Genomic DNA, 226,495 nt, shown 5'->3' with positions numbered 1-226,495 from the left:
GACTGGACCTCTATCTGCTGCACTGGCGCGGCGGCGTGCCGCTGGAAGAGACCGTGGCCGGGTTCGAGGCGCTGATCGCGGCGGGCAAGATCCGCCGCTGGGGCGTGAGCAACTTCGATACCGACGACATGGAGGAACTGTGGAACACGCCCGGCGGCCATGCCTGCGCGGTCAATCAGGTGCTCTACAATCTCACGCGGCGCGGGCCGGAGTGGGACCTGCTGCCGTGGCTGGCGGATCACGATGTAACGCTGATGGCCTACAGCCCCATCGAGCAGGGCGGCCTGCCGAAGGGCGGCGCACTGGCGGAGATCGCCGCGAAACATGGGGCGACGCCGTATCAGGTGGCGCTGGCGTGGGTGCTGCGCCGCCCGCAGACCATCGCCATCCCGAAGGCCGCGCGCCCGGTCCATATGCGGGAGAACCATGGCGCGGCTGCCTTGCGGCTCGACGGCGAGGACTTCGCGCGCCTCGACCGCGCTTTCGCGCCGCCATCGCGCAAGCGCCCGCTTGAGATGCTCTGATGCGGGGCCAATGACGATTCTGGAAGCCGGCGGCGTAAAGGGACGGCCATGTACGACAAATTCAGCGTTCTGCGTCTTATCGACCAGTGGCTCGCCGAGGATATCGGCCATGTCGATCTGACGGCGCAGCTCATGATCGCGCCGGAGGCGACCGCGACGTTCTACATGAAGGCGCGCGAGCCCATGACGGTCGCCGGCGTCGAGGTCGCCGCCATGGTGTTCACGCGCTACGACCCGTCCTGCAGAGTGGCGCTGCAGGTCGCGGAGGGTGATGCGGTCGGGAAGGGGGCGGCGCTTGCGGTCGTCTCCGGTCCGGCGCAGTCGCTGCTGACGGCCGAGCGCACGGCGCTCAACATCGTGCAGCGCCTTTCAGGCATCGCGACGGAGACGGCGCGGTATGTCGGCGCCATCGCACACACGCCCGCCCGGCTGCTCGACACCCGCAAGACGACGCCCGGCCTGCGGATGCTGGAAAAACACGCCGCCGGTTGCGGAGGCGCCCTGAACCACCGCCTCGGGCTCGACAGCGGTATCATGCTGAAGGACAACCACATCGCCGTCTGCGGCAGCATTGCCGACGCCGTCCGCATCGCGCGGCAGCGGGCGCCGGTCCTGACGCGGATCGAGGTGGAGTGCGACCGTCTCGATCAGGTCGCGGAAGCACTGGCGGCGGGGGCGGATGTCATCATGCTTGACAACATGAGCATCGCGGACATGGCAGAAGCCGTCCGTCATGTCGCGGGCCGCGCGAAGCTCGAAGCCTCGGGCGGCATCCGTCTCGATACGATTGCCGCCGTGGCGGAAACGGGCGTCGACTTCATCTCCACCAGCCGCCCATTCCAGTCCGCGCCCGCCGTCGACATCGGGCTGGACGACGCGGCCTGACCGGGCCTCGTCAATCCTCGGTATAGGCCATATAGCGGATGATGCGCCATTGGCCGTCGTCCTCCCGGCGGAAGACATCGAGGCCCGGCTCGATGCTGATGGCGTCGCCCGGCGTCACCTTCAGCGTCCACGTCAGCCGCACGACCGCGAGGGCGCCTTCGACGATGATCTCCTTGATGTCCGCCGCGTAGTGCAGTTTCCGGCTGCTGTCGTCGAGCGCGCGCGAGATGATGGCGCAGCGCGCCTCATAGCCGGCTTCGCCCTGTCCGCGAAAATCGGAAATGAGCGATTTCGAGAACAGGTCGCAGGCCTCGGCTTTGCGGCCGGCGTTGAAATCGGCGGTCCATTGTTCGAGCCGTTGCCTGATTTCCGCCGTCGCGTCCGCCCGGGCGGAGGCGCAGGTGAGGATCGCGGCAAGAGCGACGGCAAGCCGACGGAAAAACATGCCAAGCCTCCGGATAAGCTGTCATCTGCGCAAGCATGACCGGCATCGGCCCGTTTTGCAACGGAAACAGATACGCTGAAGCCATGGCAACACCCGTGACGGGCGAGGCGGTGTCAGAACAGGCTGAGCTGTTTCGCCTGCCGCCTCTTGCGGCCGTGAGTGCCGGTGCTAGTCGTCAACGCGGTGTCGATCGCGCCGAGGAAGGGCGAGGGCGCCCGCAGGCGCGTCTCGCCCCGCCAGAAGCGTTCCGCGGCGCGCGTGAGGAAAAGCCTGTCCCGGGCGCGCGTCATGGCGACGTAGAACAGGCGCCGTTCCTCGGCTTCCGTCACCTCGTCATCCTCCGGCCCCCACGAGAACGGTACAAGGCCCGCTTCCATGCCGATCACGAAGACAACGGCGAACTCCAGCCCCTTCGCCGCATGCATGGTGAGCAGGGAGACGCGGTCGGCCCGCGCGTCACGGAAATCGGCCTCCGTCGACAGGGCGATTTCTTCAGCAAGCCGGCCGGCATCGCCGGCGACGGCATCCGAGGCGGCGAGAGCGGCGAGCCAACCCCTGGCTTCGGCGAGCGCCGGCGCGTCGGCCTTTCCCTGCTTGCGCGCCGTCTCGGCCGCCGCCGCGATGCGTGCCGACAGGTCCGGACCTGCAGCCACGTCTTCCAGTGCTTCAAGGATTGCCACCACGCCCGGATGGTCCTGGATGGGGGCGGGAGAGCTTTTCCGGAAGGGAATGCCGGCACGGTCGAAAGCGGCCCGCAGTGCCGCCGCCTGCGCATCGGTGCGATAGAGCACGGCGCAGTCCGCGAAGCCCAGCGGCCTGTCGGCGGCGCCCGCGCGCGCGCCGCGGTTGGCGGCGAGCATGTCGTGCCCGCCGAGCAAATCCTCGATGGTGGCGGCGACGAACTCCGCCTCCGCCGCCTCGGTAGCGGCGACGTGGAGCGCGATCGGCTCCTGCATGGGCCGGACGATGCCCGCCACCGGCGCACCGATGAACCGGGCGGCAGCGGTCGCGATGGTGCCGGTCGAGCGGTAGTTGTTCGCGAGCCGCAGGGTGCGGGCGGATGGAAAATCTTGCCCGAAACGGGCGAAACAGGCGGCATCGGCACCGCGAAAGCCGTAGATCGCCTGATCGGGATCGCCGATGACGCAAAGATCGCCCCCGTCTTCCCCGATCAGCCGCAGCAGGCGGTATTGCTGCTCGTCGATATCCTGGAACTCGTCGGCCAAGACATGGGAAAAACGCTCCCGCCAGAGGGCGGCGATGTCCGGGTGGGTTTCGAGCAGATCGGCCGCCTGCACCACGAGATCGTCGAAATCGAGCCGGTTCTGCTCGCGGGCTATCCGCCGAAGGGCGGCGCGCGCATTTTCTTCCTCGTCCGTGCCCGTTGCTGCCGTCCGCTTCAGCAGCGAAACCGCCTTGAGGAACCGGCCGGCCCGGCTCTCGCTGACGCCGAGCGCCTGCGCCAGCGCGGCCTTCCTCTCCGCCTCGGCGGCGATGCCGAAGTCCGGCGCGAGGCCTGCCCGGGCAGCGTGAGCACGCAGGATCGCGAGCCCCAGCGAATGGAAGCTGTGCACGGCCACCTGCCGCGCTTCCTGCCCGAGCAGGGCCGCAAGTCGCGCGCGCAACTCCTCCGTCGCCTTGCGGGTGAAGGTGACGGCGAGGCAGGCAGTGGCCGGCACGCCGCACTCGCGCACGAGATGAGCGATCCTGTGGGTCAGCATCCGCGTCTTGCCCGAGCCCGGGCCGGCGATCACCATCAGCGGCACGCCCGTCGCCTCCGCCGCGCACGCCTGATCGGCGTCGAGGCCGGCCAGCAGGCCCGCGCGGCCGGACGGCGTGGGTGAGGCGGGCTCCGCCACAGGCGCGGGCGCCTTGGCGGGCGCGGCGGCCTTCGCCCGCCGTTTCGGCTGTCCGGCGCGGCGGGCGAGCGGCGTGTCGAACAGCAATTCGCCTCTGGACAGGCGGTCAAGCTCACCTTCCTCGAACAGCCGGATGACGCCGTATTCGCCGTCGTAGCCCGCCTGCCGGATCACCGCGCCGCGCCGGAGCCGGGCGATGGCCTCGCCCATCAGCGGATGGACCCTGGCGATATCCTCGACCGGCGTTTCGCCGAGCACGGACAGTTCCGGGCCGAGCGCGGCGGTGGCGCGGTCCCAGGCGCCCGCCACGGTCTTGGAGGCGACGCCGCTCCCCGCGATCTCGGACAGGATCTCCGGCAGCGGGACGAGGCTCGACACCTCGCCAGCCGTCTCGGGCGGCACTGCCTCCGCCTCGCTGCGGTCGGCCAGCATCTCGATACGGTGGGCCACGCCGACGGTGACCGGACGGCCGCAGACGGGGCAGATGCCGCCGAGCGCCAGCGTTTCCTTCGGATTGAGCCGGACCTCGCAAGCCCGGTGGCCGTCCATGTGGTACTTGCCTTCCTCGGGGAAGAATTCGACCGTGCCACCGTAGCCCTCGCCGGTTTCCAGCGCGCGGCGGATGGCGAAGTAGTCGGCCTCGCAGGAGAAGCGCGTCGCCTCGCGGCCGAGCTTACCGGGAGAGTGCGCGTCCGAATTGGAGACGAGGCGGTAACGGTCGAGGAAGGAGATGCGCCAGTTCATCGCCGGGTCGGACGACAGGCCGGTCTCCACCGCGAAAATGTGACCGGCGAGGTCGCCATAACATTCTTCGATGGAATCGAAGCCGGACTGCGAGCCGAGCGCGGCGAACCACGGCGTCCAGATATGGGCCGGGACGAAATAGGAATCCGGGCCCGATTCCAGCGCGATCTCCAGCAGGTTGCGCGAATCGAGCCCGAGGATCGGCCGCCCGTCCGACGCGATGTTGCCGATACGCGCGAGGCTCGCCGCCAGCCGGTCGGCTGCATCCAGATCCGCGGCATAGATCAGGTGATGGACCTTGCGGGTCTTGTCGCCCTTCTTGTAGATCGTCGAGATTTCGGTGGACAGCATGAAGGACACCGGCTGCCGGCAGGCGGGCGGCAGGGTCTCCCACACCGCCTTCTCGATCTCCGGCCGCAGGCGGAAAAGGCCGCCGTCGACCGGCACCAGCTTGTCCCGGATTTCGGCTAGCCATGCCGGATGCACGCAATCGCCGGTGCCGACCACGGCGATGCCCTTGCGTGCCGCCCACCAGGCCAGATGTTCGAGGTCGAGATCCCGGCTCGTGGCGCGGGAGTACTTCGAGTGGACGTGCAGATCGGCGTAAAAGCTCATGACTCAACGTTATTCCGCTCGCGCGGCCGAAAGGCAAACGAATCGTCTCGGCCGCAATCGGATCAGACTATTCGATCCCGCGCGGGTTCGTCGAGGGCGCGGAACGTGGCAGGGGCGCTGCGGCGGCCGACGCCGCCATGCGCTGGAAACGCTGGCTAGAGGCTGGCCATCACGATCGCGACACCGGCGATCTGCGGCGCCGTCAATGTCTGGCGCAGGACCATACATCCGAGCAGCACAGCCGTGTCACGTCCCGGAACCAGAGGATATAGGTCAGCGCCGCGCCGATCAGCGCCAGCCACGCCAGGCCGGCGACATTCGCCACCGTCGCTGCGCGCGTTTCTGGATTTTCTCGTCGAGGAACTGCAGGCGATGCCGGGCCGCTGAGAACAACAGGCAGTGGCGGCTGGCAGCGCCGGGTGCTACGATATCGGGCTGGAGAGCGTGCGCATTTTTCAGCACGATCCGATGTGCTGACAAGCGGCCAGAGCTGCGGCGGGACTGAGTGTTCCGTCTGCAACTCCGGCATGCGTTCCTGTTTCATAGCCGAGGATATTCGATGGCCCGTCGCGCCGGCAGCGCCGACCTGCCCCTGCACAATGGCCGCGTGCCGGCATGGCTCGGCCAGAGAATGACGAAGCTAGGCGCCGTGATCGCGGAGGCGATCGTGCACCATTACGGCCGCGACGAGTTTCTGCGGCGGCTGGCGCATCCCTTCTGGTTCCAGTCCTTCGGCGCCGTGATGGGCATGGACTGGCATTCGTCCGGCATCACCACCAGCGTCATCGGCGCGCTGAAGCGCGGCCTGCCGCCGCTTTCCGCCGAACTCGGCCTCCACGTCTGCGGCGGGCGCGGCAGCCATTCCCGCAAGACGCCAGAGGAACTCGCGGCGATCGGCGAGCGCGTCGGCCTCAATGGGGCGGCGCTGGCCAGGGCAAGCCGCCTAGTCGCCAAGGTCGACAGCGCGGCCGTGCAGGACGGTTTCGACCTCTACCTGCACGGCTTCATTGTCGCCGATGACGGCAAGTGGGTGGTCATCCAGCAGGGGATGAACGGCGACACGCGCTACGCGCGCCGTTACCACTGGCTTTCCGAGGACCTGCGGAGCTTCGTCGAGGCGCCGCATGCGGCCATCGAGGGCCGCAACCAGGGCAATATCGTCAACCTGACGGACGCGCGCGCCGCCGCCTCCCGCCAGGGACAGCTCGACCTGCTGCGCGATCTCGGGCCTGACCGAATCGCCGGCGAGGTGGCGGCCCTGAGGGGAACGCCGGCCAGGGCAGCGCCGCCCGATGCCCCCTTCCTGCCGCATCTCGTCATGCCGGCGCATCACGATGTGCGACCGAAGGACGTGATGATCCGCCGTCTGCATGGCGCGCTCGCCGCCGCCGCAGACAGCGCCCCGGCGGATTTTGCCGAGCTTCTGCTCGTGCCGGGCGTCGGCGCCCGCACGGTCGAGTCGCTCGCCATGGTGGCGGAGGTGGTGCACGGCGCGCCTTGCCGTTTCGCCGATCCGGCGCGCTTCTCGCTCTCGCACGGCGGCAAGGACCGCCATCCCTATCCCGTGGCAACGAAGGTCTACGACCAGACCATCGCTGTGCTGAAGGCCGCAGTCGACAGGGCGAAGCTGGGCAACGACGAAAAGCTCGACGCCATCCGCCGCCTCGACGAGCAGACGCGGCGGCTGGAGCGGACGGCCGGCGGCCCCACGCTGCCACAGTTCATCGAGGGCGAGCGGCAGCGCTCGCATGCTTACGGCGGCCGCAGCGTCTTCGGCTGGGAGCAACCGCCGGCGGACGGGAAGAACGCGGAGCGGAAGCAGCGATGACCCGCCGGCGTCGTCGGCGTATGCGCCATGAAAACGGCACCCGACCGGTGATCGGGTGCCGTCATCGAGGGTGAAGCGGAGCAGACAGACCGCCGCCTGCGATCAGACCGGCGCGAGGTCGTCGATGCCGAACGGATAGAAGTTCTGGTTTGCGGATACGCCCGTCAGCTTGATGTCGTCATAGCGATAGGTCTCGTCAGCGCCGAAGTTCTGGCTGTTGAAGATCACGGTCTCGATGACATCGGTCTTGTCGACGGCATTCGGAAGCGCGTTGCCGCTGTCTCCGATCGCCGTCTGGCGATAGACTTCCTCGCCGTTCAGTTTCCAGACGTGCGCGCCTTCCGTGAACGCGAAGGAGAGCGAAACCCAGCCGGAAGCGTCGTATTCAACATACTTCACCCAGCCGACATCCGAATTCCAGAAGCGGAATCCGCCGCTGAACGTATCGCCGTCCCCGATCTTGACATTGAGGGCCGCAGCGGCCTGGGGATCGACGTATTCGACGATGGAGAACAGGCCCGAAGAGTCCAGATCCTTGTCTTCGTTCTGCAACTGCACCCAGGCGCCGCTCAACTGCTGCTTGCCGTCGCCGCCCCACCATTCCTCGATGTGGAAGGAGAACGAGAACTCGGCGCCGTGATGCAGGTCGAGATAGCCGTCGTTGCCTTCCGGTGCGCCGGCGTCGTGCAACTTGGCGCCCTGATAGCGGTAAAAGTTGTCGGCGCCGGTCGGCCCGTCGCGATCCACGACGAACTCGACGACCTTGCTGTGATCGCCCGTGGTCTGGCCGGTGCGGATTTCCTTCAACGCCTGGCGGTCCGTGGCCCAGTCCGCGATATCGTTGCCGACGACGCTGCCCACACTGCTGCCGATGCCGTTGTCGAGATCGACGAGATCAAGTGTGAACAGCGAACGGCTGTCATCGATGACGCCGGAAACGGAGCCCTGCAGCGTGCCATCGATCAGCCGCGCCGAACGGCCCACGAACTCGGGCGTCGTCGAGAAATCGATCAGGAACAGGGCCGGCGAGAGGCCGTGGTGATCGATCTGGTCCACCCAGTAGGCGAGGCCTGCGTCGTCCGGCGCGCGCCCCAGCGCCTGCCGGTACAGCGAGGTGACGAGTTCCGTTGTGGAGTCGCCGGCATATTCCTGCCGCCATTCGTCGGAGTTGACGAACGCCTCGGAAATCGCGGTGAGTTTAGCCACGTCCACGGCGCCAAGTTCGCCGCCACCGAGCTGGCCGACCCAGAAGTCGAGGCCCGCCTCATCGGGCAGCCGGTTGAACGCGATCTGGTAGAGGGAGATCACAGGCGCCACGGTCACGGCGGCGACGTCCAGCAGGGCGCTGTCCAAATCTCCAACGCTGTAGTAGCGGTTCTGGAACGACTGGACGAGGTAATCGGAAGGCGCCAGCCGCAGGATCGACGCGATATGGTCGGCCACGACATCGGCCGCCAGCAACGCCGGCACCTCCGTTGCGGGCGCGGTGCCGCCGGGGATCAGCGGGTTCTTGCCCCCGGGCTCGACGCCGGCCGCGGCGTCCGCCAGCAGATCTTCGATAAACGGCGTCGCGCGCGTGATAAACTCAAGCGACAACGAGAAATCAACCAGAAGATCGCCCGCCGAGCGACCGCTTTCCAGCTCGCCGACCCAATAGGCAAGTCCTGCGTCATCCGGCGCACGCCCCAGCGCCTGCTGGTACAGAGCGATCACGACGCCTTCGTTGTTCTTGCCCCTGACGAAATCGCTCCACTCCGGGGTTTCCGTAAACGCGGCGGAGATCGCCTTCAGTGTCTCCGGGCTATCGGGAACGATGTGGCCATCCAGGAACCGGTGTACCCAGTAGTCAAGTCCCTCGCTGTCCGGAACCCGCCCGAAAGCGATCTGATACAATCCCACGACCGGGTGCACGACCACCTTCGCCAGATCGATCAGCGCCGAATCGAGATTGCCCGACTGGTTGAACCTGGCGCCGGCAATCGTACCGGCCAGATCATCGGCATCAACGCGGAGTATCCTGTCAATTTGCGTAAGGGCCGTTTCTTTTCCGACACCCATTTGTCACTTTCTCCAATGCGAATCACAACCAAGCGATAAGCATAGGCCAGACAGCGTTTACGCTATAGTTAACATTGCACTGTCGTCGCGGTCCGCGTCCGGAATTCTTCTGTCTGACGGCAACTCGCGCGCGTGTCGGTGTCGATATATACCAGAGAAAAATGCATTAAACCTGAATCGCTATTTTGCTCTATCCATTTGTTTGTGCATCAAATTTATCCAAAAAGGGTATCCATTTTGGGTTTGATGCCGTCAATATTGTTCAAGCGCGTCATGCGCCGGCGGTGCGGCGCCCTGCGACAATATCCGGCATCAGGCCGACGAGTTCAGCGACGCGGTCGGCGTTGTCACGGGCGGGCCGGCCATCGGCGTTGAGCAGGTTGTTCTCGAAGCCGATACGCGCCTTGCCGCCAGCCTTGAGCGCCGCCCGCAGGCAGGCGGTTTCCGCCGGACCGAAAGCACAGACCGCCCAGTCCGGCGTCACGCCCAGAGCGGCCTGCGCAGCAAGTCGCACGGCAACCTCGTCCGGGGAGGAGACCTGGCCGGGCGTGTAGCGGCCAAGCACGTGCAGCACCTGAAGGCCGGCCACCGGCACGATGCCCCCGGCGAGCAGCGCACCGAGCCGGGCGATGTCGTCGACATCATAGAGAATATGCTGCACCGCGATTCCCGACTCCGCGCAACGCGCGAAAAAGGCGCGCGTAACGGCCTCGTCCGGCTCCGCCGTGATCTCGCGTAGCGCGACGGATACGGAGGCAGGGCGAAGCCTGTCGACCAGCGCGCGCTGGTCCGCAGGCGAATAGCGTCCCACCGCCTCGGTGGTGATCTGCACCTGCATCTGCGGCACCTGCCGCGCCAGTTCGCCCAGCAGTTCCGTGTAAAGGCCCGCATCGAGCACATGCCGGCCGGCCGCGTCCCGCACATGCGCGTGCAGGCCGTCAGCGCCCGCCGCGTGGCAGGCGCGGGCGCATGCCACGATTTCCGGGATGGTGACGGGCAGGGCGGGATGATCGGCCTTGGTCTTTGTCGCGCCGTTCGGGGCGACCATCAGCACCGGCAGCGGCTTCATGCGCCCACGGCCCCGCGGATGGCGCCGTCGAGCTTGTCGACGAGTTCGCCGATCTGCGCGTCCTCTATGATAAAGGGCGGCGCGAGCAGCACGTGGTCTCCCCGGCGCCCGTCAATGGTGCCGCCCATCGGGTAGCAGATGAGCCCCGCCTCGAAGGCCAGTGCCTTGATCTTCTTGTTGACGCCAAGCGCGGGCTCGAACGGCTCCTTCGTCTCGCGATCGCGGACGATCTCGACGCCACGGAACAGCCCGCGCCCGCGGATATCGCCGACATTCGGATGCTGGCCGAGCGCGGCTTCCAGCGCAGCCTGCAGCTTCGCCCCCTGCGTCCGCACGCGCGGCAGCAGTGCCCGTCCGGAGATCGCGCCCAGCACCGCATTCGCCGCCGCGGCCGCCATCGCATGGCCCATGTAGGTGTGGCCGTGCTGGAAGAAGCCGCTTCCCGCGGCGATGGCGTCATAGATGCGCCCTTGCACCAGCAGTGCGCCAATCGGCTGGTAGCCCGCGCCGAGCCCCTTGGCGACGGTGATCATGTCCGGCGCGACGCCGTCTTCCTCGCAGGCGAACAGATAGCCAGTGCGGCCCATGCCGCACATCACCTCGTCGAGGATCAGCAGCACGCCGTAGCGGTCGCAGATTTCGCGGATGCGCTTCAGGTAGCCCGGCACGGCCGGAACCGCGCCCGAGGTCGCACCGACGACCGGCTCGGCGATGAAGGCCATCACGGTCTCCGGCCCAAGGCGGAGGATTTCGGCCTCCAGCTCGTCAGCGGCGCGCAAGCCGTAGGCCTCCACGGTTTCCTCAGGCCGGCGGTCGCGGTATTCGTAACAGGGCGCGATGTGGCTCGTCTCGATCAGCAGCGGTGCGAACTGGGCGCGGCGCCACTCGTTGCCGCCGGCAGCCAGCGCGCCGAGCGTGTTGCCGTGATAGCTCTGCCGCCGCGCGATCACACGATGACGACCGGTCTCGCCGATCTCCATGAAATACTGGCGCGCCAGCTTGATCGCCGCTTCCACCGCCTCGGAACCGCCGGAGACCAGATACACGCGCTCGATGCCCGCCGGCGCGCTGGCGACCAGCGTGTCGGCCAGGGTCTCGGCCGGGACGGAGGTGAAGAAGCCGGTATGGGCGAAGGCGAGCTGATCGAGCTGAGCATGCAGCGCCGCACGCACATCCGGATCGGAATGACCGAGGCACGAAACCGCCGCTCCGCCGGAACCGTCCAGGTAACGCTTCCCGGTTGCATCGATCAGATAACAACCTTCGCCCCGCACGGCGACGGGAAGGGTCCCCTTGGTGGAACGGCCGAAAACGTGATTGGGCATCTCGATCTCCTTCAGGAACGCAAGCCGCCGCACGGCTGCCGCGATCCGCATTGTCGCAAATTTATTGCATCAAGATTTCATATATGCAAATCTTTTTGCGTGACTGGCGCACCCGACAGGGCCGGTCCAATAAGTCCAACGCAGGAGATCACCATGAAGACGCTTCTCAAGCTGGTGGGTGCCGCCGTCCTCGCGCTCAGCGCGACGGTCGCTTCGGCCAAAGACCTGATCGTGGCCACCGACACGGCCTTCGTGCCGTTCGAATTCAAACAGGGGGATAAATACGTCGGATTCGATATCGACTTGTGGGACGCCGTCGCCAAGGAGCTTGGCGTGACCTACGAACTGCGCCCAATGGATTTCGCGGGCATCATCCCTGCGCTGCAGACGGGGCAGGTGGACGTAGCGTTGGCGGGCATCACCATCAAGCCGGAACGCCAGCAGGTGATCGACTTCTCGGACGGCTACTACGACAGCGGCCTGCTGCTCATCGTGCCCAGCGACAGCCCGATCAAGGGGCCGGCCGATCTCGCGGGCAAGACGATCGCGGTGAAAACCGGCACCTCGTCTTCCGACTACGCGGAAGAGAACTTCAAGGAAACCAAGCTGCGCAAGTTCCCGAACATCGACAACGCCTATCTGGAAGTGCGCACGGGCGGCGTCGACGCGGCGATGCACGACACTCCGAACGTGCTCTACTACGTCGCCACGGCGGGCAACGGCCAGGTGAAGGCCGTGGGCTCGCAGATGATGGCGCATCAGTACGGCATCGGCCTGCCCAAGGGCAGTGAACTCACCACGAAGGTGAATGCGGCGCTGGCCAAGATCAAGGCCGACGGCCGCTATGAGGCGATCTACACCAAGTGGTTCGGCGCGAAGCCCGCGAACTGATCCCGGCCCGGCGGAAGGGCGCGGCCCTTCCGCCACTCCCTTCCTTCCTGTTGCCGGAGGCTTCCTTGCAAATCGACTGGTCCGTCATCCTGACCTTTCTTCCGCAGCTTCTCGCGGGCGCGAAGATCACGATCCTAATCACCGTCATCGGTCTCCTTGGCGGGACGATCATCGGCACGATCGCCGGCCTGATGCGCGCGTATGGCGGACCGGTGCTGAACACCATCGCCTTCGTCTACGTCGAACTGATCCGCGGCACGCCGATCGTGGTGCAGGTCATGTTCCTGTATTTCGCGATGCCAATACTGGTTGGCCTGCGCATAGATCCGATGTCGGCGGCTGTTCTCGCGATCGTCGTCAATGCCGGCGCCTATATCGCCGAAATCGTGCGCGGCGCCTTCCTCTCGATCTCGAAGGGGCTGACTGAAGCGGGGCTCGCGCTCGGCCTGCCGCAGTGGAAGGTGCTGGCCTACATCGTCGGCCCGCTGGCTTTCCGCCGCCTGATCCCGCCGCTGGGCAACCAGTTCATCGTCAGCCTCAAGGACACGTCGCTGTTCATCGTGATCGGCGTGGGCGAACTCACCCGCACCGGGCAGGAGATCATGGCATCGAACTTCCGCGCCGTGGAAATCTGGACGGCCGTGGCGGTGATCTACCTGTTCCTGACCGGCGCCATGACCATCGTGCTCCGCACCATCGAAAAACGCATGAGGATCCTGTGAGCATCGTCGAATTTCGCAAGACCTCGAAGCAGTTCGGGGATCTCAAGGTGCTGGACGAGGTCGATCTGTCGATCGACATCGGCGAGGTCGTGGTCCTGATCGGCCCCTCTGGATCGGGCAAATCCACGCTGCTGCGCTGTATCAACGGGCTGGAGCAGATAACGGGCGGCGACCTTTTCATGGACGGCATCAGCGTCCGCGCCGGCAAGGCACAGCTTCGCCTCATCCGGCAGGAAGCCGGCATGGTTTTCCAGCAGTTCAACCTGTTTCCGCAGATGACGGCGCTGGAGAACATCGCCTTTGGCCCACGCAAGGTGCGCGGCGTTTCCGCCGCCGAGGCGCGCGCGCAAGCGCTGGCGCTGCTGGAAAAGGTGGGCCTCAAGGACAAGGCCGAACGCTACCCGTCCGAGCTTTCGGGCGGCCAGCAGCAGCGCGTGGCCATTGCCCGGGCGCTCGCGGTGAAGCCCAAGGTTATGCTGTTCGACGAACCCACCTCGGCGCTCGACCCGGAGCTGAAGCAGGAGGTGCTGAACGTCATGCGCCAGCTGGCGCAGGAAGGCATGACGATGATCGTCGTCACGCACGAGATGGCCTTCGCCAAGCAGGTCGGCACCCGGCTGATCTTCATGGAACACGGCAAGATATCGGTCGACGGGCCGCCCTGCGAGATACTGGAGAACCCGCCGAACGAACGATTGAGGGATTTCCTGCAACATGTCGAGTAACACGAAAGACCTCGGATGGATCGATCTCGGCGGCGGGCCGCGCGAGATCGGCCTTGCGCTGGGGCGCGCCGGGCGCGATGCGGTACAAGGCCGCCTGATCCCTTCCGGCATCTGGCAACTCGTCACCGCCGAGGCGCACGCGGCGCGCACCGCGCGGATGACGCTCACGGTGCGAGAGCGCTTTCCCGCGATCTGGGCGGAGATCGAGGGCCTGGCCGAAGGTCTCGGCCTGCCGGTGGAGCAGGTGGCGGCGTGGAACTACCGGGGAGACCTGCTGGCCTCCGTCCCCGACGGCTGCACCACCGTGCTGCTGCCGGGCGAAGCGCCCGTGCTGGCGCACAACGAGGACGGGCTGCCGTTCCTCCGCGGCGCCTGCTTCATCGCCAAGGTAACGCCGGCTTCCGCGCCCGCATTCCACGCCTTCTGCTATCCGGGATCGATCCCCGGCCACACCTTCGCTTTCACGGACGCCGGGCTGGCACAGACGGTGAATAACATCCGCCTGACCGGCGTCGAGGCGGACGTGCCTCGCATGGTGCTGGGGCGGGCCGTGCTGGCCACCGCCACCCTCGACGAGGCGCTGGCCATCCTGCGGGCGCACCCGAATTCCGGCGGGTTTCACTTCGCCTTGAGCCACGTGGCCGACCGCCGCATCCTCTCGGTAGAGTTCGGTGGGGGCGAAGTGTCGGTACGGGAGATCGCGGCGCCGGCTGTCCACGCAAACCACGCGCTGCATCAAGAGCGCGGGCTCGGCCGCCAGATCGTCACCCGCTCTTCCGCCGACCGGCAGGCGCGCGGCGATTTTCTGCTGGCGGACGGCGTCGCCGATCCGCTTGCCATCCTGCGCGACGCCGGCGGCCCCGGCCTGCCCATCCGCCGCGACGCAGCCGACGATCCGGACGACGAGAACACGCTTGCGACCGCTATTCTTCGTGTTTCCCGGCACGGGATCGAGTGGAGCATCTATGACAGCAGCACCGGCGCCGCCACCTGCCGCGGCCAGACCACCTGAGACGCTTGCCGAGCTTCGCGCGCTGATGCTCGCCATCGCGCGCGGGGAAGCGCCGATCAACCTCGGCGCCAAGGCGCGCGCGGCGCTCGGCGCCATCCTGGACCTCACGGGCAACCCCGCGCTGCTGTCGATCACGGCGCTGGCGGAGGTGCTGGGCGTCAGCCCTTCCACGCTGACGCGCCTTGCCTACAGCCTCGGCTATTCGGGATTCCCGGCCTTCCAGCAGGTATTGCTTTCGGCCTCGATGTCGGCGCCGGGCGAGTTCTATTCGCGACAGGCGCGAAGCGCGCTGACCGGACGGAGTGGCAGCCAGTCCCGCGCGGTCCAGCTCTGCCGCGAGAACCAGGCAAACATCGACCGCTTCATCGAGCAATTCGATCCGGCGGCGTTCGACGCCGCCGTCGATCTGATCGACTCGGCGCCACGTGTCGCCGTCTACGGAATCCGCCAGTTCCACGCGCTGGCGGCCTTCCTCGTGTATGGGCTGCGCATGATCCGCTCGGACGTGAGCCTGCTGGACGCCAACAGCCTCGGCATCGCGGAAGGACTCGCGATGCTGTCCAAGGGCGACGTGCTCGTGGCGGCCAGTTGCGAGCCCTATTCGGCGCAGGTCGTCGAGGTGGCGGCCGTTGCCAACGATCTCGGAATTGCGACGGTCGCGCTGACGGATCGGGCGAGTTCGCCGCTCGTCGGCAGTTCCCGCGCGGCACTGCTGGTGAGGCACGAGTCGAGCTTCATCTCGAACAGCATCGGTGCCTTCATGGTGGTGGCGGAGTGCCTCATTAACGCCTGCGCGGCGGCGCGGCCCGCCAAGACCCGCAACGCGCTGCTCGCGCGCGACAAGATGATCGAGCAGCTGAAGATAGAACTCTGACCCGCCGGCAGGCCACGCTCATGCCGTCGACAGGATGCCGAGTTCGGCGCGCAGGCGGCCGGGGTCGGGGAGATGCGCCTCGATGTCGGCGTGGGTCTGTTTCCAGATCGGCGTGGCCTCCAGCAGGGCCGCCCGTCCGGCCGGGGTGAGGCGCAACAGGCGGGTACGCCTGTCTTTCGGGTCCGCCTCCGTCTCGACGAGGCCGCGCCGTTCCAACGGCTTCAGATTCGCCGTCAGCGTGGTGCGGTCCATCGCCAGCAGGGAAGCGACACTGCCGAGGTTCGGCGGCTGCGGCCGGTTGAGCGACATCAGCAGCGAGAACTGGCCGCTGGTGATACCGACGGGACGCAGGGCAATGTCGAAGCGACGCGCGAGGGCCCGCGCAGCGCGCTGGGTATGCAGGCAGAGACAGGTGTCGCGGACGAGGAGCGTGGTTTCGAAAGGAAGATCGATGAAGAGTTTCATGGTCCGGGGTTGACATTCGTTGAGCAATAACGTTGATATCAACATTAATATCGGAACGTCAAACGGAACGGCATGCGAGGGCGGCATACCATCACTTCGCGCGCGGAATAACGCGCGGTCCGTAAAAGGAAATCGGGCGTAGCAAGCCCGTTCGGCCCGGATAAACGGAGGGAAAACGCAATGAAATATGTCGACGGATTTGTTGCGGCCGTACCGGTCGCCAACAAGGAACTTTACCGCAAGCACGCCGCGGAGGCCGCGCCGCTGTTCAGGGAGTTCGGCGCCACGCGGGTTGTCGAATGCTGGGGTGATGACGTGCCGGATGGCAAGATCACGGATTTTCGCGGTGCGGTGAAGGCGGAGGAGGGCGAGGTCGTTGTCTTCAGTTGGATCGAGTATCCCTCGAAGGAGGCTCGTGACGCCGCCAATGCCAGGATAATGTCCGACCCGCGCATGAAAGAGATGGGCGACCAGATGCCCTTCGACGGAAAACGCATGATCTTCGGCGGCTTCGCGCCGATCCTCGACGTTTAAGGAGATGGCCATGACTTCGCAGCACGGCGCTTTCATCTGGTACGAACTGCTGACCACCGACGTGAAGGCCGCCGGGGCCTTCTATGGCGATGTCGTTGGCTGGTCCAGCCGGCCCTTCGATGCCGGAAATCCCGATGGCTACCATCTCTTCTCGACGGGCGAGACGGAGGTCGGCGGCCTCATGGTCCTGCCGCAGGGCGAGGAATGCCCGCCCGACGCCGCGCCCGGCTGGATAGGCTACATCGGCGTGGGCGACGTCGACGCGACGGCGTCCGCCATCGTCGCCGACGGTGGCCGCCAGCACGTGCCGCCGACGGACATTCCCGGTGTCGGGCGTTTCGCGGTGGTCGCCGATCCGCAGGGCGCCGTGTTCACCATCATGAAGGGCGCCATGGACGGCGAGAGCCGGGCCTTTTCGCCGGACCGCGCCGGCCATTGCCAGTGGAACGAGTTGACGACCACCGATCCCGAGGCTGCCTATGCGTTCTATGCCCGGCATTTCGGCTGGACGAAGGGCGAGGCCATGCCGATGGGCGAGGCGGGCGTCTATCAGATTCTCGACCGTGACGGCATCAGCTTCGGCGCGGTGACGCCCGCCGGGCCGGAGGTGCCGCACCCGGTGTGGGCATTCTACTTCGGCGTTCCCGACATCGATGCCGCCATCTCCCGGATCACGGCGGGCGGCGGCGCGCTGCTGCACGGTCCGCACGCTGTGCCCGGCGAACAGTTCATCGTCATCGGCCGCGATCCGCAGGGCGCGGTCTTCTCGCTGGTCGGGCCGCGCAAGGCCTGAGGGAGCCTGTCTCCGCCAGGGTGACGCAGCGCCTCCGGCGCACTCACGCGAAAGGCCGCAACTCCCGCTCCAGCAGGTTCTCCAGCCACTCGGCGAAGACCTGCAGGCGGCGGGAGAGATGCCCCCGGTGAGGATAGAGCAGCGTCATCGGCATGGGCGGCGCGCGGTGGCATGCCAGCACTTCCACAAGTTCGCCGGCGGCGATCGGCGCCCGCACGTCATAGGCCGGGATCTGGATGAGGCCGAGGCCCGCGAGGCAGCAGGCGATATAGGCTTCCGCGCTGTTGACGGTGACGCGCCCGCGCAGGCGCAGCGTGTGCCGCGCGCCGTCGGCCATCCATTCCCAGTCCTCGACCCGCCCGGTCGACGGCGAGGCGTAGTGGACCACCTGATGAACATCGACCAGGTCGTCCAGCGTGCAGGGCGTGCCATGGCGCGCCAGATAGGCAGGGCTTGCGACGTTGATGAGCGGCAGCTCGCCAAGCGGGCGGGCGATCAGACCCGAATCCTCCAGCGCCCCCACGCGCAGCGCGCAATCGATGCGATCCTCAATGAGGTCCACCGCCCGGTCGGTCACGCCGAGTTCGATGTCGATATCCGGATAGCGGTCGAGAAACCCTGGCAGCGCCGGTGCGATGATCAGGCGGCCGATGCGCCCGGGCACGTCGATCCTGAGTTTGCCCGAAGGGCGCGCCGCCGTCTGCCGGAACAGGCTTTCCGTTTCCTCGACATCGGCGATGAGGCGCAGGCAGCGTTCGTAGAACGCCGCGCCGTCCAGCGTGGGCGATACCTTGCGCGTCGTCCGGTGCAGCAGCCGCGCGCCGACCCGGCCCTCCAGTTCCTGCACGGCGGCGGAAACCGACGACCGCGGCAGCCGCAGCGTATCGGCCGCGCGCGTGAAGCTGGAGCACTCCACCACGCGGGCGAAGATGCGGAACAGGTCGATGCGGTCCACGGCGAATTGCCTCCGATTGATCGGATGAGCCGACAGGTGAAATCAGAATGAGCGCCTTTATGCGCTTCTCATAGACGATATCGTGTCCGACCGAAAGCGGCGCGGGGCGCGCCGCGTGACGAAAGGATCAATGCCGTGACCGGGAACAACGCAAAAATCGACCACAGCATCAAGGGCAAGACCGTCATCATCGCGGGCGGCGCCAAGAACCTCGGCGGGCTCATCGCCCGCGATTTCGCCGAACAGGGCGCGAAGGCGATCGCTATCCACTACCACAGCGACGCTGCCAGGCCCGACGCGGAAGCAACGGTTGCCGCCGTCCGGGCGCTGGGCGCGGAAGCCGCCGCCTTCCAGGCTAATCTCACCACCGCGGGCGCGGTGGAAAAGCTGTTCGCGGAAGCCGTCGCCGCCCTCGGCCGCCCGGACATCGCCATCAATACCGTCGGCAAGGTGCTGAAGAAGCCGATCCTTGAGATTTCGGAAGCGGAATACGACGACCTGAGCGACATCAACGCCAAGTCCGCATTCTTCTTCCTGAAGGAAGCGGGCAGGCACGTCAACGACAACGGCAAGATCATCACGCTCGTCACTTCGCTGCTCGGCGCCTATACGCCCTTCTACGCGGGTTATGCCGGCACCAAGGCGCCGGTGGAGCATTTTACGCGCGCGGCCTCGAAGGAGTTCGGCGAGCGCGGCATTTCCGTGACGGCCATCGGCCCCGGCCCCATGGATACGCCGTTCTTCTACGGGCAGGAGAGCGCGGAGGCGCAGGCTTATCACAAGACGGCGGCAGCGCTGTCGACGTTCTCGAAGACCGGCCTGACCGACATTGAGGACATCGTTCCTTACATCCGCTTCCTCGCCTCCGAAGGCTGGTGGATGACGGGCCAAACGATCCTCGTCAACGGCGGCTACACGACCAAGTGATGCAAGGCGCGGGCGGGACAGGCAATCCCGCCCGAAACATCGGAGCCTTCTGTCAGATATAACAAATCCACGACGAACTTGTCACGGTTGCGTGATGATGGTATGAATCTATCCTCAGTGGCTGCACGCTTTTGTTTTCCGCGCCCTGACCGCCGCCGCACCATGCGCTTACGGCACGAATTTCGCATTCTGCCTGTTATGTTCATTCAATTGAAACAGCGAGCAAAGAGGCCGGCGCCACGCGAAACGGGCCGCAATAAATTTCGATATTATAATTGCATTTTTATCTAATAATATTTATGAAATTAACACGATTGCACCCGTGGACCGGTTCATCCGCTGCGGGGCATGCTTGTTTCCGGAGGAGGGTTCCATGACTGGCAATGTTGGTGGTATTGATCGCATCCTGCGTATCGTCGCGGGAATTGCTATCTTGTCGCTCGTGTTCATTCTGGAGGGCAGCGCGCGCTGGTGGGGGCTGGTCGGTCTGGTGCCGCTGGCGACGGGCCTGTTCCGCACCTGCCCGCTCTACACGCTGTTCGGGATTTCAAGCTGCCCGGTGAAAGGGCCGCGCAACTGATCGGGAACCATCGTTGACTGGCAACGCATCCGTCCTTTCCGGCGAACTCTCTCCTGCGGTCGTGGCGCTGCGCGCGAGTGTGGGGGAGGCCTCGCAGTTTCTCAAGAAACTGTCGAACCCGGATCGCCTGCTCGTGGCCTGTGCGCTGGTGGATGGCGAGTTGTCGGTGCGCCAACTGGAGGACTTGCTCGGCATTCGCCAGCCGGGATTGTCCCAGCAGCTGGCGGAACTGCGTACGGCAGGGCTGATCGAGGGCCGCAAGGAAGGCCGGGAGGTGTTCTACCACCTGGCCGACCCGCGCGTGCGCGCCTTCATGTCGACCATGCACCAGCTATTCTGCGCGCCGTCTCCGGCCTCTTGAGGCTGTTGGCGATCATGTCAGCATTCCGCAGAAACGATGACGCGATCCAGGCTCCTGATCTTGAGCGAATTCTGAACGATCAGATGATTCCATCTGACCGTTACGCACTCTAGGATTCGTTACCGCGCCAGCCCGAACGCCTGCCAGACCAGATCGTCCAGTTCCGCCTCCAGCGCCGGCAGCTGGGCGGCATGGTCGGCGTCATAGATCGCCTTGGCGCGGGCGATGATCTCACATACGGACGGCAGGGAAGGGTCAGGCAGCGGAAACTGCTCGACGTATTGCGTGATGAAGCGCCGCCGCCCGGCATAGAGCCGGTTGTTGAAGCGGCGATCGTAGAACGCCTCGGCAAAGGTCGAGTTCGCGACGGCGGCGGCAAGCCACAGCAGATCCGTCTGTTCTTCGTCTGTCGCGAGCCAATAACAGTCGCCGTTGACAACCGTCCCGTCGAGATCGATCCAGAAGGCCGGGCGCTCGGCGATATCCCGGAACACGAGCTTGGGCGCGGCCCATGCTCGCGGGTCATGCGGCACCCACAGCTCATACCACTGTCGCCCCGCTTCCGTCACATAGGTACGGCGCTCAAGGATGGTACGGTGGGCTTCGAGATAGGCGCGGCTTTTCGGAAACCCGTCGAGCGGAACAGGGCGCCTTTGTCCCTGCGCGACCTCGTGCGGATAGAGGATGGCGCGGGCCTTGTCCGGCAGAACGGCACGAAAGCGGCCAGCCGCGTGGTGGGTGGTGAGGGGACGCAGCAGTTCCGGCCTGTCCGCGCCGAGGGCCTCGTCCCAGTCATGGCGGATGAACACCCGGTCGCAGCATGTCTTCACGCCGACGCGGATTCTGCCGATGCCGCCGAATCGTTTCCACGTATGGCGGTCCACCGTGGCAAGCCATTCGTCCGCCGCGCCGGACGCAAGCCGCCAGACATCCCGCGCCGTGCCGGCAGTATCCAGCCTGCCGTGCCGGACGCGGAACCGCCGGCCGTCGTCGATGGCGACGACACCGTCGCAGTCGAGCGCGGCAACGGCGTCGGGCGCCCGCGCCGTCGCAGCTTCAGTCACGTTGTAGATGGAGGAGAATAGCGGCGCGCCGGACAGCGGCGCGGCCGTGCCGCGCGCGACGATGACGGCGGGCAGCACCGCCGCGCTGAAAAGCCGGGTGTCGCCCAGGTCCCATATATGCCGGAGGCTGAAGCGGCTGCGCAGGGCCGCGCGCACGGTGCCGCCGCCGCGTGTCGTCATGAAGCGGTTCGATACGATGATGCCCGCCACGCCGTCCGGGGTCAGTACCTGCGCCATGCCGAGCAGGAATGCGTGATAGAGGTCGACGCGCCCCGCAAGGCCGAATGCCGAGGCCAGCCGCCGCGCAACGGCCGCGCCCATGATCTGCGTGCGGACGTAGGGCGGATTGGCGATGATAAGATCGAACCCAGGCGCCCCGCTGCCGCGCGTCTCCAGCACAAAATCGAGAAAGCTGCCCCGAGTGAGCTGAACATCAGCATCGGGAAACGCCGCCCGGATGCGCCGCGCGGCCACATCCAGCGCCGTCGCATCGGTATCGAAGCCGCGAATGTCGAGGGCCGCGTCGCACCTGTCCCGCAGCACGCCGAGCAACGCGAGGATGAGTGCGCCGTCGCCGATCGCGGGGTCGAGAATGGTGAGGGACGTCCGGCCGCCGATATTGGCATTGTCGGCGATCTTCTCCGCCACGAACCGCGCCAACCGCTCCGGTGTGTAGGTCGCGCCGCGCGCCTTCTCCGCACTGACGATCCGGTAACGGCGGGCTTCATCCGGAACGGTGGGGAGGTGCATGCGATTCTCGATTTTATTGTCCGCCCAATATGTTACCCCACGCCTGCACGGTCAAGGCACGGACGGAACGGTCCGCGTCACGCTCGCGGCGCTCTTGTGCCAGGCAAGATAGGGCGGGGAGACAACGCGATAGCTCTCGCCGCCGCCATGCGATAGTGGCCGCGCTGAGAGACGCCGGATAGATCCGAACGATCGGCAGGATCGTCTGTCGCAGACCGCCCCGGTCATCGGAAGTTGGTAGAGAAATATTTCGCAAGATATTGACAGAAAAGGCCCCACGCCGATTCCGGCGCGGGGTCGCCTATCGTCAGGCCCTCGCTCAGGCGGCGTTCTTCGCCGCGTGCACGAGGTTGTCGTAGTCTGTCAGCAGCGTCTTGGTGATGTCAGCAGGCGTGAAGTGGTGCGGACCGATCTCGGAAACCGGCGTGACCTCGGCAGCCGTGCCGGTGACGAAGCTTTCCGTGAAGCCGGAGAGTTCCTCAGGCATGATGGTACGCTCGATGACCGGGATACCGCGCTTCTTCGCCAGTTCGATAACTGTCTGCCGGGTGATGCCGTTCAGAAAGCCTTCGGGCGCCGGCGTGTGCAGTTCGCCGTCTTTGACGAAGAAGATGTTGGCGCCGGTGCATTCGGCCACCCGCCCGCGCCAGTCGAGCATCATGGCGTCCGAATAGCCCTTGCGTTCCGCCTTGTGCTTGGAGATCGTGCAGATCATGTAAAGGCCCGCCGCCTTGGCAGTCGACGGCGCGGTCGCGGGGTCCGGACGGCGGTATTCGGCGATATCGAGGCGGATGCCCTTCAGCCGTTCCTCGTGCGTGAAGTAGCTCGGCCACACCCAGGCGGCGATGGCGAGATGAATGGTGTTCTTCGGTGCCGAAACCCCGAGCGCCTCCGCGCCGCGCCACGCGATGGGGCGAACGTAGGCATCCACGAAGCCGTTTTCCTTCAGCACCAGAGCCTTGGCGGCTTCGATTTCATCGACGCTGTAGGGAATCTCGAAGTCGAGCAACTCACCGGATTTTTTCAGGCGCTCGGTATGCTCGCGCGACTTGAAGATGACGCCGCCGTAGGCGCGCTCGCCCTCGAAAACGGCGGAAGCATAATGCAAGCCGTGTGTGAGCACGGGAACCGTTGCCTCGCTCAACGGCACGAGCTTGCCATCGTACCAGACGACATTTTCTTTTTTATCATGCGGTGTGACCGACATAGAACTACTCCGAAAAGCTCCTTGAGACTGGTTCGGGAATCAGGACGCGGGCCGCGACGGTCGTGACGGCGGGCAATGTCGCCGTGCGAGGGCCGCTCCGTGTTATTTCCTTTCGCGGAACCCACTTGACGGGTAACGATGTTCCTGAAATATGTCAATAAGCCTGACGTAAATTGCGTGATAACTTTTTTCCGTTCTCCTCTCGTATCATGACTGCACAAATTCTCATCAGATGCAATCCGGGGAATGTCCTGTGAGTATCGCCAGTTCGCCGCGAACCAGCCCCGCGGCCTTTTCGTCGCTTCCCGAGTCCGGCAGTGCCGGCGCGGACGATACGGCCGGGCGGCCGGGAAACGACATCGTCGAGCTGCTCTTCTTCGCCTATCGGGACTTCGTCAGCGACCCCGATCGGCTGCTGACGCAATACGGTTTCGGCCGGGCGCATCACCGCGTGCTGCACTTCGTGGAGCGCCAGCCGGGCATGACGATCGCCGAAATGCTCGATATCCTGGGCATCACGAAGCAGAGCCTCAATCCGATTCTGAAGGACCTTGTCGAGAAAGGCTACATCGTGCAACGTACCGGCACGGTGGACAGGCGGCAGCGATTGCTGTTTCCGACCGACAAGGGGCGCGCGTTGTCGCTAGACCTGACGAAGCCGCAGCTCGGTCGCATCGCGCGCGCGCTCGCAGGGACAGAGCCGGACGTGCGGGCCAAAGTGACGGCGTTTCTGTTCGCCATGATCGATCCGGACGACCACGCGCATGTGGCGCGTCTCGTGTGGACGGAACCGGCGACGGACGGACATGACGCGGAGTAGCAGGCCATGACGGAAGTGGAAGCGGACACCACGGAAACAGCAAGCTCCGCAAGGCGGGGCGCGGGCGGGCTGCCGGACGACGCGCCGCATATCCTCGTCGTGGATGACGACCGGCGGCTGCGGGCGCTGCTGTCACGTTTCCTCACCGACAACGGCTTTCGCGTCACCGTCGCGCCGAGTGCGGCGGTTGCCGAATCGACGCTTAGCCATCTTGTCTTCGACGCGCTGGTGCTCGACGTCATGATGCCCGGCGAGAACGGCTTCGATTTCGCCCAGCGCTGGCGCAAGACGTCGTCCGTGCCCATCCTGATGCTGACGGCGCGCACGGATGGCGTAGACCGTGTGAAGGGGCTGGAGATCGGCGCGGACGACTATCTCGGCAAGCCCTTCGAGCCGCGCGAGCTTCTGCTGCGCCTCAGCAACATCATCCGGCGCAACACGGCGGCGGGAGAGGCGCAGGCGCCCGCCCGCACCCTGCCGGAGGTGATCCGGTTCGGCGGCTTCGTCTTCCGCTTCGATCGCGGGGAGTTGCGCCACGACGACGAGATCGTGCGCATCACGGAGCGGGAGCGGGAAATTCTCACCATTCTGGGCGAGGCGGCGGGCGGGCAGGTGCCGCGCGAGGAACTCGCGGGCAACGCACCGGTCGCAGCCGGGGGACTTGCCAGTGACCGCAATGTCGATGTCCAAATCAACCGGTTGCGCCGCAAGATCGAGCGCGATCCTGCCAATCCCGTCTATCTGCAGACCGTGCGCGGCGTCGGCTATCGCCTGCTGATCGACGGCTAGGCGGCCATGAGCAGCGCGGGCGCGACGGAAGAAAGAAGAGGGATCGCACGGCGCCTGTTCACCGGCCCACGGCGGCTGGCGCGCTGGCTGGGCAGCGCCATGCCCAAGGGCCTGTTCGTCCGCTCGCTGATCATCATCATCGCGCCGATTGTGATCCTGCAGTCGGTGGTGGCCTATGTGTTCCTGGAACGCCACTGGCAACTCGTGACGCGCCGGCTGTCGTCGGCGGTGAGCGCCGACATCGCCGCGCTGATCGACATCTACGACACCTATCCGCAACCCAATAACGCGGAAGACCTCGTCCGCATTGCCGTCGAGCGGCTCGGGCTCGATATCGAGTTCATGCCCGGCACGGAGTTGCCGCAGCCGGGGCCGAAACCGTTCTTCTCCATTCTCGACGAAGTGCTGAGCGACGAAATCCGCAAGCAGGTGGGCCGGCCCTTCTGGATCGACACGGTAGGGCGTTCCAATGTCCTCGAAATCCGCATCAAGCTCGACGACGATACGGTGATGCGCGTCTTCGCGCGGCGCAGCCTCGCCTATGCGTCGAACTCGCATATCTTCCTGATCTGGATGCTCGGCACCTCGCTGGTGCTGGTGACGATCGCGGTGCTGTTCCAGATCAACCAGATACGCCCCATCCTAAGGCTGGCGGACGCGGCTGAATCCTTCGGCAAGGGGCGCGAGGTGGATTTCCGCCCGCGGGGCGCGCGCGAGGTACGGCGGGCCGGCGTCGCGTTCCTTGAGATGAAACGGCGCATCGAACGGGCGATGGAGCAACGCACCACCATGCTCAACGGCGTCAGCCACGACCTGCGTACGATCCTCACGCGCTTCAGGCTGTCGCTGGCGCTGATGGCGGACGACCCGGACATCGAGGATCTGCGCAAGGATGTCGACGAGATGGAGCGGATGCTCGAAGCCTATCTCGCCTTCGCGCGCGGCGACACCGGGGAGCAGGCGGCGCCTACAGATATCCGCGCCATTCTGGAAAGCCTGCGCGCGGACTATGCCCGTCAAGGGCGCGAGGTGACGATCGGGGCATCCGGCGACATGACGGTGACGGTGCGTCCCTTCGCCTTCCAGCGCCTCGTCGGCAATCTCGTCGCCAACGCCGTGCGCTACGGTACCCGCGTCAGCATCGCGGCGACCCGCCTGCCGCGCTGGCTCGCGATCACGGTCGACGACGACGGCCCCGGCATCCCCCCCGAGCTGCGGGAGGAGGCGTTCAAGGCGTTCGTGCGTCTCGATTCCGCGCGTAACGTCGACGACGGCGGCACCGGGCTTGGCCTTGCCATCGCCCGCGACATCGCCCGCTCGCACGGCGGCAACGTCATCCTCTCCGACAGCCCCATGGGCGGGCTGCGGGCAACGATCCGCGTGCCCGTATGAGCCGCGCCCGGGTCAGCCGGAAAGCTCGCCGGCCCTTCGCCTGGCGGCGGCCACGGCCTGCGTGACGATCGGGCCGATGCCGTTCTCGCCGCTCAGCACCGCAAGCGCTGCTGCCGTGGTGCCCCCCTTCGAGGTCACGGCCTCGCGCAGCTCGGCCGCTGATAGCGGGGATTGGTCGAGCAGCGCGCCGGCGCCCGTCACCGTGGCGCGCGCCAGCCGCTGCGAAAGCGCCGCCGGAAGGCCGGCCGCCACGCCAGCCTCTGCCAGCGCCTCGACGAGATAAAACACGTAGGCCGGTCCCGATCCCGAAACGCCGGTGAGGGCGTCGATCAGGCTTTCGTCATCGAGCCATTCGACGGCGCCGGCTCCCGACAGCAACACCGTTGCCGTGGCGCGCTGCGCCTCGCTCGTCCCCGGAGCGGCGACGACGCCGGTGATGCCGCGGCCGATGGAGGCAGGCAGGTTGGGCATCGCCCGGACGATGGCGCGCGTGCCGGGAAGCCGCTGCGAGAGATTATCCAGCGTCTTGCCGGCGAGAATCGACAGAACCAAAGTGCCCGGCGCCGCAAGCCGTGCAAGATCGGGCGCGATCTCGTCCAGGAACTGCGGCTTCACCGCCAGCACCAGAACCTCCGGCGCGCCGATATCCCCGGAGGCGGGATTGAGGCCGATGCCGCGCTCTGCCGCGATCCGCACGATATCGGCGGAGGGGTGGGGATCGATGATCGTCACCCGGACGGGATCGAGGCCGGATTTCAGCCAGCCGTCGAGCAGGGCTCCGCCCATCTTGCCCGCGCCAACCAGAACGAGCGACAGCGGAAGCGCGGCATCGGGCGGCGGGCTTTCCAGAATGTCGGAAAACCGCTGCACAGTCTGCACTCCCGTCGTCATCTCATCATCCCTCGTTTGTAGCCAGTCCTGGAAAACAGCCGGAGCCAGGCGCTCAGGCCTCGCCCTCCGTCTCGAACAGCACACCTTCCAGCGCCTCGTGCGCGCTCTTGCCGGCCCAGAGCACGAACTGGAACGCCTGATAATAACGCTCGCACGTCTCCACCGCCACCTGCAGCATCGTCTCGCACTGGTTGCGAGTCGGTTCCACGCCGCCCGACAGCAGAAGCGCGTGGCGGAACATGACGACGTTCTCCCGCGTCCACAGGTCGAAATGCCCGACCCACAACTGTTCGTTGATGAGCGAGATCAGCTTGAGCATTTCGGGCCGTTGACGCTCCTGCACCTTGAGGTCGAAGGCACAGGCAAGGTGCAACGCCTCCATTTCCTCAATCCAGGTAAAGGCGATATGATAATCTGCCCAGCCGCTCGTGATCGAGACCGACATCTCGTTGTCGTCGGCGCGATCAAACGTCCAGTCGTTCATCGACGCATAACGCTCCACGACATCCAGCGGGTGCTCGTCCCGCTCGGGGACGATTTCAAAGTCGAGATGTGTCATATCGTTCCCTCGCCGATCCCTCGGCTCGCACTGAAACAAAATACGATGGGCCGTGCGGGCAAGCAGGGCGCACGCCATCGATATTGCGGGACGGTGGAAAAAAGAAGACATTCGCCCTGTCGCCACAGGGCACCTTCCGGTTGTACCTCAATCTGCTCATATGCATCCGATCCTGTGTTCAGGACGTGCCGCAGCAGTACATCCATGGCGAATCACCCTTATAATCAAGGGAGATACCAACGAAGAGCATTGCATGCAATGCAGGATCATCGTCAGGGATTCGCTCGTCTCCCACAATGGGCCCCCGACAGGTTTCCACACCCGTATTTTTCACAAACATTCAGAATAAGCCGGCAAAAAGAAAATGCAACCCTGCCGCCCGTTCCCATGAAACGTGAGAACGCCCGCGACGTTACGGTTGTCAGTACATTATGGAGACGTAGTGGCAGCATCCTCGGATGCGGCATTCTGCCGCACATCTTCCGGACCAGCCAGACGCGCCTCAAGGGCTTCGATACGGGCGAGGAGCCTCTCGTTTTCCTCGCGTGCCGCGATGGCGATCTCGCGCGCAGCCTCGAATTCCTCGCGGGAGACGACGTCGAGGGACCGCAGAAGACGCTCCGCCTGCACGCGCGCCGCCGTTTCCACCTCGCGCCGCGCGCCGTCAGCCAAGCCGGCGGCATCGGTGATGAGGCGTGCAAAATCGTCGAAAATCCGGCCGCTCGTCTGTGTCATGGCATTATTCCTTTCCGCCCCCGCACCAACTCGGTCGTCTAATATAACATAATTCGCCATCGTTCCACCTCGGCGGGGCAGGGTACGGACCGCGCACGGAAACGACGGCGATGAGCGCGATAGAGATTGCGCTCGGAAAGCAAGGACCCCATTTTCCAGGCGTCGGGATGCGTTCCCGGCGAAGGGTTTCGCGGAGGCGGCAGGGCGGGGCGCTCTTTCGGGACGGTCTCCGGCGCCTTCCGGCGACGAAGGACTTCTTTTCGAGCATGGATTGGTGCGCTAAAGAGTTTCGCCTGTCTGCCGGGTTTGCCGTCATCATCGAGGATCGTCGAAGGGGAACGTTATGGTTGCCGAAACACAGTCTCCGTCCGCTGCTCTGGTCAAGGATACGACCACGCGCGATTTTCGCCAGGACGTGATCGCCGAGTCCATGAGCCAGCCGGTTCTGGTCGATTTCTGGGCGCCGTGGTGCGGCCCGTGCCGGCAACTCACGCCGATCATCGAAAAGACGGTCAAGGCGGCGCAGGGACGTGTCAGGCTCGTCAAGCTGAACATCGACGATCATCCCGAAATTCCCGGGCAGCTCGGCATCCAGTCCATTCCGGCCGTCATCGCGTTCCAGAAGGGCCAGCCCGTCGACGGCTTCGTCGGCGTGCTGCCTGAAAGCCAGGTCAAGTCCTTCATTGAACGCCTGGTCGGGCCGCTTGGCGGCGCAGACGCCCTGCTCGACGAAGCGGACGCCAGGGCGGCGGCCGGAGATGTCTCGGGCGCGGCCGAAATCTATGCGGCCGTGTTGGCGCAGACGCCTGAGAGCACCCGCGCCATCGGCGCGCTGGCGCGCCTGCACGTGACGCTGGGCGATCTGGAGGGCGCGCAGCGCTTTCTGGACATGGTACCCGCCGACAAGACGAACGATCCCCATATTTCCGCCGCCCGCGCCGCGCTGGAGCTGGCCGCGCAGGCGGAGGGCCTGGGCGACGTCCGGGAACTGGAGCAGCGCGTCGCCGCCTCTCCGGACGACCATCAGGCTCGCTTCGACCTCGCGCTGGCGCTCAACGGCCGGAACCGGCGCGAGGAGGCGGCGCTGCAGCTCATCGAACTCGTGCGCCGCGATCGCGGCTGGAACGACGACAGCGCGCGCAAGCAGCTTCTGCAGTTCTTCGAGGCCTGGGGGCCGACCGATCCGGCGTCCGTCCTCGGGCGGCGGCGGCTTTCGTCGGTGCTGTTCTCGTAGGGGACCTTCGGAGGGCCCGGCCGCAAGCCGGCCGGAGCATTCCCGCTTCTCGCCGAAGCCTCCGGATTGCTCCGGCCTCGCGTTTGACGCCGGCTTCCGGCGTTCGACGCGAGCTTTTTGGATCTGATGCGTTTTCGGGCTGGAATGCGGTATCCGCTCCTGCCGCGAAAGCACCATGGGAGGTGGCCATGAACCCTGTGCAGCGTTCGAATCCGGTCCATTGGTCCGCGGCCGATTGCCCCGGCGTGATCCCTCTTTTCCCGCTCGCCGGGGCGTTGCTGCTTCCGCGCGGGCAACTGCCGCTCAACGTCTTCGAGCCGCGCTACCTCGCCATGGTGGACGATGTGATCGGCAGCAAGCGCGTGATCGGTATCGTCCAGCCCGACGCAGAAGCCGCCGACGTCGACGTGCCGCCACTCTACAAGGTGGGATGCGCGGGGCGCATCACACAATTCGTCGAGGTGGAATACGGCCGTTATCTCGTGTCCCTGACGGGGATTTCCCGCTTCCGCCTGATCGAGGAACTGCCGGTGCTGACGCCCTACCGGCAGGCGCGCGTCGACTACGAGCCCTATCGGGAGGACTTCAACGCCCGCGCCGGCGAGGATGAGGTCGACCGCCAGGCGGTGATCGACGTGCTGCACCGCTTCGCGGAAGCGAAGGACCTGCGAATCGACTGGAAAAGCATCGAGGAGGCGTCGAACGAGGCGCTCGTCAACGCCCTGTCGATGATGAGCCCGTACGGCGTGCGCGAAAAGCAGGCGTTGCTCGAAGCCCCGGATCTGAAGGCGCGCGCCGACACGCTCGTGGCGATCACGGAAATCGAGCTGGCGCGCTCCGGCGACGCGCCCGACACCACATTGCAGTGACACGGCGCAGTAAGACAGGGACGGTAATTGTTGACGGCACGCGCCGATCCTGCTTACTCCCGCATGAAAATCCGCGCAGCAGGCGCGCAGGAGAGCACAAGCATGAGCCATCAGAATTCACAAGCAGAAGCCGCTTCGCCGACCAGAATCGATCCCAAGCTGCTCGAACTGCTCGTCTGCCCGCTGACGAAGGCGCCGCTGGAGTACGACGCAGAAAAGCAGGAGCTCATCAGCCGGCAGGCGAAGCTCGCCTATCCGATCCGCGACGGGATCCCGATCATGCTGCCGGAAGAGGCGCGCACGCTCTCTTGATTTCCGCGCCTGATCACTAACATGAAGTTTTAAGGAAAGTGCTGTAGCGTACAGCTCGTCTGTACGTTGCGGAAAGTCTCTTGCAGGATCGGATAAACCATGCGCCGCATACTTGTCATTGGCATGCTGACACTGTCTTCAGCAGCATGGGCTCAGGGCACGCCGGCGCAGGAAGCCACAACGAAAGTCGCAGTCACGGAAACGGCGCCGCCGGAAGCGGCGGCACCGGTGCAGTCGATACAGCCGGCGGACGGCAAGGCCGGCTATCGCGCGATCCTGCGGAAAAAGGCAGCAGCAGCGGGCGTGCCCTTCGAACTGGCAGACGCCGTGGCCGAAGTCGAGAGCGGCTACGATCGCGGAGCTGTCGGTGGCGTCGGCGAGGTCGGCCTGATGCAGCTGCTGCCCTCGACTGCGCGGATGCTCGGCTTCTCGGGGCCGACGAAAGACCTGTTCGAGCCTGAAACCAACATCCACTACGGGGTAACCTATCTCGCGCAGGCGTGGCGGCTTTCCGGCAACGACGTCTGCACAACGGTAATGAAATACCGCGCCGGCCATGGCGAGAGCCGGTTTTCGCATCGCTCCGTGGATTATTGCATCAGGGTAAGGCGCGGCCTTGCCGCGCGCGGCTATGCGGTGACGGGCGAGGTGCCCAAGGCCACCTTCGGCGAACCGGTCGGCGGCGGAACGCGCGTCGCGGGGAAAATACGCAAGAAAAGCCGGCTGAACTGGACGGCGGCGGATGCCCGTTGGCGCAAGGTCACAGGGCAGATCAATTCCGCCAGCCTGATGATCATGCAATAACCTGTTCGACAGGTTTTCCAGCAGGTTACTGCAAATCTATGAGAAACGGGATGAGCGGCGCATCCGCAGGCGGCATGGGATAGTCGCGCAGGCTGCGGGGCGCGACCCATTTGAGCGCCTGGCCCTCGCGCGAGGAGGCCGTGCCTTCCCACCGGCGGCAGACGTAGAGCGGCATCAGCAGGTGGAAGTTCTCATAGGTATGGCTCGCGAAGGTAAGCGGCGCGAGGCAGGCTTCCTTGACGACAATGCCAAGTTCCTCCGCCAGCTCCCGGATGAGCGTCTCCTCTGGGCTTTCGCCCGGCTCCAGCTTGCCGCCCGGAAACTCCCACAACCCCGCAAGCGCCTTGCCTTCCGGCCGCTGCGCGATGAGCACGCGCCCATCGGCATCGATCAGCGCGCAGGCGACAACGAGCAGCAGCTTCCGGGGGGCGTCGGCCGTCATGATCGAACCTTACGAACGGTAGTCGCCGTTGATGACGACGTATTCCTTGGTCAGGTCGCAGGTCCAAACGGTCGCCGCGCCGCGCCCGAGCCCCAGGTCGACGCCGATGACGATCTCGTCGTTGCGCATGTAGGCGGATACGGCTTCCTCGTCGTAGGTGGGATCACGCTCGCCTTCGTGCGCCACGCGGATGCCGCCGAAGGAGATGGACAGGCGGTCGCGATCCGCCGGCTCACCGGCCTTGCCAACCGCCATCACGACCCGGCCCCAGTTGGCATCCTCGCCTGCGGCGGCGGTCTTCACCAGCGGCGAGTTGGCAATGGAAAGCGCGACCCGCTTGGCGGAGGCAGCGCTGACCGCGCCTTCCACCTTCACGGTGATGAACTTGCGCGCCCCTTCGCCGTCGCGCGCCACCTGCTGCGCGAGGTCGACCAACAGCTTGTTGAGGGCGGCGCGGAAACCGGACAGGCGCCGATCGCCAGCCGTCTCGATCAGCGGCGCGCCGCGTTTCGCCGCCGCCCCCGTGGCGAAGGCAAGCAGCGTGTCGGATGTCGACGTGTCGCTGTCGACGGTGACGGCATTGAACGAACCCTGCACGCCGCGTGAAAGCAGGCCCTGCAGCGCGCTGGCGGACAGTGGCGCATCCGTGACGACGAAGGCCAGCATCGTCGCCATGTCGGGCGCGATCATGCCCGCGCCCTTGGCGAAGCCGTTGATGGTGACAGCGACGCCGCCGATGGTGGCGGTGCGGGTCGCGACCTTCGGAAACGTGTCCGTGGTCATGATGGCGCGGGCAGCGTCGATCCAGGCCGTTTCCGTGGCGGCGTGCGCGCAGTCGGCCAGCACGTTGCCGAACTTCGTGGCATCGAGCGGCTCGCCAATCACGCCGGTGGAGGCGAGAAAAACCTCTTCCTCCGCGCATCCGACGACGCCGGCGGCGAGCTTAGCCGTCAGCGCCGTTGACTCGCGGCCCTTCCTGCCGGTGAAGGCATTGGCATTGCCGGAGTTGACCACGAGGGCGCGCGCCGTGCCGTGCGGCAGATTGGCACGGCACCAGTCGACAGGCGCCGAGGGGCAGCGCGAGCGTGTGAACGCGCCGGCAACCACCGTGCCGGGATCGAAGACCGCAAGCAGCACGTCGGTGCGCCCGGCATAGCGGATGCCCGCCGCCGCCGTTGCGAAACGCGCACCGGGAATGGCGGGCAGGTCGGGATAAGTCTTCGGCGCGAGCGGGGATATCGTCGTGGACATGATGTTTCGTCAACCGTTATGCGGAAGGAAGCCGTCTGGCGCATCGGGCCGCAAACCGAGCCCGGCCATCCTGAAAAAATTGTGCATACCCAAAGAAATGGAGCGGCAGGCTCGCTTTTGGCCTGAAGTCCGCCGCCCGGGGTTCACGTGGCCGTGCGCTGCGCCGGAATGTTACTTCTTCGCCGGCGCGGCAGGCTTCGCGGCATCGGCGGCACCGTTGCCGGACGCGGGCGCATCGCCCTTTTCGGCGCCGGCGGGCTTGTCCAGCCGCTCGATCTTTGCCTTCTCGCGCAGCGCCAGAACCGCTTCCTGCTGGGCACGCTGAACGATGAAGGTCTCGATCTGGTCCTTGACCTCCTCATAGGTCGGCACAGGCTTCTGGCGCCGGTCCTCGACCTTGATCACGTGCCAGCCGAACTGGCTCTTGACGGGATCGGACACCTTGCCGGGATCGAGCTTGAAGGCGATCTCGGAGAACTCGGGCACCATGCGGTCGCGCGTGAAATAGCCGAGGTCGCCGCCTTCCTTGGCGGAGCCGGGGTCCTTCGACAGCTCGGTGGCAAGAGCCGCGAAATCCTCACCCTTTTTCAGGCGCTCGGCCACGGCTTTCGCGGCGGCCTCGTCCGGAACGAGAATATGGCGTGCGCGCACCTCATCCTCAGGCGTCAGGTTCTTGATGGTCTCTTCATAGAGCTTGCGCCCCGCTTCGTCGGTGGCCGCATCGCGGGCGACCTTCGCAAGGTACTCGTCGACGAGCACCTTGTCGCGGGCATAGGCGAGCCGCCCGGCAAAACCGGCCGATTCGTCGAGCTTCTCCGCCTGCGCCGCCGCGGAACCGAGGCGAATGTCGATCAGATAGCCCACGAGATAATCGCGCCGCTGCGCTTCCGGCATAGCGGGCAGGCGGTCGCTCAGCTCCTCCGCAGCGAGGGCGAGGTCGCGCTCGGTGATCGTGGCGCCATTGACGCGCGCGAGAACCTTGTCGCCGGCCTGCGTCTCGGCGGATGCGGGAGAAGAAGCGGCTGGCTGCTGGGCCACCGCCACGCCCGAATACGCAACGAGCGAGGCGGCCAGAAGGGCGGGAAGGCGGAAACGGCGCGCGATCATGGTGCAATCCAGAAAATAGTGGCGTGGTTGGACGCCGCCGGGGGCAGGGCAGATTCGCGACCTTCCCGGCTGCGAACCGATGAATGAGTGGCGTAACCCGCCGACAATGGCAAGGAAATTTGTCGGAAAGGGGATTCCTCGGAAACAGAAGTTCAGCGGAAAGGAGATTCATGGGAAAAAGGCATTCCGGCCGTCCGCCCTCATCGACGGATTCCGATTGTCGCCCGCCGCCTGTTGACAGCAGGCCCGGATGCGCCCATCTCGCTTTTGTGTCGTCCATGCCGCCTTGACCATTATCCCGATGTTCATGGTGGCATTGCGCGCGTCGCTGCTCTGGACCGTGGCCTTTTCGCCGGTTAAACCGTGTGGGGCGGCGTGCTGACGCACGCGATATTCTCTGTTCTGGAAGGCTTTCCATGTTAGGCGGCATTGCGAGAAAACTCTTCGGTTCGGCCAACGACCGGCGCTTGAAGTCCTATCGGGGGCGGGTGGCTGCCATCAACGCGCTCGAACCCGAGATCGCCGCCTTGTCCGACGAGGCGCTGAGGGCGCGCACGGCGGAGTTCCGCCAGCAGCTCGCCGATGGAAAGCCGCTTGACGACCTGCTGGTGCCCGCCTTCGCCACGGTGCGCGAGGCAGCGAGGCGCGTTCTCGGCCAACGCCATTTCGACGTGCAGCTCGTCGGCGGCATGGTGCTGAACGAGGGCGCCATCGCGGAAATGCGCACCGGCGAGGGCAAGACGCTGGTCGGCACGCTGCCGGTGTATCTGAACGCGCTGACGGGCAAGGGCGTCCACGTCGTCACCGTCAACGACTATCTGGCAAGCCGCGACGCCGGCACCATGGGCCGCATCTACCGCTTCCTCGGGCTGTCCGTGGGTGTGATCACCCACGGCCTCGACGACGACCAGCGCCGCACGGCCTACGCGGCGGACGTGACCTATGGCACCAACAACGAATACGGCTTCGACTACCTGCGCGACAACATGAAGTACGACCTCGGGCAGATGGTGCAGCGGGGCCACAACTACGCCATCGTCGACGAGGTCGATTCGATCCTGATCGACGAGGCGCGCACGCCGCTCATCATCTCGGGGCCGCTCGACGACCGTTCCGATCTCTACAACACCATCAACGCCCTGATCCCGCGCCTGACGCGCGACGACTACGACCTCGACGAGAAGCAGCGCGCCGTCTCCCTCACCGAGAAGGGCAACGAGCGGATTGAGGAAATCCTCGTCGAGGCAGGACTGCTGAAGGAGGACGCGGGGCTCTACGACGCGGCGAATGCCTCGCTCGTGCACCACGTCAACCAGGCGCTCCGGGCACATACGCTGTTCCAGCGCGACAAGGACTACATCGTGCGCAACGGCGAGGTCGTCATCATCGACGAATTCACCGGCCGCATGATGCAGGGGCGGCGCTATTCGGAAGGCCTGCACCAGGCGCTGGAGGCCAAGGAGCACGTGCAGGTGCAGCCTGAAAACCAGACGCTCGCCTCGATCACCTTCCAGAACTATTTCCGCCTCTACGGCAAGCTCGCGGGCATGACCGGCACCGCCGCGACCGAGGCGGACGAATTCGCCGACATCTACCACCTCGACGTCGTGGAGGTGCCGACCAACCTGCCGGTGCGCCGCGTCGACGAGGACGACGAGGTCTATCGCACCGAAAAGGAGAAGCTGAAGGCCATCGCACGCGAGATCGAGGAGGCGTCCGCGAAGGGGCAGCCCATTCTCGTCGGCACCACCTCCATCGAGAAGTCCGAAGAACTCGCGCGCTACCTCGCCGAGCACGACTTCCGGCAGATCGACTTCGCGACGTCCGACACCTTGCGCCCGGTGTTCGAGGCGGCACGCACGGGCAAGCCCAGCAAGCACTTCGCGGTGCTGAACGCGCGCTTCCACGAGCAGGAGGCCTTCATCGTCGCCCAGGCCGGCGTGCCGGGCGCGATCACCATCGCCACGAACATGGCCGGTCGCGGCACGGACATCCAGCTCGGCGGCAACGCCGACATGCGCATAGAGCAGGAACTGGGACCGGAGCCGGAAGAGGGCGCCGACAGCCCCGAGCGGGCCGCGCGCGAGGCTGCCATCCGTGAAGAAGTCGCGGCCTTCAAGCAGCGCGCCATCGCCGCCGGCGGCCTCTACGTGGTCGGCACGGAGCGGCACGAGAGCCGGCGCATCGACAACCAGCTGCGCGGTCGTTCCGGCCGCCAGGGCGACCCCGGGCGCTCCAAGTTCTACCTGTCGCTGCAGGATGACCTGATGCGCATCTTCGGCTCGGACCGCATGGACGGCATGCTGACGCGCCTCGGGCTGAAGGAGGACGAAGCCATCGTCCATTCCTGGATCAACAAGGCGATCGAAAAGGCGCAAGGCAAGGTCGAGGCGCGCAACTTCGATATCCGCAAGAACATCCTGAAGTACGACAACGTCATGAACGACCAGCGCAAGGTCGTCTTCGAGCAGCGGCGCGATTTCATGTCGCGCGATTCCGTGCGCGAGGAAGTCGACGAGATGCGCCATGGCGTGATCGACGATCTGGTGGCGCGCCACATTCCGCATGACGCCTATCCGGAACAGTGGGATGCGGAAGGGCTTGCCGAGGCGGTTCGTGACGTCCTCAACCTCGACCTGCCGGTCGCTGACTGGGTCAAGGAAGACGGCATCGCCGACGACGAACTTCGCGAACGGATCAGGACGGCCGCCGACGAAGCCTATGCGGCGCGCGTCGAACGCAACACGCCGGAACTCTCCACCTATGTGGAAAAGCAGGTGCTGCTGCAGTCGCTCGATCATCTGTGGCGCGAACATCTGGTAACGCTGGACCATCTGCGGCAGGTGGTGGGGTGGCGCGGACTGGCGCAGCGCGACCCGCTCAACGAATACAAGGCCGAGGCGTTCCAGCTCTTCAACGGGCTCATCGACCAGTTGCGTACACAGGTGACGCGGCAGGTATCCCGCGTCGAGATCGTGATGCGGGCGCCGGAGCAGGAAGAGGCTGCGCTGGCGCACGCACCGGCGCTGGCAGGGGCCGATTCTGCCGTGCAAGGGGCGGAAGCGTCGTTTGCCGCACCCTATGCCTACGACGCCGACGTCGACCCCGACGATCCCGCGACGTGGGGCAAGGTGGGCCGGAACGACCCCTGCCCATGCGGCTCCGGGCGCAAGTTCAAGCATTGCCACGGCCGGTTCGCCTGACGCGGATGGACGCCGACCTGATCCGGCAATGCGCCGTTGACAGTCTGCTGCCCGCAATCGTCGAGCAATTCATCGCCACGGCGGGGGCGCGCTCACCGTTCGATATCGTGATAACCATCGACGGTCGCAGACTCGACATTCCACCCCCGCCGTCGGAAGATGAAGCGCTGCGGATCGTGCGCCACTTCGTATCGGCCGGCGGGGATGTGCGCGTTGGGCTGACACGCTTTCCCGCGCATCTCGCGGCGGAAGATCCGTCGGGGATCGACATGGCCGTTATCGATCCCTGCCTCAATGTACGCATCGGCACTGCCCTGTTCGCGCGGATTTACGAGCGGGAACGCGCCCGGGACAATTCGTCCGACGCCGATGCGTTCGCCAGGGCTGCAGCCATCTATTTTTCCGAGCACCCGCTGAAGGAATGATCGGCCGGGCGCGACCGGCAAGCATGTCTCCAGTCTGGAACACTGATATCCGGCAGCGATAATAACCATATTGATTTGTTAAAAAACTTACATTTATTTTTTTCTTTTTACATACCCCACTACATTACTTCAACAGACCGAATCCGGACGACGACTTGCGAAAAATGTTGTAATCATGTTTCAGAAAACGCTTCAGGCAATTAATTTATGCATTGCGCCAAAGTTGTTCTCGGTTATCATGAATGACGCACGGAGGGGTGCATGGTAAAATTGAGAGTGCATCATGGTGGCGATCACAGTCCCGCAGCGACGGGAGACGGGATTATCTCCAAGTGAGACGCCGGTTCCTGCCCGGGTTCATGATGCTGCGCCGGAGAATCCCTCTTCCCTGAGGCAGTGGACGGCAGCGGGTGGCCGTACCGATCTTGATGAACAGACGAATTTGCCTGATCAGCGTTTCTTCGCGGAGGAGGCGGAGCGGCAGATGGCCCGCTCCACGGGTGCGGCGTTCACGCTGCATATCGTGCGGATCGACAATTTCAGCGTGGTCAACAACGCCTTTGGGCCTGAAACCGGACGGCAGCTGCTTCAGGTGTGCGCGAACAGGCTGCGCAACAGCCTGAATGGCGGCTGCCTTGCCGGCCGCTACGGCGCGGACGGTTTCGCCGTGCTGCAGCGGACCGGGAAGGAATGTCCCGAGGTTGCCGCGCTCGCCCGCCAGATACTGACCCAGTTGACCGCGCCCTATCTGATATGGGGACATCGCATCAGCATCGCGGCGACGATCGGCATTGCCTCCCGCCCCGACGACGGTGGCGATTTCGCTGCGCTCGCGCACCGCGCCGGGCTCGCTGTCGATCATGCCTTCAAGGGCGGCCAGCCGATAGCGCGCTACCACTCGGACATTCTCGCGGACGCGCGCCGCATCGCCGCACTCGATATAGACTTGCGCAACGCGCTGGCGACACAGCAGTTCTTTTTGCAATTCCAGCCGCAGGTCTCGCTGCTGACGGGAAAGCTCTCCGGAGCGGAGGCGCTGGTTCGCTGGCGCTGCCCGGACGGCACGGTAATGCCACCCGATACATTTCTGCCCTATGCGGAGGAAAGCGGGCTGATCGCAGCCATCGACGAATGGGTGCTGTCACAGGCTTGCCACGCGGCACGGCGTTGGCACGACTCGGGAATGCGGCTGCGAATCAGCGTCAACATGTCGTCTGCACGCTTCGCGCAGCGCCACATACCGGCGCTCGTCACCCGCGTGCTGCAGGAAACGGGCCTCGAACCACGCTACCTCGACATCGAACTGACGGAAACGGCCGTGATGCACGATATCGAGCGCGTGGGGAGCGATCTCGCCAGTCTGCGGTCATTGGGCGTTTCGGTCTCCATCGACGACTTCGGCGTCGGCTATTCGTCCTTGCGTTCCATCAAGCAGCTGCGCGCCGACAGACTGAAGATCGACCGGGACTTCGTGCGCAATCTCGCCGTCAGCGGCAGCGACAGGGCGATTCTGCGCACGATCATCCATCTTGGCCACGAGCTGGATTTCGAGGTCGTCGCCGAAGGGGTGGAAACGGCCGATCAACTCACCATCCTGCGCGCGGAGCGATGCGACGAGGTTCAGGGCTTCCTGTTCGCACGGCCGATGTCGATGCCGGATTTCATGGCTTATGCCCAGCGCTTTTGCGCATCAGGCGACTGCCACGCCGGATAATCGTCACCGGATGGAAGGGCGCGTCGCAAGAAAACCGCCGATAATACGATGTATAGATGACAGAAATCCGGCAGCTTTGCCTATTGCCGAAGTTTCGGCAGCCATTCCAGCTCTGCAAGGCGCATTGCGCCAAGCAAATTGGCGGAGAGGGAGGGATTTGAACCCCCGATGGAGTTGCCCCCATGCCGCATTTCGAGTGCGGTGCATTCAACCACTCTGCCACCTCTCCGCTCGCGGTGGTGACCTTAATAGCCGAGTCGCGCCGAATATCAAGAGGCCTTCGAACGGATTTTCGGGATATTTCGTTGACAATTTTCACGCCGGCGATTATGCGGAATGCTTCCATGCAGTTTAATCTGCATTCATTGGGAACGCGAGGCGTCGGTGATTCTGGTCCGGCGCCTTTCCGTTCTTGCAAAACTGAGAAAAAGCCGCTCTGTGGCCGGGAGGTGCAATCCTGCTGGCGGCAAGAGCGGTTCCGAACACAGGAAAGAAAGATGTTCGCAGTCATCAGGACTGGTGGCAAGCAGTACACTGTTGCCGCTGACGATGTCATCACCATCGAGAAGCTTGAGGCCGAGGCTGGCGCCGCCGTGACGTTCGACGACGTGCTGGTGCTTTCCCGCGGAGCTGAAGGGATCGTGGTCGGCGCGCCCGTCGTCGCCGACGCTTCGGTTTCGGCCGAGGTGGTGGAACAGACGCGCGGCAAGAAGGTTATCGCCTTCAAGAAGCGCCGCCGGCAGAACTCCAAGCGCAAGCGTGGCCACCGTCAGGCGTTCACCGTCGTGCGCATCACCGACATTCTCGTCGGCGGCAAGGCGCTTCCGCGCCCCGCCAAGGCTGAGAAGAGCGCCGACGCCGCACCGGCCGAGGCAGCCCCGGCGGCTGCCGAGTAAGCGCGGGAAACCGTTTCCCGGGCGTTCCGGAGTTGTCGCGTTAACCGCATGACCTCCGGGCGCTCCGCATCAGATCAGGATATTTGGGAGTTCTATCATGGCCCACAAAAAATCAGGCGGTTCATCCCGTAACGGGCGCGATTCCGACGGCCGCCGCCTTGGCGTCAAGAAGTATGGCGGCGAGAAGGTGATTCCGGGTAACATCATTATCCGCCAGCGCGGCACGAAGGTCCACCCGGGCGACAACGTCGGTATCGGCAAGGACCACACGCTGTTTGCTCTCGTTGAAGGGCGCGTCGAGTTCCTCACGCGGTTGGGGCGTTCGTACGTACGCATCGACGTGGTGCAGGAAGCAGCAGAGTAACCCAGGCGGAAGCTGTCCGACAAAGAGCTTTCGCCGGTATTCCATCCCCGGCGGAAAGCGGCATGTGTCAGCTCGCGATCCAGCGATCAGGGGAAATGGGATGCCATTTCCCCTTTGTCGTTTCAACACCCGGCCGGGCCGGGCTATAGGATCGGAGCAGACAGATGACCATTCGCACCATCATCGCCAACGCCACTGCCGCTATCGCCCGTGCAACGGGCTTCACGCAAGGGGCAGCCTTCGATGCAGGTCGCGTATGGCGTTTTGCTCCGGCCCTGCCGCGTCACGATGGTCGTGGATGCGAACGCGGTGGCCTCAAATACCTTCCCGTTTGTGCGTATCCAGGCATGGATGCCGCCTGCGCACACCATCTCGCGAACGCCCGCACGCGGGCGCATCTGCCGGCGAGAGCGGGGGGGCGGGGGCCATGCTGAGGGAAGCGGTGAGAACGGACCGGTTGCTGCTGAGGCCGGTGCGGATGGATGACGCGCAGACGCTCATCGGGCTGGAAACATGGAACGTCGCGCGCTGGCTCGCATCCGTTCCCTGGCCGCTCACGCTGGAGGACATGCAGGACTACATCGTGCATGCCTCCGCCGAGAACGAAGCGGGCATCAGCGCGAACTACGCCATCGAGGCCGAAGGCGCACCGTGCGGCATGATCACCCTGCATCCCAGGGATGGCGCGCTGAGCCTCGGATACTGGCTCGGTGAGCCGTACTGGGGGCAGGGGCTGATGAGCGAGGCGGCGGAGACTTTCGTCGACGCCTTCTTTGCCTGCAGCGGGGTGATGCACATCATCTCCGGTGTGTTCGCCGGCAACGGCGCTTCCCTGCGGGTGCAGGAGAAGCTCGGTTTCGTCACCGTGGGCGATACCATGCGCTACTCACGCCCCCAGGGGCGGCCCTTGCCCTATTATGAGACGGTGCTGGGGCGCGAGCGCCACGCGCGGCGGCTCGCCGCATAGGGCGGCAGGACGGAAGACAGGCCGCCGGGAGACATCCCGGCGGCGCGACATATGTACAGACGCGGGGCCAGGGGCTCCGCCCGTTGACGGGTTCGAGCAGGCGATGAAGTTTCTTGATCAGGCGAAGGTTTATGTCCGTTCCGGCGATGGCGGGGCAGGCTGTGTCTCGTTCCGGCGCGAGAAGTTCATCGAGTTCGGCGGCCCCAACGGCGGCGACGGCGGGCGCGGCGGCGACGTCGTGGTCGAATGTGTCGACGGCCTCAACACGCTGATCGACTACCGCTACCAGCAGCATTTCCGTGCCCGTCCCGGCCAGCACGGCATGGGCAAGAACCGCACCGGCGCGCGCGGCGCGGACACGGTGTTGAAGGTGCCGGCGGGCACGCAGGTTTTCGCTGAAGACAACGAGACGCCGCTGGCCGACCTCACGGAGGTTGGCCAGCAGGTGGTGCTGGCTCGCGGCGGCAACGGCGGCTTCGGCAACGCCTACTTCAAATCCTCGACGAATCAGGCGCCACGCCACGCCAACCCCGGCCTGCCGGGCACCGAAATGTGGATCTGGCTGCGGCTGAAGCTGATCGCCGATGCCGGGCTCGTCGGCCTGCCGAACGCCGGCAAGTCCACCTTTCTCGCGGCGGTCAGCGCGGCAAAGCCCAAGATCGCCGATTATCCATTCACGACGCTGCATCCCAATCTCGGCGTCGTCGGCATCGACGGGCGCGAGTTCGTGCTCGCGGATATTCCCGGGCTGATCGAGGGCGCGCACGAGGGCGCGGGACTCGGCGACCGCTTCCTCGGCCATGTGGAACGCTGCCGCGTGCTGCTCCATCTTGTCGACGGGACGAGCGAGGACGTCGCCGGCAGTTACGAAACCATCCGGGCCGAACTCGAAGCCTATGGCGGCGGGCTCGCAGACAAGCCGGAGGTGGTGGCGCTGTCGAAGATCGATGCGCTTGACGCCGAGACCCGCGCCGCGCGCGCGGCGGATCTTGCGGAAGCCGCCGGGCAGGCGCCGCTGCTGCTGTCCTCCGCCTCGCGCGAGGGCGTCGACACGGCGCTGCGTTGCCTCGCGGACATCATCCGCGAGGCCGGGGCGGAGGAAAAGGAACGCGAGGTCCCGGCCGACTGGCAGCCGTGAGGCAAAGCCGGGCCCGGGTGCCAGTCCTGCCGCCGCTGCATGCGGTTTTTCCTTTCCTGCACGCGGATTACGGTTAAGTATGCGCCGCGTCGAATGTCCGAATGAAGCATCATGATCGATCATTCCGTCTCTCCCGCGTTGGCCGCGCGCTTGCCCGAGCTGGCGCAGTTCAGGCGCATCGTCGTCAAGGTGGGCTCGTCGCTGCTGGTGGACCGCGAGCGCGGGCGCCTGAAGCGTAGCTGGCTTTCGGCGCTGGTGCAGGATATCGCGCGGCTGCACGAACGGGGCGCGGAGGTGATCGTCGTCTCCTCCGGCGCCATCGCGCTGGGGCGCACCGTGCTGCGGCTGCCCTCGGGGCCGCTGAAGCTGGAGGAGAGCCAGGCCGCCGCCGCCGTGGGGCAGATCGCGCTGGCGCGCCGCTGGACGGAGGCGCTCGCCGTCCACGAGATCGTCGCCGGGCAGATTCTGCTGACATTTTCCGATACGGAGCAGCGCCGCCGCTATCTGCACGCCCGTGCCACCATCGGCAAACTGCTGGAACTCGGCGCCGTGCCGATCATCAACGAGAACGATTCGGTAGCGACGAGCGAAATCCGCTATGGGGACAACGACCGGCTCGCCGCACGTGTCGCGACCATGGTGGGGGCGGACCTGCTCGTGCTGCTGTCCGACGTCGACGGCCTCTATACCGCGCCGCCCAACGGCAACCCGGATGCGCGCCATATCCCGCTCGTCACGCATATCACGCCCGAGATCGAGGCCATGGCGGGCGGTGCGGCGTCAGAGCTGTCGCGCGGCGGCATGCGCACCAAGGTGGAGGCGGGCAAGATCGCGACCGCCGGCGGCGCCTGCATGATCATCGCTGACGGACGTGTGGAGGGGCCGCTCGGCACGGTTATGAACGGCGGGCGCTGCACGTGGTTTCTCTCGCCCTCCAACCCCGTCACGGCGCGCAAGAAGTGGATCGCCGGAACATTGCAGCCACGCGGCGCGTTGCATGTCGACGCGGGAGCGGAGAAGGCGCTGCGGCGTGGCGCGAGCCTGTTGCCTGCTGGTGTGCGCCGCATCGAGGGCGATTTTCACCGGGGCGACGCGGTCTCGGTGCGCGGGCCGGAGGGGCGGGAAATCGGCCGCGGCCTCGTCGGCTACGACGCGGACGAAGCGGGGCTGATCGCGGGCCATTCGACGCAGGATATCGAGACGCTGCTCGGCCACGGCGGGCGCGCCACCATCGTGCACAGGGACGATCTCGTCCTGTTCGGCGGCGATTCGCACGAAGGTGCATGAAAGCCATGCTGCCGGGCGCGCTTGACCGCGCATCCCTCTTGCGTAGAAAATAGACATGTATCGCACGGCGTTGCATTGGCCGCCGGCTGGAGGATGAGGATCATGGCGAGTGTAGCTGCTGATGTTACGGACAAGAGCGAGGTGCTGGGCGGCGCTGCCGACGCGCCGCTGCCGCTTGCCTCGCTGATGGCCGACATCGGCCGGCGCGCCCGCAAGGCCGCCCGCGCACTGGCGTTGACATCCGACGCCGCCCGCACGCAGGCGCTCAACGGTGCCGCGCGCGCCATCCGTGAGGACGCGGAAGGCCTGATCGCGGCCAATGCGGAGGACATCGCGGACGCCCGCGCGGCCGGACGCGGCGAGGCGTTCATCGACCGCCTGCAGCTCACCCCGGCCCGCGTCGAGGCCATCGCGAAGGCAGTGGAACTCGTCGCAGGCCTGCCGGACCCCGTCGGGCGCGTGCTGGCAACCTTCGAACGCCCTAACGGCCTTGTCATCGAGCGTGTTTCCGTACCCCTCGGCGTGATCGGCGTAATCTTCGAAAGCCGGCCGAATGTCGCCGCGGACGCGGGCTCGCTGTGCGTGAAGGCGGGCAACGCCGCCATCCTGCGCGCCGGGTCGGAGAGCTTCCGCTCGGCCCAGCGGCTGGTCGCGGCCGTTCGCTCCGGGCTGGAAAACGCGGGCCTGCCCGCCGATGCCGTGCAGCTCGTGCCGGTTCGCGGCCGCGAAGCCGTCGGCCTGCTGCTCGGCGGGCTCGATGGCAATGTCGACGTCATCGTACCGCGCGGCGGCAAGGGCCTGGTGGCGCGGGTGCAGACGGAGGCGCGGGTGCCGGTGTTCGCGCACCTCGACGGCATCTGCCATGTTTTCGTGCATCGCGACGCCGATCTCGACATGGCGCGCAAGGTGCTGCTGAATGCGAAGATGCGCCGCACCGGCATCTGCGGCGCGGCGGAGACGCTGCTTGTCGACCGGGCGGTGGCGGACACGCATCTGAAGCCGCTGGTGACGGCGCTGATCGAGGCCGGCTGCGAGGTGCGTGGCGATGCGGAGACACAGGCGGTCGATCCGCGCGTGAAGCCCGCGACCGAGGAGGACTGGCGCACGGAATACGAGGATGCCATCATCTCCGCGCGCGTCGTCGACGATCTTTCGCAGGCCATCGATCACATCGAGACCTACGGCTCGCACCATACCGACTCGATCATCACGCAGGACAAGGAAGCGGCGGCGCGTTTCCAGCGCGAGGTCGACTCGGCCATCGTGGCGCACAACGCCTCAACGCAGTTCGCCGATGGCGGCGAGTTCGGCTTCGGCGCCGAGATCGGAATCGCCACCGGGCGCATGCACGCGCGTGGCCCCGTCGGCGTAGAGCAACTGACCTCGTTCAAGTACCGCATCCACGGCAACGGGCAGACGCGGCCTTGAGGAGCGAGGCCGGCTCCTGCTTCATCGAGGAGGGCGAGGATGCGCCGCCCGGCGTCGCCCGCATCGATGCGACCGGCGCGCCCGGGAGCAGCGGGATCACGGTTTTGAGAAACCTGCCGAAGCGGCATTCGCCGTCTCTCCCGCCGCACGCGCCGGGCTTGCGGATCGGGCTTTTCGGCGGCTCGTTCAACCCGCCGCACGCGGGGCATCGCCTGGCGAGTCTCGTCGCCCTCAAGCATCTGCGGCTCGACAGGGTATGGTGGATCGTCACCCCCGGAAACCCGCTGAAGGACAACACGGCGCTGCCGCCGCTGGCGGAAAGAATGGCCGCTGCCCGTGCGCTGACGCGCCACGCGCGCATCGACATCACCGGTTTCGAAGCTGAAATCGAGACGCAGTTCACTTACGACACCATCGCGTGGCTCACACGGCGTTGTCCGCAGGTCGATTTCGTCTGGATCATGGGCGCGGATAATCTCGCCGGCTTTCACCGCTGGCAGCGCTGGCGCGATATCGCCCGCCTCGTTCCGCTCGCCATCATCGACCGCCCCGGCTCCACCCTGAAGGCGGCGCGCTCGCGGGCGGCGATCGCGCTGGCGCGTTACCGATTCGCTGAGAAGGACGCGGGGCTGCTGTCACGGGGAGACGTACCGGGATGGGTCTTTCTGCACGGTCCGCGATCGCCGCTGTCGTCCACCATGCTGCGCGCGGCGGGGAACACGATAGCCGCGCCCTGAAGCCCCCGCGCGGACGTGGGCGGCTTCTTTTTCCTGCCGATTCATGTGATTGGCTGTCGGTAGTCGTTGAAGCGTCGGGGATGTGCGACTATCTTCAAGTCAATGTTACGATGCGATTTCGAGCCGGAGAGGCGATGCCCGCTTGTCCCGAAGTCGCCCTGAAGCGGGATGACCTTTCGCCGAATCGCGATTCTCGCTCTATCTTTTTGTTAATGCATGATTTTTCCAGAAGGCGGCACCTCTTTTGGGGATCATGCTCAAGTGTGAGGACCGGGCACTGAGCCAGCTTTCGGAATATGGCGCCCAGCCGGCGCCGCTCAACCAGACGGACGGAACACGGACGGCCGGGGAGACGCCGCCGGCCGGCGACGCGGCAGGAATCGCGCGGTTCCAGCTTGAAGAAATGAAGGCGGAAGAGATCGTCGAGATCGACCTTGTCGGTCGCACGACAATCGCGGACACGATGTTCGTCGCGTCCGGCCGGTCGGACAGGCATGTCGGCGCCATCGCGGAAAAGGTCGCTGCCGCTCTCAAGCAGGCGGGCTTCGGGCCGGTGCGCGTCGAGGGATTCCCGGCCTGCGACTGGGTGCTGATCGACGTGGGCGATATCATCGTGCATATCTTCCGCCCGGAAGTGCGCAGCTTCTACAATCTGGAGAAGATCTGGAGCCCCGACCGGCCGAAAGAGCCGCGCGCCGGTTGAGCCGCCGTGCGCATCGCCGTTGTGTCGGTGGGCCGGCTGAAGGCGGGCCCCGAGAAGGCGCTGGTCGAGCGCTATCATGAGCGGGCGCAGCCGCTGGCCCGCTCGCTGGGATTCGGCACCGTCGATGTGCTGGAGCTTTCGGAAAGCAGCGCCCGCCACGCCGACCAGCGCAAGGCGGAGGAGGGCAGGGCGTTGCTGGCGCGCTGCCTGCCGGGTATGATCGTGGCGTTCGACGAACGCGGCGCGAGCCTTTCCAGCGACGATCTGGCTCGGAAGTTCGCCGGCTGGCGCGATGCGGGCGAAGCCGGCGTCAACCTGATCGTCGGTGGTCCCGACGGTCTCGATGGCGCGGTGCGGGAAAAGGCTGCGCTGATCCTGTCCTTCGGCGCAATGACCATGCCGCACCAGATTGTGCGTGCGCTGGTGCTTGAGCAGGTATATCGTTGCCTGACGATTCTCGCGGGACACCCCTATCACCGTGTTTGACGGCCGGTTGCGTTGATGCGCCGGTCGGTCGATGTGTTGCAAGGCACTGATGGCATTTCGAATCCAGCGATCGGGACGGTTCTTGACCTGCGGGCTTGCGTTCGCCGTGGCGCTCGGCGTCGCCGTGCTGCCCGCGGCTGGGCAGGAGCAGGCGCAGCAGCAGGCGCGCGAGCCCTCCGGCGCGCAGGCGGAGGGGGCGGCGCCCTGGGCGGGAACCGAGGCGGACAAGCGCCAGCGCCAGCAGGAGCTTGAGGCCGTTCAGGCCGATCTCGCGGCACGCGGCGCACGGCGGGAAGCACTGCGCACCGAGATCGAGGGCCTGAGCAAGGACCGGGCCGAACTCAACCGCATCCTGCTCGAAACCGCCCAACGCATCGGTTCGGCGGAGGAGCGCGTGTCCGCCATCGAGCAACGGCTGGCGACGCTCGACGGCAGCGAGCAGGCCATCCGCCGCTCGCTGGAAAGCCGCCGCGACGTTATCGCCGAGGTGCTCGCCGCCCTTCAGCGCATGGGCCGCCATCCGCCGCCCGCCGTTCTCGTCGCGCCCGAGGACGTGCTGCAGGCCGTGCGCAGCGCCATCCTGCTGGGGGCGACAGTTCCCGAGCTGCGGACGGAGGTGGAGGCTCTTGCGTCCGACCTTGCGGAACTCGCGCGCCTTCGCGCGCAGATCGCCACCGACCGGGAGGCGCTGAAGGCCGATATCCAGACCCTGAATGGCGAGCAGGAGCGGCTTGCCGCCCTCATCGATGAGCGCCAGCGCCGCATCGCGGAGGCGGAGAAGATCGACGCCGGAGAGAGCGCGCAGGTGGCCGATCTCGCCAGCCGCACGGAAAGTCTCAAGGATTTGATTGGCCGCATGGAGCGGGAAATCACCACCGCCCGCAAGGCCGCCGAGGATGCGGCGCAAGCCGTGCAGGCGCGCGACAAGGCCGTGGATGACAGGCTGGCGGCCGCGCCCTTCGGCGATCCCGCCCGGCTCGAACCCAAGATTTCTTTCGCGAAGGCATTGGGACTGCTGCCGTTTCCCGTGCGCGGTGAGGTGGTGCGCGGCTTCGGCGCATCGGACGGTTTCGGCGGCGCGACGAACGGCATCTCCATCGCAACACGCGAGGAAGCCGTCATTTCGTCCCCCACGGATGGCTGGATCGTTTACTCTGGTCCGTTCCGATCCTTCGGCCAGCTCTTGATCATCAACGCGGGCGAGGGATATTATGTATTGTTGGCGGGCATGGAACGGATCAACGTGACGTTGGGCCAGTTCGTGCTCGCGGGCGAGCCTGTCGGGTTGATGGGCAAGGGGGCGCCAGCGGGAACCGGTGCATTGGCGGGAGCCAGTGCTTTTGCGGGTGGCGCCACGGGCCCCATTCTGTATGTTGAGTTTCGCAAGGATGGCGGATCCATCGATCCGTCGCCGTGGTGGGCCAGGACAAAAGGCGAAAAGGTTCGCGGATGATGCGCAAGATTTCTCTCGTGATGGTGGGTGCCCTCATCGGCGCGGGTGTGGCGGTCGTGGGCACGCAGTCACGGCTGTTTTCCAGTACGAGCGCCATCGCCGCTTCCGTGGACACCTACCGGCAGCTCACGCTGTTCGGCGATGTCTTCGACAAGGTGCGCAGCGACTACGTCGAAAAGCCGGATGAGAGCAAGCTGATCGAATCGGCCGTCACCGGCATGCTGTCGTCGCTCGATCCGCACTCCAGCTACATGGACGCGAAGAGCTACCGCGATATGCAGGTGCAGACGCGCGGCTCCTTCGGCGGGCTCGGCATCGAGGTGACGATGGAGGACGGCCTCGTCAAGGTCGTGAGCCCCATCGATGAAACGCCAGCCGCGCGCGCGGGCATTCTGGCAAACGATCTCATCGTCGCCATCGATAACGAACCCGTGCAGGGGCTCACCATCAACCAGGCGGTCGAGAAGATGCGCGGCGCGGTCGATTCCGAGGTCACGCTGAAGATCCAGCGCACCGGACGAAGCGAGCCGTTCGAGGTGAAGCTGAAGCGCGACATCATCCGCATCCGCTCCGTGCGTTTCGAGAACAAGGGCGACATCGGGTATCTGCGCATCACGCAGTTCAACGAACAGACGTTCGACAACCTGAGCAGCGCCGTCGAGAAGCTGACCAAGGAAATCCCGGCCGACAAGCTGAAGGGCTTCGTCATCGACCTGCGCAACAACCCTGGCGGCCTGCTGGATCAGGCGGTGCTTGTCTCCGACGCCTTCCTGGAGCGCGGCGAGATCGTCTCGACGCGGGGGCGCAACCTCGACGAGACGCAGCGCTTCAACGCCCGCTCGGGCGACATCACGAAGGGCAAGCCGCTCGTGGTGCTGGTCAACGGCGGATCGGCCTCGGCGTCCGAGATCGTGGCGGGCGCCCTGCAGGACCACCAGCGCGCCAAGCTGATCGGCACGCGCTCGTTCGGCAAGGGGTCCGTGCAGACCATCATTCCGCTTGGCCAGAACGGGGCGCTGCGCCTCACCACAGCCCGCTATTACACGCCGTCCGGCCGCTCGATTCAGGCCAAGGGCATCGAGCCCGATTTCATCATCGAGGAAGTCATTCCCGACGATCTCAAGGGCAAGGACCAGATCAAGGGTGAGGCGGGGCTGCGCGGCCACCTGAAGAACGGCGAGGACGCCAGCGCGGACAAGAGCGCCGCGACGGAAGTCGAGGCGACCGACAGCAAGAAGGAGGAGGCCTCCGGCTCCTCCGCCTACGTTCCGACCGATCCGACGCAGGACACGCAGCTCAATGCCGCCTATGACCTGCTGCGCGGTGTCGAGAACCCGGCGCTTGTGGTGCGCAAGGTGAATGCCGATGCCGGCACGAAGACCGAATCGGCCGCCAATGTGACCGGCAAGAAGGACGCCGCGAAGCCGGCTGACAAGCCGGCCGTCGACGGCGGCGACACGAAAAAGGACGGGGAATGACCTTCCCCGGGTGAGCTTTTCCGGCTAGTGTGCCCCCCGATCGGCGGTTGATAGCGGACGGGGCGGCGCCATGTCGGACAAGGTCAATCACATTCGCGGGAAGGTGCGGGCAGAGGATTTGCCCTATCGCGCATGTGTGGGCGTGATGCTGCTCAACAAAGTCGGCAGGGTATTCATCGGCTCCCGCCAGAAGGGCGACATCGCCGAGGGAACGGTGCCGCCCGCCTACACTTGGCAGATGCCGCAGGGCGGCGTCGACAAGCACGAGGACCTGCTGGACGCGGCGCGGCGCGAGCTGTTCGAGGAAACGAACGTGCGCTCCGTCGAGGTTCTCGCCCAGACGCCCGACTGGCTGACTTACGACCTGCCGGAAGATCAGATCGGCATTGGCCTGCGGGGCAAATTTCGCGGGCAGAAGCAGAAATGGTTCGCCATGCGCTTCACCGGCGACGAATCGGAAATCGATGTGCTGCACCCCGGCGACGGCAGCGTGCCGCCCGAATTCGATGCATGGCGCTGGGAAGAGGCGCAGCACCTGCCGGAGCTGATCGTGCCGTTCAAGCGGCGCGTATATGAGCAGGTGGTGGCGCACTTCGCGGCGCTGACTCACGTCCGGGCATAACGTCCCATACCGGCCTGTCACTGTTAACGGGATGCGCGGCGGGCCATGTGCGGGGCGCTTCCCGTTATGGATGTTGCGTGGGCCGATGCCGCCGGTCGGCCACGGCGCCGCAGGCTGCGGCGTATGCGCCGCCACGCGCCCTGCGCCCGCAGGTCACTGCGATACCAGGCGTCCACCTCTTTCTCGAAAGCTTCGTGTTCCGCATCCTCGCCGTGAGCCGCGAGCATCAGGTCGGCCAAGGCCTCGATCCTGCGCGCGGGGATCAGGCGCGGACAGATGGCATATTGCCAGCCGAAGACGAGCGCCACTCCCCAGATCGGCATCGTGCAGGTGATCCAGATGGCGGCTGTCCACGTCATGGTTGCTCTCCGATAGCAACAAACGAATGATATCGGCATTTTGTAGTTTTATATCGTACCATAACGCCGATGGCAAGAAATGTGTTGCTCAGGAACAGATTGTTCCTATGGAGATTTTTGGATCAAGGCTGAAGCAGAGAGCTGAACAGCTTGGCATATCAAATGCCGAGGCAGCACGTCGATGCGATCTCGACGAGCGGCGTTATGGTCATTACGTCTCCGGCCGCCGGGAACCCGACCTCGCGACGCTGATGCGGATCGCCCACACGCTCGGCACCACGCCGAACTGGCTTCTCGGGCTCTCGCCCGAAGGCGAGGCCGCCACGCCCCGCTCCAGCTCCATAGACCGTCTCGTTTCCGTTGCCCGGGCCATTCCCGAGCGCGAGCTTTCGCTGCTCGTCGCGCTGGCGGAAACCATGGCGCGCCACACCCGCGAAACGCACGGCAACCCGGACGCCGAAGATCCATAAAAAAATGCGCCGTCGCGGGGACGGCGCATTTGCCCAGGCCATTTCTTTGTTTTCACACCGGGCGCAAAAGCAGTATCCGCCTTTGCTGAAACTGCTTTATCCGGCTGGCGGAAGGGATCAGGCCGCCTGCTGGCGCGGGCTGATGAGCTTGCGGTTGATCAGAACTTCCGCGATCTGCACCGCGTTCAGCGCCGCGCCCTTGCGCAGGTTGTCCGCCACGACCCAGAAGGCAAGGCCGTTCTCGACAGTGGCGTCCTCGCGGATGCGCGAGATATAGGTCGGATCCTCGCCGGCCGCCTCGTGAGGCGTGATGTAGCCGCCGTTCTCGCGCTTGTCGATGACGAGGCAACCCGGCGCCTGACGCAGGATTTCACGCGCCTCGTCCGCCGTGATCGGCTTCTCGAACTCCACGTTCACGGCTTCCGAATGCGAGATGAACACCGGCACGCGCACGGCGGTGGCGGTGAGCTTGATGGCGGGGTCGAGAATCTTCTTCGTCTCGGCCATCATCTTCCACTCTTCCTTCGTGTAGCCGTCTTCCATGAACACGTCGATGTGGGGAATGACGTTGAAGGCGATGCGCTTGGTGAACTTGCCGGGCTTGACCTCGCCGGTCGTGAAGACGGCGCGCGTCTGCGAGAACAGCTCGTCCATCGCATCCTTGCCCGCGCCCGAAACCGACTGATAGGTGGAGACGACGACGCGCCGGATGGTCGCCGCGTCATGCAGCGGCTTCAGCGCGACAACGAGCTGGGCGGTGGAGCAATTGGGGTTGGCGATGATGTTCTTCTTCGAGAAGCCGACGATCGCATCCGCATTTACCTCGGGCACGATCAGCGGCACGTCGCTGTCGTAACGCCAGGCGGAGGAGTTATCGATGACGACCGCGCCCTGCGCGCCGATCTTCAGCGCCCACTCGCGCGAGACGTCGCCGCCGGCGGACATCAGGCAGATATCGGTATCGGAGAAATCGTAGGTGGCAAGGTCCTTGGCCTTCAACGTCTTGTCGCCGAAGGAAACTTCCTGTCCCATGCTGCGGCGCGAGGCGAGGGCCACGACCTCGCTCACCGGGAACGCGCGCTCGGCCAGAATGTCGAGGATTTCACGGCCCACATTACCGGTGGCGCCAACCACGGCGATCTTGAAGCCCATTGTACGATATCTCCTGTTCAACCTCTCCCGGGGAACCGATGCCGCCTTCGGCATCACCTCTCTCGTGCCTGGGGGAGAGAGGTCCGGGAACGAGGGCGGAGGTCAGCGTGTCGTCGACGTAATCGTCGTGACAACAAAGATGGTTTTCGTTTTTTTCGTAATAACGAGAGCCATCACCGACTGTCCGCCACTTGCGTTGTGTTGAAGCACGCCCATGAAGCGACCGGAACTTCGCTTCAAGCTGGCTATCTCCACCACCGGCCACGTCATTTGTCAAGCCGATTTTTCCAGCCCGCCGCCCGTTCAGGAACGAGCGCGTCATATATGACCACCATGGGGCCACAGATACGGTTCAATTAACTTTTTCGCTTTATCAAAGGCCCTCGGCGTATCATTTAGGGCGCGTTCGGCCCGCATTGCGAGTCGGGGCGCGGAAAGGACTGTCGGACGTCGTGGGGGTAGACCAGCACCGGTTGCGGCTCTATCAGCTCGCCCTCGCCAAGGCGGGGCGGCTGGCGCTCGGCACTGTCCTGCGAACTTTCGAGACGCTGGATGCGCTGCGCCGCCGCGCGCCCGAGCGGGTCGTGATAGCGCCGCAGGACCTGCGCACGGCCGATCCCACGGAAGCCTCCGACATTTATGCCGGCCATTTCTCGCTCGCCGGGCAGAGCATCGACTGCCGCGGGCGTTCGCCCTTCGAGGTCGAGCCGCCGTCCGAAGCCTGGGCGGAGGCGCTGGCGGGCTTCACCTGGCTGCGGCACCTCGGGGCGGCGGATTCTGCACTCGCGCGCGCCAACGCCCGCGCACTCGTCGACGATTTCCTCGCGGCGCGGCTGGACCGGCGGGGCATCGCCACCCGGCCAGCCGTCGTCGCGCGGCGCCTGCTCGTCTTCCTGAGCCAGTCGCCGCTGGTGCTGGACGGCGCCGACCATGCCTTCTACCGCCGCTTCATGCGCGCGCTGGCGCGCGGCGTGCGCCAGCTCTCGGGCAGCGTCTGCGGCGCGCTGCAGGGCGAGAAGAAGCTGCTGGCGCTGATCGCGCTCGCCATGGCCGGGTTGTGCCTCGACAATCTCGGCCGCCTGCAGCGCAACGCCAGCCGCAAGCTGGGGGAGGAACTGGCGCGCCAGATCCTGCCGGACGGCGGCCACATCAGCCGCAACCCGCGCGTACTCGTCACCCTGCTGACGGAACTGCTGCCGCTGCGGCAGGTCTATGCGGCGCGCGGGGTTTCGCCGCCGCCGCAGATGCTGGGCGCCATCGACCGCATGATGCCGATGCTGCGCATGTTCCGCCATGGCGAGGGATCGCTGGCCCTGTTCAACGGCATGGGCCGCACGCAGGTCGACCTCATCGCGACGCTGCTGGCCTACGACGACACGCGCTCGCGCGCCATCCAGCACGCGCCCCATTCCGGCTATGAGCGGCTGGAGGCGGAGGACCTCGTGCTGATCGCGGATGTCGGCGCGCCGCCGCCGCCCGCCTGCTCGACGGAGGCGCACGCGGGCTGCCTCTCCTTCGAGCTGAGCGTGGGGCGCTCGCGCCTCATCGTCAACTGCGGCGCGCCGCGCCACGGCAGCCTGTTTCCGCTTTTCGCAGCGCGCTCCACCGCCGCGCATTCCACGGTGACCGTGGGCGACACGTCGTCCTGCCTGTTCGCGGGGGCGGGGAGCGGCGCGTCGCTCGCGGCGCGCCTCGAACGCTGGCTGGGCCGCTGGCTCGGCACGCCCATCCTGGGCGGCATCGAAAATATCGAGGTCAACCGCGGCGCGGCGTCCTCCGGCACCCAGACGCTGGGCGCCGCGCATGACGGCTACAGCGCGCGCTTCGGCCTCGTCCACCAGCGGCGCTGGCGGCTGGACGGCGCGCGCGGCACGCTGGACGGCGAGGATGCGTTCATCGCCGCCGACCCGATGCCGGAAGCGGCCGCCGCGACAGTGCGCTTTCACCTGCACCCGCTCGTGCGCACCAGCCGCTCGCACGACGGCCATTCCGTGCTGATGCTGCTGCCGGACGGGCAGGGCTGGTCCTTCGAGGCCGAACACGGCACGCTCTCCATCGAGGAAAGCGTGTTCCTCTCGGCTGTCGACGGCGCCCGGCGCGGAGAGCAGATCGTCGTCACCGTCGACCCCGCCGAAGTGACGCTGCTGCGCTGGCGCTTCTCGCGGCTGGAAGTGTAACGGCGCGCCCGCGTGGCCGCATTGCGGCATTTTTCCGTTCCGCCAGCGGGAAAAATGGGTTAGAGCCACGTCGTGGAGCGAATTCTCCGCCCGGCCGGATGTTCTTGTCGGAATACGCCTTTTCCTTGAGCTGGACCTGTCCCATGCCCCATGATCGCAAAATCATCACGCGCGCCCTTCTGTCCGTCTCGGACAAGTCGGGCCTCATCGGCTTCGCCAGCGCGCTGGCGCAGCGCGGCATCGCGCTGATCTCGACGGGCGGCACGCACAAGGCGCTCGTGGAGGCAGGCCTCGCGGCGAAGGACGTGGCGGAGGTCACGCAGTTTCCCGAGATGATGGACGGGCGCGTCAAGACGCTGCATCCGGCTATCCACGGCGGCATCCTCGCCGTGCGCGGCAACCCCGAGCATCAGGCGGCCATGCTGGCGCACGGCATTTCGACCATCGACCTCGTGGTGGTGAACCTCTATCCCTTCGAGGAGACGGTGGCGCGCGGCGGCTCGTTCGACGACTGCATCGAGAACATCGATATCGGCGGCCCGGCCATGATTCGCGCCGCAGCCAAGAATCACGCGGACGTAGCGGTCATCGTCGATCCCGCCGACTACGAGGCCCTGCTTGCGGAACTCGCCGCCAACGGTGGCGCCACCACGCTGCCCCTGCGCCGGCGGCTGGCACAGAAGGCCTATGCGCGCACCGCCGCCTACGACGCGGCGGTGTCGAACTGGTTCGCCGGCATCGAGGGGATCGGCACGCCCGACTTCCGCGCCATCGGTGGCCGGCGCGCGCTCGACCTGCGCTATGGCGAGAACCCGCACCAGCAGGCGGCCTTCTACGCCACGCCCGAGCAGCGGCCCGGCGTCTCCACCGCGCGCCAGCTGCAGGGCAAGCAGCTGTCCTTCAACAACATCAACGATACGGACGCCGCCTATGAAGCGGTGGCGGAGTTCGATCCGCAGCGCACGGCGGCCGTGGTCATCGTGAAGCACGCCAACCCCTGCGGCGTCGCCGAGGGAGGCTCCCTCGGCGAGGCGTACGAAAAGGCGCTGCGTTGCGATTCCGTCTCCGCCTTCGGCGGCGTGGTGGCGCTGAACCGCACGCTCGACGCCGAGGCCGCGCAACGCATCGTCTCGATCTTCACGGAAGTGATCATCGCCCCCGACGCGACGGAGGAGGCCATCGCCATCGTCGCCGGGAAGAAGAACCTGCGGCTGCTGCTCGCCGGAGGCCTGCCCGATCCGCGCGGCGGCGGGCTTGCCGTGCGCACCGTCGCCGGCGGCTTCCTGGCGCAGACACGCGACAACGCCGTGGTCGACGACATGGATCTGCGCGTCGTGACGCGGCGCGTGCCCACCGAGGCGGAACTCGCCGACCTGCGTTTCGCCTTCCGCGTCGCCAAGCACGTGAAATCGAACGCGATCGTCTATGCGCGGGACGGCGCGACGGTGGGCATCGGCGCCGGCCAGATGAGCCGGGTCGATTCGTCGCGCATCGCCGCATGGAAGGCGCAGGAGGCGGCGACCGCCGCAGGCGCGACGGAGAGCTTCGCGAAGGGTTCCGTCGTGGCGTCGGATGCGTTCTTCCCCTTCGCCGACGGATTGCTTGCGGCGGCGGAGGCGGGCGCGACGGCTGTGATCCAGCCCGGCGGCTCCATCCGCGACGACGAGGTGATTCGCGCCGCCGACGATGCCGGCCTGGCGATGGTGTTCACGGGGCATCGGCATTTCCGCCATTGAATTGTGGCGAAATCGGGTGATATGGTCCCGACAGTCCAGCCACAGGTTCACATCATTCAGGGATGAAGCCATGACCATCGCCGTCGGGGAACGTTTGCCGCAAATCACCTTCCGCGTCCTGACCAGCGAAGGGCCCACGCCTCGCACCACCGATGACATCTTCAAGGGCAGGCGGGTCGTGCTCGTGGGCGTGCCCGGCGCCTTCACGCCCACCTGCCACCGCAACCACGCGCCCGGCTTCATCGCCAATCTCGATGCTTTCAAGGAGAAGGGCATAGACGCCGTGCTCATCACCAGCACGAACGATGCATTCGTGCTGGATGCATGGGCGAAGGCGCTGGGCGCGGACGGGCAAATCGAGTTCCTGTCCGACGGCAACGCCGATTTCGCCCGCGCCACGGGCCTGCTGTTCGACGGCTCCGGCTTCGGGCTGGGGCCGCGCTCGCAGCGCTACGCCATGGTGGTGAACGACGGCGTCGTCGAGGTGCTCAACGTGGAAGAGGCGGCCGGCCAGGTGCAGGTGACGAGCGCCGAACATCTTCTGGAAAGCCTGTAATCGTAGTGAAGCGGCGGGCGCGGCTCAGTTCACGCTCGCCGCTGTGACGCCAGTCTTGCCGGCGCTTCTCAAGTGCCGCGCAGCGGTGCGAAGCTGAAGCGGTGGAACGGGCAGGGGCCGTGCGTGGCCAGCGCCCGTTTATGGGCCGGCGTCGGATAGCCGACATGCCCGGCAAAGCCGTAGGCGGGATAGACCGTGCCGAGCTGGCGCATCATCCCGTCCCGCGTCTCCTTCGCCACGATGGAGGCGGCGGCGATCGACGCGATGCGCGTATCCCCCTTGATGATCGTCTCCACCCGGCAGGGAAGCGGCGGCGGGTCGTTGCCATCCACCAGCGCGACCATGTGCTCCGGCGCGGGGAAGAGGGGCAGGGCGGCGAAGGCGCGCGCCATGGCCGTCAGCGTGGCCTGGCGGATATTGATGCGGTCGATCTCGGCGGCCGGCACGCAGGCGATACCGACATGGGCTGTGGCGAGGATCTGCGCGAACAATTGTCCACGCCGACGCCCGTCGATCTGCTTGGAGTCGGCAAGTCCCTCGGGCACGCAGGAAGGATCGAGCACGACGGCGGCGGCGACCACGGGGCCGGCGATCGGCCCGCGCCCCACCTCGTCAATGCCGACGACGGGGCCGAACCCCTGCGCGAGCAGGGCGGACTCCATATCGAAGGTCGCTGCGACCTTCACTGGCTGGCCCATATGACACGGGCGATCCAGGCGATGTCCGATTCGGCGAGGACGCGGTCCTCGTGCTCCGGATTGAACGACCTCAGCTCGACAGTCCTGGCGGTGCGGCGCTTCAACTCCTTCGCCATGACCTCGCCCTGCGCGGTGCGCACCACGACGCGGTCGCCCCGGCGGACGCTGGCGGTGGGCGAGACGATGATGACGTCGCCGTCCCGGTAGATGGGCAGCATCGAATCGCCCGATATTTCGAGCGCGAACACCTTGTCCTCGCCCATGTCCGGAAAGGCGACCTCATCCCAGCTCCCGCCGACGGGAAAACCGCCGTCGTCGAAGAAGCCGCCCTTGCCGGCCTGGGCAAAGCCGATCAGCGGCAGGTTCCGCGTCGACGTATACCGGCCGTGACGCGAAACGAGAGCCATGAACTCATCGAGCGACGCACCCGTCGCATCGAGCACCTTGGCGATGGATTCGGTCGACGGCCAGCGCGGACGACCGTCCGCCGCCGTGCGTTTCGACCGGTTGAAGGCCGTCGGATCGAGCCCCGCCTTGCGCGCCAGCCCGGATGGCGACAGGCCGCGCTGCGCCGCGAAGGCGTCGAGAGCCGACCAGATCTGGTCATGAGACAGCATGATCGAAAGCCATGTTGAGGATACGGCGGGTTCGCCGGACGCCTTGTATATAATCAGAAAGCAATCTAGGACTCAATTCTTATCATGGGATATATTTCATTCCAACAAAGGCAACAGTGCATTTCCTGTACAGAATTTGCCACATCGGCGCCCGTTAGCTCCACACCACTGCGGGCGTGGCGCGCGGCGGCTTGTTTTCGCCGCGGCGGGGGATCATACAGCCAGCGTGACAAGCCTACGGAAAGAGGAGATCGCGATGCGGAGTATCGAGCGGCTGATTCGGCCACTCCTGTTTGCGCTGGACCCGGAGACCGCGCACCGGTTGACCATTCGCACGCTTGCCGCGACGCGCCTGCCTCCGTCCGCGCCCGACGACGCCTCGCTGCATGTCGAGGCCTTCGGAATGAAGTTCCCCAATCCGGTGGGGCTCGCCGCCGGCTTCGACAAGAACGCCGAAGCGCCCGACGCCATTCTCTCCCTGGGCTTCGGTTTCGCGGAAGTGGGCACGCTGACGCCGCGGCCGCAACCCGGCAATCCGCGCCCACGCATCTTCCGGCTGGTGCGTGACGAAGCCGTCATCAACCGCTTCGGTTTCAACAACGAAGGCCATGCGGCGGCGCTGGCACGGCTTACGGCACGGGCGGGGCGGCCGGGAATCGTCGGCGTCAATGTGGGCGCGAACAAGGATTCCGTCGACCGTGCCGCCGACTATGTCGCGGGCATCCGGACGTTTTCCGCCCTCGCCAGCTATTTCACGCTGAACGTTTCCTCGCCCAACACGCCGGGCCTGCGCGATCTCCAGCAGGAGGCCGCGCTCGACGACCTCATCGCCCGCGCCGTCGCCGCGCGCGATGAGGCAACCGGGCAGCATCCGCGTCGGCCGCTGCTGCTCAAAATCGCGCCCGACATCTCGCTGGACGAACTCGACGCCATCGTCGCCGTGGGGCGCAGGCGCGGCATCGATGGCCTGATCGTCTCGAACACCACGGTCTCGCGCCCGAAGCTCATCGACACGCGCTATGCGGGGGAGACGGGCGGGCTTTCCGGCCGGCCGCTGTTTCCGCTGTCGACATGGGTGCTGGCACAGGCGTTCATCCGGGTGGAAGGCGCCTTTCCCATCGTCGGCGTGGGCGGCATCGATTCGCCGGAAGCGGCGTGGCGCAAGATTCGCGCCGGCGCGAGCCTGCTGCAGCTTTATTCGGCGATGGTCTACAAAGGGCCCAGCCTCATCCGGGACATCAAGCAGGGCCTGCTCGCCACGCTGGGGCGCGAGAACACGACACTCGCGCAGGCCGTCGGCAAGGACGCCGCCGCCGTTGCAGCGACATCCCCCTGACGTATCGCCGCATCACGCGAGCGAGCGGGTCACGATGTCCGCCACGTCCTGCGACAGTGGCGTGGCGGCGGCAATGCGCCGCAGCGCCGCTTCCGCATGGGCGCGCCGGCCCGGCTCCAGCGTCTTCCACGTGCGGAAAGCCGTGGAAAGGCGCGAGGCGACCTGCGGATTCGCGGGATCGAGCTGCAGGATGACATCGGCCACGAAGGCAAAGCCGGCGCCGTCCGCCCGCGCGAACTGGGTGAGGTTCGCCATGGCGAAGCTGCCGATGAGCGCGCGTGTGCGATTCGGGTTCGACAGGGAAAAGGCCGGGTGCGACAGCAGGCGCTTCACGCGCTCCAGCGTGCCGGCTTCCGGGATGGATGCCTGCAGGGCGAACCACTTGTCGAGCACGAGCGGGTCGTCGCGGTAGCGGTCGTAGAACGCCTGCAGGGCCGCCTCGCGCGCCTCACCCGCCACGAGGCTAAGCACGGAGAGGGCGCCGAGCCGGTCCGTCATGTTGGTGGCGGCGTCGAACTGCGCCCGCGCCAGTGCTTCGCCGCGCGCCGCGTCGCCTGCCGTCAGCAGGCCCAGCACGCCGTTGCGCAGGGCCCGCTTGCCGGCCTGCGCGGCATCGGGGCTGTAGGGCGCGTCGATGGCGAGTTCGCCGTAGAGGTGTGCGAGCTTGCCGGCGAGGGCTTGTCCCAGCGTCTCGCGCACGGCCTTGCGGGCGGTGAAGATGGCCTCGGGGTCGATGTTCTCGCCGATCTCGCGTGCGATATCCGCCTCGCCCGGCAGCGACAGCACCTGCGCGGCGAAAGCGGGGTCGCGCAGGGCGCGTGCATCGAGGAAGTGGCCCAGCGCCTGCGCGAGGCCCACCGGCACCTGCACGGTGCCGCCTGCGTGCAATGCATCCACGGCGCGGACGATGATGCGGGTCGCCACCGTCTGTGCCGCCTGCCACTGGTTGAAGGCGTCCGTATCGTGGGCGAACAGCACCAGCAGGTCGTCGTCGGTCAGGTCGAGGTCGAGAATCGCCGGCGCCGAGAAGCCGCGCAGCAGCGACGGCACCGGCCGCTCCACCACATCGGTGAAGATGACGGTGCGCTCGGCGCCGTCGAGCACCAGCACGCCGCCGTCGGTCGCGCCATCCGCCGTCGTGAGCGGCAGCTCCCGCCCGCTTTCGCCGATGAGGCCGAGCGCGACCGGGATGACCATCGGCCGCTTCTCCGGCTGGTCCGGCGTCGGCAACGTCGTCTGCGCCAGTGTCAACGTGTAGGTTTTCGCGCCCGCGTCGTAGCGTCCGCGCGCGGAGAGGCGGGGCGTGCCGGCCTGCTCGTACCACTGCGAGAACGCGGAAAGATCGCGCCCGCTCGCCTCGGCGAAGCAGGCGATGAACTCCTCGATAGTGGCGGCGGTGCCGTCGTGACGCTCGAAATAGAGGTCCATGCCCCGGCGGAAATGCTGGCCGCCGACGAGGGTTTTCAGGACGCGGATCAGTTCGGCGCCCTTCTCATAGACGGTGGCGGTGTAGAAGTTGTTGATTTCCTTGTAGGCGCGCGGGCGTACGGGATGGGCGAGCGGCCCGGCGTCCTCCGGGAACTGCGCCGAACGCAGCACGCGCACATCCGCGATGCGCTTCACGGGGCGCGAGCGGGCGTCGGACGAGAACTCCTGATCCCGGAAGACAGTCAGCCCCTCCTTGAGGCAGAGCTGGAACCAGTCGCGGCAGGTGATGCGGTTGCCTGTCCAGTTGTGGAAGTACTCGTGCGCGATCACGGCCTCGATATTGGCGTAGTCGCTGTCGGTGGCGGTATCCGCGCTCGCCAGCACGTACTTGTCGTTGAAGATGTTGAGGCCCTTGTTCTCCATCGCGCCCATGTTGAAGGCCGACACGGCGACGATATTGAACACGTCGAGATCGTATTCGCGGCCAAAGACCTCCTCGTCCCAGCGCATGGCGCGCTGCAGGGCGTCGAGCGCGTAGCGGGCGCGCTCGCGCTTGCCACGTTCCACGTAGACCGCGACCTTCACCTTGCGCCCGCTCGCGGTCGTGAACACGTCCTCGACATGATCGAGATCGCCGCCGACGATGGCGAAGAGATACGAGGGCTTCGGAAAAGGATCGTGCCAGACGGCGAAGTGGCGCCCCTCCGCGAGCGCGCCCGCCTCGGCCGGATTGCCGTTGCCGAGCAGCAGCGGCGTATCGGTATCCGCCTCGATTCGGGTCGTGTAGACGGACAGCACGTCCGGCCGGTCGAGGAAATAAGTGATGCGGCGGAAGCCATCCGCCTCGCACTGCGTGCAATAGGTGCCGTTGGAGCGGTAGAGACCCATCAGCTTCGTGTTGGCGGTGGGGTTGACGCAGGTCTCGATGGTGAGCGTGAACGGCTGCTGCGGCGGCCGGTGCAGCACAAACTTCTCCGGTGATGCCGTGTAGGCGTCGGCGGCGAGGGGCGAGCCGTCGAGCGCGGCCGATACGAAGACGAGTTCGTCACCGTCGAGCGCGAGCGACGCACCGGCGTGGCCGGCCGGGTTGGGGCGCAACGCAAGCGTCGCCGTGACGCGCGTCTCGGTCGGATGCAGGCCGATGGCGAGAGACACCGTATCGATCAGATAATCGGTCGGCTGATAATCCTCGAGGCGGATGACAGGGGCATTGTCGGCGCGCATCTGTTCGGAACTCCACAGCTCATGGCCAGCGATTCTGGCCAGCGACTCTGGCCGGATTTCGGCGGGGATATGTTTTCACTCTGTTCTTATGCGCCATTGTGCCCCGCCGCAACCCGTTTGCAACGCCGCTGAGGGATGGCTGCCATTCGCAGCCCAAGGGGTGTCGCGCGGCGAATAAAACACTATATGGGCTGTAAATTGAGGCGCAGGCCGCCTCCATGCCCGTGCCGCTCGTCTGCACATCGGCGAATCCACAGAGCTGGGAACGAAAGCAATGTCCGATCAAAACAGCGGGCCCGCTGAAAACGCAGGCGCCGTGGGGGCCGGTGCCGGACCGACGGCTGCCGGCAAGCAGGGCTTCAGGCAGACGCTGCAGGGCCTGTGGCCATATCTGTGGCCGCACGACCGCGCCGATCTGCGCCAGCGTATCTATTTCGGTTTCCTGCTGCTGCTGGCGGCAAAGATCGTCACGGTCGCAATGCCCTACAGCTTCAAGTGGGCGGTGGATGCGCTGACAGGCGAAACCGGAGGCACCCCTACGGCGACGCTTCTCGCGGGGGCCATATTCCTGACGCTTCTCTACGGCGCCATGCGCATTGTCATGGCGCTGCTGACGCAATGGCGCGACGGCCTGTTCGCCTCGGTCGCCATGAATGCCGTCCGCCGGCTGGCGCTGGAAACCTTCCGGCACATGCACGCGCTGTCGCTGCGCTTCCATCTGGAGCGCAAAACGGGCGGGCTGACGCGCGTGCTCGAACGCGGACGCACGGGCATCGAGGAACTGGTGCGCATGGCCGTCCTCAACCTGCTGCCGACGGTGCTGGAGTTCGTGCTCGTTCTCGGCGTGCTGTGGTGGCAGTTCGACTGGCGATTCGCGGCGGTGGTGTTCGTGATGGTCGCGGCCTATCTCGTCTTCACCTACAGGGTGACGGAGTGGCGCATCGACATCCGCCGCCGCATGAACGAATCGGATAACGACGCCAATACGAAGGCCATCGACTCCCTCCTCAACTACGAAACCGTGAAGTACTTCGGCGCGGAGCGGCGCGAGGCCGAGCGCTACGACGTGTCGCTTGCCCGCTACGAAGGCGCGAGCGTGGATACCTATGTCTCGCTCGCCTATCTCAACGGCGGGCAGGCGGTCATCTTCTCCCTGGGCCTCGCCGCGGTGATGGTGATGACCGTCTACGACGTGCGCGCCGGCACGGCGACGGTGGGCGACTTCGTCATGGTCAACGCCATGCTGATGCAGCTCTACCTGCCGCTGAACTTCATGGGCATGCTCTACCGCGAAATCAGGCAGGCGCTCATCGATATCGGCGAAATGTTCACCATCCTCTCGCGCGATCCCGAGGTGAGGGACAGACCCGACGCGCCGCCGCTAGACGCCGAGGCGGGCGAGCTGCGCTTCGAGGACGTACGCTTCGCCTACACGCCCGAGCGCCCCATCCTGCGCGGCGTGAGCTTCACGGTGCCGGCCGGGAACACCGTGGCGGTAGTCGGGCCTTCGGGCGCGGGCAAGTCGACGCTGTCGCGGCTCATCTTCCGCTTCTACGAACCGCAGTCCGGGCGCATCCTCATCGACGGGCAGGATATCGCCGCCGTGCGGCAGGAAAGCCTGCGCGAAGCAGTCGGCATGGTGCCGCAGGACACCGTGCTCTTCAACGACACCATCGGCTACAACATCCGCTACGGACGTCCCGACGCCTCGGACGCCGAGGTGGCGGAGGCCGCGCGGCTCGCACAGATCGACAATTTCATCCGCTCCCTGCCGCAGGGCTACGACACGCAGGTGGGCGAGCGCGGCCTCAAGCTCTCCGGCGGCGAGAAGCAGCGCGTGGCGATCGCCCGCACGATCCTGAAGTCGCCGCGCATTCTGGTGCTCGACGAGGCGACCTCCGCCCTCGACAGCTTTACGGAACGCGAGATCCAGCAGGCGCTCGACAAGATCTCGGAAGACCGCACCACGTTGGTCATCGCGCACCGCCTGTCCACCATCGTCAACGCGGACGAGATTCTGGTGCTCGACAAGGGCGAGATCGTGGAGCGGGGAGCGCACGCGCAACTGCTGGCGCGCGGGGGCGTCTATGCCGCCCTGTGGAACCGCCAGCGCCAGGTCGACGCCGCCCGCGCGACGCTCGCCCGCAACGCGGAGGCCAACGCGGGATCACTGCCGCAAAAGGTGGGCGAGGGGCTGGAACAGGAGAAACTGGCCGAGACGGTGTAGGCGATTTGTGCTATAGCACACAACAGTTGCCGCAGGGTCTAGACGCGCTTAGACATCGGGCAGGCTTGCATTGGCTCGCCGATACTTCGTCTGTTCCGGTTTTTGCCCGCGCGTGTCTGCGCTTTACGCACGGCAAGCGCCGTCAATCACGGGTCGGGTAAAGGGTGCGCGATCTATTCACCGTTGTCGCCGTTCTCATCGTCGCTGTGCTGTGCGCCGCGCTGGCGGTTCCCTATGCCGTCGACTGGCAGGCGTGGCGCGGCGATGTCGAGGCGGCCCTCGGCAAGGCGTTCGGCGTGCCGGTGCATACGGAAGGCGCGATCACGGTGCGGCTGCTGCCCACCCCGCGCCTCGCGCTCGACAGGGTCGCCCTCGGCGGCGCGGCGCCGTTCCTGACCGCGGAGGCACTCAACGTCTCGCTGGAGGCGCCGCCGCTGCTCGGCGGCAAGGTCAGGGTGAACGAGGCGCGGCTCGTGCGGCCGACGGTCTCCGTGCGCGTCGACGCGGCGGGCGCCTTCCACCTGCCGGCCGCTTCCGACACGCCGCTGTTGCAGCTCAGGAACGCGGGCATCGACCGACTCGTCGTCGACGGCGGTATCGTGCGGATCGTCGGCGATGCCGGTGCGGGCGGCATGCGCCACGATATCGGTCCCATCGATTTCACGGCCCAGGCAACCACGTTCGCCGGACCCTGGCGCGTCGACGGCACGATTGCCGGCCATACCGTCCATCTGGCGACCGGCGCGTTCGAGAACGACGGCCGCCTCCGCATGAAGGTGCGCGTCGGCGAAGCGGGCGAAACGCAGGGCGAGTTCGACGGCCATCTGCTGCCCGGCGCCATTCCCGCGCTATCGGGACGAATCGCCGCCTCCGTGCCGTTGCCCGAGATCCCGGTAGCGCCGCCTGCCGACGGCGCCGCGCCGGAAACCGTCAGCCTCACCCTCGCCGCGATCATCGGCAGCGAAGGCTGGCGCATCGCCGCGAAGGACGTCACACTGCGGACCGGCGACGGGAACGGCGCGCTGGCGCTCGGCGGCGAGGCGGCGTTCGACGTCAGCCCGCTGCTGAAGGGCGGCAAGCCGCTGCTGGAACTGGCGCTGACCAGCCGGCGCATCGACATCACGCCGCTGCTTCCCGTTATCGCAGGCCAAGCGGACACCGGCAGCCGGCGTGTGCTGGACTCGCTGCGCGCACGCCTCGTCACGGGCGGTCTTGCGGACATGCCGGCCGACGTCTCCCTCTCGGTGGGCAGCGTCGCGCTTTCGGGCATCGAGGCCGGGCCCGTGTCCATCGACCTGAAGACGGAACGGGAGGCCGACGGCCTGCGAATCGCCATTTCCCACCTCGCGCTGACGCTGCCGGGCGGCGGCACGCTCGGGGCGAACGGCGTCGCGGCATGGAGCGCCCGGCCCGCCTTCTCCGGCCGGGTCGACCTCACCGGCGGCGACACGCTGCGGCTTGCGGGCGCGCTGCACGAACTCGGCGCGCCAGAGCGCCTGACAGCGCCGCTGCTGCAATGGCCGGGGCTGACCTTCGCCGGGCAGGTCGACGCCACGGCGGACGATATCGCCGTACACGGTTTCAAATTGGCCGCGGGACGGACGACGGTGGCGGGCTCGCTGCGCCAGACGGCTGCGCGAGGAGAGTTGCGCGGGCGCATCGATGCGCAGCTTTCCGCAACGGGGCTCGATCTCTCTGCCCTGCCATCTTTCGATCCCGCCTCGCTCGTGCAGGCGGGCACCGATCTCGGCGTCTCCATCGAGGCAACGGGGCTGCGGCTGGGCGACGAGGCAGCCTCGCCGGACAGACGGCTGCGCGCGCGATTCGAGACCTCTTCCGCCGGCATCAGCATCGAGCGCTTCGAAATCCGCGATCCCGCGGGCGCAACGTTTTCCGCCTCCGGCCATCTCGACGACGACGGTGGCCGCGTGGTGGCGAAACTGAACGCGCAGAAGCCGGAAAGCGTGGTGGAAGTCGCGCGCAGCTTCCTGCCCGGGACATGGCGGGCGGCGCTGACGCGCGCGGTGCCCTTCGCGGGGCCGCTGGCGCTCGACGCCACCGTCGCGCGGCCCGGTGCCGGCCGTCCCCTGGTCGCCGTGCTCAGGGGCCGCGCCGGTGATATGGACATCGACGCCCATGTCACCAGCGACCCCGCTGGCGCGGACAACGACCGCGCCGTGATCGCGGCAACGCTGACGGCGCCTGACGCGAAGGGCCTGCTGCGCCGCACTGGCATTGCCGGCGGCACCGTCCGCGCCAGCGAGCGCAAGGAAAAGGCGGTCGTCAGACTCGATGCGCGCGGCAATTCCTTTTCCCGCCTGGAAGGCGAGGCGGCGCTGGATTTGGGCACAAGCCGGGCAGCGGTTTCCGGCACGTGGCGGGACGAGGGCGGCGAGGCGGCACTCACCGGCACACTGACAGCTGCCAGCGACGATACGGCTGCCTTCGCGGCCCTGATAGGCCATCCGCTGCCCGGCCTCTCCGGCGGGGCGCCGGCGAGCCTCGCCGGAAACGTGAACTGGCGGGCGGGCGAACTGCGCCTCGACGACCTGCGCGGTACACTCGGGGACGACAAGATCGCCGGCAGGCTTGCCGTCGCCGACGGTGAGATCGCCGGGGAACTCGCCATCGCTCAATTATCGCTCACGGACCTTCTGGCGCTTTCCTTCGGCCCGCAGATTCGCCCGGCGCAGGGGCGCCTGTGGTCCGCCGAGCGTTTTCAGGCCACGGGTCCCGGCTTCGCCGGCAAGATCAGGGTGCGGACGGAACGGCTGGCCGTCGCTCCCGCGCTCGCGCTGACCGGCGTCTCGCTGCTGCTCGATCTCTCGCCGGACACAGTCGGCCTTCAGGAAGTCGCCGGCACGCTGCCGGGCGGCGGGACAGCGCGGGCGGACATCCTGCTGCGCCGCTTCGGCACGCTGGCGAATTTCCGCGCCGCCCTCGCCGTCGAGGGGGCCGACATTGCGCAGCTGACCGGCGACACCCTGGCGGGTCGCCTCAGCGGCCGCCTAGACGTCGGTTCGTCGGCGGAAAGCCCGGCCGGCCTCGTGGTCAACCTTGCCGGCGGCGGCGAGATCAAGGTCGGCGATGCCGCCTTGCCACGCCTCGATCCGTCGGCGTTGGCGCGTCTCGTTCCCGAGTGGCTCGGATCGGGCGACGCCGAAGCGCCCATCGATGCCGACATAGGGCGCCTGACCGGCCGTCTGGGCACGGAGCTCGATAAAGCCGCATGGCCGATCCGGAACCTGACCTTTCCGCTCACCGTCGCGGGCGGGGCGGTGCGCTTCGGCCCGCTGGCGCTGGAGGCGGCGCAAGCGAAGGCGGGCATCAACGGCACGCTCGATCTCGCCACGCTGACGCTCGACGCGCGCGCGAACCTCACCGCGACAACCGCACCGAAGGACTGGACGGGCACACCGCCGCAGGCCGTCATCGCCTGGCGCGGTCCACTCGCCGGCCTGAAACGCAGCATCGATGCCGGCAGCACAGCCAATGCCCTCGCCGCCATCGGGCTGACCCGCGAACTCGACCGCATCGAGCGGCTTGAGGCGGAGGCACGTCAGCGCGTGGAGCAGGCGCGCCTGGCCCGGCAGGAGCGCGCGCGGCAGGAGCAGGAGCGGCTGGAACAGCAGCGCCTGGAGCGCGAACGGCAGGAACAGCAGCGGCAGCAGGAGCAGCGGCTGGAGCGGGAGCGTCAGGAACGGGAAAGGCTTATGCAGCAGGAACAGCCGCCGGCCCGGCAGCCCGCGGGCGCTGGCGGCGACGCCCCGTCCCCGAACGCGCCGCTTGTTATCGCGCCCGACGCCGCTTATCCCTGATACCCCGTGACCATATGTCGCCGCTGAGGGTCATCAGCAAGGCGGCAGGGCCAATGATATGAAGGCGCATGACGATCTGGTTTGTATTCGCTCTAATGACAGGCGCCTCCGTGCTGCTGGTGCTGTGGCCGCTGTCGCGCCGGCAGCAGGCCGCCGGTGGCCGCGTTGACGACAAGGCATTCTTCCGCCAGCAGATCGCCGATATCGAGCGTGAGGTGGCGCGTGGCCTGCTGCCGGAGTCCGAGGGCGAGGCCGCCCGGACGGAGGCGGGCAGGCGCCTGCTGCGCGCCATGGACCAGCAAACGCAGGAGGGCGACCAGAAGGGCGAGCCCGCGCTGCGGCGCCGGCGCGCGGCCTCGGCGATCGCGCTTTCCGCCATTCCGCTGGTGGCGCTGACGCTTTACGGCGCGCTGGGGCAGCCGGACGTTCCGGACGCCCCCCTCTCGAAGCGCCTTGCGGAGGGCGATCCGCGCTCGCTCAACCTCAACGAGGCGGTGGCGCGCGTGGAAGGGCATCTCGCCCGCCAGCCGGAGGACGGACGCGGCTGGGAAGTTCTCGCCCCCATCTACCTGCGCGCGGGGCGTTTTCAGGACGCGGTGCGCGCCTATGGAGAGGCGCTGCGGCTCAACGGCGCGTCCGGCACGCGCCTCGCCAATCTCGGCGAAGCCATGGTCATGGCCGGCGACGGCGTCGTTTCCGCCGAGGCGCGGACGGCTTTCGACAAGGCGCTGGCGGCGGAGCCCGGCAACGCGAAGGCCGGCTTTTATCTGGCGCTCGCCGCGGAGCAGGACGGAGACGTGGCGGGCGCGCTCGCCCGCCTGCGCGAACTGCTCGCCTCCGCCCCGGCGGACGCGCCCTGGCGGCCGGCGGTCGAGGCCCGCATCGCGGCGCTCGCCGACCCCGCACGGAGCGAGGCCGGGCAGGCCATCGCCGGCATGGCGCCGGAAGATCGCATGCAGGCCATCCGCGGCATGGTGGCGCAACTCGCCGCCCGCGCGGCTGCCGGAGAAGTCGGCCTTGACGAATGGTTGCGCCTGATACGATCCTACGCGGTGCTCGGCGACAGGACCGAGGCAGCAAAGGCGCTGGCGTCCGCGCGCGAAAGGCTCGCGGGCGACGATGCGGCGCTGCGCCGCCTCGATACGCTCGCCGGCGAACTGCATATTGAAAGAGAATCGGCCGCCCCGCCGGCGGAGGAACGCAAGACGGAGGGTGAACCATGACGAGGAAGCAGCGCCGGTTGACGCTGATCGCGGGAGGCCTTGCGGTGCTCGGCACGGCGCTGGGGCTCGTGCTGTTCGCCATGCGCGACACCATCGTCTTCTTCCGCTCGCCCGCCGACATCACCGCCATGAACATCGCGCCCGGCACGCGCATGCGTCTCGGCGGCCTCGTCAAGGAAGGCTCGATCGCGCGGCCGGGCGGGCAGACCATTCATTTCGTCGTGACAGACGGCGCGGGCGACATCGCCGTGCGCTACACGGGACTGCTGCCGGACCTGTTCCGCGAGGGGCAGGGCGTCGTGACGGAAGGCGTGCTCGCGCCCGACGGGAGTTTCGCCGCCGACAGCGTGCTCGCCAAGCACGACGAGAACTACATGCCCCGCGAAGTCGCGGACGCCCTGAAGGAAAAGGGCCTCTGGCAACATGCGGAAAGCGGCGGAGATGCCGCGACCGTCACGCAATAAAGCGGCGCCACGCCAGACGCTGAGGATGGAATGATCGTCGAGATCGGACACTACGCGCTGACGCTGGCGCTGGGCCTGTCGGTGGTGCAGTGCGTGCTGCCGTTCTGGGGCGCGCGCGTCCGCGATCCCGCGCTGATGGCTGTCGCGGCGCCGGCCGCGCTGGGCGCCTTCGCGGCGATCGCCATCGCCTTTGCGGCACTTACCTCCGCCTACATCGTTTCGGACTTCTCGGTCGTCAACGTCGTCGAGAACTCCCACTCGATGAAGCCGTTCCTCTACAAGATCAGCGGCGTGTGGGGAAACCACGAAGGCTCGATGCTGCTGTGGGTGTGCATCCTCACGCTGTTCGGCGGCGTGGTGGCGCTGACGCGCAACAGCCTGCCGGAAAGGTTGAAGGCGCTCACGCTCTCCGTGCAGGCGTCAGTGACGATTGCCTTCCTGCTGTTCATCCTGTTCACGTCGAATCCGTTCGCGCGCGCCGTTCCGGCGCCGTTCGAGGGGCGCGACCTCAACCCGCTGCTGCAGGACGTCGGTCTCGCCGTTCATCCGCCGCTGCTCTATCTCGGCTATGTCGGCTTCTCGATCTCGTTCGCCTTCGCCATCGCCGCCCTCATCGACGGGCGGATCGATGCGGTATGGGCGCGCGCCGTGCGCCCGTGGACGCTGACGGCGTGGGTGTTCCTCACGCTCGGCATCTCGATGGGCTCCTACTGGGCCTACTACGAACTCGGCTGGGGCGGCTGGTGGTTCTGGGACCCGGTCGAGAACGCCTCGTTCATGCCGTGGCTCGCGGGCACGGCGCTGATCCATTCCACGGTGGTGATGGAGAAGCGCGACGCGCTGAAGGTGTGGACGATACTACTCGCCATCCTGACGTTCTCGCTGTCGCTGATCGGCACCTTCCTCGTGCGCTCGGGCGTGCTGACCTCGGTACATGCCTTCGCGACCGATCCCGAAAGAGGCACCTTCATCCTCATCATCCTGATGATTTTCATCGGCGGCTCGCTGGCGCTTTTCGCGTGGCGCGCACCCATGCTGCGACAGGGCGGCATCTTCGCGCCCGTCTCGCGCGAGGGGGCGCTGGTGCTGAACAACCTGCTGCTCTCGACGGCCTGCGCCACGGTATTCATCGGCACGCTCTATCCGCTGGCGCTGGAGGGGTTGACCGGCGGCAAGATTTCCGTCGGGCCGCCCTATTTCGAGATGACCTTCCTGCCGATCGCAATGCCGCTGATCGCCATCATGCCGCTGGGGCAGACGCTCGCCTGGAAGCGCGGCAACCTGCTCGGCGCGGCGCAACGGCTGATGGCGGCCTTCGCGCTCGCGCTCGCGCTGGCGCTCGTGGTGCTCGCCGTCACACGCGGCGGGCCGGTGCTGGCGCTGTTAGGCGTGGGGCTCGGCTTCTTCGCTCTGTTCGGCTCGCTGTCGGAGATCGTTACCCGCTCGTGGTCGCGCGGCATGCCGCTGTCGACGGCATGGCGCCGGGCGAGGGGCCTTCCCCGCTCCGCGTGGGGCACGGCAATCGCCCACGCGGGCATCGGCGTCACCGTGCTCGGCATCGCGGCGACTGCATGGGGGGTGGAATCGCTGGCGGTGGTCAAGCCGGGCGAAACGATCTCGGCCGGGCATTACGCACTACGCCTCGACGGCGTGACACCTTACACTGCCCCCACCTACCGGGCGAACGTCGCCCGCTTCTCGGTGTTCCGGGGCGGCGTGCCGACGGGAACGCTGGAAGCGGAAAAGCGGCTCTACACGCCGCGCGGCATGGCGACGACCGAAGCCGGACTGATGACGCGCGGCCTCGGCCAGCTCTACGTCGGGCTGGGGGAGGAGGATCCGGCGGGTGGCATCGGCGTGCGGCTCTACTGGAAGCCGTTCGTGCTGCTCATCTGGATCGGCACGCTGGTCACCGCGTTCGGCGGCGGGCTGTCGCTGACGGACCGGCAACTGCGGATCGGCGCGCCGGCACGGGCGAAGGCGCGGCGCGCACAGCCGGGCGACGGGCAGGCCGACGCGCTGGCGACATCCTGAAGGGGCGGCGAATGCGCGCGTTCATCATCCTGCTCTGTATGTTCCTGGCCGCGTTGCCCGCACGCGCCGTGCAGCCAGACGAAGTGCTGCCGGACGCGCAGCTGGAACAGCGGGCGCGCGGGATTTCCGCCGGCTTGCGCTGCCTTGTCTGCCAGAACGAATCCATCGACGATTCGGACGCGCCACTCGCCCGCGACCTGCGTCTGCTCGTGCGCGACCGCCTCGTGGCCGGCGACAGCGACCAGGCGGTGAAGGATTTCGTCGTGGACCGTTATGGCGAGTTCGTGCTGTTGCGCCCGGTGTTCGGCCTGCACACGGCGCTGCTGTGGCTAGGCCCCTTCGCCTTGCTGGCGCTGGGGATCGCGGGGCTGGTGCACGGCGCCGGCCGGCATCGCCGCCGGGAAACGCCCGCCCTGACGGACGACGAAAAAACGCGCCTCGACGCGCTGCTCCGCAAGGATTGAGTTTTCCCGCGTTAACAATATTTCATACGACGTTGATGTCGCCGTAAGGGTCGGCACTCCATATTCGACATCGACAGTTGGCGGGGCAGCCTGCACCATGGTCTTCCGGCAAGCGGCCCGAGCGGCCGATCCGCCAGCGGAAGCCATTGGCCCAAGGCAGCCGATTCCTGGTGTCCGATCCCGCCCACACAGGTTTTCAGGAGAGAAGTTCATGTCCGATCTCAACACGTCCTCCCCGCGCCGCCGCCGCCGTTCGATGCTGCTTGGCGCCGTGGCGCTTGCCGCCCTTGCCGGTGCCGGCACGGTCGCCAATCTGACGCTGGCGCCGCCCCCCGCCGCCCACGCGCAGGGCACGACCTCGCCCGCCGCGCCCGTCGTCGTGCCCGGGCAGGCATCCTTCGCCGATCTGGTCGACAAGGTGAAGCCCGCCGTCGTCTCGGTGCGGGTGAAGATCGCCGTCGACGAGCAGGATGACGGTCCCTCGCTGCAGCAGTTCGGCTTCCCGCCCGGCAGCCCGTTCGAGGAATTCTTCCGCCGCTTCGGCGCGCCGGACCAGCGCCAGCAGGGTCCGGGCCGGCGCGGCGCCCCGCGCCGCTTCGGCGAGGCGCAGGGCTCCGGCTTCTTCATTTCGGAAGACGGCTACATCGTCACCAACAACCACGTCGTCGAGAAGAGCACCGAGGTCGAGGTGCGCACGGATGACGGCAAGACCCTGGACGCCAAGGTGATCGGCACCGACCCGCGCACCGACATCGCGCTGCTGAAGGTCGACGCGAAGGGGCCGTATCCGTTCGTGCCCTTCGCCGCCACTCTGCCGCGCGTGGGTGACTGGGTGCTGGCCGTGGGCAATCCGTTCGGCCTCGGCGGCACGGTGACGGCGGGCATCGTCTCGGCACGCGGCCGCGACATCGGCGCCGGCCCCTATGACGATTTCCTCCAGATCGACGCCTCGGTCAACAAGGGCAACTCGGGCGGCCCCGCCTTCGATCTCGCCGGCAACGTGGTCGGTGTGAACACGGCCATCGCCTCGCCCTCGGGCGGCAGCGTGGGCATCGCCTTCGCCATTCCGGCCGAGACCGTGCAGAAGGTGGTGGGCGAGATCCGCGATCACGGCACCGTGCGCCGCGGCTTCCTCGGTGTGCAGATCCAGCCGGTGACGCAGGACATCGCGTCGAGCCTCGGCCTCGACAAGGCGGAAGGCGCCATCGTGGCCCGCGTCGAGAGCGGCAGCCCCGCGGACAAGGCCGGCATCAAGACGGGCGATGCCATCACCGCCGTCAACGGCAAGACGGTGAAGGACGCGCGCGAACTCTCCCGCGAGATCGCGGGCTTCAACCCGGATACCACGGTGAAGCTGGACGTGTGGCGCGACGGCAAGCAGCGCGCCATCGAGGTGAAGCTCACCGCGCTGCCCGATGATCCGCAGTCCGCATCCGCCGGTGAGGAGAACGAAGGCGGCAGCCTCGGCCTGCGGCTTGCGCCCGCCGGCAGCGTCGGCGGCGCGGGCAAGGAAGGCGTCGTGGTCGTCGGCGTTGAGCCCAACAGCGTTGCCGACGAGCGCGGCTTCAAGACGGGCGACGTGATCATCGAGGTCTCGGGACAGAAGGTCGAATCGCCCGCCGACGTGCGCAAGGCCGTCGCAGCCGTGCGCAAGGAGGGCAAGAAGGCCGTCCTGTTCCGCGTGCAGGCGCAGGAAGGCACCCGCTTCATCGCGCTGCCCATCGGCAACTGACGCCTCTCGCGTCCCGGCCGGCTGGCTGATCCAGACCGGCGGGACGCTCTATCCCCAGCAAAAATCAGCCAGCGGCTGCGTCTGATCCGCCAAGCGGACGCAGCCGCTTTTCTTTGGAAGGAGGGAGGATATTCTTGTGCCCATGAAGATTCTGGTGATCGAAGATGACGCGGACGCAGCCGCTTTCATTGTCAAGGCGCTGCGGGAGGCCGGCCACGTGGCCGACCACGCGCCCGACGGGCTGGACGGCTATGCCCAGGCGAGCGAGGGCGATTATGACGTGCTCGTCGTCGACCGCATGCTGCCGAAGCTCGACGGCCTGTCCGTCATCCGGTCCCTGCGCGAACAGGGCATCGAAACGCCCGTGCTCATCCTGTCGGCGCTCGGCCAGGTCGACGATCGGGTGAAAGGGTTGCGCGCCGGCGGCGACGACTATCTCGCCAAGCCCTTTGCCTTTTCGGAACTTCTGGCGCGCGTCGAGGCGCTGGCGCGCCGGCGCGTGGGGCAGGCGAGCGAGCAGACCGTCTACCGGGTCGGCGATCTGGAACTCGACCGCCTCTCGCACAAGGTGACGCGCGCGGATGAGGAGATCGTGCTGCAGCCGCGCGAGTTCCGTCTGCTCGAATACCTGATGCGCAACGCCGGACAGGTGGTGACGCGCACCATGCTGCTGGAGAACGTGTGGGACTACCATTTCGACCCGCAGACGAACGTCATCGACGTGCATGTGTCGCGGCTGCGGGCCAAGATCGACAAGGGCCACGAAACGGCGCTCATTCACACGGTGCGAGGCGCGGGGTACATGATCCGTGACGGCGCTCGGTAAGCTTTTCCGCACGACGGCCTTCAAGCTCTCTGCGATGTATCTGCTGGTGTTCGTGCTGTTCGCTGGCTTCATCATCGGCTACGTGGCGTGGAACACGCGCCAGGTGATCGACAACCAGATCCGCGACACCATCGCGGCGGAAATCCGGGGGCTGGAGGAGCAGTACCGCGTCGGCGGCATCCGCCGCCTCGTCAGCATCATCGACCGGCGCGCGCGCGAACCTGGCGCCTCGCTCTATCTGGTCACGACATTCGCCGGCGAATACCTGACCGGCAATGTCGATTCGGTGCCGCTCGACATCCTCGACCGGCCCGGCGTGCACGAGACCTTCTACAGCCCCGGCGACGGTACGGAAGCGCATGCGCGCGAGGCGATGGCGCATGTGTTCGTCCTGCCCGGCGGCTTCCGCATGCTGGTAGGGCGGGACGTGGGCGAGCGGGAGCGGCTCGACCAGGTGATCCGCGAGGCGCTGCTCCTGTCGCTCGGGCTCGTGACGGTGCTGGCCTGTCTCGGTGGCTGGTTCATCACGCGCCGGGTACTGAAGCGCGTCGATGCCATGACGGAGACCACGCGCACCATCATGGCGGGCGATCTCGGCGGGCGGCTCGCGGTGGCGGGCAACGGCGACGAACTCGACCGGCTGGCGCTCAACCTCAACGCCATGCTCGACCGGATCGGCGAACTGATGACCGGCATGAAGGAAGTCTCGGACAACATCGCCCACGACCTGAAGACGCCGCTCACCCGGCTGCGCAACCGGGCCGAGGAGGCGCTGCGTACGGCGACGACGCCGGAAGAATATGCCCGCGCGCTCGACACCACGATTGAGGAATCGGACAACCTCATCCGCGTATTCAACGCGCTGCTGACCATCGCACGGCTTGAGGCCGGCGACGCCGCGCCGGCGGCCGCGCCCTTCGATGCGGCGGAAACGGCCCGCTCCGTCGCCGAACTCTACGAAGCTGCGGCGGACGAGGCGCATGCGCCCGTCACCATCGATATCGCCCCCGATCTCACCTTGCCTGTGAACGGAAACCGCGAACTGGTGGGGCAGGCGCTTGCCAACCTGATCGATAACGCGCTGAAATACGGCTTGCCCGAGGACGTGGATGATGCCCATATCGCGATCACGGCGCGGCGCGAACACGACGGAGGCGGGCGGGAAATGGCGGTCATCAGCGTCGCGGATCACGGTCCCGGCATTCCCGAATCCGACCGCGCCCGGGCGCTGGAGCGCTTCGCGCGTCTCGAATCGTCACGCACCAAGCCGGGGTTCGGGCTGGGGCTCAGTCTCGTCGCCGCCGTCGTCCGCATGCACGGGGGAACCCTCAGCCTGGAGGACAACGCCCCCGGTCTGCGCGTGGTGATGACGCTGCCGCTGTCGCCGGAACAGGAGGCGACCGCGTGACCATCGCAGGCCCAACCGATCGGGAAGCGGACCCACGGCCGCTGCGGGAGCGCATCACGCGCGCGCCCGTCCTCGCGAAGCCGGAGGCCGCCGCCGCGGCGCTCGCGGAGATACCGGGCACCTCCGGCTGGCGGGCCCTCGTGCAGACGCTCGTCGCCGCGCTCGCGGAACACTCGCCTTTCCTGTGGCGGCTCGCGGCGGGCGATGCGGCGCGGCTCGAACACCTGCTCGATACCGGCGTCGGGGAAAGCCGCGCCCGCATCCTCGACGAAACCGCGAATGCCTGGCGCCATGCCGCCGACGCGGCGGCCCTGATGCGCGACCTGCGCAGGGCCCGCGCCGAGCATGCGTTGCTCGTGGCGCTCGCCGATCTCGGCGGCGCGTGGGGCCTTGAGGCCGTCATCGCCTCGCTCTCCGCCTTCGCGGATGCGGCAGTGGGCAGCGCCATCCGCTTCCTGCTGAAACAGGCGGCAGAGACCGGGCGCTTCAATCCGCCCGACCCGGCCGATCCGGAGACGGGATCGGGCCTCGCCGTGCTGGCGCTCGGCAAGCACGGGGCGGGCGAACTTAACTATTCCAGCGACATCGACATCGTGCTGTTCTACGATCCCGATGCGCCGGTCGTGGGGCGCGCCGATCCGCCGTCCTTTTTCGTGCGGCTGGCGCGCGATCTGGTGAAGCTGCTGCAGGAGCGCACGGGCGACGGCTACGTGTTCCGCGTCGACCTGCGGCTGCGGCCCGATCCTGGCTCCACCGCGCCAGCCGTGGCGCTGCCCACGGCCTTCTCCTATTACGAGACCGTGGGGCAGAACTGGGAGCGCGCCGCCTTCATCAAGGCCCGCGCCATTGCCGGCGACATCGCGCTCGGCCAACATTTTCTCGATGAGTTGCGGCCGTTCATCTGGCGCAAGTACTTCGATTTCGCCACCATCGCCGACATCCACGCGATGAAGCGTCAGATCCACGCCGTGCGCGGCCATAGCGAGATCGCGGTGGCGGGCCACGATATCAAGCTCGGTCGCGGCGGCATCCGTGAGATCGAGTTTTTCGTTCAGACACAACAGCTTGTGTTTGGTGGAAGACGTACAACATTAAGAGGACGGCGCACGCTCGACATGCTCGGGGCGCTTGTCGAGGACGGCTGGATCACGGCTTCCGCGCGGGACGACCTGACCGCCGCCTACATCTTCCTGCGCACCGTCGAGCACCGCCTGCAAATGGTGGCGGACGAGCAGACGCAGCGCCTGCCCATCGATCCGCAGTCACTTGAGAGCTTCGCCCGCTTCTGCGGTTTCGCGACGCTCGCCGACTTCTCAGCCGAACTCACGCGCCATGCCCTCGTGGTGCAGGAACATTATGCGCTGTTGTTCGAGGAAGGGCCGGAGCTGGCGGCGGAGGCGGGAAGCCTCGTGTTCACCGGCACGGAGGACGACCCCGAAACCATGCAAACGCTGCAGCGGCTCGGCTTCCGCGATCCGGCGCGGGTGGCGGAGACGGTGCGCGGCTGGCACTTCGGGCGGCGCAAGGCATTCACCACCGCCCGCGCGCGCGAGGTGCTGACGGAGATCACGCCGGCGCTGCTGACCGCGCTTGGCCGCACCGCCGCGCCGGACGCGGCACTGGCCGCGCTCGACGAGGCTTTCGGGCGCATTCCGGCTGTCGTCGAGTTGTTATCGATCCTGCGCTCGAACGACCGTCTGCTCGCGCTGTTCGCCGATCTGCTCGGTTCCGCTCCACGCCTCACGGATGTGGTGGCGCAAAGCCCGCATGTGCTGGATGCGGTGATCGATCCCATGTTCTTTTCCGCCGCCGTGGATTCGCGCACGGTGGGCGAGCGCGTGCGCAGCCTCGTTGCGCTGCCGGGCGACGGACAGGGCGCGTTCGAGGAATTTCTCGACAAGGCGCGCGACGCCGCACGGCAGGAAACGTTCCTCACCGGCGCGCGCCTCATCTCCGGCATCATTCCGCCCGAACGCGCGGGCGAGGCTTATGCGGCCATTGCCGAATCGCTCGTGGCCGTGACGCTCGACAAGGTGCGCGAGGCCTTCGCCGCCGAGCACGGCGCCGTGCCGGGCGCGCGCATGGTGGTGCTCGGCTTCGGCCGCCTCGGCGCGCGCGAGATGACGGCGTCTTCCGACCTCGATCTGGTGTCGCTCTACGATTTCGATCCCGACCGCAACCGCAGCGACGGCGTGCGGCCGCTGGACGCGACGGTCTATCACGCCCGACTCACCCAGCGGCTCGTCAGCGCGCTCACGGTGCCGACCCGGCGCGGCCGCCTCTATGAGGTGGACATGCGCCTGCGCCCTTCCGGCAGCCAGGGGCCGGTGGCGTCGCAGTTCCGGGGCTTTCCGGACTATTACACCAGCCACGCCGAAATCTGGGAGCAGATGGCGCTGACGCGCGCGCGGGTGATCGCGGGCGACGAAAGCCTCGCGGCGGAGGTCAGCGCCGGCGTTCGCGCCATCCTGCGCCGGCCGCGCGACCGGCTGGCACTGGCGAAGGAAGTGCGCGACATGCGCGCGCTGATCGCCTCCGAGAAGGGCGACGCCGACGGCTGGGACATGAAGCTCGCACGGGGCGGGCTGTTCGACCTTGAATTCATCGCCCAGTATCTAGTGCTGGCGCATGCCGCCGATCATGCGGAACTTGTCGCGGACGTCGGGACGGCGCGGGTGTTCGACGTGGCCGGCAGCCTTGGCCTTCTGGCCACCGAGGCGGCAGAGACGCTGCGCGCCGCCTACCGGCTGCTGTCGGACGTCTTCCAGTGGCAGCGGCTGACGGTGGAAGGCCGGTTCGATCCAGAGAAGGTCTCTCCCGCCGTGGTCGCCCGCATCGCCAGCGCCGTGGGCGTGCCCGATGCCAGGGTGCTGGCGCTGCACCTCGGCGAAACGCGCGAAAAGGTGCGCGGCGTGTTCGAGGCGCTTCTGGGGCCGATCTGATCTATGGCAGTTTTCATTCAAGTCGATCCATCGAATTGAAGGCAAGTTGCGGTAAAATGTTAAACGTGGCGTGGAGCGCACGGTCTGATTCCATCGGAACGTCCGGCACTCTAAATCAATACATCCACTTATTCATATAACTCCTTGATAACATAATGACATATCATTTTATACGGCGATTGCGCACGAAACGTGCGCCGCAAAGTCACACAAAAAAATTCTGGAAAGTGCATATTGCGTGCGGCGCAGCCCCCGCAGGGCGATTTCCAACCGGGCGCGAATGCTCTATAGCGATGCCTTCAGAATGAGCGAGCACCAAACATTCCTGTTTCCCCATCGCCACCTGCTTGGCATCGAGGGATTGTCCCGGCCTGACATCGAGACCCTTCTCGAACTGGCCGACAAGGCCGTCGAGGTCAGCCGTCAGGTCGAGAAGAAGCGCGCGACCCTGCGAGGCCGCACGCAGATCAACCTGTTCTTCGAGCCCTCCACGCGGACGCAATCGTCATTCGAGCTGGCGGGCAAACGCCTCGGCGCGGACGTCATGAACATGTCGGTCGCCTCCTCCTCCGTGAAGAAGGGCGAGACGCTGATCGACACCGCCATGACGCTGAACGCCATGCGGCCGGACATCATCGTCGTGCGCCACCACGCGGCGGGCGCGGTGCATCTGCTGGCGCGCAAGGTCGACTGCTCGGTGATCAACGCCGGCGACGGCGCGCACGAGCATCCGACGCAGGCGTTGCTCGACGCGCTCACCATCCGCCGCAACAAGGGCCGGATCGAGGGGCTGACAGTCGCCATTTGCGGCGACGTGCTGCATTCGCGCGTGGCGCGCTCCAACATCATCCTGCTGCAGGCCCTTGGCGCGCGCGTGCGCTGCGTGGGGCCGTCCACGCTGCTGCCGGAAGGTATCGAGCAATTCGGCGTCGAAACCTTCACCAACATGAGGAAAGGCTTGCAAGACGCTGATATCGTTATGATGTTGCGTCTGCAACGCGAGCGCATGAACGGCTCGTTCGTGCCGTCGGTGAAGGAGTACTTCCGCTTTTACGGGCTCGATGCGGAAAAGCTATCCTGGGCGAAGCCCGACGCGCTGGTGATGCATCCGGGGCCGATGAACCGGGGCGTGGAGATCGATTCGGGTGTGGCGGACGGCGCCCGGTCGCTGATCCGCGAGCAGGTGGAAATGGGCGTCGCCGTGCGCATGGCTGTGCTGGAGGCGCTCGCGCAACATCTTCCGAACGATGGGGGGCATCGATGAGCGCGTTTCTTCCCCCGCAACTCTTCCACAACGCCCGCATCGTCGACCCGGCGACGGAGCGCGACGAGCGTGGCGGCGTGCTGGTGCGCGCCGGCCTCATCGTCGATGTCGGGCCGCATCTCGTGGCGGGCAGCGGGCCAGACGGCACGCAGGAGCACGATTGCGGCGGCCATGTGCTCGCGCCCGGTCTCGTCGACCTGCGCGCCTTCGTCGGCGAACCCGGCGCCGAGCACCGCGAGACGCTGAAGACGGCGAGCGAGGCCGCGGCGGCGGGCGGCGTGACCACCGTCGTCTGCATGCCCGAGACGAACCCGCCGATCGACGAACCGGCCATCGTCGACTTCGTGCTGCGCCGCGCGCGCGACACGGCCATCGTGCATGTTCACCCGGCGGCGGCGCTCACCAAGGAACTCGCAGGGCGGGAACTGACGGAAATCGGCCTGCTGCAGGAAGCCGGCGCGGTGGCGTTCACCGACGGCACGCGCGCCGTCACCAATGCGCAGGTGCTGCGCCGCGCCATGACCTATGCGCGCGATTTCGATGCGCTGATCATCAACCACGTCGAGGACCCCGATCTCGTCGGAGACGGCGTGATGAACGAGGGCGCGCGGGCGAGCCTGCTCGGCCTGCACGGCATCCCGCGCGAGGCGGAAACCGTCGTGCTGGAGCGTGACATCCGCCTCGCGCGGCTCACCGGCGCGCGCTACCACGCCGCGCTCGTCTCCTGCGCGGACTCGGTGGAGATCGTGCGCCGTGCCAAGGACAGCGGCCTCAAGGCCACCTGCGGCGTGTCGATCAACAACCTGACGCTGAATGAAATCGACATTGGCGACTACCGCACCTTCCTGCGCCTGTCGCCGCCGCTGCGCGACGAGGACGACCGGCAGGCGGTGATAGCGGCGCTGGCGGAGGGTGTGATCGACGTCATCGTTTCCGACCACAACCCGCAGGACGTCGAGACCAAGCGCCTGCCGTTCTCGGAAGCCGCCAACGGCGCGCTGGGCCTGGAGACGCTGCTTTCCGCCGGCCTGCGGCTGGTGGAAGCGGGGCAGGTGACGCTGCCGCGCCTTCTTCATGCGCTCTCGACCCGTCCCGCGCAGCTCATCGGCGTGCCGGGCGGGCAGCTCTCGGCCGGAAAGCCGGCGGATCTCATCATCGTTGACATCGACTTCCCCTATGTCGTCGACAAGCTGAAGCTGCACTCGAAAAGCAAGAACTCGCCGTTCGACGAGGCCCGGCTCACCGGGCGCGTGCTGAAGACCTTCATCGCCGGCCGGCTCGTGTACGCATACGACGAACAATAACCGGGGACGCCCATGGAAGAAGTGCTGGCGCAATTCTGGCCGCAGGGCGTCCTTGCCCTGCTGTTCGGCTACGTTCTGGGCTCGATCCCGTTCGGCCTGCTGCTGACGCGGTTCGCCGGCCTCGGCGACATCCGCCAGATCGGCTCCGGCAACATCGGCGCCACCAATGTGCTGCGCACCGGCAACAAGGCACTCGCGGCGGCGACACTGCTCGGCGACATGCTGAAGGGCGCACTCGCCGTCATCCTCGTCGAGGATTTCGCGGGACGCGACGTCGCGCTCTATGCGGCGCTCGGCGCGTTCCTCGGGCATCTATTTCCCGTCTGGCTGCAGTTCAGGGGCGGGAAGGGCGTCGCGACGTTCATCGGTTGTCTTGTCGGCCTCGCGCCCGTTGCCGCGCTAGCCTTCGCGGCGATCTGGCTGATCACGGCACTGATCTATCGCTATTCGTCCCTCGCCGCGCTCGCCGCCAGCGCGGCGACGCCGGTCGTGCTGTGGGAGACAGGCCAGGGCAAGGTTGCGGTGCTTTACTGCATCCTGGGCGCGCTTCTGTGGTACAAGCATCGTGGCAATATCGCACGCCTTGCCACGAAGACGGAGCCGCGCATCGGCGAGAAAAAGCAGGGCTAAAATCCATCCTGTTTGTATTGAAGCGGGGCAGCTTGCAGATTTTTGAGTTTGAGCGAACTCTGATCGATCAGGGTGCGCCGGAGGCTGCCCGGTCTGGAGAGTTTATTGAGCAACATCTTTACCCGGAAGCCCTGTCCGCTTCACGGGAGCGTGCATTGGCGGGATATACGGGATGGCGACGGGCATACGGCTTGATGACGAGCAGCGGCTGAACTGGCTGCGCCTTATCCGATCCGACAACGTCGGCCCGCGCACTTTCCGCACGCTGATCGCGCGCTTCGGCACAGCCTCCGCCGCGCTGGAGGCCGTGCCGGAGCTGGCGCGCAAGAGCGGCCGCGCTGTCCGCGTCGCTTCCCGCGCGGAGGCGGAGCGGGAACTCGCCGCCGCAAGGCGCATGGGCGTTTGCTTCGTGGCGCTCGGCGAGCCGGACTACCCCGAGGCGCTGCGCGCCATCGACTCCGCGCCGCCGGTCATCGCGGTGCGCGGCGACCTTTCCGTGCTCGCGAAGCCCATGGTGGCCATCGTGGGATCGCGCAACGCCTCGGCCAACGGCCAGACCTTCGCGGAACGGCTGGCCCGCGGGCTGGGCGAGGCGGGCTTCACCGTGGTGTCCGGGCTCGCGCGCGGCATCGATGCGCGCGCCCACGCCGCGAGCCTCGTCACCGGCACCGTCGCCGTACTCGCCGGCGGCCATGATAAAATCTACCCGCCTGAGAACGAGCCGCTGCTCATGAAGATCATAGAGGGAGGCGCGGCCGTCTGCGAGATGCCCATGGGCTGGACCGCGCGCGGGCGGGATTTTCCCCGGCGCAACCGTATCGTCTCCGGCCTGTCGCTCGGCACCGTCATCGTCGAGGCGGCGCGCAGGTCCGGCTCGCTCATTACCGCCCGCTTCGCCATGGAACAGGGGCGCGAGGTGTTCGCCGTGCCGGGCTCGCCGCTCGATCCGCGCGCCGACGGCCCCAACGACCTGATCCGGCAGGGCGCGAACCTTTGCGCGGGGGTCGATGACGTGGTGACGGCACTGGCGCCGCTCGTGGACAGGGGGCCGGCGCAGAAATCGCTGTTCGAGGCCGGCAACGCCGAAGAAACAGGCGAACCGTTGTGGGACGAATTCGACTGGCCCGAGATCGCTCCCGCGCCCGTCGCCGATCGCGCCGCCTACGATCCGGGACTCTACGACGGCGGCAAGGCTGCCGGTGACGAGCGCGCGCGGTTCCCCGCCCGGATGGAGGAGGGCGCGCGCCTCATCGCCGATCTCCTGGGAACGGCGCCCGTCGACGTGGACGAACTCGTGCGCAGCGCCGGGCTGCCCGTCCGCGTGGTGCATGCGGCGCTGCTCGACCTGGAGCTTGCCGGCCGCATCGCGCGCCACCCCGGCAACCGCGTGTCGCTGCTGGCGCCATAACCGCCGGGCGACTTGCGGCGCGGCGCGCGAGGGGCTATAGCCCAGAACCTGACATCTCGAAATCACTGACAAGAACGAGAGTGACCGGATTCCATGGCCGTTGACGAGAACACCGTCCGCCGCATCGCGCATCTCGCGCGCATCGCGGTGACCGACGAAGAGGTGCCGCATCTGCAAAGCGAACTGAACGCCATCCTCAGTTTCGTCGCGCAGCTCGATGCGGTGGATGTGAGCAACGTCGAACCGATGACATCGGTGCTGCCCATGGCGCTGCGCCAGCGCGCCGATGTGATGAACGACGGCGGCTATGCCGACAGGATCGTCGCTAACGCGCCGCAGACCGAGGACAATTATTTCGTGGTTCCGAAGGTGGTGGAATAATGACCGATCTGACGCAGCTCACCCTCGCGGAAGCGCGCGACGGCCTCACCGCCCGCCGGTTCTCGTCAACGGAACTCACGCAGGCGCACCTGGACGCCATCGACGCGGCCGGGGCGCTCAACGCCTACGTGTTGGTGACGCCGGAAAAGGCGCTCGCGGGCGCGAAGTCGGCCGACGAACGGCTCGCGGCCGGCAACGCCGGGCCGCTGGAGGGCATCCCTGTCGGCGTCAAGGACCTGTTCGCGACCGATGGCGTGCGCACCACCGCCTGTTCGCGCATTCTGGAAAGTTTCGTGCCGTCTTACGAATCGACCGTCACCTCGCAGTTGTGGCGTGACGGCGCGGTGATGCTCGGCAAGCTTAACAACGACGAGTTCGCCATGGGTTCGTCGAACGAGACATCGTTCTTCGGTCCGGTGGTCAACCCGTGGCGGCGCGGCGGCTCGGACGCGAAGCTGACGCCCGGCGGCTCCTCGGGCGGCTCCTCGGCAGCGGTTGCGGCAGGGCTCTGCCTTGGCGCGACGGCGACCGACACCGGCGGTTCCATCCGCCAGCCGGCGGCGTTCACGGGCACGGTTGGCATGAAGCCGACCTACGGGCGCTGCTCGCGCTGGGGCACGGTGGCCTTCGCCTCCTCGCTCGACCAGGCCGGGCCGATCACGCGCACGGTGCGCGACTGCGCCATCCTGCTGCGCTCCATGGCGGGTTTCGACCCCAAGGATTCGACGTCGGTCGAACGCGATGTACCGGACTACGAGGCGGCGGTCGGGCGCTCGATCCGCGGGTTGAGAATCGGCATTCCGAAGGAATACCGGCTGGAGGGCCTGTCGCCGGAGATCGACGCGCTGTGGCAAAAGGGCGTCGACTGGCTGCGCGACGCGGGCGCGGAGGCGGTCGAAGTGTCGCTGCCGCACACATCCTATGCGCTTGCCGCGTATTACATCGTCGCTCCGGCGGAGGCATCGTCGAACCTCGCGCGCTACGACGGTGTCCGCTACGGCCTGCGTGTGCCGGGCAGGGACATCGCCGAGCTTTACGAGAACACGCGCGCGGCCGGCTTCGGGCGCGAGGTGAAGCGGCGAATCCTCATCGGCACCTATGTGCTGTCGGCGGGCTACTATGACGCCTATTACGTCAAGGCGCAGAAGGTGCGCACGCTGATCCGGCAGGATTTCGAGAACGTCTACGACTCTGGCGTCGACGCCATCCTGACCCCGGCGACGCCCACGCCCGCTTTCGGCATCGGCGAGATGGCGAACGCCTCGCCCATCGAGATGTATCTCAACGACGTGTTCACGGTCACCGTCAACATGGCGGGCCTGCCGGGCCTCGCCGTGCCGGCGGGACTGGGCGCGCAGGGGCTGCCGCTCGGGCTGCAGCTCATCGGACGCCCCTTCGATGAGGAAACGTTGCTCGCCGCCGGCGAGGTGATCGAGCAGGCTGCGGGCCGGGTGTCGGCGCCGCAGTGGTGGAAGTAGCGCCATGGCGGACGCGCCCGAAAACGCCCTGACGGGCTTCCGGGCCGAGATCGACGCCATCGATGCCGAGATCGTCGCGCTGCTGGCGCGGCGCATGGCGGTGGTCGACCGGGTCATCGTCGCCAAGCGGTCGCACGGCCTGCCGGCGTTGATTCCCGCCCGGGTGGAAGAGGTCGCCGGACAGGTTCGCCGACACGCGGGCGAACTCGGCGCCCCACCCGATCTGGCGGAAGCCGTATGGCGGACGATGATGGATTGGGTGATAGCATATGAGGACGAGCGGCTGTCGCCGCGATAGCGTTTTCGGATCGAAAACGCGCCAGACCCATAAGACCGGAGCCATTCGCGCGCCTGATGGCGGGAAGGTTCCGTTCGGCAGACGGAGTAGGACGATGAACGCCCCTGTGGCCACACACAATCTGATCAAGGGCGCAACCGGCGATTGGGAGATCGTCATCGGCATGGAAATCCATGCGCAGGTGCTGTCGCAGTCGAAGCTCTTTTCCGGCGCCTCGACGGAGTTCGGCGGCGCGCCAAACGATCACGTCTCGCTGGTGGATGCCGCCTTTCCGGGCATGCTGCCGGTCATCAACGCCGAATGTGTCGCGCAGGCGGTGCGCACCGGCCTCGGCCTGAAGGCGAAGATCAACCTGCGCTCGGTGTTCGACCGCAAGAACTATTTCTACCCCGACCTGCCGCAGGGCTACCAGATCAGCCAGTACAAGGACCCGATCGTGGGCGAGGGCGAGGTGATCGTGGATGTGCCGGACGGCCGCCAGATCGTCGTCGGCATCGAGCGGCTGCACCTGGAGCAGGACGCCGGCAAGTCGATCCATGACCTGAGCCCCGGCGCGAGCCTCGTCGACCTCAACCGCTCCGGCGTCGCGCTGATGGAGATCGTTTCCCGTCCGGACATGCGCTCGTCGGAGGAGGCGAAGGCCTATGTGACGAAGCTGCGCACCATCCTGCGCTATCTCAGCACCTGCGATGGCGACATGGACAAGGGCAGCCTGCGCGCGGACGTCAACGTATCCGTGCGCCGTCCCGGCGAGGCGCTCGGCACGCGCTGCGAGATCAAGAACGTCAACTCGATCCGCTTCATCGGCCAGGCGATCGAATACGAGGCGCGCCGCCAGATCGGCGTTCTGGAGGACGGCGGCACCATCGATCAGGAAACGCGCCTGTTCGACGCCAACAAGGGCGAGACGCGGTCCATGCGCTCCAAGGAAGAGGCGCACGACTACCGCTATTTCCCGGATCCCGACTTGCTGCCGCTCACTTTTGAACAGGCGTTCGTCAACGGGCTGGCCACCGGCCTGCCGGAGCTGCCCGACGCCAAGAAGGCGCGCTTCGTCAGCGACTACGGCCTTTCCGCGTATGACGCCGGCGTGCTGGTCGCCGAACGCGAGACCGCCGACTTCTTCGAGGAAGTGGCGAAGGCACGCGACGGCAAGGCGGCGGCGAACTGGGTCATCAACGAGTTGTTCGGCCGCCTCAACAAGGAAGGCCTCACCGTCGCCACCTCGCCCGTGTCGGCGCATCAGCTCGGCGCGGTCATCGACCTCATCGGCGAGAAGGTCATCTCGGGCAAGATCGCCAAGGACCTGTTCGAGATCGTCTGGACTGAAGGCGGCGACCCGCGCGCCATCGTCGAGGAGCGCGGTCTCAAGCAGGTGACGGACACGGGCGCCATCGAGGCGGCCGTCGACGCCATCATCGCCGGCAATCCGGACAAGGTGGAGCAGGTAAAGCTCAAGCCCACGCTGCTCGGCTGGTTCGTCGGTCAGGTGATGAAATCGACCGGCGGCAAGGCCAATCCGCAGGCGTTGAACGACATCCTGAAAGACAAGCTCGGCATCGAATGATGCGGGAACGGGGCCGGGTCGCACCGGCCCCGTTCTGCTTACAGGCCGAAGGCCGCGTTCTTTTCGGGCACGATCACCGTGGTCGGCGTGCCGTCCAGCGCTGCCACGAATTTGTCGGCCGAGGGAGCGAGCAGCGGGAACGTGGCGTAGTGGATCGGGACCACGCGCTCCGTCTTCAGGAAACGCCGAACGGCGAGCGACGCCGTTTCCGCGCCCATGGTGAAGCGGTCGCCGATCGGCACGAAGGCGATGTCCGGCTGGTGAATTTCGGCGATCAGCGCGAGATCGCTGAAGATGTCGGTATCGCCGAGGTGGTAGACGGTTGGCTCGCCGGCCGCCTTGACGATGATGCCGTTGGCGTTGCCCAGCGCCTGGCTGACGCCGTCCTCGATGGTCGCGGCGGAATGGTCGGCGCGCACCAGCGTCACCGAGAAGCCGCCGGCATCGATGGTGCCGCCGGTGTTCATGGGCTCGATCCGGGTGAGGCCCTTGTGCGCAAACCAGGACGACAGGTCGGCGTTGGTGGCAACCGTCGCTCCGGTCTCCTTCGCGATGGCGACCGTATCGCCATAATGGTCGCTGTGGCCATGCGTGACCAGAATGTGGGTAACGCCGCGCACGGCTTCCGCCCTGTCGCCGGTGAAGGACGGATTGCCGGTGAGATAGGGATCGATCAGCACGACCTTGTCAGCGAAATCGAGCCGGAATGCGGAATGGCCGAACCAGGTGATTTTCATCGATGCGATGCTCCTCGTGCGATGCGGGACGCCCGTGCAAGGCGTTTCCGGCGGAAAGACGCGGGCCCGGAATGACATGGCCTCCATGCCATGATAGGCGATAGAAATGACAAATATCGTATCTCTCGAAACCTTCAAGGACCTGCAGCGGGGCCAGCGCCTGATGGGTTTCGATCTCGGCACGAAAACGATCGGGCTGGCCTTGTCCGACATCGAGCGCCGAATCGCGACGGCGCTCGAAACGATCCGCCGGACGAAATTCTCTCAGGATGCCGAGCGCATCCTCGCACTGGCGAAATTGCACAACGTGGGCGGATTCGTCATCGGAATGCCGCTCAACATGGATGGAACCGAAGGCCCCCGCGCGCAGGCGACACGGGCCTTCTCGCGCAATCTGCACAAGCTGACGCCCATTCCGGTGGCGCTGTGGGACGAACGCCTGTCGACGGTTGCGGTCACGCGCACGCTCATCTCGGCGGACGCCTCGCGGGCGCGGCGGGCGGAACTGGTCGACAAGCTGGCTGCAGCCTATCTCCTACAGGGCGCTCTCGACAGGTTATCATATCTGGCCGCTGGGGATGAACATGCCTGAATACAACCTGAATGGGAAAAAATATGCACAAAACACGCCTTGAGTGTATTTGAAGCAATGCTTAGACTGGCGAAGTCGTTTGATTGACACGATTGGGCGTAATTTATGTCGTTTTCTCCCAGAAAAGGCGTTGCGGAGACACTGACGGCGCAAGCCGGCCAACCTTCTGAAGCGGGTGCATTGGACCCGGCTAACGGCGGTTCACGTGCCGAAACGGCGGCTTACGTATCCCAGATGAGCGGCGAGCTTGCCGCGCTGGCCCGCCTCTGCAGCCTCGATTCGGTAGCCTATTTTCTTGAAATGGCGCGACGGGAAGCGTCATCCATCGAGCAGGAGTGACGATCGCTGCCGGTGAGCCAAACGGGCTCTACGGGCGGCGTGCCACCGGAAGTGGCGCCCGCTTCCGGAGAAGGGCTATGCGCGCCCGGCAATGGCGACCCCGGCAGGACTTGAACCTGCAACCACTCGCTTAGAAGGCGAGTGCTCTATCCGGTTGAGCTACGGGGCCGGATGTCGCGGCCATACAGCCGCGACGCTTTTCAAACGCTGCATCGTTGCGAACCGCGCACGGTCCACCCGCCCTTCGGCGGTGGATCAGTGCGTCCAGGCGCCGATGCGGTTGAACTTGAAATTGTCGGAATAGGAGAGGGTGCGGCGGCGCGCCTCGTGCGGCTCCTCCACACGGAAGGGGATGCCCTCGCGCGTCGCGTATTCGATGGCCTCGTCCTTCGTGTCGAACCAGAGCCGCAACTGCTGGCGCGTGTCGGCCGAACTCGTCCACCCCATCAGAGGATCTATCTCGCGGGGGCGGCCAGCCTCGAACTGGAGAAGCCAGCGCTGATGCGCCGTGCCGGACTGCATGGCGTTGCGCGCCGGTTTGTAGATGCGTGCCGTTGCTGTCATCTTTCCTGCATCCGAACCTTGCGACCTCCAGAAGGCGAGACGCCGCGCATCCCAGCGGAAGCGCTGCAATTCCGGCTGTCACTATAGCACAAGGTAACTGGTCGGGGCAGCAGGATTCGAACCTGCGACCCTCTGCTCCCAAAGCAGATGCGCTACCAGACTGCGCTATGCCCCGCCGGATCACCGTGTGACTCTTCTCCTAGAGGCTTGTCGTGCCGGATGCAAGATGTGCGTGGACCTTTCTCGCTTCCGCGGCACCGCAGCGGGGGAAGGCCCCCCGGTTTCGATTGTACGTTCGCGCGCTGATGGGGTATGAGAGCCGATGAACTCTGGAATCTGCTGACGCATGACATCCCCATCGCTCCCGCTGCCTGCCCGCTCCGAAGGTTGGGGCGTGCGCCTGCTGGCTTTTCTGGAAAGGAGCCATGCCAGGGCGCTCGCCATCCTCGTCGTGCTGTCGCTGGTGTCGTTCCTGCCCGGCTTCGTAACGTTGCAGCCTTTCGACCGCGACGAGCCGCGCTTCGCGCAGGCATCGAAGCAGATGCTGGAAAGCGGCGATTTCATCGACATCCGCTTTCAGGACGAGGGGCGTCACAAGAAACCTGTGGGAATCTACTGGCTGCAGGCCGCCGTCGTTTCGGCAGCGGAGGCCGCCGGCGTGCCGGAGGCGCGCACCACCATTGCCCTTTACCGGCTGCCGTCGCTTGTCGGCGCGATCACCGTGGTACTCGCCACCTACTGGGCGGCGCTGGTTCTGCTCTCCGGGCAGGTCGGGGTGCCGGCGCGGCGGGCCGCGTTTCTCGCCGGCGCCTTCATGGCCGGCGCGATCCTGCTCGGCGTGGAGGCACGCATCGCCAAGACGGATGCGACGCTCGCCGCCTGCTCGGTCGTTGCCATGGCCGTGCTGGCACGCGCTTTTCTCAACCGGCTTTCTCCGCTGCCGGCGGTGCTCAGCGTCGTTTTCTGGCTGGCCGTCGGCCTGTCCATCCTGATCAAGGGACCGCTGCTGCTGATGGTGGGCGGGCTGGCCGCCGCCGTGCTGTCGATTCGCGATCGCTCTGTGCGCTGGTTGCTTGGCCTGCGGCCGTTGTGGGGGCTCGCGATCGTCGCGGCGATCACCGTACCCTGGTTCCTCGCCATCTGGATCAAGACGGGCGGCGCCTTTTTCGCAGAATCCGTCGGCAAGGACATGCTGGCGAAGGCGCAGAGCGGGCAGGAGCGCCACTGGGGGCCGCCGGGCGCCTATCTTCTGGCTTTCTTCGGCACCTTCTGGCCGGCGGCGATCTTCACCGCCATCGGCGTTCCCGCGTTCTGGCGCGAGCGGCGCATGGCGTGGGTGGCGTTCTGCCTGGCGTGGATCGTGCCGGCATGGCTCGTGTTCGAGGTCCTGCCGACGAAGCTGCCGCACTACGTGCTGCCGGTCTATCCCGCCATCGCCATCCTCACCGCCTGGGCCCTGCTCAACGGCGACGTTCATCGCCGCCGTCCGCTGGCAACCATCGCCACCGTGCTCATTCCCGCCATTCCGCTCGCGATCGCGGCCGGGCTCGGCGTTTTCGCCTTCCGCTACGACGGCACAATGCTCGGTCCGGCGTTGCCGGGGTTTGCTCTCACCGTCGGCCTCGCGCTGTGGAGCTGGCTCGCATTCGTGCGCGACAGGGCGGTGTCGAGCGCGCTTCTCGGCGTCGTTTCGTCGCTTGCGCTGTCGGTTTCGGTGTTCGGCGTGGCGCAGCCTCTCATTCCGTCGCTGAAGCTGTCGCCCCGCCTTGCGGCCGCCGCGCGCAGCCTCGACTGTGCCGAACCGCGGCTCGCGACCACGAGCTACCGGGAGCCCAGCCTGATCTTCCTCACGCGCACCGACCTCGTGCTCACGGACGGCGCCGGCGCGGCGGCCTTTCTCGCCGGCGGAAATTGCCGTATGGCATTCGTCGAAAAGCGCGACGAGGACGCCTTCGCGGCGCACCTGTCGCAAACCGGCCTCACGCCCGCGCTGGTGACGCGCGTGCGGGGCTTCAACATCAATGGCGGACGCCAGCTCGACATCGGCGTCTACAGGACCGGCCGCGAGGGCGCTTCCCCGCCCGCGGCGCAGGGCCAGCAACAGGACCGTTGAACGTGCAGGACGCCACACCGCTTCGCCTCAGCATCGTCGTGCCGGTGAAGAACGAGATTGCCAACATCGCGCCGCTGGTCGCCGAGATCGAGACGGCCTGCGCGCCGCTTTCCCCTTTCGAGATCGTCTATGTCGACGATGGCTCCACCGACGGCACCGGCGAGGAACTCGCGAAGCTCGCGCGTGCCCGCCCGCATCTGCGCATCCTCCGCCACGACCGTTCGTCCGGGCAGAGCATCGCCGTGCGCTCCGGCGTGCTGGCGGCGCGCTCGCCCGTCATCGCGACGCTCGACGGCGACGGGCAGAACGATCCCGCCTTCATCCCCGAAATGGTCGCCACGCTGTTGAGCGGCCCGTCCGGCAGCGGCCTCGTGCAGGGGCAGCGGGTCGGCCGCAAGGACACCGGTTTCAAGCGCATGCAGTCACGGATCGCCAACCGCGTGCGCCGCTGGATATTGCGCGATGCGACTCGCGATACCGGATGCGGGCTGAAGGTGTTCTATCGCGAGGTCTATCTGGCGCTGCCGTTCTTCAAGGCCCTGCACCGCTTCATGCCGGCGCTGGTGAAGCGCGAGGGCTATGCCGTGCTGCTCGTCGATGTCATCGATCGGCCACGTTTCACCGGCACGTCCAACTACGGGTTTTTCGACCGGCTCTGGGTCGGCATCGTCGATCTCGTCGGCGTGCGCTGGCTTATTGCACGCCGCGGCGCCATTCCCACGGTCGTTGAGGACTAAAACGCATGTTGATCACCCTGTCGCGGGACATCGGCGGCTATCTCTACGAAGTATTCATCGAGAAATTCAGCGTCTGGCTGGCGCTCGGCCTGCTGGGGCAGGCGCTGTTCTCGGCGCGCTTTCTGGTGCAGTGGATCGCCAGCGAGCGGGCCGGGCGCAGCGTGGTGCCCGTCGCCTTCTGGTTCTTTTCCATCGGCGGCGGCTTCATCACGCTCATCTACGGTATCGTGCAGCGCGAGCCGGTGATCATTCTCGGCCAGTCGCTGAGCCTGTTCATCTATGCACGCAACCTGATGCTGATCGTCAAGGAACGGCGGCGCAGGCGGCTCACGGACGTCGCGGCAAAGGCAACGGACGCAGGAGGGTGACATGAGCGGCGACTTCACCGGCGGCATCCTGCCGCCGCCGGACGCGGGACGCGACGAACAGGCGCCGGCTGTCGCCCGTGGCGACAAGCCGGCACTTCCCCGGCGCTTTTACCAGCGCGCCCACACCGAGCTGCGCGACGAGGGCCATGCGCTGCTACTCGACGGCCGCGCGGCCCGCACGCCCGCACGCGCGCCGGTCGCCGTGCCGCACGCCGCCATCGCCGAAGTACTCGCGCAGGAGTGGGAGGCGCAGGCGGAGGTCATCGATCCCGCCACCATGCCGATGACCCGCCTCGTCAATTCGGTGATCGATGGTGTATCGCAGGCGCAGCCGGAGGTCGCGGCGGAGATCGTGCGCTTTGCGGGGTCGGACCTGCTGTGCTACCGCGCCGACGCACCGGAAAGGCTGGTGCGCCGGCAGGCGCAACTGTGGGACCCGCTGCTCGACTGGGCGCGCGAGGAACTCGGCGCCCGCTTCTTCCTCGCCGAGGGCGTGATGTTCGTCGAGCAGCCGGCGCAAAGCATAGAGACGATCGCCCGCATCGTCGCGGAACAGCCGTCGCCCTACGCAATCGGCGGGCTGCACGTTCTCACCGCGCTGAGCGGCTCCGTGCTTATCGCGCTGGCCGTCGCCCGCCAGCATATTACGCCGGAGGCGGCGTGGCTGGCGGCCCACGTGGACGAGGATGTGCAGGCGGAGATCTGGGGCGCCGACGAGGAAGCCATGGCGCGCCGCGCCGCGCGCCTTATCGAATTCACCGCCGCCGCAACACTCGTGCGCCACACCTGGCAATTCTGATGCGCAGCGCACGGGCGCCGCGCATGACCGTTCTGACAGTCTGATCAGGGCGCGGCATCGATGAAGCGCTGGGCGCCGAGAAAGGCAAGAAGCCGCTCGCGGAAACGCTGGAATGCCGGCGTCAGCGGCACGCCGGCGGGCAGGGCGCTGTCGTCCTCATCCGGCCTGTAGAGCGCCTGCATCCATGCAGGGCCGCGCCAGCGTTCGCACTGCCACGGCTTGGGGTCGTTGACGAAGTGCAGCACGACCGGCGCGATGTCGCGTATGAGATCGAGCAGCAGGAAATCGCCCATGAAGTTGAAGCGCGGCGACAGCGGCGCCCAGCGGCCGCGCGCCACCGCGTTCAGCGCGCTCTGGTCCTGGAACCGGCAGAGTTCCGGATGCGCACGCGCGAAGGCGACCGCCCGCTCCGTCAGCATCTCCTCCCGCCAGCGCGCGCGGTCGATCAGCAGCACGCCGGAGTTGAAGTAGGGCGTGTCCGGCGCGAAGCCCAGCCCTGCCCGATAGGCGCGGAAGGCGGCGGTCAGCGGGCCCTCCTCGAAATCCTTCAGGAAAATCATGTCGAGCGCCGCCGCGAAGGGACAGCCGCCGAGATCGAGATCGAACACGCGGCCAAGCCCCGGCCGCACGACCAGCGTGTCGCTGTCGAGATAAAGGATGCGCTCGTAATGCGCGGGCAGAACGAAGGGAAGCAACAGGCGCCTGTAGGCCGCGTCCGTGAGGTGGCGGCCGAGGGGGAGACCCGCGAGCGCGTTTTCTCCCGTTCCCTGGAAGGAGTTGGTGATGATCTGCAGCCGCCCGCCGGCGTGGCCGGCGCCGTCCCCGTCGACGTCCTGCGACGTACAGACGATGGCGATGTCGATGTCTCCGGCGAGTCCGTGGCTCAGTAACCTTTGGGCCGCAAATACGGCCGCAAGGAGGAAACTCCGGTCAGGCGTGAAGCAGATCAGGCGTTTGTTCGGCATGGAAGATGGTCAACCGGACGTAAAAACACGCGAAACGACGCTGCGGGCAGGTATTCGCGAATCCCAAGGCCCGCCGGGGTTTTGGCGGCATCGTCAGGATTCGTCAACCACGCCGGGTTAGCAACGCTTAACCTGAACACGGATTCAGATTTTGCCGTTAACCGGATTGTGGGTGCCGGGGCGCAATACTCAACGCATCAAAGATTGATCGCTGTCCTGCGAGCAGGATGGGGAGGCGTTGAAAGATGATTAACAATAAGCTTCGTGAATTCATCGACAAGGCGTATGACGATCGCGCCATTACGGAATGGGATGTGCGTACACTGCTGCGGCATATACTTCCGGATGGCATCGCTAACCGTGAAGAAGCCAATGCACTGATTGCGCTCGACCGGCTGGTGCCGAAGCCCTGCAATGCCTGGGGCGATGCGCTGATCGCGCTGCTTGTCGATTACGTCGTCTGGGCGGAACGCCCCACCGGCATCGTGCGGGGGGATGACGCACACTGGCTCGTTTCCTCGCTGGGCGCGGCCGGCGGCCCCACGCGCACCGCGCTGCGTGCCGCACACGAGATCGTGCGGGAAGCGCAGGAAGTCGACGGCATCCTGCTCAATTTCATCCTGACGAGCCAGCGTCTGCTGGACACGGATGAGGTCGTGCTGGAATTGCCCGCCCGCCGCCGCGCCCACGCCGCATGAACAACTACCCGGCTACCCGCCTTGCCCTTGCGGTGCGGAATCGGCAACGCTCCGCAGCCAGTAGACCAGCATCCCGATCCATTCCTTGACGACCATGTCGGCCAGTCCCAGCCCGTCGGGCGCCGTGGCGAACGGACGAAAGTCATCGCTGAAACGGCCATCCGAGCGGAAATCGACCGGGTAGGGCACCACATCGAACCCTGCACGGCGAAAGGTTGCGACGGAACGGGGCATGTGGAACGCGGAGGTGACGAGCAGCCACCGCTCGCCCGGCCTGGGATCGGCGATCCTCCTCGCGAAAACGGCGTTCTCGAACGTATTGCGCGCTTGATCCTCGTAGATGACCCGACCCGGCGGAAGGCCGGCGAGATCGAAGAAGATACGCGCGCCCTCGGCCTCCGTCCGCTCTTCCGCGATCAGCACGCGCGCGCTGCCGCCGGAGAAGATGATGCGCGCCTGCGGATATGCGCGTGCCAGTTCCAGCGCCGCGACGAGGCGGGAGCCCGCTTCGCCGACACGCAACTGCCCCCGCGCGAAACTCGTCGACCCGCCGAGAACGATGACGCCGTCGACATGGCCGGGGTTACGCGAGATATCCGGATAGACGTTCTCCAGCGTCTGCACGAGAAAGCGGGAAAAAGGCGTCACGCCAACCGCGAACAGCACGATTCCGACGCCGAGCACGACCACCCGCGCCACCCGGTAGAAACGGGTGAAGAGCAGCAGGCTCGCCGCGATCAGCACCATCAGCAGCAGGTTCGTCGGGCTCGTGAAGAACCAGACGATCTTCGAGGCGAAAAAGAACATGCAGCGGCGTCCCCGTGCGAAGCGCGACCGTGAATCGTGAATGACGATTGCGGATAGCAGCACGATTGAAACGGCGACACAACCACCGCGGCCCGGGCGGCCGCGAACGTCTCTCCCGGCATGCAGGAACGCGGCCGGATTGTCCGGCCGCTTCCGCGAACGTCAGAACGCTTCCGTCTCCAGCGCGGTGATCGGCGCGGCGCCCGCCTCCAGCGCGCGGTCGAGCCCGTAGACTTGCGGCAGGACCCGCGCGACGAAGAAGCGGCCAACGGCCAGCTTGTGCCTGTGCAGCGCCGACCCGTCCGCCTTGGCGGCGGCCGCGGTGGCGATGCGCACCCAGATCCAGCCGAGCGAGACGAGGGCGAAGAGGCGCAGGTAGTCCGTCGCCGCCGCGCCCGGTTCCTCGGGGTTCTGTGCCGCATGCGCCGCGAGCCGCTCCGTGGCCTGCTTCAGAACCTCGAAAGCCTCGCGCACCGGCTTCACGATATCCGCGACATCCGCCGGCGCGGCGGCCAGATCGGCCTCGACCAGCCCGAAGAAGTGCTTGGGCAGCGCGCCATCATCGATGCTGAGCTTGCGGCCCACGAGATCCTGCGCCTGCACGCCGTTGGTGCCTTCGTAGATCTGGGCGATGCGCGCGTCGCGCACGAACTGTTCGAGACCCCATTCGCGGATGTAGCCGTGGCCGCCGAACACCTGCTGCGCCAGCACCGCGCCCTCGAAGCCGAGGTCCGTGAAGGCCGCCTTGACGACCGGCGTCATCAGCGCCACGTTGCCGTCCGCAACCGCCCGCGCCGCCGCATCGTCGAGCTGCTGCGCCTTGTCCATCTCCAGCGCCGTCCACACGGCCAGGCCGCGCGCCGCTTCCACGAACGAGCGGACGGTGAGCAGCATCTTGCGTACGTCCGCATGCTCGATGATCGGCACGAGCGGCGCCTTGCCGTCGACGGAGCGGCCCTGCAGGCGCTCCTTCGCGTAGCGCGCGGCCTTCTGGTAGGCGGCGTCGGCGATGCCGAGCCCCTGGATGCCGACGAACAGGCGCTCCGCGTTCATCATCGTGAACATGGCCGAGAGGCCCTTGTTCGGCTGCCCCACCAGCCAGCCGGTCGCGCCGTCGTAGTTCATCACGCAGGTGGGCTGGGCGTGAATGCCCATCTTCTTCTCAAGCGAGCCGACCGAGAAGCTGTTGCGTCCGCCGAGCGAGCCGTCGGCATTAAGCAGGAACTTCGGCGCCAGGAACAGGCTGATGCCCTTGACGCCCTTGGGCGCATCGGGAAGGCGCGCCAGCACCAGATGGATGATGTTGCCGCCGAAGTCGTGGTCGCCGGACGAGATGAAAATCTTGCTGCCGGTGATCTTGTAGGAGCCGTCCGCCTGCGGCTCCGCCTGCGTCTTGAGCAGGCCGAGGTCCGTGCCCGCGCCGGCTTCCGTCAGCGCCATGGCGCCGGTCCACTCGCCGCTGATCATCTTGGGCAGGTACGTGGCCTTGAGTTCGTCGCTCGCGTGGTGGCCGATCGCCTCCGTCGCGCCGCGCGTCAGGCCGGGGAACAGGCCGAACGACAGGTTCGAGGCCGACAGCATTTCGTCGGAGAGAATCTGCAACACGCGCGGCAGGCCCTGGCCGCCGTAGGCGGGGTCGCCCGAAAGGCCCGACCAGCCGGCCTCCGCGAAGGCCCGGTAGGCTTCCGCGAAGCCCTTCGGCGTCTGCACCGCGCCGTTGACGAGCCGGCTGCCTTCCTCGTCGCCGGGCAGGTTCAGCGGCTGGATAGTCTCCGCAAAGAAGCGGCCGGCTTCCTCCAGAACGCTGACGGCGAACTCGGCGTTGACCTCGGCATACCCGGGCAGCGACGCCCCGAGAGAGTCGATATCGAAGACCTCGGACAGGAGAAAGGAAATGTCGTCGATGGGGGGCGTATATTCGGACATGACGGGCGCTCCGGGTGCTGCGAAAGACTCCCTCTCCATAACCGGCGGGGAGCAGACATGACATGCGTCATATCAATCGTTACAGGGGGATGCATCTGAAAAGTACAAGCTTCCTGCCCTGGCGGCAAGTTTATGTCATACTTTTTAGTAAAACTAGTTACAATTGTAAATATTCGATGCAGCCTGAGCTGCACCGAATACGTGCCGTTACATATTCGGATAGTTAGGACCGCCGCCACCTTCCGGCGGCACCCAGGTGATGTTCTGGGACGGATCCTTGATATCGCACGTCTTGCAGTGCACGCAGTTCTGCGCGTTGATGACGAAGCGCGGATCGGTGTGCGCCTCCTCGTTGCCGTAGACGACCTCGTAGACACCGGCCGGGCAGTAGAGGCGCGCCGGCTCGCCATAGAGCGGCAGGTTCCGCTTGATCGGAACGGCGGGGTCCGTCAGCTTCAGGTGCGCCGGCTGGTCCTCGCTATGGGAGGTGTTGGACAGGAACACCGACGACAGCTTGTCGAAGGTCAGCACGCCGTCTGGCTTCGGGTAGGTGAGGGGCTTCACGCGGTCGATCGTCAGCAGGGAATCGCAGTCGCGCTTGCGGTGGCGCAGCGTGCCGAACAGCGAGCGGCCGCCGGTCAGCGTCGTCGTCCACATGTCGAAGCCGCCAAGCGCCACGCCGATGAACGTGCCGAACCGCGACCACAGCGGCTTGACGTTGCGCACCGGCTTCAGGTCCCGCCCGATGCTCGACGCGCGCCAGCCATCCTCATAGTCCTGCAGCGTGTCATAGGCTCGGCCAGCCGCGAGCGCCGACACGACGGAGCGCGCCGCCAGCATGCCGGAAGCGACGGCGTTGTGGCTGCCCTTGATGCGCGGCACGTTGACGAAACCGGCCGCGCAGCCGAGGAGCGCGCCGCCGGGAAAGGCGAGCGCCGGCACCGACTGCCAGCCGCCTTCCGTGATGGCGCGCGCGCCATAGGACAGCCGCTTGGCGCCCTCGAACGTATCGCGGATCAGCGGGTGGGTCTTGAAGCGCTGGAACTCGTCGAATGGTGACAGCGTGGGATTTTTGTAATCGAGGTGCACGACGAAGCCGACGGCGACCAGGTTATCCTCGAAATGATACAGGAACGAGCCGCCGCCCGTGCCGCTGTCGAGCGGCCAGCCGAAGCTGTGCTGGACGAGGCCAGGCTTGAAGCGCGACGGATCGACCTGCCACAGCTCCTTGAGGCCGATGCCGAATTTCTGCGGCGAGCGGCCTTTGTCCAGGCCGAAACGCGGTATGATCTGCTTCGTCAGGCTGCCGCGCGCGCCTTCCGCGAACAGTGTGTACTTGCCGCGCAGTTCCATGCCACGTGTGAAGTCGGCGCGCGCATGGCCCTGCCGGTCGATGCCCATGTCGCCGGTGGCGATGCCCTCGACGGCGCCGTTCTCGCCGTAGAGTATCTCAGTCGCGGCGAAGCCCGGATAGATTTCGACGCCAAGCTCCTCCGCCCGTGCCGCGAGGAAGCGCGCGACATTGCCGAGCGAGCCGATAAAGTTGCCGTGGTTGGACATCAGCGGCGGCATCAGGAAGTTCGGCAGGCGAATGCCGCCGGAGGGGCCGAGCAGATAGAAATGGTCGTCGGTCACCTGTGTGGTCAGCGGCGTGTCCTCGGCCTCCCGCCAGTCCGGCAGCAGGGCGTCGAGGCCGATCGGATCGACCACCGCGCCGGACAGGATATGCGCCCCGACCTCGGAACCCTTCTCGACCACTACGACGGAAATATCGGCGCCGCTTTCAGCCGCCAGTTGTTTGATGTGAATGGCGGCGGCCAGCCCGGCCGGCCCCGCACCCACGATCACCACATCATATTCCATGGACTCGCGGCTTTGGGCCTCGAGATTCTGGTCCATTTCCGTCATGTAGTTTCTCTCCCAGCCCAACGCATCACCGGGCAGACCGACGTCCGTCCCGGACGACACGCCGCCAAACAAATGTTTGGCTGACCGGTCAAACCAGAAGCTCTCCGTACGGTCAAGCCCTCAGGACGCTCGCCGCGAGGAAATTGAATGAATTCCAATCTTGAATCAATGCCGAACTTCAAACGGCCCTGCGGCGGTTCCGGCCCGTCATGCGTCGCGCCCGTGGAGACCGCCACCGGCGTCCGCCTCGTGGCGGAAAACGTAGAGTACCTGAAGGCCGATTTCCGCGATCGTCATGCGCCCGGGCCGGTACCACGACCTGACGGAATTGATCAGGCTGATCAGCAACAAGCGATAAACGCCGCGATCGATGTGAGGGGGCAGGGGCAGCGCGTCGACCAGATCGGCATAGGTGCGCTCGAAGATGTCGCGCCGGGCGATAAGCTTGTCATGCAGCTCGGCGGGGATGTTGCGGAAGTCAGACAGGAAGGGAACCGCGTTGACCTCGGGGTTGAGTTGCAGTTCCAGATGGCGCACGCATGCGGCTTTCAGCCGCTCCCACGGCGTCGTCTCCCTGGCGACGGCGGCCTCGATCTGCTCGGAGGCGTATTGCAGCGCATAGTCGTGCACCGCGACGAACAATTCCTCCTTCGAGCGGATATGATGATAGAGAGAGCCGCCCAGCAGGCCGACGCGCTCCGCGATGTCACGCATCGAGGTCGCCAGATATCCGCGTTCGGCGAAGAGGACGGCTGCGGCCTGGATGATATCGTGATAGCGGTCTCCCGCCGAGCCGCCCGGCGCGCGCCGCGGCGCGCCCGGCGCCGGTTCGGCGAGCTGCGGCAGGGCCGTCGCGCCGTCTGTCCCGCCGTCAGTCGCCATGCCCGCTTTCCCCCGATGATCCGTTGTTGTCGATGATATGGATGCCTCCCGTTCGACTTTCGATCACCATGTATGCAACACGGAAGCGTCCGCATCAATCCGGATGCAACCATATTCCCGGGCGGAGATGTCGCGTGCGGCGTGCGGGGGAGAGGGGCGTCAGGGCGTTCCGCCCAGCGCCTCGATGAGCCGGGCAGCGTTCGATTCGACGAGGCCGATGTAGGTCGAGGCCGGCTCGCCGGGGGCGGCGAGGGCATCAGAATACAGCCGGCCGCCAACCTTCACGCCGGTGGCGGAGGCGATCTGCTCCGTCAGCTTCGGGCTGGTGATGTTCTCCAGAAACACGGCAGTGATGCCGTCTTCCCTGATCTGGTCGATGATCCGCGCCACGTCGCTCGCGGAGGCCTCGCTTTCCGTGCTGACGCCCCTGGGGCCCAGAAACGCGATGCCGTAAGCGCTTCCGAAGTAGCCGAAGGCGTCGTGCGTGGTCACAACCTTGCGGCGCGCCTCGGGGATGGCGCCGAACCGCGCCTTCAGCTTCGCGTCGAGCGCCGCGAGCCGCGCCGCATAGGCCGTGGCGCGCTCGCGGTAGGCGGCGGCATGGTCGGGATCGGCCTTCTCCAGCGCCGCGGCGATGTTCTTCACATAAATGACGGCGTTGGCGACATTCTGCCACGCATGGGGATCCTCCATGCCGTGGCGATGATCCGCATGTCCGCCGCCGTGGCCGTCCGCATGATCGTGGCCATCGTCCTCGCCCCGGAAGGCACGCGGCGTGATGCCTTCCGAAACCACGACGCGGGTGCCCGCGAAACCCGAAGCCCTGATGAGGCGCGGCAGCCAGCTCTCGAAGGCCAGGCCGTTCTCGAACAGAAGTTGCGCCTCGCCCAGCTTGCGGGCGTCCGCAGGCGTGGGCTCGTAGACGTGCGCGTCGCCGTTGGCGCCGACAAGCGTGGCGACCTCGACCCGGTCACCGCCGACTTCCCGGACGAGATCGCCGAGGATGGAAAAACTCGCGACCGCTTTCACCCGCTCCCCGGCCGCATGGGCGGGGATGGAAGCGGCGACGGCCGCCAGAGAAAGCCCCGCCGTAAGCGCGAGCAGGAGACGCCTGTTCAGCATGTGACAACCTCTTGGAAAATCCCGGGAACCCTCAGAGAACCCAAGGAACTCTCGGAGAGCCCCGGGATTTTCGGAGAACCTTTGGGGCAACCGCATGAAACGTGAAAATCGCCATGCGGCGGCGTGAGAAACGATATGTTATATCACTCACTATACAGGGCCTGCCGTTCGTACGCAAAACCCGGCTCATATGGGCCGCCACGGCAGGATGAACCGTTCGCCCGCATGATCCACGCGGACCGCGCTCACCCCGTAGGCGGCGGCAATGTTGGCGTCCGTCAACACCGCGCCGCAAGGGCCGTCGGCAAGGATGGCGCCCCGGTTCAGCAGCACGAGACGGTCGCAGAACCGGCTTGCGAGCGAGAGATCGTGCAGCACGGCGACGATCAGCCCGCCCGCCTCCGCCATGCGGCGCAGCAGGCCAAGCACGAGCAGTTGCTGGCGAGGGTCGAGCGCGGCGATGGGCTCGTCCGCGAGCAGGACGGGCGCCTCGACCGCCAGCGCCCGCGCTAGCAGCACACGCATGCGCTCCCCGCCGGAAAGCGTGTCGACGTCGCGTCCACGCAGATGCGCCGTGGCGGTGGCATCGAGCGCGCGCGCGACGGCATCGCCGTCACGGCGGGGATCGGCGAAGTGGGGCAGGCGGCCGAGACGCACCAGCGCCTCGACGGAGAGGTTCCAGTGCGCCGGCCCTGTCTGCGGCAGGTAGGCGATCAGCCGCGCGCGCTCCTTCGGGTCGATGGTGCCGACCGGCTGCCCGTCGACCAGCACCGTGCCTTCGTCGGCCGGGACAAGCCCGGCGAGCACGCGCAGCAGCGTCGATTTTCCCGCGCCGTTGCAGCCGATCAGGCCGACCAGCTGGCCGCGCGGCAGCGAGAGATCGATGCCCCGCAGGACGGGCACACCCTTGAGCGACAATCGGAGATGTCCGGTCACGATCATCGTCAGGCCTCTCCCCGCAGGCGCCGCAGGAGCAGGAACAGGAAGGGCGCGCCGACAAGGGCCGTGACCACGCCGAGATTGAGTTCCGGCTGTGTGGGCAGCAGGCGCAGCAGAATGTCCGCGCCGAGCGTCAGGATGGCGCCGACGAAGCCCGCCGCCGGCAGCACGCGGCCGGGTTCACGGCCGGCGAGGGGGCGCGCCAGATGCGGTGCCACGAGGCCGACGAAGCCGATCATGCCCGTCACCGCCACCGCGCTGCCCACCGCGAGCGCCGTGCCGAGGATGAGCCGGATGCGCAGCCATCGCAGGTTGAAGCCAAGACTTTGCGCCACGTCCTCCCCGAGGCTCAGCGCATCGAGAGCCCGGCCGGCGGTCAGCAGCAGCCACCACCCGGGCGCTGCCGGCACGAGCACGAGGGCGATATCGGCAAGGCTGCGGTCGGCGAGCGATCCCATCAGCCAGAACACGATCTCAAGCGCCGCGTAGGGGTTGGGCGACAGGTTGAGCGCCAGCGACGTCAGCGCGCCCGCGAGGCTGTTGATGGCGACGCCCGCCAGCACCAGCGCCATCGTGCCCAGTCCCCGGCCGGCGAGCGCGAACAGGATGACGCTGGCCGCCGCCGCGCCCGCCATGCCGCCGAGCGGCAGGGCGAAGACGAAAACGCCGGTGAGCCCGGCATAGAACATGACCACCGCCCCCAGCGCCGCCGCGCCCGAGATGCCCATCACGCCCGGTTCCGCAAGAGGATTGCGCAACAGCCCCTGCATGGCAGCGCCGGCGAGCCCGAGGCCGAAGCCGGTGGCGGCACCGAGCAGCGCGCGCGGCAGACGCAGTTCGACGAGGATCAGCGACGCAAGGCTGTCCCGGCCGTGGACGAAGTCGGCCGCGGCCGCGAAAACGTCGAGCCGCGTCTCGCCGACCGCCGTCGATAGCGCCGTCAGCAGCGCCGCGACCATCGCCAGCGCCGCGACGGTCTGCCGGTGAGTGAGCGGCCGCAGGGTGCTCATGGCGTTTTCCCCTGCAGCGCGCGGCGCAGATAGGCCACGGCCTCCACGGTGCCAGGGCCGGCGCAGGTCCACAGCCGCGACGGCATGTCGACGGTCCGCATCGCGCCGCGCCGGGCAAGCGCCACAAGCGCGGGATGGCGCGGCGCCTGCGTGGCGAGCGCGGGGGCGCCCTCGTTGTCGGTATCGACGATGAGGATATCGGGCGGGCGGATCAGGATCGCCTCCAGCGGCATCCGCCCATAGCCGACAATGCCGGCCTGCGCGGCGAGATTGACGAGGCCTGCTTCCGCGAGCACGCTGTCGATCAGCGTTCCCGCGCCGACGGCGATGTTGTTCGCCTGCAGGACGAGCGCCGTGGCCGGGGGCAGGGGCAATTCCCGCCGGAGGCCGGCGAGCCGCCCGTTCATGAGGTGCACCTCCCGCTCGGCGGCCTCTGGCCGGCCGATGCGACTGGCCACGCCGCGCACCTGGGCGGCGATCGCCTCGAACGTCGTCGGCACATCGAGCACCGCGAGCGGAACGCCGAGGCGGCGCAGCATGGAGAGCGTCGCCGGCGCCGAGAACGCGCTCGCGAACACAAGATCGGGAGCGAGCGCCATCACCTCCTCCGCCCGCCCGCGGTTGACGGGAAACGCGGCGGCCTGCGTCGCTATCGTACTGTTGCGCGCATCTCGCGAGAGATAACTGAGCGAAGCGATGTCGGCAGGATCGGCGAGCCGCAGCAGCAATTCATCCGCGCACATATTGATGGACACGAAACGGGCGGCGCGGGCACCGGGAGCGTAGCAAAAGACGGACAGCAGCAGACCCGCGAGGCCGCAGGCCGCACCCGCCGCACTCTTTCGCGTTCGCCGATCCTTCATGGATTGCCGTTGCCCATCGTGTTGCCGCCAAGGCTCCTGCCGTCGGGACGCTCGCCGCGTCACGGCGGCGTGAAGCGCAGGCCGGCATAGACGCCGAGCCCCGGCCGCAGGAAGCCGACCGGGTTTTCATAGCGGCGGTCGAACAGGTTGTCGACGCGCGCGAACAGCACCGTGCTGTCGGCGGCCTTGTAGTCGACGGCGACGTTGACGGTCGCATATCCCGACGTGCGCAGGCGCGGGATGGAGAAATCGCGGTTGCCGTCCACCCACGCACCAACATAAAGCGCGGTCGCGGAAAGCCCCAGCTTCTCCGTCGCCTGCCAGCGCGCGGTGAAGCTCGCCTTGTGCCGGGGGCGGCGCAGCAGCTCCTGCCGCGCAACGTCATCACGCGCGAGGGTGAAAGTATAGTCCGCGCGCAGGTCGACCGCCGGCGTCAGCGCCACCGCCGCGAAGGCTTCCACGCCCCGCGTCGTCGCCTTGCCCACGTTCTCGTAGGACGTGAAATCCGTGTTGGTGTTGATGAGATTGTCGATATCGTTGTGGAAATACGTGGCGCCGATCAGCACGCGCTCTCCGGCAAGCGGTTGCTCGAAGCCGATATCGTAGCCGGTGCTTTCCTCCGGCCGCAGATCCGGATTGCCGTAGAAGTTGTAGAGCGGGCGCGAATCCATGAAGCGCTGGCTCAGGGTAGGGGCCTTGAACCCCGTGCCGACGCTCGCCTTCAAGCGCGTTTCCAGCACCGGCAGCGTGAAGGTGGGGGCGATGCGCCAGGTGGTGTGGGCACCGAAATCGTCGTTGTCGTCGTGGCGAATGTTGGCGGCGAAGGCAAGGCGGTCGAAAATCTTCCCCTGCCATTCGATGAATCCCGCGCTGTTGCCGGCAGACGCCGTAAGGCTGGCGTCGTCGAAGCGTTCGCGTTCGTGCTGGAGCCCAAGGATGAGCTTGTGATCGGGCGCGACGACGACATCCGCGCGCCAGTCGTAGATCGTCCGCTCGCCGAGATACTCCGTCACGCTGCCGGGGCCGAACGCGGTCGCGGGCTCCGTGCTCTCGCGGTCCTCGTTGGCGTAGCCGATGCCAAAGGTGTTGGTGATGCGCCCGTCCCACAGCGACCACACGCCCTCCGCACGGGTTACGAAGCGTTGGTTGCGCTGTTCGCTGCGGGCGGCGTTCGGAGCGCCGGGCCAACCTCCGTCGGTCGTGTTCTTCAGCAGCGCGTCGCTGTAGCGGCCGACGACGGACAGGCGAAAATTGTCGGTGACCGCGAAGCCGAGCCGCGTGGCGAAACTCCAGTTGTCATAAAAGTCGTCGTTGATGCGCTGGCCGGGTGGCACCAGTTCCGGCGGCGTCACCGGCGTCGCCTCCGTCCGCAGGTGAGCGGCGGAGAAGAAATAGTCGAACCGCTCGCCGCCGCCGGACAGGCTCGCGCTCTGGTTGAAGGTGCCTGCCGAACCGCCTTCGAGCATGAGCGCCGCCTTTGGCGGCCCCTTGCCGGCCTTCGTCGTGATGCTGATCACCCCCCCGAGTGCATCCGCGCCGTACAGGCCGCTCTGCGGGCCGCGCAGCACCTCGATGCGCGCGACGTCGGCTGTCGCCAGATGGCTGAAATCGAACACGCCATTCGGCGTCGACGGATCATTGACCGGCACGCCGTCGACCAGCACCTTCACGTGGTTGGCGTTGGTGCCGCGCAGGAAAACGGATGCCTGCCCACCGGGACCACCGGTCTGCACCATGTTCAGGCCGGGAACCGTGGCGAGCGCGTCCGCGAGCGTGCGCCGCTGGTCGCGGGCTATCTCCTGCTCCGTGATGACCGTCACCGCCGAGCCGACCTGCGCCACCGGCGTCGGTACGGCGGTCGCGGTCACCGTGATCTCGTCAAGCATCATTGCATCCGCCTGCCGGGCGTGCACCGGGTCGGCCTGCATGGCGAGCGCCGCCAGCGCCGGCGGAACGGAAAACAGAAAAGCGACGCGCAGCGCATGCGCCGTCGACAGGCGGAGGGGAGGGAACAAGACAGAACCTCTTCGGGCAACGCCGGCCCGGAGGCAGCGCACGTCAGGTGGCACGTCACCGCGACAAGACACACCCGCCCGCCCGAAGACGAGAACGGCAAGCCCGCACCGGCACACCCCGACCGATGGTCCGCTGTGACCACGTCCGACGGCAGGTCTCCTGGCTCGCGGTTGACGCCTGCACCGCCTTCCCGGACCGAAATCCAGTGGCCTCGTGGCGCAAGCCTGCCGCTCACAGTTGCGGGGGCAGCCGCAGTATCACGCATCGCGCTCACTGCGTTCCCTTTTCATCCTCGGAAGGAACCGTCACGATGAAGCTACACTTTGCACGCACCGCTGTCAAAAACCCGCCGCAATTGTCAACACCGGAACCTTTCTCCTGGCGGTGACAGGCATGATATCGTCATATATGACATATATCTGGAGAAAATGACATATGATTCGAAAAATAGATCGCATTCGCCATAGGAGCGACGCAACCGTCGCCTCGCTCGCATCGCGCTTCGCCGGCTTAACGTTAATCGTCGCGCCAGAGTTAATCCCGGTTTAACCGCCTGGGGACTACACTTGGCTCGAATCAAGCCAATTTGCGAGTTCTGCCCGAAACATGCGAACCATCCGAAGGACCTCGTCCCACGCTGAGGATATTTCCGATGCGTTGCGCCGCTTCATGGTGCAGCGTGCTGTCGAACTGGCCGGCCTTTTCCTGCTCGCGTTCATCGGTGCATCGGTTCTGGCGCTGATGACGTGGTCGGTTGAGGACCCGAGCCTGACCCACGCCACGGACGGGCGGGTCGCCAACATGCTGGGCATGCCGGGGGCCATCTTCGCCGATCTCATCATGCAGATATTCGGCCTCGGCTCCGTCGCGCTGCTGCTGCCGTGCGCGGTCTGGGCCATCCGGCTCGTGGGGCGGCGGCCGCTGCCGCGTCCGGCGCTGCGCATCGGCCTTTGGCTGGTGGGAACGGGCGCTGCCTCGGCGGTCGCGAGCGCGCTGCCGGAAACCGCCCGCTGGCCGCTGCCGTCCGGACTTGGCGGTGTGGTCGGCGATGCGCTGCTGTTCGGCGGCCACGGCCTGGCCGGCACGGGCGGCATCGGCGGCGTGATCGTCGGGCTCTTCTATGCCGCTACCGCCATTCTCGCGCTTTCTGCGGCCTCTGGCTTCGGCCTCGCGCAAGCCGCGCGCTCTCCGTCCCCCGAGTCTCCTTACGATATGCCGGCCGCGGATGACGACGGCCGCGACGAGCCGGGCTGGGGGATCGTCTCGCTGGGCGCCGTCATCCATGGCCTGATGACGCTGCGCACGGCACTCGCACGTCGCTTCCGCAAGCCCGACCCGCTGCGTGACGGGCGCGAGCCCGCCGAAGGGCTGGCAGCGCACCCGGCGCGGGAGCCCGTGTTCGGCGACGATTACGACTTTGCCGAGTCGTACGCCACGCACCAGCCGCAGGCTGTGCACCAGGCACCCGCGCAGAACTTTCCGCAAGGCTATCCACAGGCCGCGCCCGCATTTACCGGCGACGGGAGCATCGAGGCGGCAGGGGACATTCCGCCCGAAATCGCCGCCTTCGCACCCACGCGCGGGCGCCCGTCGCGCGTCCACATGCCGGCGGCGCCCGTTCCCGCCGCCGTTCTTCCGCAACCGCCGGAGCCGATTGCTGCGCCGCCGTCTTTCGACGCCCCTCTGGGCGCTCCCGAAGGCGCAGTTTCGGCCGACGGCACTCCGGCATGGCGCAAGCCGTTCCAGTTGCCGCCGAATGTGCGCTTCACCCGCAGCACGGACCGCGAGCTGGCCGCGCGCCAGCGCGTCGCGACGGACGGCATGATGGCTGGCGAGATGACGGCGGACAGCCTGGCGGCGGACAACGCGGCGCATGACTTCGCACCCGCCGACGAGGCGGCGTTCGCCGGCTATCCCGAGGATCGGCGCGAAGCCGATGCGTTCGCGCCCTTCGCAGGCGAGGCGGATGCCGGGGAAGAGCATGCCGACGACCGCTGGGCGGAGGATGCGCAAGCCAGCGTCGACCCGCATGACGACGATATCGCGGATATCGACGCGGCGGAGGAACACGACAGCGCATCACTGGACGCGGAATTCGCCGCCGGGCACGAAGCGCCGCCGGTGTTTCTGCGGCATACGGCGCGCCCATCCGCGCTGGCGCCCTCCAATGACGACGACCCGTATGCGCCGCCGCCGCCCGTCGTGGCACGACCGGCCCCGCGCCCGGCAGGCGAGGGGGCCGGCAGGCCCCTCCAGCCGCGCGTGAATGCCGCAGCCGTGGGAGCAACGGCCGGCGCAGCGATGGTCCGTACCGCCGCCGCGGCGCCTACGCACGCGCCGTCCGCCGGTGTGACGACACGGCGCGTGCCGCAGGCGGTCGCGCCCTCCGGCGAGTATCAGATGCCGCCGCTTTCCGTGCTCGCGATTCCAGCGGGGCCGAAGGACACGATCTCCGAGGATGCGCTGGAACAGAACGCCGCCCTGCTCGAAAGCACGCTGGAAGACTTCGGCGTGCGCGGCGACATCATCCACGTGCGCCCCGGCCCGGTGGTCACGCTCTATGAGCTGGAGCCCGCGCCCGGCACGAAGTCCTCGCGCGTCATCTCGCTCGCCGACGACATTGCCCGCTCCATGAGCGCGGTGTCCGCGCGCGTGGCGGTGGTCGCGGGCCGCAACGCCATCGGTATCGAGCTGCCGAACGCCCGGCGCGAAACCGTGTTCCTGCGCGAGCTGCTGGCCTCGGAGGAGTTCCAGCGGTCGAAATTCAAGCTAGCCCTTTGCCTCGGCAAGACCATCGGCGGCGAGCCGGTGATCGCCGATCTCGCGCGCATGCCGCACCTGCTGGTGGCGGGCACCACGGGTTCGGGCAAGTCGGTGGCCATCAACACCATGATCATGTCGCTGCTCTACAGGCTGCGGCCCGAGGAATGCCGGCTGATCATGGTCGACCCGAAGATGCTCGAACTGTCGGTCTACGACGGCATTCCACACCTGCTCACCCCCGTCGTCACCGATCCCAAGAAGGCGGTCGTGGCGCTGAAATGGGCGGTGCGCGAGATGGAGGAGCGCTACAAGAAGATGTCGAAGCTGTCGGTGCGCAACATCGACGGCTTCAATACCCGCGTGCGCGACGCCAAGGCGCGGGGCGAGGTCATCACCCGCACCGTGCAGGTCGGCTTCGACAAGGATACGGGCGAGGCCATCTACGAGGACGAGGTGATGGACCTCGATCCGCTGCCCTACATCGTCATCGTCGTCGACGAGATGGCCGACCTCATGATGGTGGCGGGCAAGGAGATCGAAGGCACGATCCAGCGTCTGGCGCAGATGGCGCGCGCGGCCGGCATCCATGTCATCCTCGCGACGCAGCGCCCGTCCGTCGACGTCATCACCGGCACCATCAAGGCCAACTTCCCGACCCGCATCTCCTTCCAGGTCACCTCCAAAATCGACAGCCGCACCATTCTCGGCGAGCAGGGGGCGGAGCAACTCCTCGGGCAAGGCGACATGCTCTACATGGCGGGCGGCGGGCGCGTGGTGCGCGTGCATGGCCCCTTCGTCTCCGACGACGAGGTGGAGAAGATTGTCGCCCATCTCAAGACGCAGGGCCGGCCGCAATATCTCGAAGCCGTCACGGCGGATGAGGAGGCGGTTGCAGAATCGGACGGCAGCGCCGTCTTCGACAACACCGCGAACGGCGCCGGCGGCGGCAACGACCTCTACGACCAGGCCATCGCCATCGTGCTGCGCGACAAGAAGGCCTCCACCTCGTATATCCAGCGCCGCCTGCAAATCGGCTACAACCGCGCGGCTTCGATCATGGAGCGCATGGAACTCGAAGGGATCGTCGGCCCCGCCAATCACGCCGGCAAGCGTGAAATCCTGCTCGGCGGCGAGGATCCCACCGAACAGGGTTGAAGGAAACTTGCAACCTGAAGGGGATCTGCAGCGTGAAGAGGGCTTGCAACTGAAGAGGGCTTGCAACTGAGGACGTGCTTTCGCCATATCAACAGTGTTAAAGACTTGCGCCGCACTGACGCGGCGGTTCCGGTGCAGATGGTGATATGACGAGACGGTTCCGATGGTATAGGCCCGCGATCATGGGTGCGGCGTTCCTCGCGGCGACGGCTCTGCCGGTGGCGGGATATGCGCAGGATCCGCTCAGCCGCTTCCTCGACGGCATGTTCAAGAAGGAAGAGCAGGCCCCCGCGGCCGCGCCGCAGGCGCCCGCTCCGGAACAGCCGCCCGCGCGCCCGGCCTCCGGTTCAGCTCCGCCCGGGCCGCCAGCGCGTCGCGCTTCCCCGGCTGCGGCTGTCCCGCTTGCGCCCGCTGCACCGGCGCCGGCGGCTTCGCCCGCCCCGGCGGTGCAGAGCGCGATGCCGCTGCCGCCGCGCCGCCCGTCCGGTCTCGGGGGCGCCGCCGCGCTGGCGCCTGCGACGCCGGTCCCGGCGGAAGCGCCGGCGTTGGCCGCGCCGCCTGCCGCCGTCGCGCAGCGTCCCGCTGCGGCGGCGATGCCGCGTACGCCTGCGGAGGCGGTTGCGCGCGTCAACGCCTATCTCAACGGCATCAGCACGCTGACCGGGCGCTTCCTGCAGACGGGGGCGGACGGGCGTCAGGTCGGCGGCACGCTTTACGTCCAGCGTCCCGGCCGGCTACGCTTCGCCTACGATCCGCCGAGCACGCTCGAAATCGTCGCGGACGGCCGCTCGGTCGCGGTGCGGGATTCGAAACTACGCACGAACGACGTCTATTCCATCGGCCAGACGCCGCTGAAATTCCTGCTGCGCGACAACGTCGATCTTGCGCGCGACGTAAAGGTAAAGAACGTCGATATCGACCCCGGCGGCGCGATCGATATCACGCTGGAGGACAGCGCCACGCTGGGCGGCACCTCGACCGTCACACTGCGTTACGACGCGCGGACGGACGTGCTGCGCCAGTGGCAGGTCGTCGATCCGCAGGGCTACGAGACGACCGTCGCCCTCTCCGGCGTACAGGTAACGCGCCGCTAGATAGAAAACCGATCATTGGGCCGGTTCTCTCTCCGCGCTTCCTTGTCTGGAGCGAATTCTGACGGGAAAGCGCCCTGGACTCAGCTCGCGGATAGCGGAAACGGAATATCGGGCGGCCCGCCTGTTCCGCGACGAGTTAAGCCACCCGCCCGCATTCCGCGCTTGTATCGGCGGGACATGAGGGGCAAGCTGACGGAGTTGCCGCCGCTCCCGATTCCGCTCCGATCCCCGCCGAAGAGTCCGCCGTGCCGTTTTCCATCACCACCTGGAACATCAATTCCGTTCGCCTGCGCATCGATCAGGTCACCCGCTTTCTCGCCGAGCATGAGCCGGATGTCCTGTGCCTTCAGGAAACGAAGTGCCCCAACGCCCAGTTTCCCTCGGCGGCGTTCCGGGCGCACGGCTACCAGCACATCGCGCTGAACGGGCAGAAGGGGTATCACGGCGTCGCCATCGTCTCGCGCGTTCCCTTCGCCGATGTCGAGGTGAAGCACTTTTGCGACAAGGACGATTCGCGCTACATATCGGTCGAGCTTGCGGGAACAGGCGCGCCTGGCGGCGCGAACGGGCGCGTCAAGGGCATGCGTATCCACAACTTCTATGTGCCTGCCGGCGGCGACATTCCGGACCCGGAGGTCAATCCGCGCTTCGCCCACAAGCTCGCCTTCCTCGACGAACTGATGCTGTGGAATGAGGACGTGCGCCCAGCCGGCAAGCCGAGCATCCTCGTTGGCGACCTCAACGTCGCGCCCTACGAGACGGATGTGTGGAATCACAAGGCGCTGCTCGGTGTGGTGAGCCATACGCCCGTGGAGACCGAACGGCTGGAAGCGTTCCGGCAGGCAAGCACCTACGTGGACGCTGTGCGCACCTTGCACCCGGAACCCGAGAAGGTCTTCACCTGGTGGAGTTATCGCTCGCCCGACTGGGCGGCCGCGAACAAGGGCCGGCGACTCGACCACGTCTGGCTGGCGCCGAGCCTCGCGCCGGCGCTGCAGGCCTCCGAGATATCGCGGGATGCGCGCGGCTGGGAGCGGCCGTCCGACCACGCACCCGTGACGGTGACGCTCGATATCTGAATGCGGCAGAAGACGCGACAATAATGACGTCAGCGCGTTTCCGGTAAGGAAGGATCAACCTGTATCGGCAAAGATAGGCGCCAGAGAGAACCGGAGCCGGAATGCCGGCTTGCGCCTGACGGGAGCGATATCAGCGATGAAACCTCGCAGCGGCATCATTCAGTTGAAGACATTCCGCGTACAGGAAAAACGCCGACGCCTCGCGCAGATCGAGGCGATGATCGCCGACTTCCAGCGCATGGCGGAGGATCTCGACAAGGAGATCGCGGCGGAAGAAAAGCGCTCCGGCATCGCCGACGTCAACCACTTCGCCTATCCCACCTATGCCAGGGCTGCCGCGCAGAGGCGTGACAACCTGCTGCAATCGGCGGACGACCTCAAGAACCAGCTCGCCGACGCGATGGCCGATCTGGATGAGGCATTGTCGGAACTGCGCAAGGCCGAAGCCCTCGACGACCGCGAAGGCGTGCGCGAACGGCCCGCCGCCGTCTTGCGCACGGTGAGCGCCTGACCCGGAAAGACGCTGCCGCCGTCAGCCGGTGCGGTGGCGCAACTGGATCGCCGAGGCGGCGATGCTGTCGAAGCGCCCGGCGATGACGGACAGGATGTAGATGCCGCCCGCGGCAAGAATGATGGATGAGGAAGCCGGCGCGCTCCAGTGATAGGAGGCGAGCAGGCCCGCTATGCTCGCTATCGCGCCGAAGAGCACGGCGGCGGCCATCTGGCCCGGCACGTTCCGGGACCAGAAGCGCGCCGAGACGGCCGGCAGCATGATCAGCCCGACAACCATGAGCGTGCCGAGCGCCTGAAAACCGCCAACGAGGTTGAGCACCACCAGCGCGATGAAGCCCATATGGATGACCGGCCCCGGCCCGATCGCGCCCTGTCCGCCGACCGCGCGCAGGAAACCGGGATCGAGGCATTCGAGAATCAGCGGCCGGTAGATGACGGCGAGCGCAACGAGCGTGATCGTGGCGATCGACACGATGAGGACGAGCGCCGCGTCGTCGAGCGCCAGCACGGTGCCGAACAGCACATGCAGCAGATCCATGTTCGATCCGCGCATCGACACGATGAGCACGCCGAGCCCGAGCGAGATCAGGTAGAAGGCCGCGAAGCTGGCATCCTCCCGCAGCGGCGTCGCGCGGGAGACGAGGCCCGCGAGCAGCGCGACCGTCAGGCCGGTGACGATGCCGCCGATGGTCATGGCGACGAGCGACAGGCCTGCGACCAGAAAGCCGATGGCGGCGCCGGGCAGGATAGCATGGGACATCGCGTCCCCCATCAGGCTCATGCGGCGCAGCACCAGCAGGATGCCGAGAGGGCATCCGCCGAAGGATAGCGCGAGACAGCCCGCGAGCGCGCGGCGCATGAAGCCGTAGTCGGCAAAGGGCGCGAACAGGAAATCGTATAACATCGTGCGGTCACGCGGCGTCGGAGCGGCAGACGGGGGCATCTTCGTCGAAGCCCTCGCACATGCGCCGCGCTTCCAGCATGTTCGCCGGCGTGAGCACCTTCGCCGCGTCGCCCCACGCCACGACGGAGCGGGCCAGCAGCATCGCCCGCGGAAAATGCTCCCGCACCAGATCAAGATCGTGCAGCACGGCGATGATGGTGCGGTTTTCGCCGTGCCAGTCCTTCACCAGCCGCAGGAGGTCGGCGGTGGTTTTCATGTCGAGCGCGGTGAAAGGCTCATCGAGCAGCAGGAGGCGGGCGTCCTGCAGCAGCATCCGGGCGAACAGCGCGCGCTGGAACTGGCCGCCGGACAGCGTGCCGACGGGGCGATCCGCGAGGTCGGCGAGCCCCACCGTGGCGACTGCCTCCCTGACCTGCTGCATCATGGCGCGCGTCACGGCGCCAAAGGCACCGCACTTGCGCCACAGACCCATGGAAACGAGGTCGAGCACCGTGATCGGGAAGGTGCGGTCGAGTTCGCTGATCTGCGGGAGATAGGCGATGTCGCGCCGGTCGATCCCGGAAATCTCGATCCGGCCCGATTCGGGACGCAGCGTCCCCATGATCGCCTTCAGCAGCGTGGACTTGCCGGCGCCGTTGGGGCCGACGACAGCCGTCAGCGAGCCGGGCGCGAACTCCCCGGAAAGATGGTGCACGGCCGGATGGCGGCGGTAGGCGACGGTCACATTCTCCAGCCGGATGCCCGGCGCTGCCGTGCTGCCGTCCCGCCGGGGGAGAGGCCCGGGCTCGTGCGCGCAGCCGCCCTCATGACCATTCCCGAAGGGATGCGCGTGCGCATGTGCATGCCGGTTCGTCGCCATCAGATCCAGTCCATCGCCCAGAACGCCACGCCCCACAGGCAGGCGGAGACGAACGCCGCGAGCCAGAGCCTGCCCGGCACCGAACTGCGCAAAACCGAACCGTGCTCCCTGCCGATACGCCCGGGCAATCGCTCCCCCATCATCCCGTGTTACCCTCGTAAACGTTATAGTATATCATCTGCGAAATACAACCATCCGGTTCCGTCTCCGACCTGTCAGGCGCATGGCGCATGGAACCCATCCCGCAAGCTCCTACCCGGATGGAAAGGTATCTGTTAGTTTCACGGAAAATGCCGGACGCTTCCATCTGCGCACCGTCCGGAAGAGGCGGGGGTGGAGCGAGGTCGAGCATGGTAGAGTTTCTTCCGCAATTGTTGACCCTGGCGGGCGTCATGCTGCTGGCGTGCATCAGCCCGGGGCCCGATTTCATCGCCGTCACCTCCCATTCGCTGCTCGGGCGGCGCTTCGGCCTCGGCGCGGCGCTCGGGGTGAGCGCGGCTTGCGCCATGTGGGCGGTGCTGGCTGTCTTCGGGTTCGGCGTGCTGCTGTCGAAGGTCGCCTGGGCTTACGATCTCCTGCGCCTTCTGGGCGCGGCCTATCTCGTCTATCTGGGCATACGCATGTTCTATGGCCTGCGCCACGGCGGCGGGGTGCCGGAAGTGCAGCAGGCGAAGGTGGAAGGGGGCGACGGCGGTTCCGCCTTCTGGCCGTCGGCGCGGCGCGGGCTGCTGGTCGGGATGACGAATCCCAAGTCGGCCGCCTTCTTCGGCAGCCTGTTCGTCACGGTGCTGCCGGTCAACGCGCCCCAGGGCGTGTATATGGCGACGGTCGCCATCGTGGCCGGGGTGGCGTTCGGCTGGTTCTCGACGCTTGCCGTGATATTCTCGTCACGAAGCGTCCGCATGGTCTACGCGCGGCTGCGCCGCCCGTTCGACGCCGTGATGGGGGCGGCGCTGATCGGGCTGGGTGTCAAGCTCGCAGTCGGCCGGTAGCAACCGGCTCTCCACGAACGGTGCATATGTGCCAACGGCCGCCCGGGTGACCGGGAGGCCGTAATCCGTGTCGCGGGCGTATCCCGCGATGCGTTCCGGATCTTTTTTTGTTCATCCCAACGGCGCCGGCCGGCGCCTTGCGGTTCAGGATATTCCCCATCATGACTTCAACGGCGCCTGTGTCCGATCGCGTTGTCCGATACCCTCCCTTCGGTGAATTCGTTGCGCTGATCGCGCTGATGATGTCGCTCGTCGCTCTATCGATCGACAACCTGCTGCCGGCCTTCGTTCCCATCCAGCATGAGTTCCAGCTCGCCAGCGCCAACGACGCACAGTTCATCATTTCCAGCTACATGATCGGCTTCGCCGTCAGCCAGCTCGTCTATGGCCCGCTGTCGGACTCCATCGGGCGCCGCCCCTCGATGCTGATCGGCCTCGCGATCTATCTCGTGGGCACGCTGATGGCGCTCACGGCCGGCAGCTTCACAACCCTGCTCATCGCGCGCGTTGTCCAGGGCGTGGGTGCCGCCGCCTCGCGGGTGCTGGTGATGACCATCGTGCGCGACCGGTATCACGGGCAGGAAATGGCGCGGGTGATGTCCTTCGTCATGATGGTGTTCATCATCGGCCCGGTGATCGCGCCCGGCAGCGGCGCGCTGATGCTGCTGCTCGGCTCGTGGCGGATGATCTTCGTCAGCATGCTCGCGCTCGGTGTCGGGCTGCTCACCTGGTTCTCGCTGCGCATGCCGGAGACGCTCAACCCGCACAACCGCATGAAGGCTTCGCCGCGCGCCGTGCTGGAGGGCGCGCGTCAGTGCATCACGAACCGCGTCGCCCTCGGCTACACGCTGGCGATCAGCCTGATGCTGGGCACGCTGATGGGCTACATCAACTCGGCCCAGCAGGTGTTCGAGACGGACGTCTTCAAGCTGGGGCCGTGGTTCCCGCTCGTTTTCGGCCTCATCGCAGCGGTGATGGGGGTCGCGGCCTTCACCAATGCGCAACTGGTGCAGCGCGTCGGCCCGCGCCGGCTCTCGCACATCTGCACGGTGGCCTTCGTGCTGACATCGCTGGCGCTTGTGCTGCTCACGGTCGCTTATGGCGGCTTTCCGCCGCTGGTGCCGTTCTCGATGCTGCTGGCCGCGCTGCACTTCATCTTCAGCCTGTCGGTGCCGAACTTCAACGCACTGGCGATGGAGCCGATGGGGCGGATCGCGGGCACGGCCTCATCCTTCATCGGCGCCGTGACGACGGCGTTGAGCACCGTCATCGGGCTTCTCGTCGGGCAGGCGTATGACGGCACCGTGTTGCCGCTGGCGCTGGGCTACCTCGTATTCAGCGCGCTGGCGTTGGCCGTCGTCTACTGGACGGAACGCGGCAGGATGTTCCGGCGCGATGGCGCCGCGTAACCGCGCTCAGACGTCAGTGATGGCGAGCGGCCGCCCGCCGAGCGCCGCGAACGCGCGGGTGCGGCAGGTGAGGACGATCACCTGCTGCTTCTCGCCGGCGCGGCTCAGGGCGTCGAACATCCTGGCGATGCGCCCGTCGTCCGAATAGACGAGCGCGTCATCGAGGATGACCGGCACCTCGAAGCCGCGTTCCGCCAGCAGGGAGCCCATGGCAAGGCGCACCAGCACGGCGATCTGCTCCTGCGTGCCGTCGGAAAGGCTCTCGAAGCGCTCCGCATCGGGCGCGCCGCGCCTGATACCCTCGATGCCGAAGCCGTCGCCAAGCGTGACTTCCGCCGCCGGGAACACGTCGTTGAGATAGGGCGCGAGATGGCGGCGCAACGGGGCGGTGAGGCGGTCGCGGTGCTGGCGGTAGCAGTCTTCCACCGTCTCGCGCAGCAGCCGCAGCGATGTGCCACGTCTTTCCACACGCTCGACCTCCTGCCCGGCGAGATCGAGATCGGCACGCAGCGCCTCCGCGCGCTCGCCGAGGCCGTCGCCGCCGGCATTCAAAATCTGCCCTTCCAGACCGGCAATGATGCGCTCCAGTTGCTCCAGCTTTGCCCGGCGATTGTTGCGCGCGTCCTCCAGCCGCCGGATGCGCAAGCGCAACCTGTCGAGTTCGTCCGCAGGCGGGGCTTGCCGGCGCTGGCCTTCGAGCGCGGCGGCCTGCGTCTGCAATGTCTCCCGCGCCTGGGCGAGGGCCGCGTCGAGCGCCGCGTGCCGCGCGGCGCGGGTGTCGTCCGGCAGGCGGGCGAGGTCGGCGGCGAGGCGCGTGTCGATCTCGGCCAGCGAGCCCGCGATCTCGCCGCGCCGCGCCGCGAGCGCCGCGAGCGTGCCATTGTGGGCGGCGAGGCGGGCATCGAGCGTCTGGCGCCGCTGGCGGGCCTCCTCGCGCCCCGTCCGGATCGCCGCAAGCCGCGCGGCGATGTCCGCGTCCGGAAGGTCCGGCGGCACGCCGTCTCCAGCGGAAAGCGAGTCCTGCAGGCTGACGATGCGGGCAATGTCGACGTCGAGGACGGCGACATTCTTCGTCAGCGCGTCCGCCGCGATGCCGAACGAACGCAACTCTGCCTTCAGCGCCGTGGCCTCCATCTCCAGCGTCTCGCGCGCGGCGCGGCCGGTGCGCAGATCCTCCGGGCTGCCGTGGCCCGCTGCCTTCAGCAGCGTGTTCAAGGCCGCCTCGTGCTGCCCGCGCGCCTTCACCGTTGCCGCATCCGTCGGCGGAGGCGTGACGGTGATCGTCGCGATGCCGTCGATGGCGATGGCAAGCGGCCTGACGGCGGCCTGCGCGACGTCCCCGTGCAGGATTTCGCCATCGAGCCGCACGCGCCCGGCGCCGGACGGCCCTAGCACCAGCGATACCTGTGCAGCGGCGGCGGCGAGGCGCGCGTCGCTGACGGCGATCTCGCGCTGCAGCCGGTCCAGCTCCGCAACGGCCTGTGCGGTGGCGCGGTTGGCTTCGAGCGCGATGTCGTTGTCGACGATCCGCGTCTTGAGCGCGGCGAGGTCCGCCCTGCGGCGTTTGAGAGCGTCGAGCCCCGCTGCCTGCGCGCGGACGGCGGCAAGGCGTTGCAGGGCACGCTCCTGCGCCTCCTCGCGGCGGATGCGCGTGTCCGTCTCCGCCTTGTCGGCCTCGACGGCGGCGATTCCCGCGTTGGCGGTCTGGACCTGCGCGTCGAGCGGCGCGCGCTCGGTCGCCAGTTCGGCGAGACGCGCCCGGTCGGCATCGATGCGGTCGGCACGGCGGAGATGGTCGGCGAGGATGTTCTCGGCGGCGTCGAACGCGAGCCGCGCCTTCTGCTCCGCAACCTCCAAACGGGTGAGAAGGGCATGCGCGGCCTCGCCGTCGGCGAACGCCTTCTGTGCCTGCGCGAGATCGGCGGCAAGCTCGGCGGCAAGTGCCGGGTCATTAAGTTCGCCGCGTTCCTTGAGGCGCTCCGTGAGTTCGGTGAGGTGCGTGTCGAGATCGGCAAGGCGCGCCTCGACGACCGCCAGTTCCGACGCGAGCGCATCCCGCTGCTGGATCGCCGCCGCAAGGGGCCCGCCGGCTTTGGGCCGCCCCTGCGCGGTGTAGAGGCGGTCGATGTCGGCGGCGAGCGAGGCGAGCAGCTGCCTTGCCCGCTCACCGCCGACCAGCGTGCCGACCTCCTCGTGGATGGCGCGATTGAGGGCGGCGGCCGCGGCCTCCGACGGGCTGGGCGTGACGAACGACTGGCGCTGCCCCACCCAAAGAAGGCCGAAGGCCGCTTCGTCGACGCCGGCGCGCCCGTTGCCGGGGGCGATACCGATCAGATCCCACACCGCCTCATCCGCCGCCCTGTCCCGTGCGACGAGCACGCCGTCGCGGAAGAACTGTGCCGAGCGGCTGCGCAGGAAGGATTTCTCGATCCGGTAGCCATGTCCCCCATGCTCGAAATCAAGCGCGACGCGGACGGGCAGGGAAAGGCCGGCGCTCGCCAGCGCGGCGACATCCTCGCGGCTGGTGGCGTGGCGCTCGAAAAGGCAGGCCCGCACGGCGCGGAACAGCGTCGACTTGCCCGCCTCGTTGCCCGCCGCAAGAATGTTGACGCCGGGCCCGAGCCCCGAAACCGCGACCGGCGCGGCGAACCTGCCGACGCCCTCGACCCTGATGCCGGTCAGTCTCATGCCGTCCCGCTCCCCCCGGCGACGCGCGTGAAAAGCTCGACGAGCGCGTCCTCCGCCAGTTGCCGCTCACCGGCGGCGCGCGCCTCGTCCCGCGCGAGCAATTGCAGCCGGTCGGCCGCGTGGCGCAGGACGCCGCCGAAATCGATCGATTCGAGATCCTGCTCCGTCGGGCGGGCGACGACCTTCGTCACGTCGGTGTCGAGATGGAACAGCGCGGCGGAGAGCGTCAGCAGCCTGCGGTCGAGCGCCGTCCTGTCCGCCAGCGAGACAGCGCCGGACAGCCGCAGCCGCAGCACCAGCGCCGACAGGTTGCCGAGCCCGCGCAGGCGTGCGTCGAGGCTATCGATGTCGGCGGCACCGGCGACATGTTCGTCGCGCGTCAGCCAGCGGTAGCTGCCGGTTTCGAGCCGCGTGACGACGGGCACGGCCAGCGGGCCGGGGATGTCGACGAGCAGCGCCGTGCCGGTTTCCTGGCTCGCGGCACGGTCCGGCTCGTGCGTGCCCGCATACCAGGCGCGCGCCGACACCTGCACCGTGCGATGCCAGTCGCCCAGCGCGAGATAGGCGAGGGCGGCTCGCTCCGGCCGGGCGGGATCGATGGGGTTGCCGGCCTCGCCTTCGGTGCCGAAATCCGCAATGGCGCCGTGAGCCAGCCCGATGCGCAGCAGCCCCGGGCCGCTCGGCGCGCCGTCCATCCAGCGCGTGAGATCGCCCGTCTCGCTCTTGCGGGTGAGGGGCGCGGGCAGCAGCACCGCCTCGCCGCCCAGCGCCACGGGTTCCGACGCAAGGTGGGCGTGGACGTTGTCGGGCAGGCCGTGGTCGCGAAGCCGGTCCCACAGACCGCGCGGGCGGTGCGGATCGTGGTTGCCGGGAATGAGGTGCCACGCGACCTGCGGGAACTGGCGCATGCGCTCCAGCGGCTCCAGCAGGGTGCGCGGGGAGGGCTGCTCGCTGTCGTAGACGTCCCCGGCGACGAGCACATGGGCAACGCCCTCGCGAAGGGCGAACTGGCCGATTCGCTCGATGGCGGCCAGCCGCGCCTGGCGCAGGACGCTCTCGCGCTCGTGGAACTGTCTGAAAGGCTTGCCGATTTGCCAGTCGGCGGTATGAATGAATCGCATCGCGGTCGGGAACTGTGGGAACGGCTGCATACTATGGCCGTAAATGGTGCGCCGATGAAGGCTCCTGATGCAATCCGTCCCGCGCTGTCCTACATGGGAAACGAACCGGATCCATTCTGAAAGATCATGATGCATTCTGACGACCCGTCGCCCGGCACCGTTCCCGCGGAGGATTCCGCCGTCGACACCGGGATGGCCGATACGGAGGCAGCCGACGCCGAACTGTGGGCCGATGAGGCGGACGCGCCCGTCTCGGTGCGCGCCGGCGCGGAGGTTATCCGCCGGTTCTGGAAAACGCTGCCGCATCTGCCCGGCGTGTACCGCATGATCGACGCCGACGGCGAGGTGCTTTACGTCGGCAAGGCGCTCGACCTGAAGAAGCGGGTGGCGTCCTACGTGCGCGGCATCGGCCACGGCGGCAACCGCACCATGCGCATGATCGCGCAGACGGCGGCGATGGAGTTCATCACCACCGATACCGAGACGGCGGCGCTGCTGCTGGAAGCCAACCTGATCAAGCAGTTGCGCCCGCGCTACAACGTGCTGCTGCGCGACGACAAGTCCTTCCCCTATATCCTGCTCACGGGGGATCATCCGGCGCCGCAGCTCGTCAAGCACAGGGGCGCACGGGTGCGCAATGGGCGCTACTACGGGCCGTTCGCGGACAGCGGCGCCGTCAACCGCACCATCAACGCCCTGCAGCGCGCCTTCCTGCTGCGCACCTGCAGCGACAGCTACTACGAGAACCGCACGCGCCCCTGCCTGCTGTTCCAGATCAAGCGCTGCTCCGCCCCGTGCACCGGCGAGATATCGCTGGAGGACTATGCGACGCTGGTCAAGGAAGCGGGGGACTTCCTGTCCAGCAAGTCGTCCGCCGTGAAGCGCAGGCTGGCGGAGGAGATGCAGGAGGCGGCGGAGAATCTGGATTACGAGCGCGCCGCGCGCTACCGTGACCGTCTCGCGGCGCTCTCCGTCGTGCAGGGCACGCAGAGCATCAACCCGCATTCCGTGGAGGAGGCGGACGTGTTCGCCATCGCCGCCGAGGCCGGCCTGTTCTGCGTGCAGGTGTTCTTCTTCCGCAACGGCCAGAACTGGGGCAATCGCTCGTATTTTCCGCGCGCCGACAGGAATTTGCCGCCGGAGGAGGTTCTGTCCGCCTTCCTCGTGCAGTTCTATGACGACAAGCCGTGCCCGCACCTCGTGCTGCTGTCGCACACGCCGACGGAGCACCGCCTGCTGGAGGAGGCCCTCTCCACCAGCGCCGGGCATGCGGTGGAGCTGGCCGTGCCCCGGCGCGGCGAGAAGCGCACGCTCGTCGCCCACGTGGCGCAGAACGCACAGGAGGCGCTGGCGCGCAGGCTCGCCGACACCGCCTCGCAAGACAAGCTGCTCGCCGCCGTGGCGCAGGCCTTCGGGCTCACGCATCCGCCCCGCCGCATCGAGGTGTACGACAACTCGCACATCTCGGGCACGAACGCGGTCGGCGCCATGATCGTCGCCGGGCGGGACGGCTTCATGAAAACGCACTACCGCACCTTCAACATCCGCTCCACGGAGCTGACGCCGGGGGACGATTTCGGCATGATGAAAGAGGTGCTGCAGCGCCGCTTCTCGCGGCTCGTCAAGGAAGGTCCGCGCCCGGCCTTCGACACCGCCGCGGAGGAGGAAGAGGGCGGCAACGGCGCCTTCCCGACCTGGCCGGACCTGCTGCTCATCGACGGCGGACAGGGGCAGGTGGCGGCGGTGCGGGCCGTGCTGGCGGAGACCGGCGTGAGCGACGTTCCCGTCGTCGGGGTGGCGAAGGGCGCGGACCGCGACGCTGGCCGGGAGACGTTCTTCGTCGAGGGGCGTGCGCCGTTCCGCTTGCCTCCGCGCGATCCGACGCTCTACTATGTCGAGCGTCTGCGGGACGAGGCGCACCGCTTCGCCATCGGCACGCACCGGGCGAAGCGCAAGCGCGAGTTCACAAAGAGCCCGCTCGACGAGATCCCGGGCATCGGGCCGGCGCGCAAGCGGGCGCTGCTGCTGCACTTCGGCACGGCCAAGGCGGTTTCGCAGGCCTCGCTGGAGGATTTGCGCGGCGCGCCGGGAATCAATGCGGCGACGGCGAAAATGGTCTATGGGTTTTTTCACGAGCGGGAAGGGTGATCCCGCTCCGGAGTTTGTTTGCAAGCCGATCTGGTGGATACGCATGAGCACGCCCCCCTTGAACAGTTCCGCCAGTTCCCCCGCTTCCGGGCCTAAGCGTCCCTCCAGCGCGATGAACCTGCCCAACCTGCTCACCTACGGACGCATCCTCGCCGTACCGGCGGTTGTCGTGTGCCTGTTCTGGCCGAACGAGCGGGAAATGCGCTGGGTGGCGCTCGCCATTTTCGTGCTGGCGGCGGTGACCGACTATCTCGACGGCTATCTCGCCCGCGCATGGTCGCAGCAATCGGCGCTGGGGCGGATGCTCGATCCCATCGCCGACAAGCTGCTGGTGGCGGCCTCCCTGCTCATGCTGGTGGCGGACGGCACCATCAAGAGCTGGTCCCTGTGGGCGGCGCTCATCATCCTCTGCCGCGAGATACTGGTCTCCGGCTTGCGCGAGTTCCTCGCGGACCTGCGAGTCAGCGTGCCCGTCACCAAGGTGGCGAAATGGAAGACGGCGGCGCAGCTCGTGGCCCTATCCTTCCTCATCGCCGGGCAGGCGGGCGAGGCGGTTCTGCCCGGCACCCTGCGAATCGGCATCGCGCTGCTGTGGATTTCAGCTGTGCTGACGCTCTACACCGGCTGGGATTATCTCAACCACGGCGTCCGCCACATTCTCGCGCAGGACGAGCGGTCACGCGGCTGACGCGCCGCGCACCGCCCGGCGCGCATGGCAGAACCGCCAGCCCTGCCGGCAGCGGTCATGGCGATTGCACATTTTTTCGGCTAGATGTGCCTCATCATGACGCAGCTTTCCTCATTGGCGACTTCCACCTCTTCGCCGGACCGCGGCTTTCCCGCATGGCGGCGCGAATTGCGCGCCACGTCGGCGCTCGGCTGGCCGCTTGTCCTGACGACGCTCGCGCAGATGGCCATCACGGTGACGGATGTCATCTTCATCGGCCGCCTCGGCTCGCAGTCGCTCGCCGCCGGCACGCTCGCCACGAATCTCTATACGCTCGTGATGCTGTTCTCGCTCGGCCTGCTGACGGCGGTCTCGCCGATGATCGCGCGCGAACTGGGGAAGAACCGCTTCGCGGTGCGCGAAGTCCGGCGCACGGTGCGGCAGGGTTTGTGGTCGGCGATCATCGTCTTCATTCCCTGCGCGCTGCTCCTGTGGAACGGCGGCGCCGTGCTGCGCGCCATCGGCGAGCCGCCGGAGCTTGCGCGCCTCGCGGGCAGCTACCTGCGGGTGTTCATGTGGGGGCTGCTGCCGTTTCTCGGCTATCTGGTGCTGCGGTCGTTCGTTTCCGCGCTCGAACGCCCGCAATGGGCCTTCGGCGCGGCCGTCGCCGCCATTCTGTTCAACATCCTCGGGAACTGGCTGCTGGTGTTCGGCAATCTTGGCTTTCCCCGGCTGGAGATGATCGGCTCCGGTCTTGCCAGCACGATCGCCAACATCGTCCTGTTCACGACCATGGCGGTCGTCGTCCTCCGGGACAGACGCTTCCGGCGCTACCACCTTTTCGGGTTCTTCTGGCGGGCGGACTGGCCGCGCTTTCGCGCTCTGTGGCGGCTCGGGCTGCCGATCGCGGCCCTCTCCACTTTCGAGATCAGCGTCTTCAACGCCGCCGCCTTCATGATGGGCTGGCTCGGCGAGGCGGAACTGGCGGCGCATGCGGTCGCGATACAGCTCGCCGGCATCACCTTCATGGTGCCGGTCGGGCTGTCGCAGGCGGTTACCGTGCGTGTGGGACGCGCCCATGGCGCGGGCGACAAGGACGGCGTGACGCGCGCCGGCTGGATCGGCATCGGCCTCGGCATGGCGGCGATGGCCATTGCCGCCACGCTGATGACGGTCATGCCGGTGACGCTGGTCAGCGTGTTCCTCGATATTCACAACCCGCTCAATGCGCGGGCGGTCGAGCTTGCGGTCACCTTTCTCGCCTTCGCGGCGCTGTTCCAGCTCGCCGACGGCGGCCAGGTACTGGGCGCGGCGGTGCTGCGCGGGCTGCACGACACCCGCGTGCCGATGATCTACGCCATCGTCGGCTACTGGTTCATCGGGCTTCCGTTATGTGTGGGGCTTGCGTTCGGCGCCGGGCTGGGCGGCGCCGGCATCTGGATGGGGCTGGCCGCCGGCCTGGCGACCGTCGCCACACTGATGATAGTGCGCTGGACGAGGCGCGAACGCCTCGGTCTCGTACGCTTCCCGCGTCCGGTGCCGTAGAGCGTGTCGCCATTCCACGGAAACGGTCGGACGACTCCATCTCTGATCGGAACGCGCTCTGGAACCCCTGACAAAACCTCGGGGGTTTAACGGGCCGGCAAGCGGTCCTTGTCCTGCAGCAGGCGCAGCAGCTCCTTCTGGCTGTGCACGCCGACCTTCTTGTAGATGTTCTTCAGGTAACTTCTGAAAGTCTCGTACTTCATCCCGATTGCGTTCGCGCATTCCTGCGGGGAGCTGCCGTTCATAAAGGCTTCCGCCACCCTTATCTCGGAGGGCGTCAGACGATAGAGCGTTCGCAGGCTTTCCGCGCGGCTCTGTCGGAGCTGCGGGATGTCGCGGAAAACGAGCAGCGCGACGATCCTGTCCGCGAAGAAGCTGCCGACGTCGCGGCGGGGCGAGTGGATCAAACGCCGGTTGAGTGCAAAAAAGGACACGGCGAAACGGAACGGCCCGAAGGAGATGGTGGGGCTGTCGACCGACGGCCTGCCGTGCACGCAGACATTATGCAGCTCGCCGTAGATCGCGGCATTCTCCTGCGCCGCGCCGAACGAGAGCGTCCTGTCGGGCGACAGGCGGATGATCCGGGGGTTCAGCAGGCCGGTTTCCGCGGCGGCGTTGAAATCCAGCAGATGCCCTTCCCGGTCGACGCAGATCGCGGGTTCGAACATGGAATGCACCAGCGATCCGGTTGGCACGGCGATCGTGCGCCTGAACGTATGGCTGTTCATCTCCAGCGCATCGCGCATTTTCGGCGCCAGCGTCATGAGAAGCTTCTGCAACTCGGGATGAAACTGTGCGCTTCGGCGCGAGCTGTAGTGCACCGCGAGCACCGCGAAGCGTCCGTCGCGATCGATCAGGCGCACGCCCGTGGCGCTGTCCGCAGCCTGCACCGGCTTGAGCCAGTCGTTGTAGAATTCACTCTTGCGAAGCTGCGAGAGAGGCAGGACGTGGTCGGACAGCGTCGGCACGAGCAGCGGCATCTTCTGCAGCGGCCCCGCCCACGGATTGATGTTGGCATAGTATTGGCCATACGTGTCCAGATCGTTCTCATCCCATCCGGAAGCGATCAGCGGCTCGGCCGTGGGGCGGGACATATCGTGCGATTGCATCGATATCCGCGTTCCTCCGGTAGCGACCTGCAGCGCGGCGACGACATCCGTCCAGCGGTCGGGCTGCAGCGCGGCCGCCTCGATCAATTCGCCCAGTTCGGCGTACACTTTCCGAATGCTTCGCGTTCGCATGCTACGCCTGCGTCTTGCTCCGCTGCCCGGAACCGGCCGCCGTCCGGGGCCCTTCCAGTACAACTATTTCGACCACGACAAGAAAGCCCTTCGCTGCTACTCACACGCCTGAACATGAACTATACATTTATAATTCTATATTTAACATATGTGAATGAGGGTCTGCCGCAGTTTCGGGATGGATCACCTGCACGCACCGCGTGCATGGAAGGCTAAAAAGTCGCACCTTCAAGCCGAACCGTGCTGCCACTACATCTCTTTGTCAACGCATCAAACCAAGAAGCGCATACGCTTTTGGTTTGATGCGACAGGGGCTCTCCCGGCGCTCACAGGTAGGGCGGACTGCAGGCCGAGACGACGACGGCCTCCCGGTCGCTGATGTTGCGGAAGCGGTGCGGTTCGGAGCTGTTGAACAGATAGCTGTCGCCCGCCTTCAGGATCGCGGAGCGGTCGCCGACTATCAGCTCGATTTCGCCGGATATCACGATGCCGCCTTCGCTGCCCACGTGCTCCAGCATGGAGGCGCCCGTGTCCGCGCCAGGATCGTAACGCTCGTAGAGTATCTGGAGATTGTGCGCCCGCGCGTCGCCAACCTGCCGCAGGGACATATGTCCCGTCGGCTCTCCGAGCGTGGTGAAAAGCCGGGATGTCAGGTCGCGCAGATCCTGCGGCTTGAAGAACACGTCAGCAGGAATCGCTGAATCCGGCTCAAAAAACTCTGACAACGATATCCCAAGGCCGCCCAGAATTTTGCGCAAAGATGCAACAGAAGGACTGCTTCTATTGGTCTCGATCATCGAAATCTGGCCATGCGGAACCCCGGACGACTCGGCTAGCCGCCGCTGGGAAAGATTCATGGCGACCCGTAATTCCTTCAGCCGGCCGCCCACATCGAAGTCCTGCATTCAAATCCCCCCTTATGCAGAAAGAATAGCGGCTTGCCGGTCGTCTTACAACATGAGCAAAAACGCTTGCTCATTTTTTTGAACGGTGATAGTCGTTAACGCATAATATTCGAGGGGATCACAATGCTCGGCAATATCGACATGGGGGCGCGCCTGTCCATCTAGGCAGCCGCGCATCGCGGTCTGATGGCTGCTGCCGCCTGGCAGGTGAGCGCGGTCGGCAGTCCGCGGCAACCGGTCTCGTGGCCTTACGCCATCGCCGCCCGTCCGCAACGTTTGCACGCCGTCGGTCCCGGTGCCATCATCGGAGCCTGCCGCGCGGCGGCGGACATGTCCAGCCGTTACAGCGGGCTGTGTACCCTTCGCCGCGAACCCCGCCGGGCCCCGCGATCGGTCCGGCGCCATCCCGACGCCGCACGATGCCCGGAAGACGCATCACGAGAGGAAGCCATGTCGACCACTTCAACATCCGATACTGTGTCGCCCGTCGCCCCCAACTCCGCCGAGGCGCGCGACATCGCCTATCACCTTCATGCCTATACGAACGCCCGCAAGCATGAGGAGATCGGCCCTCTCGTGATCGACCGCGGCGAGGGCATCCACGTCTTCGATCTCGCCGGCAACCGCTATATCGAGGCCATGGCCGGCCTGTGGAGCGTGGCGGTCGGCTTCGGCGACAAGCGCCTTGCCGCCGCCGCCGCGCGGCAGTTCGAGAAACTGCCGTATTATCATGATTTTACCCACAAATCGCACGGCCCGGTCATCGACCTCGCGGAAAAGCTCGTCTCCATGGCGCCGGTGCCGATGAGCAAGGCGTTCTTCACGAACTCCGGCTCGGAAGCCAACGACACTGTCCTGAAGATGATCTGGTACCGCTCCAACGCCCTGGGGCAGCCCGAACGCAAGAAAGTCATCGCGCGGGAGCGCGCCTATCACGGCGTGACCATCGCCTCCGCCAGCCTCACCGGCCTGCCCAACAACCACAAGTCGTTCGATCTGCCGCTGGCCGGCATCCTGCGCACGGGCAGCCCGCACTTCTGGCGCGACGCGCTGCCGGGAGAGACGGAGGAGGCGTTCGCCACCCGCCGGGCAGACGAACTCGAACAGCTCATCCTCGCGGAAGGGCCGGAGACGGTCGCCGCCTTCTTCGCCGAGCCGGTGATGGGTGCCGGCGGCGTCATCGTGCCGCCCGCGACCTATTGGGACAAGATCCAGGCGGTGCTGCGCAAATACGACATCCTGTTCGTCGCCGACGAGGTGATCTGCGGCTTCGGGCGCACGGGGCGGATGTTCGGCACCGAGACGTTCAACCTGAAGCCGGACGTCATGGTCGTCTCCAAGGCGCTGTCGTCTTCTTACCTGCCGATTTCGGCGATCATCGCCAACGAGCGTTTCGTCGCGCCCATCATGGACCAGAGCAACACGATCGGCACCTTCGGCCACGGCTTCACGGCCGGCGGGCATCCGGTCGCGGCGGCGGTGGCGCTTGAGAACGTCCGCATCATCGAGGAAGAGGGGCTGGTGGCGAACGCCGTGGCAAGCGGCAGGCGTCTGCTGGAGGGGCTGCACGCGCTCGCCGGCCATCCCCTCGTCGGCGAGGTTCGCGGCGTCGGCCTCATCGCGGCTGTCGAACTGGTGACGGACAAGGCCGCGAAGAAGGCTCTCGAACCCGCCGGCACGCTGGGCGGGCTGGTGAACGCAGGTCTGCAGGCCAACGGCGTCATCAGCCGCGCCATGGGCGATGCCATCGCCTTCTGCCCGCCGCTGATCATCACCGAGAGCGAGGTAGACGATTTGCTGTCGCGCTTCGCATTGACACTCGACACCGTCGCAAAGCAAATTTGAACATTGGTCCCGGCCGATATCACAATAATAAAACACAAGCGAAATCTGTGAACAGAGGGATATGACATGAAAAAACGTAGCGTTATGCTCCTGTCCGGCGCGATCATGGCTCTTGCCGCGGCCATTGCGCCGGGCGCGGCCTCCGCACGCGATCTGACCGTCGTCTCGTGGGGCGGCAACTATCAGGATGCGCAGCGGGAAATCTACTTCAAGCCCTTCGCCGCGCAGACCGGCAAACCCGTTCTGGACGAGGCGTGGGATGGCGGCATCGGCATCCTGCAAGCGAAGATCAAGGCGGGCAACCCCAACTGGGACGCGGTGCAGGTGGAGGCGGAGGAGCTTGCGCTCGGCTGCAACGACGGCCTCTTTGAGGAAATCGACTGGGACAAGCTGGGCGGGCGCGACAGCTTCCTCGACTCCGCGGTCAGCGACTGCGGCGTGGGCGCCATCGTCTGGTCCACGGCAATCGCCTACGATGGCGACAAGCTGAAGGAAGGCCCGCAGTCCTGGGCGGATTTCTGGGATACGAAGAAGTTTCCCGGCAAGCGCGCGCTGCGCAAGGGCCCCAAGTACACGCTGGAGTTCGCGCTGCTCGCCGACGGCGTGCCCGTCAAGGAGGTCTACGACGTGCTCGCCACGCCGGAGGGCGTCGACCGCGCTTTCCGCAAGCTCGATGAACTGAAGCCGAACCTCGTGTGGTGGGAGGCCGGCGCCCAGCCGCTGCAGCTTCTCGCCTCCGGCGAGGTTGCGTTCACCAGCGTCTACAACGGCCGCATCACCGGTATCAACCGCTCCGAGGGCAAGAATTTCAAGATCGTGTGGCCGGGCAGCATCTACGCTGTCGATAGCTGGGTGATCCTCAAGGGCGCGGAAAACAAGGACGCGGCCATGGACTTCATCGCCTTCGCCAGCAAGCCGGAGAACCAGTCGAAGCTGCCCCAGTACATCGCCTACGGCCTTCCCGTGAAGGCGGCGGCGGCAGCGGTGACGCCCGAGCTTCAGGCCGACCTGCCGACCGCGCCCGCGAACCTTGAGCACGCACTTGCGCTCGACGTTGACTTCTGGATCGACAATGCCGAGGCGCTGACCCAGCGCTTCAATGCGTGGCTCGCCCGGTAAGCGGTGCGAAATCGCTGCCGCACGGTACAACCGTCCGCGCGGCAGCGGATTGCAAATGTCCCGGGTTCAATTCTCGTTGCCGGAAGGAGCGCTCCCATTGGCGATTCCACGCATCCGTTTCGATCAAATCACGAAATCCTATGGCAGCCTGCGGGTTATAGACGGCCTGTCGCTTGACATCGCAAAGGGAGAATTCATCAGCCTGCTCGGGCCTTCCGGCTCTGGCAAGACGACGCTCCTGATGATACTCGCGGGCTTCGAATCCGCTACAGGCGGCGGGGTGTGGCTCGACGGCAAGCGGATCGACCATCTGCCGCCCTACCGACGCGACATGGGCGTGGTGTTCCAGAACTACGCCCTGTTCCCGCACATGACGGTGGCGGACAACATCGCCTTTCCCCTGCAGATGCGGGGCGTGAGGAAGGCGGAGATCGCGGAACGGGTCAAGCGCGCCCTTGACATGGTCCAGCTCGGCGCCATGAGCGAGCGCTATCCGGCGCAGCTTTCCGGCGGCCAGCAGCAACGCATCGCCCTGGCCCGCGCGCTGGTGTTCGAGCCGGCCGTCGTGCTGATGGACGAGCCGCTCGGCGCCCTCGACAAGCAATTGCGCGAGCAGATGCAGCTCGACATCCGCAAGCTGCACATGCGGCTCGGCCTCACCGTGGTCTTCGTCACTCACGACCAGTCCGAGGCGCTGACCATGTCCGACCGCATCGCTGTGTTCAACAAGGGCATTATCGAGCAGATCGGCACCCCGCGCGAAATTTACGATCACCCGGCGACCCGCTTCGTCGCCGAATTCATCGGCGAAACCAATCTCATCGAGGGAACCGTCGAGCGGGTCGAGGCCGACATGGCCACGGTGCGCCTCGCGGGCGGAAGCGAGATCAGGGTACAGGCCGGCACGGCGGCCACAACCTCAGCCAAAGTGCTCGTATCGGTACGGCCGGAGCGCATCCACCTGGGTCCGGACGCGGGAGAACGCGGCAACGCACTGCGCTCCACCGTCGTCGACAGCGTCTATCAGGGCGACCACCTGCGCGTGCAGCTCGACGACGGCGCGCACGGCTTCATCGTGCGCTCGGACCGCCGCACGGCCGAATGGCCGCAGGGCGCGGCCGTCGTCGCCTCCTTCCAGCCCGAAGACTGCTGGGTGATCGCATCATGAGCGAGGTCAGCTTCCGACAACGGGTCGGAGCGCTCGCGCTGGTCGCACCGCTCGCGCTCTTCATCGCCCTGTTCTTCGTCTGGCCGCTCGTGACCGTGCTGAAGGAGTCCGTGTCGGACGCCACCGTCAGCCACGCCCTGCCGACGATGGTCGACGCCGCCGCTGACTGGAACAGGCAATCGCCGCCCACAGCCGCCATGAAGGCTGCCCTCGTCACCGATCTGCGCGGCATCGAGGACCAGCAGTTGTTCGGCGACCTGGTGCGGCGCCTGAACAGCGCGCAGGCAGGTTTCCGCACCCTGCTGCCGAAGACACGCACCGCCGTCGACAAGTCCCGAGAGACGACCGCGCCCGAGGCGGTCGACCTGGAGGAGATCGACAAGCGCTGGAGCAATCCGGCCTATTGGCAGGCCATCGCCGGCACGCTCTCGCCATTCACCGACCAGCATCTTCTCGCGGCTGTCGACCTTTCCCGCGACGGCACGGGAGCGATCGTCGCGCTCGGCGCCGATGAATCGGCCAATCTCACCATCCTGCTGCGCACCTTCTGGGTCTCGGCGCTGGTGACGCTTGTCTGCCTCGCCATCGGGCTGCCCTATGCGATGCTCGCCGCCGCGATGACCGGCTGGCGGCGCCAGCTTCTGCTCGGCGCCGTGCTGCTGCCGCTATGGACCTCGCTGCTGGTGAGAACCGCGTCGTGGTATATCCTGTTGCAGGACAACGGCCTCGTCAACGATGCGCTCCAGTCCCTCGGGCTGACGGACGCGCCTTTGCGCCTCATCTTCAACCGTGTAGGCGTGGTCATCGCGATGGCCCACATCCTGCTGCCGTTCATGGTGCTGCCGATCTACAGCGTCCTGATCACCATTCCGAAAACGCTGATGCCGGCCGCCGCCTCGCTGGGGGCGCACCCGCTGCTGGCGTTCCTGCGGGTTCTGCTGCCGCTGAGCCTGCGTGGCGTCGCGTCCGGGGCGCTGCTCGTGTTCATGGCCGCGATCGGCTACTACATCACGCCGGCCCTGATCGGCGGCGCGCAGGACCAGATGATCTCGTCCGTGATCGCATTCTACGCCACCGGCTCCGCCAATTGGGGCATGGCGGCGGCGCTCGGCATCGTGCTGCTCGCCGCGACGCTGCTTCTCTATATGGTCTATGGCTGGCTTTCCTCCGACAAGACGGCGAGGGCGTAAGCGATGCTGAAAACGTTACAGGTGCTTTTCGGCGCAGCGGCGGTGTTCTTCCTCATCGTTCCGCTCATCGCCATCCTGCCGCTGGCCTTCACATCCGGGGCATTCCTCACCTATCCCATGCCGGGCATCTCGATGCGGTGGTTCAACGAACTCGTCACCGCCGACGCCTGGCGGCGCTCCATCGTCAACAGCCTGGTGATCGGCTGCGGCACCACGATGCTGGCGACGGTGCTTGGCACGACGGCCGCTCTGGGCCTGCGCGGGCGCGTCGTACTCGGCGGACTGTTCCGGACGATGTTCCTGCTGCCCATGGTCGTTCCTGCGGTGGTGCTCGGCGTCGGGATGCAGATCCTGTTCGTGCGGCTCGGCGTCGCCAATTCCTATCTCGGCGTCATCGCCGCCCATACGGTGGTCGCCATCCCCTTCGTGGTCGTGAGCGTTTCCGGCTCGCTGGAGGGCATCGACCGGCGGGTGGAGCGCGCGGCGCTCAGCCTCGGTGCCTCTCCCTTCACGGTGTTGCAGCGCGTGACACTGCCGCTGGCGATGCCGGGAATTGCGTCCGGCGCGGTGCTGGCTTTCGCCACCTCGCTCGATGAGGTCGTGCTGACACTGTTCGTCGCCGGCCCCAACCAACGCACGCTGGCGCGCCAGATGTTCTCGACGATCCGCGAGAACATCAGCCCGGCGATTGCCGCCGCCGCCTTTCTCTTCATCGTCGGCACGCTGCTCGCCGCCGCGGCGGCCATCGTGTTGAAGAAGCAGAGGCAGCGTCGCACCGGGCTGGCGTAGACCGGCGGCGACGCTCACGGAGACCCTGCAGGATGCGGTGTGTCGGCCGACCTGCACGGGACCTCCGGCCAGGAGGCTAGAAATGCGCGCAGGCGCCGCGCCTCCTGCACGATGGCGGGCGGCGTCTCCCGGCTCGCACGTTCCTCATAGGCGGCCAGGCTGACACGCGCCTCATCCGGGCGTTTGATCGCGATAGCGAGTTCAAGGGCATGGAAATGCGGGACTGCCCACGCCGGACGCAGGCGCGCGGCGGCGGTGAAGGCCCGGCGCGCGTGTTCCGGCTGCTGCGTCAGGCGCAGGCACACGCCGTAACCGACCCAGTAGTCGGCATTGCCGGCGTCGAGCAGGCAGAGAGCCCGGAACAGCGTCAGTGCGCGCCCGGCCCGCCCCAGCGCGAACCAGCCGTGAGCGCGGGCATAGAGTGCATCGATCACCTCAGACGAAACCGACAGCGCCTGTCCGATATCCCTTCCCGCCGCCAGATGCTCGAACACCGGTGCGCCATCGATGCCGAGCGCGGCCATCGCCTGACAAAACGTCTCCCCCAGAGCCGCCAGATCATCGCCGCCGACGCCGAGGCGGGCAGTAGCGTGGGCGAGGGTGACATCGTCAGGGCGTAGCGCCATGGGTTGCTCCGGAATTGGCAGGCCCCGAGCCGTGGGCCTCGATGAACGTGGCTGACTATCAGTTCCGGGCCTGGACTTCCTTCGCGACGATGGCACGCTGCAGCAGGGCGGCAGCCTCTTTCGCCACGGCATCGTCGCCCGTCTCCCGCGCCACGCGGATGGCGTCCTGCAGATCATCGATAGCCGCATCGAAATCGAGCAAGCCGAGGGAGGCGCGGCCTGAAATCAAATAGCCCATCGGACTGTCCGGCGCCGAGGCAATGACGGCGGAAGCCGCCTGCAGAGCGATGTGGAACTCCCTGATTTCCAGCGCGCAGGTCGCCAGCCCGATCTGGAAGCGGATTTCGGAGGGATCGCACAGGACGAGGGTGGCGTATGTCCGCAGCGCCCGATCGTGTTCGCCACGCCGTAGCATGCCGGCAGCAACGTCCAGTCCGGGAAGCAGATGTGCGATTTGGAGGCCAAGATACTCACGAATGGATTGCCCCGGCGCAAGCGATTCGATGCCGGAGGGTTCGATAGGGGCGGATTCGATGATAGCCATTATTACGCCTCTCGCGATGAAGTTCACCGCAAGTTTACACCTTCACGGACGGAAAATAAAATTCATTTTATGAAATTCATTTAAAGTAGATATCTCACGATATCTATCATATTTATCATTGTATTTATTATAAATAATTTCTTTTATATGTCTATAATGAACAATAAATTCTTCTATTAGCGAAATTATACGAGAAACACTAATACTCGTATAGGTTATATTCTTGCGAACAAAAACCGTTTCGGCCATGTCGCCACGGCCGAGTGCAACCAGTGCTGAGCTTATCGTCAGATGGCGCAGGTTGCTTTTCAACATTTGCCGCGTCTGTGTCATCCGCTCCACGGGGTCGGAGGCGAGATGGCCGGCAGTGGCGGAAAGTACCATCTCGTATCCGCTGACGGCGGGGCTCAGCCTCACGACGACCTCGTCGGTCTCCAGCTCCACCGCATTGTCGGCGGCAAAGGCGGGGGCGCCCAGATCGAGCGTGTCCCACAATCTGGCAATGATGTCGCGGAAGCCGTTCATCAGGCGGCTTCCCTGCTGCACACCCCCGGCATCGTCGGTTCACCCCCTTGCCGTGATGGCGCGCATGGCATCGACTTCGGCCTCCTGCACTTCCTTGATGCCGGACAGAAGCGACAGCAGCGTCGCCGTCAGCGCCTGGACGACGGCGCTTTCCTGCTCCCGGGTGGCGTTGTGCCGCTGAGCGGCGGCCGCATAGACGGCGCCCTGCGCCTCGTCGCGCTTGACATCGGAATCGAGGATACCCTTGGTGAGCATCCCCGAACCATCAATCGCGCCCGTCACGCCCGCGAGCACCGACTGGAGAGATCTGGCTTTCTGGGCCGCTGCCTCGCTGGCCGCCGTCTGGACGGCGTCGGCAGCAACGTTGTTTGCTGCGGCAGCAGCCCTGTCAGTCGCAGTCTGGGCGGGATTGGCCACAACGTTGTTCGATGCCGCAACGGCGTTTTCGGCAACAGTCGGGGCGGGGCTGGCAGCTACATTATTCGACGCCGCGGCGGCCCTGTCGGTGATATCAGCGGCCTTGTCCACCTTGCCGGCACCGGACGCGGCCTTGCTGGCCGAGCGAAGCCCCGAGGCGCCGCCGGCGATCTGTATGCCGCCCGAAACGAACGAAAGCGTTGCCGTGACGATTGCCGATGTCAGCATCTTGCTTGAGGCATCAGACATCTTGTCGGCCTGATTGAGAAACTCGATTTCCGCGCTCTTGGCCTCAAGCTGGGAGACGAGGCGCTCGGACTGATAGCCTGCGTTGGTGGCTTCGATGACCAGGCGCCCGAGCAAATCAATACCGTTGCTCTGACTCATCAGGGCGTTCAGCCGGTTGATCGCCTCTTCGAGCTGCGCGACGTCGGCGGCGGTTGCCGGCGCGCCGGCTGCCTTGCCCGTGGCGGCAACCCGCTGACGGCCTGCGGGGGGCAATGCGCTCTCTTCGTCGCCTGCGTTGCCCTTGCCCGTCGTCTGCTCCGCTTCCTTCGCGCCGGTCATGGACAGAGCGGCTGCACCGTTGTAGCCCGAAACTGCAGACGTGGGAGGTGTCTGCGTGTTGGCAATGCTCATGATGAAAACTCCCTGAAATAAAGAATACGAGAACCGAACATCCGGCGGTCAGGCCGTCAGCTTGGCGCGGCTGAGGACATTGCCGCGCTCGTTGATGGCTTCGGAGCCCGCATCGATGATGCCGTTGATCCGCTTGGATGTTTCCACGAGTATCTGCAGCACGAGGTCGGTAAAGCTCTGCTCCGCCTGGGTCTTGGCTTCAAACTCTTTCGTTTCCGCCTGCCGCTCCGTGGCATCGACCTGTGCCAGGGCAGCGTCGAGGTTGATGCCGGCGGAAGCCACCTGCACCGCACCGTTTATAACGCTCGATGTGGCCGTAACTGCCGTCGCAAGCGTTGAGCCGCCGGTCAGGGCCGCGGCCGCGACCGAGGCTGCGGCCAGGCCGAGCGAGAAGACCAGATCGCCGTAGCGGCCGAGTTTCGCGCCAATGCCGGAGCCGGTTGCGTCCTTCGTGATCTGATCGGCGATCATCAGCGCGCCGACGCCGATCATGATGCCGCCGGCCAGGGTGGCGACGCCGGTCGCGGCCAGCGCACCGCCCACAGCAACCATCAGGGCACCGCTGATGTAACTGGCGATGCGGGAAAACAGCTTGCCGAAGAACGACTTGCTGGCCGCCTTCTCCTGCGCTTCAAGCGCCTTCCTGAGCTTGTCTCCGTATTCGGCAATGTCGTCGCGCCGCTTGGCCGAGGCATTCTTGACGCTCTCTTCCTGAATCAGCTTCTGATTCTTGTCGATTGCGGAAGCGACTTGCAGAATGAGCACTGCCGTGTCGTCATTGTTGATGCGCGGCAGTTTCTCGTTGATGGAGGCAAGCAGCGACTGGAAGTTCAACGCCGCGAGCACGCCGGCGGCAGCCTGCTGGGCCTGCGCATCCGGCACGGCGCCAGCCTGCGTGGCGACGCCGGCACCCACCGTCGTTTCAGTCACCTCGCCGGTGACAGTGGAGACGACAGTCGCGCTGTCGGAGACTCCGCGCGACGTAACAGCCTGATTGGTGAGAGTCGTGGACATCTGTATGTTCCTCCGGGAGACAGTCGAGTGACCACCGGGCCGCTCGACTTGCGGATGAAGGCCAAGGCGGTGTCGGATCAGCCCTGGATGACGGCGCGGCGGCTGTCGATGAACGCCAGCAGCGTCGTCGCATGCTGTACTGTCTGCGTGTCCTGCAACTCATCGGCGGCGGAGCGCGCGGCCTCGACGAATTCCTTCGCCTCGTCGAGGACGCCGTCGCCCAGCAGGCATTCGCCGACACGCAGGTACCCCAAGGGGTCGAGCGGCTTGCGCCAGATGTAGAAGGCATAGGCACGGCCCGCGTCGGCGAAGCGGCTTTCCATTTGCAGGGTGACTGCGGCGGCGTAGAGCGCGCGCTCCTCCATGGGATCGAGCAGCAGCGCGAGCAGCAGCTTGTCGCGCGCCCTAGCGGGCGCACCGGCCTGGATGAGATCGCGCGCCTGGGAGAGCAGGGCGTCGACATGCTCCTCCGTCAGGCCGAGAGCCTTCGCGGGCGTGTTGCCGGCAGCGATCCGGCCGATCCATTCGCAGACGTACTCCTGCGGATCTCCATCGATACCGCAGACGTCACGGAAATACTTCCCTATAGCCGGGCTGGCCGCCGCCGTGAAAGTGCTTGATGCGTCCGGCGGGATAGCCACGCGGTCGAGGAATGACATCTGTTGCTCCTTCAAGGGTCGTCCGGCAGTACACTTCCCGCCCGGTTTCCCGACAATATCGCCGTTATCTCCGCTCATCTGTGACGCAAATGACAGATACGCGCCTTTTTCGAATTATATTCCGCCTTGTCCATCAGGACCCGGCCTCCGGCATTATTCCGGCTCCTCTACGCCACTGACGCCATGGCGCAGGTAGGCCTCAAGCGTATCCCCGGCGCTGTCGCGCAGATCGAGCGCAAAGAGGCTGCGCGCCTTCATGTAGCGGCGCATGCGATGCTGCGGGGTGGGGCGATAGGTGCCGAAACGCTCGATTGGGTCGGCACGGTCGAGTTCCTCCAGCGTCCGGAGCGTGTCGGCCCAGTCCTGCGTGAGGAAGCGCGTCACGGCGCGGGTGAAGAGCACCTCGGCGCTCGAATCACCCATCAGATACAGCGCGTCCGCAAGCGTGCGCGCCCGCCCGACATAACCATGCTGCGCGAACACGAAGATGTTGAGCAGCAGGAAGTCGCGCTCCCGCCGACGCGGGCTGCCCGCGTGCGGCGGCCGATGGGGGACGATGTCGCTCATCCGCGAAACAACGCCGCGAGGGATGCGCGCACCTCGGAATCCAGCAGCAGGTCGCGATCGATCAGGTCCAGAGCGCGCTCGAAGGCTGTTTTCCGCGCTCCGGCGGCGGCTGCGGCGTGCTGGGCGAGCAGGGTGCGCACGTCCACCCGCGCGTCCGCGAGCCGCGCCGGCTCCATCAGTTCCGGGTCCACCGCTGCCGGCTGGAGCAGGTCCGGCAGGCGCTCGTCCAGGGTCGGCCGGTTGAGAACCTCGTGCAGGGGGCGATAAACCGGCAGATAGGCGGCGGCTTGTCCCGGCTCGTCCGGCAGATGAAATTCGTCGTCAACCCGCCAACGCGAGATGGATTCGATACCGGTGTCCAGGTTCTTGATGCGCATGGGATGGATGCCCCGGAATGAATGCTCCGCCTTGCCCGCTCACGGCAAGGCTCATTATCTGCCAATGCGGCCCGGCGTGTCAGACGGCCCGGGCAATGCTCTGAATGATCTCGTTCAGCTTGGAGAGCGCATTGTTCCCCATCTCGAAATAGCGGTTCTTCTCCTTTTCGAGAGTGCTGATGGCGTTCATCTGGATCTGAGTTTCCTGATTGATCAGGGTGACGGTATCCGAAAGCTGTGTGCCGAAAGTGGACCAGGCGCTCATCTTGTAGTCTGCGTATTGTCCTCTGCTGTTCTGCTGTGAATCGGCATCCGTAAAGAAGGAAAAGCTCGGTCTGGTGATATTGCGCAAAGCCTCTATCGGATGCTGTTGCGTCGCATAGACAGAGGTTTCATTGAATCGCGCTACGGGTTTCGAGTCGAACATACTCGGCATGCCAAAGTACAAAAGGTCATCGACATCCTTGTAGCGATCCTCGAACTGATAAAAAGCGGTGGCACCCTGATCGTGAAAATCTTCCGGAATAACATATCTGGAGCTATCCTTGCCTTTGCTCGTGATATAGCTCACACGCTGCTGCATATATCCATATGTCTTTATTAACTCGTTCTGCTGATTGACCTCTTCCGACTTTATGGATATGAGGCTCTCGGATTGCAGGTTATAGTAAAGCTGAAGCCTGAATATAATACTCGGCAGGTCCAGATTCTTTCCGCCTGAAATCGTCGTTTCAGTATTCTGACGCGACTGCGCCAGCTCAAGCAGGCGTTTCTCCTGCTCGATGAACGTCTTGTACGCGGTCGCCACCGAGGCTCCCTTGTCAAGGCTGATTATGTTGTCGACCCGGTAAGCCCTGTTGGCGTCGTACGTGCCGTCGCTGTGATTGTCCGGATTCTTCCAGTGGCTGTACTCACGCGCACCGGACTCTCCGTTGACGCTCCCGTAGGCATGCGCGGTCTTGAAGCGGTTCAGAATGGCCGATACTTCCTCATTCACTGTCTTCGTGCTGAAGAACACCTGTTTGTCCAGCTTCTGCTGGATAATGTTCAGTTGCTCGATAAACAGATTCCTGTCGCTTTCGGTCATTTGCGTCAGGCTCGTGCCCGTCGGAACCGGAAACGAGTTGATGCTGCTGATCGCCTCCTGAACCGCTGATGGCTTTGCAGTAGAGAGGCCCAGCGCCGACTTGATCTCTGAGAATGCCGGCCTTGCATTGACAGCGCGCTGCTCGGCCGCTGACAGGGTGTTGATGGAACGACTGTCCAGTTGTTCGACGATGATGGCCTTCGTGTGCGTATCGTCGAGCACTGCGGTGGCGCCTGTCATCTCCAGATAGGTCGACGGCGGGCTGGTCGTGACCGTGCCGAAGCGCAATATCGCCGCGACCTGTTCGTCCGAATGCATGGCCAGGAAGGCGTCCGCGGTGAAGGGCGGCGTTTGCCCGCCGGGCAGCGTGATCACAGCGCCCGCGGGTTCCGCGGTCACACCGTTCTGGCCGGAGTTGAGGATGCTGCCGGTGCCGGTGCGCTTCAGTGTCACCGGCAGCCATGAGGTCGAGCCATCGCCGTTCCTCAGCGCCATGAAAGTGTTGGTGGTGACGTCCGCCGGCAGCGAGATGCCCAGAATCAGCTCGGCCTGTGCGCGGGAGGTGAAGGTGACCCTGTCACCGTCCTCGATGATGGAACCCTGCGTCGCCGCTAGCGCGGAGAGCAGCGATGCAGAGGCGGGGGTGACGAGCAGCGGCACCTCGTCGCCAAACGCCATTTCCCCCGCACCGGCGCCGATGTTCTGCGGAACCTCTTCCAGCGGGCGCGCCTCTCCTGTGGCTTCGGCGGCCGGTATTTCCGCCGGGGTAAACAGGGGAGTATCCTTCACCGACGAGATGGGCATGGCGTTCTCCTGAACGATCAGAGCCGGAGTGTGATGCGTCCGGCGGGCTTTTTCGGCGAAGACGGCGAGGGGGCTCGCGCCGCGCCGATGGGCCCGGCTTCCGCCAGACGGGCGATGATGTAGGCGGCGCGCACCCCGAGCCGGTCGATCTGCGCGGCAAGGCCCGCTATCCCTTCGGCGGCCAGCATATCATCGAAAACGCGCCTTACGACGGGATCGTCCCGCATGACGGGATTTTCCCGAATCTGGCGCAACCGGTCGCAGATCGTCGTCAGCAGGCCATGCCAGTCCTGCCCGGGCCGTTGCCCGCGTTCCGCCAGCCAGTCCTCAATCATCCCGATGACGGCGACCGTGTCATCATGGCCGGATAAGCCGTGCGACACCGACTGGCCTGCGGCGTGGGTGTGCGTACTCATGCCGGCGTTCCTCTTGCGCTCGGTTTGCCTCGTGCGGCCGATATGCGGCCCGCCGTGCTGGCGCCGTCGGGGGTGGCGTCCTCACGTTTCGCGACCATAGCGAACGATCCGTCCTTCAATTGTGCCGAACGGCACAGGGAAGGTGGCGATTGCGTGCATAATCGGACGAAACGGGCCGGAGCGCCGGCCGAAACCCTTCTCTCCGTTCCATGCTGGAGGGCCGCACCATGTCGACTTCTGCAATCTCCGGCGGCGTATCGACGCCCGCCGCGGCGTCCGACGAACAGCTTGCTGCCGCGGGGCGGGCGCTTTCTATCCCGCCCGTTTCCGCAGCGCAGACGATGCCTTATCTCGACCTCGGCCTCGGGCGGTCAACGGTCGGCCGGCTCGGCATCAGCGCGCCGAAAAATGCCGCCCTGTCAAGCGTCGTCGCTGCGCAGGTGCTGGCCGAAAATGAGAAACTGCGCATTGCGAACGAAGGCACCCGGAACGGCGCCCTCAGCGCACGCATCCGCGCAATCGCGGCCGAGAGCCCCTCTGTGGCCGAAATGCTGGCGAGACTGGAGGACGAGGCCGCCGTCCTTGAGAACGACATCGCGACGCTGGACACGTGGAAGCAGGGGCTTCAGGCCAGACTGCAGACCCGGCAGGCGGAAAGCACGAGCCTCGGCGGCAGGATCGTTGCCGCTCAGGCTGCGGTTGGCACGCAGGCGGAGCGCTTGCGCGACGCCCGGAACCGGCTCACGGCGCTGGACAGCGGCGCCACGCAGGCCGAACGGCAAGCCATCGAGAGCGAAATCGCCGCGCTGACGGACGGCCTCGTCCCGCTGGAGGCAGGTCTTGCCGCACTCAACGGAGAAAAGGAGCGCGCGGATGCGGACATCGCAAATCTCGATGCCGGCCTGACGGCCACTATCGACGAGATCGCCCGGCAGGAGGCCCTGCTCGCGGGCAAGAACGCCGAGTTCCAGTTCCTCCAGGCAGGCGGCACGCCGACGAATGTTTCCGCGGAGAAGGCGCAGTTGCGGAACCGGGTTCTGTCCAATGGCGCTTCCGCCGCGCTGAACGACCTTATCCTCGAAAAGATGCTTGAGGAACTGGATGCCGCCGAGCGCGCCGCGAACCAGCCCGTCCATTGGGGCCACACGGCCGAGGAGCGCGCCACCCAGTATCAGGACAACGGCGTCAAGCGCCGCGCGGCGGTCTACGGCGACGCCCGCTCGCCCGACATCGCAAGGCATGCGGAGCGTCTCGCGCTTTCCGTCGGCGGCATCATCGATGCGCTGTCCATGCTGACCGCCGATGTGTCGGAGAACAGGAATACGCGGGTCCGCCTCGACCTTTGACGAATGGCTGAGCCCGCCGGACGGACTATCTTCCCTGTGAAGGACGTGCGATAATTCTGCGTATACCGGTCGTCGCAAATGCGGGTGCGGTTTTCCGCACGCGCAGATGCAGAAACCGGATATCGGCGCATCGCGCGTGACAGACGCGCTGTACCGCGATGACATGGGAGGAGGCACGCCGGTGAATGCGACGAGGCACCATTCCGGTCCAACGGAAGACGACGCGCGTTCCAAGGCCGCCGCGCCGACGTTCACCCCGTTTCGCCTGCCCCTGATCTGGACCGCGCTGGCTATGGATGCATCCGGCCGCATGGCGACCGCCATGGCGAAGAGCCTTTCCGAACTGGCCGCCGTCGAAGCCGAGAAAAGTGCCTGCATCCTGCCGGACTGGACGACCGATCACAAGGTGGCGCTCGAACTCGAAGCCGTGACCTTGCGGGAGTTCGCGCGGGGAGAGCGCCGCGGCCCGGCCACGCTCATCTGCACGCCGCTCGCCTTCGTCCGCGCGCTGATCGCGGATTTCGCGCCGGGTCATAGCGTCGTCGCCAGCCTGCTCGACGCCGGCCTGTCCGACACGTTCGTCATCGATTGGCGGTCGGCGACCGACGAAATGCGGAACAAGTCGCTCGACAGCTATTTCAGCGATCTCAACGTTGTCGTCGACCATCTCGATCCGCCGGTGCATCTCATCGGCCTTTGCCAGGGGGGCTGGATGGCGCTCGCCTATGCCGCCCGCTTTCCCGAGAAGGTCGACAAGCTGGTGCTCGTCGGCGCGCCGGTCGACATGAGCGCGCAGACGACGCGCCTGACAACCCTTTCCGCCGGGATACCGCTCGCCGTGGTGGAGCGGCTGGTGGCGCTCGATCGCGGCATCGTCGAAGGCGCCCGCTTCCTCAAGTTCTGGGCGCCGGCGGGAATCAACGACGAATACGCCGCCATGTCGCTGCAACTCGGCGCGGATGCGTCGCCAGCGCAGCGCGCGGCGCTCGTGGAGCGCTTCACGCACTGGTTCGGCGCGACCATCAACCTGCCGGGGCGGTATTTTCTGGACGTGGTGGGCAGGCTGCTCCAGAATAATGGGCTTGTCAGCGGCGACTTTCAGGTGCTCGGCGTTCCGATCGATCTGAAACGGGTCCGTTCCCCGGTGACGCTGATCGCGGCCGAGCAGGACGAGGTGGTCGGCAGTGAACAGCTCTTCGCCGCCGAGCGCTTCATCGGCACGGCGAAGGCAGATATCCGCAAGATCATCGTGCCGGGCAACCACCTCGGCCTGTTCGTCGGCGCCGACGTCAACAGGAACATCTGGCCGGGCGTCGGCCAATGGCTCGCCGACAACTGATCGCGGCGGCGCGGGCGTCAGTCCGTCTCGACGCGGGAAACGAGCAGCTTGTCGACCCGCCGGCTGTCCATATCGACAACCTCGAAGCGCCAGCCCTGCCACGTCACCGTGTCGCCGACAGAAGGGATACGCCCCAACTCGTGCAGGAAGAAGCCGGCGATGGTGTGGAAGTCGCCGGTCTGCGGCAGGTCGCGCAGTCCGATCCGGTCGAAAGCCTCGTGCGCGGGCATCATGCCGTCGATAAGCAGTGAACCGTCGGCGCGCTCCACGACGGAGGGCTCCTCGTCGTCGACACCGGGTAGCTCGCCGGCGATGGCTTCCAGCAAGTCGGTCTGCGTGATGATGCCCTCGATCCCGCCGTATTCGTCGACGATGACCGCAAGCCGCACGGGCTTCTGCTTGAACTGTTCGAGAATGCGCAGGAAGGGCGTTGCCTCGTGCACCACCAGCGGCTCGCGGGCCAGGCGCGCGACATCGATGCTCCGGTGGTCGAGGGCGTTGTCGAGCAGGTCCTCCTTCAGGACGATGCCGATGACCTCGTCAAGCTCGCCGCGGCTGACGAGCAATTGCGCGTGGCGGCATTCGCGGATGGTCTTGAGTATTTCCTCGGGCGGATCGTCGGCATCAACCCACTCAATATCGAGCCGCGGCGTCATGAAATCGCCGATTCGCCGGTTGCTCAGGTTGATCACCCGCTCCACGACTTCGAGCTGCGCCTGCTGCAGAACGCCCGCGCGCTGGCTCGCGGCCATGAGCAGCTTCAGTTCCTCCGGCGAATAGTTCGATGCCGGCCCCTCGCCGGCGTGCAGCCCGACGAGCCTGAGCACCAGGTTGCCCATGCCGTTCAGCGTGACGATGGCCGGGCGGAAGATGAGCTGGAAGATGGCGAGGGGCTGCACCACGGCGAGCGCAGTCGCCTCACTGCGCTGGAGTGCGAGGCTCTTGGGCGCCAACTCGCCGAGCACGATATGCAGCGCGGTAATGATGGTGAAGGCGATGACCACGGCCAGCGTGTGGGAGCCGATGGAGGCGAGGTTGCCGGGCAGGAAGGCCAGCAGCGGCTCGATCAGGTGCGCCAGCGCCGGTTCGCCGATCCACCCCAGCGCCAGCGACGATATGGTGATGCCGAGCTGCGTAGCGGCGAGATTGCCGTCGAGGTGATCGATGGCCTTCTGCAGCGCCGCGGCGTTGCGCTGGCCTGACGCCACGAGTTCCGCGACCCGGCTGCGCCGGACAGCGACGAGTGAGAACTCTGCGGCGACGAAAAATCCGTTGGCGAGGACGAGAAAAAAGACCGCGGCAAGTCTGATGACATCGGTCCAGCCAGCTTCAACGCCTGCCATAATCTCCTCGGGCCTGTCCTGCGTCGGCGGCGGGGACGCGATCGGAGGGATCGCGGACGCCGGCCGTCCAACCATCATGCGAGGCTCGCAGCCTACGCTGCCGCCGCCGGATGTTTATGGACCCACAAATATCCCGAACAGATGACAGTCGTCGCTCACGTGCCGGCGGCAGCATTGCACGCGCGCAGGGTGGCGCGCAATATCAAGCTTGGCCGGTGGAGGTTGATAATTCGTCGGCCAGCGGGTGCAGGTCCCGCACCATTGCCTTCATGCGCTCGTCCAGAACATGCGTATAGATCTGCGTCGTGGCGATGTCAGCGTGGCCGAGCAATTCCTGCACCACGCGCAGGTCCGCGCCGTTGTGCAGGAGATGGCTGGCGAAGGCATGGCGCAGGACGTGCGGGCTGACACGCTCGGGCGAAAGCCCCGCCTGCGCGGCAAGGTCCTTGAGGTCGCGGGCGAAGGCCTGGCGCGTGAGGTGGCCGGAGGCGCTGTCGGCGGGGAACAGCCAGCCGGCGCGCGCGCCACCGTGCACGCTCTCGCGCAGCGCGAGGTAGATTCGCGCCGCGTCACGCGCCGCATCGGTGAGCGGCACGAGGCGCTCCTTGTCGCCCTTGCCGCGTACGATCAGGAAACGCTCGCGTGTGCGGGCGGCCGCGACGGGCAGGGAGACGAGTTCCGACACGCGCAGGCCCGTCGCGTAGAGCATTTCCAGCAGGCAGGCCATCCGGGCGCGGGTCAGCCGCCGGGCCGGCGGCAGCGCCTCGTCGTCCACGCCGTCGTGCGCGCGCGCCAGCAGCCGGTCGACCTCCGCCACGGACAGCACCTTGGGCAACGCCTGCCCGCGCTTCGGCCCGTCGATTGCGGCGGAGGGGTCCGTGCGGCAATGGCCCTCGCTGTAGAGGAAGCGGTGGAACTGGCGCACGGCGGAAAGCTTGCGCGCCGCCGACGTCGCCTTCAGGCCGCGATCGTCCAGTTCGGCGAGGAAGGCGCGAATCGTGTCGGCGGCAGCGTCGTCCGGAGAGCGGCGATGCGCCTTGAGGAAGGCGGTATAGTCGTCGAGGTCGCGGCGATAGGCGTCCAGCGTGTTGCGCGAGGCGCCCCGTTCGGAGGCGAGCATGTCGAGGTAGAGCGCAACGGCCGCTGCGGTCGAAAGGGGGGCAAGGGGGTCTGCGCGCATGAGGAACGGCCGGGCAATGGAATCAGCGGTTGAGGCGTTCGGCGGGAATCGAGACCGACATCTCGCGCTGCTGCGGGGTGACGAACGTCGCCAGCGCGAACATGCCCGCATAGCCGAGGCCGGCGAGGATCCCCAGGGTGACGAGAAGGCGAAAGAGTGTCGGCATGGTCGCTCCTGGCCCAACACGGCGATGACGACGGGTCCGGGGATCGCAGCCCCACGGGACGCCAGGCTGCTTTTATCCCATGTTAGTAAACAAGCGATGATCGACAAACATCGCCATCTGACGCATTCTCCCGTGCGGGATATTTGCCGGCATGGCTTGCTGGAGGGAGAAAGGACAGTCGGGTGAGGGCGCACAGGGGCCCGGACGGGGGCGTCCGGAAATGACAGCAGAGGAATCACGGGAAGGCCTCTCCGATCCGGAAACAGAGGACGCGGCGGACGCAGGTTCCTCTCGCGACGACCCCGGACGGGAGCCGGCGTCTTCCGAACACGCCGCCCGGCCGATGGCGCCGGAGGAGGCGCAGGTTGCCCGGCAGATCCGCGACCGGCTCGGCAAGCGGACGATCACGCTGATCGGCATGATGGGGGCGGGGAAAAGCACCATCGGCCGTCGCCTCGCCCAGCGCCTCGACCTGCGGTTCGTGGACGCCGATACGGAGATCGAGACCGCCGCCGGCATGTCCATTCCGGATATCTTCGCCACCCACGGCGAGGCCCATTTCCGCGAGGGCGAGAAACGGGTGATCGACCGGCTGCTGCAGGAAGGGCCGCAGGTGCTGGCGACGGGCGGCGGCGCCTATCTCAACCCGCAGACGCGCGCGCGGATCGCGGAATCGGGGCCCGCCATCTGGCTGAAGGCCGACGCCGAGACGCTGATGCGCCGCGTGCGCAAGCGCCCGACCCGGCCGCTGCTCCAGACCGACGATCCGGAGGCAACCTTGCGGCGGCTGATGGACGAGCGTTACCCGATCTATGCGCTCGCCGAATTCACGGTCGTCTCGCGCGAGGTGGCGCACGAAGTGATCGTCGACGAACTTGTGGCGCTTTTGGACGCCAGTCTGTAATAACCGGGGCCGGCGGTACAGGCGTTTGCGTCGTATCGCCGGCCCGGCAGACCGGCCCCTACTGGAGACACAGCGACCATGACCGATGCCCCCGTTCCGCCCGTATCGCAGCCCGGTGCCGGCGCGGCCGCCGTCACGACGGTGCCGGTGGCGCTGGGGGAGCGCTCCTACGACATCCTGATCGGCCGCGACATCTCCGCCTTCGCGGTGCGTCGCGTCGCGGCGCTGGCGCCGGGCGGGGCGGTCGCCATCGTCACGGACGAGACGGTGGGCGCGCTGCATGGAGCACGAATCGCGGCTGCCCTCGAAGAGCAGGGCCTGCGGGTGGCGCGCGTCACGGTGCCGCCGGGCGAGGGCAGCAAGTCCTACGCGCAGTTCGCAGCCGTCTGCGATGCGATCATCGCGGCGAAGATCGAGCGCGGCGACCTTGTGCTGGCGCTGGGCGGCGGTGTCGTCGGTGACCTGGCGGGCTTCGCGGCCGCCTCTGTGCGCCGGGGCGTGCGTTTCGTGCAATGGCCGACGACGCTGCTGGCGCAGGTCGATTCGTCGGTGGGCGGCAAGACGGGCATCAACTCGCCCCACGGCAAGAACCTCGTCGGTGCCTTCCACCAGCCCTCGCTCGTGGTGGCGGACATGGCGCTGCTCGATACGCTGAGCGAGCGCGAGTTCCGCGCCGGCTACGCCGAGGTGGTCAAATACGGGCTCATCGACGACCCTGCGTTCTTCGCCTGGTGCGAGCAGAACGGCAATGCCGTCTTCCAGGCCGGGGAGGCCTGCGCCCGCGCGGTGGCGACAAGCTGCACCGCGAAGGCGGCGGTCGTGGCGCGCGACGAGCACGAGAACGGCGACCGCGCCCTGCTGAACCTCGGCCACACCTTCGGCCACGCGCTGGAGCGCGCCTGCAACTACGACGGCGCCAGACTCGTGCACGGCGAGGGGGTGGCGATCGGCATGGCATTGGCGTTCCGCTTCTCGGTGAAGCTCGGCCTCGCCAACGGGCAGGACGCGCAGCGCGTGGCCCGCCATCTCGAAGCCGTCGGCCTGCCGACACGGCTGCAGGACGTGCCGGGCGACATCGGGGACGCCGACAGCCTGCTGGAAGCCATGGCGCAGGACAAGAAAGTGCGGCGCGGCGCGCTCACCTTCATTCTGGCGCGCGGCATCGGCGAGAGCTTCATCGCCCGGGATGTGGCGCGGGAGGATGTGCGCGCCTTCCTGGAGGACGAGTTCGCCAATGCGCGATAGACGGACGCCGCCACCGCCGGGGGCGCTTCTGTCCCGCGTCCTCGGCATGCTGATGCTGGCGGTGCTCCTGACCTTCGGCGCACTCTCCGCCGTCATCGCCGACGACGTCCGTAGCCCCGCTGCGGCGCCGGCCAAGGCATCCTCCGGCAAGGCCGCGGCCGACGCCAAGCCCGTCAATGCGCCCGCTCCAGCCGAAGTTCTGAACGCCGCCCGCACACAGCTGGAAGGGCTGGAAAACCGGCTCGCGTCCGAAACGCCGTCGGAGGACGAACTGCTTGAAATGCGCGGCCAGGCGGGCGAAACGGCAACGCGCATCCGCGCCGTCGTCAACGACCTGTCGCCCCGGGCGGCCGCCATCAACGCCCAGCTCGCGCAGCTCGGGCCGCGCCCGGCGGAAGGCGCGCCGCCGGAGGCCGAAACGACGGCACGCGAGCGCGAGGAGCGGGAGCGCAACCTCGCGGAGCTGCAGGCGGGCATCAGCCTGGCGGAGGCCCTGCTCGTCCAGACAGCGCAATTGACCACCGCGATCAACGACCACCGCCGCCTCGTCTTCGCCAACGAGCTGTTCGAACAGCGCCCGAGCCTGCTCAGCCCGTGGCTGTGGAAGGAGGCGATGGCCGGCGTGCCGGAGGCGCTGGAAACGGCCCGCGGCCTGTTCGGAAACTGGCTGGGACAGGCCGCCGAGCGGACGCGCAGCGGCAGGGCGGCGGCCACGCTCGCCTCTCTCGCCGTCTGGGCCGGCCTATACCGGCTTCAGCGCCGCTTCCTGCCCCAGCTCACGCATCGCGATCGGGAGGAGAAGAATCCGGAGCGGCTGCGGCGCGTCATGAAGGCGCTCGGCCTCATCATCGGCGTGACGCTGCCGTTCGTTGCCGCGATCATCACCCTGTTCATGGCGCTCGACGCCGAGGGCCTGACCCAGGGGCGCATGGAAACCATCGTCGTCGGCCTGCTGCTCAGCGTCGGCTTCATCTTCTTCATGCGCGCCCTCACACGGGCTCTGCTCGCGCCAGGGCTGCCGTCATGGCGGCTGTTCGCCCTCGATGACGACACTGCGATGTGGCTCTATCGGGCCAGTGCGACGCTGACCGTCGTGCTCGTGGTGGGCAATCTGCTGCAGGACATCGTCGCGGCGATCGACTCCAATCTCGCGCTGGTGGCGCTGGCCGACGGCCTTGCCGCGTTCTCGTTCGCCGTCGTCATGTTCGTGACGCTGCAGGGGCTGCGGCGGCGCACCAAGCCCATCGAGGAGGACTTCGGCCCCTACGTGCCTTCGGAGCCGCAGCTCTGGAGCCTGCTGCGGGCGGCGGCGTGGCTGGCGACCTTCGCCATCATGCTGGCCGCACTGACGGGGTTCATCGCCTTCGCGTCGTTCATCGTCGATCAGGTCGTCTGGGTTTCCACCGTCGTGGGGCTGTTCTTCCTGCTGACCACGCTGATCGACGAGATCGCCATCGAGATGCCCCGGCGCAACTCGCGCGTCTCGCTTGTCCTGCAGACGAGCGTCGGCTTGCGCCGGCGCACGCTGGAGCAGATCGGCATCCTGTTCTCGGGCGTGATCAAGCTCATCCTGATTGCGCTCGGCGTCATGCTGATCCTCGCGCCGTGGGGCGTGGAATCGAACGACGTCTTTTCCTCCCTGCGGTCCGTGCAGAACGGCTTCACCATCGGCGAAGTGCGCATGTCTCCGGTGGAGATCCTGGGCGCGATCATCACCTTCGCGGTGACGCTGACGGTGAGCCGCATCATCCAGCGCTGGCTGTCCGCACGCTTCCTGCCATCGACGGGCCTCGACGTCGGCATCCGCAACTCGATCGCCACCGGCGTGGGCTATGTCGGCTTCTTCCTCGCCGTGGGGATTGCCTGCACGCAGCTCGGCCTAAGCCTGGACCGGGTGGCGATCGTCGCCGGCGCGCTGTCGGTCGGTATCGGTTTCGGCCTGCAATCCATCGTCAACAATTTCGTCTCCGGCCTCATCCTGCTGTGGGAGCGCCCCATCAAGGTCGGCGACTGGGTGGTGGTTGGCCCGGAGGAGGGATACGTCAAGCGCATCAACGTGCGTGCGACCGAAATCGAGACATTCGACCGCGCGGCCGTGATCGTGCCGAATTCCAGCCTCGTGTCGGGAACCGTGAAGAACTGGCTTCACCGCGACAGGCTGGGGCGGCTCATCGTTTCCATCGGCGTGAGCTATACCGCCGATCCGGACGAGGTGCGCGAACTGATGCTGGCCTGCGCGAAAGCCCATCCGCAGGTGCTGGACACACCCGCGCCCCACGTGCTGCTGATGGGCTTCGAGCCGACGATGCTGCGCTTCGAGCTGCGCTGCTTCATTCCCAACGTCGAGAACAGGCTGACAGTCTCCAGCGATCTCAGGTTCGCCGTACTGCGGACGCTGCGTGAGCGCGATCTCGTACCCGTGCGCCCGATGGTGTGGGAAGAGTGGAGGTTCGGGCGCGCCACACGGGCGGACGACGAGGGCGGATACAATCACCATCACGGACAGGACGATACAGGAGCGGCGACAACGTGATCATGGCGGGATTTTCCTTGACGAAGGCCGCACTGCTGGCCTGCCTTGCGCTGGGCCTTTCCTCCTGCGCGGAAAAGCCGCCGGTAACGGGCGTCGCGCCCTTCTACCGTCAGCTCGACCGGCAGGGCGCGGCGGTAGACGCCAACGCGGCGGCGGAAATCCTTTCCGCATACCGCCGCAACCACGGGCTCGGACCGCTCGCCGTCGACCCCGCGCTCACCGCCTTGGCACAGGCGAGCGCGTCCTCCGCCGCGCGCGCCGACAAGCCGGCGTCGGCCGATGCCCTGAAGGCACGGTTGACGGCGGCCGGGGTGAAATCGCCGGGCATCAATCTTTCCGCCGGATACAGGACATTGGCCGAGGCATTCTCCGGCTGGCGTGAATCGCCGCAGCACAACCGCGTGCTGCTGCAGAACCCGGCAACCCGCTTCGGCATCGCGACGGCCTATGCGCCGGGCTCGAAGTACAAGGTGTACTGGGCGCTGGTGGTGGCGGGACCGTGACGGCCGAGCGACTCGCAAGGATATCCGTTTCATGATATATGAATATCCGAAGGAGATATCTGCCATGGCGCTTTTCATCCGCGACGCGGAGGTGGATGCCCTTGCGGAGGAGGTCCGCAAGCTCACCCGAGCCAAAACCAAAACCGAGGCCGTTCGCGATGCCCTGCAAGCCCGGCTTGCCGAGGCGAGGCGTGGCATGCCGTTAAGGGATCGCCTTGCGCGTGCCCGGGCGCTGGCCGACGCAATGGGGGCGAGCGATCCCGCCTTCGACATGAAATCCTACACGGACGACATGTGGGACAACGCCTGATGTTCGTGGATGCGTCCGCCATCGTCGCCATTCTCGGGCGGGAGCCGGGCCATGTGGAAATCGAAAAGCGATTGGCCCTGGCTGACGGCCCTTTCTTCGTTTCGCCTCTGGTCAGGTTCGAGGCCGCCGTCGCCCTTGCCCGGCAGAAGGCGACGGGATCGGGACCCGCGAAGCCATCGCCGCAGCTCTTGCGGCAGGCGCAGGCGGCCGTGGACGCTTTCGTCGAGGCTCTCGACGCGCAGGAGATTGCCATCTCTCCCGAGATCGGGCAGGGGGCGCTGGAGGCAAGCGCGACCTATGGCAAAGCCGTAGGCCACGTCGCCGATCTCAATTTCGGCGATTGCTTCGCCTATGCCTGCGCCCGGGCACTGAATGTAGCCCTGCTTTACAAGGGCAACGATTTCACCCACACGGATCTTGCCTGACGCTTCCCGACGAGCCACGCTCGTCGGGAAGCGCTGTCACGCCTCCTGCACCTGATAATCCTTCACGTCCGTGAAGCGTATCTCCGGCCAGCGCTCGATCTCGTAGTTGAGCGAGAACGCCGTCGAGGCCATGAACACGGGCGCGCCGTCCAGATCCACGGCCAGCGCCGAGCCATTGGCGTTGATGAACTTGTCCAGTTCCCGCCGGTCGTCGCTGTCGATCCAGCGGCAGACGGAGAAGCGTGTCGTCTCGTAGTCGATCGGCAGGCCGTATTCGCCCATGAGCCGTGTCTTCAGCACGTCGAGCTGGAGTGCGCCGACGACGCCGACGATGGGAGAGGAGCCATCCTGCGGAATAAAGAGCTGGACGACGCCTTCCTCCGCCATCTGCTGCAGGGCCTCGCGCAGCTTCTTGGCCTTCATGGCGTCGGTGAGCTTGATGCGGCGCATGATTTCCGGCGCGAAGGAGGGCACGCCCCGGAACACGATATCCTCGCCCTCGGTCAGCGTGTCGCCGATGCGCAGGGTGCCGTGATTCGGGATGCCGACTACGTCGCCCGCATAAGCCTCGTCCGCGATGGCGCGGTCCTGCGCGAAGAAGAACTGCGGCGCGGAAAGGCTCATGGGCTTGCCGGTGCGCACGAGCTTCGCCTTCATGCCGCGCGTGAGCTTGCCGGAGCAGATGCGCATGAAGGCAATGCGGTCGCGGTGGTTCGGATCCATGTTCGCCTGAATCTTGAACACGAAGCCGGTCATCTTCGGCTCGTCCGCCTGCACCATGCGGGTCTGCGCCTGCTGCTCGCGCGGCGGGGGCGCGAATGCCCCCATCGCGTCGATGAGGTCGCGCACGCCGAAGTTGCGCAGCGCGCTGCCGAAGAACACAGGCGTGAGATGCCCCTCGCGGAAGGCGGCAAGTTCGAACGGCTGGCAGCCCTCGCGCGCCAGTTCGATCTCCTCCAGCCACGCATCGCGCTCGTATTCGGGCACGAGCCCCGCAACGGCGGGATCGTCCGGGCCGCTCACGGAAATGGCCGGACCGTCCTTGTCGATCTGCCGGATGGTGTTGTGCGCGAGGTCATACGTGCCCGCGAAGGTCTTGCCCCGGCTGATCGGCCAGTTGATGGGCGCGGTGTCGAGCGCCAGCGTCTTCTCGATCTCGTCGAGCAGGTCGAACGGGTCGCGGATCTCGCGGTCGAGCTTGTTGATGAAGGTGACGATCGGGATGTCGCGCAGGCGGCAGACCTCGAAGAGCTTGCGCGTGCGCGCCTCTATGCCCTTGGCCGCGTCGATCACCATCACCGCCGAATCGACGGCGGTCAGCGTGCGGTAGGTGTCCTCCGAAAAGTCCTCGTGGCCCGGCGTATCGAGCAGGTTGAAGACGTGGCCGTCATATTCGAACGTCATCACCGAGGTAACGACCGAAATGCCGCGCTCGCGCTCGATCCCCATCCAGTCGGATCGGGTCTGGACGCGGTTCTTCTTGGCCTTGACCTCGCCGGCAAGCTGGATCGCGCCACCGAAAAGCAGGATCTTTTCGGTCAGCGTGGTCTTGCCGGCGTCCGGGTGGGAGATAATGGCGAAGGTCCTGCGAAGGGCCTCCGGGGAAGATTTGTCGTTCATAGGATGCTGAATTGATGACGGAAAGCCGCTTGTCGCGCGAAACGGCCCACAATGCAAGCGGCGCGTGTTCCCGTCGTCTCACCTTCCGGTGCGCAGCTTCTCCAGCAGCGCGACCGTCGGGTAGCCATCAGCGGGCAGACCGTAGCGGAGCTGGGCCTCGCGCGTGCCGGCGCGCGTGTCCGCACCGATCATACCGTCGACCTTGCCCGCGCCGAAGCCGCGCGCGTTGAGCAGGCGCTGCAGTTCGCTGACCTGCTGCGGCCCCAGATGGTTGATCTTGCCACCACGCCGCACGGGCGGCGCTCCGTCGAGCCTGTTGGCGAAATAGCCGACCGTGGTCACGTAGATAAAGGACTGGTTCCACTTCAGCAGCACATGGAAATTGGGATAGGCGAGGAAGGCCGGCCCGTCCTTGCCCATCGGCAGCAGCAGGGACGATGAGAGGCCGTCAGCAGGCAGGCGCGAGCCGTCGGCACGGGTGACGCCGAGGCTCGCCCAGCGCGAGCGCGGTTGCCTGCGGTCGAGACCGGCCTGATCCCACGGCAGCTCCGCCGGCACGCGAACCTCCTCCAGCCACGGCTGGCCGCGTTGCCAGCCGAGCGTCGACAGATAGTTGCCGGCGGACCCCAGCGCATCGGCCGTATCGCGAATGAGGTCGCGCCGCCCGTTGCCGCTGTAGTCGAGCGCGTAGCGATAATAGTCCGAGGGCATGAATTGCACCTGGCCGATCTCGCCCGCCCATGCGCCGACCATCTGCGAGGGCGCGAGGTCGCCGCGTTCAATGAGCCGCAGCGCATCGAGCAACTGCCCGCGGAACAACTCCGGGCGGCGGCAGTCGTAGGCGAGGGTCGCGAGCGACCGCAGCGCGGGGAACTTGCCGTTGTTGGCGCCGAAATCCGTCTCCAGCCCCCAGAAGGCGGCGATGATGGAAGCAGGCACGCCGAACTGCGACTCGATCCTCTGGAAGGTGCCGCGGTGGACGCCGATCTGCTTGCGGCCCTGCTGAAGGCGCCCGGCCGAAACCATGCGGTCGGAGAACTGCAGGAAGCTCTGCCCGAAGACGCCCTGGCCGCGGTCCAGCGAGACGATCTTCGCATCGTAGGCGAGGCCGTCGAGTCCTGCGGAAACGGCGGCCGGCGAGATGCCGGCGGCCTGCGCCTCCTTGCGGACACCTTCGAGCCATTGCCCGAAACCGCCTTCGCGCTGACACGCGGCCTGTGCCGCGCCGACCGATGCGGCAGCGGCCGCGCCCCACACAATCGCGTTCAAGATGAGACGACGCATGATCTCCCCCACGCCCAGCCTGTTCGGCCGCAGTTTGGCAGATGCGTCCACGCGGTCAAGAGGGAACGATGGCGATGCGCCGGACGGTCAGCGGCCGAACAGCCGCGGACCGAGCAGATGCAGGACGAGGCCGACCGACGAGAGCGCGATGCCGGCAATGCTCACACCGGCCCATCCCCCATACTGCCACGCCAGCGTGCCGATGGCGGAGCCCGACGTTCCGCCGATGAAATAGGCGGTCATGAAGATGGTATTGACGCGGTTGCGCGCATCGGGCTGAAGCGCGAAGATCCGTGTCTGACTGGTGATCTGGACGCCTTGCAGGCCAATGTCGAGGAGGATGACGCCCGCCACGAGGCCGACGATGAGATGGCCGCTCACGCCCATGAGCATGAACGCCGCAACCATCAAAGCCATGGCGCTGCCGACGATGATGCGCGGCCGGACACGGTCGGCGAGGCGGCCCGCCACCGTGGCCGTCAACGCGCCGAACAGGCCGATGAGGCCGAACAGCCCCGCCACCGACGGTCCGTAGCCAAGCTCCGGGCTGGCGAGATGGGGTGTCAGCGTCGTCCAGAATACGTTGAAGGCGGCGAAGGCGAAGGCAGCGACCAGGGTCGCCTCGCGCAGCACCGGCTCCGCCTGCCACAGCGGCAGCAGGGAGCGCATCAGCGCGCCGTAGCCGAGCGAGGACGTCGCGTCGAGCTTCGGGAAAGCGACGCGCACCAGCCCCGCCACCAGCACCATGATGATCGCCGCGATCGCGAACATCGCCCGCCAGCCCGCGAATTCGGCGATGACACCGGCGAACGCCCGCGCGCCCAGGATGCCGGTGAGCAGGCCCGACATGATGACACCGATGACGCTGCCGCGCCGCTCGGGAGAGGCAAGGGCTGCCGCCATCGGAATGATGTACTGGGCGGGAATCGATAGCACGCCGACGAAGAAGCTTGCCGTCAGCAGGAGCGCGAACGTGGGCGCGAGGCTCACCGCCACCAGCGCCACGGTCAGCAGCAGCATGATGCGCAGGATGAGGCTGCGCCGCTCGAAGCGGTCGCCCAGCGGCGCGAGCAGCGCGAGGCCGATGGTGTAGCCCGCCTGCGTCGCCGTGGCGATGAAACCGGCCGACGTCTCGGGCACCCCGAGGTCGCGCGCCATGAGCACCATCATCGGCTGGTTGTAGTAGATGTTGGCGACGGCGAACGCACAGGCGACAGCCATCGCAAACACCGTGCCGAAGCCCATCGGACGCCTGACGGGCTCGGCGGCCCCGGCAACAGTTTGGGCAACCGTCATGGTGAAGGCTCGCGCTGATGGAAGCGGCGACGACCGCCGCGCGCGGAAGGTGCAGGCAAAAGCGCGCCGGCGCAATCCCCCGCAGTGCATGGCGGATGCGCATGGTGCGTTTGCTGGCGCCCGCGCGTCAGATATCCAGATTGGCGACGTTCAGCGCGTTGTCCTGGATGAACTCCCGGCGCGGCTCCACCACGTCGCCCATCAGCTTGACGAAGATGTCGTCGGCCGCAGCGACCTCGCGGACGCGCACCTGCAGCAGCGAGCGGTTGTCGCGGTCGAGCGTGGTTTCCCACAACTGGTCCGGGTTCATCTCGCCGAGGCCCTTGTAGCGCTGCATCTGCAGCCCCTTGCGGCCGGAAGCGGTGACGCTCGCGAACAGGGAAACCGGGCCGGTGACGATGCTCGTCTCGCCCTTGCGGGTCAGCGCCGCCGGCTTGCCGTAGGCGTCCTGCAGGTGCGGCGATACCTCATCGAGACGGCGGGCATCGGCGGATTCCAGCAAGGCGAGGTCGAGCAGCGCCACCTGCTTCACACCGCGCACCGTGCGCGAGAGCACGAAGCCGTCATCCGTGGCGCGGCCTTCCCAGCCGCGCTCGGTCTCATCCGAGATCGCGTCGAGGCGGCGGGCGAGATAGGCCGCAGCCTCGCCGGCCTTCTCCGGGTCGTCCAGCAGCTGCGGGCGTAGCGCGCCGGCGATGGCCGCCTGCTCCACCACGACGCGGTTGTAGCGCGTATGCAGGTGATCGAGCACATGGCGCACCATGCGCGATTCCTCCACCAGCCTGCGCAGGTCCGCGCCCGCGCGCTCCTCGCCGCTGGCGACCTTGAGCACCGCGCCTTCGGTACCGGCCTCGATCAGGTAGTCCTCCAGCGCGCGCTCATCCCTCAGGTATTGCTGGGATTTGCCGCGCGTCACCTTGTACAGCGGCGGCTGGGCGATGAAGATATGGCCGCGCTCGATGAGTTCCGGCATCTGGCGGAAAAAGAACGTCAGCAGCAGCGTGCGGATGTGGCTGCCGTCGACGTCGGCGTCCGTCATGATGATGATCTTGTGGTAGCGCAGCTTCTCCGGCTTGAAGTCCTCGCGCCCGATGCTCGTGCCGAGCGCCGTGATGAGGGTGCCGATTTCCTGGCTGGACAGCATCTTGTCGAAGCGCGCCCGCTCCACGTTGAGTATCTTGCCTTTCAGGGGCAGCACCGCCTGGTACTCCCGGTTGCGGCCCTGCTTGGCGGAGCCGCCTGCCGAGTCGCCCTCGACGAGGAACAGCTCGGACTTCGCCGGATCACGCTCCTGACAGTCGGCGAGCTTGCCGGGCAGGGAGGCGACGTCGAGCGCGCCCTTGCGGCGCGTCAGCTCGCGCGCGCGCCGCGCCGCCTCACGGGCAGCCGCCGCCTCGACCACCTTGGTCATCACGACCCTGGCGTCGGCCGGGTTTTCCTCGAACCACGTTGCCAGCGTCTCGTTCAGCACGCTCTCCACCACCGGGCGCACCTCGGAAGAGACGAGCTTGTCCTTCGTCTGGGAGGAAAACTTCGGATCGGGCACCTTGACGGAGACGATGGCGGTGAGGCCCTCGCGGCAGTCGTCGCCGGTCAGCGAGACCTTTTCCTTCTTCGCGGTGCCGGACGATTCCGCATAGCCCGTCACCTGCCGGGTGAGGGCGCCGCGGAAGCCCGCGAGATGCGTGCCGCCGTCGCGCTGCGGAATGTTGTTGGTGAAGCAGAGCACGTTTTCGTGGTAGCCGTTGTTCCACCACAGCGCGACCTGCACCTCGATGCCGTCGCGCACGCCCTGCACCACGATCGGCCTGGCGATCAGCGGCTGCTTGGTGCGGTCAATATAACGGACGAAAGCCTCGATGCCGCCCTCGTAGTGCAGTTCCTCCACCTTGCGCTCCGCCGAGCGGTTGTCGGTGAGGACGATGCGCACGCCGGAATTGAGGAAGGCGAGTTCGCGCAGGCGGTGTTCCAGCGTGGTGTAGTCGTACTCGGTCATGGAGAACGTTTCCGTGCTCGCCAGAAACGTCACCTCCGTGCCGCGCCGGCCGGCCGCCTCGCCGACGACGGCAAGCGGCGCCACTGCCTCGCCACGGCGGAACTCGATGAAATGCTCCTTGCCGCCACGCCAGATGCGCAGCTTCAGCCACGTGGACAGCGCGTTGACGACGGAAACGCCGACGCCGTGCAGGCCGCCCGACACCTTGTAGGAATTCTGGTCGAACTTGCCGCCGGCGTGAAGCTGGGTCATGATGACCTCGGCCGCCGAAATGCCTTCTTCCGTATGGATGGCGGTGGGAACGCCGCGCCCGTTGTCGGTGACGGTGACGGAGCCGTCGGCATTCAGCGTCACCGTGACCAGATCGGCATAGCCCGCCAGCGCCTCGTCGATGGCGTTGTCCACGACCTCGTAGACCATGTGGTGCAGGCCGGAGCCGTCGTCGGTATCGCCGATATACATGCCCGGCCGTTTGCGAACAGCATCGAGCCCCTTCAGCACCTTGATCGAGTCGGCTCCGTATTCATCAGGCTGAAGCTCGCGGGCGGGTTCGGACATTACGCTTCCTTGCGGTATGCACGCCATCGGGGCGTGAGAACATGAACTTGCGCCGGGACCGGGGCCCGGCACGGGCCGGGATCCGGCCGGTGACCGAATCGTCACACGGCTGCCTTGCTAATGTAATGATCGGGACACGAAAAAGCACCCGTCACAGACGATTTCATCATCCGGTCCCGGTGCTTAACATCTGTAATGTGCGCCGCCGGCCGGTCAGCCGAGGCGGCCGAGAAACTGGCCGAGCCGCATCAGCCCTTCCGGCCACGGCCCATGGCCGGAAGCGGCGTTGAGATGGCCGACTTCTCCGGCGTCGACAATCTGCGCCCCCCAGTCGAGCGCTATTTCCTGCGCGCGGGAAAATGAGCAGAAAGGATCGTTGCGGCTTGCCACGAATAATGACGGAAAGGGCAAGGGCTCTGTCGGAACCGGCCCGAAGCGGGCGACCTCCGCCGGCATGCCTTCCGCCTGCTCGGCATCCGGCACCGCCACCAGGAAGCCGCCGATCACCTTGCCCGACGCGAACTCCGGCGCCGCATGGGCAGCCGTGAGCGCACCCAGGCTGTGGGCGACAATGACCGCCGGCCGCGTCGTCGCCGCGACGGCCTGCACGAGCGTACCCACCCATGCCTCGCGATCGGGCGCATTCCAGTCCACCTGCGCGACGCGCGTAGCCGTCGACAGCCGATCCTCCCAGCGGGATTGCCAGTGACCTTCGTCCGAGCCGGAAAGCCCCGGCACGATCAGCACGTCGCATTCAGAAATGCGCATCACGATTCTCCGAACACCCGCCGGAAGATGGTGTCGACGTGCTTGAGGTGATAGCCGAGGTCGAAATTTTCCTCGATTTCAGCTTCCGAAAGAGCGGCACGGACATCCTTGTCGTTTTTCAGCAGCGTCAGGAAATCGCCTTCCCCGCGCCATACGGGCATGGCGTTGCGCTGCACGAGCCGATACGCATCCTCACGCGAGATGCCCTTCTGCGTCAGCGCCAGCAGCACCCGCTGAGAGTGCACCAGCCCGCCGAGCTTGTCCAGATTGGCCTGCATATTCTCCGGATAGACCACCAGCTTGTCGATGACGCCGGCGAGCCGCGCCAGCGCGAAATCGAGCGTCACCGTCGCATCCGGACCGATCATGCGTTCGACGGACGAATGCGAGATGTCGCGCTCGTGCCACAGTGCGACGTTCTCCATCGCCGGCAGGGCGTAGGCGCGCACCATGCGGGCAAGGCCGGTGAGGTTTTCCGTCAGCACCGGGTTGCGCTTGTGCGGCATGGCCGAGGAGCCCTTCTGCCCCTCGGAGAAATACTCTTCCGCCTCATAAACCTCGGTGCGCTGGAGATGGCGCACCTCGACGGCGAGCCGCTCGATGGAGGAGGCGATCACCGCGAGCGTCGCGAAATACATCGCATGCCGGTCGCGCGGAATGACCTGCGTCGAGACGGGCTCGACCGCGAGGCCGAGCTTGTCCGCCACATAGGCCTCCACGGACGGATCGATGTTGGCGAAGGTGCCGACCGCGCCCGAAATGGCGCAGGTCGCCACCTCGCGCCGCGCCGCCACGAGCCGCTCGCGCGCGCGGGAAAACTCGGCATAGGCCTGCGCCAGCTTCAGGCCGAAGGTGACCGGCTCGGCATGGATGCCGTGCGAACGACCGATGGTGGGCGTGAGCTTGTACTCGAAGGCGCGCCGCTTCAGCGCGGCGAGCAGGGCGTCGAGATCGGCGAGCAGGATATCCGCGGCGCGCACGAGCTGGACGTTGAGGCAGGTGTCGAGCACATCCGAAGAGGTCATGCCCTGATGCACGAAGCGTGCCTCCGGGCCGACGATTTCGGCGAGATGCGTCAGGAAGGCGATGACATCGTGCTTGACCTCGCGCTCGATGGCGTCGATGCGGGCGACGTCGAACGTGGCCTCCGAGCCCTTTTCCCAGACGATCTCCGCCGCTTCCTTCGGCACGACGCCGAGATTGGCGAGCGCGGTGGTGGCATGCGCCTCGATCTCGAACCAGATGCGGAACTTCGTCTCCGGCGACCAGATGGCGACCATCTCGGGGCGGCTGTAACGCGGGATCATCTCTTTTCCTTACGCAGTATTCGTCAGATCCATTCACCAATAGCGGATTCAGCCGCCTTGCGAATGGCGGAAATATTGTCGGCATACGCCGCAGCGCCGCCCCTGAACACGGCGGAACCGGCGACGAGCGCCCGCGCGCCCGCGCGCGCCACGGCTGGCGCGGTCTCGCTGGTGACGCCGCCGTCGACCTCGATGACGACCGGGCGCTCGCCGACCAGCGCGCGCACCTTCGCCACCTTCTCGACCGCGGAAGGAATGAAGGACTGGCCGCCGAAGCCCGGATTGACGCTCATGACGAGGATGAGATCGACATCGTCGAGGACGTGTTCGAGCACGCTCACGGGCGTCGCCGGGTTGAGCGCCACGCCCGCCTTCTTGCCCAGGCCGCGGATGGCCTGCAAGGTGCGGTGGAGATGCGGCCCCGCCTCGGCATGGACGGTGATTATGTCCGCGCCCGCTTCCGCGAAGGCCGGCAGGTAGGGATCGACGGGCGCGATCATGAGATGCACGTCGAGGATTTTCGGGGTCAACGGCCGGATGGCGCGCACCACCTCCGGACCGAAACTGATGTTGGGGACGAAATGGCCGTCCATGACATCGACATGCACCCAGTCCGCTCCCGCGCGGTCGATGGCCTGCACTTCCTCGCCGAAACGGGCAAAATCGCTGGCGAGGATCGAAGGGGCGATGAACAAGGACGACATGCTGCGCACCGGATGACACATTCAGGGAAACACGTCAGGCGCGTAGCATGTCAGTGGGCGGAGCGCAATGCGCCGCGCCGGAAGGCAGGCGCGCTCCCGGCGCAGACGCTCATCCGGCGGCCGATGCGGCTGCGCGGACCCGCGCCCCGCGGCCCGGGATCATGCGGCTCGCAACATCGTCGCGCCAGACGAACCGGTGCACCAGCACCATGCCGACATGGCCGGCGATCAGCGAGAGCAGCACCCAGGCGAGCACACCGTGCAGCGCGTTCGCCGGCGCCATGAGCCACGCGATCTGCTCTCCCGTCGCGGGGAACAAGGGAATGCCGAAAGGCTGGAAGCCGCGCCCGGAGCCGTAAGCGCGCATCAGCGCCAGCGCCGGCACGATGAACATCAGCGCATAGAGGGCGAGATGCCCCGCTTTTGCCAGCAACCCGAGCAGTCCCGGCTCGTAGGCAGGGCGGCGTTCCCGATTCGCGAGCCCCCATAGAAGCCGTGCGACGATCAGGACGAAGAGGAGGGCGCCCAGTGGCGCGTGCGTGCCGACGAAGAGGGAAACCAGCGGCGCGCGCCCGAAGGCGACGCGGGCGGCCATGCCCGTGAACTGCCACAGAAGCAGGCCCGCCATCACCCAGTGCAGGATGCGGCTTACGAGGCCGTATTTCTCTCGCGTATCGCGCCATTCCATCGCCGTCGTGCTCCGACATTTCAGTAGCTGCCGAATCCGCATGGATTCGGCAGCTGTCTAACAGAGCCCGACAGCTGCGCCGAATAACAATGACGTGTCGGGCCGGTCAGTCCGCGCCGCGCCGCTCCCAGAACACCGCGCCGTCGAAGCTGAACACAGGCTCGCCCCGGGCGTTGGTAGCCGAGTTCACGGTGCTGACGATGCCCCATCCGGGCCGGGAGGACGAGATGCGCTTGTCGGCGACACGGCTGTGATAGGTCAGCACGTCGCCGGCATAGACAGGGCGCCGCCAGCGCAGGTTGGTGAAGCCCGGGGAGGGGCCCAGCCGGCCGACTTCCGCGCCCGCCTCCCGCGCGCGGCGCGCCTCGGCCCTCCGGTGCGCCACCGTCAGCTTCATCCACACCGACGCGGTATGCCAGCCGGAGGCGCACAGCCCGCCGAAATGCGTCTCCCGCGCCGCGTCGGGGTCGGTGTGGAAGGGCTGCGGATCGAAGGCCCGCGCGAAACGGATGATTTCCTCGGCGGAGAAATGATGGCTGCCGATCGACGCCGTGTCGCCGATCTCGAGATCGTCGAACCACACGCGCGCAGGGATGTCGGGCGCGCCGCCGGGCTGCTGCGCCGCGTCGGCCGCCGGGCTCTCCTGCGTGCCCTGCGACGCCGGCGCGGGCTCCCCGTTCAGGTTTTCGGCGTTCCGGTTCTGCCACGCCTCGCGGCGGCCGAACATCACCCAGCAGTCCTGCCGGTAGACGGTTTCGTCCTTCTGGTTGAACACGTCGAAGACGAAGTTGACGAGCCCCATCTCCGGGCGGCTGCGCGAGGTGCGCGTCTCGGCGATGGTCTGGCGCAGTTGCAGCGTGTCGCCCGGCAGCACCGGCCGCACCCACAGCCCCTGATCGACGCCGGGCGAGCCCATGCTGGAGGAGCCGGCGAGCACATTGTCGTAGAACATGCGCATGGCGATGGAACAGGTATACCAGCCGGAGCCGATCAGTTGCCCGGCGAAAGTCTCGCGCGCCGCCTGAGGGTCCACATGCATGGGCTGGGCGTCGAACTCCTGCGCGAAGGCGACCATGTCGTCCTCGCCCACGGTTCGCTTGCCGTAGGTGGTGACGTCACCGGCGACGAAGTCCTCGAAAACATTGGCAGGCATCTTTCACCTCTTGCACGCTTCCGTATGCCGACGGCTGGCCCCGCCGTTCCCTAACGCTTGTTTGTTTCTTGCTACACCAGTGTGAAGGCGGCCACAAGAGCGCCCGCGACGAGCGACGCGACCGAGACGGCGGCAATCAGGAGGCCGTAGCGCCGCGATCCGAGCGCGACACTATAGACCATCTTGGCGATGATATTGGTCGTGATCGCCGCCAGAATCGCCAGCTCGCGCGTGCCCGCCGATAGCGTGGCGTCGGTGAGACGGGTGATCGACAGGATGACGGAATCGATATCGACGAGGCCCATGATCACGGAGACCACGATCGTTCCCCTGTCGCCGAAGGCCGCGGCCGCCACGCGCGCGGCGACGGTGGCGAAGGCGATGACTGCGGCGAGCTTGAGCACCGAGCCGATCTCGAACGGATTTTCCGGGCCGGGCGCTTCGCCGTCCACGGGCAGGGCGCCGTTCGCATCCGGCACGCTCCTGACCGCGCAGACGAGCGCCGCGCAGACGAGCACGACGGCGATGCCGGCGAGTGCCGGCAGCAGCGTCGACAACATGGCGGGCGCAAAGAGCATGACGAGCACGATGCCGCGCGCGACCGACACGGCGCTCGCGGCCAGCGCGCCGGCGGCGACGGTCTGGACCGGCGCCGTGCCGGACACTGAATCGCGCGCCGACGTCAACGCCACCGCCGTCGATGAGACGAGGCCGCCGGCGATGCCGGCGATCAGCGGCCCGCGCGAAGTGCCAAAAAGGCGCACCGCGGCATAGCCGACGAACGACACGCCGGCGAGCGCGATCGCGAACACCCAGATCTCGGCGGGATTGACTGTGTTGAAGGGATCGATCGTGTGGTTCGGCAACAGCGGCAGCACGATGAAGGCCATCGCGAGCAGAAAGATCGCCGAACGCAGTTCCGGCCATGTCAGCCGGGCCACGAAGGCGTGCAGGGTCTCGCGGCTCGCCAGCACGACGGTGAGGGCGATGGCCGCGCCCCCGGCCGTCGCGGGATCGCCCAGAACGGCGAAGCACCCGAGCAGGAACGTCGCCTGCCCCGCGACCACGCTGGTGACGCTGAAATCGTGCTCCTCCTGCAACTCGCGCCATTTGAACAGGCCGAGGACGGCGGAGAACGCCAGAAAGACCGCGCCGGCCAGGATGGCGGCGGAGAGCGACGGCGCCGGCGAGGCCGCCTGTGCCACCGCGCCGGTGAGGCCGCCAAGCAGGCCGGTGATGCCGAAGGTGCGGATGCCGGCCGTGCGCGCGCCCGGCGCCTCTTCACGTTCGCGCCAGTGCCGCTCCGTGCCCACGAGCAGGCCGATGGCGAGCGCGAGGCCGAGCTGGAACAGGAGCGATTCCGTGTTCATCGGTGCGGCTTCAGCGCTGATCGTCGCTGGAGACGACGAGTTCGACCCTGTCGGCCGCAAACGCCGTCTGGGCGAGCAGGATCGGCACACCGTCCACGCAGACATCGACGCCGGTGGCGGTGATGACCAGCCGGCCGGGCGCGAGGTTCAGGTGCGCCGCCTCCTCACCGGTCGCCGTGCGGGCGGAAATGCGCGTCTCCAGTCGCCGGTAGTCGGCAACGCCGCAAGCAGCGAGCGCCGGCGTCACCGCCAGATGGCTGCGGTAGGTGTCGACGAACGCCGCGAAGCGCGGCAGCGGCATGTACATCACGCCGCAGGAAACCGGCGTGGCGTCCGCGAAGCGCCGGGACCTCACCGCCAGCACCGGCGAGGCCGCCGCCACCGACAGGGCGCGCGCGACCAGCGGAGTCGCGGGTATTTCCTCCGCGCCGAGAAACTCGCCACCGGGCTCCAGATGCTCCCGCAGGATGTTTTCGGAGAAGCGGGTGCGCGGACCGATGGGATAGGAGAGAGGCCTGTTCTCGACAAAGGTGCCGCGCCCCTGATTCGCCCGCAGCAGTCCCCGCTCCGCCAGCGCCGCCAGCGCCCGGCGCACCGTGTGGCGGTTGACGCCGAAGCGCGCCGAAAGCTGCGCCTCCGTCGGCAGTTGCGTGCCGGGCGCAAGACGCTGCGTCGCGATATCCGCCTCGATCTCGTCAGCGATGCGCCGCCAGGCCGCCACGCCCTCGCCGCGCACGAGCGGCGAGGCAGGCGGCTCGAAAATGCCGCCGAAAGCCGGGGCTTCGTTTCCTGTCGTCATCTGCCGGTCGTCCATTTCCCATACGTTCCGATACTCGTTCCGCCGCTCAGACCGCGCCGGATGACGCTGTCACCAAACCTTCATTGGATTCCCGGATCGAGTTGTCTATAAATAGAGACAAATTCAACCGTCGGGCAACCCCCGCATCGAACCGCAGCGGCGTTATCGTTCCTGATCTCGCTGTCACCTGCAATATCAAATGACGAAAAATGGCTGACGCTGAAAACGATAATACCGACTCTGCCGGGCTCAGGGCCCGGCGACGGGTCATGGCGCTGTGCGCCGCGGCAACACGGAGCGATCTTCAGGCGGTACTCGGCACGCTCGCGCCGATATCTCCCGCCGCCGATCTTCGCGTCCCCGAAACCGGGCTCGTGATGGTGCAGGGGCGCATGGGCGGCGACGGCGCTCCCTTCAACGTGGGCGAGGCCACGGTGTCGCGTGCGGCCGTCCAGGTCGGCGAGCGCAGCGGCTTCGCCTACCATCTGGGGCGCGACCAGACGAAGGCGCGGCTGGCGGCCATCGTCGACGCCCTGTGGCAGGACGACAACCGCCGCGCCGCCGTGGAGACCGCCCTTGCCGAAGTCGAGGCGCGTCTTGAGGCGCAGGCCGCGGTGCGCGCCGCGCAGACAGCGGCGACGCGGGTCAATTTCTTCACCATGGTGCGGGGAGACGACTGATGACAGCCACTCTCCCATCCGGCGCCGGCTTCACGGATGCCGTGGGCCAGACGCAGGCTCTGTTCCGCGTTCTCATGGACGCCATGGCGCGCCCGGGCAGCATCGGGCGCATGCCGTTCGATCTGGCGCCGCCCGCGCCGCTGACGCCGGAACTCGCGGCGATCGCGCTGACCATGGCGGATCAGGAGGCTTCCCTGTGGCTCGATCCGGGCCTGTCGGCAGTCGATGCCGTGGCCCGGTATCTGCGTTTCCACACGGGCGCGCCGCTCACTGACGATCCCGCGCAGGGCGCCTTCGCGCTGATCGGCGACCCGCGCCACATGCCGCCGCTCGACGCTTTCGCGCAGGGGCTGGAGGACTATCCCGACCGCTCGACGACGCTGGTGATCGCGGTGGAGGAACTCGCCGCCGCGACACCGGACAATGCGCGCGCCTTCGTGCTCGAAGGTCCGGGCATCGCGAAGCGGGCGGCGTTCATCGCCTCACCGCTGCCGGACGATTTTCGCGCGCAGCTGCAGCGCAACCGCGCACGCTTCCCGCGTGGCGTCGATTGCCTGTTCGCGTGCGCGGGGCGGATCGCCGCCATTCCGCGTTCCTCGACCATCATCGGAGGGGTGTGACCATGTATGTCGCGGTCAAGGGCGGCGAGGCCGCCATCGACAACGCCCACACGCTGCTCGCCCACACGCGGCGCGGCGCTCCGGAGGTGCCCGAGATCACGCCGGCGCAGATCGCCGGGCAACTCACGCTCGCGGCCGAGCGCGTCATGGCGGAGGGCTCCCTCTACGATCCGGCACTCGCGGCGCTCGCCATCAAGCAGGCGCGCGGAGACCTCGTGGAGGCGATCTTCCTGGTGCGCGCCTTCCGCACCACGCTGCCGCGCTTCGGCCAGTCCGTGCCGCTCGACACGTCGGCCATGGCCATCGAGCGGCGCATCTCGGCGACCTACAAGGACCTGCCGGGCGGGCAGGTGCTGGGGCCGACGTTCGACTACACGCATCGCCTGATCGACTTCCTGCTGGAGGCCGGGGCCGAGGTGCCGGAACCCGCACGGGCCGACGCCGGCGACGCCGTCGTCGCGCCGCGGGTGACGGACCTGCTCGACGGCGAAAGCCTGATCGAGCGCGAGACGCGCGCGGACGACGCGCCCGCGCCGGACATCACCCGCGAGCCCATGGAGTTTCCGGCCTCGCGCGACCAGCGCCTGCAGGTGCTGGCGCGCGGCGACGAGGGTTTTCTGCTGGCGCTCGGCTATTCCACCCAGCGCGGCTACGGGCGCACGCATCCCTTCGTGGGTGAAATCCGCTTCGGCGAGGTGGCGGTGGAATTCGTGCCCGAGGAACTGGGCTTTCCCGTGCCGCTCGGCAACGTCCGTCTCACCGAATGCCAGATGGTCAACCAGTTCACGGGCTCGGCGGACAAACCGCCCCAGTTCACGCGCGGCTACGGCCTCGTGTTCGGACAGGGCGAGCGCAAGGCTATGGCGATGTCGCTGGTCGACCGGGCGCTCCGCGCGCACGAGTTCGGCGAGGAGAGCGGCGCTCCCGCGCAGGATGAAGAATTCGTTCTATCCCATTGTGACAACGTACAGGCGACAGGTTTCGTGGAGCATCTGAAACTGCCGCACTACGTGGATTTCCAGGCCGAACTCGAACTCGTCCGCCGCATGCGCGCGGAATACGCGGCGCGGGAAGAGCGGGTAGAAGAGGAGGCGCGGGAATGAGCGCTGCAGAGACCGGGCCGACCCACGGCTACAACTTCGCCTATCTCGACGAGCAGACGAAGCGCATGATCCGGCGCGCGATCCTGAAGGCGGTCGCCATTCCCGGCTACCAGGTGCCCTTCGCCTCGCGCGAGATGCCGATGCCGTACGGCTGGGGCACGGGCGGTGTGCAGGTGACGGCCGCGATCATCGGGCGCTGCGATACGCTCAAGGTTATCGATCAGGGCTCCGACGACACCACGAACGCCGTATCGATCCGCAAGTTCTTCGCGAAGACCGCGGGCGTCGCGACGACGACGCACACCGCGGAGGCCACCATCATCCAGACGCGCCACCGCATTCCGGAGCACACGCTGAAGGCGGGGCAGATCCTCGTCTATCAGGTGCCGATTCCCGAGCCCCTGCGGTTTCTGGAGCCGCGCGAGACCGAGACGCGCCGGCTGCACGCCCTCAAGGACTATGGCCTGATGCAGGTCAAGCTCTACGAGGACATCGCGCGCCACGGCCACATCGCCACGACCTACGCCTATCCGGTGGAGGTGGCGGGGCGCTATGTGATGGATCCTTCGCCCATCCCGAAGTTCGACAATCCTAAAATGAATATGAGCGAAGCGCTGCAACTCTTTGGCGCAGGCCGTGAAAAGCGCATCTATGCCGTGCCGCCGCACACCAATGTCCGCAGCCTCGATTTCGAGGACCACCCGTTCCGGGTGCAGCAGTTCGCGACGCCCTGCGCCCTGTGCGGGGCCGAGGGCGTCTACCTCGACGAAGTCGTGCTCGACGATCGGGGCGGGCGTATGTTCGTGTGTTCCGATACGGATTTCTGCGAGGAGCGGCGCGCGCAGGGTTTCGCGGGCACGATGTCGCCGGACTGGAAGGGCGAGGGCGCGAATGGCGGGAGGCAGGCGAATGAGCGTTGACGACGACCGGCCGCTGCTCTCGACACGCGGCCTGACCAAATATTACGGCAACCGCATCGGCTGCGCCGACGTCAGCTTCGATCTCTACGAAGGCGAGGTGCTGGCCATCGTCGGCGAATCGGGGTCCGGCAAGTCCACGCTGCTGTCGCTGCTCGCCAACGAACTCGCGCCGACTTCCGGCACCGTGCTCTACCGCATGCGCGACGGAGAGACGCGCGATCTCGCTACCCTGTCGGAGTCCGAGCGCCGGCTGCTGCTGCGTACGGACTGGGGCTTCGTGCGGCAGGATGCGCGCGAGGGCCTGCGGATGGGCGTGTCCGCCGGCGGCAACGTCGGCGAGCGGTTGATGGCGGTCGGCAGCCGCCATTACGGCCGCATCCGCGCCACGGCGGGCGATTGGCTGCAGCGGGTCGAGATCGACACCGCGCGCATCGATGACACGCCGCGGAGCTTTTCCGGCGGCATGCGCCAGCGCTTGCAGATCGCACGCAATCTGGTGACGGGACCACGCCTCGTCTTCATGGACGAGCCGACCTCCGGCCTCGACGTCTCCGTGCAGGCGCGGTTGCTTGATCTGGTGCGTTCCCTGGTGCGCGAAATGGGGCTCGCCGTGATTATCGTCACGCATGACCTCGCCGTCGCACGATTGTTGTCTCACCGAATTATGGTCATGCGCGCGGGTCACGTGATCGAAGCCGGCCTGGCGGATCAGGTGCTGGACGACCCCCGCGAAGCCTATACCCAACTTCTCGTTTCATCGGTGCTGGCGGCATGAGTACGCAACCTGTTCTGATTCTCGACAACGTCACCAAGAGCTTCACGCTCCATCTGCAGGGCGGCACGCGCATCGGCGTGGTCGCGGGCGTGAGCTTCAGCGTCGAGCCGGGCGAGTGCGTGGTGCTGGGCGGCCCCTCGGGCGCGGGCAAGTCCTCCATCCTGAAGATGATCTACGGCACCTACCGCTGCGATAGCGGCGCCATCCTCGTCGACGACCGCGGCACCTACGTCGACGTGGCGTCGGCCTCGCCGAGGCGGGTGCTGGCGCTGCGCCGCTCGGCGATGGGGTATGTCAGCCAGTTCCTGCGCGTCATTCCGCGCGTCCCCACGCTCGAAATCGTCGCGGAGGCGGCGCGCGAGGGCGGCGTGGAAGCCGAGGAGGCGCAGGCGCGGGCGCGGCATCTGCTGGCCATGCTCAACGTGCGCGAGAGCCTGTGGTCGCTGCCGCCTGCCACCTTTTCCGGCGGCGAGCAGCAGCGGGTGAACGTGGCGCGCGGGCTCGCGGCAGAGCGGCCGCTGCTGCTGCTCGATGAGCCGACCGCCTCCCTGGACGCGGACAACCGGAAGGTGGTCGTCGACCTCATCAACGAGCGCAAGCGCCGCGGGATGGCCATGATCGGCATTTTCCACGATGAGGACGTGCGCGCGCAGGTGGCGGACCGTATCATTGATATTCGCCACTTCGCCGACTCACATGCCGCCTGAGCCGGCCCCCGACGCGAGAGCCTCAAAAAGAAGAATCTTCATGACAACGACTGACAATTACATTCTCGAAAACGCTATCCTCATCCTTCCCGACCGGGTGGTGGAACAGGGCTGGATCGCGATTTCGGAAGGCCGGATCGCTGAAATCGGGGAGGGGCGGGCGCCGGAACGCGGCTTCGACGTCGGCGGCGATTATCTGCTGCCGGGCCTGATCGAACTGCACACGGACCACATCGAGAGCCACTTCATTCCGCGCCCCCACGTGCGCTGGCATGCGCTGAGCGCCGTCATGGCCTATGATGCGCAGATCGCCTCGGCCGGCATCACGACGGTGTTCGATTCACTGCGCGTCGGTTCGGACTTCGACCTCGCGTCGCTTGATAACGACGATCTGTGGCAGCTGTCGGAAGCGCTCGCCGCCGCCAAGGCATCGGGCCACCTGCGCGCCGAACACCGCACGCACCTGCGCTGCGAAATCTCGTCGTCGGACGTGCTGGAGCAGGCCGAGGGATACGCCGCGCGCTATCCCGTGCATCTCATGTCGCTGATGGATCACACGCCCGGCCAACGGCAGTTCCGCGACATCTCCATCTGGAAAACGTACTACATGGGCAAGTCGGACGCCTCCGACGAGGAAGCGAGCAAGCTGATCGCGTGGCGACTCGACCTGCACGAGCGCAACGCTGCCCGGCACCGGCAGGCGCTGGTGGAGTTCGCCCGCGAGCACGGCGCGGTGCTGGCGAGCCACGACGACGGCACGAAGGAGCACGTCGCGCAGGCCGTCGCCGACGGTGTCGCGGTGGCCGAGTTCCCCACGACGATGGAAGCCGCGCAGGCCTCCCACGCCGCCGGCATTCAGGTGATGATGGGCGGCCCTAACGTCGTGCGCGGCGGCTCCCACTCCGGCAACATCGCCGCCGAAACGCTGGCACGCGAGGGCATTCTCGACCTTCTGTCCTCCGACTACGTGCCGGCCAGCCTCCTGATGGCGGCCTTCGACCTGCCCCGGCGCGTGCCGGAAATCAGCCTGCCGAAGGCGCTCGCCACCGTCACCGCCAATCCGGCGAGGGCGGCCGGGCTCGCCGACAGGGGCACGCTTGAGGCCGGCCTCCGCGCCGATATCGTGCGGGCGCACATTTCCGGCGATGTTCCGGTGGTTCGGGAGGTGTGGCGTGAGGGGCGCAGGGTAGCATGACCAATCTCACCACAGGCGCCTTCGTCTGCATTGTCGGACCAAGCGGCGCGGGCAAGGACAGCTTGCTGGCGAAGGCACGCGCGGGACTTGCCGACGACGCGGACGTCGTTTTTCCGCGCCGGCTGGTGACGCGGGCGAGCAACGATTCGGAAGATCACGACACCATCACCCAGACCGCGTTCGACGAAGGCGTCCGTGACGGCGCCTTCGCCCTTCACTGGCAGGCGCACGGCCTGAGCTACGCCCTGCCACTGAGCGTCGCGGAAGCGATCGCGGACGGCAAGGTCGCGGTGTGCAACGTCTCCCGCGCCGTCGTCCCGCAGGTTTTCGATCTGTTCGAACACGTTTTCGTGGTGCTGATCACCGCGCCGCCCGCCATTATTACGGAACGGCTGCGCAAGCGCGGCCGCGAATCGAGCGCCAGCATCGCCGCCCGCCTCGAACGGAACCGCAAGCTGAGTGCCGTCCTCATGCCCGATCTCACCATCATGAACACGGGCCCGGTCGAGATCGGCGGCGAACGGCTGGTGAGCTTCCTGCGCCGCGCCGTAGAGAGGACGAAAGCCGCCAAAGCGGATGTGTAGCGGGCGTCTGTAGAGCGGCTTTCCTGCCCGAGACGGTTTTCTCACCTGATATTATGAGCCTGACAGCGCGTTTCCCGGGCAGGGACAGGCAACGCCTGTCATGCCCGAAGATGCGCCAGGATACGACGCATAACACCGCAAGCAGCTCATATGGGCTTGAACAATCAAAATATGGGAACCGTCGGGGAAGCCGGCGCGGCTTGAACACACCTGCCCAAGCCTGTGAAACATGGTCGGAGCGAGAGGATTCGAACCTCCGACCCCCTCGTCCCGAACGAGGTGCGCTACCAGACTGCGCTACGCTCCGACACATCGCCCGTCCGCAAGAGCGGACAACCACGACAGGAACGGCTTATAACGCCGCGATTTCCTGTCCGCAAGCGTCATGGCGCATAAATCGCGGATCGCAGGCGAAATGCCCATAACGGGCATTTCGCCTGTGGATAATCCTACGCCGCGAGGCCGCCGGCGATGCGGAACGGCGCTGCCGTGCCGGCCTTCACCTCGTCGAGCGTCACGCCGTCGGCGAGTTCGGTCAGCGTCAGGCCGTCTGAATCGACCTCGAAGACGGCGAGATCGGTGATGATCAGGTCGACGACTCCCTTGCCGGTCAGCGGCAGGTCGCATTCCTCAAGGATCTTGGGCTCGCCCTTGGCGGTGTGCTCCATCACGACGACGACGCGCTTCACGCCGGCGACGAGGTCCATGGCGCCGCCCATGCCCTTGACCATCTTGCCCGGAATCATCCAGTTGGCGAGATCGCCCTTCTGCGACACCTGCATCGCGCCGAGAATCGACAGGTCGATGTGCCCGCCGCGAATCATGCCGAAGCTGGTCGCCGAGCTGAAGAAGCTCGAATGGGGCAGGGCGGTGATCGTCTGCTTGCCGGCGTTGATGAGATCGGGGTCTTCCTCGCCCTCGTAGGGAAAGGGCCCCATGCCGAGCATGCCGTTCTCGCTCTGCAGCGTCACGGTGATGCCGTCGGGGATGTAATTGGCGACGAGCGTCGGAATGCCGATGCCGAGATTGACGTAAAAGCCGTCGCCGAGTTCCTTGGCGGCGCGTTCCGCCATCTGTTCGCGTGTCCAGGCCATGTCTGCCTCCCTCAGGCCGCGCGCGGGCGGGTCGTCACCCGTTCGATGCGCTTTTCGTAGCTGGTGCCGTGAATGATCCGCGACACGAAAATGCCGGGGGTATGGATCGCATCGGGATCGATGCCGCCCACGTCGACGAGTTCCTCGACCTCGGCGACGGTGACCTCGGCGGCGGTCGCCATTTCCGGATTGAAGTTGCGCGCCGTCTTGCTGAAGATCAGGTTGCCCTCGGTATCACCGATCTGGGCCTTGACGATGGCGAGGTCCGCCTTGAGCGCGCGCTCCATGACGTAGGTCTCGCCGTCGAACTCGCGCAGGTCCTTGCCTTCCGCCACCAGCGTACCGACGCCGGTTTTGGTGAAGAAGGCGGGAATGCCCGCGCCGCCGGCGCGGATGCGCTCGGCGAGGGTGCCCTGCGGGTTGAACTCAAGCTCAAGCTTGCCGGAGAGGTACTGCTCCGCGAACAGCTTGTTTTCGCCGACATAGGACGAGATCATCTTCCGGATCTGGCCGCGATCCAGCAGCTTGCCAAGCCCGACGCCATCGATGCCGCAGTTGTTGGAAATAACGGTGAGGTCCTTGACGCCGCTCTCTACCAGCGCGTCGATCAGCTTCTCCGGAATGCCGCACAGGCCGAAACCGCCGGCCATGATCGTCATGCCGTCGCGCAGAACGCCGTCAAGCGCCGCGCGCGCATCAGGATAGACTTTGTTGACTGCCATAAGCGTTTTTCTCCCTCGAATGCACGCACTTTCCAACCGTGCTGCCGAAATTGCAAGGACAATCCCCCCGGCAGCCCTTGAGCCGCAGGCCCTGTGGAACCGGCCCACAAGGGGCTGGACTTGGGACGGCGACATATGGCAAACAGTGCTTCTGTCCGTGCCGGAGGCCGCGTGCCAGATGGCGCCGCGGGACAACAGGCCTGGGATACGAGGGCCTGGACGGCAGGTCGATTGTGCGGGTGTGGTGGAACTGGTAGACGCGCCGGACTCAAAATCCGGTTCCGAAAGGAGTGTCGGTTCGATTCCGACCACCCGCACCACTTTCTTTTAGTACAGAAATATCTCCGGAGCTTCCGCCGGGGAAGCGTCCCGTAGCCGCCCGGAAACCGCGTGCCCGCTAACACGCGATTCGGAGAAGACACGTTATGGAACCGGAGCGCGTCCCGACGCGGGGCGTCTCCGGTTTCCCTCCCGCCGCATCACCACCGGCTGCGGGAGCCCCAGGCAGCTGTTACTGCGAGGCCAAACGAAATCAGCACGTTCCAGCCCGCAAGGGACAGGCCGGCGAACCGCCACGCCGCCTCGTCGCAGCGGACGACCTGGACCGTCTGCAGCCGCTGCAGGAATGCACTGGCATCGTTTGCTACGGTAAGCGTGCCGCTGCAGCTTTCCGGCCCCTGCCAGAATTTCCACTCGATGCCCGTATGGTAGGCTGCGACGCCGGCGCCCGCCAGAAACGCCAGCGCGATGGCGCCAAGCAGCAGGCGCGACCAGCGGGATGGCTCCTGCAACGGTCGCGACAGCACGGCGGCGATCAGCGCCGCGGGCATGGCTGCATAGAACGGCCAGCGCTGGATCAGGCACAGCGGGCAAGGCGGCAGGTGCAGGACATACTGGAAATAGAACGCGCCCGCGATGGCGAGAACGGAAACCGCCAGAACGACGAGAGATGCCCGGAACACGGTCAGGCTTTCCAGAAACGGCAGCATTTGGATGTCTCACCCCTTCATATGTCGCCCGTGGAACGCACCATCCGCGACAGGTGGAAACCGTTCAGAACACGTATCTCACGCCCACGAACCCCGCCACGACGAAAACGGCCAGCACGCCGAGCACAAGCCCGAAATGCTCCTCCACGATCTGGCGAATCGGATTGCCGTAGCGATGGAGCAGTCCGGCCAACAGATAGAAGCGGGCGCCGCGCGTGATAATCGACAATATCGTGAACCACATCAGATCATAGCCGGCGAAGCCGGAGGTGATCGTCACGAGCTTGTACGGGATCGGCGTTATGCCCTTGATGAGAATGATCCATTCTCCATACTGCGCGTAGGCCTGCCGGAACGCCTCAAGGTTCTCGCCGTAGCCATAGGCGGAAATCAGCCATTGGCCGATCGAATCGTACAACAGGGCGCCGATGGCATAGCCCAGCAGGCCGCCCAGCACAGACGAAACGGTGCAGACGCCGGCGTAGAGCAGCGCCCGGTTGGGCTTGGCGAGCGCCATCGGCAGCAGCAGCACATCCGGCGGCACCGGGAAGAATGAACTCTCGGCGAACGAAACGGCCGCCAGAGCCCAGATGGCGTGGCGACTGCCCGACAGGGTGAGGACCCAATCGTAAAGACGGCGAAACATGGCGCTCCAGTCAGATCGTAGAGGCGGGACGTGCATGCGCGCCCTGCTGGTTCCGTTTCCCGATATGGGAGAATGAAGTTGCGGGGGTCGGTGCGCTTCCGGGAATTGAACCTTTACATCGATTCTCGGTGAAACCAGCCCGGCGAAAATCGACGCATCAGCGCGGCAGCGGCTGCAAGTGCCGTTATCCCCGGTTCCCGCCCCCTGCCCTTGCCCGCGCCGCACGCGGTGGCGCCGATTTCACCACCAAAATGAGCGCAGGTCGCAATGCGGCCCCTTTTGCGTTCTCTGATGCGGTCAACCGTCAGCGTGACCGCCGGGTGGCGGCGCGCGTCGCGTGGCGGTTTCCCGGCTTCTGGAGCGCGGCCCATGCCCGATGGAAGAAAGGTTCAGACCGGTTGTTCCGGCTTCGCGACCTCCGGCCGCGACCGGCGCAGCCGGACGCCCGGCCCAAACTTGCCGGCGCTGAGAAAACATATACCCGCGTCTTCCAACACGCGGACAAGCTGCTCCTCCGTCGTGCGGTGGAGCACGTGGCGTTGCCCCTCGAAGCCGCGAACCGTGCTGCGGGAAACGCCCGCCCGTTCGGCGAGACAATCCTGCGTCCAATTGAGAAACCCGCGTGCCGCACGGCATTGTTCCGGCAGCAGGCCTTTTGCGCCTGTTCGTGACATCTTCTCTTGCACATCCGCCCTAGCGTCTGTTATTCCAAATAAACCATAATGGGTGACTTTCCGCAACGGGCAGGCATCCACCACCCCCCAGACCTCCTCAACGGCACCTCGGCAAACCATGTGGGATGACGCGCGGCTTCTTTTTCTGATCGCCCTGCCGTTCCTGGGGAGCGGCGTCGTCGCCATGCTGCCGCGCGACGCGCGGGACACCGCCGGGCTGCTGACGGGGGTCGTGACGCTTCTCGCCTCCGTGATCGTTGCCTCGTTCTACGGCGACATGGCCTCCGCCGCCGTCATCCGCAGCAGCGTGGAATGGCTGCCGAGCCTCGGGTTCAACTTCACCATACGCCTTGACGGTTTTGCCTGGGTCATGGCGGGACTCGTCACCATCATCGGGTTTCTGGTCGTCGTCTACGCGCGTTATTACATGTCGCGGCGCGATCCCGTCCCGCGCTTCTTCTCGTTTCTGCTTGCCTTCATGGGGTCGATGCTGGGGGTCGTCCTTTCCGGCAACCTCATCCAGATGGTTTTCTTCTGGGAACTCACGAGCCTTTTTTCCTTTCTGCTGATCGGCTACTGGCACCATAATCCGGGTGCGCGCGAGGGCGCGCGCATGGCGCTGACGGTGACGGGCATCGGCGGCCTCTGCCTGTTCGCCGGTGTCATGGTGATCGGCCACATCGTCGGCAGTTACGACCTCGACCGTGTGCTCGGCGCGGGAGAAATCATCCGCTCCCACGACCTCTACCGGACAGCGCTGGTGCTGGTGCTGCTCGGCGCGCTGACCAAGAGCGCGCAGTTCCCGTTCCATTTCTGGCTGCCGCAGGCCATGGCGGCGCCGACGCCCGTTTCCGCCTACCTCCACTCCGCGACGATGGTGAAGGTGGGCGTGTTTCTCCTCGCGCGGCTCTGGCCCGTGCTGGGAGGAACGGAGCCGTGGTTCTGGATCGTCGGCGGCGCGGGCGTCACCACCTTGCTGCTCGGCGCCTACATTGCCATTTTCCAGAACGATCTCAAGGGATTGCTGGCGTATTCCACCATCAGTCACCTGGGGCTGATCACGCTCCTCCTCGGGCTGGGTAGCCCGCTTGGGGTTGTGGCAGCGGTGTTCCATCTGCTGAACCATGCGACTTTCAAGTGCTCGTTGTTCATGGCGGCCGGCATCATCGACCATGAAAGCGGCAGCCGGGACATCCGCCGCCTGAGCGGCCTCTTCCGCTTCATGCCCATCACCGCGACGCTCGCCATGGTGGCAGCGGCCGCGATGGCCGGCGTACCGCTGCTCAACGGCTTCCTGTCGAAGGAGATGTTCTTCGCCGAAACCATCGTCGAGCACGTCGATTCCCTGTTCGACGAGGCCCTGCCGTTCCTGGCGACGGTCGCGGGCATGTTCAGCGTCGCCTATTCACTGCGCCTCATCATCGACGTGTTCTTCGGCCCGCCGCCCGTCGGCCTGCCGCGCACGCCGCACGAGCCGCCGCACTGGATGCGCTTTCCCGTGGAGCTGCTGGTACTGGCCTGCCTGCTGGTAGGTATCATCCCCGCGATGACGATCGGCCCGTTCCTGCATATCGCCGTCTCCTCCATCCTCGGCGATCGGACCCCCTATTACAGCCTCGCCGTCTGGCACGGGCTGAACTTTCCGCTGCTGATGAGCGTCGTGGCGATGGTCGGCGGCGTGCTCGTCTACCTGCTGCTGCGCGGCTACCTGGCCTCGGGGCAGGAAGGCCCGCCGCTGCTCCGCCGCCTCAAGGCGCAGCGCATATTCGAGCGCATCATGGTCGTCGTGTCATGGAAATGGGCGCGCCAGCTCGAATCCCTGTTCGGCACCCGCCGCCTGCAGCCGCAATTGCGGCTTCTGGTCTGCCTCGCGCTGCTCGCCGCCATCTTCCCGCTCTATGTCGAGGGCTTCGGGCCGCGCCGCCTGTCGTTCCAGAAGCTGGACTGGCACGGTTTCGACACCGCCTTCGCGCTGATGTGGCTGGTGGGCATGGCCTGCGCCATCATGGCGGCCATCCAGGCGAAGTACCACCGGCTCGCCGCGCTCGTCATGCTGGGCGGCGCGGGCCTTGCCACCTGCATCACCTTCGTCTGGCTGTCGGCGCCCGACCTCGCCCTGACGCAGCTGCTGGTCGAGATCGTCACCACGGTGCTGCTGCTGCTCGGCCTGCGCTGGATACCGAAGCGCGTCGAAGGCGACGACGCCGGGCGCATCACGATCCGGATGCGCGTGCGCCGGGGATGGGACCTCGCCGCCTCCATCACGGCAGGCGCCGGCATCGCCATGCTCTCCTACGCCATCATGACGCGCCCGCTGCCGGACAGCATCGCGAGCTTCTTCCTGGAGCGCGCCTATACGGAAGGCGGCGGCACCAATGTCGTCAACGTCATCCTCGTGGATTTCCGCGGCTTCGACACGCTCGGCGAAATCACCGTGCTCGCCATCGTGGCGCTCACCGTGTTCGCGCTGCTGCGCCGTTTCCGTCCCGCGCCGGAGAGCATCGGCATGCCGGAGCAGCAGCGTCTGCAGGCCGCCTACGACATCGCCCATCCCGACCGCAAACCCGACGAGACGGTGGCGGAATACCTGATGATCCCGCGCCTCATCATGCTGTGGCTGTTCCCCGTCATCGGCGTGTTCGCGGTCTACATCTTCATGCGCGGCCATGACATGCCGGGCGGCGGCTTCGCGGCCGGCGTGGCGATGTCGATTTCCTTCATCCTGCAGTACATGGCGAGCGGCACGCGCTGGGTGGAGGATCACCTGCGCATCCTGCCCGTGCGCTGGATCGGCGTCGGCCTGCTCACTGCCCTGTTCACCGGGCTCGGGGCGTGGCTGTTCGGCTATCCCTTTCTCACGTCGCATTTCCAGTACGTGACGCTGCCGGTGATCGGCAAGGTGCCGATGGCGAGCGCGCTGCTGTTCGCCCTCGGCGTCTATTCGCTGGTCGTCGGGGCGACGGTGCTGATGCTGATCGCGCTGGCGCACCAGTCGATCCGCAGTCCGAAACCGTCACGCAAGGGAGCCCCGCCGCTGGCGGGCCAGGGCACGCCGCCGGCGGCGGGAATGGGAGGCCGCTGATGGAGATCATCATTGCAGTTGCAATTGGCGTGCTGACGGGGTCCGGCCTCTGGCTCCTGCTGCGTCCGCGCACGTTTCAGGTGATCATCGGCCTGTCGCTGCTATCCTATGCGACGAACCTGTTCATCTTCGGCATGGGCCGGCTGCGCGGGAACGCGCCGCCCATCCTGAAGCCTGGTACCGCCGGTGACATCAGCCAGCTCGCCGATCCCGTGCCGCAGGCGCTCGTTCTCACCGCCATCGTGATCGGCTTCGCCATGACGGCGCTTTTCCTCGTCGTCCTGCTGGCCTCGCGCGGCCTCACCGGCACCGACCATGTCGATGGACGGGAGAGCGACCGGTGACGACGGCCATCGCCAACCATCTGATCATCGCCCCGATCGTGCTGCCGCTGCTGGTCGGCGCGGCGCTGCTGCTCATGGACGACCGGCGGCGCCCGCTCAAGGCGCTTCTGTCGGTCTCGTCGACCGCCGCGCTGCTCGTCATTTCCATGTTCCTCGTCTGGCGCGCGGACGGGATGACGGCGCTATCGCACACCGTGTCCTATCCGCTCGGCAACTGGCCCGCCCCCTTCGGCATCGTGCTGGTGCTGGACCGCCTTTCCGCCATGATGGTGCTGCTGACGAGCGTGCTGGGGCTTGCGGGGCTCGTCTTCTCGCTGGCGCGCTGGCATCGGGCGGGGCCGCATTTCCACACGCTGTTCCTGTTCCAGCTCATGGGCCTCAACGGCGCCTTTCTCACCGGCGACCTGTTCAACCTGTTCGTGTTCTTCGAGATCCTGCTCGCGGCCTCCTACGGGCTCGTCCTGCACGGCATGGGCGTGGTGCGGGTGAAGGCGGGTCTTCATTACATCGTCGTCAATCTCGCGGCCTCTTCGCTGTTCCTGATCGGCGTCAGCCTCATCTACGGCGTCTCCGGCACGCTCAACATGGCCGATCTCGCGCTGCGCATCCCGACCCTCGCGGAGAGCGACCGCATGTTCCTGGAGGCGGGTGCGGCCATTCTGGGCGTCGCCTTTCTCGTCAAGGCCGGCATGTGGCCGCTGAGCTTCTGGCTTCCCACCGCCTATGCGGCGGCGAGCGCTCCGGCGGCGGCCGTCTTCGCCATCATGACGAAGGTCGGTGTCTACGTGCTGCTGCGCCTGTCGCTGCTGCTGTTCGGCAACGGCGCGGCAGAATCGGCGCATTTCGGCACGCAGGTGCTTCTCTACGGCGGCATGGCGACCATCGCCTTCGGGGCGGTGGGCGTGCTCGCCACCCAGACCATGTCGAGGCTCGCCGGCTACAGCGTGCTCGTCTCCTCCGGCACGCTGCTCGCGGCCATCGGCGTCGGCAACGCCACGGCAACCAGCGGCGCCCTCTTCTATCTCGTCAACTCGACGCTGGCCATCGGCGGCTTCTTCCTGCTGATCGAACTCGTGGAACGCGGGCGCGATCCCGGCGCCGACGTTCTCGCCGTCACCATGGCGGCCTACGGCTACACCGACGAGGACGACGTGGCAGAGGAGGTCGAGGTGGGCGAGCGCATCCCGACAGTGGTAGCGTTTCTGGGTGGCAGCTTCATCGCCTTCGCCCTGTTGCTCGCGGGTCTGCCGCCCCTCTCCGGCTTCATCGCCAAGTTCGCGTTGCTCACCGCGATCATGGACCCGGCCGGGATAGGCACGGGCGGGCCGCAGTATGTCGTCACCTGGGTGCTGGTCGCGCTGTTGATCCTCTCCGGCCTTTCCGCCATGCTGGCGATGACGCGCATCGGCATCCAGACCTTCTGGTCGCCGATAGATGGCGTGGTGCCCGGCGTGCGTGGCGTGGAGATCGCGGCGGTCGCGTTCCTGCTCCTGCTCTGCGTTGCGCTCACCGTGCGGGCCGGGACGGTGTTCGATTTCATGGAGAGCACCGCCGCCTCCCTGCATGCGCCGACCGACTACATCAACAGCGTCCTGCAGGGCCGCGCGGGCGCCGCAGGACAGGGAGGAGCCACACCATGAGGCGATTTATGGCGCATCTCCTGCCCTATCCGTTGCTGTCGCTCGCCATCCTCATCATGTGGCTGCTGCTCAATCAGTCCGTATCGCCGGGCCAGGTGGTGTTCGGCAGCCTGCTTGCCCTTGGCGGCGCCTGGGGCATGACGACGCTGGGGCAGGAAACACCGCGCATCCGCCGCCCGCTGACGATCCTGTGGCTGGGGGTTATCGTCTTTGTCGATATCGTCCGGTCCAACATCGCGGTGGCGAAGATCATCTTCCGCCCCGGCAGCCGGCGCGGCACGCCGGGCTTCATGGCCGTGAAGCTCGACATGCGCAACCCATACGGCCTTGCGGCGCTCGCGATCGTCATCACATCGACGCCCGGCACGATCTGGACCAATTTCTCCTCCGCGTCCGGCATCCTCCTGATCCACGTGCTCGACCTGCAGGATGAGGCCGAATGGGTCGACACCATCAAGAACCGTTACGAGCGACGGCTGATGGAGATTTTCGAATGAGCGCGTCCTTCCTTCCCGCCGACTGGCCGTTCGTGGTGCTCGACTGGTCGCTGTTCATCGCGCAGCTCTTTCTGGGGCTGGCGATGGCCTGCGCGGCCTACCGGCTGATTTTCGGCCCCCGCGCGCAAGACCGCGTGCTTGGCCTCGACACCTTCTACGTCAACGCGATGCTGCTGCTGCTGACCTACGGCATCCGCGTGGCCAGCACGATCTATTTCGAGGTGGCGCTGATCATCGGCCTGCTCGGCTTCACCGGCACGGTGGCACTGTCGAAATTCCTGATGCGGGGCGAGGTGATCGAATGATCGACATCGAACTCGCCTTCGAGAACCTGCCCCCGTGGGCAGCGTTGCTCACCGCCTTCTGCGTCTTCATGGGCGCGTTCCTGACGCTGACGGGCTCGGTAGGACTGCTGCGACTCAAGACCTTCTACGAGCGCGTCCATGCGCCCACGCTCGGCTCGACGCTCGGCACCGGCTTCATTCTGGTGGGGTCGATGATCTGCTTTTCCGTGTTGCGCGGGCGGCTGTCGGTGCACGAAATCCTGATTGCCGTGTTCCTGACGATCACGACCCCGGTCGGCTTCATGCTGCTGGTGAGATCCGCGCTCTATCGCGACAGGGTGGAGGGCAACGATAACGTGCCGGAAGGCAATCCGACGCCCGGGAAGCAGAGTGCCCCGGACGCCGCCGTTCAGCAGGATTGAGCCGCTAGAATCTGTCCTGTTTCAACATAAACAGGACAGATCCCAATCCCGTCGGCTCCAATCCGTTCAGCTCGTGGCGCCGCCTTCGGCAGGCTTGTCGGCCGTGTCCTGCGTCTGGTCCACCGGCGTGGCCGCTACATGGCCGGCCAGTGCCTGGCGCAGCGCCGTTTCCTTCTCCTCGTCGAGCGAGGTGGAAACCACCGTGCCGCCAACGCCCTCGAACTCCTTCAGCACCTTGTCGCCCGTGACCTTGCGGACCAGCAGGAACAGGCCAGCGGTGCCCGGCTGAAGCGCCTGGGCCGCTTCCTTCATGAATTCGTCATTGATACCGACATCGGTCAGCTTGCCGCTGAGCGCGCCGGCGCCCGCGCCGACGGCGGTGCCGAGCAGCGGGTTGAGGAAGATGAGGCCGACCAGCGCACCCCACAGCGCGCCGGAGACGGCGCCCGTGGCGGTGAGGTTCAGCAGCTGGTTGAGGCGAATATTGCCGTCCGCTTCCTTGACGGCGATGACCGCGTCGCCAAGCTCGATGAGATATTCCTGCTGAAGCTCCAGCAGGCGCTTGCGCACTTCCACGGCCTTTTCTTCGGTCGGGAAGGCGATGAAGATGAGATCGCTCATGATGAACTCCGTTCGATGAGGGGCAAAAAGTTAATTGTCGATATGGCCGAGGCTGCGCGCGGGATCGAGCCGGTCGCGCACCCTCTGCTTGAGCGTCTTTACATCGGGAAAACCGCCGTCGCGCTTGCGCTCCCAGATCGTCTCGCCGTCATAGTCGATGCGGAACACGCCTCCCGTCCCGGGCGCGAGCGCCACCTGCGCGAGGTCGGTCGAGAAGGTGGAAAGCAGTTCCTGCGCCATCCACGCTGCACGCAGCAGCCATTGGCACTGCGTGCAGTAGGTGATGACGACGCTCGGGCGGGGCCCGGCCCCAGTGTCTGGCAGATCGGTCATGTCAATTCCGGAAGCGTGTGATGACGACAACCGGCCCATGGTGGATCACGCCAGACACCATGACAAGCAGGATCGGCGGCGACTGGAATCAGTCCAGCGGGGGGATGCGCAGCACCTGGCCGGGGTAGATCTTGTCGGGATGGCTCAGCAGCGGCTTGTTGGCCTCGAAGATCACCTCGTACTTGCCACCCTTGCCGGCACCGTAGTGGTGTTCGGCGATCTTCCAGAGCGTGTCGCCCTTCACGACCGTGTAGAACGCAGCGTCAGCGGCCGGGCTGTCGACCTTGAGTTCGTTCTCGACGGCGGCCACGCCCAGCGTGTTGCCGAGCGCGAGCGCGATCTTCTCGGCCTCCTCGGTGGAGGTTGCGTTGCCCTTCACGGTGACCTTGTCGCCATCCACCTGGATGTCGAGGCCCTCGGCGTTGAAGCCGTGCTTCTCAACTTCCTTCTTGAGGTCATCGGCGGTGGCCGCCTGGGCCTCGCTCGCGCCGAACAGCTTTTCACCCGCACCCTTGATGAAGCTCAGCAAACCCATGATTGTCACCTCGTCGGTTGAATAAGTTGCATACGCTACCGGCCGCACAGCGGATTTCAACGCACCCCGCGTCAGCGATCATGCTGATGATATCGGAGGGACCGCGCGACACAATAACAAGAGAGACGCCAATCTCAATCGACGATAACGGTATATTTCCACCTGATACAGAAATCACACGCCGGACAGGCAGACCCACACGGGCGAGGCGCCGGGAATAGCGGACCGCTGAAACCCGCGCGCGGAATGAAAAATTGTTTACCATTGCGCGGGATAATCAAGGCGTTCGCCGTGTGCGGCCGGTTGCCGCCGGCGCGCGGCGCAACCATCTTTTTCGCCCTTTCAACAATCGGATGAAACGCCAATGTCGGACAAACGGATCGTGGTGCTCTATGGCGGCTTTTCCGCCGAGCGCGAGGTGTCGCTGGTCAGCGGGCGCGCCTGCGCGCAGGCGCTGCGCCAACGTGGGCACGACGTCGTCCTCATCGATCCCGCCGATGGCATCCCGGCGCTCGTCAACGCGCTCGACCCCGCCCGCGACGTCGTCTTCAACGCGCTGCACGGGCGCTGGGGCGAGGACGGTTCCATCCAGGGCCTGCTCGATCTGATGCGCGTGCCTTACACGCATTCCGGCCTGCTCGCTTCGGCGCTCGCCATGAACAAGGCGCTGGCGCGCGACATCTTCGCCCGCGTCGGCCTGCGTTGCGCTGCGGGCAGGCTTTGCACCCGCGAGGACTTCCGCAACGGCCATCCGTTGGCCCTGCCCTACGTCATCAAGCCCGTGGCCGAAGGTTCGTCGAAGGGCGTGCGCATCGTCACGAGCGGCGACAACCTCATCGCCTCCGAGGAGGACTGGGCCTACGGCGATCACGTGCTGGTCGAGAGCTTCATCGAGGGGCGCGAGTTGACCGTCGCCGTGCTTGAGGGCAAGGCGTTCGCCGTCACGGAACTGCGCACCGGCGAGGGGTTCTATGATTACGAAGCCAAGTACACGGAAGGCCGCACGCAGCACATCGTCCCCGCGCCGGTGCCGGACGAGATCACGCAGCAGGCGATGCGCTGGGCCGAGATCGCCCACGAAGCGTTGGGATGCCGCAGCCTCAGCCGCTCCGATTTCCGCTACGACGACCGCCCGGAGGCCGGCACAGCCGGCGGCCTCTACATTCTGGAAACCAATACCCAGCCGGGCATGACGCCGCTCAGCCTCGCGCCCGAGCAGGCGCGGCATGTCGGCATGGACTTCTCCGACCTCGTCGAGAGGCTGGTCACCATCGCGCGGCACGACTGAGCGCGGGCTGTCACGGGCAGGCCCGCCCTGCCCCGCGACGGCCTATCGCCTTTTCCACCGCAATTCGCTGACGAGAACGCCGAGCACGATCAGCGCGGCGCCGAGAATGGCGATCGGCCCGAGCCTCTCGCCGGCGATCCGGCCGAATATCCCGGCCCAGACCGGCTCGCCCGCGTAGATCAGCGTGGCGCGTGTGGGCGAGACGGTACGTTGCGCCCAATTCATCGCAAACTGGATCAGCGCGCTCGCGAGACCCAGCCCCACGGCGGTGGCAACCAGAAGCCACGAGAACGGCGGTATGCTCTCGCCAGCGGGAATCATCGCGGCGAAGCTCAGCAGCGACGCCACGCCAAGCTGCACCACCGTCACCCGCCGCGCATGCGCCTTGCCGGCGAAGGCGCCGATCAGGATGATCTCGCCCGCGATCGCGACCGCCGATGCCAGCGTCCACAGTTCGCCCACCTCGAAGCTGATGCTCGCCCCCTCCGGACCCGCGAGCAGGACAAGACCCGTGAACGCGAGCACGACGCCGATCCATGCCATCGGCTGCGGCACGCGGCGCAGGAAGAAGAGCTGCAGCAGCGGCACGAACGGCACATAGAGTGCGGTGATGAACGCCGACTGGCTGCTGGGGATCGTCTTCAGCCCCACCGTCTGCAGCGAATAGCCCAGCATCAGCACCACGCCGATCAGGCTGCCGGCGCGCAGGTCGAGCCAGGTGACGCCCGCCATCGTGCGCGTCGCCGTTACACCCAGCAGGAGGGCGGCGGTGGCGAAGCGCAGGCCGACGAAAAAGAACGGCCCCGTGACCGTCAGCGCGTGCTGGACAATGAGGAACGTCGTGCCCCAGACGACGGTGATCAGCACCAGCACCAGTTCCGGCACGGAAAAGCGCCACGGATGCGCGGGTTCTGCGAACTGAGATGATACGCTCAAGAAACGGGCTCCCGGACATTCGACGCGGCGCGACACATCGAACAGGCCCGTCGGCCCCCTCTATGCCATGAACCCGGGGCCGAGGAAACACCCGCCGCCGCAGCGCTCCCTTCCCGATTCGCATGCCGCATGCTCCGCCACGGCGACGGCGGCCGCAATCGTGGAAAGACACGCGCAACCTGCGTTCAGAAGGCGATTTGCGGCACCCGTTTGTTCAACAGATAAAAAAGGTTACTCCGGATGTGACGTTTCCTCCACAAACGGAACAAATAACCTTCACATCAACGTCACAAGGGCTGTAGAATATCCGTGCCGAAGCAGAATAGTCTGTTTTTTGGAAACCCATCAGGGACATACGGAGACGGCAAGGTGACGGTCCACGTCCCACTTCCCGTTACGCCGGAAGCCTGTCCGGCGCTTGTCCTCAACGCTGATTTCCGGCCGTTGAGCTACTATCCGCTTTCTCTCTGGAGTTGGCAGGATGCAATCAAGGCGGTGTTTCTCGACAGGGTAAATATCGTCTCGGAGTATGATACGGCGGTGCGAAGTCCCACTTTCGAGATGCGCCTTCCCTCCGTCGTTTCCCTCAAAACCTATGTTCAGCCCTCGCGTCATCCGGCCTTCACCCGCTTCAACGTTTTCCTGCGAGACCGGTTTTCCTGCCAGTACTGCGGCTCCCGCGAGGACCTTACCTTCGATCACCTGATTCCCCGCTCCAAGGGCGGGCAGACGACCTGGGAAAACGTGGTCACCGCGTGCTCCCCCTGCAATCTGCGCAAAGGCAACCGCATGCCCCGCGAGATCGACATGTGGCCGACGCAGATGCCCTACGCCCCCTCCGTCCACGATCTCCATCAGAACGGCCGCCAGTTTCCCCCTAACTACCTGCACGAAAGCTGGCTCGACTATCTCTATTGGGATGTGGAACTGGAGCCCTGACAGCGAGACGCGCGCTCACGCCGTTTCCGCGACGTGAACCGCCTCCTGAACCAGTTCCTGGCACACGTCCACCCACGTGGCCCCGACGATTTCCGCCATGCGCAGGGTATCGATGCGCACCGCCGAGTGAACGGAGCCCGCCGCCGGCACCACCTCGTCGAAAGCCCGGAGCGACACGTCGCAATAGACCGGCAAGGGAGTAGCGAGACCGAAGGGGCAGACGCCGCCGACCGGATGGCCCGTCAGCTCCAGCACCTCCTCCGGGCCGAGCATCTTCGCCTTGACGCCGAAGGCCGTCTTCAGTTTCCGGTTATCGAGGCGAGCATCGCCCCGCGCGACAATCAGCACCACCTTCTCGCCGAAGCGCAGCGACAGTGTCTTGGCAATCCGGCCGGGTTCGACGCCATGCGCCTCCGCGGCGAGGGCAACGGTCGCTGTGCTGACGGCGAGTTCCAGGATTTCGACATCCGGCGCGCGTTCGGCCAGAAAGGCACGGACGGATTCAAGGCTCATGACGCTCTCCGGATGGCCTGCGACTCTTCATCTGAAACGAATTTTCATCGATCACATGATTCCGTCCGGCGGACAAGAGCGGCGGCATGATTCCGGCTTCATGCCCGCCGCCCCGGCCGCTTCCGGTTCGCCGCCTCAGTACAGCTCCTCCGGGCGGCCGACACTGACATACGTAAAGCCGCGCACGAGCAGGTCCTGCGGCGGATAGATGTTACGGAGATCGACGACCACCGGCGTTTTCAGAAGCGCCCTGACGCGGTCGAGATCGAGCGCGCGGAAGGCGTCCCATTCCGTGATGATGACGAGCGCGTCCGCACCCTCTATGGCTGTGTAGACGTTGTCGGCATAGGCCACGTCGTCGAGCACGGTCTTCGCCTGCTCGATGCCCTCGGGATCGTAGGCGCGGATGCTGGCACCGGCGTCCTGCAGGGCGCGAATAATGGCGATCGACGGCGCCTCGCGCATATCGTCGGTGTTGGGCTTGAAGGTGAGGCCGAGCACGGCGACGGTCTTGCCGCTGACGCTGCCGCCGCAGGCGGCGATCACCTTGCGGCCCATCGCGCGCTTGCGCACCTCGTTCACCGCCGCGACCGTCTCCACGATCCGCACGGGCGAATCCGCATCCTGCGCGATCTTCACCAGCGCCAGCGTGTCCTTGGGGAAGCAGGAGCCGCCATAGCCCGGCCCGGCGTGCAGGAACTTCGAGCCGATCCGGTTGTCGAGCCCTATGCCGCGCGCCACCTCCTGCACGTTCGCGCCGACCTTCTCGCACAGGTCGGCGATCTCGTTGATGAAGGTGATCTTGGTGGCCAGGAAGGCGTTGGCGGCGTACTTGATCAGCTCCGCCGTGCGGCGGTTGGTGATGATGAGCGGCGACTGGTTCAGGTAGAGCGGCCGGTAGAGCGCGCGCATTACCTCGCCGGCACGCTCGTCCTCGGTGCCGACGACGATGCGATCCGGCCGCTTGAAGTCGGTGATGGCCGCGCCCTCGCGCAGAAACTCCGGATTGGAAACGACGGCGAAATCGGCGTCTGGCCGCACCTCGCGGATGATAGCCTCCACGGCGTCGCCCGTGCCGACCGGCACCGTGGATTTCGTCACCACGACCGTATAGCCGTCCATGGCCTCCGCGATCTCGCGCGCCGCCTGATGGACGTATGACAGGTCCGCATGCCCGTCACCGCGCCGCGAGGGCGTCCCGACCGCGATGAACACCACATCGGCGGAACGCACGGCCTCCGTCTGCCCGGTGGCGAAGAACAGCCGACCGGCCTGCACGTTGTTGGCGACGAGATCGGCGAGGCCCGGCTCGTAGATCGGGATATCGCCTTTTTCGAGCGCGGCGATCTTGGCCGGGTCCTTGTCGACACAAGTGACGACGTGCCCGAAATCGGCGAAGCACGCCCCGGAAACAAGGCCGACATAGCCGGCGCCGATCATCGTTACACGCATGACAAACTCCTGACGTCAGGATGATACCTACGCAGCGACACGGGCGGTGTCGGCGACGACGCTGCCGATGCGCCGCCCGTCCATGTCCGCGACCTCGAACCGCCAGCCGTGCCAGAAAAAGGCCTCGCCCGCCTCCGGCAGATGGCCGAGATGCGCCAGCATGAATCCGGCGAGCGTGGTGAAATCGCCTTCCTCATCCATGTCCTCCAGCGACAGCGTGCGTTCGACCTCGTCGATGGCCATGCGGCCGTCGAGCACCCAGGCGCCATCGGCGCGGCGCACCGCCTCGGGCTTTTCCTCGCCAGCGAGTTCCGGCAGGTCGCCGGCGATGGCGATCAGCACGTCGGTCGGCGTCACCACGCCCTCGAACGTGCCGTGCTCGTCGACGACGATGGCCATGTGGACGTTGGAGGTTTTGAAGCTGTCGAGCAGCCGGATGACAGGCATCGTGTCACTGACGTAGAGCGGCGTGCGTACCGCGCCTTCCAGATCGATGCGCCCGTTGCGCCGCTGCTGGTCGAGCAGGTCCTTCGCATGCACCACGCCGATCACGTCGTCGACATCGCCGCGGCAGACGGGAAAGCGCGAGCGCCCGCTCTGGCGGACCTCCTCCAGCACCACATCCGGATCGTCGTTGATGTCGAGCCAGATGGTGTCGACGCGCGGCACCATGATCGAGCGCACGCTACGCTCGCCGAGCGTGAGCACCCGTTCGATCATGCTGCTTTCCGCCGGCGTGAACACAGTCTCCGCCCCGCCGGTGGAAATGATGGCGGCCACCTCTTCGGAAGCCTCGGGCGCATCCTTGCCGCCGCGCAGGATGCGCAGCACGGCGCGCGCCGTGCGGTCACGAAGGTCGACACTGCTCACGCGCCGGCGCACATTGCGCCGCCCCACCTGGTTCGCGGCTTCCACGAGGATGGAGAAGCCGATGGCGGCGTAGAGGTAGCCCTTCGGAATGTGATAGCCGAGCCCCTCGACGATGAGGCTGAAGCCGATCATCAGCAGGAAGCCGAGGCAGAGGATCACCACGGTCGGGTGGCGGCTGACGAAGGCCATCAGCGGCTTGCTCGCCACCATCATCACGCCCACCGCGATGACGACGGCGATCATCATCACCGACAGGTCCTTGACCATGCCCACGGCGGTGATCACCGAATCGAGCGAGAATACGGCGTCGAGCACCACGATCTGGGCGATGACGTGCCAGAACACGGCATAGGCGCCGCCGGACTCCTTCGCGCCGTTGTGGCCTTCGAGCCGCTCGTGCAGCTCCGTCGTGCCCTTGAACAGCAGGAAGGCGCCACCGCCGATCAGGATCACGTCGCGCCACGAGATTTCCGCGCCGAGCACCGTGAAGACCGGTTCGGTCAGCGTCACGATCCACGAAATGGAGGCGAGCAGCAGCAACCGCATGACGAGTGCGAGCGTCAGGCCGATGACGCGCGCCTTGTTGCGCTGGTGCGGCGGTAGCTTGTCCGCCAGAATAGCGATGAAGACGAGGTTATCGATGCCGAGAACGACTTCGAGCACCACCAGAGTCGCAAGGCCGGCCCAGGCGGCGGGGTCCGCCATCCATTCAAGCAGCATCAGTTGTTGTCCGTGGCTGGGAGCACCACTGTTGCGCGGGAATGGCGCAGCGTGGAAAAGGAAGGATTCGAAGCGGGTGTCCCATGCCTGCGTCGGGCGCGACTGGAAGGCGGCTCACACGGGGCGGACACGGACGGCTCCTCTCCTCGATCGGTCGGCGCGCTGGCACGCGCCTGCTTCATATAGGGGCATGCACAGGCCGCCAACAACCCCCGCCAGTGCAAAAAATGATGCGCGACGCCGCTGGAGGCTGCTAGGTCGTTGCAAAAATCGCCCCAAATATCCGCCAGAAAATTCATGTGGCCGCGGAATAAAACGCGCGGCGGTTTCGTATACGCAGCATGGAACGTGATCAGACCCCTGTCCGGACAACCAGCCCCCTGCCCGACGTGCTCGGCCAGCTTGGGGCGCTGCGGCGCTATGCTCGCTCGCTGACGCGCGACGACGGCGAGGCGGAGGACCTCGTGCACGATGCACTCGTGCACGCCTATGAGAAGCAGTCGTCGTTCCGCCCCGACAAGGGTATTCGCAACTGGCTTCTCTCGATCCTGCACAACACGTTCATCGACCGCGTGCGCGCGCGCCGTTCCCGCCAGCGGCGCATCGAGCAGCTCACGGCGGAGGTCCACGCCGATCCGGCCGGCTATCAGGCATCGCCGGCGCAGGAGCATGCGCTGCGGCTGGCGCAAGTGCGCCAGGCCTTCATGTCGCTGCCGGAGGAGCAGCGGGCCGTGCTGCATCTCGTCTCCATCGACGGGCTGAGCTACGCCGAGGCCGCGCAGGCGCTGGGCCTGCCAGTCGGCACCGTGATGTCGCGGCTGGCACGCGCCCGCGCGGCGCTGCGCGCCTTCGAGGAGCGGCCCGCCGCCATACCGCCGGCCACGCCGGCGAACATCGTCCATCTGCGTATCGTGGGAGGTTCTGACGATGCAAACGGTTGATCCGATCGTCGAGGCCGATCTCCAGGGCTATCTCGACGACCAGTTGCCGCTCGAACGGCGCATTGCCGTGGAGGCGCATCTGGCCGCGCGTCCCGATCTCGCAGCCCGCGTCATGACGGACATGCGGCTGCGCGACGAGTTGAAACTTGCCCTCATGCAGCCGGCCGGCCAGCCGCACCCCCGCACGACGCAGGCCGCGAGGCGGCTGGAGCGGGGGCTGCGCTGGCGCAGGCACTCCGGTGCGCTGCGGCGCGCGGCGGCTATCGGCCTGTTCCTCATGGCAGGATGGTTCGCGCACGCCCAGTTCGGCACCCTCGGCATCGGCGCGGTTTCCGCTTCCGGCCTGCCGCCCGCCTTCGTCGAGGAGGCGGTCGACGCCGGCCTCCTGCAGCCGACGCGCCCGGGCAACTCCTCCCGCACGCCGGCCTACGAGCCGGATCGCATCCTGGCGGAGACTGCCATTGCACTGCCGGTCCTGCCCGATGACTGGCAGGTGGAGGACGTCGTCGTCGCGCCGTCGCGGTTCGGGCCGAGCGTGGCCGTCAGCATCCGCGCGCCGGACGTGGGGCGGCTTTCCCTGATCGCCATCCGCCCCGGCGTGTTCGATGTCGTACCGGTGACGCTCGCGCACGGCAACGACACGACCGTCGCTCACTGGCAGATCGGCGACGTCGCCTACGCGCTCGTCGCGCAGGGGGCGGCGGGCGACATCGACCGTCTCGCCGACGGTCTCGTCAGAACCCTTTACTGACCCGCGGGCGATGCTTGCGTCCGCGGGTTCCACCAACCACGTTTATGGCAACAACGATTTTCCTACCCGGAGTTAGACCGATGACCAATCCGCATTCCGGCTTCGGCTGGCAGACGACCAGCCGCGGTCTCGACCGCGCCGCCTTCAACGAGGGCCTGCGCCAGCATATGCTGCGCATCTATAACTACATGGCGCTCGGCCTCGTGCTCACCGGCGTCGTCGCCTTCGTCGTCGGCACGACGCCCGCTCTTTACGTACCGATCTTCTCCACGCCGCTCAAGTGGGTGGTGATGCTGGCGCCGCTCGCCTTCGTGCTGTTCTTCTCGTTCCGCATCAACAAGATCTCCGCCGGCGGCGCGCAGGCGCTGTTCTGGTCGTTCTGCGCGGTGATGGGCCTGTCGCTCGCCTCGATTTTCCTCGTGTTCACCGGCACGAGCATCGCGCGCACGTTCTTCATCACGGCGGCGATGTTCGGCGCGACGAGCCTTTACGGCTACACGACGAAGCGCGACCTGTCGCAGTTCGGCTCGTTCCTCATCATGGGCCTGATCGGCGTCGTCATCGCGAGCCTCATCAACCTGTTCATCGGATCGACGATGCTGCAGTTCGCCGTTTCCGTCATCGGCGTGCTGGTGTTCGTCGGCCTGACGGCATGGGACACGCAGACGATCAAGGAGCAGTATGCCGAGAATTTCTCGTCCGAGTCGCAGCAGAAGCTTGCAATTTTCGGCGCGTTCTCGCTTTACTTGAACTTCATCAACATGTTCCAGTTGCTGCTGTCCCTCACGGGCCAGCGCGAGGAATAAGCATCACGCATGGGTGCCTTGCGAATTGGACCAATTCGCAAGGTCCGTCTTGAATATGACCCGATGGCGCTCCATCACATCAGGAACGCCATCGGCAGGGTCGGATGATAACGCGCCCGGTTCAGAAGGCGTTTCGGGAGGTGAGAAATTGTCCTATTCCGGCGCTACCCCCGGTTCGCGGCTGCTTCCGAGGATCCGCCGCCGGCCGCCCGGCCGCAGGCTGTGGGCCATCCTGCGCTCCCTTGCGCGCGACACCAGCCGCGAGCGCATCTCGGTCGGCGACCTGCTCGACACCATGCACGACCGCGCATTCGGCGCGCTGATGTTCATTTTCGCCTTCCCCAACATCCTGCCTACCCCGCCGGGCACATCGGCCATTCTCGCCGCCCCGCTCGTCTTCCTGACCGCGCAGATGATGATCGGCCGCAAGCCGTGGCTGCCGCAGGTCATCGCCGCCCGCTCCATGGCCCGCCGGGATTTCGCCGCCATGACGGAACGCGCCGTGCCGTGGCTCGCGCGGGCGGAGCGCCTGCTGCGTCCGCGCCTGCTGCACCTCGCCACGCCGCCGATGGAATATTTCATCGGCGCGGTCTGCTTTCTGCTGTCCGTCATCCTGCTGCTGCCCATTCCGCTCGGCAACATGCTCCCCGCGCTCGCCATCTGCCTGTTCTCGCTCGGCATTCTGGGACGGGACGGCGTGTGGGTGCTGCTCGGCGTGGTGGCGACCATCGTGTCGCTCGTCGTCGTCGGCGGCGTGCTCTACGGCCTGCTGAAGACCGCGCTCTTCATCATCGCCAACGCCTTTGGCTGACCCGGAGCGCGGGGCTGCTTTCCCGCCTTCACCGGATGCGCACGGTGACGTTGTCCGTGCTGCCGCGCGCATCGATCACGGACAGCCGCGCGAAGCCCTCGCCGTCCGGCCGCCAGCGCGTCTCCCGCCGGAGCGCCCCCTGCTCCACCGGCCGGCCGTTGACCATCCAGGTGAGGGGCGGTATGCCGCCAGAGGCCTTCAGCGCGAGTTCCTGCAACACGGCGTCCTGCCCCCCCTCCTGTTCCAGCCCCAGATCGATCAGCGCGCCGTCCGGCGGAAAGGCGATCCGCAGCGGTGCGCTGATCATGGCCATGAGGTTGCGCGGCGTGTCGCGGCGCAGATGCCGTAGCGGCGGCGGCAGGGTCGCGCTCGTCGCCGTCAGCCGGCCTTCGGGGACGATGACCGGCAGCGAGTCGCGCCCAAGGCGGGCGAAAGCCTCGAACAGCAAGGGGGCCGCCGTATTGCGCGCGAGCAGACCCGGCACCGCCCCGCCATCGGGACGGCCTAGCCACACGGCAATCGTCGTGTTGCGGTCGAAGCCGGCCGCCACCGCGTCGCGATAGCCGTAGGACGTGCCCGTCTTATAGGCGATGCGTCCCGCCGGCGCATTGTGCGGCGCGGGCGCGCCGCGCAGGATATCAGCGACATACCAGGCCGCTACCGGCTGCACGAACGCCGGTTCCGCCGCCGCCGGTATCTCGCTGTCGAGCCGGTAGCGCAGGGCCGGCACCTTGCCGCCGCGCGCCAGCCCGGCATAGGCCCGGGCGAGATCCGTCAGGCGGGTGCCGAGGCCGCCGAGCGCGATGGCGAGCCCTGGCTCGCCGCCGTCCTTCGGCAGTTCCACGGCGACACCGGCCGCCCGCAGCCGCGCCAGCAAATGCGCCGGGCCGACCTCGGCGAGCAGCGCGACCGCCGGCACATTGAGCGACAGTTGCAGCGCCTTGCGCGCCGTGACCGTGCCCTGAAACGTCTGGTCGAAGTTCTCCGGCGCGTAGAGGCCATAGCGTGTGGGCCTGTCTTCAAGGACTGTCTCTGGATGTGCGAGGCCCGCCTCGAACGCCAGGGCGTAGATGAACGGCTTCAGCGCCGATCCGGGTGAGCGCACGGCCTTCGCCGCATCCACCCACCCCGCCCGCTCGGACGCCATGATATCCGCCGCGCCGACGTGTGCCAGCACCTCGCCGGTGGAGTTGTCGACGGCGACGATGGCCGCCGAGATTTGCGGCCCGATGCGTCGCGCCGCCTCCCGTGCCAGCGTTTCAAGACCCGCTTGCAGGCCCGCATCGATGGTGAGGCGCAGGGTGCCGGCCTCGGGATTCGCGGCGCGCTCGGCCTGCGCCACATGGGCCGCGAGCATCGGAAAACTGCGCCGCGCCGTGGGCACGGGCGCGGCGAGCGCCGCCTCCATTTCGGCCGCGCCAATCAGGCCGCGCTCGAAAGCGCGCTTCAGGACACGCCCGCGCGCCGCGCGGGCCTGCTCGGGAAAGCGGTCCGGCCGGCGCGCTTCCGGCGATTGCGGCAGCGCGACGAGCAGCGCGGCCTCGGCGACGGACAGGCGGCGCGGCTCCTTGCCGAAATAGGCGAGGCTCGCCGCGCGCACGCCCTCCAGATTACCGCCGTAGGGCGCGAGGCCGAGATAGAACGCCAGAATCCCGTCCTTCGAGAAATGCCGCTCCAGCTCGATGGCCCGCACGGCCTGCCGCAGCTTGGCGGCCATCGTGCGTTCCGTGCGCGGCTCCATCAGCCGCGCCACCTGCATGGTGAGCGTCGAACCGCCGGAGACGATGCGGCCGGTCGCCAGCATCTGTATGGCCGCGCGCGACGCCGCCAGCGGATCGACGCCGTGGTGACGGCGAAAGCGCCGGTCCTCGTAGGCCATCAGCAGATCGAGAAAGCGCGGATCGACATCCGCCACCGTCGCGGGAAGCCGCCAGCGGCCATCGTCGAAGGTGAAGGCACGCAGCACCGCGCCGTGCCGGTCGAGCACGACGGTGGAATACTGCCGGGCGGCCGCAAGATCGAGCGGCTGCAGGCTCGCCGCGAACCGCCAGAGCGCCCCGCCCGCCAGCAGCGCGGCGACAAGCGCGACCGCCCCCGCGGTCGCGGCCAGCCTGCGGATCACGGCGCCCCCTTGGCGTCCGTCACCCTGGCGCCAGTTACCTCGACCGTGCCGTAACCCGTGCGGCCGAAGCGTTCAGGCCGGTAGAGGTCCTCGACAACCGCCGGCGGATGCACGTATTGGCCGGGCGACACCGTCCGCACGATATAGGCGACGGAGAAGAACGCCGGCTGGTCGGCCTCGCGGGCGAAGGAAGCGACGAAACGGTCGTCTCGGTACTCGACATGGGTCGGCTCCACGTCCCGCGTCAGCCACGGCAGGCCGGCCAGATCGGCGCTGTCGACGAGGCGCGGGCTGTCAATCTCGAACCCCGCCGGCAGGAAGTCCGCCAATAGCACCTGCGCCTGACGCGCATCGCGTTCCGTCACCTTCAGCACGGTCACGAGCCGCTCGTTCTGCGCCACCTTCGTCGGATCGGCGGCCTTGCCGTCAAGACGGAAGTAGGAGCGTTCGACGGTATAGCCCTGCGCCAGCGCCGGCTCGCGCGCCGTGGGGTTGCCAGCCACGCCGATCACCGCCTGCACGGGCGCATCGCCGCCGTTCGTCACCTTCACCGCGCCAGCCGCGAGCTCGAAGCCGGCGACGGTGCGGAACAGCGGCCCCCTGTGCTCCGCGCCGTTGACGGTGAGCGAGACGTTCTTGGCTTCCTCCGCGAGGCTCGCGGCCGCCAGCACCAGCCACGTGTTTTCCTGCGTGCTGGTGTAGCGGCGCCCGTCGCGCGCCCGCTCGACCGCCCGGCCGAGCGCGGCGAGATGAGCGCGCCCCGCGCCCGTCTCGCCGACGAGAGCCAGCATCCCGGCCGCATCGCGCAGCACCGAGCCGTAGTCGGCGCGGCCACGCTCGTCGTCCTTCGCGCTCTCCAGCGCGTCAACCGCCTGTCCAATCACGCGGTCGGCGCGCGTGCGGTCGCCGAGCAGCGCGAGCGCCGCCCCCACCTGCGCCTGCGCCAGCGGCGAGCCGAAGGAGGCGAGGCGCACGTCCGCGAAATAGCGCAGGTCACCGATGACCGGCCGCCCGTTGCGCGCCAGCACGTAAGCCGCGTAGGCCAGCGCCTCGCCCTCGCCGTCCGGGAAGTCGGCGCTGTTGACGACGGCATTGCGCAGCCGGTCCAGCGTCTGCGTGAACGCGCGCTGCGGCACATCGAACGAGCGCTCGCGCGCCCGCGTGAGGAAATCGGCAACGAAGGCATCAAGCCACAAATCGTCGCCGCCCACGGACCAGAGGCCGAAGGAGCCGCTGGCATCCTGCCGAGACAGCACCCGCGCGATTGCCTCGTTGACACGCCTGTCGGCATCTGTGTCGGGCGGCAGCGCGTTGAGCGCGGCGAGCGTATTCGCGTAGAGCAGCGGCAGCGCACGGCTCACCGTCTGCTCCGTGCAGCCGTAGGGAAAACGGTCGAGCGCGCCAAGCAGCGCCGGTACGTCGAGCGCCGCAAGCGGCGTGACCGACAACGAGACGACGCCCGTTCCCGGCTGGATATCCGCGAGCAGGTCGCCAGACAGGCTCACGCTGGCGCCGGGCGCGAGCGGATGCACCGTGCGGCGGGTCAGCGGCCGCGTGCCCGCACCGATGCCGAGCCGCAGCGTCTGCGACGCCTCGATGCCCGGACCGGCGATCGTCGCCGTCACCGACGCCTGCCCGACGCCCGTCGCCTTGACCGGAATCGCGAATCCTTCGCTGCCGCCCTGATCGAGCCGGATCGCGGGCTCCAACACCCGCGCGTCCACCGTGAGCGGCCCATCGACCGCGAGCGACAGGCGGTAGTCCCCCGCCTCGCCGGAAACGTTGTCGACAGCGAGGAACAGCAGCGATGTATCGCCGGCATTGAGGAAGCGCGGGAGGCTGGCGGAAACAACCACGGGATCGCGCACCACCACATCGACGCTCGCCTGGCCGACACGCTCCTTCGACCACGCGACCGCGAACACCCGCACCGTGCCGTTGAAGGCGGGGATCTCGAAATCGACCGGCACCGTCCCGTCCGCGCCCACCTTCACGACGCCCGTGTAAAGCGCCAGCGGCTCCTGCGACGGCGGCGCACCTTCCAGTGGCGGCGCCCCGGCGTCGCCGCCCGAGCGGATCGCGCCGCGCGTGCCCTGCATGCCGTCGATCAGGAAGCCGTAGACGTCGCGGATATCGGTGCCGAGCTGCCGCTGGCCAAAGAAGTACTCGTCGGGCTGCGGCGGTTCATAGCGGGTGAGGTTGAGGATGCCGGCATCGACCGCCGCCACCGCCACATAAGCCTCCTCGCCCGGCTGCAGGCCACTCACCTTCACCGGTACGGACAGCGGCACGCGCGGCGCGACGGTGCGCGGCCCGCCGAGGTCGACGCCGAGCGTGCGCGCCGCACGGTCGACCGAGAACCACGAGAGCCCCAGCGCCCGGCCGGGTTGTCGCCGCGCGGCGACATCGAGCGGGCGATGCGCCAGCGCCACCACATAAGCGCCCGGCCCCCATTCCGCCTTCACCGGCAGCGTGACCGTCGCGCCCTCCGGCGTGACGTCGACGACGCGCTCCTCATGGATGCGGTCGCTGGCGACAAGCAGCGTTACCTTGCCGGTGAAGCGCGGCTTCAGCGTCACCGCGAGTTCCTCGCCCGCCGCATAGGCCGCCTTGTCGAGCACGAGGTCCAGCCGGTCGGGCGTATTCGCGCTCGCCGTGCCGCTGTAGCCCGAGGCGAAGCTCACGCTCACGGGCTGCACCGAACCGTCGACCGCCGCGACATCGAGCCGGTAGCGGCCCCACTCGACAGGCACGGCAATCTGACCCGGTTCCTGTGTCGAAAGATCGAGTGTGCCGTCCTGCACGCGGCGCGTCGTCGTGACGGTCTCGAACGACCACTGCCCGCCCTGGTTGAACCACTGGAAGCGCTGCTCCACCCGCGACAGCGTCCAGCGCACCTTGGCCGCCTGCCGTGTCCCCTGCGGCGTTGCCACCACCACGTCGAAGCGCGCCTGCGCGCCTTCCGTCAGGTTGTCGAACAGCGGGCGCACGCCGATGACCGGACCGGCGGGCAGGATCGACAGGGTCACCGAGCGCTCCACCGCCCGGCCGCCCGCCTCCGCGACGCGCAGCGCGATCCGCGCCTCGACTGGCCGTTGCGCCGCGACATCCGGCACAGGCACGGCAAGTTTCGCCCTGCCCTGCGCATCGGTCACGGCGCCGGATGCGACTTCCAGCGACACGCTCTCGAAAGCCTCGTCGTCGATGCCGACCCGATAACCCTCCAGTCCGGGGATGGCCGTGCCGCCAGCCTGCTGCACAACCACGTCGCCGCTCACATCGAGCCCGGCGGCAGGCGCGCCATATAGATATTGTGCGTCGACCGCGATTTCCGCGACCGCGCCCCAGTCGAGCACAGGCGTCTGCGGCGCCAGCTTCAGCTCGATGCGTTCGGGAACATAGTCCTCCACCAGAAAGGTCGTCTCGCCAACCGGCTCGCCCTTCGGGTCGACATAGGCCTGCACGCGCCAGGTGCCGTGCGCCGCGCCGGCGAGCAGCGGCAGGGACCACGCGCGCCCGCCGAGCCCCTGATCGTCGACAGGCGCGCGCCGGTATTCCACACCGTCCGGCCGGCGGGCGACGAGCGTCAGCGGCAGGCCGCCGGCGGCATTGCCGGTTGCATCGCGCAGCAGCGCAGTGACATGGACCGTCTCGCCCGTGCGATAGACGCCGCGCTCCGTGAACACCTGCCCGTCAAGCGGGCCGGGCGCGGACCGGCCGGCGACGCCCCTGTCGGTGAGATCGAAGGGCGCCTGTTCGAGATCGAGGAAGTTGTAGTCGCCCGCCTCCGTCGTCGCCACCAGCAGGCCGGGGCGCGTGCCGCCCTGCCCGCGCGTCAGGCCGGCGGCGAATGTCGCCTCGCCCTGCGCGTCGGTGCGAGCCGTCGCCAGCACCTCGTTGTTGCGGGCGACGAGCCGCAGGTCTACGCCCGCAGCAGGCCCGGCGGAAGCCAGCGAGCGTGCCAGCACACGCAGGCCGCCCTCGTTCGTCAGCGCGGTGAGGCCGATGTCGGACACCACGAACCACTGCGTCGCACGCTGGCTGTAGTCCTCGTCCGCCGGCGGGCCGCCGCCCGGCCGCGCCGTCAGCACATAGACGCCCGGCGACAGGGCTTTGCCAATTGCCTCATGCACCGGAAAAGCGGTGATCTCGTCCTTGTTGAGGCTTGAGCGGGTTTCGAGCGTGCCGCTCCACACCTTCTCGCCGCGCTCCGCCCGCAGCGTGTCGATCACCCAGCGGCCAAGCTGGTCGAGGAAGCCGCCCTCGCGGATCGTCGCGAGCAGATTGCGGTCGCCAACGCGGAAAACATCGATCTCGGCCGCGGCCGTGTTGACGGAAACGAGCGGGATGCCCTCCTGCCCGGTCGAGGGCAGCACATAGTTGCGGCCAGTGAAGCGGACGGACGGCGCACGGTCGCGCACGTATATTTCATAGTCGGCGCTGCGCAGCAGCGTGTCGCCGGAAGCCGCCGGCAGGCCCTGCCGCAGCACGATGGCGTAGCGCTCGCCGTGCTTCAGCCCATCGACGCAAACCTGCGATTCCTCGCCCGTGACTGCGGCGTTAGCCGCGCCCGCGACCGCGACGAAGGGAGCGAAGTCCACACCCTTCGCCACGGGCTCGGAAAACTGGAAACAAGCGCGCGGCGTCAGCGCATCGGAATCCACGCGGTTGCCGGTGATTCGAAAGCCGTAGCGGGCGCGCAATTCCTCATAGGCCGCGCGCACCGGCGCGGTATCGTGCAGCGCGAGCGCCGCCCTGTAGCTGTCGATCGCCTGCCGGAAGAGCGTCGCGCGCACCTGCGCCTCGCCCAGCGTCACGAGCGCGGCGGCCTTGTCAGCGGGCTTCGCAGCGCGCTGGAAACCGGCGTAGGCCGCGGTCTGCGCCCTGTCGAGCCAGCGCATGCGCAGACTGTAGTCATCCGTCTCGAACGTGGAGGCAAGGCGCGCGTAGTTCAGCCAGTCCTGAAAATTGCCCGGCTCGCGCAGCAGCAGCGCGCTCGTCAGCGCCAGCGCCCGCTTGGCATCGCCCCTCGCTGTCGCCTCGGCAATGTCCTTGCGCAACTGCGCAACGGGCCGCGACAGATCGGCCTGCGCGGCTTCTCGCTTCAGCGTGGCGTCGAAGCGCACCACGTTGCTCGCCAGATCGTTGCGCTGAAAGGCGCCTTGCGCAACCGCCAGACCTGGCAGCATGCCAAGAGCGAGTGCGGCCGGCAGCACCAGCCGGCGAAACAGGGACGGAATCGACATCGGCGCGCTCCACGGCTGCGGGATCAGGCTGCAGGGACGACGCGGCAGAGGATGAACCAGCGGACGGCCACTTGCAAGCGCCCCCGGAGTTGCCGCCAGCGCGCCTTCCGATTTTCCCGGCGCTTGTGTCTTTCAGCGCTTCGATCCGGTTGCGGGCATATCGGGTAGCCCGTCAGGCCCCATTTTCGACCTCTATGGTGACATGCGACAGGTCATGAAAATGGGCCAGCTTGCTGCGGTAGACCGATGGCTCCATGGGGGTTGCGGAACGGATCGAGATGATGGCTCCATGATGGCCGGGGCCGAGCTGCCATACATGCAGATCGGTGATCTCGTCACCGCCGTGTTCGATAACGTCGCGGATTTTCTGCGGCAGATTCTCGCCAGCAGGAACGTAATCCAGCAGAACCCGGCCCGTGTCGCGGATAAGCCCCCATGACCAGCGGGCGATGACGAGACCGCCGACGACACCCATGAGCGGGTCCATCCAGTTCCAGCCGTAAAGGCCCCCCAGAACAAGCGCCGCGATAGCCAGAACCGAGGTCAGCGCGTCCGCCAGAACATGCAGATAGGCAGCGCGCAGGTTGTTGTCGTGAGCATAGTGGCCGTGGTTGTGATCGTGAGCAGCACCGTGATGGTGGTCATGGTGATGAGCATTATCGCCATGCAACAGCCATGCACAGACGAGATTCACCGCCAGCCCGATCACAGCGACGGTGATAGCCTGCGAAAAGCTGATCGCCACCGGGCTGTAAAGCCGCATCAGGCTTTCCCAGCCGATCAGCAGGGCAATCAGAGCCAGAACCACAGCGCTCGCAAAGCCCGCAAGGTCGCCCAGCTTGCCGGTGCCGAAGGTAAAACGCGGATTTCGCGCATTCCGGCGGGCATAAAGATAGGCCAACGCAGCAATCAACATTGCCGCCGCATGGGTGGACATATGCCAGCCATCTGCGACCAGAGCCATGGAGCCGTAAATCGTTCCGGCAACGATCTCCACGACCATCATGGTTGCGGTGATGGCGATAACGAGCCAGGTGCGTTTTTCGTTGCGCTCGTGGTCCTGGCCAAGAAAGACATGCTCGTGCGGGCTGGCGAAACGGACGGCTGTGTCGGTCATTTCAAGTATGTCCTGATAACGTCGATCAACTCGGCGGCACCTTGAGCGCGGGCTACGTCTTCATCCTTGTCAGGGTTGGAGACGTGTTCGCGAATATGATCTTCGATCAGTTCGGCCGTCAGGCCGGTGACCGCGCCGCGAACCGAAGCGACAAGGTTCAGGATCTCCCCACAGGGCACCTCCGCCTCAAGGGATCGCTCTATCGCCTCGATCTGACCTTTGAGACGCCGGACGCGGGCGAGAAGCTTCGTTTTGTTTTTCGTCGTGTGTGACATACCATAGGGGTATACCCTATATTACGGATCAACGCAATGATACCTCGGCATCCGCTTGATCCGGCCCCATCTCCGTCATTGATTATCTCCCCGTAGGGAGAGACCGGCCATGCAAATCAGACCGACCCGTGAGGGGGACATCCGGGCCCTCCTCAAGAGTGCATGCATTGGGCCCCGAATCCGGGAGCGTTCCTTTTGGGAGACGCGAGGGCAAGCGGTCCGTTCCAGCGGATATTCAGTCCAACCGGCCGTTACAGGTTTTCGCCCACAGATATCGATGTGCAGGGGCGCTACAGATGCGTTTCAAAGCGCACCTCAGGGAAATCGGCGGGGATTTATTCTGGAAATTGACGCTTTGGATATAAGCGCTCAAATGGCGCGCCCAAGGGGAATCGAACCCCTGTTTTCGCCGTGAAAGGGCGACGTCCTAGACCGCTAGACGATGGGCGCATCAACCGTTGCCGGTGAAGTGGCGTGACTAATAGAGATGTTTGCCGCCTTCGGCAAGGCCTGTCGTAAAACTTTGGATGTTTTCCACATAAGTGACGCGCGGCCGTCATACAAGCATTATCGGCGCGCGGCTTCGGCCTTGCAGACATCGAGCAGCCGCAGGCTCACCTGCGTGCGCCCGCCCCAGTTGTCGAGCGCCAGTGTGCCGGCCGCGTGCACCGGCTGCCCCTTCAGCGACAACAGCGACTGCCCAAGCGGCTGGTCGGCGGCGCGGAACACCATGCCGCCGAGCGAGGCACCGTCGCCGGCGCGCAGGCGGACACGCACATGGTTCGCCCCCACGACGGTGGCCTCGGTCAGCATATGATGGCCGAACGCGAATACCGGCTCGGGATTGCCAGCGCCGTAAGGGCCTGCGCGGGAGATGCCCGCCACGAGTTCCGGCGTCGCGCCGCCTGCCGTGAGCGCTGCGTCGATGCCGAGCGCCTCGCCCTCGCCTGCCCGCCCGACGTCTTCGGCAAGTACCGCCGACAGCCGCTCGCCGAAGGCCGCGACGCCGTCGCGGCCGAGTGTCACGCCCGCCGCCATGGCATGGCCACCACCCTTGACGGCGATGCCCTCCTCCACCATCCGACGCACCGCCCGCCCGATATCCGCGCCCGGAATCGAGCGGCCCGAGCCCGTGCCGCCACCCCGGTCGTCGAGCGCGATGGCGAAGGCGGGACGGTTGAAGCGCTCCTTCACCCGCGCGGCGACCAGCCCGACGACACCTGGATGCCAGCCGGGCGAGGCCACGACCAGCACCGGGGGATCGCCTTCCGCCAGCTGGCGCTCCGCCATGGCGACCGCCTCCTCGACGGCCAGCCGCTCCACCACCTGCCGCTCCGCGTTCAGCGTGTTGAGTTCTGTAGCGATGCGCGCCGCCTCATGCGGCTCCCGCGCCATCAGCAGGGTGGTGCCCAGCGCCGAATCGCCGATTCTCCCCCCCGCGTTGATGCGCGGGCCGAGCAGGAAGCCGAGATGCCACGCCTCCGGCGGCCCCGACAGGCCGGAGACGTCGAGCAGCGCCGTCAGCCCGGGTCGCCGGCGTTGGCGCATCACGGCAAGCCCCTGCTGGACGAAAGCGCGGTTGAGGCCGACGAGCGGCACGACATCGGCCACGGTCGCAAGCGCCACGAGGTCGAGATCGGCGAGCAGGTCGGGCTCCCCGCCCGCCGTCTGCCGCCAGAAGCCGGCCTGACGCAACGCACGCTGGACGGCGACGAGAGCCATGAAAACCACGCCGGCCGCGCACAGGTGGCCGAGGCCCGACAGGTCATCCTGCCGGTTGGGGTTGACGACTGCCACAGCCTGCGGCAGTTCCACGCCCGCCTGATGATGATCGAGCACCACGACGTCCATGCCGAGCCGGCACGCCTCGGCGAGCGGCTCGAAACTCGCCACGCCGCAGTCCACCGTCACCAGCAGGGTGCAGCCGGCCTCATGCAGTTCACGGATCGCCGCCACGTTGGGTCCATAGCCGTCGACGACGCGGTCCGGAATCCGCACGACGAAGTCCACCCCTCCGCGTGCCAGAAACAGGCCAAGCAGGGCGGAGGAACAGGCGCCGTCGACATCGTAGTCACCGAGGATAGCGACTTTCTCCCGGCGCGCCACCGCCCGCGCGATACGCGCCGCCGCCTCGTCCATAGCAACGAGCGTCGAGGGATCGGGCATGAGATCGCGCACGCGCGGCGCGAGATAAGCCTGCGCATCGTCGGGCCCGATGCCGCGCGACGCCAGCACGCGCGCCAGAATGTCGGGCAGCCCGTGCAGCTGCACCATTGCAAGCGCCGAGGCGCGCTCGGCCTCCGTGCAGCGATCCTGCCAGGCGCGCCCGAGAACGGAGCGGCTGACGCCGAGAAACGGACGCGCCTCAAAGGGATGCGCTGCGGAAAAGCTTGCCTGGGCCACCTTGCTCGACGAAATGTTGGCTGGAGCATTTCTGCGAAAGATAGAAATGCTCCGTCTGAATGAAAGCGCGCCGGGCGCAGAGGCCCGGCGCGAACAGCGGCAATCAGTCCAGATGGAATTTCGAATGGTCGCGATGCTCGGCGCGGATGCGGCGCACTGTGCCGGTGGCGGAACGGTAGACGACAGTCTCGGTCTCGATGACGTCGCTGCCGAAACGCACGCCGGAGAGCAGCGCCCCGTCCGTCACACCCGTCGCCGAGACGACAACGTCGCCCGCCGCCAGTTCCTCAATGGAATACTTGCGCGCGGGATCGGTGACGCCCATGGCCGCGGCGCGCTCGCGCTTCTCCGGCGTGTCGAGAATGAGGCGGGTCTGCATCTGGCCGCCGACGCAGCGCAGAGCCGCCGCCGCGAGCACACCCTCGGGCGCGCCGCCCGTGCCGATATAAATGTCGACACCGGTCTCGCCCGACGTGGCGGTGAAGATCACGCCCGCCACATCGCCGTCGGTGATGAGTCGCACGGACGCGCCCGTGCGGCGGATGGCGGCGATGATCTCGGCATGGCGCGGACGATCGAGCACCAGCGCGGTGATTTCGGAGGGGTGCACACCCTTGGCCTTCGCCAGCGCCTCGATGTTCTGCTCGGGCGTCGCGTCCAGATCGACGAGGCCAGCCGGATAGCCGGGGCCGATGGCGATCTTCTCCATGTAGACGTCGGGGGCGTTAAGCAGCGAGCCGCCCTCGGCCATGGCCATCACGGCGATGGAGCCCGGCATGTCCTTGGCGCAGAGCGTGGTACCCTCCAGCGGGTCGACGGCGATGTCCACCTTCGGCCCGCTGCGGTTGCCGACCCGCTCGCCGATGAACAGCATCGGCGCCTCGTCGCGCTCGCCCTCGCCGATGACCACCGTGCCGTCGATGGACAGGCGGTTCAGTTCGCGGCGCATGGCGTCCACCGCCGCCTGATCGGCCGCCTTCTCGTCCCCCTTGCCGCGCAGACGCGCGGCGGACACGGCGGCGCGCTCGGTGACGCGAACGAGTTCCAGCGTGAGGATACGGTCGATATAGTGGCTGGCTTTCAATTCGCCTTCGTTGGACATCGTGGTCTGCTCCTCGGGGACAAGCTTGAACAGGGGTATGCGCGAACGGCTACGCCATGCTTTCACGTCTTTATCGTGTCATTCGCGGACACGGCGAATACTATTCCCGTTCGATACGGATAACCTGTGGCTTTTCGACGACATATCCCTCCGCGATCGCCTTATCAACCGCGGAGCGAATGGCCTGTTCGGTCGTCGCGTAAGTAATGACCACGACGGGCACCGGCGCGCCCGAACGGCCGGCGGGATCAAGCTGGGCGGCATCCTCGGAGCGGTTCTGGATGATGCTCTCCAGCGAGATGCCGAGATCGGCGAAGCTCGTGACGATAGACGCGGCCGCGCCCGGCTGGTCGGCCACCGTCAGACGCACGTAATAGCCGCCTTCGTGAACCTGCATCGGCTCCTGGATGGAGCGGCCAAGCGAGGCCGCCGGCGCGCCGAACGGCGGGCTGACGAGGCCGCGCGCGATGTCCGCGATGTCGGCGATCACCGACGAGGCGGTTGCATCGCCGCCAGCCCCCGGACCGGCAAGGGTGAGTTCACCCACCGCATCCGCCTGGATGTTCACTGCATTGGTGACGCCCATCACACGGGCGATGGGCGAATCGTCCGGCACCATGGTGGGATGGACGCGCTGCTCGATGCCCGATTCGGACCGCTCAGCGACACCCAGCAGTTTGATGCGGTAGCCGAGCTTTTTCGCCATGCGGATGTCGAACGCATCGATGGACCTGATGCCCTCGACGTAGACTGCACCGATATTGACATCGACGCCGAAGGCGAGCGCCGCGAGAATGGTCAGCTTGTGGGCGGTGTCGTAGCCGTCGATGTCGAAGGTCGGGTCGGCCTCTGCGTAGCCCAGCACCTGCGCCTGCTTGAGGCATTTCTTGAACGACAGGCTCTCCTTCTCCATCCGGGTGAGGATGTAGTTGCAGGTGCCGTTGAGAATGCCGGAAATGCGCGAGATGCGGTTGCCGGCAAGCCCTTCCTTCACCGTCTTGATGACGGGAATGCCGCCGGCGACAGACGCCTCGAACGAGAGCGCCACCTGCCGTTCCTCGGCGAGGTGGGCGAGCGCCTCGCCGTGGTGGGCGATCAGCGCCTTGTTGGCCGTGACCACCGACTTGCCCGCGCGCAGGGCCGTCTCGACGGCCTTCTTCGCCGGGCCGTTCTCGCCGCCGATGAGTTCGACGAAAACGTCGATATCGGGCGCGTCCGCCAGCGCGACGGGATCGTCGTACCATTGCAGCCCGCCGAGGTCGATGCCGCGGTCGCGCGTCCTGTCACGGGCGGCAACCGCCGTGACGACGATCGCGCGCCCGCAGCGGGCGGCCAGGATATCCTTTTGCTGATCGAGAAGGCGGACGACGGATGCGCCGACCGTGCCAAGGCCGGCGATGCCGACCCGTAAACTTTGCGCCATTATTCAGAACCGGGTGCGATGGAAGGTGCGCAGCTTAGCGATGCGCAGCGAGTGGAACGACGTTGTGCAACGTTTTGTCCGCTGTTTCAAGGAAACGCCGCAGATTGCGGGCAGCCTGCCGGATGCGCTGCTCGTTCTCGACCACGGCAATGCGGACGTATTCGTCGCCATGCTCGCCGAAACCGATGCCCGGCGCGACGGCAAGCTCCGCCTTCTCCACCAGCAGCTTGGAAAACTCCAGGCTGCCGAGTGCCCGGAAGGGCTCCGGAATCTTCACCCAGGCGAACATCGACGCGCTCGGCACCGGGATGTCCCAACCGGCGCGGCCGAACGAATCGATCAGCACGTCGCGCCGGTGCTTGTAGGTGGCGCGCATTTCGCGGATGCAGTCGTCCGGGCCGTTCAGCGCGGCGGTCGCCGCCACCTGAACGGGCGTGAACGCACCATAGTCGAGATAGGACTTCACCCGGCCCAGCGCAGCGATGAGGCGCTCGTTGCCGACCGCGAAGCCGATGCGCCAGCCAGCCATCGAATAGGTCTTGGACATCGACGTGAACTCGACGGTCACGTCGATCGCGCCCGGCACCTGCAGAACGGAGGGCGGCGGCTCGCCGTCGAAATACACTTCCGAATAGGCGAGGTCCGATAGCAGCAACAGGTCGTGCTTCTTCGCGAAGGCCACGAGATCGCGATAAAAATCGAGCGAGGCGACATAGGCGGTGGGATTCGCCGGATAGCAAACGACGAGCGCTATGGGCTTCGGAATCGAGTGCACCACGGCCTTCTCGACCGCCGGGAAGAATGCCGGCGTCGGCTCCGCCGGGACGGAGCGGATGACGCCGCCCGCCATCAGGAAGCCGAAGGCGTGGATCGGATAGCTCGGGTTCGGCACCAGCACCACGTCGCCGGGCGCCGTGATGGCCTGCGCCATGTTGGCGAAGCCCTCCTTCGAGCCGAGCGTGGCGATGACCTGCGTCTCGGGATTGAGCCTCACGCCGAAACGGCGTTCGTAATAGCCCGCCTGCGCGCGCCGCAGGCCCGCGATGCCGCGCGAGGCCGAATAGCGGTCCGTGCGTGGCTTGCCGACCGTTTCCACCAGCTTCTCGATGACGTGGCGCGGCGCGGGCAGATCGGGGTTGCCCATGCCGAGATCGACGATATCTGCGCCCGCTGCTCGCGCAGCCGCTTTGGCGCGGTTGACCTGCTCGAACACATAGGGGGGAAGGCGCTTGATACGATGAAATTCGGTCATGGGTTGGTATCCGGGATTGCCAATGGGCTGAAGGCTCCGCGCCCCAGCCCGGAACGCTCGCTTGAGAGCAGCCTTATACGGGCCGGCGCATCGACGATCATGCGCGAACAGCCGTAAAGGTAACGTCTATCATCAACACGCGGCGGGTGGAAATATCTTCCCGGAAATATTTTCGCGGAAACACTTCCCCGCGCAGCCGCCGCACGGCTGCGCCCCTCATTCCAGCGGCGGAATGACCGGCGGCTGCGCCATCGGCGTATTGCCGAGCGCCTTCGCGGTCGCGGCCTCCGACTCGTTGCGCGTCCGGCGCTGGTCGAGGCTTGTCTCCAGCGTCCGCAGTTCATCGGCATTCAACGGCGCATGGCCGCGATCCGGCGGCTTGACGCCCACGGGCTTGTACTCAAGCGCCCCGGGGCGCGACTGCTCGACGAAATCGGCCGATTTCGCCCCCTGCGTCGCGAAGCCGCTCGCAACGGCGACGCTGCGCACGGGGCCGTTGCCCGAGCACCCCGCGCAGGCCCCAAGGACAAGGATGAGAGCCGCAGCCGGCGTCGATTGGCGAAGAACATTCATCATGATCGGCAACTTTCTGCGTGACTGGCGACATTCAAGGCAATTGCGGCTACTTTCATGAGCAGCGTTGCATGTGGGTCATCGTAACGGGGGGCAAGAAGGCTTATGTCCTATAAATCCCGATTGGAGAAGGCTGGCAAGCCTTCTCCCGGTCGACAAGTACAAAAGCCGGCCGATGACCCGCGCCAACCCGGACGCCACGAGGAAAAACAGAGCATGTCGAAGCAGGACGCCAACGCTCAGGCAGAGTTTCCGCTCCCGGATTTCGAAGAGCTGTCGCACAACATGGCAAAGCTCGTCGAGGAAACCGGCAAGGCGACCGCCGCCTATCTGAAGCCCATCGAGAGCGGCCGCACGCCGCCCAAGGGCCCTGCCGACATCTCCGACATGGTAAAGACACTCGGCCAGCTCGCCGAGCAGTGGATCGCCAATCCCCAGAAGGCGATCGAGGCGCAGATGAACCTCGCGAACGGCTTCATCGATCTGTGGGCGACCACGTTCAAGCGCCTCAACGGCGAGGCCGTGGCGCCGGTCGCGCAGCCGCTGCCGGGCGACAAGCGGTTCCGGGCGGAGGACTGGCAGGAGCATCCGGTTTACGACTTCCTCAAGCAGGTCTACCTGATCACCAGCCACTGGGCGGACAACCTCGTGGAGGGCGCGGAAGGGCTGGACGACGCCACGCGGCAGAAGGCGCGCTTCTACGTCAAGCAGATTTCGAGCGCCCTCTCGCCAACCAATTTCCTCGCCACCAATCCCGAAGTACTGCGCGAAACCATCAAGGAAAACGGCGCCAACCTCGTGCGCGGCATGAAGATGCTCGCGGAGGACATCGCCGCCGGCAACGGCGAACTCAAGATCCGCCAGACACCGCCGGGGAGCTACAAGGTCGGCGTCGACCTCGCCACCACGCCCGGCAAGGTCGTGTTCCGCAACGAGCTGTTCGAGCTGATCCAGTATTCGCCCACCACCGAAACCGTGCTGAAGCGCCCGGTTCTGCTGATTCCGCCGTGGATCAACAAGTATTACATCCTCGATCTCACCCGCGACAAATCTTTCATCAAGTGGACTGTCGACCAAGGCGCGACGCTGTTCTGCATCTCGTGGGTGAATCCGGCGGCGAGTCTGGCCGACAAGAATTTCGAGGCCTACATGCGCGAAGGCCTGATCGCGGCGGTCGACGTCGTGCTCAAGCTGACGGGCGAAGACAGCCTCGCCGCGGTCGGTTACTGCGTCGGCGGCACCCTGCTCGCCATGACACAGGCCTACCTCGCCACCAACGGCGACCGGCGTATCGACAGCATCACCCTGCTGACGGCCCAGATCGATTTCACGCGCGCCGGCGACCTCAAGGTTTTCATCGACGAAAACCAGATCAGCGCGCTCGAAGACCGCATGACGACCTATGGCTATCTCGACGGCATCGTGATGGCGGGCGCGTTCAACGCCCTGCGGCCCAATGACCTGATCTGGCCGTATATCATCAACGTCTATCTGAAGGGGCAGACGCCCTTCCCGTTCGACCTGCTGCACTGGAACTCCGACTCCACGCGCATGACCAAGGCGAACCACTCGTATTACCTGAGGAAATTCTATCTGGAGAACGCCTTTGCCAGAGGCGAGCTGAATATCGGCGGCGTGCTCCTCAACCCGAAGAAGATCACAGTCCCGGTCTACGAACTGGCGACGCGGGAGGACCATATCGCGCCCGCCGAATCCGTGTTCCTCGGCGCGCAGCTTCTGGGCGGGCCGGTGCGCTTCGTTCTCTCCGGATCGGGCCACATCGCCGGCGTTGTCAACCCGCCCGCGCGCGTCAAATACCAGTACTGGACGTCGCAGGCCCCGCTTTATGGCGACATCAAGGGCTGGCTGTCGGAAGCGAAGGAGCACCCCGGCTCCTGGTGGCCGGATTGGCTCGCGTGGCTGGAAGCGCAGGCGCCCGAGCGCGTCCCCGCGCGTGATCCCGCGACGGGGCCGCTGCCGGTTCTGGGCGATGCGCCCGGCGAGTATGTCCGGGTAACGTCGTAACGAGTGACTGGCAGGCGCCGCCCCGGCAGGGCGGCGATCATCACACGCCGAGCATCAGCCGCAGGTTCTGGACGGCGGCGCCGGACGCGCCCTTGCCCAGATTGTCGAGGCGCGCCACCAGCACCGCCTGGCCGTGTTCCGCGTTGCCGAACACGTGGATGTCGAGCCGATCCGTGTCGTTGAGCGCCAGCGCCTCGATCCGGCCGGCGTCCGCTTCCTCCTGCGGCGCCACCGCAACGTTGCGCGCGCCCTCGTAATGCGCGGCGAGCGCGGCATGCAGGTCCGCGGCGGACGGCGCGCCGGGCAGATCGCGCAAGAAGAGCGGCAGGCTGACCAACATGCCCTGCCGGAAGTTCCCGACGGACGGCACGAAGATCGGCTGGCGGGCCAGCAGGCCGTAGGCGCGGATCTCCGGCAGATGCTTGTGCTTCAGCCCGAGCCCGTAAAGCTCGAACGCCGGCGCCCGCGCCGCCTCGTAATCCTCGATCATCGACCGCCCGCCGCCCGAATAGCCGCTCACCGCATTGATCGCGACGGGGAAATCGACCGGAAGCAGCCCGCGCTCAACGAGCGGGCGCAGCAGCGCGATCGCGCCGGTGGCATAGCAGCCGGGATTGGCGACATGGGATGCGCCGGCAATCGCCTCCGCCTGCCCTTCCGCCATTTCCGGAAAGCCGTAGGCCCAGCCCTCGCTCACCCGGTGCGCGGTACTCGCGTCGAGCACGCGCGGCGCCTCATCGCCCAGCGAGGCCGCGAGGCTCACGGCCTCGCGCGCGGCGTCATCCGGCAGGCACAGAATGATGAGGTCGGCGGCGCGCATCATCTCGCGGCGCGCATCCGCATCCTTGCGCTTCTCGGGCGCGATGCTGATGACGTCGACGAGGCCGAGTTCATCGAGGCGCGTGCGGATGCCGAGCCCCGTGGTTCCCGCTTCGCCGTCGATGAATACGCGCGGCCGGGCGCCGGCGGTCGGATGCGTCTGGTCGGACATGATAGACCCCTGCTGTGACTGTTTCCGGCATGGCGGCAGCCGGTCCGCCTGTCAAGAGCGCATGCGCACGCCGACGCTCAGCGCACCTTCTCGGCGAGAATTTGCAGATAGTGCTGCACCACCGTGGCGCCGGCGATGGCCGTGATGTCGGCATGGTCGTAGGGCGGCGACACCTCGACGACATCCATGCCCCGCCAGTCGAGGCCACGCAGCGCCCACAGCACCATCAGCGCGTCCACGGCGGCGAGCCCGCCCGACACAGGCGTGCCGGTTCCCGGCGCGAAGGCGGGATCGAGCGCATCGATATCGAAGGAGAGATAGGCCGGCAGTGCCCCCACGCGCTCGCGCACACGTTCCGCGATTCCCGCCGCTCCCAGCACACGCGCTTCATAGGCATCTATGATTTCGATGCCGAAATCGTCGGGGGCAAGGGTGCGCACGCCGATCTGGATCGAGCTGCCGGTATCGATCAGCCCCTCTGCCTCCGCCTGCGTGACGAAGGTGCCATGCGACATGCCGCCGTCCGCCTCCCAGGTATCCTGATGGGCGTCGAACTGCACCAGCGCCAGCGGCCCGTGCAGTGCCACGTGGGCACGCAGCAGCGGCAGGGTAATGGAATGATCGCCACCGAGCGTGATCAGTTGCACGCCCGAGGCCAGTATCTCGCCCGCCTGCGCCTCGATCAGCCCCGGCGCCTGCTCGATATGCCTGTAGTCGAACGAACAGTCACCCCAGTCGACCACGGTCAGCGCGTCGAACGGATCAAGCCCGGAAGGAAACTGCGGATCGCCGTCGAAGATCGCCGAAGCGCGCCGGATAGCCTGCGGCCCGAATCGCGTGCCCGGGCGGTTTGAAGTGGCGCAATCAAACGGAATGCCCCAGACGACGGCATCCGCGCCATCGATGTCGCGGCTGAAGCGGCGGCGCATGAAGGAAAGCGCGCCGGAATAGGTCGGCTCGGCCGACCCGCCCCTGAGATCGCCGAGAAAAGCGTTGTCGGTGGGGCGGGGGCGGATAGGATCGTCGGACAAGGCGGCCTCTCGTGCGCGGATTTGCGGGACGGCGCCCGCCGGGGGCACCAAGGCTGCGGTGAAGTTGACCGGCGAAAGCGCCGGACGTCAAGCGATATCACCCGAAAGTCCGCACCGCCCCCGATGCGCACGTTCAGCGGCAAATTGCAGCAAGCCTTGACGCTTGCATTATCTCGCGGGGAGATACATTCCCATTGGCCAGAACCTGAAATCAAATAGTATGACAGATATATTATTAGACTAAAATTGAATTATTCTTATAATCGTAAATTAAATATAGTATTTATATAAATTTGCCAGCTACATAAAAGACACTTGAAATATTTTATTGGTGATATATGGTGCGAATTATCTTCAATTTTACGTCATTTCATCGACCTTATAAATTTTCCTATTTCGGGGATTTATTATGACTGAGCTATCAGCAAGTACCCATTCGAGTCGGAATACAAGTTATTCATTGGCCGATTTGAATCAAAAGCAACCGAGACTGGGCCTGAACGATAACAATATGCACCGGGCTATCGATGACGCGCTTGATTATATGGGCGGCCCCGGCTACGGCAAACAGGTCAGCCGGCAACTGAAAGACAAGCTGGTCAGCATCGCCGATGACGTCAAAAAGGGCGGCGCCCTGTGGGAATCGCTCAACAACATGAAGGTCATGCACTTCTCCAAAGCGGAGAAGAAAGAGCTTCTTAAGCTTAAGATAGACCAGTTCCCGGATATCAGCGACGCCACCAATGCCCTGAACTATCAAAACCGCGAGAACACCAAACTCGCCGCGAAAGTCGGCCTTGCTGTCGGGCTTGCCCTGCTGACTGTTGCTATCGTGGTTCTCTGCGTGTCAAGCATGGGCAGCGTTGTTCCCCTTGCGGCGGCGATCGGCGTCGTCCTGACAGCAGGCGGCGCCTACTACGGATGGCGCGATGAAAAAACCGCCGACATGAAGGAAGGCGTGTTTCAATCGGGCGTGAAGAAGGTCTTCAGCCAGTTGAAAGGCGACACCGTCGCGATCCAGAGCAAGATCGAGGCGAGCATGCAGAAGGCGCAACACCTTCTCTCCAGGGGCGAGCTGCAGGACGCACATGTGGAGCGCCTCCGGCGCGCGACATCCGCCATGAATACGTTTCTGGTCGAGCTGCAGAAAACCGCGACATCGGATGAGAATACTATTGTAAAATGGCGACCCATAAAAGAGTCGACAGACGATTTGAGAATCATAAATCACGATGTTGATGGAATATTCTTTTCATAGAAAAATTAATAATTTTTATATATTATAATTTTCATATTAATTTATTTTTTAAAATGCAAAATATACACTTTTAAAGGCCATAATTGAGACTTTTGCGCAAAATTTAATTTTGCGGAAGTTTCGTCCGCCGAGACGAATACAGGAGAAAGACATGGTAGCCGCCGCCGATGCCGATGAACTGATCGATGGCTTCGGCCGATCGATCGGCCTCCGGGATGTCGCCTTCGACGAGAACGGAGGAGCCATTCTCATGTTCGACGACATTCTCACCGGGTTCCGGCACGACAGGGACAAGCATCTGATCGCAATGTACGGGCCGGTGATCAACACGGCGATCGGCCACGACGCGGATCTCTATGCGGGTTTTCTGGAGCTGAGCCTGGGCTGGTCGCTGGCCGGCAAAGGCTGTGCGGGGTTCAACAGGGATTTCGATCTCCTGTTTTTCGTCAACACCGTTTCCCTCGCTGGACTTGAGCAGGAGCGGTTCAACGCTTTCGTGAAGGAGAATCTCGAAACCATCGAGACGTGGCGGCGATATGCGGCTTCGGGTGCCTTCTCCGGGGCGGACAAATCCCCCGGCCCCTCCGCCGTATCGGCGACCGACCTCATGGGGGGCTTGCTGAAGCGCGTCTGACAAGATGCCGCTGCGGACGACGATGACGCGGATATCTTGGCGCAAGGCTATCGTGCCACCATATGAAGCTGATCGTTTTGCCCGGCTCCGGCGTTGCGGCGCCACGGGCCGGGAATCAGGAAGGCGTCCGGCATGGACGAGGGATGGAAGACACGCATGACGCATGGTCCGTTTAATACAGGCCGATACGGTTTCACCAGGATGCGGGCAGTCAGACTGAAGCGCTGGCAGCTTGTGCTGGCTTTCGCGGTTGCGGCCGCGCTCATGCTGACGCTGGCTGTGGTCGCTGTGAGCGCGTTCCTGCTGATTTTCCCGGCAGTGCTGGTCGGCGGGCTGATCTGGCGCTTCCTCGCCTACTGGCGCGGCGAATCGGCGTCCCGCGCCGGGCGGTCCGGAGGCGATCAGGTCATCGATGCCGAATACGTCATCCTTTCGCACAGGGAAAGGGGCGAGCCTTCGGCCCGGGACGCGGACAGGGACGGCCGGTAACCGGCGCCCCAACCCGCCGCGCCGCGCTTCTTTTTCCTTTGACGCGGCATCTTCTGCGGCTATCTGTTATGGCCCCGGCAGGGCATTTCACGCCCGCCGCCGACAGTCACGGATCGTCATGTCAGTGGATCAGGCATACAGCGACGAAACGCCGCAAGGCGCCGCCCTTCCCGGTTACCGGCCACCGGACTCGCCCGCGGTGGCCTTCGTCGCGAGCGACACCTCGGAGGCGCAGGCCGCCGCCGACCGCCTGAAGGAGCGGTACGGCGCCAGCGCGCCGGACGACGCCGACATCGTGATCGCGCTCGGCGGCGATGGCCTCATGCTGCAGACCCTGCACCGTTTCATGGGCACCGGAAAGCCGATCTACGGCATGAACCGCGGCTCTGTCGGCTTCCTGATGAACGAGTTCAGGGAAGAAGGGCTGATGGAGCGCCTCGCCGCAGCCCAGCGCAGTGTCGTCCATCCGCTGCTGATGGTTGCCCACGACATTCACGGACAGGAATTCCGCGCCTGGGGTATCAACGAGGTCTTCCTGTCGCGCCAGACCTACCAGGCGGCCAAAATCAGGGTTTGGGTCGATGGCGAGGTGCGGCTCAGGGAACTCATCGCCGACGGCATCATGGTGGCGACGCCCGCTGGGTCCACCGCTTACAACCTTTCAGCCAACGGGCCGATCCTGCCGCTCAACGCGCCCCTGCTGGCGCTGACGCCCATCTCCGCCTTCCGCCCACGGCACTGGCGCGGCGCGTTGCTGCCCGACCATGCCCGCCTGCGCTTCGACGTGCTGGAGGCCGACAAGCGGCCGGTGAACGCCGTGGCGGATCACACGGAAGTCCTCTCGGTCGCCTTCGTGGATATCGCGCTCGACCGTGAGGTGGAACTGGTCATGCTCCACGACTCCGGTCACAGCCTCGATGAGCGCATCCTGCGCGCCCAGTTCGGATATTGAGGCATGGTTTCCGCCCGCCATAGGCCGCAACACGGCGCCGCGCGTGGCACATCATGGCGCGGCCGGGCGGCCGTGGCCACCGTGATGGCGCTTGTCGCCGTGCAGCCGTGCGACATCGCGCGCGGGCAGGAACGGTACGAGCCGCCGAAGGCCATTCCCATCACCCCTGCGCTTCCCATGGAGAGCCCGACGCCCCCCGTCGAGGGCCCTGCGCTGCGGATGGAGAGCCCGGCCGGCGATGCGCCGAAGACGTTGCCGCAGGCGCTTCAGGGCGGGCCGCAGATGACCCACGCGCTTTCGCTGGCGGCGACACTCGCTGGCAGCGAGATGCCGATCCAGTCCGGGCTGGTATGGCGCATCTACGCGGTGACGCCCGGCGCCGCGCCGACGCCGGTGTCCGAGCTGACGGAGGCCACGCCGCGCCAGTCCCTGCCACAGGGAAACTACATCGTCCACGTTTCCTATGGCTTCGCGAGCGCCATGGCGCGCGTTGCCCTGCGCGCGGATTCCGTTTCGCGGCTGGCGATCGCCGCCGGCGGGCTGCGCGTCACCGGCGCGGTCGGCAAGGAGGCGATTCCGGATCAGGACCTCACCTATTCGGTCTACCTTCCCGAACAGAACAATCCGGAAGGTCGGCTGGTGACGGAGAACATCCGCTCCGGCGAAATCGTGCGACTGCCGGCGGGCGATTATCACGTGGTGTCGAACTACGGTACGTCGAACGCCATCGCGCGCGCCGACCTTTCGGTCGAGGCGGGCAAGGTGACGGACGCGACGATCAACCATCGCGGAGCGCGCGTCACCTTGAAGCTCGTCGCTGGCGAGGGCGCGGAAGCGTTCGCCGGCACAGCCTTCAGCGTGCTGACCCCCGGCGGCGACACGATCCACGAGGAAGTGGGCGCATTCACGTCGCTCATCCTCGCCGAGGGAGATTATGTCGTGGTCGCCCGCCACGAGGGGCAGGTCTATTCGCGCGATTTTACCGTCAGGAGCGGCATCGATAACGATGTCGAGATTGTCGGGCGTTAGAGCGTTTTCCGATCGCCGGAGGCCATCCTATCGGCAATAAATCTCTCTAAATCAAAGATTTTATGAGACGATCCGGCTTGATAAATCGGATCGCGCCCCAACATCAGCGTGCCGAACTACCGCTAGTAGTTGCGAATAAAACTTATAAGATGGTAAATACTTATAAGAATCTTCCAAATATTCAGAATTATTATTAAAATTTCGCCAATTCCAGCATGCGATATTTTTTTGATGATATGCACCGCGCGGGCTTGGCAGATCGTCGTAAAACCGTCACGATTCAGCGATGACGAATCTCGTGAAACCATTGATTATCGCAGCGGCGCAAAGCCACATAACGGCAGACGTTCATGCCAACGGCCGCCATGTGCGCGCGCTGATGCAACGCGCCAGCGAAAAGGGGGCGCGCCTTATCCACTTCACCGAATGCGCTCTTTCCGGCCGCGCCAGAAACCAGATCAACAACTGGCACCGCGTGGACTGGGAGGCGCTCGACGCCGAACTCACGGAAACGGCCGACCATGCCCGCAAGCTCGGGCTGTGGACCGTCATCGGCAGCAACCACCGCCTGCCACCGCCGCAGGAGCCGCACAACAGCCTCTATGTCATCTCGGACAAGGGCGTGATCGTCACGCGCTACGACAAGCGCCTGTGCGCCAGCGACGGATCCAGCCTCTGGTATACACCGGGCGTCACGTCGACCAGCTTCGTCGTTGACGGCTATCGCTTCGGTTGCGCGCTGTCGACGGAGGTGCACTATCCGGAACTCTTCGCCGCCTACGAGCGCCTCTCCACGGACGTGGTACTGCTGTCCTGCTATGCCGAGGAAGCGATCGTCGCCATCGAGGCACAGGCCCACGCGGCGATCAACGCGCTGTGGATCGGGCTGTCGACGCCAGTCGCCACCAGCCGCGGCCTGCCCGGTGGCGTCATCGGGCCGGACGGCAACTTCCTCGTCCGCGCCCGGCGCGGACAGCCGGCGATCGTCGTTGCGGCAATCGATCCCGCCCGCCCGGAATATGCCAACATGCAGGATCGCACGCGCCTGCGCCGGACGCAGGAGAGCGACGCACCGCCGCCGGCAACGGTCTGACCCTTGAAAAAGCGTGGCGCTTGGAGTGTTTCTGTCAAAGACAGAAACACTCCAGCATTTGCCTGTCGCAGAAAAAGATTCTCTTTTTCAATGCTTAAGCGCCACGCCCGTTAGACGCGATGCGTCACGCCGCTTCGTCCGCCGGCGCGGCCACGCGGCGCAGGTCCGGCGGCAGGCTTTCGTCCACGAGCGCCCGCAGCGCCTCGTCGAGCGTCAGTTGCTGCTGTGCCTGCGAACCGAGACGGCGGATCGAAACAGTGCGCTGCTCGCCCTCCTTCTTACCGACGACGAGCAGCACCGGCACCTTGGCGAGCGAATGCTCGCGCACCTTGTAGGTGATCTTCTCGTTGCGCAGGTCGGTCTCCACGCGCAGACCGCGCTTTTCCGCCTCCGCCGCCACCTCGCGCGCATAGTCGTCGGCATCCGACGTGATGGTCGCGACCACCGCCTGCAGCGGCGCGAACCACAGCGGGAAATGGCCGGCATAGTGCTCGATCAGGATGCCGAGAAACCGCTCCATGGAGCCGCAGATGGCCCGGTGAACCATGACCGGCGTCTTCTTCTGCCCGTCCTGATCGACGAAGAAGGCGCCGAAGCGCTCCGGCAGGTTGAAGTCGACCTGCGTCGTGCCGCACTGCCAGTCGCGGCCGATGGCGTCGCGCAGCACGTATTCGAACTTCGGCCCATAGAAGGCGCCTTCGCCCGGGAAAATCTCCGTGCGGATGCGGTTGCCTGAGCGTGCGCGGATTTCCTCCAGCACGTTGCCCATCACCTCCTCGGCGTGGTCCCACAACTCGTCACTGCCCACGCGCTTCTCCGGGCGCGTGGAGAGCTTGACGACGATGTTGTTGAGATCGAAGCCGAAGTCCCCGTAGGTCGAGAGAATCAGGTCATTGATCTTGAGGCATTCCGCGGCGAGCTGGTCTTCGGTGCAGAACACGTGCGCGTCGTCCTGCGTGAAGGCGCGCACGCGCATCAGCCCGTGCAGGGCACCGGAGGGTTCGTAGCGCGACACGGAGCCGAATTCCGCAAGCCTCAGAGGCAGATCGCGGTACGACTTGAGACCGTGCTTGAACACCTGCACATGGCCCGGGCAGTTCATCGGCTTGATGGCGAAGACACGCTCGTCCTCCGTCTGGGTGACGAACATGTTCTCGCGATACCATGCCCAGTGGCCGGAGGTCTCCCACATCGCCTTGTCGAGAATCTGCGGCGTATTGATCTCACGGTAGTCGCCGTGCAGCCGGCGGCGCATGTAGGCGATGAGCTGCTGGAACATGGTCCAGCCCTTGTCGTGCCAGAAGACGACGCCCGGCCCTTCCTCCTGGAAGTGGAACAGGTCCATCTCGCGCCCCAGCCGGCGGTGATCGCGCTTTTCCGCTTCCTCAAGCTGGTGGAGGTAGCTGTCGAGATCGGCCTGCGCCGCCCACGCCGTACCGTAGATGCGGGTGAGCATGGGGTTGTTCGAATCGCCGCGCCAGTACGCGCCCGCCACCTTCATCAGCTTGAAGGCGGTGCCGATCTTGCCGACGCTCGTCATATGCGGGCCGCGGCAGAGGTCGAGCCAGTCGCCCTGCCTGTAAATCTTGAGGTCATCGCCCTCGGGAATGGCGTCGACGAGTTCCACCTTGAAGTGCTCGCCCTTGGCGCGGAAAAAATCCTTCGCCTGATCGCGCGTCCAGAGTTCCTTGGTGAAGGGTGCGTCGCGCGCAACGATCTTCTTCATCTCCGCCTCGATGGCGGGGAAATCTTCGGGCGAGAATGGCTCGTTGCGCGCGAAATCGTAGTAGAACCCGTTCTCGATGACCGGGCCGATGGTCACCTGCGTGCCGGGCCACAGCGTCTGCACCGCCTCGGCCAGCACGTGCGCGCAGTCGTGGCGGATCAGTTCCAGGGCGCGCGGATCCTCGCGGGTGATGAACTCGATCCTTGCGTCGGCGTCGACGGGGTCGGAAAGGTCGCGGACCGTGCCATCGATGGCCATGGCGACGGTGCGCTTCGCCAGCGATTTGGCGATGCTTTCGGCGATCTCGCGTCCCGAGATACCGGGTGCATACTGGCGCTCCGCGCCATCGGGAAATGTCAGGGTAATCATCAAACTTCTCCAGCTCACTCCTGCAAACGGGGCAGGTAAGCGTTCACGCGATCATGGGACGGTTCGGGAAGCGGGCGTCGAGGCTTCGCCGCCATCCGTTTCGACGGCCTCGCAGATCATGGATGCCTTCGTCTCCGAAGTCTCCGTCATGGCGGGAGCATAGGTGCTCCGCCAGCGCCCGTAGGTCCACGGCTTATACCATCGGTGCCCTTCGGGCAACGCCTCCGGCACCAGATCGAGCCCGTGCGTGCCGAAGGGATGGCAGCGGCAGATGCGCGCCGCGCCCATCCAGCCGCCCGCCCACAGGCCGTAACGGTCGATCGCCTCGTCTGTATAGGACGAACAGCTCGGCAGATGGCGGCAGTGACGGCCGAAGACGGATGACAGCGTGAGCTGGTAGACGCGAATCAGAAGGCGCGCCACTGCCACGCCGGGCCGGCGGAACGGCTTCGGGAACGGCCTGTCATCGCCCAATTTGCATCCGACCTTCCATGGGTTATAGCTGCCGGGACAGCACCGGGCCATGCTCCGCGGCCACGGCCCGCCTAACCGCCGGCTTGCTAACCAATTGGTGAACTTTATGCAAGACAATCGCATCAGCATTAATTGGAGGTATGCCGTGTTGCGTTTCGCATTCTCCCGTGGAGCGGCGCTCGCCGTGGCGGCGGGCGTTCTTTGTTTCGACGCGGTCGGTGCAAGCGCCGTGGCGCAGGACGCTGGCTATGATCCCTACGCGACGCAAGGGTCGGCAAGCTCCGGTTCCGTATTTCCGTATTTCTCGCCGACGCCGGTGTCCTCGGCCCGATGGGTCGCGACGGTGAGCGCCAACGTCAATGTCGGCCCGTCCTTCATCGGCTCCGACAAGTATACGTTCACGCCCTATCCGCTCATCAGCATCCGCCGTGGCGGGCAGGCCCGGCGCCCCAGCATTCCGGGCGACGGCTTCCAGCTCGACCTGCTCAACCACGAGTATCTGAGCTTCGGCCCTGTCGGGCGCTACAAGTCCGGCCGCTACTTCGCGAATGACCGCAAGCTGTTCGGCCTGCGCAAGCTGCCGTGGACCGTCGAGGGCGGCGCCTTCGTGGAAGTGTGGCCGACGCATAACCTGCGCGGGCGCGTCGAGGCCCGCCACGGCTTCCGCGACGAGGACGGCTGGGTCGTCGATCTCGCCGCCGATTTCGTGCAGCCCTTCGGCCAGTTCACCTTCACCGTCGGGCCGCGCGCGAGCTGGGCCAGCGGCAAGTCGATGCGCAACACCTTCGGCGTGAACGAGTACGAGGCATCGCTCAACAATCTGGTGTTTCCGCAGCATGGCCTCTATGCCTACAAGCCGGAGAGCGGTTTCCAGAGCGCAGGCGCGGCGACGTCGCTCGCCTACCGCCTCAACGACGCCTGGAGCGCCACGGCGACCGCCTCCTACAGCCGGTTGGTGGGCGATGCGGGCCGCAGCCCGATCGTGCGGCGGCTTGGCGGCGAGCGCAACCAGTTCAACTTCGGGCTGACGGCCGCCTACTCATTCGGCGTGAACTGAGCCGGCCGGCTGCAGCCGGCGCGCCTCTATCCGCGCAACGGCGTCGACGACGGCGTCGAACGTCAGCAGGGTCGAGGCGTGACGGGCGGGATAGTCGCGCACCGGCTCCAGGGCGGCGAGCGCGCTCCAGCGTCCGGAGGGCGGCGGGCCGCCCTGCTTGAGCATCAGCCGCATGGTTTCGCGTACCTCGCGCAACTCCTGCGCGCCGGAGCCGACGACGAGCGCCCCCATCACCGAGGCCGATGCCTGCCCCAACGCACAGGCCCGCACCTCATGGGCGAAATCCATCACCGTATCTCCGTCCATCGCCAGGTCGACGATGACGGTGGAGCCGCACAGCCGCGAATGCGCGGTCGCGGTGGCGTCGGGATGCGCAAGCCGTCCGAGGCGTGGAATATCGGCAGCGAGCGCGAGAATCTGGCGGGTATAGATATCGTTCAGCATGTTTTCCGCAATCGCCGCGCCCGCCTCCTGGCGAGCGCCCTGCTCTTTCCGTTTCATGGGGCGTGGACACCGGAGCGGAGCCCGCCGCCATTCTATGTTTGTTATGGCACTCGCCGCGCCGCCGGCCGACGGCTATCATTGCGGCACAGCCTGCAATGCCTATATAAGATATCCCTTTGGGGGTTGAATACCCGTCAGAAACATTGCGGAAGTGGTCCGTCATACCGGGCCGTCAAACAGCGGGAGGCACCACATGGATGCCGTGGTTAAGCCCTTGTCCGCGCGTAAGGCAGTTGTTGCCGACGCTGGCAAGCCAGGTTCGGATTCGGTTGGCGGGAAAGGCCCGCGCAGGCCCACACGGGCGGAGGCGGAGGCGGCAGTGGAGACGCTGCTGCGCTGGATCGGCGAAAATCCGGCCCGCGAGGGGTTGGTCGACACGCCCAGGCGCGTCGTGAAAGCCTACGAAGAACTCTTCGCGGGCTACGGCGAGAACTCCGCCGAGGTGCTCGACCGCGTTTTCGAGGAGGTCGAGGGTTATTCCGACATCGTGCTCGTACGCGATATCTCGTTCTTCTCGCATTGCGAGCACCACATGGTGCCGATCATCGGCAAGGCGCATATCGCCTACTACCCCGCGCGCGGCGTCGTGGGGCTGTCGAAGCTCGCCCGCGTGGTCGACGTCTTCGCCCGCCGTCTGCAGACGCAGGAGGCGTTGACGGCGCAGATTTCCGACGCGATCAACGACGCGCTGCAACCGCGCGGCCTCGCGATCATGATCGAGGCGGAGCACATGTGCATGGCGATGCGCGGCATTCAGAAGCAGGGCGCCTCCACCATCACCACCCGCTTCAGCGGCGTGTTCGCGGATGATCCGGCCGAACAGGCGCGCTTCATGATGCTCGTCCGCGAGTGACGGTCTCATCCAGCATGGGAGAAACCTGTTCTTCCATGCTGATATAAAACAGATATCGCATTCCGTATCGGAATTTTGCCGTGCTCGATTCTCTATTCCCGTCCCCCGCCTCGGCCGACAGGCAAACCGTCGAGGAAGGGCTGCAACTAATGCCGGCCTTCGACGCCAACGGGCTTGTCACCTGCGTGACGACGGAGGCCGACAGCGGCCAGTTGCTAATGGTGGCGCACATGAATGCGGAGGCGCTGCGCCGCACCATCGAGACCGGTGAGGCGTGGTATTGGTCGCGCTCGCGCCGGACGCTATGGCACAAGGGCGATACCTCTGGCCAGATCCAGACCGTCGTGGAAATGCGCGTCGATTGCGATCAGGA

207 protein-coding genes, 6 tRNA genes and 1 riboswitch (2 of these 214 only partly in view) are annotated in these 226,495 nt (G+C 66.4%); of the genes, 119 read left to right on the top strand and 94 right to left on the bottom strand.

Going from position 1 to position 226,495, the window contains the following annotated elements; genetic code table 11:
- Positions 1-524 carry the 3' portion of an aldo/keto reductase gene (locus ACFFJ7_RS09555; RefSeq protein ID WP_377591959.1) on the top strand. 313 nt of this gene lie to the left of the window's left edge, so the window shows 524 of its 837 coding nt (coding positions 314-837); the start codon falls outside the window, past its left edge; it ends in the stop codon at positions 522-524.
- A gap of 48 nt (positions 525-572) precedes the next feature.
- Positions 573-1,409, top strand: coding sequence for a carboxylating nicotinate-nucleotide diphosphorylase (gene nadC / locus ACFFJ7_RS09550; protein ID WP_377591958.1), 837 nt, complete (start codon positions 573-575; stop codon positions 1,407-1,409).
- A 10-nt stretch (positions 1,410-1,419) separates the two neighbouring features.
- Here nadC and ACFFJ7_RS09545 read toward each other — a convergent pair whose 3' ends face one another.
- The 3 genes from ACFFJ7_RS09545 to ACFFJ7_RS09535 all read right to left on the bottom strand — a co-directional run bounded on the left by ACFFJ7_RS09545 (position 1,420) and on the right by ACFFJ7_RS09535 (position 5,397).
- A complete protein-coding gene (locus tag ACFFJ7_RS09545; protein ID WP_166953207.1) occupies positions 1,420-1,854 on the bottom strand; it encodes a YybH family protein in 435 nt (144 codons plus the stop codon).
- Positions 1,855-1,967: 113 nt separating this feature from the next.
- Positions 1,968-5,072, bottom strand: coding sequence for a UvrD-helicase domain-containing protein (locus ACFFJ7_RS09540; RefSeq protein WP_377591957.1), 3,105 nt, complete (start codon positions 5,070-5,072; stop codon positions 1,968-1,970).
- A 202-nt stretch (positions 5,073-5,274) separates the two neighbouring features.
- Positions 5,275-5,397: a hypothetical protein gene (locus ACFFJ7_RS09535; protein WP_377591956.1), complete on the bottom strand. Its 123-nt coding sequence runs from the start codon at positions 5,395-5,397 to the stop codon at positions 5,275-5,277.
- Positions 5,398-5,631: 234 nt separating this feature from the next.
- Between ACFFJ7_RS09535 and ACFFJ7_RS09530 the strand changes: the two genes are divergently transcribed.
- Positions 5,632-6,900: a DUF763 domain-containing protein gene (locus ACFFJ7_RS09530; RefSeq protein ID WP_377591955.1), complete on the top strand. Its 1,269-nt coding sequence runs from the start codon at positions 5,632-5,634 to the stop codon at positions 6,898-6,900.
- Between the two features lie 102 nt (positions 6,901-7,002).
- On the opposite strand, the gene ACFFJ7_RS09525 is transcribed toward ACFFJ7_RS09530, so the two are convergent.
- The 3 genes from ACFFJ7_RS09525 to ACFFJ7_RS09515 all read right to left on the bottom strand — a co-directional run bounded on the left by ACFFJ7_RS09525 (position 7,003) and on the right by ACFFJ7_RS09515 (position 11,352).
- Positions 7,003-8,958 (bottom strand): DUF4214 domain-containing protein, encoded by a 1,956-nt coding sequence (locus tag ACFFJ7_RS09525; protein WP_377591954.1) that lies wholly within the window; start codon positions 8,956-8,958, stop codon positions 7,003-7,005.
- A 271-nt stretch (positions 8,959-9,229) separates the two neighbouring features.
- On the bottom strand, positions 9,230-10,027 hold the full coding sequence (locus tag ACFFJ7_RS09520; RefSeq protein ID WP_377591952.1) for a beta-keto acid cleavage family enzyme: 798 nt from the start codon (positions 10,025-10,027) through the stop codon (positions 9,230-9,232).
- On the bottom strand, positions 10,024-11,352 hold the full coding sequence (locus ACFFJ7_RS09515; protein ID WP_377591951.1) for an aspartate aminotransferase family protein: 1,329 nt from the start codon (positions 11,350-11,352) through the stop codon (positions 10,024-10,026). The genes ACFFJ7_RS09520 and ACFFJ7_RS09515 overlap by 4 nt, the downstream gene beginning before the upstream one ends.
- A 153-nt stretch (positions 11,353-11,505) precedes the next feature.
- Here ACFFJ7_RS09515 and glnH point away from each other — a divergent pair, with 153 nt between their 5' ends.
- The 5 genes from glnH to ACFFJ7_RS09490 all read left to right on the top strand — a co-directional run bounded on the left by glnH (position 11,506) and on the right by ACFFJ7_RS09490 (position 15,576).
- On the top strand, positions 11,506-12,243 hold the full coding sequence (glnH, locus tag ACFFJ7_RS09510) for a glutamine ABC transporter substrate-binding protein GlnH (protein WP_166953196.1): 738 nt from the start codon (positions 11,506-11,508) through the stop codon (positions 12,241-12,243).
- A gap of 65 nt (positions 12,244-12,308) precedes the next feature.
- Complete coding sequence (gene glnP, locus ACFFJ7_RS09505; protein ID WP_377591950.1) at positions 12,309-12,965, top strand: glutamine ABC transporter permease GlnP; 657 nt, start codon at positions 12,309-12,311, stop codon at positions 12,963-12,965.
- Positions 12,962-13,690, top strand: a complete 729-nt coding sequence (gene glnQ, locus ACFFJ7_RS09500; protein ID WP_377591949.1) for a glutamine ABC transporter ATP-binding protein GlnQ — start codon at positions 12,962-12,964, stop codon at positions 13,688-13,690. The genes glnP and glnQ overlap by 4 nt, the downstream gene beginning before the upstream one ends.
- Positions 13,680-14,702, top strand: a complete 1,023-nt coding sequence (locus ACFFJ7_RS09495; protein ID WP_377591948.1) for a C45 family autoproteolytic acyltransferase/hydrolase — start codon at positions 13,680-13,682, stop codon at positions 14,700-14,702. The genes glnQ and ACFFJ7_RS09495 overlap by 11 nt, the downstream gene beginning before the upstream one ends.
- Complete coding sequence (locus ACFFJ7_RS09490; RefSeq protein WP_377591947.1) at positions 14,656-15,576, top strand: MurR/RpiR family transcriptional regulator; 921 nt, start codon at positions 14,656-14,658, stop codon at positions 15,574-15,576. The genes ACFFJ7_RS09495 and ACFFJ7_RS09490 overlap by 47 nt, the downstream gene beginning before the upstream one ends.
- Before the next feature lie 18 nt (positions 15,577-15,594).
- On the opposite strand, the gene ACFFJ7_RS09485 is transcribed toward ACFFJ7_RS09490, so the two are convergent.
- Positions 15,595-16,041 carry a MarR family winged helix-turn-helix transcriptional regulator gene (locus ACFFJ7_RS09485; protein ID WP_166953186.1) on the bottom strand — a complete coding sequence of 149 codons (447 nt, stop codon included), beginning with the start codon at positions 16,039-16,041 and terminating at the stop codon, positions 15,595-15,597.
- 180 nt (positions 16,042-16,221) lie between these two features.
- On the opposite strand from ACFFJ7_RS09485, the gene ACFFJ7_RS09480 reads away from it, so the two are divergent.
- Positions 16,222-16,575, top strand: coding sequence for a DUF1428 domain-containing protein (locus ACFFJ7_RS09480; RefSeq protein WP_166953184.1), 354 nt, complete (start codon positions 16,222-16,224; stop codon positions 16,573-16,575).
- 10 nt (positions 16,576-16,585) lie between these two features.
- Entirely contained in the window at positions 16,586-17,368 is a 783-nt protein-coding gene (locus tag ACFFJ7_RS09475) for a VOC family protein (RefSeq protein WP_377591944.1), read from the top strand.
- 43 nt (positions 17,369-17,411) lie between these two features.
- Here ACFFJ7_RS09475 and ACFFJ7_RS09470 read toward each other — a convergent pair whose 3' ends face one another.
- Entirely contained in the window at positions 17,412-18,323 is a 912-nt protein-coding gene (locus ACFFJ7_RS09470; RefSeq protein WP_166953180.1) for a LysR substrate-binding domain-containing protein, read from the bottom strand.
- Between the two features lie 156 nt (positions 18,324-18,479).
- On the opposite strand from ACFFJ7_RS09470, the gene ACFFJ7_RS09465 reads away from it, so the two are divergent.
- The 3 genes from ACFFJ7_RS09465 (at position 18,480) to ACFFJ7_RS09455 (ending at position 20,191) form a co-directional block, all read left to right on the top strand.
- A complete protein-coding gene (locus ACFFJ7_RS09465; protein ID WP_166953433.1) occupies positions 18,480-19,250 on the top strand; it encodes an SDR family oxidoreductase in 771 nt (256 codons plus the stop codon).
- Between the two features lie 373 nt (positions 19,251-19,623).
- Positions 19,624-19,830 (top strand): YgaP family membrane protein, encoded by a 207-nt coding sequence (locus ACFFJ7_RS09460; RefSeq protein WP_166953178.1) that lies wholly within the window; start codon positions 19,624-19,626, stop codon positions 19,828-19,830.
- 67 nt (positions 19,831-19,897) lie between these two features.
- Positions 19,898-20,191, top strand: coding sequence for an ArsR/SmtB family transcription factor (locus tag ACFFJ7_RS09455; protein WP_166953431.1), 294 nt, complete (start codon positions 19,898-19,900; stop codon positions 20,189-20,191).
- Positions 20,192-20,310: 119 nt separating this feature from the next.
- Here the strand turns inward: ACFFJ7_RS09455 and ACFFJ7_RS09450 are convergent, their stop codons facing one another.
- Positions 20,311-22,005 carry an Eco57I restriction-modification methylase domain-containing protein gene (locus tag ACFFJ7_RS09450; protein ID WP_377591941.1) on the bottom strand — a complete coding sequence of 565 codons (1,695 nt, stop codon included), beginning with the start codon at positions 22,003-22,005 and terminating at the stop codon, positions 20,311-20,313.
- A gap of 319 nt (positions 22,006-22,324) precedes the next feature.
- Positions 22,325-23,212 carry a branched-chain amino acid aminotransferase gene (locus tag ACFFJ7_RS09445; protein WP_166953174.1) on the bottom strand — a complete coding sequence of 296 codons (888 nt, stop codon included), beginning with the start codon at positions 23,210-23,212 and terminating at the stop codon, positions 22,325-22,327.
- A gap of 253 nt (positions 23,213-23,465) precedes the next feature.
- Here ACFFJ7_RS09445 and ACFFJ7_RS09440 point away from each other — a divergent pair, with 253 nt between their 5' ends.
- Genes ACFFJ7_RS09440 through ACFFJ7_RS09430 form a run of 3 tightly spaced genes read left to right on the top strand, consistent with a single transcriptional unit; the run spans position 23,466 to position 26,213 of the window.
- A complete protein-coding gene (locus ACFFJ7_RS09440; protein WP_343042564.1) occupies positions 23,466-24,032 on the top strand; it encodes a MarR family winged helix-turn-helix transcriptional regulator in 567 nt (188 codons plus the stop codon).
- Between the two features lie 6 nt (positions 24,033-24,038).
- On the top strand, positions 24,039-24,821 hold the full coding sequence (locus ACFFJ7_RS09435) for a response regulator (RefSeq protein WP_166953171.1): 783 nt from the start codon (positions 24,039-24,041) through the stop codon (positions 24,819-24,821).
- A 6-nt stretch (positions 24,822-24,827) separates the two neighbouring features.
- Positions 24,828-26,213 (top strand): ATP-binding protein, encoded by a 1,386-nt coding sequence (locus tag ACFFJ7_RS09430; RefSeq protein WP_166953169.1) that lies wholly within the window; start codon positions 24,828-24,830, stop codon positions 26,211-26,213.
- Positions 26,214-26,225: 12 nt separating this feature from the next.
- On the opposite strand, the gene proC is transcribed toward ACFFJ7_RS09430, so the two are convergent.
- The 3 genes from proC to ACFFJ7_RS09415 all read right to left on the bottom strand — a co-directional run bounded on the left by proC (position 26,226) and on the right by ACFFJ7_RS09415 (position 28,398).
- On the bottom strand, positions 26,226-27,104 hold the full coding sequence (gene proC, locus ACFFJ7_RS09425) for a pyrroline-5-carboxylate reductase (protein WP_377591937.1): 879 nt from the start codon (positions 27,102-27,104) through the stop codon (positions 26,226-26,228).
- A 52-nt stretch (positions 27,105-27,156) separates the two neighbouring features.
- The gene (locus tag ACFFJ7_RS09420) at positions 27,157-27,663 is read right to left on the bottom strand and encodes a type III secretion system chaperone family protein (RefSeq protein ID WP_166953167.1); all 507 of its coding nucleotides are present in this window, start codon (positions 27,661-27,663) and stop codon (positions 27,157-27,159) included.
- A gap of 429 nt (positions 27,664-28,092) precedes the next feature.
- On the bottom strand, positions 28,093-28,398 hold the full coding sequence (locus ACFFJ7_RS09415; RefSeq protein ID WP_377591934.1) for an accessory factor UbiK family protein: 306 nt from the start codon (positions 28,396-28,398) through the stop codon (positions 28,093-28,095).
- 343 nt (positions 28,399-28,741) lie between these two features.
- On the opposite strand from ACFFJ7_RS09415, the gene trxA reads away from it, so the two are divergent.
- The 4 genes from trxA to ACFFJ7_RS09395 all read left to right on the top strand — a co-directional run bounded on the left by trxA (position 28,742) and on the right by ACFFJ7_RS09395 (position 31,617).
- Positions 28,742-29,632 carry a thioredoxin gene (trxA, locus tag ACFFJ7_RS09410; protein WP_166953164.1) on the top strand — a complete coding sequence of 297 codons (891 nt, stop codon included), beginning with the start codon at positions 28,742-28,744 and terminating at the stop codon, positions 29,630-29,632.
- Between the two features lie 188 nt (positions 29,633-29,820).
- Entirely contained in the window at positions 29,821-30,501 is a 681-nt protein-coding gene (locus ACFFJ7_RS09405; RefSeq protein ID WP_166953162.1) for an LON peptidase substrate-binding domain-containing protein, read from the top strand.
- Between the two features lie 102 nt (positions 30,502-30,603).
- A complete protein-coding gene (locus tag ACFFJ7_RS09400) occupies positions 30,604-30,813 on the top strand; it encodes a Trm112 family protein (protein WP_166953160.1) in 210 nt (69 codons plus the stop codon).
- A 99-nt stretch (positions 30,814-30,912) separates the two neighbouring features.
- The gene (locus ACFFJ7_RS09395; protein WP_246225314.1) at positions 30,913-31,617 is read left to right on the top strand and encodes a transglycosylase SLT domain-containing protein; all 705 of its coding nucleotides are present in this window, start codon (positions 30,913-30,915) and stop codon (positions 31,615-31,617) included.
- Positions 31,618-31,642: 25 nt separating this feature from the next.
- Here the strand turns inward: ACFFJ7_RS09395 and ACFFJ7_RS09390 are convergent, their stop codons facing one another.
- The 3 genes from ACFFJ7_RS09390 to ACFFJ7_RS09380 form a co-directional block, all read right to left on the bottom strand.
- Complete coding sequence (locus tag ACFFJ7_RS09390) at positions 31,643-32,059, bottom strand: (deoxy)nucleoside triphosphate pyrophosphohydrolase (protein ID WP_166953158.1); 417 nt, start codon at positions 32,057-32,059, stop codon at positions 31,643-31,645.
- Positions 32,060-32,068: 9 nt separating this feature from the next.
- Positions 32,069-33,310, bottom strand: a complete 1,242-nt coding sequence (argJ, locus tag ACFFJ7_RS09385) for a bifunctional glutamate N-acetyltransferase/amino-acid acetyltransferase ArgJ (protein WP_377591931.1) — start codon at positions 33,308-33,310, stop codon at positions 32,069-32,071.
- A gap of 171 nt (positions 33,311-33,481) precedes the next feature.
- Entirely contained in the window at positions 33,482-34,417 is a 936-nt protein-coding gene (locus ACFFJ7_RS09380) for a peptidylprolyl isomerase (RefSeq protein WP_166953155.1), read from the bottom strand.
- Positions 34,418-34,833: 416 nt separating this feature from the next.
- Here ACFFJ7_RS09380 and secA point away from each other — a divergent pair, with 416 nt between their 5' ends.
- From secA to ACFFJ7_RS09365, 3 genes are all read left to right on the top strand, one after another.
- Entirely contained in the window at positions 34,834-37,620 is a 2,787-nt protein-coding gene (gene secA, locus ACFFJ7_RS09375) for a preprotein translocase subunit SecA (RefSeq protein WP_377591930.1), read from the top strand.
- Positions 37,621-37,625: 5 nt separating this feature from the next.
- Complete coding sequence (locus ACFFJ7_RS09370; RefSeq protein ID WP_377591929.1) at positions 37,626-38,045, top strand: lysozyme family protein; 420 nt, start codon at positions 37,626-37,628, stop codon at positions 38,043-38,045.
- 283 nt (positions 38,046-38,328) lie between these two features.
- A complete protein-coding gene (locus ACFFJ7_RS09365; protein WP_377591928.1) occupies positions 38,329-39,759 on the top strand; it encodes a putative bifunctional diguanylate cyclase/phosphodiesterase in 1,431 nt (476 codons plus the stop codon).
- Positions 39,760-39,898: 139 nt separating this feature from the next.
- On the opposite strand, the gene ACFFJ7_RS09360 is transcribed toward ACFFJ7_RS09365, so the two are convergent.
- Positions 39,899-39,988 (bottom strand) — tRNA-Ser (locus ACFFJ7_RS09360).
- 268 nt (positions 39,989-40,256) lie between these two features.
- Between ACFFJ7_RS09360 and rplU the strand changes: the two genes are divergently transcribed.
- The 12 genes from rplU to ACFFJ7_RS09300 all read left to right on the top strand — a co-directional run bounded on the left by rplU (position 40,257) and on the right by ACFFJ7_RS09300 (position 51,318).
- Positions 40,257-40,655, top strand: a complete 399-nt coding sequence (rplU, locus tag ACFFJ7_RS09355; protein ID WP_166953146.1) for a 50S ribosomal protein L21 — start codon at positions 40,257-40,259, stop codon at positions 40,653-40,655.
- A 97-nt stretch (positions 40,656-40,752) separates the two neighbouring features.
- Positions 40,753-41,019, top strand: coding sequence for a 50S ribosomal protein L27 (gene rpmA / locus ACFFJ7_RS09350; RefSeq protein ID WP_166953144.1), 267 nt, complete (start codon positions 40,753-40,755; stop codon positions 41,017-41,019).
- 427 nt (positions 41,020-41,446) lie between these two features.
- On the top strand, positions 41,447-41,986 hold the full coding sequence (locus tag ACFFJ7_RS09345) for a GNAT family N-acetyltransferase (protein ID WP_166953142.1): 540 nt from the start codon (positions 41,447-41,449) through the stop codon (positions 41,984-41,986).
- A 103-nt stretch (positions 41,987-42,089) separates the two neighbouring features.
- Positions 42,090-43,124 (top strand): GTPase ObgE, encoded by a 1,035-nt coding sequence (obgE, locus tag ACFFJ7_RS09340; protein WP_166953140.1) that lies wholly within the window; start codon positions 42,090-42,092, stop codon positions 43,122-43,124.
- Between the two features lie 111 nt (positions 43,125-43,235).
- On the top strand, positions 43,236-44,411 hold the full coding sequence (gene proB, locus ACFFJ7_RS09335) for a glutamate 5-kinase (RefSeq protein WP_166953138.1): 1,176 nt from the start codon (positions 43,236-43,238) through the stop codon (positions 44,409-44,411).
- A gap of 186 nt (positions 44,412-44,597) precedes the next feature.
- Positions 44,598-45,839 carry a glutamate-5-semialdehyde dehydrogenase gene (locus ACFFJ7_RS09330; RefSeq protein ID WP_377592123.1) on the top strand — a complete coding sequence of 414 codons (1,242 nt, stop codon included), beginning with the start codon at positions 44,598-44,600 and terminating at the stop codon, positions 45,837-45,839.
- A 95-nt stretch (positions 45,840-45,934) separates the two neighbouring features.
- Positions 45,935-46,576, top strand: a complete 642-nt coding sequence (locus ACFFJ7_RS09325; protein WP_377592122.1) for a nicotinate-nucleotide adenylyltransferase — start codon at positions 45,935-45,937, stop codon at positions 46,574-46,576.
- Positions 46,577-46,829: 253 nt separating this feature from the next.
- Positions 46,830-47,279, top strand: coding sequence for a ribosome silencing factor (gene rsfS, locus ACFFJ7_RS09320; protein WP_377591927.1), 450 nt, complete (start codon positions 46,830-46,832; stop codon positions 47,277-47,279).
- A gap of 6 nt (positions 47,280-47,285) precedes the next feature.
- The gene (gene rlmH, locus ACFFJ7_RS09315; protein WP_166953136.1) at positions 47,286-47,765 is read left to right on the top strand and encodes a 23S rRNA (pseudouridine(1915)-N(3))-methyltransferase RlmH; all 480 of its coding nucleotides are present in this window, start codon (positions 47,286-47,288) and stop codon (positions 47,763-47,765) included.
- Positions 47,766-47,847: 82 nt separating this feature from the next.
- Positions 47,848-49,218, top strand: coding sequence for a murein hydrolase activator EnvC family protein (locus ACFFJ7_RS09310; RefSeq protein ID WP_377591926.1), 1,371 nt, complete (start codon positions 47,848-47,850; stop codon positions 49,216-49,218).
- Positions 49,218-50,696 (top strand): S41 family peptidase, encoded by a 1,479-nt coding sequence (locus tag ACFFJ7_RS09305; protein ID WP_166953132.1) that lies wholly within the window; start codon positions 49,218-49,220, stop codon positions 50,694-50,696. The genes ACFFJ7_RS09310 and ACFFJ7_RS09305 overlap by 1 nt, the downstream gene beginning before the upstream one ends.
- 70 nt (positions 50,697-50,766) lie before the next feature.
- Positions 50,767-51,318, top strand: coding sequence for an RNA pyrophosphohydrolase (locus ACFFJ7_RS09300; RefSeq protein WP_377591925.1), 552 nt, complete (start codon positions 50,767-50,769; stop codon positions 51,316-51,318).
- 23 nt (positions 51,319-51,341) lie between these two features.
- On the opposite strand, the gene ACFFJ7_RS09295 is transcribed toward ACFFJ7_RS09300, so the two are convergent.
- Positions 51,342-51,677 carry a hypothetical protein gene (locus ACFFJ7_RS09295; RefSeq protein WP_377591924.1) on the bottom strand — a complete coding sequence of 112 codons (336 nt, stop codon included), beginning with the start codon at positions 51,675-51,677 and terminating at the stop codon, positions 51,342-51,344.
- Positions 51,678-51,784: 107 nt separating this feature from the next.
- Here ACFFJ7_RS09295 and ACFFJ7_RS09290 point away from each other — a divergent pair, with 107 nt between their 5' ends.
- A complete protein-coding gene (locus ACFFJ7_RS09290) occupies positions 51,785-52,147 on the top strand; it encodes a helix-turn-helix domain-containing protein (RefSeq protein ID WP_377591923.1) in 363 nt (120 codons plus the stop codon).
- A 117-nt stretch (positions 52,148-52,264) separates the two neighbouring features.
- Here ACFFJ7_RS09290 and ACFFJ7_RS09285 read toward each other — a convergent pair whose 3' ends face one another.
- Together ACFFJ7_RS09285 and ACFFJ7_RS09280 are read right to left on the bottom strand one after the other, a co-directional pair.
- The gene (locus tag ACFFJ7_RS09285; RefSeq protein ID WP_166953124.1) at positions 52,265-53,299 is read right to left on the bottom strand and encodes an aspartate-semialdehyde dehydrogenase; all 1,035 of its coding nucleotides are present in this window, start codon (positions 53,297-53,299) and stop codon (positions 52,265-52,267) included.
- Positions 53,262-53,621 carry a hypothetical protein gene (locus ACFFJ7_RS09280; protein ID WP_377591922.1) on the bottom strand — a complete coding sequence of 120 codons (360 nt, stop codon included), beginning with the start codon at positions 53,619-53,621 and terminating at the stop codon, positions 53,262-53,264. Before ACFFJ7_RS09280 ends, ACFFJ7_RS09285 begins: the two co-directional genes overlap by 38 nt.
- A gap of 130 nt (positions 53,622-53,751) precedes the next feature.
- Between ACFFJ7_RS09280 and ACFFJ7_RS09275 the strand changes: the two genes are divergently transcribed.
- From ACFFJ7_RS09275 to ACFFJ7_RS09265, 3 genes are all read left to right on the top strand, one after another.
- Entirely contained in the window at positions 53,752-55,476 is a 1,725-nt protein-coding gene (locus ACFFJ7_RS09275) for a heparinase II/III family protein (protein ID WP_377591921.1), read from the top strand.
- A 143-nt stretch (positions 55,477-55,619) separates the two neighbouring features.
- A complete protein-coding gene (gene purH, locus ACFFJ7_RS09270) occupies positions 55,620-57,212 on the top strand; it encodes a bifunctional phosphoribosylaminoimidazolecarboxamide formyltransferase/IMP cyclohydrolase (protein WP_377591920.1) in 1,593 nt (530 codons plus the stop codon).
- A gap of 70 nt (positions 57,213-57,282) precedes the next feature.
- A complete protein-coding gene (locus ACFFJ7_RS09265; protein ID WP_166953120.1) occupies positions 57,283-57,768 on the top strand; it encodes a peroxiredoxin in 486 nt (161 codons plus the stop codon).
- 68 nt (positions 57,769-57,836) lie between these two features.
- Here the strand turns inward: ACFFJ7_RS09265 and rnhB are convergent, their stop codons facing one another.
- Positions 57,837-58,466 carry a ribonuclease HII gene (rnhB, locus tag ACFFJ7_RS09260; RefSeq protein ID WP_377591919.1) on the bottom strand — a complete coding sequence of 210 codons (630 nt, stop codon included), beginning with the start codon at positions 58,464-58,466 and terminating at the stop codon, positions 57,837-57,839.
- Entirely contained in the window at positions 58,451-59,083 is a 633-nt protein-coding gene (locus tag ACFFJ7_RS09255; protein ID WP_166953116.1) for a S24 family peptidase, read from the bottom strand. Before ACFFJ7_RS09255 ends, rnhB begins: the two co-directional genes overlap by 16 nt.
- 256 nt (positions 59,084-59,339) lie before the next feature.
- On the opposite strand from ACFFJ7_RS09255, the gene ACFFJ7_RS09250 reads away from it, so the two are divergent.
- Positions 59,340-60,419: a quinone-dependent dihydroorotate dehydrogenase gene (locus ACFFJ7_RS09250; RefSeq protein WP_377591918.1), complete on the top strand. Its 1,080-nt coding sequence runs from the start codon at positions 59,340-59,342 to the stop codon at positions 60,417-60,419.
- Positions 60,420-60,431: 12 nt separating this feature from the next.
- Here ACFFJ7_RS09250 and pepN read toward each other — a convergent pair whose 3' ends face one another.
- Positions 60,432-63,071, bottom strand: a complete 2,640-nt coding sequence (gene pepN, locus ACFFJ7_RS09245; protein WP_377591917.1) for an aminopeptidase N — start codon at positions 63,069-63,071, stop codon at positions 60,432-60,434.
- 274 nt (positions 63,072-63,345) lie between these two features.
- Here pepN and ACFFJ7_RS09240 point away from each other — a divergent pair, with 274 nt between their 5' ends.
- The 18 genes from ACFFJ7_RS09240 (at position 63,346) to gatB (ending at position 88,539) form a co-directional block, all read left to right on the top strand.
- Positions 63,346-65,298, top strand: coding sequence for an ABCB family ABC transporter ATP-binding protein/permease (locus tag ACFFJ7_RS09240; RefSeq protein WP_377591916.1), 1,953 nt, complete (start codon positions 63,346-63,348; stop codon positions 65,296-65,298).
- A 164-nt stretch (positions 65,299-65,462) separates the two neighbouring features.
- Entirely contained in the window at positions 65,463-69,116 is a 3,654-nt protein-coding gene (locus tag ACFFJ7_RS09235; protein WP_377591915.1) for an AsmA family protein, read from the top strand.
- Positions 69,117-69,184: 68 nt separating this feature from the next.
- A complete protein-coding gene (gene ccmI / locus ACFFJ7_RS09230; protein ID WP_166953106.1) occupies positions 69,185-70,339 on the top strand; it encodes a c-type cytochrome biogenesis protein CcmI in 1,155 nt (384 codons plus the stop codon).
- Positions 70,336-70,803, top strand: coding sequence for a cytochrome c maturation protein CcmE (gene ccmE / locus ACFFJ7_RS09225; protein ID WP_166953104.1), 468 nt, complete (start codon positions 70,336-70,338; stop codon positions 70,801-70,803). Before ccmI ends, ccmE begins: the two co-directional genes overlap by 4 nt.
- Positions 70,804-70,833: 30 nt before the next feature.
- A complete protein-coding gene (locus ACFFJ7_RS09220) occupies positions 70,834-72,837 on the top strand; it encodes a heme lyase CcmF/NrfE family subunit (RefSeq protein WP_377591913.1) in 2,004 nt (667 codons plus the stop codon).
- An 11-nt stretch (positions 72,838-72,848) separates the two neighbouring features.
- Positions 72,849-73,301, top strand: coding sequence for a cytochrome c-type biogenesis protein (locus ACFFJ7_RS09215; protein WP_377591911.1), 453 nt, complete (start codon positions 72,849-72,851; stop codon positions 73,299-73,301).
- 211 nt (positions 73,302-73,512) lie between these two features.
- On the top strand, positions 73,513-75,033 hold the full coding sequence (locus ACFFJ7_RS09210; protein ID WP_166953098.1) for a Do family serine endopeptidase: 1,521 nt from the start codon (positions 73,513-73,515) through the stop codon (positions 75,031-75,033).
- Between the two features lie 142 nt (positions 75,034-75,175).
- Positions 75,176-75,859 carry a response regulator transcription factor gene (locus tag ACFFJ7_RS09205; protein WP_166953096.1) on the top strand — a complete coding sequence of 228 codons (684 nt, stop codon included), beginning with the start codon at positions 75,176-75,178 and terminating at the stop codon, positions 75,857-75,859.
- 34 nt (positions 75,860-75,893) lie between these two features.
- A complete protein-coding gene (locus ACFFJ7_RS09200; RefSeq protein ID WP_377592120.1) occupies positions 75,894-77,267 on the top strand; it encodes a sensor histidine kinase in 1,374 nt (457 codons plus the stop codon).
- The gene (locus ACFFJ7_RS09195) at positions 77,264-80,209 is read left to right on the top strand and encodes a bifunctional [glutamine synthetase] adenylyltransferase/[glutamine synthetase]-adenylyl-L-tyrosine phosphorylase (RefSeq protein WP_377591908.1); all 2,946 of its coding nucleotides are present in this window, start codon (positions 77,264-77,266) and stop codon (positions 80,207-80,209) included. The genes ACFFJ7_RS09200 and ACFFJ7_RS09195 overlap by 4 nt, the downstream gene beginning before the upstream one ends.
- 304 nt (positions 80,210-80,513) lie before the next feature.
- Positions 80,514-81,473 (top strand): aspartate carbamoyltransferase catalytic subunit, encoded by a 960-nt coding sequence (locus tag ACFFJ7_RS09190; RefSeq protein WP_166953094.1) that lies wholly within the window; start codon positions 80,514-80,516, stop codon positions 81,471-81,473.
- Positions 81,470-82,777: a dihydroorotase gene (locus tag ACFFJ7_RS09185; RefSeq protein WP_377591905.1), complete on the top strand. Its 1,308-nt coding sequence runs from the start codon at positions 81,470-81,472 to the stop codon at positions 82,775-82,777. The genes ACFFJ7_RS09190 and ACFFJ7_RS09185 overlap by 4 nt, the downstream gene beginning before the upstream one ends.
- A 12-nt stretch (positions 82,778-82,789) precedes the next feature.
- Positions 82,790-83,407, top strand: a complete 618-nt coding sequence (plsY, locus tag ACFFJ7_RS09180; protein WP_166953090.1) for a glycerol-3-phosphate 1-O-acyltransferase PlsY — start codon at positions 82,790-82,792, stop codon at positions 83,405-83,407.
- Positions 83,408-83,591: 184 nt separating this feature from the next.
- The gene (dprA, locus tag ACFFJ7_RS09175) at positions 83,592-84,815 is read left to right on the top strand and encodes a DNA-processing protein DprA (protein WP_377592119.1); all 1,224 of its coding nucleotides are present in this window, start codon (positions 83,592-83,594) and stop codon (positions 84,813-84,815) included.
- Between the two features lie 93 nt (positions 84,816-84,908).
- Positions 84,909-85,196, top strand: coding sequence for an Asp-tRNA(Asn)/Glu-tRNA(Gln) amidotransferase subunit GatC (gene gatC, locus ACFFJ7_RS09170; RefSeq protein WP_166953086.1), 288 nt, complete (start codon positions 84,909-84,911; stop codon positions 85,194-85,196).
- Positions 85,196-86,674, top strand: a complete 1,479-nt coding sequence (gene gatA / locus ACFFJ7_RS09165; RefSeq protein ID WP_377591902.1) for an Asp-tRNA(Asn)/Glu-tRNA(Gln) amidotransferase subunit GatA — start codon at positions 85,196-85,198, stop codon at positions 86,672-86,674. Before gatC ends, gatA begins: the two co-directional genes overlap by 1 nt.
- A gap of 4 nt (positions 86,675-86,678) precedes the next feature.
- Positions 86,679-86,972 carry a chorismate mutase gene (locus ACFFJ7_RS09160; protein ID WP_166953082.1) on the top strand — a complete coding sequence of 98 codons (294 nt, stop codon included), beginning with the start codon at positions 86,679-86,681 and terminating at the stop codon, positions 86,970-86,972.
- A gap of 94 nt (positions 86,973-87,066) precedes the next feature.
- Positions 87,067-88,539, top strand: coding sequence for an Asp-tRNA(Asn)/Glu-tRNA(Gln) amidotransferase subunit GatB (gatB, locus tag ACFFJ7_RS09155; protein WP_377591899.1), 1,473 nt, complete (start codon positions 87,067-87,069; stop codon positions 88,537-88,539).
- A gap of 38 nt (positions 88,540-88,577) precedes the next feature.
- Here the strand turns inward: gatB and ACFFJ7_RS09150 are convergent, their stop codons facing one another.
- The gene (locus ACFFJ7_RS09150; RefSeq protein WP_377591897.1) at positions 88,578-89,276 is read right to left on the bottom strand and encodes a metal-dependent hydrolase; all 699 of its coding nucleotides are present in this window, start codon (positions 89,274-89,276) and stop codon (positions 88,578-88,580) included.
- 106 nt (positions 89,277-89,382) lie between these two features.
- Here ACFFJ7_RS09150 and ruvX point away from each other — a divergent pair, with 106 nt between their 5' ends.
- Positions 89,383-89,868 carry a Holliday junction resolvase RuvX gene (gene ruvX, locus ACFFJ7_RS09145; RefSeq protein WP_377591895.1) on the top strand — a complete coding sequence of 162 codons (486 nt, stop codon included), beginning with the start codon at positions 89,383-89,385 and terminating at the stop codon, positions 89,866-89,868.
- Between the two features lie 105 nt (positions 89,869-89,973).
- On the top strand, positions 89,974-90,207 hold the full coding sequence (locus ACFFJ7_RS09140) for a hypothetical protein (protein ID WP_166953074.1): 234 nt from the start codon (positions 89,974-89,976) through the stop codon (positions 90,205-90,207).
- 92 nt (positions 90,208-90,299) lie between these two features.
- Here the strand turns inward: ACFFJ7_RS09140 and ACFFJ7_RS09135 are convergent.
- From ACFFJ7_RS09135 to ACFFJ7_RS09125, 3 genes are all read right to left on the bottom strand, one after another.
- Positions 90,300-90,376 (bottom strand) — tRNA-Arg (locus tag ACFFJ7_RS09135).
- 86 nt (positions 90,377-90,462) lie between these two features.
- Positions 90,463-90,771, bottom strand: coding sequence for an ETC complex I subunit (locus ACFFJ7_RS09130; protein WP_166953072.1), 309 nt, complete (start codon positions 90,769-90,771; stop codon positions 90,463-90,465).
- Positions 90,772-90,869: 98 nt separating this feature from the next.
- Positions 90,870-90,946: transfer RNA gene (locus ACFFJ7_RS09125), tRNA-Pro, on the bottom strand.
- A gap of 171 nt (positions 90,947-91,117) precedes the next feature.
- Between ACFFJ7_RS09125 and ACFFJ7_RS09120 the strand changes: the two genes are divergently transcribed.
- From ACFFJ7_RS09120 to ACFFJ7_RS09105, 4 genes are read left to right on the top strand one after another with little or no spacing between them, the layout of a single operon-like run.
- Positions 91,118-92,884, top strand: a complete 1,767-nt coding sequence (locus tag ACFFJ7_RS09120) for an ArnT family glycosyltransferase (protein ID WP_377591892.1) — start codon at positions 91,118-91,120, stop codon at positions 92,882-92,884.
- Positions 92,885-92,886: 2 nt separating this feature from the next.
- On the top strand, positions 92,887-93,621 hold the full coding sequence (locus ACFFJ7_RS09115) for a glycosyltransferase family 2 protein (protein WP_377591889.1): 735 nt from the start codon (positions 92,887-92,889) through the stop codon (positions 93,619-93,621).
- A gap of 5 nt (positions 93,622-93,626) precedes the next feature.
- A complete protein-coding gene (locus tag ACFFJ7_RS09110; RefSeq protein ID WP_377591887.1) occupies positions 93,627-93,989 on the top strand; it encodes a lipid-A-disaccharide synthase N-terminal domain-containing protein in 363 nt (120 codons plus the stop codon).
- A 1-nt stretch (position 93,990) separates the two neighbouring features.
- The gene (locus ACFFJ7_RS09105) at positions 93,991-94,788 is read left to right on the top strand and encodes an ATP12 family chaperone protein (RefSeq protein ID WP_377591884.1); all 798 of its coding nucleotides are present in this window, start codon (positions 93,991-93,993) and stop codon (positions 94,786-94,788) included.
- Between the two features lie 44 nt (positions 94,789-94,832).
- On the opposite strand, the gene ACFFJ7_RS09100 is transcribed toward ACFFJ7_RS09105, so the two are convergent.
- The gene (locus tag ACFFJ7_RS09100) at positions 94,833-95,753 is read right to left on the bottom strand and encodes a glycosyltransferase family 8 protein (RefSeq protein ID WP_377591882.1); all 921 of its coding nucleotides are present in this window, start codon (positions 95,751-95,753) and stop codon (positions 94,833-94,835) included.
- 245 nt (positions 95,754-95,998) lie between these two features.
- Here ACFFJ7_RS09100 and ACFFJ7_RS09095 point away from each other — a divergent pair, with 245 nt between their 5' ends.
- Entirely contained in the window at positions 95,999-96,451 is a 453-nt protein-coding gene (locus ACFFJ7_RS09095; protein ID WP_166953060.1) for a hypothetical protein, read from the top strand.
- Positions 96,452-96,463: 12 nt separating this feature from the next.
- Here the strand turns inward: ACFFJ7_RS09095 and ACFFJ7_RS09090 are convergent, their stop codons facing one another.
- The 9 genes from ACFFJ7_RS09090 to ACFFJ7_RS09050 all read right to left on the bottom strand — a co-directional run bounded on the left by ACFFJ7_RS09090 (position 96,464) and on the right by ACFFJ7_RS09050 (position 107,923).
- Positions 96,464-97,258: a YdcF family protein gene (locus ACFFJ7_RS09090; protein ID WP_166953058.1), complete on the bottom strand. Its 795-nt coding sequence runs from the start codon at positions 97,256-97,258 to the stop codon at positions 96,464-96,466.
- Positions 97,259-97,420: 162 nt separating this feature from the next.
- Positions 97,421-99,184 carry an acyl-CoA dehydrogenase C-terminal domain-containing protein gene (locus ACFFJ7_RS09085; protein WP_377591879.1) on the bottom strand — a complete coding sequence of 588 codons (1,764 nt, stop codon included), beginning with the start codon at positions 99,182-99,184 and terminating at the stop codon, positions 97,421-97,423.
- A gap of 207 nt (positions 99,185-99,391) precedes the next feature.
- Positions 99,392-101,092, bottom strand: a complete 1,701-nt coding sequence (locus ACFFJ7_RS09080; protein WP_377591877.1) for an electron transfer flavoprotein-ubiquinone oxidoreductase — start codon at positions 101,090-101,092, stop codon at positions 99,392-99,394.
- Between the two features lie 207 nt (positions 101,093-101,299).
- Positions 101,300-101,974, bottom strand: a complete 675-nt coding sequence (locus ACFFJ7_RS09075) for a TetR/AcrR family transcriptional regulator (protein ID WP_377591874.1) — start codon at positions 101,972-101,974, stop codon at positions 101,300-101,302.
- 159 nt (positions 101,975-102,133) lie between these two features.
- Entirely contained in the window at positions 102,134-103,096 is a 963-nt protein-coding gene (locus tag ACFFJ7_RS09070) for a metal ABC transporter solute-binding protein, Zn/Mn family (protein ID WP_377591872.1), read from the bottom strand.
- Positions 103,097-103,282: 186 nt separating this feature from the next.
- Positions 103,283-104,038, bottom strand: a complete 756-nt coding sequence (locus ACFFJ7_RS09065; protein ID WP_377591870.1) for an ABC transporter ATP-binding protein — start codon at positions 104,036-104,038, stop codon at positions 103,283-103,285.
- 2 nt (positions 104,039-104,040) lie between these two features.
- A complete protein-coding gene (locus ACFFJ7_RS09060; protein WP_377591868.1) occupies positions 104,041-105,045 on the bottom strand; it encodes a FecCD family ABC transporter permease in 1,005 nt (334 codons plus the stop codon).
- Entirely contained in the window at positions 105,042-105,908 is an 867-nt protein-coding gene (locus tag ACFFJ7_RS09055) for an ABC transporter substrate-binding protein (protein WP_377591865.1), read from the bottom strand. The genes ACFFJ7_RS09060 and ACFFJ7_RS09055 overlap by 4 nt, the downstream gene beginning before the upstream one ends.
- Before the next feature lie 59 nt (positions 105,909-105,967).
- Positions 105,968-107,923: a TonB-dependent receptor plug domain-containing protein gene (locus ACFFJ7_RS09050; RefSeq protein WP_377591863.1), complete on the bottom strand. Its 1,956-nt coding sequence runs from the start codon at positions 107,921-107,923 to the stop codon at positions 105,968-105,970.
- A 133-nt stretch (positions 107,924-108,056) separates the two neighbouring features.
- A riboswitch (cobalamin riboswitch) is annotated at positions 108,057-108,245 on the bottom strand.
- Between the two features lie 348 nt (positions 108,246-108,593).
- On the opposite strand from ACFFJ7_RS09050, the gene ACFFJ7_RS09045 reads away from it, so the two are divergent.
- The 4 genes from ACFFJ7_RS09045 (at position 108,594) to ACFFJ7_RS09030 (ending at position 114,526) form a co-directional block, all read left to right on the top strand.
- Positions 108,594-111,842: a DNA translocase FtsK gene (locus tag ACFFJ7_RS09045; protein WP_377591861.1), complete on the top strand. Its 3,249-nt coding sequence runs from the start codon at positions 108,594-108,596 to the stop codon at positions 111,840-111,842.
- A gap of 146 nt (positions 111,843-111,988) precedes the next feature.
- The gene (locus tag ACFFJ7_RS09040; protein WP_166953019.1) at positions 111,989-112,936 is read left to right on the top strand and encodes an outer-membrane lipoprotein carrier protein LolA; all 948 of its coding nucleotides are present in this window, start codon (positions 111,989-111,991) and stop codon (positions 112,934-112,936) included.
- A gap of 245 nt (positions 112,937-113,181) precedes the next feature.
- A complete protein-coding gene (locus ACFFJ7_RS09035; RefSeq protein ID WP_166953016.1) occupies positions 113,182-114,015 on the top strand; it encodes an exodeoxyribonuclease III in 834 nt (277 codons plus the stop codon).
- A 136-nt stretch (positions 114,016-114,151) separates the two neighbouring features.
- Complete coding sequence (locus tag ACFFJ7_RS09030; RefSeq protein ID WP_166953013.1) at positions 114,152-114,526, top strand: flagellar export protein FliJ; 375 nt, start codon at positions 114,152-114,154, stop codon at positions 114,524-114,526.
- 21 nt (positions 114,527-114,547) lie between these two features.
- Here ACFFJ7_RS09030 and ACFFJ7_RS09025 read toward each other — a convergent pair whose 3' ends face one another.
- A complete protein-coding gene (locus ACFFJ7_RS09025; RefSeq protein WP_377591857.1) occupies positions 114,548-115,432 on the bottom strand; it encodes a metal ABC transporter permease in 885 nt (294 codons plus the stop codon).
- A 7-nt stretch (positions 115,433-115,439) separates the two neighbouring features.
- On the bottom strand, positions 115,440-116,291 hold the full coding sequence (gene aztA / locus ACFFJ7_RS09020) for a zinc ABC transporter ATP-binding protein AztA (RefSeq protein ID WP_166953008.1): 852 nt from the start codon (positions 116,289-116,291) through the stop codon (positions 115,440-115,442).
- Between the two features lie 350 nt (positions 116,292-116,641).
- Between aztA and ACFFJ7_RS09015 the strand changes: the two genes are divergently transcribed.
- Positions 116,642-117,283 carry a LysE family translocator gene (locus tag ACFFJ7_RS09015; RefSeq protein ID WP_166953005.1) on the top strand — a complete coding sequence of 214 codons (642 nt, stop codon included), beginning with the start codon at positions 116,642-116,644 and terminating at the stop codon, positions 117,281-117,283.
- A gap of 161 nt (positions 117,284-117,444) precedes the next feature.
- On the top strand, positions 117,445-118,692 hold the full coding sequence (locus ACFFJ7_RS09010) for a multidrug effflux MFS transporter (RefSeq protein ID WP_166953002.1): 1,248 nt from the start codon (positions 117,445-117,447) through the stop codon (positions 118,690-118,692).
- 6 nt (positions 118,693-118,698) lie between these two features.
- Here ACFFJ7_RS09010 and ACFFJ7_RS09005 read toward each other — a convergent pair whose 3' ends face one another.
- Together ACFFJ7_RS09005 and ACFFJ7_RS09000 are read right to left on the bottom strand one after the other, a co-directional pair.
- Positions 118,699-121,380 carry an AAA family ATPase gene (locus tag ACFFJ7_RS09005; protein WP_377591853.1) on the bottom strand — a complete coding sequence of 894 codons (2,682 nt, stop codon included), beginning with the start codon at positions 121,378-121,380 and terminating at the stop codon, positions 118,699-118,701.
- Positions 121,377-122,501 (bottom strand): metallophosphoesterase family protein, encoded by a 1,125-nt coding sequence (locus ACFFJ7_RS09000; RefSeq protein ID WP_166952996.1) that lies wholly within the window; start codon positions 122,499-122,501, stop codon positions 121,377-121,379. Before ACFFJ7_RS09000 ends, ACFFJ7_RS09005 begins: the two co-directional genes overlap by 4 nt.
- Before the next feature lie 192 nt (positions 122,502-122,693).
- Between ACFFJ7_RS09000 and uvrC the strand changes: the two genes are divergently transcribed.
- The 3 genes from uvrC to ACFFJ7_RS08985 all read left to right on the top strand — a co-directional run bounded on the left by uvrC (position 122,694) and on the right by ACFFJ7_RS08985 (position 126,861).
- Entirely contained in the window at positions 122,694-124,649 is a 1,956-nt protein-coding gene (uvrC, locus tag ACFFJ7_RS08995) for an excinuclease ABC subunit UvrC (RefSeq protein ID WP_377592118.1), read from the top strand.
- Positions 124,650-124,692: 43 nt separating this feature from the next.
- Positions 124,693-125,337 (top strand): CDP-diacylglycerol--glycerol-3-phosphate 3-phosphatidyltransferase, encoded by a 645-nt coding sequence (pgsA, locus tag ACFFJ7_RS08990; protein WP_166952993.1) that lies wholly within the window; start codon positions 124,693-124,695, stop codon positions 125,335-125,337.
- Between the two features lie 96 nt (positions 125,338-125,433).
- On the top strand, positions 125,434-126,861 hold the full coding sequence (locus tag ACFFJ7_RS08985) for an MATE family efflux transporter (protein WP_377591851.1): 1,428 nt from the start codon (positions 125,434-125,436) through the stop codon (positions 126,859-126,861).
- A gap of 86 nt (positions 126,862-126,947) precedes the next feature.
- Here the strand turns inward: ACFFJ7_RS08985 and ACFFJ7_RS08980 are convergent, their stop codons facing one another.
- The gene (locus tag ACFFJ7_RS08980; RefSeq protein ID WP_166952987.1) at positions 126,948-128,078 is read right to left on the bottom strand and encodes a LuxR C-terminal-related transcriptional regulator; all 1,131 of its coding nucleotides are present in this window, start codon (positions 128,076-128,078) and stop codon (positions 126,948-126,950) included.
- Positions 128,079-128,428: 350 nt separating this feature from the next.
- On the bottom strand, positions 128,429-128,992 hold the full coding sequence (locus ACFFJ7_RS08975; RefSeq protein ID WP_377591848.1) for a cupin domain-containing protein: 564 nt from the start codon (positions 128,990-128,992) through the stop codon (positions 128,429-128,431).
- Between the two features lie 465 nt (positions 128,993-129,457).
- Here ACFFJ7_RS08975 and ACFFJ7_RS08970 point away from each other — a divergent pair, with 465 nt between their 5' ends.
- From ACFFJ7_RS08970 to ACFFJ7_RS08950, 5 genes are all read left to right on the top strand, one after another.
- Positions 129,458-130,852 (top strand): aspartate aminotransferase family protein, encoded by a 1,395-nt coding sequence (locus tag ACFFJ7_RS08970; protein WP_377591845.1) that lies wholly within the window; start codon positions 129,458-129,460, stop codon positions 130,850-130,852.
- A gap of 84 nt (positions 130,853-130,936) precedes the next feature.
- Entirely contained in the window at positions 130,937-131,971 is a 1,035-nt protein-coding gene (locus tag ACFFJ7_RS08965) for an ABC transporter substrate-binding protein (RefSeq protein ID WP_246225325.1), read from the top strand.
- Positions 131,972-132,026: 55 nt separating this feature from the next.
- Positions 132,027-133,139, top strand: a complete 1,113-nt coding sequence (locus ACFFJ7_RS08960; protein ID WP_377591842.1) for an ABC transporter ATP-binding protein — start codon at positions 132,027-132,029, stop codon at positions 133,137-133,139.
- A complete protein-coding gene (locus ACFFJ7_RS08955; RefSeq protein WP_246225311.1) occupies positions 133,136-134,329 on the top strand; it encodes an ABC transporter permease in 1,194 nt (397 codons plus the stop codon). The genes ACFFJ7_RS08960 and ACFFJ7_RS08955 overlap by 4 nt, the downstream gene beginning before the upstream one ends.
- 3 nt (positions 134,330-134,332) lie before the next feature.
- Entirely contained in the window at positions 134,333-135,118 is a 786-nt protein-coding gene (locus ACFFJ7_RS08950) for an ABC transporter permease (protein ID WP_166952969.1), read from the top strand.
- A 14-nt stretch (positions 135,119-135,132) separates the two neighbouring features.
- Here ACFFJ7_RS08950 and ACFFJ7_RS08945 read toward each other — a convergent pair whose 3' ends face one another.
- The 10 genes from ACFFJ7_RS08945 to ACFFJ7_RS08900 form a co-directional block, all read right to left on the bottom strand.
- Positions 135,133-135,744: a hypothetical protein gene (locus ACFFJ7_RS08945; protein WP_166952966.1), complete on the bottom strand. Its 612-nt coding sequence runs from the start codon at positions 135,742-135,744 to the stop codon at positions 135,133-135,135.
- Positions 135,745-135,802: 58 nt separating this feature from the next.
- Positions 135,803-136,288 (bottom strand): hypothetical protein, encoded by a 486-nt coding sequence (locus ACFFJ7_RS08940; protein WP_377591835.1) that lies wholly within the window; start codon positions 136,286-136,288, stop codon positions 135,803-135,805.
- A gap of 42 nt (positions 136,289-136,330) precedes the next feature.
- Positions 136,331-136,813 (bottom strand): hypothetical protein, encoded by a 483-nt coding sequence (locus tag ACFFJ7_RS08935; protein ID WP_377591833.1) that lies wholly within the window; start codon positions 136,811-136,813, stop codon positions 136,331-136,333.
- Positions 136,814-136,852: 39 nt separating this feature from the next.
- Positions 136,853-137,869 (bottom strand): hypothetical protein, encoded by a 1,017-nt coding sequence (locus tag ACFFJ7_RS08930; protein WP_377591831.1) that lies wholly within the window; start codon positions 137,867-137,869, stop codon positions 136,853-136,855.
- 48 nt (positions 137,870-137,917) lie between these two features.
- The gene (gene sctE / locus ACFFJ7_RS08925; RefSeq protein ID WP_377591827.1) at positions 137,918-138,883 is read right to left on the bottom strand and encodes a type III secretion system translocon subunit SseC family protein; all 966 of its coding nucleotides are present in this window, start codon (positions 138,881-138,883) and stop codon (positions 137,918-137,920) included.
- Between the two features lie 77 nt (positions 138,884-138,960).
- Positions 138,961-139,542, bottom strand: a complete 582-nt coding sequence (locus tag ACFFJ7_RS08920; protein ID WP_377591824.1) for a hypothetical protein — start codon at positions 139,540-139,542, stop codon at positions 138,961-138,963.
- A gap of 153 nt (positions 139,543-139,695) precedes the next feature.
- Positions 139,696-140,109 (bottom strand): hypothetical protein, encoded by a 414-nt coding sequence (locus tag ACFFJ7_RS08915; protein WP_166952948.1) that lies wholly within the window; start codon positions 140,107-140,109, stop codon positions 139,696-139,698.
- Positions 140,106-140,486, bottom strand: a complete 381-nt coding sequence (gene sctX, locus ACFFJ7_RS08910; protein ID WP_166952945.1) for a type III secretion apparatus assembly protein SctX — start codon at positions 140,484-140,486, stop codon at positions 140,106-140,108. Before sctX ends, ACFFJ7_RS08915 begins: the two co-directional genes overlap by 4 nt.
- A gap of 79 nt (positions 140,487-140,565) precedes the next feature.
- On the bottom strand, positions 140,566-142,377 hold the full coding sequence (locus ACFFJ7_RS08905; protein ID WP_377591823.1) for a hypothetical protein: 1,812 nt from the start codon (positions 142,375-142,377) through the stop codon (positions 140,566-140,568).
- A gap of 17 nt (positions 142,378-142,394) precedes the next feature.
- Complete coding sequence (locus ACFFJ7_RS08900; RefSeq protein ID WP_377591822.1) at positions 142,395-142,793, bottom strand: hypothetical protein; 399 nt, start codon at positions 142,791-142,793, stop codon at positions 142,395-142,397.
- A gap of 227 nt (positions 142,794-143,020) precedes the next feature.
- Here ACFFJ7_RS08900 and ACFFJ7_RS08895 point away from each other — a divergent pair, with 227 nt between their 5' ends.
- Both ACFFJ7_RS08895 and ACFFJ7_RS08890 read left to right on the top strand, forming a co-directional pair.
- Complete coding sequence (locus ACFFJ7_RS08895) at positions 143,021-144,139, top strand: coiled-coil domain-containing protein (RefSeq protein WP_377591821.1); 1,119 nt, start codon at positions 143,021-143,023, stop codon at positions 144,137-144,139.
- A gap of 181 nt (positions 144,140-144,320) precedes the next feature.
- Positions 144,321-145,478, top strand: coding sequence for an alpha/beta fold hydrolase (locus ACFFJ7_RS08890; RefSeq protein WP_377591820.1), 1,158 nt, complete (start codon positions 144,321-144,323; stop codon positions 145,476-145,478).
- 17 nt (positions 145,479-145,495) lie between these two features.
- Here the strand turns inward: ACFFJ7_RS08890 and ACFFJ7_RS08885 are convergent, their stop codons facing one another.
- From ACFFJ7_RS08885 to ACFFJ7_RS08875, 3 genes are all read right to left on the bottom strand, one after another.
- On the bottom strand, positions 145,496-146,821 hold the full coding sequence (locus ACFFJ7_RS08885) for a hemolysin family protein (protein WP_166952931.1): 1,326 nt from the start codon (positions 146,819-146,821) through the stop codon (positions 145,496-145,498).
- 202 nt (positions 146,822-147,023) lie between these two features.
- The gene (gene xerD / locus ACFFJ7_RS08880) at positions 147,024-148,001 is read right to left on the bottom strand and encodes a site-specific tyrosine recombinase XerD (RefSeq protein ID WP_377591819.1); all 978 of its coding nucleotides are present in this window, start codon (positions 147,999-148,001) and stop codon (positions 147,024-147,026) included.
- Positions 148,002-148,023: 22 nt separating this feature from the next.
- Positions 148,024-148,167 (bottom strand): histidine kinase, encoded by a 144-nt coding sequence (locus ACFFJ7_RS08875; RefSeq protein ID WP_166952925.1) that lies wholly within the window; start codon positions 148,165-148,167, stop codon positions 148,024-148,026.
- A 220-nt stretch (positions 148,168-148,387) separates the two neighbouring features.
- Here ACFFJ7_RS08875 and ACFFJ7_RS08870 point away from each other — a divergent pair, with 220 nt between their 5' ends.
- From ACFFJ7_RS08870 to ACFFJ7_RS08845, 6 genes are all read left to right on the top strand, one after another.
- Positions 148,388-149,071 carry a shikimate kinase gene (locus ACFFJ7_RS08870; RefSeq protein ID WP_377591818.1) on the top strand — a complete coding sequence of 228 codons (684 nt, stop codon included), beginning with the start codon at positions 148,388-148,390 and terminating at the stop codon, positions 149,069-149,071.
- 78 nt (positions 149,072-149,149) lie between these two features.
- Entirely contained in the window at positions 149,150-150,316 is a 1,167-nt protein-coding gene (gene aroB / locus ACFFJ7_RS08865) for a 3-dehydroquinate synthase (RefSeq protein ID WP_377591817.1), read from the top strand.
- A complete protein-coding gene (locus tag ACFFJ7_RS08860; protein WP_377591816.1) occupies positions 150,306-152,849 on the top strand; it encodes a DUF3772 domain-containing protein in 2,544 nt (847 codons plus the stop codon). Before aroB ends, ACFFJ7_RS08860 begins: the two co-directional genes overlap by 11 nt.
- Positions 152,850-152,866: 17 nt before the next feature.
- Positions 152,867-153,352 carry a CAP domain-containing protein gene (locus ACFFJ7_RS08855; RefSeq protein ID WP_343042559.1) on the top strand — a complete coding sequence of 162 codons (486 nt, stop codon included), beginning with the start codon at positions 152,867-152,869 and terminating at the stop codon, positions 153,350-153,352.
- Positions 153,353-153,416: 64 nt separating this feature from the next.
- Entirely contained in the window at positions 153,417-153,662 is a 246-nt protein-coding gene (locus tag ACFFJ7_RS08850) for a type II toxin-antitoxin system VapB family antitoxin (RefSeq protein ID WP_166952913.1), read from the top strand.
- Complete coding sequence (locus ACFFJ7_RS08845; protein WP_166953408.1) at positions 153,662-154,087, top strand: type II toxin-antitoxin system VapC family toxin; 426 nt, start codon at positions 153,662-153,664, stop codon at positions 154,085-154,087. The genes ACFFJ7_RS08850 and ACFFJ7_RS08845 overlap by 1 nt, the downstream gene beginning before the upstream one ends.
- Before the next feature lie 36 nt (positions 154,088-154,123).
- Here ACFFJ7_RS08845 and ACFFJ7_RS08840 read toward each other — a convergent pair whose 3' ends face one another.
- From ACFFJ7_RS08840 to phnF, 11 genes are all read right to left on the bottom strand, one after another.
- Positions 154,124-155,707 carry a peptide chain release factor 3 gene (locus ACFFJ7_RS08840; protein WP_377591815.1) on the bottom strand — a complete coding sequence of 528 codons (1,584 nt, stop codon included), beginning with the start codon at positions 155,705-155,707 and terminating at the stop codon, positions 154,124-154,126.
- Positions 155,708-155,785: 78 nt separating this feature from the next.
- Positions 155,786-156,991: a lytic murein transglycosylase gene (locus tag ACFFJ7_RS08835; RefSeq protein ID WP_166952907.1), complete on the bottom strand. Its 1,206-nt coding sequence runs from the start codon at positions 156,989-156,991 to the stop codon at positions 155,786-155,788.
- A gap of 87 nt (positions 156,992-157,078) precedes the next feature.
- Positions 157,079-158,287: an MFS transporter gene (locus ACFFJ7_RS08830; protein ID WP_377591812.1), complete on the bottom strand. Its 1,209-nt coding sequence runs from the start codon at positions 158,285-158,287 to the stop codon at positions 157,079-157,081.
- A 127-nt stretch (positions 158,288-158,414) separates the two neighbouring features.
- Positions 158,415-160,841 carry a DNA topoisomerase (ATP-hydrolyzing) subunit B gene (gyrB, locus tag ACFFJ7_RS08825; protein ID WP_377591809.1) on the bottom strand — a complete coding sequence of 809 codons (2,427 nt, stop codon included), beginning with the start codon at positions 160,839-160,841 and terminating at the stop codon, positions 158,415-158,417.
- A gap of 213 nt (positions 160,842-161,054) precedes the next feature.
- A complete protein-coding gene (locus ACFFJ7_RS08820) occupies positions 161,055-161,609 on the bottom strand; it encodes an RBBP9/YdeN family alpha/beta hydrolase (RefSeq protein ID WP_377591807.1) in 555 nt (184 codons plus the stop codon).
- A complete protein-coding gene (purB, locus tag ACFFJ7_RS08815; protein WP_166952895.1) occupies positions 161,609-162,916 on the bottom strand; it encodes an adenylosuccinate lyase in 1,308 nt (435 codons plus the stop codon). The genes ACFFJ7_RS08820 and purB overlap by 1 nt, the downstream gene beginning before the upstream one ends.
- A gap of 23 nt (positions 162,917-162,939) precedes the next feature.
- The gene (gene rpe / locus ACFFJ7_RS08810) at positions 162,940-163,620 is read right to left on the bottom strand and encodes a ribulose-phosphate 3-epimerase (protein WP_377591804.1); all 681 of its coding nucleotides are present in this window, start codon (positions 163,618-163,620) and stop codon (positions 162,940-162,942) included.
- 109 nt (positions 163,621-163,729) lie between these two features.
- Positions 163,730-164,308 carry a cytochrome b gene (locus ACFFJ7_RS08805; protein WP_166952889.1) on the bottom strand — a complete coding sequence of 193 codons (579 nt, stop codon included), beginning with the start codon at positions 164,306-164,308 and terminating at the stop codon, positions 163,730-163,732.
- 106 nt (positions 164,309-164,414) lie between these two features.
- On the bottom strand, positions 164,415-165,461 hold the full coding sequence (locus ACFFJ7_RS08800) for a MaoC family dehydratase (protein ID WP_377591802.1): 1,047 nt from the start codon (positions 165,459-165,461) through the stop codon (positions 164,415-164,417).
- 71 nt (positions 165,462-165,532) lie between these two features.
- Positions 165,533-166,831, bottom strand: a complete 1,299-nt coding sequence (locus tag ACFFJ7_RS08795) for an MgtC/SapB family protein (protein WP_377591800.1) — start codon at positions 166,829-166,831, stop codon at positions 165,533-165,535.
- A gap of 10 nt (positions 166,832-166,841) precedes the next feature.
- Complete coding sequence (gene phnF, locus ACFFJ7_RS08790; RefSeq protein WP_377591797.1) at positions 166,842-167,630, bottom strand: phosphonate metabolism transcriptional regulator PhnF; 789 nt, start codon at positions 167,628-167,630, stop codon at positions 166,842-166,844.
- A 209-nt stretch (positions 167,631-167,839) separates the two neighbouring features.
- Here phnF and phnG point away from each other — a divergent pair, with 209 nt between their 5' ends.
- Genes phnG through phnN form a run of 8 tightly spaced genes read left to right on the top strand, consistent with a single transcriptional unit; the run spans position 167,840 to position 174,214 of the window.
- On the top strand, positions 167,840-168,310 hold the full coding sequence (gene phnG / locus ACFFJ7_RS08785; RefSeq protein WP_377591795.1) for a phosphonate C-P lyase system protein PhnG: 471 nt from the start codon (positions 167,840-167,842) through the stop codon (positions 168,308-168,310).
- The gene (phnH, locus tag ACFFJ7_RS08780) at positions 168,310-168,930 is read left to right on the top strand and encodes a phosphonate C-P lyase system protein PhnH (RefSeq protein ID WP_377591793.1); all 621 of its coding nucleotides are present in this window, start codon (positions 168,310-168,312) and stop codon (positions 168,928-168,930) included. The genes phnG and phnH overlap by 1 nt, the downstream gene beginning before the upstream one ends.
- Positions 168,931-168,932: 2 nt before the next feature.
- A complete protein-coding gene (locus tag ACFFJ7_RS08775; protein WP_166952872.1) occupies positions 168,933-170,033 on the top strand; it encodes a carbon-phosphorus lyase complex subunit in 1,101 nt (366 codons plus the stop codon).
- The gene (locus ACFFJ7_RS08770) at positions 170,030-170,953 is read left to right on the top strand and encodes an alpha-D-ribose 1-methylphosphonate 5-phosphate C-P-lyase PhnJ (protein WP_377591791.1); all 924 of its coding nucleotides are present in this window, start codon (positions 170,030-170,032) and stop codon (positions 170,951-170,953) included. Before ACFFJ7_RS08775 ends, ACFFJ7_RS08770 begins: the two co-directional genes overlap by 4 nt.
- Complete coding sequence (gene phnK, locus ACFFJ7_RS08765; protein WP_377591789.1) at positions 170,943-171,728, top strand: phosphonate C-P lyase system protein PhnK; 786 nt, start codon at positions 170,943-170,945, stop codon at positions 171,726-171,728. Before ACFFJ7_RS08770 ends, phnK begins: the two co-directional genes overlap by 11 nt.
- Entirely contained in the window at positions 171,725-172,435 is a 711-nt protein-coding gene (gene phnL / locus ACFFJ7_RS08760; protein WP_166952864.1) for a phosphonate C-P lyase system protein PhnL, read from the top strand. Before phnK ends, phnL begins: the two co-directional genes overlap by 4 nt.
- A gap of 40 nt (positions 172,436-172,475) precedes the next feature.
- On the top strand, positions 172,476-173,630 hold the full coding sequence (locus ACFFJ7_RS08755) for an alpha-D-ribose 1-methylphosphonate 5-triphosphate diphosphatase (RefSeq protein WP_377591786.1): 1,155 nt from the start codon (positions 172,476-172,478) through the stop codon (positions 173,628-173,630).
- Entirely contained in the window at positions 173,627-174,214 is a 588-nt protein-coding gene (phnN, locus tag ACFFJ7_RS08750) for a phosphonate metabolism protein/1,5-bisphosphokinase (PRPP-forming) PhnN (protein ID WP_377591784.1), read from the top strand. Before ACFFJ7_RS08755 ends, phnN begins: the two co-directional genes overlap by 4 nt.
- Before the next feature lie 230 nt (positions 174,215-174,444).
- Here phnN and ACFFJ7_RS08745 read toward each other — a convergent pair.
- The 3 genes from ACFFJ7_RS08745 to ACFFJ7_RS08735 all read right to left on the bottom strand — a co-directional run bounded on the left by ACFFJ7_RS08745 (position 174,445) and on the right by ACFFJ7_RS08735 (position 176,030).
- Positions 174,445-174,521, bottom strand: a tRNA-Pro gene (locus ACFFJ7_RS08745).
- A 142-nt stretch (positions 174,522-174,663) separates the two neighbouring features.
- Positions 174,664-175,308 carry a 3-oxoacid CoA-transferase subunit B gene (locus ACFFJ7_RS08740; protein ID WP_166952856.1) on the bottom strand — a complete coding sequence of 215 codons (645 nt, stop codon included), beginning with the start codon at positions 175,306-175,308 and terminating at the stop codon, positions 174,664-174,666.
- A gap of 11 nt (positions 175,309-175,319) precedes the next feature.
- The gene (locus tag ACFFJ7_RS08735) at positions 175,320-176,030 is read right to left on the bottom strand and encodes a CoA transferase subunit A (RefSeq protein WP_377591781.1); all 711 of its coding nucleotides are present in this window, start codon (positions 176,028-176,030) and stop codon (positions 175,320-175,322) included.
- A 235-nt stretch (positions 176,031-176,265) separates the two neighbouring features.
- Between ACFFJ7_RS08735 and ACFFJ7_RS08730 the strand changes: the two genes are divergently transcribed.
- A tRNA-Leu gene (locus ACFFJ7_RS08730) sits at positions 176,266-176,350 on the top strand.
- 159 nt (positions 176,351-176,509) lie between these two features.
- On the opposite strand, the gene ACFFJ7_RS08725 is transcribed toward ACFFJ7_RS08730, so the two are convergent.
- Positions 176,510-177,019 (bottom strand): disulfide bond formation protein B, encoded by a 510-nt coding sequence (locus ACFFJ7_RS08725; protein ID WP_377591779.1) that lies wholly within the window; start codon positions 177,017-177,019, stop codon positions 176,510-176,512.
- 64 nt (positions 177,020-177,083) lie between these two features.
- Positions 177,084-177,665, bottom strand: a complete 582-nt coding sequence (locus tag ACFFJ7_RS08720) for a YqaA family protein (protein WP_377591777.1) — start codon at positions 177,663-177,665, stop codon at positions 177,084-177,086.
- Between the two features lie 251 nt (positions 177,666-177,916).
- Between ACFFJ7_RS08720 and ACFFJ7_RS08715 the strand changes: the two genes are divergently transcribed.
- The 7 genes from ACFFJ7_RS08715 (at position 177,917) to mnhG (ending at position 184,608) form a co-directional block, all read left to right on the top strand.
- The gene (locus ACFFJ7_RS08715; RefSeq protein ID WP_377591776.1) at positions 177,917-178,336 is read left to right on the top strand and encodes a hypothetical protein; all 420 of its coding nucleotides are present in this window, start codon (positions 177,917-177,919) and stop codon (positions 178,334-178,336) included.
- Between the two features lie 121 nt (positions 178,337-178,457).
- The gene (locus ACFFJ7_RS08710) at positions 178,458-181,421 is read left to right on the top strand and encodes a monovalent cation/H+ antiporter subunit A (protein WP_377591775.1); all 2,964 of its coding nucleotides are present in this window, start codon (positions 178,458-178,460) and stop codon (positions 181,419-181,421) included.
- Complete coding sequence (locus tag ACFFJ7_RS08705) at positions 181,421-181,765, top strand: Na+/H+ antiporter subunit C (protein ID WP_166952840.1); 345 nt, start codon at positions 181,421-181,423, stop codon at positions 181,763-181,765. Before ACFFJ7_RS08710 ends, ACFFJ7_RS08705 begins: the two co-directional genes overlap by 1 nt.
- Positions 181,762-183,405 (top strand): monovalent cation/H+ antiporter subunit D, encoded by a 1,644-nt coding sequence (locus tag ACFFJ7_RS08700; protein ID WP_166952837.1) that lies wholly within the window; start codon positions 181,762-181,764, stop codon positions 183,403-183,405. The genes ACFFJ7_RS08705 and ACFFJ7_RS08700 overlap by 4 nt, the downstream gene beginning before the upstream one ends.
- 8 nt (positions 183,406-183,413) lie before the next feature.
- On the top strand, positions 183,414-183,902 hold the full coding sequence (locus tag ACFFJ7_RS08695; RefSeq protein ID WP_166953406.1) for a Na+/H+ antiporter subunit E: 489 nt from the start codon (positions 183,414-183,416) through the stop codon (positions 183,900-183,902).
- A complete protein-coding gene (locus ACFFJ7_RS08690; RefSeq protein ID WP_377591774.1) occupies positions 183,899-184,207 on the top strand; it encodes a K+/H+ antiporter subunit F in 309 nt (102 codons plus the stop codon). Before ACFFJ7_RS08695 ends, ACFFJ7_RS08690 begins: the two co-directional genes overlap by 4 nt.
- Positions 184,204-184,608: a monovalent cation/H(+) antiporter subunit G gene (gene mnhG, locus ACFFJ7_RS08685; RefSeq protein WP_166952831.1), complete on the top strand. Its 405-nt coding sequence runs from the start codon at positions 184,204-184,206 to the stop codon at positions 184,606-184,608. Before ACFFJ7_RS08690 ends, mnhG begins: the two co-directional genes overlap by 4 nt.
- A gap of 66 nt (positions 184,609-184,674) precedes the next feature.
- Here the strand turns inward: mnhG and ACFFJ7_RS08680 are convergent, their stop codons facing one another.
- The 3 genes from ACFFJ7_RS08680 to lysM form a co-directional block, all read right to left on the bottom strand.
- Positions 184,675-185,229 (bottom strand): DUF1269 domain-containing protein, encoded by a 555-nt coding sequence (locus ACFFJ7_RS08680; protein ID WP_166952829.1) that lies wholly within the window; start codon positions 185,227-185,229, stop codon positions 184,675-184,677.
- Between the two features lie 30 nt (positions 185,230-185,259).
- Complete coding sequence (locus ACFFJ7_RS08675) at positions 185,260-185,562, bottom strand: Rdx family protein (protein ID WP_377591773.1); 303 nt, start codon at positions 185,560-185,562, stop codon at positions 185,260-185,262.
- An 88-nt stretch (positions 185,563-185,650) separates the two neighbouring features.
- Positions 185,651-186,097, bottom strand: coding sequence for a peptidoglycan-binding protein LysM (gene lysM / locus ACFFJ7_RS08670; protein ID WP_377591772.1), 447 nt, complete (start codon positions 186,095-186,097; stop codon positions 185,651-185,653).
- Between the two features lie 364 nt (positions 186,098-186,461).
- Here lysM and ACFFJ7_RS08665 point away from each other — a divergent pair, with 364 nt between their 5' ends.
- The gene (locus ACFFJ7_RS08665; RefSeq protein ID WP_166952820.1) at positions 186,462-187,385 is read left to right on the top strand and encodes a D-alanine--D-alanine ligase; all 924 of its coding nucleotides are present in this window, start codon (positions 186,462-186,464) and stop codon (positions 187,383-187,385) included.
- A gap of 42 nt (positions 187,386-187,427) precedes the next feature.
- On the opposite strand, the gene ACFFJ7_RS08660 is transcribed toward ACFFJ7_RS08665, so the two are convergent.
- Positions 187,428-188,321 carry a DMT family transporter gene (locus tag ACFFJ7_RS08660; RefSeq protein ID WP_208394203.1) on the bottom strand — a complete coding sequence of 298 codons (894 nt, stop codon included), beginning with the start codon at positions 188,319-188,321 and terminating at the stop codon, positions 187,428-187,430.
- 369 nt (positions 188,322-188,690) lie between these two features.
- Here ACFFJ7_RS08660 and ACFFJ7_RS08655 point away from each other — a divergent pair, with 369 nt between their 5' ends.
- Positions 188,691-189,260: an HNH endonuclease gene (locus ACFFJ7_RS08655; protein WP_166952817.1), complete on the top strand. Its 570-nt coding sequence runs from the start codon at positions 188,691-188,693 to the stop codon at positions 189,258-189,260.
- 15 nt (positions 189,261-189,275) lie between these two features.
- Here the strand turns inward: ACFFJ7_RS08655 and ACFFJ7_RS08650 are convergent, their stop codons facing one another.
- From ACFFJ7_RS08650 to ACFFJ7_RS08640, 3 genes are all read right to left on the bottom strand, one after another.
- Positions 189,276-189,773, bottom strand: a complete 498-nt coding sequence (locus ACFFJ7_RS08650; protein ID WP_377591771.1) for a YbaK/EbsC family protein — start codon at positions 189,771-189,773, stop codon at positions 189,276-189,278.
- 135 nt (positions 189,774-189,908) lie between these two features.
- Positions 189,909-191,225 (bottom strand): UDP-glucose dehydrogenase family protein, encoded by a 1,317-nt coding sequence (locus tag ACFFJ7_RS08645; protein ID WP_166952811.1) that lies wholly within the window; start codon positions 191,223-191,225, stop codon positions 189,909-189,911.
- 27 nt (positions 191,226-191,252) lie between these two features.
- Positions 191,253-192,815: a TerC family protein gene (locus ACFFJ7_RS08640; protein WP_166952808.1), complete on the bottom strand. Its 1,563-nt coding sequence runs from the start codon at positions 192,813-192,815 to the stop codon at positions 191,253-191,255.
- 341 nt (positions 192,816-193,156) lie between these two features.
- On the opposite strand from ACFFJ7_RS08640, the gene ACFFJ7_RS08635 reads away from it, so the two are divergent.
- The 4 genes from ACFFJ7_RS08635 to ACFFJ7_RS08620 all read left to right on the top strand — a co-directional run bounded on the left by ACFFJ7_RS08635 (position 193,157) and on the right by ACFFJ7_RS08620 (position 196,124).
- Entirely contained in the window at positions 193,157-193,756 is a 600-nt protein-coding gene (locus ACFFJ7_RS08635) for a sigma-70 family RNA polymerase sigma factor (protein ID WP_377591770.1), read from the top strand.
- Entirely contained in the window at positions 193,743-194,507 is a 765-nt protein-coding gene (locus ACFFJ7_RS08630; RefSeq protein WP_377591769.1) for an anti-sigma factor family protein, read from the top strand. The genes ACFFJ7_RS08635 and ACFFJ7_RS08630 overlap by 14 nt, the downstream gene beginning before the upstream one ends.
- Before the next feature lie 80 nt (positions 194,508-194,587).
- Positions 194,588-195,313 (top strand): Bax inhibitor-1/YccA family protein, encoded by a 726-nt coding sequence (locus ACFFJ7_RS08625; RefSeq protein ID WP_166952799.1) that lies wholly within the window; start codon positions 194,588-194,590, stop codon positions 195,311-195,313.
- Between the two features lie 148 nt (positions 195,314-195,461).
- Positions 195,462-196,124 carry an exopolysaccharide biosynthesis protein gene (locus ACFFJ7_RS08620; RefSeq protein ID WP_246225310.1) on the top strand — a complete coding sequence of 221 codons (663 nt, stop codon included), beginning with the start codon at positions 195,462-195,464 and terminating at the stop codon, positions 196,122-196,124.
- 28 nt (positions 196,125-196,152) lie between these two features.
- Here ACFFJ7_RS08620 and pbpC read toward each other — a convergent pair whose 3' ends face one another.
- The 10 genes from pbpC to ACFFJ7_RS08570 all read right to left on the bottom strand — a co-directional run bounded on the left by pbpC (position 196,153) and on the right by ACFFJ7_RS08570 (position 211,640).
- On the bottom strand, positions 196,153-198,246 hold the full coding sequence (pbpC, locus tag ACFFJ7_RS08615; protein ID WP_377591768.1) for a penicillin-binding protein 1C: 2,094 nt from the start codon (positions 198,244-198,246) through the stop codon (positions 196,153-196,155).
- Positions 198,243-203,492, bottom strand: coding sequence for an alpha-2-macroglobulin family protein (locus tag ACFFJ7_RS08610; protein ID WP_377591767.1), 5,250 nt, complete (start codon positions 203,490-203,492; stop codon positions 198,243-198,245). The genes pbpC and ACFFJ7_RS08610 overlap by 4 nt, the downstream gene beginning before the upstream one ends.
- Before the next feature lie 172 nt (positions 203,493-203,664).
- Positions 203,665-204,609, bottom strand: coding sequence for a CDF family Co(II)/Ni(II) efflux transporter DmeF (gene dmeF / locus ACFFJ7_RS08605; RefSeq protein ID WP_377591766.1), 945 nt, complete (start codon positions 204,607-204,609; stop codon positions 203,665-203,667).
- The gene (locus ACFFJ7_RS08600) at positions 204,606-204,884 is read right to left on the bottom strand and encodes a metal/formaldehyde-sensitive transcriptional repressor (protein WP_166952784.1); all 279 of its coding nucleotides are present in this window, start codon (positions 204,882-204,884) and stop codon (positions 204,606-204,608) included. The genes dmeF and ACFFJ7_RS08600 overlap by 4 nt, the downstream gene beginning before the upstream one ends.
- A 374-nt stretch (positions 204,885-205,258) precedes the next feature.
- Positions 205,259-205,334 (bottom strand) — tRNA-Glu (locus ACFFJ7_RS08595).
- A 117-nt stretch (positions 205,335-205,451) separates the two neighbouring features.
- Positions 205,452-207,158 (bottom strand): single-stranded-DNA-specific exonuclease RecJ, encoded by a 1,707-nt coding sequence (gene recJ / locus ACFFJ7_RS08590; protein ID WP_377592117.1) that lies wholly within the window; start codon positions 207,156-207,158, stop codon positions 205,452-205,454.
- A gap of 232 nt (positions 207,159-207,390) precedes the next feature.
- On the bottom strand, positions 207,391-208,389 hold the full coding sequence (gene glpX / locus ACFFJ7_RS08585) for a class II fructose-bisphosphatase (RefSeq protein ID WP_166952751.1): 999 nt from the start codon (positions 208,387-208,389) through the stop codon (positions 207,391-207,393).
- A gap of 100 nt (positions 208,390-208,489) precedes the next feature.
- The gene (locus tag ACFFJ7_RS08580; RefSeq protein WP_377591765.1) at positions 208,490-209,812 is read right to left on the bottom strand and encodes a homoserine dehydrogenase; all 1,323 of its coding nucleotides are present in this window, start codon (positions 209,810-209,812) and stop codon (positions 208,490-208,492) included.
- A 34-nt stretch (positions 209,813-209,846) separates the two neighbouring features.
- On the bottom strand, positions 209,847-211,064 hold the full coding sequence (locus ACFFJ7_RS08575; protein WP_166952745.1) for an LL-diaminopimelate aminotransferase: 1,218 nt from the start codon (positions 211,062-211,064) through the stop codon (positions 209,847-209,849).
- 216 nt (positions 211,065-211,280) lie between these two features.
- Positions 211,281-211,640 (bottom strand): hypothetical protein, encoded by a 360-nt coding sequence (locus tag ACFFJ7_RS08570; protein ID WP_166952742.1) that lies wholly within the window; start codon positions 211,638-211,640, stop codon positions 211,281-211,283.
- 213 nt (positions 211,641-211,853) lie between these two features.
- Here ACFFJ7_RS08570 and ACFFJ7_RS08565 point away from each other — a divergent pair, with 213 nt between their 5' ends.
- Positions 211,854-213,662 carry a PHA/PHB synthase family protein gene (locus ACFFJ7_RS08565; protein ID WP_377591764.1) on the top strand — a complete coding sequence of 603 codons (1,809 nt, stop codon included), beginning with the start codon at positions 211,854-211,856 and terminating at the stop codon, positions 213,660-213,662.
- 40 nt (positions 213,663-213,702) lie between these two features.
- Here the strand turns inward: ACFFJ7_RS08565 and argC are convergent, their stop codons facing one another.
- Together argC and speB are read right to left on the bottom strand one after the other, a co-directional pair.
- Positions 213,703-214,653 (bottom strand): N-acetyl-gamma-glutamyl-phosphate reductase, encoded by a 951-nt coding sequence (gene argC / locus ACFFJ7_RS08560; RefSeq protein WP_377591763.1) that lies wholly within the window; start codon positions 214,651-214,653, stop codon positions 213,703-213,705.
- 77 nt (positions 214,654-214,730) lie between these two features.
- Positions 214,731-215,684 carry an agmatinase gene (speB, locus tag ACFFJ7_RS08555; protein WP_166952733.1) on the bottom strand — a complete coding sequence of 318 codons (954 nt, stop codon included), beginning with the start codon at positions 215,682-215,684 and terminating at the stop codon, positions 214,731-214,733.
- 409 nt (positions 215,685-216,093) lie between these two features.
- On the opposite strand from speB, the gene ACFFJ7_RS08550 reads away from it, so the two are divergent.
- The 6 genes from ACFFJ7_RS08550 to ACFFJ7_RS08525 all read left to right on the top strand — a co-directional run bounded on the left by ACFFJ7_RS08550 (position 216,094) and on the right by ACFFJ7_RS08525 (position 221,139).
- Positions 216,094-216,942, top strand: a complete 849-nt coding sequence (locus ACFFJ7_RS08550) for a hypothetical protein (protein ID WP_377591762.1) — start codon at positions 216,094-216,096, stop codon at positions 216,940-216,942.
- A gap of 151 nt (positions 216,943-217,093) precedes the next feature.
- On the top strand, positions 217,094-217,576 hold the full coding sequence (locus ACFFJ7_RS08545; RefSeq protein WP_377591761.1) for a CesT family type III secretion system chaperone: 483 nt from the start codon (positions 217,094-217,096) through the stop codon (positions 217,574-217,576).
- A gap of 201 nt (positions 217,577-217,777) precedes the next feature.
- Positions 217,778-218,065 (top strand): hypothetical protein, encoded by a 288-nt coding sequence (locus ACFFJ7_RS08540; protein ID WP_377591760.1) that lies wholly within the window; start codon positions 217,778-217,780, stop codon positions 218,063-218,065.
- Between the two features lie 118 nt (positions 218,066-218,183).
- Entirely contained in the window at positions 218,184-219,017 is an 834-nt protein-coding gene (locus tag ACFFJ7_RS08535; protein ID WP_377591759.1) for an NAD kinase, read from the top strand.
- Positions 219,018-219,020: 3 nt separating this feature from the next.
- Entirely contained in the window at positions 219,021-220,046 is a 1,026-nt protein-coding gene (locus ACFFJ7_RS08530) for an RgsD C-terminal domain-containing protein (RefSeq protein ID WP_377591758.1), read from the top strand.
- Positions 220,047-220,332: 286 nt separating this feature from the next.
- Positions 220,333-221,139 (top strand): carbon-nitrogen hydrolase family protein, encoded by an 807-nt coding sequence (locus tag ACFFJ7_RS08525; RefSeq protein WP_166952716.1) that lies wholly within the window; start codon positions 220,333-220,335, stop codon positions 221,137-221,139.
- Between the two features lie 124 nt (positions 221,140-221,263).
- Here ACFFJ7_RS08525 and thrS read toward each other — a convergent pair whose 3' ends face one another.
- Complete coding sequence (gene thrS / locus ACFFJ7_RS08520) at positions 221,264-223,234, bottom strand: threonine--tRNA ligase (RefSeq protein ID WP_377591757.1); 1,971 nt, start codon at positions 223,232-223,234, stop codon at positions 221,264-221,266.
- Positions 223,235-223,285: 51 nt separating this feature from the next.
- Positions 223,286-223,759 carry a membrane protein insertion efficiency factor YidD gene (gene yidD, locus ACFFJ7_RS08515; RefSeq protein ID WP_166952710.1) on the bottom strand — a complete coding sequence of 158 codons (474 nt, stop codon included), beginning with the start codon at positions 223,757-223,759 and terminating at the stop codon, positions 223,286-223,288.
- Positions 223,760-223,853: 94 nt separating this feature from the next.
- Between yidD and ACFFJ7_RS08510 the strand changes: the two genes are divergently transcribed.
- Positions 223,854-224,765 carry a MipA/OmpV family protein gene (locus tag ACFFJ7_RS08510; protein WP_166952707.1) on the top strand — a complete coding sequence of 304 codons (912 nt, stop codon included), beginning with the start codon at positions 223,854-223,856 and terminating at the stop codon, positions 224,763-224,765.
- Here the strand turns inward: ACFFJ7_RS08510 and ACFFJ7_RS08505 are convergent.
- Positions 224,748-225,209, bottom strand: coding sequence for an iron-sulfur cluster assembly scaffold protein (locus tag ACFFJ7_RS08505; protein WP_166953398.1), 462 nt, complete (start codon positions 225,207-225,209; stop codon positions 224,748-224,750). The two genes, ACFFJ7_RS08510 and ACFFJ7_RS08505, sit on opposite strands and share 18 nt — an antisense overlap.
- A 253-nt stretch (positions 225,210-225,462) precedes the next feature.
- Between ACFFJ7_RS08505 and folE the strand changes: the two genes are divergently transcribed.
- Positions 225,463-226,122 carry a GTP cyclohydrolase I FolE gene (gene folE / locus ACFFJ7_RS08500; RefSeq protein ID WP_166952704.1) on the top strand — a complete coding sequence of 220 codons (660 nt, stop codon included), beginning with the start codon at positions 225,463-225,465 and terminating at the stop codon, positions 226,120-226,122.
- Between the two features lie 80 nt (positions 226,123-226,202).
- Positions 226,203-226,495: the 5' portion of a phosphoribosyl-AMP cyclohydrolase gene (gene hisI, locus ACFFJ7_RS08495; RefSeq protein WP_377591756.1), read on the top strand. Its footprint extends 139 nt past the window's final position; only the first 293 of its 432 coding nucleotides appear in the window; the start codon lies at positions 226,203-226,205; the stop codon falls past the right edge of the window.

It is taken from the genome of Pseudochelatococcus lubricantis, from assembly GCF_042432495.1.
GTDB classification, from domain to species: domain Bacteria; phylum Pseudomonadota; class Alphaproteobacteria; order Rhizobiales; family Beijerinckiaceae; genus Pseudochelatococcus; species Pseudochelatococcus lubricantis.
This window is presented reverse-complemented; position numbering and strand designations above follow the sequence as displayed.

Bases quoted from the DNA above. Each gene is read 5' to 3' on its own strand.
- nadC (WP_377591958.1), top strand. From the start codon at position 573: ATGTACGACAAATTCAGCGTTCTGCGTCTTATCGACCAGTGGCTCGCC.
- ACFFJ7_RS09545 (WP_166953207.1), bottom strand. From the start codon at position 1,854: ATGTTTTTCCGTCGGCTTGCCGTCGCTCTTGCCGCGATCCTCACCTGC.
- ACFFJ7_RS09540 (WP_377591957.1), bottom strand. From the start codon at position 5,072: ATGAGCTTTTACGCCGATCTGCACGTCCACTCGAAGTACTCCCGCGCC.
- ACFFJ7_RS09530 (WP_377591955.1), top strand. From the start codon at position 5,632: ATGGCCCGTCGCGCCGGCAGCGCCGACCTGCCCCTGCACAATGGCCGC.
- ACFFJ7_RS09525 (WP_377591954.1), bottom strand. From the start codon at position 8,958: ATGGGTGTCGGAAAAGAAACGGCCCTTACGCAAATTGACAGGATACTC.
- ACFFJ7_RS09520 (WP_377591952.1), bottom strand. From the start codon at position 10,027: ATGAAGCCGCTGCCGGTGCTGATGGTCGCCCCGAACGGCGCGACAAAG.
- ACFFJ7_RS09515 (WP_377591951.1), bottom strand. From the start codon at position 11,352: ATGCCCAATCACGTTTTCGGCCGTTCCACCAAGGGGACCCTTCCCGTC.
- glnH (WP_166953196.1), top strand. From the start codon at position 11,506: ATGAAGACGCTTCTCAAGCTGGTGGGTGCCGCCGTCCTCGCGCTCAGC.
- ACFFJ7_RS09495 (WP_377591948.1), top strand. From the start codon at position 13,680: ATGTCGAGTAACACGAAAGACCTCGGATGGATCGATCTCGGCGGCGGG.
- ACFFJ7_RS09490 (WP_377591947.1), top strand. From the start codon at position 14,656: ATGACAGCAGCACCGGCGCCGCCACCTGCCGCGGCCAGACCACCTGAG.
- ACFFJ7_RS09485 (WP_166953186.1), bottom strand. From the start codon at position 16,041: ATGAAACTCTTCATCGATCTTCCTTTCGAAACCACGCTCCTCGTCCGC.
- ACFFJ7_RS09480 (WP_166953184.1), top strand. From the start codon at position 16,222: ATGAAATATGTCGACGGATTTGTTGCGGCCGTACCGGTCGCCAACAAG.
- ACFFJ7_RS09475 (WP_377591944.1), top strand. From the start codon at position 16,586: ATGACTTCGCAGCACGGCGCTTTCATCTGGTACGAACTGCTGACCACC.
- ACFFJ7_RS09460 (WP_166953178.1), top strand. From the start codon at position 19,624: ATGACTGGCAATGTTGGTGGTATTGATCGCATCCTGCGTATCGTCGCG.
- ACFFJ7_RS09450 (WP_377591941.1), bottom strand. From the start codon at position 22,005: ATGCACCTCCCCACCGTTCCGGATGAAGCCCGCCGTTACCGGATCGTC.
- ACFFJ7_RS09445 (WP_166953174.1), bottom strand. From the start codon at position 23,212: ATGTCGGTCACACCGCATGATAAAAAAGAAAATGTCGTCTGGTACGAT.
- ACFFJ7_RS09435 (WP_166953171.1), top strand. From the start codon at position 24,039: ATGACGGAAGTGGAAGCGGACACCACGGAAACAGCAAGCTCCGCAAGG.
- ACFFJ7_RS09430 (WP_166953169.1), top strand. From the start codon at position 24,828: ATGAGCAGCGCGGGCGCGACGGAAGAAAGAAGAGGGATCGCACGGCGC.
- proC (WP_377591937.1), bottom strand. From the start codon at position 27,104: ATGACGACGGGAGTGCAGACTGTGCAGCGGTTTTCCGACATTCTGGAA.
- ACFFJ7_RS09420 (WP_166953167.1), bottom strand. From the start codon at position 27,663: ATGACACATCTCGACTTTGAAATCGTCCCCGAGCGGGACGAGCACCCG.
- ACFFJ7_RS09415 (WP_377591934.1), bottom strand. From the start codon at position 28,398: ATGACACAGACGAGCGGCCGGATTTTCGACGATTTTGCACGCCTCATC.
- trxA (WP_166953164.1), top strand. From the start codon at position 28,742: ATGGTTGCCGAAACACAGTCTCCGTCCGCTGCTCTGGTCAAGGATACG.
- ACFFJ7_RS09405 (WP_166953162.1), top strand. From the start codon at position 29,821: ATGAACCCTGTGCAGCGTTCGAATCCGGTCCATTGGTCCGCGGCCGAT.
- ACFFJ7_RS09400 (WP_166953160.1), top strand. From the start codon at position 30,604: ATGAGCCATCAGAATTCACAAGCAGAAGCCGCTTCGCCGACCAGAATC.
- ACFFJ7_RS09395 (WP_246225314.1), top strand. From the start codon at position 30,913: ATGCGCCGCATACTTGTCATTGGCATGCTGACACTGTCTTCAGCAGCA.
- ACFFJ7_RS09390 (WP_166953158.1), bottom strand. From the start codon at position 32,059: ATGACGGCCGACGCCCCCCGGAAGCTGCTGCTCGTTGTCGCCTGCGCG.
- argJ (WP_377591931.1), bottom strand. From the start codon at position 33,310: ATGTCCACGACGATATCCCCGCTCGCGCCGAAGACTTATCCCGACCTG.
- ACFFJ7_RS09380 (WP_166953155.1), bottom strand. From the start codon at position 34,417: ATGATCGCGCGCCGTTTCCGCCTTCCCGCCCTTCTGGCCGCCTCGCTC.
- secA (WP_377591930.1), top strand. From the start codon at position 34,834: ATGTTAGGCGGCATTGCGAGAAAACTCTTCGGTTCGGCCAACGACCGG.
- ACFFJ7_RS09370 (WP_377591929.1), top strand. From the start codon at position 37,626: ATGGACGCCGACCTGATCCGGCAATGCGCCGTTGACAGTCTGCTGCCC.
- ACFFJ7_RS09365 (WP_377591928.1), top strand. From the start codon at position 38,329: ATGGTGGCGATCACAGTCCCGCAGCGACGGGAGACGGGATTATCTCCA.
- rplU (WP_166953146.1), top strand. From the start codon at position 40,257: ATGTTCGCAGTCATCAGGACTGGTGGCAAGCAGTACACTGTTGCCGCT.
- rpmA (WP_166953144.1), top strand. From the start codon at position 40,753: ATGGCCCACAAAAAATCAGGCGGTTCATCCCGTAACGGGCGCGATTCC.
- ACFFJ7_RS09345 (WP_166953142.1), top strand. From the start codon at position 41,447: ATGCTGAGGGAAGCGGTGAGAACGGACCGGTTGCTGCTGAGGCCGGTG.
- obgE (WP_166953140.1), top strand. From the start codon at position 42,090: ATGAAGTTTCTTGATCAGGCGAAGGTTTATGTCCGTTCCGGCGATGGC.
- proB (WP_166953138.1), top strand. From the start codon at position 43,236: ATGATCGATCATTCCGTCTCTCCCGCGTTGGCCGCGCGCTTGCCCGAG.
- ACFFJ7_RS09330 (WP_377592123.1), top strand. From the start codon at position 44,598: ATGGCCGACATCGGCCGGCGCGCCCGCAAGGCCGCCCGCGCACTGGCG.
- rsfS (WP_377591927.1), top strand. From the start codon at position 46,830: ATGCTCAAGTGTGAGGACCGGGCACTGAGCCAGCTTTCGGAATATGGC.
- ACFFJ7_RS09305 (WP_166953132.1), top strand. From the start codon at position 49,218: ATGCGCAAGATTTCTCTCGTGATGGTGGGTGCCCTCATCGGCGCGGGT.
- ACFFJ7_RS09300 (WP_377591925.1), top strand. From the start codon at position 50,767: ATGTCGGACAAGGTCAATCACATTCGCGGGAAGGTGCGGGCAGAGGAT.
- ACFFJ7_RS09295 (WP_377591924.1), bottom strand. From the start codon at position 51,677: ATGACGTGGACAGCCGCCATCTGGATCACCTGCACGATGCCGATCTGG.
- ACFFJ7_RS09290 (WP_377591923.1), top strand. From the start codon at position 51,785: ATGGAGATTTTTGGATCAAGGCTGAAGCAGAGAGCTGAACAGCTTGGC.
- ACFFJ7_RS09285 (WP_166953124.1), bottom strand. From the start codon at position 53,299: ATGGGCTTCAAGATCGCCGTGGTTGGCGCCACCGGTAATGTGGGCCGT.
- ACFFJ7_RS09280 (WP_377591922.1), bottom strand. From the start codon at position 53,621: ATGACGCGCTCGTTCCTGAACGGGCGGCGGGCTGGAAAAATCGGCTTG.
- purH (WP_377591920.1), top strand. From the start codon at position 55,620: ATGCCCCATGATCGCAAAATCATCACGCGCGCCCTTCTGTCCGTCTCG.
- ACFFJ7_RS09265 (WP_166953120.1), top strand. From the start codon at position 57,283: ATGACCATCGCCGTCGGGGAACGTTTGCCGCAAATCACCTTCCGCGTC.
- rnhB (WP_377591919.1), bottom strand. From the start codon at position 58,466: ATGGGCCAGCCAGTGAAGGTCGCAGCGACCTTCGATATGGAGTCCGCC.
- ACFFJ7_RS09255 (WP_166953116.1), bottom strand. From the start codon at position 59,083: ATGCTGTCTCATGACCAGATCTGGTCGGCTCTCGACGCCTTCGCGGCG.
- ACFFJ7_RS09250 (WP_377591918.1), top strand. From the start codon at position 59,340: ATGCGGAGTATCGAGCGGCTGATTCGGCCACTCCTGTTTGCGCTGGAC.
- pepN (WP_377591917.1), bottom strand. From the start codon at position 63,071: ATGCGCGCCGACAATGCCCCTGTCATCCGCCTCGAGGATTATCAGCCG.
- ACFFJ7_RS09240 (WP_377591916.1), top strand. From the start codon at position 63,346: ATGTCCGATCAAAACAGCGGGCCCGCTGAAAACGCAGGCGCCGTGGGG.
- ccmI (WP_166953106.1), top strand. From the start codon at position 69,185: ATGACGATCTGGTTTGTATTCGCTCTAATGACAGGCGCCTCCGTGCTG.
- ccmE (WP_166953104.1), top strand. From the start codon at position 70,336: ATGACGAGGAAGCAGCGCCGGTTGACGCTGATCGCGGGAGGCCTTGCG.
- ACFFJ7_RS09220 (WP_377591913.1), top strand. From the start codon at position 70,834: ATGATCGTCGAGATCGGACACTACGCGCTGACGCTGGCGCTGGGCCTG.
- ACFFJ7_RS09215 (WP_377591911.1), top strand. From the start codon at position 72,849: ATGCGCGCGTTCATCATCCTGCTCTGTATGTTCCTGGCCGCGTTGCCC.
- ACFFJ7_RS09210 (WP_166953098.1), top strand. From the start codon at position 73,513: ATGTCCGATCTCAACACGTCCTCCCCGCGCCGCCGCCGCCGTTCGATG.
- ACFFJ7_RS09205 (WP_166953096.1), top strand. From the start codon at position 75,176: ATGAAGATTCTGGTGATCGAAGATGACGCGGACGCAGCCGCTTTCATT.
- ACFFJ7_RS09200 (WP_377592120.1), top strand. From the start codon at position 75,894: ATGTATCTGCTGGTGTTCGTGCTGTTCGCTGGCTTCATCATCGGCTAC.
- ACFFJ7_RS09190 (WP_166953094.1), top strand. From the start codon at position 80,514: ATGAGCGAGCACCAAACATTCCTGTTTCCCCATCGCCACCTGCTTGGC.
- ACFFJ7_RS09185 (WP_377591905.1), top strand. From the start codon at position 81,470: ATGAGCGCGTTTCTTCCCCCGCAACTCTTCCACAACGCCCGCATCGTC.
- plsY (WP_166953090.1), top strand. From the start codon at position 82,790: ATGGAAGAAGTGCTGGCGCAATTCTGGCCGCAGGGCGTCCTTGCCCTG.
- gatC (WP_166953086.1), top strand. From the start codon at position 84,909: ATGGCCGTTGACGAGAACACCGTCCGCCGCATCGCGCATCTCGCGCGC.
- gatA (WP_377591902.1), top strand. From the start codon at position 85,196: ATGACCGATCTGACGCAGCTCACCCTCGCGGAAGCGCGCGACGGCCTC.
- ACFFJ7_RS09160 (WP_166953082.1), top strand. From the start codon at position 86,679: ATGGCGGACGCGCCCGAAAACGCCCTGACGGGCTTCCGGGCCGAGATC.
- gatB (WP_377591899.1), top strand. From the start codon at position 87,067: ATGAACGCCCCTGTGGCCACACACAATCTGATCAAGGGCGCAACCGGC.
- ACFFJ7_RS09150 (WP_377591897.1), bottom strand. From the start codon at position 89,276: ATGAAAATCACCTGGTTCGGCCATTCCGCATTCCGGCTCGATTTCGCT.
- ruvX (WP_377591895.1), top strand. From the start codon at position 89,383: ATGACAAATATCGTATCTCTCGAAACCTTCAAGGACCTGCAGCGGGGC.
- ACFFJ7_RS09140 (WP_166953074.1), top strand. From the start codon at position 89,974: ATGTCGTTTTCTCCCAGAAAAGGCGTTGCGGAGACACTGACGGCGCAA.
- ACFFJ7_RS09130 (WP_166953072.1), bottom strand. From the start codon at position 90,771: ATGACAGCAACGGCACGCATCTACAAACCGGCGCGCAACGCCATGCAG.
- ACFFJ7_RS09120 (WP_377591892.1), top strand. From the start codon at position 91,118: ATGACATCCCCATCGCTCCCGCTGCCTGCCCGCTCCGAAGGTTGGGGC.
- ACFFJ7_RS09110 (WP_377591887.1), top strand. From the start codon at position 93,627: ATGTTGATCACCCTGTCGCGGGACATCGGCGGCTATCTCTACGAAGTA.
- ACFFJ7_RS09105 (WP_377591884.1), top strand. From the start codon at position 93,991: ATGAGCGGCGACTTCACCGGCGGCATCCTGCCGCCGCCGGACGCGGGA.
- ACFFJ7_RS09100 (WP_377591882.1), bottom strand. From the start codon at position 95,753: ATGCCGAACAAACGCCTGATCTGCTTCACGCCTGACCGGAGTTTCCTC.
- ACFFJ7_RS09095 (WP_166953060.1), top strand. From the start codon at position 95,999: ATGATTAACAATAAGCTTCGTGAATTCATCGACAAGGCGTATGACGAT.
- ACFFJ7_RS09090 (WP_166953058.1), bottom strand. From the start codon at position 97,258: ATGTTCTTTTTCGCCTCGAAGATCGTCTGGTTCTTCACGAGCCCGACG.
- ACFFJ7_RS09085 (WP_377591879.1), bottom strand. From the start codon at position 99,184: ATGTCCGAATATACGCCCCCCATCGACGACATTTCCTTTCTCCTGTCC.
- ACFFJ7_RS09080 (WP_377591877.1), bottom strand. From the start codon at position 101,092: ATGACGGAAATGGACCAGAATCTCGAGGCCCAAAGCCGCGAGTCCATG.
- ACFFJ7_RS09075 (WP_377591874.1), bottom strand. From the start codon at position 101,974: ATGGCGACTGACGGCGGGACAGACGGCGCGACGGCCCTGCCGCAGCTC.
- ACFFJ7_RS09070 (WP_377591872.1), bottom strand. From the start codon at position 103,096: ATGCTGAACAGGCGTCTCCTGCTCGCGCTTACGGCGGGGCTTTCTCTG.
- ACFFJ7_RS09065 (WP_377591870.1), bottom strand. From the start codon at position 104,038: ATGATCGTGACCGGACATCTCCGATTGTCGCTCAAGGGTGTGCCCGTC.
- ACFFJ7_RS09060 (WP_377591868.1), bottom strand. From the start codon at position 105,045: ATGAGCACCCTGCGGCCGCTCACTCACCGGCAGACCGTCGCGGCGCTG.
- ACFFJ7_RS09055 (WP_377591865.1), bottom strand. From the start codon at position 105,908: ATGAAGGATCGGCGAACGCGAAAGAGTGCGGCGGGTGCGGCCTGCGGC.
- ACFFJ7_RS09045 (WP_377591861.1), top strand. From the start codon at position 108,594: ATGGTGCAGCGTGCTGTCGAACTGGCCGGCCTTTTCCTGCTCGCGTTC.
- ACFFJ7_RS09040 (WP_166953019.1), top strand. From the start codon at position 111,989: ATGACGAGACGGTTCCGATGGTATAGGCCCGCGATCATGGGTGCGGCG.
- ACFFJ7_RS09030 (WP_166953013.1), top strand. From the start codon at position 114,152: ATGAAACCTCGCAGCGGCATCATTCAGTTGAAGACATTCCGCGTACAG.
- ACFFJ7_RS09025 (WP_377591857.1), bottom strand. From the start codon at position 115,432: ATGTTATACGATTTCCTGTTCGCGCCCTTTGCCGACTACGGCTTCATG.
- aztA (WP_166953008.1), bottom strand. From the start codon at position 116,291: ATGGCGACGAACCGGCATGCACATGCGCACGCGCATCCCTTCGGGAAT.
- ACFFJ7_RS09015 (WP_166953005.1), top strand. From the start codon at position 116,642: ATGGTAGAGTTTCTTCCGCAATTGTTGACCCTGGCGGGCGTCATGCTG.
- ACFFJ7_RS09010 (WP_166953002.1), top strand. From the start codon at position 117,445: ATGACTTCAACGGCGCCTGTGTCCGATCGCGTTGTCCGATACCCTCCC.
- ACFFJ7_RS09005 (WP_377591853.1), bottom strand. From the start codon at position 121,380: ATGAGACTGACCGGCATCAGGGTCGAGGGCGTCGGCAGGTTCGCCGCG.
- ACFFJ7_RS09000 (WP_166952996.1), bottom strand. From the start codon at position 122,501: ATGCGATTCATTCATACCGCCGACTGGCAAATCGGCAAGCCTTTCAGA.
- uvrC (WP_377592118.1), top strand. From the start codon at position 122,694: ATGGCCGATACGGAGGCAGCCGACGCCGAACTGTGGGCCGATGAGGCG.
- pgsA (WP_166952993.1), top strand. From the start codon at position 124,693: ATGAGCACGCCCCCCTTGAACAGTTCCGCCAGTTCCCCCGCTTCCGGG.
- ACFFJ7_RS08985 (WP_377591851.1), top strand. From the start codon at position 125,434: ATGACGCAGCTTTCCTCATTGGCGACTTCCACCTCTTCGCCGGACCGC.
- ACFFJ7_RS08970 (WP_377591845.1), top strand. From the start codon at position 129,458: ATGTCGACCACTTCAACATCCGATACTGTGTCGCCCGTCGCCCCCAAC.
- ACFFJ7_RS08965 (WP_246225325.1), top strand. From the start codon at position 130,937: ATGCTCCTGTCCGGCGCGATCATGGCTCTTGCCGCGGCCATTGCGCCG.
- ACFFJ7_RS08960 (WP_377591842.1), top strand. From the start codon at position 132,027: ATGTCCCGGGTTCAATTCTCGTTGCCGGAAGGAGCGCTCCCATTGGCG.
- ACFFJ7_RS08955 (WP_246225311.1), top strand. From the start codon at position 133,136: ATGAGCGAGGTCAGCTTCCGACAACGGGTCGGAGCGCTCGCGCTGGTC.
- ACFFJ7_RS08950 (WP_166952969.1), top strand. From the start codon at position 134,333: ATGCTGAAAACGTTACAGGTGCTTTTCGGCGCAGCGGCGGTGTTCTTC.
- ACFFJ7_RS08945 (WP_166952966.1), bottom strand. From the start codon at position 135,744: ATGGCGCTACGCCCTGACGATGTCACCCTCGCCCACGCTACTGCCCGC.
- ACFFJ7_RS08940 (WP_377591835.1), bottom strand. From the start codon at position 136,288: ATGGCTATCATCGAATCCGCCCCTATCGAACCCTCCGGCATCGAATCG.
- ACFFJ7_RS08935 (WP_377591833.1), bottom strand. From the start codon at position 136,813: ATGAACGGCTTCCGCGACATCATTGCCAGATTGTGGGACACGCTCGAT.
- ACFFJ7_RS08930 (WP_377591831.1), bottom strand. From the start codon at position 137,869: ATGAGCATTGCCAACACGCAGACACCTCCCACGTCTGCAGTTTCGGGC.
- sctE (WP_377591827.1), bottom strand. From the start codon at position 138,883: ATGTCCACGACTCTCACCAATCAGGCTGTTACGTCGCGCGGAGTCTCC.
- ACFFJ7_RS08920 (WP_377591824.1), bottom strand. From the start codon at position 139,542: ATGTCATTCCTCGACCGCGTGGCTATCCCGCCGGACGCATCAAGCACT.
- ACFFJ7_RS08915 (WP_166952948.1), bottom strand. From the start codon at position 140,109: ATGAGCGACATCGTCCCCCATCGGCCGCCGCACGCGGGCAGCCCGCGT.
- sctX (WP_166952945.1), bottom strand. From the start codon at position 140,486: ATGCGCATCAAGAACCTGGACACCGGTATCGAATCCATCTCGCGTTGG.
- ACFFJ7_RS08905 (WP_377591823.1), bottom strand. From the start codon at position 142,377: ATGCCCATCTCGTCGGTGAAGGATACTCCCCTGTTTACCCCGGCGGAA.
- ACFFJ7_RS08900 (WP_377591822.1), bottom strand. From the start codon at position 142,793: ATGAGTACGCACACCCACGCCGCAGGCCAGTCGGTGTCGCACGGCTTA.
- ACFFJ7_RS08895 (WP_377591821.1), top strand. From the start codon at position 143,021: ATGTCGACTTCTGCAATCTCCGGCGGCGTATCGACGCCCGCCGCGGCG.
- ACFFJ7_RS08885 (WP_166952931.1), bottom strand. From the start codon at position 146,821: ATGGCAGGCGTTGAAGCTGGCTGGACCGATGTCATCAGACTTGCCGCG.
- xerD (WP_377591819.1), bottom strand. From the start codon at position 148,001: ATGCGCGCAGACCCCCTTGCCCCCCTTTCGACCGCAGCGGCCGTTGCG.
- ACFFJ7_RS08875 (WP_166952925.1), bottom strand. From the start codon at position 148,167: ATGCCGACACTCTTTCGCCTTCTCGTCACCCTGGGGATCCTCGCCGGC.
- ACFFJ7_RS08870 (WP_377591818.1), top strand. From the start codon at position 148,388: ATGACAGCAGAGGAATCACGGGAAGGCCTCTCCGATCCGGAAACAGAG.
- aroB (WP_377591817.1), top strand. From the start codon at position 149,150: ATGACCGATGCCCCCGTTCCGCCCGTATCGCAGCCCGGTGCCGGCGCG.
- ACFFJ7_RS08860 (WP_377591816.1), top strand. From the start codon at position 150,306: ATGCGCGATAGACGGACGCCGCCACCGCCGGGGGCGCTTCTGTCCCGC.
- ACFFJ7_RS08850 (WP_166952913.1), top strand. From the start codon at position 153,417: ATGGCGCTTTTCATCCGCGACGCGGAGGTGGATGCCCTTGCGGAGGAG.
- ACFFJ7_RS08845 (WP_166953408.1), top strand. From the start codon at position 153,662: ATGTTCGTGGATGCGTCCGCCATCGTCGCCATTCTCGGGCGGGAGCCG.
- ACFFJ7_RS08840 (WP_377591815.1), bottom strand. From the start codon at position 155,707: ATGAACGACAAATCTTCCCCGGAGGCCCTTCGCAGGACCTTCGCCATT.
- ACFFJ7_RS08835 (WP_166952907.1), bottom strand. From the start codon at position 156,991: ATGCGTCGTCTCATCTTGAACGCGATTGTGTGGGGCGCGGCCGCTGCC.
- ACFFJ7_RS08830 (WP_377591812.1), bottom strand. From the start codon at position 158,287: ATGACGGTTGCCCAAACTGTTGCCGGGGCCGCCGAGCCCGTCAGGCGT.
- gyrB (WP_377591809.1), bottom strand. From the start codon at position 160,841: ATGTCCGAACCCGCCCGCGAGCTTCAGCCTGATGAATACGGAGCCGAC.
- ACFFJ7_RS08820 (WP_377591807.1), bottom strand. From the start codon at position 161,609: ATGCGCATTTCTGAATGCGACGTGCTGATCGTGCCGGGGCTTTCCGGC.
- purB (WP_166952895.1), bottom strand. From the start codon at position 162,916: ATGATCCCGCGTTACAGCCGCCCCGAGATGGTCGCCATCTGGTCGCCG.
- rpe (WP_377591804.1), bottom strand. From the start codon at position 163,620: ATGTCGTCCTTGTTCATCGCCCCTTCGATCCTCGCCAGCGATTTTGCC.
- ACFFJ7_RS08805 (WP_166952889.1), bottom strand. From the start codon at position 164,308: ATGGAATGGCGCGATACGCGAGAGAAATACGGCCTCGTAAGCCGCATC.
- ACFFJ7_RS08800 (WP_377591802.1), bottom strand. From the start codon at position 165,461: ATGCCTGCCAATGTTTTCGAGGACTTCGTCGCCGGTGACGTCACCACC.
- ACFFJ7_RS08795 (WP_377591800.1), bottom strand. From the start codon at position 166,831: ATGAACACGGAATCGCTCCTGTTCCAGCTCGGCCTCGCGCTCGCCATC.
- phnF (WP_377591797.1), bottom strand. From the start codon at position 167,630: ATGACGACAGGAAACGAAGCCCCGGCTTTCGGCGGCATTTTCGAGCCG.
- phnG (WP_377591795.1), top strand. From the start codon at position 167,840: ATGGCTGACGCTGAAAACGATAATACCGACTCTGCCGGGCTCAGGGCC.
- phnH (WP_377591793.1), top strand. From the start codon at position 168,310: ATGACAGCCACTCTCCCATCCGGCGCCGGCTTCACGGATGCCGTGGGC.
- ACFFJ7_RS08775 (WP_166952872.1), top strand. From the start codon at position 168,933: ATGTATGTCGCGGTCAAGGGCGGCGAGGCCGCCATCGACAACGCCCAC.
- ACFFJ7_RS08770 (WP_377591791.1), top strand. From the start codon at position 170,030: ATGAGCGCTGCAGAGACCGGGCCGACCCACGGCTACAACTTCGCCTAT.
- phnK (WP_377591789.1), top strand. From the start codon at position 170,943: ATGAGCGTTGACGACGACCGGCCGCTGCTCTCGACACGCGGCCTGACC.
- phnL (WP_166952864.1), top strand. From the start codon at position 171,725: ATGAGTACGCAACCTGTTCTGATTCTCGACAACGTCACCAAGAGCTTC.
- ACFFJ7_RS08755 (WP_377591786.1), top strand. From the start codon at position 172,476: ATGACAACGACTGACAATTACATTCTCGAAAACGCTATCCTCATCCTT.
- phnN (WP_377591784.1), top strand. From the start codon at position 173,627: ATGACCAATCTCACCACAGGCGCCTTCGTCTGCATTGTCGGACCAAGC.
- ACFFJ7_RS08740 (WP_166952856.1), bottom strand. From the start codon at position 175,308: ATGGCCTGGACACGCGAACAGATGGCGGAACGCGCCGCCAAGGAACTC.
- ACFFJ7_RS08735 (WP_377591781.1), bottom strand. From the start codon at position 176,030: ATGGCAGTCAACAAAGTCTATCCTGATGCGCGCGCGGCGCTTGACGGC.
- ACFFJ7_RS08725 (WP_377591779.1), bottom strand. From the start codon at position 177,019: ATGCTGCCGTTTCTGGAAAGCCTGACCGTGTTCCGGGCATCTCTCGTC.
- ACFFJ7_RS08720 (WP_377591777.1), bottom strand. From the start codon at position 177,665: ATGTTTCGCCGTCTTTACGATTGGGTCCTCACCCTGTCGGGCAGTCGC.
- ACFFJ7_RS08715 (WP_377591776.1), top strand. From the start codon at position 177,917: ATGAGCGCAGGTCGCAATGCGGCCCCTTTTGCGTTCTCTGATGCGGTC.
- ACFFJ7_RS08710 (WP_377591775.1), top strand. From the start codon at position 178,458: ATGTGGGATGACGCGCGGCTTCTTTTTCTGATCGCCCTGCCGTTCCTG.
- ACFFJ7_RS08705 (WP_166952840.1), top strand. From the start codon at position 181,421: ATGGAGATCATCATTGCAGTTGCAATTGGCGTGCTGACGGGGTCCGGC.
- ACFFJ7_RS08695 (WP_166953406.1), top strand. From the start codon at position 183,414: ATGGCGCATCTCCTGCCCTATCCGTTGCTGTCGCTCGCCATCCTCATC.
- ACFFJ7_RS08690 (WP_377591774.1), top strand. From the start codon at position 183,899: ATGAGCGCGTCCTTCCTTCCCGCCGACTGGCCGTTCGTGGTGCTCGAC.
- mnhG (WP_166952831.1), top strand. From the start codon at position 184,204: ATGATCGACATCGAACTCGCCTTCGAGAACCTGCCCCCGTGGGCAGCG.
- ACFFJ7_RS08680 (WP_166952829.1), bottom strand. From the start codon at position 185,229: ATGAGCGATCTCATCTTCATCGCCTTCCCGACCGAAGAAAAGGCCGTG.
- ACFFJ7_RS08675 (WP_377591773.1), bottom strand. From the start codon at position 185,562: ATGACCGATCTGCCAGACACTGGGGCCGGGCCCCGCCCGAGCGTCGTC.
- lysM (WP_377591772.1), bottom strand. From the start codon at position 186,097: ATGGGTTTGCTGAGCTTCATCAAGGGTGCGGGTGAAAAGCTGTTCGGC.
- ACFFJ7_RS08665 (WP_166952820.1), top strand. From the start codon at position 186,462: ATGTCGGACAAACGGATCGTGGTGCTCTATGGCGGCTTTTCCGCCGAG.
- ACFFJ7_RS08650 (WP_377591771.1), bottom strand. From the start codon at position 189,773: ATGAGCCTTGAATCCGTCCGTGCCTTTCTGGCCGAACGCGCGCCGGAT.
- ACFFJ7_RS08645 (WP_166952811.1), bottom strand. From the start codon at position 191,225: ATGCGTGTAACGATGATCGGCGCCGGCTATGTCGGCCTTGTTTCCGGG.
- ACFFJ7_RS08640 (WP_166952808.1), bottom strand. From the start codon at position 192,815: ATGCTGCTTGAATGGATGGCGGACCCCGCCGCCTGGGCCGGCCTTGCG.
- ACFFJ7_RS08635 (WP_377591770.1), top strand. From the start codon at position 193,157: ATGGAACGTGATCAGACCCCTGTCCGGACAACCAGCCCCCTGCCCGAC.
- ACFFJ7_RS08630 (WP_377591769.1), top strand. From the start codon at position 193,743: ATGCAAACGGTTGATCCGATCGTCGAGGCCGATCTCCAGGGCTATCTC.
- ACFFJ7_RS08625 (WP_166952799.1), top strand. From the start codon at position 194,588: ATGACCAATCCGCATTCCGGCTTCGGCTGGCAGACGACCAGCCGCGGT.
- ACFFJ7_RS08610 (WP_377591767.1), bottom strand. From the start codon at position 203,492: ATGTCGATTCCGTCCCTGTTTCGCCGGCTGGTGCTGCCGGCCGCACTC.
- dmeF (WP_377591766.1), bottom strand. From the start codon at position 204,609: ATGACCGACACAGCCGTCCGTTTCGCCAGCCCGCACGAGCATGTCTTT.
- ACFFJ7_RS08600 (WP_166952784.1), bottom strand. From the start codon at position 204,884: ATGTCACACACGACGAAAAACAAAACGAAGCTTCTCGCCCGCGTCCGG.
- recJ (WP_377592117.1), bottom strand. From the start codon at position 207,158: ATGGTGCAGCTGCACGGGCTGCCCGACATTCTGGCGCGCGTGCTGGCG.
- glpX (WP_166952751.1), bottom strand. From the start codon at position 208,389: ATGTCCAACGAAGGCGAATTGAAAGCCAGCCACTATATCGACCGTATC.
- ACFFJ7_RS08580 (WP_377591765.1), bottom strand. From the start codon at position 209,812: ATGGCGCAAAGTTTACGGGTCGGCATCGCCGGCCTTGGCACGGTCGGC.
- ACFFJ7_RS08575 (WP_166952745.1), bottom strand. From the start codon at position 211,064: ATGACCGAATTTCATCGTATCAAGCGCCTTCCCCCCTATGTGTTCGAG.
- ACFFJ7_RS08570 (WP_166952742.1), bottom strand. From the start codon at position 211,640: ATGATGAATGTTCTTCGCCAATCGACGCCGGCTGCGGCTCTCATCCTT.
- ACFFJ7_RS08565 (WP_377591764.1), top strand. From the start codon at position 211,854: ATGTCGAAGCAGGACGCCAACGCTCAGGCAGAGTTTCCGCTCCCGGAT.
- argC (WP_377591763.1), bottom strand. From the start codon at position 214,653: ATGTCCGACCAGACGCATCCGACCGCCGGCGCCCGGCCGCGCGTATTC.
- ACFFJ7_RS08550 (WP_377591762.1), top strand. From the start codon at position 216,094: ATGACTGAGCTATCAGCAAGTACCCATTCGAGTCGGAATACAAGTTAT.
- ACFFJ7_RS08545 (WP_377591761.1), top strand. From the start codon at position 217,094: ATGGTAGCCGCCGCCGATGCCGATGAACTGATCGATGGCTTCGGCCGA.
- ACFFJ7_RS08540 (WP_377591760.1), top strand. From the start codon at position 217,778: ATGCGGGCAGTCAGACTGAAGCGCTGGCAGCTTGTGCTGGCTTTCGCG.
- ACFFJ7_RS08535 (WP_377591759.1), top strand. From the start codon at position 218,184: ATGTCAGTGGATCAGGCATACAGCGACGAAACGCCGCAAGGCGCCGCC.
- ACFFJ7_RS08530 (WP_377591758.1), top strand. From the start codon at position 219,021: ATGGTTTCCGCCCGCCATAGGCCGCAACACGGCGCCGCGCGTGGCACA.
- ACFFJ7_RS08525 (WP_166952716.1), top strand. From the start codon at position 220,333: ATGACGAATCTCGTGAAACCATTGATTATCGCAGCGGCGCAAAGCCAC.
- thrS (WP_377591757.1), bottom strand. From the start codon at position 223,234: ATGATTACCCTGACATTTCCCGATGGCGCGGAGCGCCAGTATGCACCC.
- yidD (WP_166952710.1), bottom strand. From the start codon at position 223,759: ATGGCCCGGTGCTGTCCCGGCAGCTATAACCCATGGAAGGTCGGATGC.
- ACFFJ7_RS08505 (WP_166953398.1), bottom strand. From the start codon at position 225,209: ATGCTGAACGATATCTATACCCGCCAGATTCTCGCGCTCGCTGCCGAT.
- folE (WP_166952704.1), top strand. From the start codon at position 225,463: ATGGATGCCGTGGTTAAGCCCTTGTCCGCGCGTAAGGCAGTTGTTGCC.